This is a genomic window from Glycomyces sp. NPDC050141, from assembly GCF_055586545.1.
Genome location: NZ_JBVJHZ010000006.1, coordinates 1 through 191,687 on the forward strand (window position 1 = coordinate 1; position 191,687 = coordinate 191,687).

At 69.8% G+C, this 191,687-nt stretch carries 179 protein-coding genes, 6 tRNA genes and 2 pseudogenes; 97 read left to right on the plus strand and 90 right to left on the minus strand.

Going from position 1 to position 191,687, the window contains the following annotated elements; translation table 11 throughout:
• Positions 1–193: 193 nt before the first annotated feature.
• Together ACZ60M_RS05310 and ACZ60M_RS05315 are read left to right on the plus strand one after the other, a co-directional pair.
• The gene (locus tag ACZ60M_RS05310) at positions 194–652 is read left to right on the plus strand and encodes an ASCH domain-containing protein (protein WP_465414934.1); all 459 of its coding nucleotides are present in this window, start codon (positions 194–196) and stop codon (positions 650–652) included.
• Positions 649–1,209 (plus strand): hypothetical protein, encoded by a 561-nt coding sequence (locus ACZ60M_RS05315; protein WP_465414936.1) that lies wholly within the window; start codon positions 649–651, stop codon positions 1,207–1,209. Before ACZ60M_RS05310 ends, ACZ60M_RS05315 begins: the two co-directional genes overlap by 4 nt.
• A 3-nt stretch (positions 1,210–1,212) precedes the next feature.
• On the opposite strand, the gene ACZ60M_RS05320 is transcribed toward ACZ60M_RS05315, so the two are convergent.
• The gene (locus ACZ60M_RS05320) at positions 1,213–2,691 is read right to left on the minus strand and encodes a pentapeptide repeat-containing protein (protein WP_465414938.1); all 1,479 of its coding nucleotides are present in this window, start codon (positions 2,689–2,691) and stop codon (positions 1,213–1,215) included.
• Between the two features lie 109 nt (positions 2,692–2,800).
• Here ACZ60M_RS05320 and ACZ60M_RS05325 point away from each other — a divergent pair, with 109 nt between their 5' ends.
• On the plus strand, positions 2,801–3,289 hold the full coding sequence (locus tag ACZ60M_RS05325; RefSeq protein WP_465414939.1) for a hypothetical protein: 489 nt from the start codon (positions 2,801–2,803) through the stop codon (positions 3,287–3,289).
• 427 nt (positions 3,290–3,716) lie between these two features.
• Positions 3,717–4,037 (plus strand): hypothetical protein, encoded by a 321-nt coding sequence (locus tag ACZ60M_RS05330; protein WP_465414941.1) that lies wholly within the window; start codon positions 3,717–3,719, stop codon positions 4,035–4,037.
• A 118-nt stretch (positions 4,038–4,155) separates the two neighbouring features.
• Here ACZ60M_RS05330 and ACZ60M_RS05335 read toward each other — a convergent pair whose 3' ends face one another.
• The gene (locus ACZ60M_RS05335; protein ID WP_465414943.1) at positions 4,156–4,692 is read right to left on the minus strand and encodes a calcium-binding protein; all 537 of its coding nucleotides are present in this window, start codon (positions 4,690–4,692) and stop codon (positions 4,156–4,158) included.
• Positions 4,693–5,098: 406 nt separating this feature from the next.
• Between ACZ60M_RS05335 and ACZ60M_RS05340 the strand changes: the two genes are divergently transcribed.
• From ACZ60M_RS05340 to ACZ60M_RS05370, 7 genes are all read left to right on the plus strand, one after another.
• Positions 5,099–5,356: a hypothetical protein gene (locus ACZ60M_RS05340; RefSeq protein ID WP_465414945.1), complete on the plus strand. Its 258-nt coding sequence runs from the start codon at positions 5,099–5,101 to the stop codon at positions 5,354–5,356.
• Between the two features lie 6 nt (positions 5,357–5,362).
• On the plus strand, positions 5,363–6,157 hold the full coding sequence (locus ACZ60M_RS05345) for a hypothetical protein (protein ID WP_465414947.1): 795 nt from the start codon (positions 5,363–5,365) through the stop codon (positions 6,155–6,157).
• Positions 6,147–6,569, plus strand: a complete 423-nt coding sequence (locus ACZ60M_RS05350; protein WP_465414949.1) for a hypothetical protein — start codon at positions 6,147–6,149, stop codon at positions 6,567–6,569. Before ACZ60M_RS05345 ends, ACZ60M_RS05350 begins: the two co-directional genes overlap by 11 nt.
• 307 nt (positions 6,570–6,876) lie before the next feature.
• Positions 6,877–8,496 (plus strand): hypothetical protein, encoded by a 1,620-nt coding sequence (locus ACZ60M_RS05355; RefSeq protein ID WP_465414951.1) that lies wholly within the window; start codon positions 6,877–6,879, stop codon positions 8,494–8,496.
• Positions 8,487–8,885 (plus strand): hypothetical protein, encoded by a 399-nt coding sequence (locus tag ACZ60M_RS05360; protein WP_465414953.1) that lies wholly within the window; start codon positions 8,487–8,489, stop codon positions 8,883–8,885. Before ACZ60M_RS05355 ends, ACZ60M_RS05360 begins: the two co-directional genes overlap by 10 nt.
• A gap of 8 nt (positions 8,886–8,893) precedes the next feature.
• The gene (locus ACZ60M_RS05365) at positions 8,894–9,478 is read left to right on the plus strand and encodes a hypothetical protein (protein WP_465414955.1); all 585 of its coding nucleotides are present in this window, start codon (positions 8,894–8,896) and stop codon (positions 9,476–9,478) included.
• Entirely contained in the window at positions 9,475–9,936 is a 462-nt protein-coding gene (locus ACZ60M_RS05370; protein ID WP_465414957.1) for a hypothetical protein, read from the plus strand. The genes ACZ60M_RS05365 and ACZ60M_RS05370 overlap by 4 nt, the downstream gene beginning before the upstream one ends.
• Positions 9,937–10,121: 185 nt before the next feature.
• Here ACZ60M_RS05370 and ACZ60M_RS05375 read toward each other — a convergent pair whose 3' ends face one another.
• The 8 genes from ACZ60M_RS05375 to ACZ60M_RS05410 form a co-directional block, all read right to left on the minus strand.
• Positions 10,122–10,574 (minus strand): hypothetical protein, encoded by a 453-nt coding sequence (locus tag ACZ60M_RS05375; protein WP_465414959.1) that lies wholly within the window; start codon positions 10,572–10,574, stop codon positions 10,122–10,124.
• 277 nt (positions 10,575–10,851) lie between these two features.
• A complete protein-coding gene (locus ACZ60M_RS05380; protein WP_465414961.1) occupies positions 10,852–11,613 on the minus strand; it encodes a type III pantothenate kinase in 762 nt (253 codons plus the stop codon).
• Positions 11,614–11,616: 3 nt separating this feature from the next.
• A complete protein-coding gene (gene nadC, locus ACZ60M_RS05385; RefSeq protein WP_465414963.1) occupies positions 11,617–12,516 on the minus strand; it encodes a carboxylating nicotinate-nucleotide diphosphorylase in 900 nt (299 codons plus the stop codon).
• Positions 12,513–14,120: an L-aspartate oxidase gene (locus tag ACZ60M_RS05390; protein WP_465415236.1), complete on the minus strand. Its 1,608-nt coding sequence runs from the start codon at positions 14,118–14,120 to the stop codon at positions 12,513–12,515. The genes nadC and ACZ60M_RS05390 overlap by 4 nt, the downstream gene beginning before the upstream one ends.
• Before the next feature lie 156 nt (positions 14,121–14,276).
• Complete coding sequence (locus ACZ60M_RS05395; RefSeq protein WP_465414965.1) at positions 14,277–15,761, minus strand: S10 family peptidase; 1,485 nt, start codon at positions 15,759–15,761, stop codon at positions 14,277–14,279.
• Between the two features lie 11 nt (positions 15,762–15,772).
• Complete coding sequence (gene panD, locus ACZ60M_RS05400) at positions 15,773–16,195, minus strand: aspartate 1-decarboxylase (protein WP_465414967.1); 423 nt, start codon at positions 16,193–16,195, stop codon at positions 15,773–15,775.
• Positions 16,192–17,019 carry a pantoate--beta-alanine ligase gene (gene panC / locus ACZ60M_RS05405; RefSeq protein ID WP_465414969.1) on the minus strand — a complete coding sequence of 276 codons (828 nt, stop codon included), beginning with the start codon at positions 17,017–17,019 and terminating at the stop codon, positions 16,192–16,194. The genes panD and panC overlap by 4 nt, the downstream gene beginning before the upstream one ends.
• Positions 17,016–17,918 carry a Rossmann-like and DUF2520 domain-containing protein gene (locus tag ACZ60M_RS05410; RefSeq protein ID WP_465414971.1) on the minus strand — a complete coding sequence of 301 codons (903 nt, stop codon included), beginning with the start codon at positions 17,916–17,918 and terminating at the stop codon, positions 17,016–17,018. Before ACZ60M_RS05410 ends, panC begins: the two co-directional genes overlap by 4 nt.
• Positions 17,919–18,045: 127 nt before the next feature.
• Here ACZ60M_RS05410 and ACZ60M_RS05415 point away from each other — a divergent pair, with 127 nt between their 5' ends.
• A complete protein-coding gene (locus ACZ60M_RS05415; RefSeq protein WP_465414973.1) occupies positions 18,046–18,975 on the plus strand; it encodes an SAM-dependent methyltransferase in 930 nt (309 codons plus the stop codon).
• 9 nt (positions 18,976–18,984) lie between these two features.
• On the opposite strand, the gene ACZ60M_RS05420 is transcribed toward ACZ60M_RS05415, so the two are convergent.
• Positions 18,985–19,908, minus strand: a complete 924-nt coding sequence (locus ACZ60M_RS05420; protein ID WP_465414975.1) for an AraC family transcriptional regulator — start codon at positions 19,906–19,908, stop codon at positions 18,985–18,987.
• Positions 19,909–20,013: 105 nt separating this feature from the next.
• On the opposite strand from ACZ60M_RS05420, the gene ACZ60M_RS05425 reads away from it, so the two are divergent.
• Positions 20,014–20,658 (plus strand): NAD(P)H oxidoreductase, encoded by a 645-nt coding sequence (locus tag ACZ60M_RS05425; protein ID WP_465414977.1) that lies wholly within the window; start codon positions 20,014–20,016, stop codon positions 20,656–20,658.
• 47 nt (positions 20,659–20,705) lie between these two features.
• Here the strand turns inward: ACZ60M_RS05425 and ACZ60M_RS05430 are convergent, their stop codons facing one another.
• The 3 genes from ACZ60M_RS05430 to ACZ60M_RS05440 all read right to left on the minus strand — a co-directional run bounded on the left by ACZ60M_RS05430 (position 20,706) and on the right by ACZ60M_RS05440 (position 22,829).
• The gene (locus tag ACZ60M_RS05430; RefSeq protein ID WP_465414979.1) at positions 20,706–20,897 is read right to left on the minus strand and encodes a ferredoxin; all 192 of its coding nucleotides are present in this window, start codon (positions 20,895–20,897) and stop codon (positions 20,706–20,708) included.
• Between the two features lie 14 nt (positions 20,898–20,911).
• The gene (locus tag ACZ60M_RS05435; protein ID WP_465414981.1) at positions 20,912–22,129 is read right to left on the minus strand and encodes a cytochrome P450; all 1,218 of its coding nucleotides are present in this window, start codon (positions 22,127–22,129) and stop codon (positions 20,912–20,914) included.
• 88 nt (positions 22,130–22,217) lie between these two features.
• Entirely contained in the window at positions 22,218–22,829 is a 612-nt protein-coding gene (locus tag ACZ60M_RS05440) for an NAD(P)H oxidoreductase (protein WP_465414983.1), read from the minus strand.
• 117 nt (positions 22,830–22,946) lie between these two features.
• Here ACZ60M_RS05440 and ACZ60M_RS05445 point away from each other — a divergent pair, with 117 nt between their 5' ends.
• On the plus strand, positions 22,947–23,894 hold the full coding sequence (locus ACZ60M_RS05445) for an AraC family transcriptional regulator (protein WP_465414985.1): 948 nt from the start codon (positions 22,947–22,949) through the stop codon (positions 23,892–23,894).
• Here ACZ60M_RS05445 and ACZ60M_RS05450 read toward each other — a convergent pair.
• On the minus strand, positions 23,831–23,986 hold the full coding sequence (locus ACZ60M_RS05450; protein ID WP_465414987.1) for a hypothetical protein: 156 nt from the start codon (positions 23,984–23,986) through the stop codon (positions 23,831–23,833). The two genes, ACZ60M_RS05445 and ACZ60M_RS05450, sit on opposite strands and share 64 nt — an antisense overlap.
• Positions 23,987–24,071: 85 nt before the next feature.
• On the opposite strand from ACZ60M_RS05450, the gene ACZ60M_RS05455 reads away from it, so the two are divergent.
• Positions 24,072–25,715 (plus strand): ABC-F family ATP-binding cassette domain-containing protein, encoded by a 1,644-nt coding sequence (locus tag ACZ60M_RS05455; protein ID WP_465414989.1) that lies wholly within the window; start codon positions 24,072–24,074, stop codon positions 25,713–25,715.
• Between the two features lie 83 nt (positions 25,716–25,798).
• On the opposite strand, the gene ACZ60M_RS05460 is transcribed toward ACZ60M_RS05455, so the two are convergent.
• The 3 genes from ACZ60M_RS05460 to ACZ60M_RS05470 all read right to left on the minus strand — a co-directional run bounded on the left by ACZ60M_RS05460 (position 25,799) and on the right by ACZ60M_RS05470 (position 29,018).
• Complete coding sequence (locus ACZ60M_RS05460) at positions 25,799–27,028, minus strand: cytochrome P450 (RefSeq protein WP_465414990.1); 1,230 nt, start codon at positions 27,026–27,028, stop codon at positions 25,799–25,801.
• 207 nt (positions 27,029–27,235) lie between these two features.
• Positions 27,236–28,063, minus strand: coding sequence for an HAD family hydrolase (locus ACZ60M_RS05465; protein ID WP_465414992.1), 828 nt, complete (start codon positions 28,061–28,063; stop codon positions 27,236–27,238).
• A gap of 88 nt (positions 28,064–28,151) precedes the next feature.
• Positions 28,152–29,018 (minus strand): HAD family hydrolase, encoded by an 867-nt coding sequence (locus ACZ60M_RS05470; protein WP_465414994.1) that lies wholly within the window; start codon positions 29,016–29,018, stop codon positions 28,152–28,154.
• A gap of 130 nt (positions 29,019–29,148) precedes the next feature.
• Between ACZ60M_RS05470 and ACZ60M_RS05475 the strand changes: the two genes are divergently transcribed.
• Positions 29,149–29,514 carry a DUF488 domain-containing protein gene (locus tag ACZ60M_RS05475; RefSeq protein WP_465414996.1) on the plus strand — a complete coding sequence of 122 codons (366 nt, stop codon included), beginning with the start codon at positions 29,149–29,151 and terminating at the stop codon, positions 29,512–29,514.
• Between the two features lie 221 nt (positions 29,515–29,735).
• Here ACZ60M_RS05475 and serS read toward each other — a convergent pair whose 3' ends face one another.
• The gene (serS, locus tag ACZ60M_RS05480) at positions 29,736–30,995 is read right to left on the minus strand and encodes a serine--tRNA ligase (RefSeq protein WP_465414998.1); all 1,260 of its coding nucleotides are present in this window, start codon (positions 30,993–30,995) and stop codon (positions 29,736–29,738) included.
• 65 nt (positions 30,996–31,060) lie between these two features.
• Between serS and ACZ60M_RS05485 the strand changes: the two genes are divergently transcribed.
• The 5 genes from ACZ60M_RS05485 (at position 31,061) to ACZ60M_RS05505 (ending at position 34,744) form a co-directional block, all read left to right on the plus strand.
• The gene (locus tag ACZ60M_RS05485; protein WP_465415238.1) at positions 31,061–31,402 is read left to right on the plus strand and encodes a metallopeptidase family protein; all 342 of its coding nucleotides are present in this window, start codon (positions 31,061–31,063) and stop codon (positions 31,400–31,402) included.
• A gap of 91 nt (positions 31,403–31,493) precedes the next feature.
• Positions 31,494–31,889 carry a TOBE domain-containing protein gene (locus ACZ60M_RS05490; RefSeq protein WP_465415000.1) on the plus strand — a complete coding sequence of 132 codons (396 nt, stop codon included), beginning with the start codon at positions 31,494–31,496 and terminating at the stop codon, positions 31,887–31,889.
• A gap of 22 nt (positions 31,890–31,911) precedes the next feature.
• On the plus strand, positions 31,912–32,661 hold the full coding sequence (gene modA, locus ACZ60M_RS05495) for a molybdate ABC transporter substrate-binding protein (RefSeq protein ID WP_465415002.1): 750 nt from the start codon (positions 31,912–31,914) through the stop codon (positions 32,659–32,661).
• Positions 32,658–33,479: an ABC transporter permease gene (locus ACZ60M_RS05500; RefSeq protein ID WP_465415003.1), complete on the plus strand. Its 822-nt coding sequence runs from the start codon at positions 32,658–32,660 to the stop codon at positions 33,477–33,479. Before modA ends, ACZ60M_RS05500 begins: the two co-directional genes overlap by 4 nt.
• A gap of 71 nt (positions 33,480–33,550) precedes the next feature.
• Complete coding sequence (locus ACZ60M_RS05505) at positions 33,551–34,744, plus strand: ABC transporter ATP-binding protein (RefSeq protein ID WP_465415240.1); 1,194 nt, start codon at positions 33,551–33,553, stop codon at positions 34,742–34,744.
• Here the strand turns inward: ACZ60M_RS05505 and ACZ60M_RS05510 are convergent.
• The 3 genes from ACZ60M_RS05510 to pheA form a co-directional block, all read right to left on the minus strand.
• On the minus strand, positions 34,710–36,056 hold the full coding sequence (locus ACZ60M_RS05510) for an MFS transporter (RefSeq protein ID WP_465415005.1): 1,347 nt from the start codon (positions 36,054–36,056) through the stop codon (positions 34,710–34,712). The genes ACZ60M_RS05505 and ACZ60M_RS05510 overlap by 35 nt on opposite strands.
• An 86-nt stretch (positions 36,057–36,142) precedes the next feature.
• Positions 36,143–36,850 carry an ArsR/SmtB family transcription factor gene (locus tag ACZ60M_RS05515; RefSeq protein WP_465415007.1) on the minus strand — a complete coding sequence of 236 codons (708 nt, stop codon included), beginning with the start codon at positions 36,848–36,850 and terminating at the stop codon, positions 36,143–36,145.
• 56 nt (positions 36,851–36,906) lie between these two features.
• Positions 36,907–37,821 carry a prephenate dehydratase gene (gene pheA, locus ACZ60M_RS05520; protein WP_465415009.1) on the minus strand — a complete coding sequence of 305 codons (915 nt, stop codon included), beginning with the start codon at positions 37,819–37,821 and terminating at the stop codon, positions 36,907–36,909.
• A gap of 216 nt (positions 37,822–38,037) precedes the next feature.
• On the opposite strand from pheA, the gene ACZ60M_RS05525 reads away from it, so the two are divergent.
• From ACZ60M_RS05525 to ACZ60M_RS05545, 5 genes are all read left to right on the plus strand, one after another.
• Positions 38,038–38,110, plus strand: a tRNA-Glu gene (locus ACZ60M_RS05525).
• A gap of 91 nt (positions 38,111–38,201) precedes the next feature.
• A tRNA-Asp gene (locus tag ACZ60M_RS05530) sits at positions 38,202–38,276 on the plus strand.
• 211 nt (positions 38,277–38,487) lie between these two features.
• The gene (locus ACZ60M_RS05535) at positions 38,488–40,536 is read left to right on the plus strand and encodes an RNA degradosome polyphosphate kinase (RefSeq protein WP_465415010.1); all 2,049 of its coding nucleotides are present in this window, start codon (positions 38,488–38,490) and stop codon (positions 40,534–40,536) included.
• Positions 40,533–41,417 (plus strand): NUDIX hydrolase, encoded by an 885-nt coding sequence (locus ACZ60M_RS05540; RefSeq protein WP_465415012.1) that lies wholly within the window; start codon positions 40,533–40,535, stop codon positions 41,415–41,417. Before ACZ60M_RS05535 ends, ACZ60M_RS05540 begins: the two co-directional genes overlap by 4 nt.
• Before the next feature lie 98 nt (positions 41,418–41,515).
• Positions 41,516–42,379, plus strand: coding sequence for a hypothetical protein (locus tag ACZ60M_RS05545; protein WP_465415014.1), 864 nt, complete (start codon positions 41,516–41,518; stop codon positions 42,377–42,379).
• 59 nt (positions 42,380–42,438) lie between these two features.
• Here ACZ60M_RS05545 and ACZ60M_RS05550 read toward each other — a convergent pair whose 3' ends face one another.
• Positions 42,439–45,507 (minus strand): glycoside hydrolase family 3 C-terminal domain-containing protein, encoded by a 3,069-nt coding sequence (locus ACZ60M_RS05550; protein WP_465415016.1) that lies wholly within the window; start codon positions 45,505–45,507, stop codon positions 42,439–42,441.
• Positions 45,508–45,640: 133 nt separating this feature from the next.
• On the opposite strand from ACZ60M_RS05550, the gene ACZ60M_RS05555 reads away from it, so the two are divergent.
• Both ACZ60M_RS05555 and ACZ60M_RS05560 read left to right on the plus strand, forming a co-directional pair.
• Positions 45,641–48,160: an Hsp70 family protein gene (locus ACZ60M_RS05555; RefSeq protein WP_465415018.1), complete on the plus strand. Its 2,520-nt coding sequence runs from the start codon at positions 45,641–45,643 to the stop codon at positions 48,158–48,160.
• Positions 48,157–48,666, plus strand: coding sequence for an SRPBCC family protein (locus ACZ60M_RS05560; protein ID WP_465415020.1), 510 nt, complete (start codon positions 48,157–48,159; stop codon positions 48,664–48,666). The genes ACZ60M_RS05555 and ACZ60M_RS05560 overlap by 4 nt, the downstream gene beginning before the upstream one ends.
• 92 nt (positions 48,667–48,758) lie before the next feature.
• Here the strand turns inward: ACZ60M_RS05560 and ACZ60M_RS05565 are convergent, their stop codons facing one another.
• The 3 genes from ACZ60M_RS05565 to ACZ60M_RS05575 form a co-directional block, all read right to left on the minus strand.
• Positions 48,759–49,736, minus strand: a complete 978-nt coding sequence (locus tag ACZ60M_RS05565) for a chaplin family protein (RefSeq protein ID WP_465415022.1) — start codon at positions 49,734–49,736, stop codon at positions 48,759–48,761.
• Between the two features lie 342 nt (positions 49,737–50,078).
• Positions 50,079–50,483: a hypothetical protein gene (locus ACZ60M_RS05570; RefSeq protein ID WP_465415024.1), complete on the minus strand. Its 405-nt coding sequence runs from the start codon at positions 50,481–50,483 to the stop codon at positions 50,079–50,081.
• 433 nt (positions 50,484–50,916) lie between these two features.
• Positions 50,917–51,636, minus strand: a complete 720-nt coding sequence (locus ACZ60M_RS05575; protein ID WP_465415242.1) for a DedA family protein — start codon at positions 51,634–51,636, stop codon at positions 50,917–50,919.
• A 242-nt stretch (positions 51,637–51,878) separates the two neighbouring features.
• Between ACZ60M_RS05575 and ACZ60M_RS05580 the strand changes: the two genes are divergently transcribed.
• Positions 51,879–53,036: a hypothetical protein gene (locus ACZ60M_RS05580; protein WP_465415026.1), complete on the plus strand. Its 1,158-nt coding sequence runs from the start codon at positions 51,879–51,881 to the stop codon at positions 53,034–53,036.
• Here the strand turns inward: ACZ60M_RS05580 and ACZ60M_RS05585 are convergent.
• The 4 genes from ACZ60M_RS05585 to ACZ60M_RS05600 all read right to left on the minus strand — a co-directional run bounded on the left by ACZ60M_RS05585 (position 53,033) and on the right by ACZ60M_RS05600 (position 56,895).
• A complete protein-coding gene (locus tag ACZ60M_RS05585; RefSeq protein WP_465415028.1) occupies positions 53,033–53,887 on the minus strand; it encodes a hypothetical protein in 855 nt (284 codons plus the stop codon). The genes ACZ60M_RS05580 and ACZ60M_RS05585 overlap by 4 nt on opposite strands.
• 194 nt (positions 53,888–54,081) lie before the next feature.
• A complete protein-coding gene (locus tag ACZ60M_RS05590; RefSeq protein ID WP_465415030.1) occupies positions 54,082–54,441 on the minus strand; it encodes an ArsR/SmtB family transcription factor in 360 nt (119 codons plus the stop codon).
• 536 nt (positions 54,442–54,977) lie between these two features.
• On the minus strand, positions 54,978–55,997 hold the full coding sequence (locus tag ACZ60M_RS05595; RefSeq protein ID WP_465415032.1) for a LacI family DNA-binding transcriptional regulator: 1,020 nt from the start codon (positions 55,995–55,997) through the stop codon (positions 54,978–54,980).
• Positions 55,998–56,031: 34 nt separating this feature from the next.
• Complete coding sequence (locus ACZ60M_RS05600; RefSeq protein ID WP_465415034.1) at positions 56,032–56,895, minus strand: HAD family hydrolase; 864 nt, start codon at positions 56,893–56,895, stop codon at positions 56,032–56,034.
• Positions 56,896–57,170: 275 nt separating this feature from the next.
• Here ACZ60M_RS05600 and radA point away from each other — a divergent pair, with 275 nt between their 5' ends.
• Complete coding sequence (gene radA / locus ACZ60M_RS05605; protein WP_465415035.1) at positions 57,171–58,580, plus strand: DNA repair protein RadA; 1,410 nt, start codon at positions 57,171–57,173, stop codon at positions 58,578–58,580.
• A 69-nt stretch (positions 58,581–58,649) separates the two neighbouring features.
• Positions 58,650–59,168: a GNAT family N-acetyltransferase gene (locus ACZ60M_RS05610; protein WP_465415037.1), complete on the plus strand. Its 519-nt coding sequence runs from the start codon at positions 58,650–58,652 to the stop codon at positions 59,166–59,168.
• Between the two features lie 7 nt (positions 59,169–59,175).
• Here the strand turns inward: ACZ60M_RS05610 and ACZ60M_RS05615 are convergent, their stop codons facing one another.
• Entirely contained in the window at positions 59,176–59,553 is a 378-nt protein-coding gene (locus ACZ60M_RS05615; protein ID WP_465415039.1) for a MerR family transcriptional regulator, read from the minus strand.
• Between the two features lie 60 nt (positions 59,554–59,613).
• On the opposite strand from ACZ60M_RS05615, the gene ACZ60M_RS05620 reads away from it, so the two are divergent.
• Positions 59,614–60,381: an alpha/beta fold hydrolase gene (locus ACZ60M_RS05620; protein WP_465415041.1), complete on the plus strand. Its 768-nt coding sequence runs from the start codon at positions 59,614–59,616 to the stop codon at positions 60,379–60,381.
• A 60-nt stretch (positions 60,382–60,441) separates the two neighbouring features.
• On the opposite strand, the gene ACZ60M_RS05625 is transcribed toward ACZ60M_RS05620, so the two are convergent.
• Positions 60,442–63,168, minus strand: a complete 2,727-nt coding sequence (locus tag ACZ60M_RS05625; protein WP_465415043.1) for a helix-turn-helix transcriptional regulator — start codon at positions 63,166–63,168, stop codon at positions 60,442–60,444.
• 86 nt (positions 63,169–63,254) lie between these two features.
• Positions 63,255–63,857, minus strand: coding sequence for an NADPH-dependent FMN reductase (locus tag ACZ60M_RS05630; protein WP_465415045.1), 603 nt, complete (start codon positions 63,855–63,857; stop codon positions 63,255–63,257).
• 169 nt (positions 63,858–64,026) lie between these two features.
• Between ACZ60M_RS05630 and ACZ60M_RS05635 the strand changes: the two genes are divergently transcribed.
• On the plus strand, positions 64,027–65,424 hold the full coding sequence (locus ACZ60M_RS05635; protein WP_465415047.1) for an MFS transporter: 1,398 nt from the start codon (positions 64,027–64,029) through the stop codon (positions 65,422–65,424).
• Positions 65,425–65,604: 180 nt separating this feature from the next.
• On the opposite strand, the gene ACZ60M_RS05640 is transcribed toward ACZ60M_RS05635, so the two are convergent.
• Positions 65,605–68,391 carry a helix-turn-helix transcriptional regulator gene (locus tag ACZ60M_RS05640; protein WP_465415048.1) on the minus strand — a complete coding sequence of 929 codons (2,787 nt, stop codon included), beginning with the start codon at positions 68,389–68,391 and terminating at the stop codon, positions 65,605–65,607.
• 202 nt (positions 68,392–68,593) lie between these two features.
• Between ACZ60M_RS05640 and ACZ60M_RS05645 the strand changes: the two genes are divergently transcribed.
• Positions 68,594–69,226 (plus strand): hypothetical protein, encoded by a 633-nt coding sequence (locus ACZ60M_RS05645; protein WP_465415050.1) that lies wholly within the window; start codon positions 68,594–68,596, stop codon positions 69,224–69,226.
• Between the two features lie 238 nt (positions 69,227–69,464).
• Here the strand turns inward: ACZ60M_RS05645 and ACZ60M_RS05650 are convergent, their stop codons facing one another.
• From ACZ60M_RS05650 to ACZ60M_RS05670, 5 genes are all read right to left on the minus strand, one after another.
• A complete protein-coding gene (locus ACZ60M_RS05650) occupies positions 69,465–70,373 on the minus strand; it encodes a hydroxymethylglutaryl-CoA lyase (protein WP_465415051.1) in 909 nt (302 codons plus the stop codon).
• A gap of 128 nt (positions 70,374–70,501) precedes the next feature.
• The gene (locus tag ACZ60M_RS05655; RefSeq protein WP_465415052.1) at positions 70,502–71,089 is read right to left on the minus strand and encodes a TetR/AcrR family transcriptional regulator; all 588 of its coding nucleotides are present in this window, start codon (positions 71,087–71,089) and stop codon (positions 70,502–70,504) included.
• Positions 71,090–71,313: 224 nt separating this feature from the next.
• The gene (locus ACZ60M_RS05660) at positions 71,314–72,189 is read right to left on the minus strand and encodes a mechanosensitive ion channel family protein (protein ID WP_465415053.1); all 876 of its coding nucleotides are present in this window, start codon (positions 72,187–72,189) and stop codon (positions 71,314–71,316) included.
• An 84-nt stretch (positions 72,190–72,273) separates the two neighbouring features.
• Positions 72,274–72,849 carry a dCTP deaminase gene (gene dcd / locus ACZ60M_RS05665; RefSeq protein WP_465415054.1) on the minus strand — a complete coding sequence of 192 codons (576 nt, stop codon included), beginning with the start codon at positions 72,847–72,849 and terminating at the stop codon, positions 72,274–72,276.
• A gap of 61 nt (positions 72,850–72,910) precedes the next feature.
• On the minus strand, positions 72,911–75,043 hold the full coding sequence (locus ACZ60M_RS05670) for a hypothetical protein (RefSeq protein WP_465415055.1): 2,133 nt from the start codon (positions 75,041–75,043) through the stop codon (positions 72,911–72,913).
• A 95-nt stretch (positions 75,044–75,138) separates the two neighbouring features.
• On the opposite strand from ACZ60M_RS05670, the gene ACZ60M_RS05675 reads away from it, so the two are divergent.
• Positions 75,139–75,834 carry a glycosyltransferase family 2 protein gene (locus ACZ60M_RS05675; protein ID WP_465415056.1) on the plus strand — a complete coding sequence of 232 codons (696 nt, stop codon included), beginning with the start codon at positions 75,139–75,141 and terminating at the stop codon, positions 75,832–75,834.
• A 19-nt stretch (positions 75,835–75,853) separates the two neighbouring features.
• Here the strand turns inward: ACZ60M_RS05675 and ACZ60M_RS05680 are convergent, their stop codons facing one another.
• Genes ACZ60M_RS05680 through ACZ60M_RS05690 form a run of 3 tightly spaced genes read right to left on the minus strand, consistent with a single transcriptional unit; the run spans position 75,854 to position 79,108 of the window.
• On the minus strand, positions 75,854–77,482 hold the full coding sequence (locus tag ACZ60M_RS05680) for a serine/threonine protein kinase (RefSeq protein WP_465415058.1): 1,629 nt from the start codon (positions 77,480–77,482) through the stop codon (positions 75,854–75,856).
• Between the two features lie 37 nt (positions 77,483–77,519).
• Complete coding sequence (locus ACZ60M_RS05685) at positions 77,520–78,242, minus strand: hypothetical protein (RefSeq protein WP_465415060.1); 723 nt, start codon at positions 78,240–78,242, stop codon at positions 77,520–77,522.
• Positions 78,242–79,108 carry a hypothetical protein gene (locus ACZ60M_RS05690; protein WP_465415062.1) on the minus strand — a complete coding sequence of 289 codons (867 nt, stop codon included), beginning with the start codon at positions 79,106–79,108 and terminating at the stop codon, positions 78,242–78,244. The genes ACZ60M_RS05685 and ACZ60M_RS05690 overlap by 1 nt, the downstream gene beginning before the upstream one ends.
• Positions 79,109–79,300: 192 nt before the next feature.
• On the opposite strand from ACZ60M_RS05690, the gene ACZ60M_RS05695 reads away from it, so the two are divergent.
• A complete protein-coding gene (locus ACZ60M_RS05695) occupies positions 79,301–80,479 on the plus strand; it encodes an erythromycin esterase family protein (protein ID WP_465415064.1) in 1,179 nt (392 codons plus the stop codon).
• 3 nt (positions 80,480–80,482) lie between these two features.
• Here the strand turns inward: ACZ60M_RS05695 and ACZ60M_RS05700 are convergent, their stop codons facing one another.
• From ACZ60M_RS05700 to ACZ60M_RS05715, 4 genes are all read right to left on the minus strand, one after another.
• Positions 80,483–81,070, minus strand: a complete 588-nt coding sequence (locus ACZ60M_RS05700) for a LutC/YkgG family protein (protein ID WP_465415066.1) — start codon at positions 81,068–81,070, stop codon at positions 80,483–80,485.
• Positions 81,070–82,503, minus strand: a complete 1,434-nt coding sequence (locus tag ACZ60M_RS05705; RefSeq protein ID WP_465415068.1) for a LutB/LldF family L-lactate oxidation iron-sulfur protein — start codon at positions 82,501–82,503, stop codon at positions 81,070–81,072. Before ACZ60M_RS05705 ends, ACZ60M_RS05700 begins: the two co-directional genes overlap by 1 nt.
• Positions 82,500–83,231: a (Fe-S)-binding protein gene (locus tag ACZ60M_RS05710; RefSeq protein WP_465415070.1), complete on the minus strand. Its 732-nt coding sequence runs from the start codon at positions 83,229–83,231 to the stop codon at positions 82,500–82,502. The genes ACZ60M_RS05705 and ACZ60M_RS05710 overlap by 4 nt, the downstream gene beginning before the upstream one ends.
• A gap of 67 nt (positions 83,232–83,298) precedes the next feature.
• A complete protein-coding gene (locus ACZ60M_RS05715; protein ID WP_465415072.1) occupies positions 83,299–84,051 on the minus strand; it encodes a GntR family transcriptional regulator in 753 nt (250 codons plus the stop codon).
• 85 nt (positions 84,052–84,136) lie between these two features.
• Here ACZ60M_RS05715 and ACZ60M_RS05720 point away from each other — a divergent pair, with 85 nt between their 5' ends.
• The 6 genes from ACZ60M_RS05720 to ACZ60M_RS05745 all read left to right on the plus strand — a co-directional run bounded on the left by ACZ60M_RS05720 (position 84,137) and on the right by ACZ60M_RS05745 (position 89,475).
• On the plus strand, positions 84,137–85,123 hold the full coding sequence (locus ACZ60M_RS05720) for an aldo/keto reductase (protein ID WP_465415073.1): 987 nt from the start codon (positions 84,137–84,139) through the stop codon (positions 85,121–85,123).
• Positions 85,120–85,965, plus strand: coding sequence for an amidohydrolase family protein (locus ACZ60M_RS05725; protein ID WP_465415074.1), 846 nt, complete (start codon positions 85,120–85,122; stop codon positions 85,963–85,965). The genes ACZ60M_RS05720 and ACZ60M_RS05725 overlap by 4 nt, the downstream gene beginning before the upstream one ends.
• Positions 85,962–86,792 (plus strand): fumarylacetoacetate hydrolase family protein, encoded by an 831-nt coding sequence (locus ACZ60M_RS05730; RefSeq protein ID WP_465415076.1) that lies wholly within the window; start codon positions 85,962–85,964, stop codon positions 86,790–86,792. The genes ACZ60M_RS05725 and ACZ60M_RS05730 overlap by 4 nt, the downstream gene beginning before the upstream one ends.
• Complete coding sequence (locus tag ACZ60M_RS05735; RefSeq protein ID WP_465415077.1) at positions 86,789–88,078, plus strand: enolase C-terminal domain-like protein; 1,290 nt, start codon at positions 86,789–86,791, stop codon at positions 88,076–88,078. Before ACZ60M_RS05730 ends, ACZ60M_RS05735 begins: the two co-directional genes overlap by 4 nt.
• Positions 88,078–88,821 carry an SDR family NAD(P)-dependent oxidoreductase gene (locus ACZ60M_RS05740; RefSeq protein ID WP_465415079.1) on the plus strand — a complete coding sequence of 248 codons (744 nt, stop codon included), beginning with the start codon at positions 88,078–88,080 and terminating at the stop codon, positions 88,819–88,821. The genes ACZ60M_RS05735 and ACZ60M_RS05740 overlap by 1 nt, the downstream gene beginning before the upstream one ends.
• 219 nt (positions 88,822–89,040) lie before the next feature.
• Positions 89,041–89,475, plus strand: coding sequence for a peptidase inhibitor family I36 protein (locus ACZ60M_RS05745; protein ID WP_465415081.1), 435 nt, complete (start codon positions 89,041–89,043; stop codon positions 89,473–89,475).
• A gap of 108 nt (positions 89,476–89,583) precedes the next feature.
• On the opposite strand, the gene ACZ60M_RS05750 is transcribed toward ACZ60M_RS05745, so the two are convergent.
• Positions 89,584–90,621 carry a GlxA family transcriptional regulator gene (locus ACZ60M_RS05750; protein WP_465415082.1) on the minus strand — a complete coding sequence of 346 codons (1,038 nt, stop codon included), beginning with the start codon at positions 90,619–90,621 and terminating at the stop codon, positions 89,584–89,586.
• An 82-nt stretch (positions 90,622–90,703) separates the two neighbouring features.
• On the opposite strand from ACZ60M_RS05750, the gene ACZ60M_RS05755 reads away from it, so the two are divergent.
• Positions 90,704–91,294: an isochorismatase family protein gene (locus ACZ60M_RS05755; RefSeq protein ID WP_465415084.1), complete on the plus strand. Its 591-nt coding sequence runs from the start codon at positions 90,704–90,706 to the stop codon at positions 91,292–91,294.
• A gap of 25 nt (positions 91,295–91,319) precedes the next feature.
• Here ACZ60M_RS05755 and ACZ60M_RS05760 read toward each other — a convergent pair whose 3' ends face one another.
• Complete coding sequence (locus ACZ60M_RS05760) at positions 91,320–91,823, minus strand: hypothetical protein (RefSeq protein ID WP_465415086.1); 504 nt, start codon at positions 91,821–91,823, stop codon at positions 91,320–91,322.
• Positions 91,824–91,926: 103 nt separating this feature from the next.
• On the opposite strand from ACZ60M_RS05760, the gene ACZ60M_RS05765 reads away from it, so the two are divergent.
• Together ACZ60M_RS05765 and ACZ60M_RS05770 are read left to right on the plus strand one after the other, a co-directional pair.
• Positions 91,927–92,388: a nuclear transport factor 2 family protein gene (locus ACZ60M_RS05765; RefSeq protein ID WP_465415088.1), complete on the plus strand. Its 462-nt coding sequence runs from the start codon at positions 91,927–91,929 to the stop codon at positions 92,386–92,388.
• A gap of 112 nt (positions 92,389–92,500) precedes the next feature.
• Entirely contained in the window at positions 92,501–93,253 is a 753-nt protein-coding gene (locus ACZ60M_RS05770) for a maleylpyruvate isomerase N-terminal domain-containing protein (RefSeq protein WP_465415090.1), read from the plus strand.
• A 122-nt stretch (positions 93,254–93,375) separates the two neighbouring features.
• Here ACZ60M_RS05770 and ACZ60M_RS05775 read toward each other — a convergent pair whose 3' ends face one another.
• Positions 93,376–93,738 carry a MerR family transcriptional regulator gene (locus ACZ60M_RS05775; RefSeq protein ID WP_465415092.1) on the minus strand — a complete coding sequence of 121 codons (363 nt, stop codon included), beginning with the start codon at positions 93,736–93,738 and terminating at the stop codon, positions 93,376–93,378.
• A gap of 56 nt (positions 93,739–93,794) precedes the next feature.
• On the opposite strand from ACZ60M_RS05775, the gene ACZ60M_RS05780 reads away from it, so the two are divergent.
• Positions 93,795–94,943: an alkene reductase gene (locus tag ACZ60M_RS05780; RefSeq protein ID WP_465415094.1), complete on the plus strand. Its 1,149-nt coding sequence runs from the start codon at positions 93,795–93,797 to the stop codon at positions 94,941–94,943.
• A 243-nt stretch (positions 94,944–95,186) separates the two neighbouring features.
• Positions 95,187–96,227, plus strand: coding sequence for a phosphatase PAP2 family protein (locus tag ACZ60M_RS05785; RefSeq protein ID WP_465415096.1), 1,041 nt, complete (start codon positions 95,187–95,189; stop codon positions 96,225–96,227).
• On the opposite strand, the gene purM is transcribed toward ACZ60M_RS05785, so the two are convergent.
• The 3 genes from purM to ACZ60M_RS05800 form a co-directional block, all read right to left on the minus strand.
• A complete protein-coding gene (gene purM / locus ACZ60M_RS05790; protein ID WP_465415244.1) occupies positions 96,193–97,314 on the minus strand; it encodes a phosphoribosylformylglycinamidine cyclo-ligase in 1,122 nt (373 codons plus the stop codon). The genes ACZ60M_RS05785 and purM overlap by 35 nt on opposite strands.
• Positions 97,269–98,786 (minus strand): amidophosphoribosyltransferase, encoded by a 1,518-nt coding sequence (gene purF, locus ACZ60M_RS05795; protein WP_465415097.1) that lies wholly within the window; start codon positions 98,784–98,786, stop codon positions 97,269–97,271. The genes purM and purF overlap by 46 nt, the downstream gene beginning before the upstream one ends.
• A 564-nt stretch (positions 98,787–99,350) precedes the next feature.
• Positions 99,351–101,240 (minus strand): carboxypeptidase-like regulatory domain-containing protein, encoded by a 1,890-nt coding sequence (locus ACZ60M_RS05800; RefSeq protein WP_465415099.1) that lies wholly within the window; start codon positions 101,238–101,240, stop codon positions 99,351–99,353.
• Between the two features lie 378 nt (positions 101,241–101,618).
• Here ACZ60M_RS05800 and ACZ60M_RS05805 point away from each other — a divergent pair, with 378 nt between their 5' ends.
• A complete protein-coding gene (locus ACZ60M_RS05805; protein ID WP_465415245.1) occupies positions 101,619–101,963 on the plus strand; it encodes a sterol carrier family protein in 345 nt (114 codons plus the stop codon).
• 68 nt (positions 101,964–102,031) lie between these two features.
• Here the strand turns inward: ACZ60M_RS05805 and purL are convergent, their stop codons facing one another.
• The 4 genes from purL to purB all read right to left on the minus strand — a co-directional run bounded on the left by purL (position 102,032) and on the right by purB (position 106,771).
• Positions 102,032–104,308: a phosphoribosylformylglycinamidine synthase subunit PurL gene (gene purL / locus ACZ60M_RS05810; RefSeq protein WP_465415100.1), complete on the minus strand. Its 2,277-nt coding sequence runs from the start codon at positions 104,306–104,308 to the stop codon at positions 102,032–102,034.
• Positions 104,305–105,003, minus strand: a complete 699-nt coding sequence (gene purQ / locus ACZ60M_RS05815) for a phosphoribosylformylglycinamidine synthase subunit PurQ (protein ID WP_465415101.1) — start codon at positions 105,001–105,003, stop codon at positions 104,305–104,307. Before purQ ends, purL begins: the two co-directional genes overlap by 4 nt.
• Entirely contained in the window at positions 105,000–105,245 is a 246-nt protein-coding gene (purS, locus tag ACZ60M_RS05820) for a phosphoribosylformylglycinamidine synthase subunit PurS (RefSeq protein WP_392958912.1), read from the minus strand. Before purS ends, purQ begins: the two co-directional genes overlap by 4 nt.
• Positions 105,246–105,352: 107 nt before the next feature.
• Complete coding sequence (gene purB / locus ACZ60M_RS05825; protein WP_465415103.1) at positions 105,353–106,771, minus strand: adenylosuccinate lyase; 1,419 nt, start codon at positions 106,769–106,771, stop codon at positions 105,353–105,355.
• 312 nt (positions 106,772–107,083) lie between these two features.
• Here purB and purD point away from each other — a divergent pair, with 312 nt between their 5' ends.
• From purD to ACZ60M_RS05840, 3 genes are all read left to right on the plus strand, one after another.
• Positions 107,084–108,304, plus strand: a complete 1,221-nt coding sequence (gene purD / locus ACZ60M_RS05830; protein ID WP_465415105.1) for a phosphoribosylamine--glycine ligase — start codon at positions 107,084–107,086, stop codon at positions 108,302–108,304.
• Positions 108,305–108,501: 197 nt separating this feature from the next.
• Positions 108,502–108,572 (plus strand) — tRNA-Trp (locus ACZ60M_RS05835).
• 53 nt (positions 108,573–108,625) lie between these two features.
• On the plus strand, positions 108,626–110,788 hold the full coding sequence (locus ACZ60M_RS05840; RefSeq protein WP_465415107.1) for a hypothetical protein: 2,163 nt from the start codon (positions 108,626–108,628) through the stop codon (positions 110,786–110,788).
• Positions 110,789–110,792: 4 nt separating this feature from the next.
• On the opposite strand, the gene ACZ60M_RS05845 is transcribed toward ACZ60M_RS05840, so the two are convergent.
• Positions 110,793–112,013, minus strand: a complete 1,221-nt coding sequence (locus ACZ60M_RS05845) for an arginine deiminase (protein WP_465415109.1) — start codon at positions 112,011–112,013, stop codon at positions 110,793–110,795.
• Positions 112,014–112,106: 93 nt separating this feature from the next.
• Between ACZ60M_RS05845 and ACZ60M_RS05850 the strand changes: the two genes are divergently transcribed.
• The gene (locus tag ACZ60M_RS05850) at positions 112,107–112,568 is read left to right on the plus strand and encodes a hypothetical protein (RefSeq protein ID WP_465415111.1); all 462 of its coding nucleotides are present in this window, start codon (positions 112,107–112,109) and stop codon (positions 112,566–112,568) included.
• Here ACZ60M_RS05850 and ACZ60M_RS05855 read toward each other — a convergent pair whose 3' ends face one another.
• Positions 112,569–114,464 (minus strand): hypothetical protein, encoded by a 1,896-nt coding sequence (locus tag ACZ60M_RS05855; RefSeq protein WP_465415113.1) that lies wholly within the window; start codon positions 114,462–114,464, stop codon positions 112,569–112,571.
• A 210-nt stretch (positions 114,465–114,674) separates the two neighbouring features.
• Here ACZ60M_RS05855 and ACZ60M_RS05860 point away from each other — a divergent pair, with 210 nt between their 5' ends.
• From ACZ60M_RS05860 to ACZ60M_RS05870, 3 genes are all read left to right on the plus strand, one after another.
• Positions 114,675–115,589 carry a hypothetical protein gene (locus ACZ60M_RS05860; protein WP_465415114.1) on the plus strand — a complete coding sequence of 305 codons (915 nt, stop codon included), beginning with the start codon at positions 114,675–114,677 and terminating at the stop codon, positions 115,587–115,589.
• Positions 115,590–116,121: 532 nt separating this feature from the next.
• Positions 116,122–117,093: a serine hydrolase gene (locus tag ACZ60M_RS05865; protein WP_465415116.1), complete on the plus strand. Its 972-nt coding sequence runs from the start codon at positions 116,122–116,124 to the stop codon at positions 117,091–117,093.
• Between the two features lie 154 nt (positions 117,094–117,247).
• Complete coding sequence (locus tag ACZ60M_RS05870) at positions 117,248–118,609, plus strand: FAD-binding oxidoreductase (RefSeq protein WP_465415118.1); 1,362 nt, start codon at positions 117,248–117,250, stop codon at positions 118,607–118,609.
• A gap of 344 nt (positions 118,610–118,953) precedes the next feature.
• Here the strand turns inward: ACZ60M_RS05870 and ACZ60M_RS05875 are convergent, their stop codons facing one another.
• Positions 118,954–119,808 (minus strand): aminotransferase class IV, encoded by an 855-nt coding sequence (locus ACZ60M_RS05875; RefSeq protein WP_465415120.1) that lies wholly within the window; start codon positions 119,806–119,808, stop codon positions 118,954–118,956.
• Between the two features lie 65 nt (positions 119,809–119,873).
• On the opposite strand from ACZ60M_RS05875, the gene ACZ60M_RS05880 reads away from it, so the two are divergent.
• The 6 genes from ACZ60M_RS05880 (at position 119,874) to ACZ60M_RS05905 (ending at position 124,101) form a co-directional block, all read left to right on the plus strand.
• Positions 119,874–120,314 carry a Fur family transcriptional regulator gene (locus ACZ60M_RS05880; RefSeq protein WP_465415122.1) on the plus strand — a complete coding sequence of 147 codons (441 nt, stop codon included), beginning with the start codon at positions 119,874–119,876 and terminating at the stop codon, positions 120,312–120,314.
• Positions 120,311–121,366: a CAF17-like 4Fe-4S cluster assembly/insertion protein YgfZ gene (ygfZ, locus tag ACZ60M_RS05885; protein ID WP_465415124.1), complete on the plus strand. Its 1,056-nt coding sequence runs from the start codon at positions 120,311–120,313 to the stop codon at positions 121,364–121,366. The genes ACZ60M_RS05880 and ygfZ overlap by 4 nt, the downstream gene beginning before the upstream one ends.
• 21 nt (positions 121,367–121,387) lie before the next feature.
• On the plus strand, positions 121,388–122,365 hold the full coding sequence (locus ACZ60M_RS05890) for an asparaginase (protein ID WP_465415126.1): 978 nt from the start codon (positions 121,388–121,390) through the stop codon (positions 122,363–122,365).
• A gap of 87 nt (positions 122,366–122,452) precedes the next feature.
• A tRNA-Leu gene (locus ACZ60M_RS05895) sits at positions 122,453–122,535 on the plus strand.
• Positions 122,536–122,673: 138 nt separating this feature from the next.
• Positions 122,674–123,273, plus strand: coding sequence for a bacterial proteasome activator family protein (locus ACZ60M_RS05900; RefSeq protein WP_465415127.1), 600 nt, complete (start codon positions 122,674–122,676; stop codon positions 123,271–123,273).
• Between the two features lie 147 nt (positions 123,274–123,420).
• Positions 123,421–124,101, plus strand: coding sequence for a lysophospholipid acyltransferase family protein (locus ACZ60M_RS05905; RefSeq protein WP_465415128.1), 681 nt, complete (start codon positions 123,421–123,423; stop codon positions 124,099–124,101).
• Here ACZ60M_RS05905 and ACZ60M_RS05910 read toward each other — a convergent pair.
• The 4 genes from ACZ60M_RS05910 to ACZ60M_RS05925 form a co-directional block, all read right to left on the minus strand.
• Entirely contained in the window at positions 124,098–125,075 is a 978-nt protein-coding gene (locus ACZ60M_RS05910; RefSeq protein ID WP_465415130.1) for a peptidylprolyl isomerase, read from the minus strand. The two genes, ACZ60M_RS05905 and ACZ60M_RS05910, sit on opposite strands and share 4 nt — an antisense overlap.
• Positions 125,030–126,376: an MFS transporter gene (locus ACZ60M_RS05915; protein WP_465415132.1), complete on the minus strand. Its 1,347-nt coding sequence runs from the start codon at positions 126,374–126,376 to the stop codon at positions 125,030–125,032. The genes ACZ60M_RS05910 and ACZ60M_RS05915 overlap by 46 nt, the downstream gene beginning before the upstream one ends.
• A gap of 91 nt (positions 126,377–126,467) precedes the next feature.
• Positions 126,468–127,538: an inositol-3-phosphate synthase gene (locus ACZ60M_RS05920; protein ID WP_465415134.1), complete on the minus strand. Its 1,071-nt coding sequence runs from the start codon at positions 127,536–127,538 to the stop codon at positions 126,468–126,470.
• Positions 127,531–128,214, minus strand: a complete 684-nt coding sequence (locus ACZ60M_RS05925) for a PadR family transcriptional regulator (RefSeq protein ID WP_465415136.1) — start codon at positions 128,212–128,214, stop codon at positions 127,531–127,533. Before ACZ60M_RS05925 ends, ACZ60M_RS05920 begins: the two co-directional genes overlap by 8 nt.
• A gap of 334 nt (positions 128,215–128,548) precedes the next feature.
• On the opposite strand from ACZ60M_RS05925, the gene ACZ60M_RS05930 reads away from it, so the two are divergent.
• Together ACZ60M_RS05930 and ACZ60M_RS05935 are read left to right on the plus strand one after the other, a co-directional pair.
• On the plus strand, positions 128,549–131,854 hold the full coding sequence (locus ACZ60M_RS05930; RefSeq protein WP_465415138.1) for a transglycosylase domain-containing protein: 3,306 nt from the start codon (positions 128,549–128,551) through the stop codon (positions 131,852–131,854).
• A 64-nt stretch (positions 131,855–131,918) separates the two neighbouring features.
• The gene (locus ACZ60M_RS05935) at positions 131,919–133,478 is read left to right on the plus strand and encodes a glycosyltransferase family 87 protein (protein WP_465415140.1); all 1,560 of its coding nucleotides are present in this window, start codon (positions 131,919–131,921) and stop codon (positions 133,476–133,478) included.
• On the opposite strand, the gene ACZ60M_RS05940 is transcribed toward ACZ60M_RS05935, so the two are convergent.
• Positions 133,369–134,793 (minus strand): CCA tRNA nucleotidyltransferase, encoded by a 1,425-nt coding sequence (locus ACZ60M_RS05940; protein WP_465415142.1) that lies wholly within the window; start codon positions 134,791–134,793, stop codon positions 133,369–133,371. The two genes, ACZ60M_RS05935 and ACZ60M_RS05940, sit on opposite strands and share 110 nt — an antisense overlap.
• Positions 134,794–134,958: 165 nt before the next feature.
• Between ACZ60M_RS05940 and murJ the strand changes: the two genes are divergently transcribed.
• From murJ to trxA, 6 genes are all read left to right on the plus strand, one after another.
• Positions 134,959–136,632, plus strand: coding sequence for a murein biosynthesis integral membrane protein MurJ (gene murJ, locus ACZ60M_RS05945; protein WP_465415144.1), 1,674 nt, complete (start codon positions 134,959–134,961; stop codon positions 136,630–136,632).
• A 136-nt stretch (positions 136,633–136,768) separates the two neighbouring features.
• On the plus strand, positions 136,769–138,280 hold the full coding sequence (locus ACZ60M_RS05950; protein ID WP_465415146.1) for a protein kinase family protein: 1,512 nt from the start codon (positions 136,769–136,771) through the stop codon (positions 138,278–138,280).
• A 10-nt stretch (positions 138,281–138,290) separates the two neighbouring features.
• Entirely contained in the window at positions 138,291–139,010 is a 720-nt protein-coding gene (gene sigM, locus ACZ60M_RS05955) for an RNA polymerase sigma factor SigM (protein WP_465415148.1), read from the plus strand.
• Complete coding sequence (locus ACZ60M_RS05960; RefSeq protein WP_465415150.1) at positions 139,007–139,792, plus strand: hypothetical protein; 786 nt, start codon at positions 139,007–139,009, stop codon at positions 139,790–139,792. Before sigM ends, ACZ60M_RS05960 begins: the two co-directional genes overlap by 4 nt.
• Before the next feature lie 186 nt (positions 139,793–139,978).
• Positions 139,979–140,911, plus strand: coding sequence for a thioredoxin-disulfide reductase (trxB, locus tag ACZ60M_RS05965; RefSeq protein ID WP_465415152.1), 933 nt, complete (start codon positions 139,979–139,981; stop codon positions 140,909–140,911).
• 36 nt (positions 140,912–140,947) lie between these two features.
• Positions 140,948–141,265: a thioredoxin gene (trxA, locus tag ACZ60M_RS05970; RefSeq protein WP_205324616.1), complete on the plus strand. Its 318-nt coding sequence runs from the start codon at positions 140,948–140,950 to the stop codon at positions 141,263–141,265.
• A gap of 59 nt (positions 141,266–141,324) precedes the next feature.
• Here trxA and ACZ60M_RS05975 read toward each other — a convergent pair whose 3' ends face one another.
• The gene (locus ACZ60M_RS05975; RefSeq protein WP_465415154.1) at positions 141,325–142,026 is read right to left on the minus strand and encodes a GNAT family N-acetyltransferase; all 702 of its coding nucleotides are present in this window, start codon (positions 142,024–142,026) and stop codon (positions 141,325–141,327) included.
• Positions 142,027–142,296: 270 nt separating this feature from the next.
• Here ACZ60M_RS05975 and ACZ60M_RS05980 point away from each other — a divergent pair, with 270 nt between their 5' ends.
• Positions 142,297–143,544: an aminotransferase-like domain-containing protein gene (locus tag ACZ60M_RS05980; RefSeq protein ID WP_465415156.1), complete on the plus strand. Its 1,248-nt coding sequence runs from the start codon at positions 142,297–142,299 to the stop codon at positions 143,542–143,544.
• A complete protein-coding gene (locus ACZ60M_RS05985) occupies positions 143,541–144,506 on the plus strand; it encodes a D-alanine--D-alanine ligase family protein (RefSeq protein WP_465415158.1) in 966 nt (321 codons plus the stop codon). Before ACZ60M_RS05980 ends, ACZ60M_RS05985 begins: the two co-directional genes overlap by 4 nt.
• A gap of 68 nt (positions 144,507–144,574) precedes the next feature.
• Here ACZ60M_RS05985 and ACZ60M_RS05990 read toward each other — a convergent pair whose 3' ends face one another.
• Entirely contained in the window at positions 144,575–145,120 is a 546-nt protein-coding gene (locus ACZ60M_RS05990) for a hypothetical protein (RefSeq protein ID WP_465415160.1), read from the minus strand.
• 335 nt (positions 145,121–145,455) lie between these two features.
• Here ACZ60M_RS05990 and ACZ60M_RS05995 point away from each other — a divergent pair, with 335 nt between their 5' ends.
• Positions 145,456–146,031: a GNAT family N-acetyltransferase gene (locus tag ACZ60M_RS05995; RefSeq protein ID WP_465415162.1), complete on the plus strand. Its 576-nt coding sequence runs from the start codon at positions 145,456–145,458 to the stop codon at positions 146,029–146,031.
• 427 nt (positions 146,032–146,458) lie between these two features.
• Here ACZ60M_RS05995 and ACZ60M_RS06000 read toward each other — a convergent pair whose 3' ends face one another.
• The 8 genes from ACZ60M_RS06000 to rpmH form a co-directional block, all read right to left on the minus strand.
• Positions 146,459–147,526 carry a ParB/RepB/Spo0J family partition protein gene (locus ACZ60M_RS06000; RefSeq protein WP_465415164.1) on the minus strand — a complete coding sequence of 356 codons (1,068 nt, stop codon included), beginning with the start codon at positions 147,524–147,526 and terminating at the stop codon, positions 146,459–146,461.
• Between the two features lie 3 nt (positions 147,527–147,529).
• On the minus strand, positions 147,530–148,537 hold the full coding sequence (locus tag ACZ60M_RS06005; RefSeq protein ID WP_465415166.1) for a ParA family protein: 1,008 nt from the start codon (positions 148,535–148,537) through the stop codon (positions 147,530–147,532).
• A gap of 506 nt (positions 148,538–149,043) precedes the next feature.
• Positions 149,044–149,730: a 16S rRNA (guanine(527)-N(7))-methyltransferase RsmG gene (gene rsmG / locus ACZ60M_RS06010; RefSeq protein ID WP_465415168.1), complete on the minus strand. Its 687-nt coding sequence runs from the start codon at positions 149,728–149,730 to the stop codon at positions 149,044–149,046.
• A 9-nt stretch (positions 149,731–149,739) separates the two neighbouring features.
• On the minus strand, positions 149,740–150,234 hold the full coding sequence (locus tag ACZ60M_RS06015) for a Jag family protein (RefSeq protein ID WP_465415170.1): 495 nt from the start codon (positions 150,232–150,234) through the stop codon (positions 149,740–149,742).
• Positions 150,235–150,324: 90 nt separating this feature from the next.
• Positions 150,325–151,446, minus strand: a complete 1,122-nt coding sequence (gene yidC, locus ACZ60M_RS06020; protein ID WP_465415171.1) for a membrane protein insertase YidC — start codon at positions 151,444–151,446, stop codon at positions 150,325–150,327.
• Entirely contained in the window at positions 151,443–151,697 is a 255-nt protein-coding gene (yidD, locus tag ACZ60M_RS06025) for a membrane protein insertion efficiency factor YidD (protein WP_465415247.1), read from the minus strand. Before yidD ends, yidC begins: the two co-directional genes overlap by 4 nt.
• Before the next feature lie 80 nt (positions 151,698–151,777).
• Positions 151,778–152,185: a ribonuclease P protein component gene (rnpA, locus tag ACZ60M_RS06030; protein ID WP_465415173.1), complete on the minus strand. Its 408-nt coding sequence runs from the start codon at positions 152,183–152,185 to the stop codon at positions 151,778–151,780.
• A gap of 60 nt (positions 152,186–152,245) precedes the next feature.
• Complete coding sequence (gene rpmH, locus ACZ60M_RS06035) at positions 152,246–152,383, minus strand: 50S ribosomal protein L34 (protein WP_091053947.1); 138 nt, start codon at positions 152,381–152,383, stop codon at positions 152,246–152,248.
• A gap of 597 nt (positions 152,384–152,980) precedes the next feature.
• Between rpmH and dnaA the strand changes: the two genes are divergently transcribed.
• The 13 genes from dnaA (at position 152,981) to ACZ60M_RS06100 (ending at position 166,072) form a co-directional block, all read left to right on the plus strand.
• Positions 152,981–154,828, plus strand: a complete 1,848-nt coding sequence (dnaA, locus tag ACZ60M_RS06040; RefSeq protein ID WP_465415176.1) for a chromosomal replication initiator protein DnaA — start codon at positions 152,981–152,983, stop codon at positions 154,826–154,828.
• A 394-nt stretch (positions 154,829–155,222) separates the two neighbouring features.
• Positions 155,223–156,371 carry a DNA polymerase III subunit beta gene (gene dnaN / locus ACZ60M_RS06045; protein ID WP_465415178.1) on the plus strand — a complete coding sequence of 383 codons (1,149 nt, stop codon included), beginning with the start codon at positions 155,223–155,225 and terminating at the stop codon, positions 156,369–156,371.
• 70 nt (positions 156,372–156,441) lie between these two features.
• Positions 156,442–157,317, plus strand: coding sequence for a phosphogluconate dehydrogenase (NAD(+)-dependent, decarboxylating) (gnd, locus tag ACZ60M_RS06050; RefSeq protein WP_465415180.1), 876 nt, complete (start codon positions 156,442–156,444; stop codon positions 157,315–157,317).
• An 88-nt stretch (positions 157,318–157,405) separates the two neighbouring features.
• A complete protein-coding gene (gene recF, locus ACZ60M_RS06055; protein WP_465415181.1) occupies positions 157,406–158,542 on the plus strand; it encodes a DNA replication/repair protein RecF in 1,137 nt (378 codons plus the stop codon).
• Entirely contained in the window at positions 158,532–158,987 is a 456-nt protein-coding gene (locus ACZ60M_RS06060) for a DciA family protein (RefSeq protein ID WP_465415183.1), read from the plus strand. The genes recF and ACZ60M_RS06060 overlap by 11 nt, the downstream gene beginning before the upstream one ends.
• A 286-nt stretch (positions 158,988–159,273) precedes the next feature.
• Entirely contained in the window at positions 159,274–161,232 is a 1,959-nt protein-coding gene (gyrB, locus tag ACZ60M_RS06065) for a DNA topoisomerase (ATP-hydrolyzing) subunit B (protein WP_465415185.1), read from the plus strand.
• 45 nt (positions 161,233–161,277) lie between these two features.
• The gene (gyrA, locus tag ACZ60M_RS06070) at positions 161,278–163,782 is read left to right on the plus strand and encodes a DNA gyrase subunit A (RefSeq protein ID WP_465415186.1); all 2,505 of its coding nucleotides are present in this window, start codon (positions 161,278–161,280) and stop codon (positions 163,780–163,782) included.
• Positions 163,783–164,478 carry a DUF3566 domain-containing protein gene (locus ACZ60M_RS06075; RefSeq protein ID WP_465415188.1) on the plus strand — a complete coding sequence of 232 codons (696 nt, stop codon included), beginning with the start codon at positions 163,783–163,785 and terminating at the stop codon, positions 164,476–164,478.
• Between the two features lie 152 nt (positions 164,479–164,630).
• A tRNA-Ile gene (locus ACZ60M_RS06080) sits at positions 164,631–164,707 on the plus strand.
• A 123-nt stretch (positions 164,708–164,830) separates the two neighbouring features.
• Entirely contained in the window at positions 164,831–165,418 is a 588-nt protein-coding gene (locus tag ACZ60M_RS06085; RefSeq protein ID WP_465415190.1) for a flavodoxin family protein, read from the plus strand.
• 113 nt (positions 165,419–165,531) lie between these two features.
• The gene (locus ACZ60M_RS06090; RefSeq protein ID WP_218125197.1) at positions 165,532–165,663 is read left to right on the plus strand and encodes a DLW-39 family protein; all 132 of its coding nucleotides are present in this window, start codon (positions 165,532–165,534) and stop codon (positions 165,661–165,663) included.
• Positions 165,664–165,767: 104 nt separating this feature from the next.
• Positions 165,768–165,840: transfer RNA gene (locus tag ACZ60M_RS06095), tRNA-Ala, on the plus strand.
• Between the two features lie 31 nt (positions 165,841–165,871).
• Positions 165,872–166,072, plus strand: a complete 201-nt coding sequence (locus ACZ60M_RS06100) for a hypothetical protein (RefSeq protein ID WP_465415192.1) — start codon at positions 165,872–165,874, stop codon at positions 166,070–166,072.
• A gap of 396 nt (positions 166,073–166,468) precedes the next feature.
• Here ACZ60M_RS06100 and ACZ60M_RS06105 read toward each other — a convergent pair.
• From ACZ60M_RS06105 to ACZ60M_RS06130, 6 genes and pseudogenes are all read right to left on the minus strand, one after another.
• A pseudogene (locus tag ACZ60M_RS06105) lies at positions 166,469–167,497 on the minus strand (recombinase family protein); the annotation flags it as partial.
• An 824-nt stretch (positions 167,498–168,321) separates the two neighbouring features.
• Positions 168,322–169,248 (minus strand): replication-relaxation family protein, encoded by a 927-nt coding sequence (locus ACZ60M_RS06110; RefSeq protein WP_465415194.1) that lies wholly within the window; start codon positions 169,246–169,248, stop codon positions 168,322–168,324.
• A gap of 284 nt (positions 169,249–169,532) precedes the next feature.
• On the minus strand, positions 169,533–170,387 hold the full coding sequence (locus tag ACZ60M_RS06115) for a phosphotransferase family protein (protein WP_465415195.1): 855 nt from the start codon (positions 170,385–170,387) through the stop codon (positions 169,533–169,535).
• The gene (locus ACZ60M_RS06120) at positions 170,384–171,127 is read right to left on the minus strand and encodes an AAA family ATPase (RefSeq protein WP_465415197.1); all 744 of its coding nucleotides are present in this window, start codon (positions 171,125–171,127) and stop codon (positions 170,384–170,386) included. Before ACZ60M_RS06120 ends, ACZ60M_RS06115 begins: the two co-directional genes overlap by 4 nt.
• A gap of 11 nt (positions 171,128–171,138) precedes the next feature.
• The gene (locus ACZ60M_RS06125; RefSeq protein WP_465415199.1) at positions 171,139–172,071 is read right to left on the minus strand and encodes a radical SAM/SPASM domain-containing protein; all 933 of its coding nucleotides are present in this window, start codon (positions 172,069–172,071) and stop codon (positions 171,139–171,141) included.
• 83 nt (positions 172,072–172,154) lie between these two features.
• Positions 172,155–172,745: a hypothetical protein gene (locus tag ACZ60M_RS06130; RefSeq protein ID WP_465415201.1), complete on the minus strand. Its 591-nt coding sequence runs from the start codon at positions 172,743–172,745 to the stop codon at positions 172,155–172,157.
• A gap of 200 nt (positions 172,746–172,945) precedes the next feature.
• Here ACZ60M_RS06130 and ACZ60M_RS06135 point away from each other — a divergent pair.
• From ACZ60M_RS06135 to ACZ60M_RS06145, 3 genes and pseudogenes are all read left to right on the plus strand, one after another.
• Positions 172,946–173,128, plus strand: a pseudogene (locus ACZ60M_RS06135) (helix-turn-helix transcriptional regulator); the annotation flags it as partial.
• 105 nt (positions 173,129–173,233) lie between these two features.
• Complete coding sequence (locus tag ACZ60M_RS06140; RefSeq protein WP_465415252.1) at positions 173,234–174,136, plus strand: hypothetical protein; 903 nt, start codon at positions 173,234–173,236, stop codon at positions 174,134–174,136.
• Positions 174,136–174,672: an NUDIX hydrolase gene (locus tag ACZ60M_RS06145; RefSeq protein WP_465415249.1), complete on the plus strand. Its 537-nt coding sequence runs from the start codon at positions 174,136–174,138 to the stop codon at positions 174,670–174,672. The genes ACZ60M_RS06140 and ACZ60M_RS06145 overlap by 1 nt, the downstream gene beginning before the upstream one ends.
• A gap of 67 nt (positions 174,673–174,739) precedes the next feature.
• Here ACZ60M_RS06145 and ACZ60M_RS06150 read toward each other — a convergent pair whose 3' ends face one another.
• Both ACZ60M_RS06150 and ACZ60M_RS06155 read right to left on the minus strand, forming a co-directional pair.
• Positions 174,740–175,483: a hypothetical protein gene (locus tag ACZ60M_RS06150; RefSeq protein ID WP_465415203.1), complete on the minus strand. Its 744-nt coding sequence runs from the start codon at positions 175,481–175,483 to the stop codon at positions 174,740–174,742.
• The gene (locus tag ACZ60M_RS06155) at positions 175,484–175,810 is read right to left on the minus strand and encodes a PadR family transcriptional regulator (protein WP_465415205.1); all 327 of its coding nucleotides are present in this window, start codon (positions 175,808–175,810) and stop codon (positions 175,484–175,486) included.
• A 68-nt stretch (positions 175,811–175,878) separates the two neighbouring features.
• Between ACZ60M_RS06155 and ACZ60M_RS06160 the strand changes: the two genes are divergently transcribed.
• Both ACZ60M_RS06160 and ACZ60M_RS06165 read left to right on the plus strand, forming a co-directional pair.
• On the plus strand, positions 175,879–176,142 hold the full coding sequence (locus tag ACZ60M_RS06160) for a hypothetical protein (RefSeq protein WP_465415207.1): 264 nt from the start codon (positions 175,879–175,881) through the stop codon (positions 176,140–176,142).
• Positions 176,143–176,200: 58 nt separating this feature from the next.
• Positions 176,201–176,707: a hypothetical protein gene (locus ACZ60M_RS06165; RefSeq protein WP_465415208.1), complete on the plus strand. Its 507-nt coding sequence runs from the start codon at positions 176,201–176,203 to the stop codon at positions 176,705–176,707.
• Between the two features lie 22 nt (positions 176,708–176,729).
• On the opposite strand, the gene ACZ60M_RS06170 is transcribed toward ACZ60M_RS06165, so the two are convergent.
• On the minus strand, positions 176,730–176,837 hold the full coding sequence (locus ACZ60M_RS06170; protein ID WP_465415210.1) for a hypothetical protein: 108 nt from the start codon (positions 176,835–176,837) through the stop codon (positions 176,730–176,732).
• A 241-nt stretch (positions 176,838–177,078) separates the two neighbouring features.
• Complete coding sequence (locus tag ACZ60M_RS06175; RefSeq protein ID WP_465415212.1) at positions 177,079–178,350, minus strand: MFS transporter; 1,272 nt, start codon at positions 178,348–178,350, stop codon at positions 177,079–177,081.
• A gap of 44 nt (positions 178,351–178,394) precedes the next feature.
• Here ACZ60M_RS06175 and ACZ60M_RS06180 point away from each other — a divergent pair, with 44 nt between their 5' ends.
• Entirely contained in the window at positions 178,395–179,417 is a 1,023-nt protein-coding gene (locus ACZ60M_RS06180) for a GlxA family transcriptional regulator (RefSeq protein ID WP_465415250.1), read from the plus strand.
• Between the two features lie 29 nt (positions 179,418–179,446).
• Here the strand turns inward: ACZ60M_RS06180 and ACZ60M_RS06185 are convergent, their stop codons facing one another.
• Together ACZ60M_RS06185 and ACZ60M_RS06190 are read right to left on the minus strand one after the other, a co-directional pair.
• Positions 179,447–179,701 carry a hypothetical protein gene (locus tag ACZ60M_RS06185; RefSeq protein ID WP_465415213.1) on the minus strand — a complete coding sequence of 85 codons (255 nt, stop codon included), beginning with the start codon at positions 179,699–179,701 and terminating at the stop codon, positions 179,447–179,449.
• The gene (locus tag ACZ60M_RS06190) at positions 179,691–180,236 is read right to left on the minus strand and encodes an RNA polymerase sigma factor (RefSeq protein ID WP_465415215.1); all 546 of its coding nucleotides are present in this window, start codon (positions 180,234–180,236) and stop codon (positions 179,691–179,693) included. The genes ACZ60M_RS06185 and ACZ60M_RS06190 overlap by 11 nt, the downstream gene beginning before the upstream one ends.
• Positions 180,237–180,463: 227 nt before the next feature.
• On the opposite strand from ACZ60M_RS06190, the gene ACZ60M_RS06195 reads away from it, so the two are divergent.
• Positions 180,464–183,577: an AfsR/SARP family transcriptional regulator gene (locus ACZ60M_RS06195; protein WP_465415217.1), complete on the plus strand. Its 3,114-nt coding sequence runs from the start codon at positions 180,464–180,466 to the stop codon at positions 183,575–183,577.
• A gap of 14 nt (positions 183,578–183,591) precedes the next feature.
• Here the strand turns inward: ACZ60M_RS06195 and ACZ60M_RS06200 are convergent, their stop codons facing one another.
• Together ACZ60M_RS06200 and ACZ60M_RS06205 are read right to left on the minus strand one after the other, a co-directional pair.
• Positions 183,592–184,428 (minus strand): DUF4097 family beta strand repeat-containing protein, encoded by an 837-nt coding sequence (locus ACZ60M_RS06200; RefSeq protein ID WP_465415219.1) that lies wholly within the window; start codon positions 184,426–184,428, stop codon positions 183,592–183,594.
• 125 nt (positions 184,429–184,553) lie between these two features.
• Entirely contained in the window at positions 184,554–185,327 is a 774-nt protein-coding gene (locus tag ACZ60M_RS06205; protein WP_465415221.1) for an NAD(P)-binding domain-containing protein, read from the minus strand.
• Positions 185,328–185,522: 195 nt separating this feature from the next.
• Between ACZ60M_RS06205 and xynC the strand changes: the two genes are divergently transcribed.
• Both xynC and ACZ60M_RS06215 read left to right on the plus strand, forming a co-directional pair.
• Complete coding sequence (xynC, locus tag ACZ60M_RS06210) at positions 185,523–186,788, plus strand: glucuronoarabinoxylan endo-1,4-beta-xylanase XynC (RefSeq protein WP_465415223.1); 1,266 nt, start codon at positions 185,523–185,525, stop codon at positions 186,786–186,788.
• A gap of 86 nt (positions 186,789–186,874) precedes the next feature.
• Positions 186,875–187,201 carry a GNAT family N-acetyltransferase gene (locus ACZ60M_RS06215; RefSeq protein WP_465415225.1) on the plus strand — a complete coding sequence of 109 codons (327 nt, stop codon included), beginning with the start codon at positions 186,875–186,877 and terminating at the stop codon, positions 187,199–187,201.
• Here the strand turns inward: ACZ60M_RS06215 and ACZ60M_RS06220 are convergent.
• Positions 187,198–188,508 (minus strand): replication-associated recombination protein A, encoded by a 1,311-nt coding sequence (locus tag ACZ60M_RS06220; protein ID WP_465415227.1) that lies wholly within the window; start codon positions 188,506–188,508, stop codon positions 187,198–187,200. The genes ACZ60M_RS06215 and ACZ60M_RS06220 overlap by 4 nt on opposite strands.
• A 48-nt stretch (positions 188,509–188,556) precedes the next feature.
• Between ACZ60M_RS06220 and cutA the strand changes: the two genes are divergently transcribed.
• Both cutA and ACZ60M_RS06230 read left to right on the plus strand, forming a co-directional pair.
• A complete protein-coding gene (gene cutA / locus ACZ60M_RS06225) occupies positions 188,557–188,904 on the plus strand; it encodes a divalent-cation tolerance protein CutA (protein WP_465415229.1) in 348 nt (115 codons plus the stop codon).
• Entirely contained in the window at positions 188,901–189,596 is a 696-nt protein-coding gene (locus ACZ60M_RS06230) for an HAD family hydrolase (RefSeq protein ID WP_465415230.1), read from the plus strand. Before cutA ends, ACZ60M_RS06230 begins: the two co-directional genes overlap by 4 nt.
• Here ACZ60M_RS06230 and ACZ60M_RS06235 read toward each other — a convergent pair.
• Positions 189,593–190,540, minus strand: a complete 948-nt coding sequence (locus tag ACZ60M_RS06235; protein ID WP_465415232.1) for a GlxA family transcriptional regulator — start codon at positions 190,538–190,540, stop codon at positions 189,593–189,595. The two genes, ACZ60M_RS06230 and ACZ60M_RS06235, sit on opposite strands and share 4 nt — an antisense overlap.
• Before the next feature lie 126 nt (positions 190,541–190,666).
• On the opposite strand from ACZ60M_RS06235, the gene ACZ60M_RS06240 reads away from it, so the two are divergent.
• Positions 190,667–191,563 carry an NAD-dependent epimerase/dehydratase family protein gene (locus tag ACZ60M_RS06240; protein WP_465415234.1) on the plus strand — a complete coding sequence of 299 codons (897 nt, stop codon included), beginning with the start codon at positions 190,667–190,669 and terminating at the stop codon, positions 191,561–191,563.
• The last annotated feature ends 124 nt before the right edge of the window (positions 191,564–191,687 follow it).

Sequence of the window (191,687 nt, forward strand, 5' to 3'; positions counted from 1 at the left end):
CGTGCGCCGTGCTTCCTGTCCCCCTCTATGTGGGGGGGGACATGTGCGCCTCGTTGGAGAACCCCCTCCCCCCCCCCCTCCTCCCCCCCCCCCCCCCCCACACCCCCCCCCCCCCCCCCCCCCCCCCCCCCCCCCCCCCCCCCCCCCGCGACCTTCCCCGGCCAGGTCGACGCCCGGGACTAGGGTGGGCCGCATGCCGACGAGCGACCCCACCTCCGCCGAGATAGCAGCGATGCCGAAGTCGGAATTCGCGTTCCCCGGGCCGCTGCGCGATCAGCTGGTAGCGGCGATCCTCAACGGCGCCAAGACTTCCACGACCGGACTCGTGATCGACTACGAGCACGAGGACGAGCCGCTTCCTGAGGTCGGCGAGCGGGCGGTCGTCGTCGACTCGGACGACCGGCCCGTCGCGGTCATCGAGACCACCGAGGTGCGTGTCGTGCCGCTGGAGGCGGTCGACTTCGCGCACGTCGTGGACGAGGGTGAAGGCGACCGCAGCATCGCCGAATGGCGGGCCAACCACGAGTCGTTCTGGCACAGCGCCGAGATGCGCGAGGCACTGGGCGATCCTGAGTTCACTGTGGACGACTCGACTTTGGCGGTGCTGCAACGGTTCCGCATGGTCGCCGATCTGCGTGGAGACCGGTCATGACCACCGCTGAGATGCGAATCCCTTCGCGCCCACCTGTTGTCGGCCAGGCATCCGCAGTTCTATGGACGGCCGCAGCGCTGTTCGCGGTGGCGTGCGCTGTAAAGGCGACCATGTACTGGTCGTTCAGCGAGGTCGGCAAAGACGCGCAGTACCGCGTGGCCATCATGAACAACTACGACCCCGACCTGCTGGAGTACGTGCCGGCCTTCTACGGCGTCGCCGAGTTCCTGGTGATCCTCTGCTACGCGTTCTCCGTGCTCTGGTTCGCGCTCGCTGCCCGAAGCGCCTCCCGCGGCGGCCGCCGCTCGCTTACAGGGACAGTGCTCGCCACGGTGAACGTCGCGCTCGGGCTGGCATTCCAACCGCTCGTGTGGTTCAGCCTGCCGGATGATGGCGATGTCTTGGGCCAGTTGGTGAAGGACCGGATGTCCGAGGAGACGCCGTGGTGGGCCCACGCCGGTGACGCACTCGCGGTGATCGCCTTCATCATCGCCATTGACGCGATCGTGAAGCTCTGCACCAGCGACGCCCGCTGGTTCCGGGGTGCGCTCGAATAGCGATCACGCCCAGGGCGCTGACGGCTCGCTCAGGTCCAGCTCTTTCACGGTCCAGTAGCGGAACTCGCGGTTGCCGCGAGGAGCCACCAGCCGATAGTTCCCCGGAATCGACTGGTCGAACAGCATCTTCCGGAAGATCGCCCCGCTCAGCAGCACATCGCCTAGGAAGACCGCGCGCTCGAACTCGACGGACTCATGGAAGTGCACCTCCCTGAAGCTCGACCCGGCCTGGCACACGGTCGCACGGAACATCGTGTGGCCCTTGAACATGGACTGATCGAAATCGACGCCCGACTCGAACGTGCAGCGATCGAAGTTCACCCAGTCGAAGCCGACGTCCGTGAAGTTGGCACCGCTGGCGAAATGCGCCCCTTCGAACTTCGCCCATGCCTCAAAGCGCGCCAGTTCGAAGTCCGCGCGGTCCTGGAACGTCGAGCATGAGAAATCGGTGTAGGCGTGGAACACCGTCCCTTCGAAGATCGCCTTGCCTTCGAAAACCGCTTCCGCGAAGCGAACCTCGTGGAACTCGGTCAGGGTGCAGTCGAGAGTCCAGGCGATCCTCACGCGCTCGAACCCTGCGATCCCCTGGAACCTCGCATGCTCGAACTCAGCGGTCGCCCAGAAAATGGTCTCGGTGAAGTCGACTGCATCACCGAATACCGCATAAGGGAACTCCGCTAGCCCCTCGAATACGGCATCGTTGAACCAGGCCGGCCCTTCGAACACAGTGCGGTGGAAGGAGGCGCTGCTCAGGAAGCGGACGCCGTCGAAATTGGCGCTCCGCAGTCGGCAGTCGCTGAAGTCGACGGCGGGCAGCACCGCGCCCTCCAGATCGAGACGGGTATGGCTCCAGTAGTTCCGGGGTCCGAGCTTTCGTTTCAACCGCCGCTCCAGGATCTCCAGGGCGAACACCCGGATCTCGCGTTCGGGGTCCACCGCTGGATCCGCATACGGGTCGTAAGGGCGGCGCAGGTAGGAGCAGATCTCGTCGAGGACCAGTTGACGGAGCTCTTCGTGCTGCTCGCCGAGGCGCTCCAGGTTGTAGAGGCCGCCTCTGCGAATGGTGTGGTCGCCCGATGAGAGTTGTTCCACCGCTTGCATTCTGAGTTCGGTGATGCGCTGCTGGGTGCTGTGGTACTCGTCGTGCTGCTGGCGTCTGAAGCTCAAGACCAGTGCCGACGCGGCGCCGATCCCGGCGGCGACGGTGAGCGTGGCGCGGACCGTGTCGAGCCGCATCTTCGCGATCTCCAGGTCGGCCTGGGCGTCGCCCGCTGTGCGGAGGGATTCGATCTCAGTCATCTGAAGCTCGTAGTAGCACCAGCCGCCGATGAGGATGAGCACGAAGACGACCAGCAGGATCCAGGAGCGGATCGGGCGTGGGCGCCACGGCTGCTTCGGAACATCCGGGGAGCGGCTGACCTGCGCGTTGTCGATGCGCAAGAGGACCCGGAGGATCCAGTGGGCGAGGGGTCGCAGACGCATGCCCCCAGCCTACGGAGCCGCCGTATCGCTTGCGGTCCAAGATGTTCGATCGGGTGAACCGGCAACGAAGTCCCTTGCGGCGGAGACGCAGACGGCCGAGGATGGAGGGATGTCAGTCGAGATCATCGCGCTGTTCGCGGATTGGGAAGCCGCCGTCGCGGCGTACCGGGAGTCGGGCACCGACTTCTACTGGGACCCTTTCGAACGCGACGAGGAGCCGACGTTCGCAGAGGTGGACGACCTGGGCGGGTTCAAGCGGTTCCTCGGAACGGAGAACTTCTATTTGCAGCTGGAGGACGAGCTGGCCCCGGCCGACCGCGAACGCGTCGAGCCGTTCATGCGCCTCATCGGTGCGTATCGCATCGCCCAGGACTGGAAACGGTATGCCCACGACGACATCGTCACCGACTCCGACGGGCCGCCGCCGGAGGACCACATGTTCTCCATGCGACCGTCGAAGGTGGCGCACGCTCTCGAAGTGGCGCAGGGGATTCCGTGGGAGGAGGTCGAAGCGGCGTGCGAGCGGCTCGACCTTGCAGCGGGGGGGGGAACGATGTTTGGACCGTCAGTTCATACGACCAGTTCGTGTGGATCCTGACGACTTATATCAACTGGATGAAGCGCGCCGCAGCTGACGGACGAGGTCTCATCGTCCTCGCCAGCATCCGAGCGCTGACGCATGGGCGAGTTTGAGCGAAATTCTCCGGGCCCCGTCCCCCTCGTGATCGGCTGAGCATCGGCAACTCGCGGGACGGCCGCACCGGCCGCGGCCTAAGACCCGGCACCCGCGCCGCCGCAGTCATTCCCTGTGCAATCCGCCGAGCAGATCCCCGGCACTGAGATGACCGCGACCGTGGCCGCGATCGCGACGTGGCTGGAGTACGGCCGCTACAGGATCACCGGAGCGGTCAAGTTCACATGCCCTCCAGTCAGCGACTCCGTCCCTCCACCAATGGTCAGCGAGTCATCGCGGCAGCTCGCAAGAGTGGTCCGCGACCGAGCCGCAGCCCTGCACGTTGCCGGTAGTGACAACAGAACTCAACCTCGAAGGCCAGGCTGCGCCCGATGACGCCGGGCAGTTCCACATCGAAGGCGTCTCGTACTGCTCGTCGTTTGGGAGGAACGCGGACGGCCCGCGACCGAACACGGTGGTCTTGGAGTACAGCAGCAGCTCCCAACTCTGGCAAAGCGGTCCATCGCTGTCGTTTACGGCTGGGGTCAATCAGGTCCAGAGCGTCACAGTAGAAGGCACCGTCAGCACCGACGGCTCACTCCAGTTGCGGCTGAAAACCGACACCACAACGGGAGACACCGTCTCCGTGCCCCGACCCGCCGACCCGCAGTAACCCGATAAGGAAGCCGGGCCCCTGCCGCGTGGCAGGGCCCGGCTTGCTGCCCGCCCGCGAACGGTACGCGCCGACGCATGGTCTCGCGTTCGTTTCGTCTGGGCAGGTTGGTGGTTCATCAGGTGCCGATGGCGCGGACGGCCCCCGCCTGAGCGCTTGCGTTGGCGGGGGCCGGTTTCGGGCCCGGGCGGCTAGGCTTCGCAGTTGTCCGGGTCTCGACGGTGGTGCAGGTGTCGGAGCCTTCGCCGCCCTTGCCGGTGTCGCCGGGGGTTTCGGTGTCGTTGGCGCCGCCGTCGATCTTGTCGTCGCCGTCGATGTTGTCCGCCCCGCCGCCGCCGACGAAGCGGTCGTTGCCGGGTTCCGCCGCGAACGTGTCGGGGCCGTTGCTGCCTTGGATGTCGTCGTTGCCTTCTCCGTCAGTAGCAAGGCAGCCGGAGCTTTCGTCGTTGACGCAGACGATCCTGTCGTTGCCCCCGCCTCCTGTGATCGTGTCCGAACCGGATTGGTGTTGTCCCAGGTTGATCCCGTCGTCGCCGTCGCCTGCGTCGATCCAGTGGTCACCCGCCCCACCGAGGACTTGGTAGTCGCCGCTGGTCGCGCAGAGGGTGTCGTTTCCACCCTCACCCCGAACCTGCTGCCCCGCAACAGTGGCCACGATGACGTCGTCGCCAGGACCGCCTATCAGGTTGTCGTCAGCTCCGACGATGGTGGCTGCCTTGCCGTTGCATGTCTGCTACGCCTGGGCCGGGCCGCCGGTGGCGAGCAGCGCGCCCGCCACGACCATCGCCCCGACGGCCGCCAGCATCGGCGTCCGCGCGAACCTCCCCCGCATGTCGCCTCCTTCTTCTCTGATGCACGATGGCATAACTGTCATGGTTTGGAATGAAATTGACACTGGCTGTGGCGTACCGACGACCGGGCCCATGCGGTGCAGAACGGGTGCGAGGTAGGGGATTTCGGGGGCTGCGGGCGTGGGCGGTTTCGGGTAAGGTCCGGCATGTCGGACCTGGGCCTCAGGCGCGGGTGCGGTGCTCTGTGCTCCCCGGAACGGAAGGCCCCCAATGGCATCCATTGATGAAGTCATGTCCTCCCTCAGTGCCAACGCGAACGCGGTGACTGAGGTGCAAGGCCAGATCGAAGGCTCCAAGGCGATCGTTGAAGAGACCTTGGGTCAGTTGCAGGCTCTGAATGTGGAGGGTGCGGCTGCGGCGCTCGGTGCGTGCAAGGACCAGGTCGAGGAGTGCAGCGCCTTGGCTGCTGCGTTGCAGAACAAGCTCAATGAGGCGCTGAGCATGGCTGCTGCGGCCAAGTCGCAGTAACCGGTCATGGCGAGTCTCAACGATGTGGCCGCAACGATCGAGGCCACCAGGTCCTCGGTCGAAGCGGTCGCCGGGCCGATTAATTCGTCGAAAGGGCAGGCCGAGCATTCGGCTGCGGCCGTGGGCGGGCTCGGTGTCGAAGGCGCCTCGGCGCGTCTGCGGGAGGTTGTCGGCAAGATCGAGGAAGCCGAATCGATCAGGGTTGTCCTGCAAGGCGCCCTGGTCAAGGCCCATTTTCAGGTGATGTCGGCCATCCATGGCACCATGGGACCAGGAGCAAGAGGTTCTACCTCGTCCGTCATCGGCAACGATGACGGAACCACCTCCTGGCACGGCACGATTGACGGCATCAAGACCGAGATCGTCTACGGCCACCAGCCTGAAATCGATCCTGGGCCGAGTGGCGGTGCGCTTCTCGAGCCTCGCCGTCCGAAGAATCAGGCGGCGGCGTTCCTACAGACAATGGTTCGGGAAGACGCCACCGATCCCGCGAAGAGCGTGGGCAACGCGATGGATCCGCTTGGGGCCCTCTTCAGCCGCGAAGCCCCACCTGCCCCCGCCTCAAGCTCGACAACCGCTCCGGAATCCGGGATGTTCGTCGAGGGGGCCGGTTGGATCGCCGAGATTCGCCAGCCCGCGGCGGAGGTTCGCGCGGAACCGATGCCGACGATGACCACCGGCAACCTGCTCGAGATGGCCGTGGTGACCGCGGCCGTGATGATGAAGACCGGCATGGCCGTGACAAGTAAGATCGACAACCTGAGGACCATTGCGAAGGAGCACAAACGAGATGGCGATTAGCGACGAAGAACGAATCGTGCGGTCAGCGTTTGCTGCTGCGGCGCAGTTGCCGAAGGACGCTATCGCGAAAATCGGCGACAACCGCACCCTGATGCTCCTCAGCGCGGCAACGACCGCTGCAATCCTGCGAAAGTACTCATCGCTTCCAGACCTTCCGCGCATCCGCGAGTTCGTCGAAGTGCTTCAGGCGCGGTTTCCGGATGCAGCGCATGTCATCAAGCCCATCGTTATCGAGGCCCTGATCCGCTTCGCATTCGGTGATATGAAGGTAATCGACGGCATCGAGCCCAGCGACCTCCAGACTGCGGTCTTCTTCCTTCCCTACGCCATCGTGTCCGAGGAGTACATCTCGGGAGAGCCGCTCGATCAGCTCGTTGCTGAAGTACTGAAGGCCGTGGACGAAGAAGCGTAGATTCACCCGAAAGACGGTAAGGGGTTTGGGGGACAAGGCCGATGGCCTTGTCCCCCAAACCTTTTCAGATTCCCTCTAGACGCTTGTGTCTCGTAAGTTGACACGTAAGATTTCGGTGAGTCACTATCGAGGGAGTGTCCTTGCAATCGCAAGAGAGCCAAGGTCTTACGTCTCGAACGGAGCTTGTTACGTCGCATCCGGAGAATATCGAAGCCTTTAGATAGGCCAGAATACTTTCAGTCGCCCGGTGGTCCAGGACTACCAATCACGTTCCACCGGGCGACCTAACACATGAAGGAGTACTTCCGTGTCGTCCACGACGATACGCTATTCGGGCGTACCTGAAAACAGCCATTCCGGTGACCTCACCGACCGCAAACCCGGCCGCATCACCGACCACAACCTCGACTCCACCGTGACCGATCCGGCCGCTCTTCTCGAGCGTGCAGACGGCTACTACGACTGGGCGGGTCGCCGCCTGTTCCTGTCCGACGGGTCTCCGGACCCTCTGACACCGGGCGCATACCGCTACCGAGCGAGCCCCGACTACTGCGACCTCGAAGCGCCCGAAGGCGACCCGTCGTCTCCACGCTACGAACCGCCGCACCTGCGTCACCAGCCCGGCGACACCTGGCTAATCGATCGGGACCGCCCCTACGACCCCGAAGACCCGGGCCCGTTCGGGTCCCCCGGGTGGCGTCCCGACCCCCGTACGGGCCGCCACCGCCGCGACGAACTCCCCGACCCGATCCCGCTCTGGGAGGCAACACCACCGGGCCGCGACCAGGGCACCGGCCCGAGCGTCGGCCGCGAGCGCTCACCGAGATCCGACCACGAACCCGAGTCGGGTCGCGGCCGCGAATCCGTCCTGCGCCGTCGACCGACAGTCCGCGAAGCGGGCTCCGAACCGAGCCTCGGTCTCGACCTCGAACCGGCCCCCGGCTCCGAACCGAGCCCCGAACCGCAAGCCGGAGCGTCCGTCCCTCCCTGGCGGCCGAGGCGGCACATCCTGCGCGGCTCGCCTGACCCCGAAGAGCCGCAAGGCGACCGGAGCGGTGACCGCGAGTCCGGAGGAACCGGCGGGCCCGGGACCGATTGGCCCGGGACCGGTGAGCGCGGGACCGCCGAGCGCGGGTCCAGTGAGCGCGGGTCCAGTGAGCGCGCGGCTGATGGTCGCGGGCCCGGCAGGCCCGGGACCGGGCCGCGTCCCCGGTTCCCGGTCGAACCCGACAAGCCCAGCCCGGGCCCGCGCGACCGCTCGCGCTTCTGGTCCGAGGCCGACCGCAATCCCAGCCGCGATCCCAACCGCGCCACCGATCCCGACACCGATCCCGACACCGGCCGCTCCACCGATCGCGGCACCTGCAAGGCCCGCGCGGACGCGCCGGAACCAACCCCGGCCGTCGCTCCGCAACCAAACCCGGCCGTCGCCCCACCCGATCCGCCGCACCGGTTCGGCAAGCTCCGCGAAGACGCCTGGGTCCGGTTCATCGAAGACTCCGAGCACCTCGCGGCCGCCAACCGCGCCAACCTGTCCGCCCTCGAACGCGAATGCGGGTGGCAGATCGCGGTGTGGGTCCGCTTCTTCCGGTGGCTCGCCGCACTCGTCCGAAGCCTCGGCCGCGCACCAGACGAACCCGACCGCTCCCCAAGCGAACCCGGTCGGGGTCCGAACGAACCCGGTCGGGGTCCGAACCGCGATGGCGCACAACCCGATCCGGAACAGGCCGACTCCCGCCAGCGAGTCCCCGCCCAGCGCCGGGAGGTCTGGCGGCCCGGTCGTTCGGTGGTCGCTCCGGACCGGCATACGTACCTCGCCGCCCGAACCGCGCGATTCGCACAAGCCTTGCGCGGCGCGCAACGCGCGCAAGCGGCACCGTCGATGCCCGCGTCGCGAACGGCACCCGGGGGTGCGGCATGGGCGTAGGCCGACTCGCACCGCATCGCGTTCGCGCCCGATACGTGAAGGCGCTCAAGGAGATCCCGCTGCCGGTGCGCTCGTTTGCCGGGATCGACCCGGCCGAGCTGACCCAGGTCGGCGAAACCCGGATCGCGGGCCACCTCGTGGAGTTCGGCATCCTCGCGGGCACAGCGCGCCTGTGGGTCCTGCTCCCCGAACGCGTCCCGCCGGTGGTCGGCTACCTGACCGGCCTGGAGTGCGCCGACTTCAACAGCACAGGTGGAGACGGTTCGCCCGAACTCCACATCACCGAGACCGAGTACCTCGAATGGGCCCGCCACACCGGCCGGGCCGCCCGCATCAAACAGGAAGCGCTCGCGGCCTGGCAAGCGGCCCAACGGGAATGCGAAGGATGAGACCGACCATGCACAACCATGAACCCAGCTCCGCAACCGACCCCGCGCCGGAACCCGCTCCGAGCGCCGTCGACCGGTTCCGGACCCATGCCGTCGCGCGGCTGCGCGGCGACAGCGCCGAAGCCGCGCGGATCGCGTCCGGTTTCGCCCCGAGCGAGCAGCGGCTGCACCTGCTTTTCACACAGTCGCTGTTCGCCGGAGTCGTCGTCGAGACGATGGGCGCCCAGCCCGACCCCGCCGACCTGGCCGAGTTCACCAAACGCCTGCACGACAAGCACTCCCGCGAGGATACGAGCACCGGGACGGCGTTCGTCGCGCTGCGGGCCGAGGCGATGGTCCGGTCGCTCCTCGGGGAGGAGTTCCTGCTGTTCGAGATCCCGTACGGCGAACAGTCCGGCTACATGTGGGCGGTGATGGCGGAACTGTGCGGCCCCGACCCGAGCGAAGAGCAGCTGGCCGCGTACTTCCGCACGGCCGCCGAGTTCGCGAGCGACGGCGTCGGCAGCGCCGAGGCGGTCGTCAGCTCGTACATCGAAGCCTTCGGCAAGCCAGCCGACGAAACCGACGCACCCGAAACGGAGGCCGCCGAATGAAACCCGACGAATACCACCGCGCCCACCTGGCCGCGCTCCTCCAAGGCGACCCGGCCGCCGCCGCGAAGCAGCGCCAGTGGTTCGGCCCGCACGACCACGACACCGCCGTCCTGCTCCTGCGCGCGGCCGCCGCCGTCTGCCTGGAACCGCGCTTCGGCCCCGGGGCCGGACTCGGCGCGGGCCCGGTCGACTGGGATGAACTCCCGGCCTTCATGGCCGAGATCCGCCGCGCGGGCCTCGGCACCGAACCGCTGCCGGACTTCCTCGCCGTCGAAGCCGCCGTCCGCTCCCTCTACGGCGAACCGCACCTGCTCGAACCGCTTACAAGGCAAGCGAAGAGCGCCGCGCTCTACACGATCGTCCAACACCAGGTCCGCGCCCGCCCGTGGCTCAGAGCCAACACCGACACCGTCATCGACCGGGCCAAGACCATCGCCACCACCTGGCTCATCGGCTAGCGATCACTCCGGTCGAGTGTCGGACTTCGAGAGCGAGGACCACGATCCGCGCGTGAGATGATGAACGGGCCCGCACCGGTCTATCTGGCGCGGGCCCCTGCAGGTTCCTGGTCGCACAGGTCCTTGCGGTGGTAATCGGATATGCGGCCCGCTGCCGCTCATCGTTGTGGGCGGCAGCGGACGTACTACTCCTCGAAGTAGAACGTGTCGGAGCAGGCCTCGACCGCCCCGTTGTTGAGGGTGCAGGCGTACCAGTACGGCCCGGTCTCGTCGACGACGTTGGAGGAGAAGGAGATCGTCTCGCGGCTGCCGTCGCCGACGCTCTTCGTGATGGTCTGACCGTCGTACCAGGCGGTCACGCGGAAGGTCTTGCCGTCTCCGGCCTCCCCCACCACCCAGATGTTGTCGTAGTCGATGCTGTGGTCGTCGTCGGCATAGTCGTTCCACTCGACGTATCCGGAAGCGAAAGTGACGCGGTAGCCGTCAGGCGTCTCGACGGCGGACAGCGGGGTGACGTCGCTGGCGTTGGTCAGCGGCTCGAGGGTGGCAGCCGGTTCCGCGCTCGCGCTCGTTCCGGTGAGGCCGAGCGCGCCGAGAGCGGCGACGCCGACGACGAGGATGCGTTGCAGTCGATTCAAGACAGGGACTCCTTGTTTCGATGAGGTGGACGCAGCCGCTGCGCCCCAAGCGATCTGGTGACCGCTTCGGCGCACAACGTAACATTCTCCCTCAACGTAGACAAGGGATCTAAACTATTTCATGAACTTTCCTTGCAAAAACGCGAAAAGCCTTGGAATGCAAGGATTCGGGCGACGACCTTCAGCGACTGTCCAAGGAGGTCAGCGGCGGTCAAACCGATCCTGAGTCCACTTGCGCGCGCGAGAACGGCAGGTGAACTCGACTCGGTCCGAGGGGTCAGACGTTGCGGTCCCAGATCATTCGGAGGCCGTGGAGGGTCAGGTTGGGTTCGTAGTGGGTGACCGTCTCGCACTGCTCGATGACGACCGGGGCGAGGCCGCCCGTGGCGACGACCGCCGTGGGGGTCGTGCCGAGTTCTTCGGTGATGCGGCGGACGAGGCCGTCCACTTGGGCCGCAGTGCCGTAGACCATGCCCGACTGGAGGCACTCCACAGTGTTCTTGCCGATGACGCTGCGGGGCTTGACGAGCGGGATCTTCAGGAGGTTCGCGGCGCGGGAGGCGAGCGCGTCGATCGAGATCTCGATGCCCGGAGCGAAAGCGCCGCCGAGGAAGTCGCCGTGCTCGGAGATCACGTCGATGTTCGTGGAGGTCCCGAAGTCCACGGTGATGCACGGGCCGCCGTAGAGGTGGAAGGCCGCGTGCGTGTTCGCGATGCGGTCCGGCCCGGCCTCGCGCGGGTTGTCGATGCTCAGGCGCACACCGGTCTTGATGCCGGGCGCGATCTGCACGAGGTGCGCGTGCGGGTAGTACCGCTGCACCATCTTCGCGACTTCGGCGCCCTGCTGGGGCACAGTGGACGACAGCGCGATGCCGCTGAGGTCCACGCCGTCGCCGTCGAGGAGGGCGCGGAAGGTGAGCCCCAGCTCGTCGGCGGTGGCGTGCGGATCGGTGCGGATCCGCCACGAGTGCTTGAGGGTCTCGCCCTCGAACACGGCGAGCACCGTGTTGGTGTTCCCGATGTCGACGCACAGCAGCACGGTCTACTCCTCGAAGTCGAGTCCGATGTCCAGAATGGGCGAGGAGTGGGTGAGCGCGCCGACCGAGATGTAGTCGACGCCGGTGGCGGCGTAGTCGACCGCCGTGTCGAGGGTGATCTGGCCCGTGGCCTCCAGCTCGGCGCGGTCGCCGACGGCCTCGACGACCTCGGCGAGCTCCTTGGGGCTCATGTTGTCGCACAGGAGGAACACGGCCCCGGCGGCGACGGCTTCGAGCGCCTCGTCGAGGGTCTCGACCTCGACCTGGATGTCGATCTCGGGCTCGGCGGAGCGGACGGCCGCGAAGGCCTCGCTGATCGACCCGGCCGCTTCCTTGTGGTTGTCCTTGATCATCGCCACGTCGTACAGGCCCATGCGCTTGTTGTCGCCGCCTCCGGCACGCACCGCGTACTTCTCGAAGCCGCGCAGGCCGGGGGTGGTCTTGCGGGTGTCGAGGACGGTGGTGTGCCAGTCGGCCAGGACGTCCGCGAAGCGGCGGGTGTGGGTGGCGATGCCGCACATGCGGCACAGCAGGTTCAGGGCGGTGCGCTCGGCGGCGAGGAGCGAGCGGGTGGGGCCGGAGACGCGGGCGAGGACCTGGCCGGCGCGGATGCGCGCGCCTTCCTTTGCGAGGTAGGTGAACTCGACGTCGCCGGGCATGGCGTGGAAGACCGCGTGCGCGACCGGGAGGCCCGCGAGGAGGCCGTCGGCGCGGGCCGTTACGGCCACAGTGGACTTGTGCTCGGGCCCGAAGATCGACTCGGAGGTGACGTCGCGGCGGGCGTGCGAGAGGTCTTCGTCGAGGTAGTCCTGGACCGCGACGTACACGTCCTCGGGGTCGAGGCGGAGGGCGAGCAGGCGCTCGTCCAGTCCGGCCCCGCCGGGCGCTTCAGCGAATCGGCTCATGCGATGGGCTCCCAAGTGGTTTCGAGCTCCCCGTCGGAGCTGATGGAGAGGTTGAGGTGGCCGAGCCAGTCGGGTTCGGCGTCGGGAAAGTCCTCGCGCCAGTGGCTGCCCCGGGTCTCGCGCCGCCGGTGGGCGGCAGCGGTGACCGCAGCGGCGACGGTGAGCAGGTTCGTGGCCTCCCATGTGGCCGGTCGCGGACGTCCGGACACATTGTCCCCCAAGCTGGTGAGCGACGCTGCGGTGGCCTCCAGTGACGCTTCGGAGCGGAGGACCCCGGCCCCGGCGGTCATGGCCTCCTGGATCGGGGCGCGGGAGGTCGTGGAGCAGACGTCGCCTTCCCCTTCGGGCGCTTCGGGGATGCCGGGGCTGGGCTTGTGCTCGGCGAGGTCGTCGGCGATGCGCTGGGCGAAGACGAGCGCTTCGAGCAGCGAGTTGGAGGCGAGCCGGTTCGCGCCGTGCAGGCCGGTGCAGGCGGCCTCTCCGGCCGCGTAGAGGCCGGGAACGCTGGTGCGGCCGAACAGGTCCGTGCGGACGCCGCCGGAGGAGTAGTGGGCGGCGGGCGCGACCGGGATCATGTCGACGACCGGGTCGATGCCGAGCGCGCGGCACGAGGACGTCACCGTGGGGAAACGCGTCTCCAGCATTTCCTTGCCGAGGTGGCGGGCGTCGAGCCACACGTGCGACTGGCCTTCGGCGCGCATGCGGGCGGTGGCGGCCTTCGCGACGACGTCGCGGGGCGCGAGCTCGGCGAGCTCGTGCGCGCCGAGCATGAAGCGGTCGCCGGAGTAGTCGCGCAGGTGCGCGCCCTCGCCCCGGATGGCCTCGGTGATCAGGGGTTGTCGGTCCCCCCCGATACCCTCGAGGAACAAGGCGGTCGGATGGAACTGGACGAACTCGAGGTCGGTCACAGTTGCCCCGGCCCTGAGGGCCAGCGCCACACCGTCGCCGATGGACACGGAGGGGTTGGTGGTGGACTGGAAGATCTGACCGAGGCCGCCGGTGGCGAGCACGACCGCGCGGGCCTCGACGCCGCCCACACCGTGCTCGACGCCTTCGCCGAGGACGTGGAGGCTGACGCCCGCGGCATGGCCTTTGGCGTCGGTGAGCAAGTCGAGGACCATGGCGTGCTCGATGATGCGGATCCACGGGTCGCGCAGGACCGCGGAGTGGAGGGCGCGCTGGATCTCGGCGCCGGTGGCGTCGCCCCCGGCGTGCACGATGCGGCGGGCGCGGTGGCCGCCTTCGCGGGTGAGCTGGAGTGAGCCGTCCGGGTGCCGGTCGAACTCGGTGCCGAGGTGGATGAGGTCGGCGATGCGGGCAGGGCCTTCGGTGACGGTGACGTCGACCGCGGCCGGGTCGCAGAGGCCGACCCCGGCGATCTGGGTGTCGCGCGCGTGGGCTTCGGGGGTGTCGACGGGGTCGAGGACGGCCGCGACGCCGCCTTGGGCCCAGCGGGTGGAGCCGTCGTCGATGCGGACCTTGGTGACCACGGTGACGTGGAATCCGGCCCGGCGCAGGTTGAGGGCGCAGGTGAGCCCGGCGACGCCGGAGCCGATGACGCACACGTCGGTGGTCTCGGTCCAGGACGGGGCCGCGGCGCGCATCCGCCGCGGGAGGCGCGGCAGGTCCGGCAGTGGCACTGAGTGAGGCGTGGTCGCGGGTGACACGTGCCGTTGCCCTTCTAGCGGTGGTCCCCGGCGGTCCGGGGGCCTGGTGTTCTCGCGGACGGCCCCAAGCCGGGGCCGCCCGCAACAGTACTGCTAATCGCGGCGCGAGGCGCGTCGCACGAAGTCCGCGAGGTCGGCGGACTGCTGGACGCGCGACTCCTCGTGGACGTACATCATGTGCCCGGCGGGGTAGGTCTTCGTCTCGATGCGCTCGCGGTCGGCGAGCGGGATCTCCAGGTGGTCGAGGGTGTACTCGATCGCCTCGATCGGGACGCCGCCGTCGTAGCGGCCCATCGCGATGTGCACCTGCAGGAACGGGTTGAGCCGCATGGCGTTGCCGAGCTTGCCGATGACGTCGACGGCTTCGCCCTCGAACTCCTTGTACGACCACGGGTGCACCGCGCGCGACAGGCGCTCGTACACGTGCTCGTTCTCGTATTCGAGCTCGGAGCGCAGGTAGTACTGGAGCGCGGCCGTGTACGGGCCGTCCGTGCCGACCAGGAACGGGTCGTACGGCATGCGCTCGTGCGTGTAGTGGTCGGCGGGCCCGGTGAAGCGGGTGTCGAGGCGGCCGGTGACCAGGCGCTGGTGGCGCAGCAGCTCGGCGTAGTACCGGGTGTGCTCCAGGCGCAGGTTGGCGCGGTCGACGTAGTCCTCGCTCACCCCGGCGAGCGAGGCGATCTTGGCGACGGCAGCGGCGCGCTCCTCGGGGGCGAGGTTCTGGCCCTTGGCGAGGATGCCGCGGAACTCGTCGGCGTAGGCGCGGGCCTCGCCGACGACGTCTTCGAGGGTCCGGTCCGGGTGCAGCCCGTGGTAGTGCGCGGTGGCCGCGTACGTGGGCAGGAACAGCGGGTCGGGCAGCTCGGAGCGGCTGGCGTGGTAGAGCGTCTCGGTGTTGAACGCGGGCGCGATGAACATGACGCCGTTGAGGAACAGGCCGAAGCGCTGCTGGAGGTATTCGGCGAGGGCGCCGCCGCGGGTGCCGCCGTAGGACTCGCCGATGAGGAACTTCGGGGAGAGCCAGCGGTTGTGGCGGGTGGTCCAGAGGCGGATGATCTCGCCGACGGACTCGATGTCGCGGGTGAACCCGTGGTAGTCCTTGGCCTTCTCGCCTTCGACGGCGCGCGACCAGCCGGTGGAGACCGGGTCGATGAACACGAGGTCGGTGTGGCGCAGGAGGGATTCCTCGTTGTCGAGGAGGCCGTACGGGGGCGGGGTGAGGTTCCCGGCGTCGCCGGAGTCGACGCGGCGCGGGCCGAGGAGGCCCATGTGCAGCCAGATCGAGGAGGAGCCGGGGCCGCCGTTGAACGCGAAGGTGACGGGGCGTTCCTTCACGTCGGCGTCGTTGAGGGTGTACCAGGTGATGGAGACCTCGGCCTTGGGCTTGCGGCCGTTGAACTTGTCGTCCTCGGTGATCTCCTCGCGGAGCACGATCCGCCCGGTGGTGGCGGTGTACGCGAGTTTGCCGAGGGTGTGGTGGGTGGTCTTGAGGTCGTCGGCGGGTTCGGGCTTGTCGGCCTTCTTCGCGTCCTTCTCGGCGCCGTTGTCGGCGTCCTCGTGCTTCGGTTCGTCGGTCATGCGAACAGAACTTACCGCGCGGCTAGTGGCGACGCCACAGGGTTGCCCGCGGTGCCGGGCGCGGGGTGCGCCTTGTCCGCGTTGACCTCGATGATCTCGTTGCGCTCGTTCACGTGGACCACGGTGGGTTCGAACGCGCGCGCTTCGGCGTCCTCCATCTGCGCGTAGGAGATGAGGATCACAAGATCGCCGGGTTGGACGAGGCGGGCGGCGGCGCCGTTGATGCCGATGACGCCCGAGCCGCGCTCCCCGGCGATCGTGTAGGTCTCCAGGCGGGCGCCGTTGGTGATGTCGACGATGGCGACCATCTCGCCGTCGAGGATGTCGGCGGCGTCGAGCAGGTCCGCGTCCACGGTCACGGAACCGACGTAGTGGAGGTCGGCCTGGGTGACGGTGGCGCGGTGGATCTTGGACTTGAACATGGTCCGGATCATCGGGCGTCTCCAATTACTACGGGGGCGTTGTCGATCAGGCGGGTCGTGCCCGCCTTAGCGGCGATGAGCAGCCTCGCGGGCCCCTGTGCGGGGGCCTCGCCGAGGTCGTTGGCGCGGACGACGACGTAGTCGACGTCCAAGCCGGGCTCGGCGGCCAGGGTCTGCTGTGCCGCGGCGAGCGGGTCGGGCGAGTCCTGCGCGGCCGTGATGGCGCGCGGGAGGGCAAGGGCGGCAGCGCGTTCGGCCTCGGAGAGGAACACGTTGCGGCTCGAGCGGGCGAGGCCGTCGGCTTCACGGTCCGTGGGGACGGCGACGACGTCGATGCCCATGTCGAGGTCGCGGACCATGCGCCGGACCATCGCGAGCTGCTGGAAGTCCTTCTCCCCGAAGCAGGCCGCGTCGGGCCGCGTCAGGTGGAACAGCTTCGAGACGACGGTGAGCACGCCGGTGAAGAACCCGGGTCGCGATGCGCCCTCGAGGATCTCGCCGTCCGGTCCGGCGTGGACAGTGGTGAGGCCGTCGCGGCCGTCCGGGTACATCTCGTTGACGCTGGGCGCGAACACGAGGTCGACGCCTTCGGCCTCACACATCTGGAGGTCGGTGTCGAGCGTGCGCGGGTACTTGTCGAGGTCCTCGTTCGGCCTGAACTGCAGCGGGTTCACGAAGATCGTGACGATCACCGAACCGGCGATCTCGTTGGCGCGCTTGATGAGCGCCCGGTGGCCGTCGTGCAGCGCACCCATGGTGGGGACGACGGCGACACGGCCGGGCAGGGCCGCGCGGGCCTTCGCCAGATCAGCCTTGGTGTGAACGACCACGGTCACGGCGTCTCCTCCTTCTCCGGGTTCGACAGGACTTCAAGCAGCCCTTCGGCATCGGCGCTCTTCAACCGGCCGGAAGCGAGGGCGCGCTCGGTGGTGCGGCGGGCCATCGTGCGGTACACGTCCTCGATCCCAGTGCCCGCCAAAGCATCGAGGTGACGCGCCACGGTCCCGGCGTCGCCGCGCGAGACCGGGCCGGTGAGCCCGGCGTCGCCGTGGCGCAGCGCATTGTCCAGCGAGGCGGACACGAGCGGCGAGAGCAGGTGCTGCGGGTTGGCGACGCCGATGGCGCGCAGCTGCTCGGTCGCGTCGTTCACGAGGGTCATCAAGTGGTTGGCGGCGTAGACGAGCGCGGCGTGGTAGCGGGCGCGGTCGGCCTCGTCGACGTGCTCGGGGTCGCCGCCCATCTCCAGGACGAGCGCTTCGCCCACGAACCGGGCCTCGGCCTCGCCGGTGATCGCCCACGAGATGCCAGCGAGGCGCTCCAGGTCCTCGTCGCGGCCGGTGAAGGTCATCGCGGGCGCCAGCGCGACAGTGAGCGCCCCGGCGTCGCGGGCGGGCCGCAGCACGTCGGCGCCGAGCGCGCCGGAGGTGTGGACCCAGATCTGGCCCGGCCGCACGGGCAGGGAGGCCACGAGCGGGGCGATGGCGTCGTCGGGGACGGCGATGAGCACGAGTTCGGACGCGGCGACCACGTCGGGCGCGGGGAGGATCTCGGCGCCGGGGAGGTGGCGGGCGGCGCGGGCGAGGGAGGCGTCGGATACGGCGGAAGCGGCGACGACCCGGTGGCCGGCGCGGGTGAGGGCCGCTCCGACGACGGAGCCGACCCTGCCTGCGGAGACGACCCCGACGGCGAGCCGTGAGGCGGGCCGCTGCGGGGCTGCGCTGCGCTGCTGATCCATGGTGCTGATCCAGTCCTGAAGGAGGTACCGGTCATTGCTTACGCGTTAATTGTGCTTCGCAGGATTGCTAACGCCAGTCTGGGAGGCTCTGAGTGGCAATTCTCACTCGGGCGCTATGGTCGGCGCCATGACGGGGTTCGAGCGCTGGGGCGCGGCGATGGCTCGGACCCTGTACGGGCCGGGCGGGTTCTACCTGCGTGAGCTGCCCGGACGCCACTTCGCGACGAGCGCGCAGACCCCGGTGTTCGCGGAGGCGGTCGCGCGGCTCGTCGACGAGGTCGACGCGCGCCTCGGACGCCCCGAGAGTTTCACCGTCGTCGATGTCGGGGCGGGGGGAGGGGAGCTCCTGGAGCGCCTTGCCGGGCTCCTCGACGAGCGCATCGGTTTGACGGCCGTGGAGCTGCGCCCGCGCCCGCCGCACCTCCCTGAGCGCGTCGCGTGGGGCGCCGAACTCCCTGAGTCGTGGGAGGGCCTGCTGATCGCGTGCGAACTGCTCGACAACGTGCCGTGCGACGTGGCGGTGGTCGACGCAGACGGCCGGGTCCGCTACGAGGAGGTCGACGGGCAGGGCGGGACGCGCCTGGGCGACCCGGTGACCGCTGCGGACGCGGCCTGGCTGGCCGAGTGGTGGCCGATCCGCGAGGAGGGCGAACGCGCCGAGCTCGGCGGCCCCCGCGAAGCGAAGTGGCGCGACCTCACCGCCCGCCTCACCCGAGGCACCGCCCTCGCGGTCGACTACGGCCACATGAAGAACCAGCGCCCGGTCGCCGGGACCATGAACGGTTTCAGGGACGGCCGCGAAATCCCGCCGGTCCCCGACGCGACCCGCGACATCACCGCCCACGTCGCCGTCGACGCCGTCGCGTGCGACCACCGCGAGACCCAGCGCGACGCGCTCCTGCGGCTCGGCCTCGACGCGGCCCCGCCACCGCTCCCGATGGCCTTCCAGGACCCGGTCGGCTACGCCCAGGCGCTCGCGAACGCCAGCGCCGCAGCGCGACTCATCGACCCGGAGGGCCTCGGCGCCCACTGGTGGCTCCGAACCGACCGGAACTAGACAGCGCCGCTAGACCGGTGCGAGCTTCCGGAACTCGGTGGGGCTCTTGCCTTTTCGGCGTTTGAAGGCGTTGCTGAACCCGAACTGGTCGGCGTAGCCCACGGTGCGCGCCACTTGGGCGACAGTCAGATCGGGGTCGGCGAGGAGTTCCTCGGCGAGCTGCATGCGCCATTCGGTGAGGTACGTGAGGGGCGGCTCGCCCATGATCTCGTTGAAGCGCTTGGCGAGCAGCGCGCGCGAGACGCCCGCCTCGCCCGCGAGGTCGGCCACCGTCCACGGGTTCGCGGGCCGGGTGTGGATCGCTTCGAGCGCCGGTCCCGCAACGGGATCGGCGAAGCCGCGGTACCAGACCGGGGCGCGCTGGCCCTCCTGGTCGAACCAGGTGCGGAGGGTGCAGACGAGGCCCCAGTCGAAGAGGCGGTCGATGAACGCCTGCGTGCCTGGCTTGCGGCTGGCGAGGTCGACGGCGGAGGTGTCGAGCCAGACGCAGATGTCGGCGTCGTCGTCGATCACGAGGACGGGCGGGAGGGCCCGCAGGAGGCGTTCGTGGCGGCGGCCGGAGGCGCGGTAGGCGCCGACGAACAGGGCCGTGGCCTCGCCGTCCTCGTCGACGGGTTTCGGCGGCGCGATCTCGGCGCAGGCCTCGGGGTCGAAGCAGGTGAGCCAGTAGTCGAGGTGGGGCCGGTCGACGGACGCGGGCTCGTCGGCCATGCGGAACGGCTCGCCGCCGCTGACGACCGCGGTCTGGCCGGCCTTGACCGGGACCTGCGTGCCGTCGGCGAGGAGGATGACGCCGCCGCCGCGCGCCACCGTGACCATGGTCAGCGGGGCCCGGTCGTCGAACCGGACCACCCAGGGGGACTTGAGGATCGCGTCGCTGAGGATCGCGCCTTCAGCGCGGATGCCTCCGAGGAGTTCACTGAGCGGGTCCATGCAGTCATCGTAGACGCACGCGCATGGATCGGAGCGTCACAGCCATCGTTCGTCCACGCTTTCGGCGCTGTACTGGTTCCAGGCACCGCAACCTCTGGAGGAACCATGGCCACCGCCCTCGTCGTCGTCTCGCACCACCGCTCCGACTCCCTCACCGTCCACATCGGTGATGTGGTGGCCGCCCGGCTCAAGGAGGCCGGGTACGCCGTCGACCTGCTCAACCTCAGCGCCGAGGGCTTCGACCCGCGCATGACCGTGGCCGACCAGCCCGACTGGGACGACCGCGAGAAGGCCTACTCCCCTGAGGCGCAGGCGCATATGGAGCGGATCCTCGCCGCCGACGTGATCGTCCCGGTCTTCCCCGTCTACTGGAACAGCCCTCCGGCGCTCCTCAAGGGATGGATCGACCGCGTCTGGAACTACGGCTTCGCCTACGGCCGCAGCAAGCCCAAGCTCGCCGGGAAGCGGATGCTGTGGCTCGGCCTCGCCGGGGCGCCCGAAGGCGACGAGTACTGGGACATGCTGCAAGGCGTCCTCGACAGCACGCTGCGCCAAGGCATCTCGTTCTACACCGGCATCACGGACGCGACCGTCGCGGTGCTGCCGGACGCCGAGGGCGAACCCCAGATCGTCGACGCCGAAGGCAACCTCACCAAGGGCGAGGCCCTCACCGGCGCGCAGCGCACCGCCCACTACGAGGCCCTCGACCGGCGCGCGGAGCGGTACGTCGAAGACTTCCTCGACCTGTAAAGGTCCGGCACCCGCTGTGCTGCAAGGCGACAGCGGGTGCCGGTCGCTCAGGCCTCGAGCCGCAGCGCGCCCGCCGGGCATAGCCGGACCGCGTCGGCCACCTCGTCGTCGCAGTCCTCAGCCTCCTCGGCGAGGACCACGACCCGGCCGTCCTCGTCGTCCTGGTCGAAGTACTCGGGCGCGGTCAGCGCGCACATCCCCGCGCTGGCGCAGGCCTCGCGGTCGGCCCTGATTCGCATTTGCGTTGGCCCCCTTACCAGGTCACCGGGAGTTCGGCGACACCGTAGAAGTTCTGGTGCGTCACCAGCGGCACCTCCTCGGCGGGCACCGCCAGCCGCAGCCCGGGGAACCGGGCGATGAGCCGCGAGAACGCGATGCGCATCTCGATGCGCGCCAGCTGCTGCCCGAGGCACTGGTGCACACCGTGCCCGAACGACAAGTGTCCCTTGGCATCGCCGGTCACGTCCAGTCGTTCGGGCGCGTCGAACTGCGCCTCGTCGCGGTTCGCGGTCTGCACCGAGACCGTCAGGTACTCCCCCGCCCTGATCTGGCGGCCCTCGAACTCGAAGTCCTCCTTGGCCTGCCGAATGAGTCCGGTGTGGATGATCCCGAGGTAGCGCAGCAGCTCCTCCACCGCCCCGGGCATGAGCTCGGGCCGCTCGCCCAGCAGCTCCCACTGCTCGCGGTGCTGGAGCAGCGCCATCGTGCCCAGGCCGATCATCCGCGAGGTCGTCTCGAACCCCGCGAGCAGGAGCAGCACGCCCATCCCGGCGACCTCCTCGGGCGCCAGCTCGGGGTCGGCGGCCAGGTCGCTGAGGATGTCGTCGGTCGGGTGCTCGCGCTTCGCGGCCGCGAGCTCGGTGATGAACGCGACGAGGCGGCCCACGGCCTCCTCCTTCTTCGTCCCGGCCTCCATGTCGAACAGGGTCGACGTGTCCTCCTCGAAGCGCCCGCGCTGGTCGTACGGGACGCCGAGCAGTTCGCAGATCATCAAGGCGGGCACGGGGACCGCGTACTCGCGGACCAGGTCGACCGTGCGCGGCCCGGCCGCGAGGGCGTCGAGCCGGGCTTCGACGAACGCCTCGATGCGCGGTTCGAGCTCCTTCATGCGCCTGACGGTGAAGACGCCGGTGAGCTTGCGGCGCAGGCGGGTGTGGTCCGGCGGGTCCATCTCGATGAACATGCCGGGCGCCGGGGGCACCTCACCCTCGAAGCCGATGTAGGCCTCGATGCCCGGCATGGGGATCGGCACCTGGAAGGGCGCGGCGAGGTGGGAGCTGAACCGGGTGTCGGCGAGGGCCTTGCGGCCCAGGGCGTGCCCGGTGACGAGCCAGCCTTCGCGGCCCTCCGGGTAGTACTTCATCCGCTGCATCTCGGCCCCGCGGTGCAGCGCCATCATGGCCGCGGGCGGGTCGAACGGGTGCTCGCGCTCAAGCGGGATGCCGTAAGGGACGGTGTCGGGTGCTGACATCTGGGTCTCCTCGATGGTGTCCGATCGCGCCATGCACGATCTACGTATAGATACACTATACGTATAGACGCAAATCGTGCAAGCCCCCTCAACCGGCCAGGAGTTTCCCCACCGCGTCGTCGGCGCGGTCGAGCAGCGCCGCGAAATGCCGTTCCCGCTCGACCCCGTCGAGGCCCTTCGCCTCACTGTCGAACAGGGCCTCGGTGTGCACGTCGGCGACGTCGCAGAACTCCGCGATCCCGCGCCGCAGCGCCCCGTCGAGCAGCGCGTGCGTCAGGTCCGAGTTCGGGTCGTCCTCGGCGAGGCCCGCCAGGCCGAGCCACAGCATCCGCTTGCCCGACATGGGCTTCTCCCGCCGCCCGTACGTCAGCCCGTAGTTCCAGACCCGGTCGATCCAGCCCTTCAGCAAGGCGGGCAGGCCGAACCACCACACCGGGAACACCGCCGCGACCACGTCGGCCGCGAGCAGCCGCTCGGCGTGCGCGTGCACCTCGGGCGAGTACCGCTTGTCGCGGTTCCCGTAGTCGGGCTCGTCCTCGACCCGGTTGCGCGGATCGAACCCCTCGCCGTGCAGGTCGAGCAGGTCGACGCGGTACCCGGCGGCTTCGAGCCGCCCGGCCGCGCGCCGGGCGACGGCCGCCGTCAGCGAGTCGGCCCGGTGATGGGCGAAGACGACGAGAGTGGTGCGCTGAATGTCCATAAGGGTCTCCTCCAGTGCGCCGCCGCAGCGGCGGCGCCCCTCCAGTGAAACCCCGATCCCGTGGACGGCACATGGCCGAGAAACGGGAAGACCTTCGCGATCGTCTACCGTTGCGGCATGGACCCGCTCAGCGACATGCTCGCCGACATCCGCGCCGAAGGCGCCTCGGTGCACCAGGCGGCACTGGAGGCCCCCTGGCGGCTCCGCTTCGCGGACGGCGCCCCGCTCATCATGGTCACCGCCGTCGCCGGAACCGCCGAGCTCGTCCTCACAGGCGGCGAGACCCGCCGGATCGCCGCCGGGTCGACCGCGATCGCCCGCGTCCCGTTCGACCTCGTCGACCAACACTCCACACTCGAGCGACCCGTCCCTGGCGTGCCGATATCCGAAGCGCCGCAGTCAGAACAGGCCGAGACCGTCCTCATCGCAGGGACCTACCGGCCCGCGGGGGCGCGGCACCGGCGGCTCCTGCGCGCGCTCCCCGAAGCGCTCATCCTCGACGAGGAGCTCGACGACGTCCTCTGGCTCCACTCCATGCGCGACGCACTCGCCCGCGCCAAGGCCCCCGGCGGGCAGGCCGTGCTCGACCGCATCCTCGACTGGGGCCTCGTGTGCACCCTCAACTGCTGGTTCGACCGCCAGGAGGCGGCCGCGCCCGGCTGGTACCTCGGCGCGCTCGACCCCGTCACCGGCCCCGCGCTCGAAGCGATCCACCGCCACCCGGAGCGGGCCTGGACCGTCGGGGCGCTGGCCGCCCGCGCGCACGTCTCGCGCGCGCACTTCGCCAAGCGCTTCACCGAGGTCATGGCGCAGCCGCCGCTGCGGTACGTCGCCGAGCGGCGCATGGAGATCGCCGCCGACCTGCTCGCCGACCCCGAGGTGCCGGTAGCTGTCGCGGCGGCCGCGGTCGGCTACCGCGATGCGTTCGCGTTCTCCACTGCGTTCAAACGCCACCTGGGCGTGAGCCCCCGCGCCTACCGGTCACAGCGCACCGAAGCCGGTCAGAGTCGCGCCACGAGCCAGCCGACGCCGGCCAGCAGGGCGATGAGGCCGAAGAAGACGTAGATCGCCAGTTCGACCCATTCGCTCGCCGAGCTCGGGTGCCAGAAGCGCCTGCGCTGCCGCCCGGGTCCGTTCTGGTCAGGGGTGTCGTTCATGCGTCCAGCGTAGGCAGTGGACCCCACCGAATCCAACACCGCAAATGACTTTGACGCCGTGCCCTTGGCCGCACAGAATCAGCCCATGGGATACGTAGACCTCTCCGGCGTGCGGTACGGCCTGAGCGACGGCACCACATTGTTCGACGAGGTGTCATTCCGTGTTGGCGAAGGCGCGAAAGTCGCGCTCATCGGCGCGAACGGCGCCGGGAAGACAACCCTGCTGAACATCGTCACCGGCATGCTCGCTCCCGACGTCGGCACGGTTGCGCACTCGGGCGGCCTGGGCGTGATGCGCCAGCTCGTCGGCATGCGCGAGGGCGAGCGGCCGCTGCGGCGGCTCGCGGTCGACCTGGCGCCGCCGCAGGTGCGCACGGTCGCTGAGCGCCTGGCGAAGGCGGAGCAGCGCATCGCGGCGGGCTCGGAGAAGGACCAGCTCGCGTACGCGCAGGCGCTCGCCGACTGGGGCGAGGCCGGAGGCTACGAGTTCGATGTGCTTTGCGACACGGTCGCGGTCGCGATCCTCGGCAGGCCTTGGGAGGAGGTCAAGGACCGTCCCCTCAGGACCCTCTCGGGCGGGGAGCAGAAGCGGTTCGCGCTGCAGCTGCTCCTGCAGGGCCGCGACGAGGTGCTCGTACTCGACGAGCCCGACAACTTCCTCGACGTCCCGGCCAAACGCGAACTGGAGCAGGCGATCCGGGACTCGGACAAGTCGATCCTGTTCGTCTCGCACGACCGCGAAGTGCTCGCGAACGCCGCGAGCTCGATCGTGACCCTCGAAGCCGGCACGACCTGGACGCACGGCGGCGGGTTCGCGACCTGGCACGACGCCCGCGCCTCGCGGCACGAGCGGTTCGAGGAGCTGCGGCGGCGCTGGGACGAGGAGCACAAGAAGCTGCGCGAGCTCATGCTCATGTACAAGAACAAGGCCGCGTACAACTCCGACATGGCCTCCCGGTACCGGGCCGCGCAGACGCGGCTGCAGAAGTTCGAGGACGCCGGGCCGCCCCCCGCGCCGCCGCGCGAGCAGGACATCCGCGTGAAGCTCGAAGGCGGGCGCACCGGCAAGCGCGCGGTGATCTGCGAGCAGCTGGAGCTGGAGGACCTGACGTTCCCGTTCGACCTGGAGGTCTGGTACGGCGACCGCGTCGCGGTCCTGGGCGCCAACGGGACCGGCAAGAGCCACTTCTTGCGCCTGCTCGCACAGGGCGGCTCCGACCCCGAGGCCGGGCTCGCCGGGAAGCGGACCCTGGAACCGGTGCGGCACAACGGCACCGCCCGCCTGGGCGCCCGCGTCTACCCGGGGCACTTCTCGCAGACGCACGAGCATCCGGAGTTCGACGGGCGCACGCTCCGGGAGATCCTGTGGGAGGGCGACGAGGACCGGCCCTCGCTCGACCGCTCGAAGGCCATGAGCGCCCTCAACCGGTACGAGCTCACTGGACAGTCCGAACAGGACTTCAAGACGCTCTCGGGCGGCCAGCAGGCGCGGTTCATGGTGCTGCTGCTCGAACTCTCGGGCGCGACCTGCCTGCTCCTGGACGAGCCCACGGACAACCTCGACCTCGCCTCGGCCGAAGCCCTCGAACAGGGCCTCAAAGCCTTCGACGGCACCGTCCTCGCGGTGACGCACGACCGCTGGTTCACCCGCGGCTTCGACCGGTTCGTGGTCTTCCAGAACGACGGCGAAGTCGTCGAGTCGGATGAGCCGGTCTGGGACGTGCGTTAAAGCGCGGCCGGAACCCCGCTGGTGGAACGGTGCCCCGGCCGCGCGCGGATGACCCTGTGCGCCAGGGATTCAGCGGGGCCGGTTCACCAGTTGACGGGCAGCGTGTGGACGCCGTAGACGGCCATGTCGCTGCGCATCGGGATCTCCTCCGACGGCACGGCCAGCCGCAGCTCGGGGAAGGCCTCGATGAGCTTCGCGAAGCCGATGCGCATCTCCACGCGCGCGAGCTGCTGGCCGACGCACTGGTGCACGCCGTGCCCGAAGGCCAAGTGCCCCTGGGCGTCCCGGCCGACGTCGAGCGCTTCGGGCCGCTCGTACTTGTGCGGGTCGCGGTTGGCGGCCTGGAGCACCACGGTGACGTGCTGCCCGGCTTTGATGAGCTGCCCGTCGATCTCGGCGTCCTCTTTGGCGATGCGCATGATCCCGTTGTGCGCCACCGTGAGGTAGCGCAGCAGCTCCTCGACGGCGGCGGGCATGAGGTCGGGTTCGGTGCGCAGGCGCGCGAGCTGGGCGGGGTTCTCCAGGAGCGCGAACGTACCCAGGGCCAGCATGTTCGCGGTCGTCTCGTGCCCGGCGACCAGCAGGATCAGGGCGATGCCCGCCGCCTCGACCTCGTGCAGGTCCTCGTCGGCGGCGAGGACGCTGAGCATGTCGTCGCCGGGTTCGGCGCGCTTGGCCGGGACGAGCTGCATGAGGTACCCGAAGATCTCGGCCATCGCCTTGTTGCGGTCCTCGACCGAGAGCGAGAGGTCGAGCATGTTCGCGGAGTTCATCTGGAAGGCGTCGCGGTCGGCATAGGGGACGCCGAGCATCTCGCAGATGACCAGCGAGGGCACCGGGAGCGCGAACTCCTTGACCAGGTCGGCGCCGGGCCCGGCCGCGCGCAGGGCCGCGATCGCATCGTCGACGATCGCGTTGATACGCGGCTCGAGGTCCTTCATGCGCTTGACGGTGAACACGCCGGTCACCTTGCGGCGCAGGCGGGTGTGCTCGGGCGGGTCGAAGAACAGGAAGAACCCGGGCGGGACCTGCTCGGAGATCGAGACGAACACGTGCGGCAGGTCGGTGGGCGAGTGCGTGAACCTCTCGGCGGTGGAGAAGCGCGGGTCGGCGAGGACCTTGCGGGCCTCGGCGTGCCCGGTGACGAGCCAGCCTTCGAGCTCGTCGGGGTAGTACCTGATGGGCCGCAGCGGCTTCGACTGCAGGTCCATGAGGCCTGCGGGCGGGTCGTAGCGGGTCTCGCGCCGGTAGGGCATGCCGTGGGGCAGCGCTTCAGCGGCGGCGTCTTCGATGGCGGTGTCTTCAACAGACATGCGGGAACTCCTGGGAGTGCGGCAGCACGGTCGCCGAAGCCGGAGTCGATTGCGGCACAGGGCTTTTCGGTGCGTGCGCCGCAGCCGACCACGATCTCGTGGTCCCCACCACATCGGAGCTTAGGGCCGAACGCACTGGCGCGCAACAGCCCCTGGTGTTCCTGTCAGGAACCCGACACCGCTCGTGCGTTCCCTTGTGGCTGCGGCCTACAGGAGTTCGAGGAGTGCCTCGATGTACTGGGCGACGCCGTCGTCGTTGTTGCCCGCGGGGGCGATCTCGGTGGCGGCGGCCTGGACCCACGGGTGGCCGTTGGGCATCGCGACGGAGTGCCCGGCGGCCTCCATCATGCTGAGGTCGTTGGTGGCGTCGCCGAAGACGAGCACGTCGGACCAGCCGATGCCGAACTTGTCGAGCACGACCTGGATGCCGGCGGCCTTGGTGACGCCGACCGGGCAGACCTCGAGCATCCCGACGCCGGACTCGGTGACGGTGACGAGCGCGGGGTCGATGACGTCCTTCGCGGCGACCAGCAGCTCGGGGCCGGTGAACTGGTCGGACACGAAGTAGCCCTTGACCATCGGGCCGGTGAAGGCGACGTCGCGCGGCGCGGTCTCGAGGGTGACGCCGGGCCAGGGCCAGTCGGGCATGGCGTCACCGGTGATGTGCCGCGCGGGGTCGGCGGGTTCGGCGAGGGCGCGCACGGGCCCGACCTCGGCCTCGATCAGGCGCAGGGCCTGGTGGAGCACTTCGCCTTCGACGGAGCGGTCGGCGAGCTCGACGACCGTGTCGTCGTAGCGGCACTCGTAGACGAACGCGCCCTGGCCGAGGACCAGGAAGTCGGCGGAGGGGACGTCGTTGCGGCACATGTCGAGCAGGCGCGGCCCGCGCCCGGTCGCGCCGACCAGGATGACGCCCGCGGCGGCCAGGCGCTTGAGCGCGGCCATGGTGCGGGGTGAGACGGTCTCGTCGGAGCGGACGACGGTGCCGTCCAGGTCCGTCGCCACGAGCCGGGGTGCCCGGTCCAGTTGGATCATGTGTCCTCCTCGGGGTCTCGCTGCGATCGGGTCTAACACTGCCACATCGGTCAGTTCGGAACCATTGGCCCGCTTGGGCTCGGCGGCATCAGAACCACCGCGCCAGCACCTTCGCCACGCCGTCCTCCCACACGGAGGGGGCGACTTCGTCTGCGGCGGCCCGCACTTCGGGGACCGCCTGGCCCATCGCCACGGCCCAGCCCGCCCACGCGAACATCGTGAGGTCGTTGTGGGCGTCGCCGAAGACGACGGTGTCGGCCGATGATACGCCGTAGTGGGCCGCGATCCGGGCGATCCCGGTGGCCTTGCTGATGCCGGGCGGTCCGATGTCGACCCAGCCGTTGTAGCCGACCTCGACGTGGTAGTCCTTCGCGTCGAGGGAGGCTCCGGCGGCGAGGCGCATCGCCTGCGGGCAGCGCTCGGCCCCGCCGTAGCGGTTGTTGGAGTCGACGCGGGCGACCAGGCGCGGGGCGGGGCGCGAGACGAGCTCGTCGATGGTGATCTCCCCGGCCCAGCGGGCGGGGAAGTCGCGGCGGAAGCCCTTGGTGTGCCGCCAGCCGTCCAGGTCCCATTCGACCGCGAACTCGACGTTCGGGTCGGAGGCGAGGAACGCCTCGACCGCGGTGGCGGCGTCGACGGTGTTCTGGTGCGAGATCGCGCGGGCGCCCAGGTCGTACTCCCCGGCGCCGTGCGAGGCGGACGCGAAGCCCTCGTCGAGCCCCAGGTCGTCGGCGGTGTGCACGGCGCCCCAGATGGCGCGGCCGGTGACGACGGCGACGGGCACACCCGCGTCGCGGACGGCCTGGAGGGCGTCGATCACCGCGCGGCTGGGCTTGGTGGCCTGCTGGTCGTGGTAGTCGACGACCGTGCCGTCGAGGTCCACGGCGACGAGCTTCGGGGGCGTCTGGCGGGGCTCGGCCGGGGCGGCGGGGGCGGTTGTAGGGGAGTCTGGCACGCGTCAACCGTAACCCCGGCCGGGTGAACACCGGGGTACCGAGCGTTTGAACTCACGCCGCCGCGCTCATGACAAGCTGCAATCACACCAAACCCACCCATCGGGGCGGCTTGCGGCATACGGTTCGACTATGGGCGAGATCATGATCGAACGCGTCTACGACTACCGGCAGGACCCGCAGCGGGCCGGGGCCGTCTTCCTGGTGGACCGGCTCTGGCCGCGCGGCGTCAGCAAAGAGGACCTCGACGGGGTCACCTGGGCGCAGGACGCAGCGCCGTCGCCGAACCTGCGGATCTGGTTCGGCCACATGGCCGACCGCTTCGAGGAGTTCACCGGCCGCTACCGGGGCGAGCTCGACGGCCACCCCGACCGCGCCGAACCCCTCCTCGAGGCGGCCCGATCGGGCCCGGTGACCCTCCTCTACGCCGCCAAGGACACAGAGGTGAACCACGCTCTCGTCCTCAAAGCCTGGCTCGAAGAGCAACTCGCCGAGTAAGCGCACTGTCGTACCCCCGTGTCAGGGTTTAGACCGGGGGCCCGCAAATTCGTCGGTACGCCAAAACAACCGGAAACGCCCGTTTGGCAAGTTTGTCGGACCCTCATGCCAGGGTTTAGACCGGGGGCCCAGAGGTTGGTCGGGTCGCCGAATCAACCGGAAACGCCCGAAACAACGCGGCCCGCCGACCTTCCGGTCGGCGGGCCGCTCACGTTTCTCGCCTACTTCTTCGGCTCGAGCACTTCCTTGCCGAGGAACGGCTGCAGTGCCTTCGGCACCGCCACCGAGCCGTCCGGCTGCTGGTGGTTCTCGAGGATCGCCACGAGCCAGCGCGTGGTCGCGAGCGTCCCGTTCAAGGTCGCGGCCACTGCGTTCTTGCCCTGCTCGTCGCGGTACTTCACATTCAGGCGCCGCGCCTGGAACGTCGTGCAGTTCGAGGTCGACGTGAGCTCGCGGTACCGCCCCTGCGTGGGCACCCACGCCTCGCAGTCGAACTTGCGCGAAGCCGAGGTGCCGAGGTCGCCCGCGGCGACGTCGATGACCCGGTACGGCAGCTCCATCTTCTGCAGCATCCGCTCCTCATAGGACAAGAGCTTCTCGTGCTCGGCCTCGGCGTCCTCGGGCTTGCAGAACGAGAACATCTCGACCTTGTCGAACTGGTGGACCCGGATGATGCCCTTGGTGTCCTTGCCGTACGACCCGGCCTCGCGCCGGAAGCACGACGACCAGCCCGCGTACCGGCGCGGCGCGGTCAATTCGCCCAGGTTCTCGCCCGAGTGGTAGGCCGCGAGCGGCACCTCCGACGTACCGACGAGGTACATCTCGTCCCGTTCGAGGTAGTAGATCTCGTCGGCGTGCTCGCCGAGGAAACCGGTGCCCTCCATGGCCTCCGGCCGCACGAGCACCGGCGGGATCATCGGCGTGAACCCGGTCTCGACGGCCTGCATGATCGCGAGGTTGAGCATCGCGAGCTGCAGCAGCGCGCCGTCGCCCGTGAGGTAGTAGAAGCGCGCGCCGGAGGTCTTCGCGCCGCGCTCGGTGTCGAGCAGGCCGAGGGCCGTGCCGATCTCCAGGTGGTCCTTCGGGTCCTCGAACGCCTTCTTCTCGCCGACCTCGCGGAGCACGACGTAGTCGTCCTCGCCCCCGGCCGGGGCGCCCTCGGCGACCAGGTTGGGGATCGACTTCCCGGCCGCGTCGAACGCGGCGGCGGTCGCGGTCACGGTCAGCTCGGCGGCCTTGACCTCCTCCGAGAGGGTCTTGGTGCGGTCGAGCAGCGCCTGCTTCTCGTCGGCGGCGGCGCCGGCGATCCGCTTGCCCAGGCCCTTCTGCTCGGCGCGGAGCGTCTCGAAGGACTGGAGGGCACTGCGGTGGTCGCGGTCGGCGGAGAGCAGGGAGTCGACGGCCTCGACGGAGGCACCCCTCTTGCGCTGGCTGTCGCGGTAGGCGTCCGGGTTGTCTCGCAGTGCACGCAGATCAATCACGTGACCAGATTACCGGCCAGCTCACCGCGGCCCCGAGCGCATATTGTGGGCGTGTGGCGGTCGATATGGGCGAGGCGGAATTCGAGGCGGCGGTGTCGGACGCGCTGGACGCGGTCCCGCAGGAGCTGATGGCGATGCTCGACAACGTGGTGATCCTGGTGGAGGCCGAGCCCGACGGGCCCGAGAAGGACCTGCTGGGGCTCTACCAGGGGACGGCGCTGACGGACCGGGGCTGGGAGTACGGCGGGGTCCTGCCGGACACGATCACGATCTACCGGGGTCCGACCCTGCGGATGTGCGCGTCGCCGGAGGAAGTGGTCGACGAGGTCGCGGTGACCGTGGTGCACGAGATCGCCCACCATTTCGGGATCGAGGAGGACCGCCTCCACGAGCTCGGCTGGGGCTGACCCGCATCTGCGGCCGTTTCCCTGTAACGGTCTCGTAAATACGAGTCGTATCGGCTTTGAGTCCTCGTATCCGCGAGGTTAAGCTGAGGCCGTGACGACGTTTCGCATCGGGGAGGCCGCCGAGCTGCTCGGGGTCTCCGCCGACACGGTCCGGCGCTGGATCGACTCCGGGCGCCTCGCCGCGTCCCGCGACGACCAGGGGCACCGGTCGGTCTCGGGCGCCGACCTGGCCGCGTTCGCGCGCGAGCGGGCCAGCGCGCCCGACGCGGGGGCCGGGACCTCCTCGGCGCGGAACCGGTTGCGCGGCATCGTCACCGCGATCACCAAGGACCAGGTGATGGCGCAGGTCGACCTGCAGGTCGGGCCGTTCCGGGTCGTCTCGCTCATGAGCCGCGAGGCCGTGGACGAGCTCGGGCTCGAAGTCGGATCGCTGGGGACCGCGGTGGTGAAGTCCACGAACGTGGTCGTCGAACGCGCGGACCGCTAGCCCCCTCTCTCGAAGGAGTTCCATGCGCGCCAAGGCAGCCCTCGCCGCGACCGCAGTCTTCAGCCTCGTCTCGCTCGCCGCGTGCGGTGCGGACGGGGAGGCCGAGGCCGGGGGCGGCACGGTGACCGTGTTCGCGGCCGCGTCGCTCACCGAGGCGTTCACCGAGATCGGCGACCGGTTCGAGGCCGGGCACGACGGGGTCCAGGTCGAGTTCAACTTCGCCGGGTCCTCCGACCTGGCCGCGCAGATCACCGAGGGCGCTCCAGCGGACGTCTTCGCCTCCGCCGATCAGTCCAACATGGACAAAGTGGTGGAGGCCGGGGCCGCCGACTCGCCTGCCGCTTTCGCCCTCAACCAGCTCGTCATCGCCGTCCCCGAGGGCAACCCGGGCGGCATCACGGGCCTTGCGGACCTCGCCGGGCTCGACTTCGCCGCCTGCGCCGAGGAAGTGCCGTGCGGGGCCGCGGCGCAGACCGCGCTCGGCGACACCGGGTTCACGCCCGTCACGTACGAGGCCGACGTGAAGTCGACGCTGCAGAAGCTCACACTCGGCGAGGTCGACGCCGCGCTCGTGTACCGCACCGACGCGATCGCCGCCGATGACGAGGTCGACGCCGTCGAGTTCCCCGAGTCCGCCGCGGCCGTGAACACGTACCCGATCGCCGCGCTCGCCGACGCCCCGAACCCGGACCTGGCCGCCGAGTTCGCCGCGTTCGTCCTCGCCGACGACGCCCAAGCGGTGCTCGAAGCCGCGGGATTCCAGCGCCCATGACGCTAAGGAACGCCATGCCCGCCAAGCGAAGCCGTCGGCGCCGCCGCGTCCCGGCCGCGCTCCTGGCACCGGCCGTGATCGGCCTGGCGTTCCTCATCCTGCCCCTCGCGGGCCTGCTCGCACGCGCCCCCTGGGCCGAGCTGCCCGCCCGCCTCGCCGAACCGGAGATGCTTGCGGCCCTTCGGCTCTCGCTGCTCACTGCGACTCTCGCGACCGTGCTCTCGCTCGTGTTCGGCGTCCCCATCGCGTGGCTGCTGGCGCGCGGCGAGTTCCCGGGGCGGAGCGTCCTGCGGGCGCTGGTGACCGTCCCGCTGGTGCTGCCGCCGGTGGTCGGCGGCGTCGCGCTGCTGCTCGTGTTCGGCCGCAGCGGCATCATCGGGTCGTGGCTGTACGAGCGGTTCGACGTGACGATCCCGTTCTCCACCACGGCGGTCGTGCTGGCGATGACGTTCGTGTCGATGCCGTTCCTGGTGGTCTCGGTCGAGGGCGCGCTGCGCGGGGCCGACGTCCGGTTCGAGGAGGCCGCGGCGACCCTCGGGGCGGGCCGGTGGACGGTGTTCACGCACGTGACGCTGCCGATGGTCGCCCCGGGCGTGCTCGCCGGGGCGGTGCTGTGCTGGGCGCGGGCGCTCGGCGAGTTCGGGGCGACGATCACGTTCGCGGGGAACTTCCCGGGGCGCACGCAGACGATGCCGCTCGCGGTCTACCTTGCGTTGCAATCGGATCTGGAGGCCGCGATCGTGCTCAGCCTGATCCTGCTGGCGGTGTCGGTGATCGTGCTGGCGTCGCTGCGCGACCGCTGGACGGCAGCCCCGTGAACGATCACGAAGGCCTAGACGCGCACCTCGTGGTGGAGCGGGGCGCGGCCGAGCGCGGGTCGGCGCAGGGGATGTTCCGGCTCGACCTGCGGCTGCGGGTCGCGCCCGGTGAGACCGTGGCCCTGCTGGGCCCCAACGGCGCGGGGAAGACCACGGCGCTGCGGGCCCTGGCCGGGCTCGAGGAGCTCTCGGACGGCCATATCGCGCTGAACGGCGAGACCCTGGACCGGCCGGGCACGCGGGCGACCGGTTCGCGGGCAGCGCGAAGCGAGTCGCAAATCGATGGGCCCCCGAACAATAACCCTGACATACGGGTACGACACTCCCCTCCGGACGGCGTCGAACAGAGCCGCGGTGGCCGGTGGGTGGCGCCTGAGGCGCGGCGGATCGGGGTGGTGTTCCAGGACTACCTGCTGTTCCCGCACCTGACGGCGGTCGACAACGTCGCGTTCGGGCCCAGGCGCAGGGGCCTGGGGCGGGCCGAGGCGCGCACGCTCGCGGCGGACTGGCTCGGCCGGGTCGGCTTGGGCGAGTTCGGGAAGCGGCGGCCGAGGCAGCTCTCGGGCGGGCAGGCGCAGCGGGTGGCGCTGGCGCGGGCGCTCGCGACCGATCCGGCGCTGCTGCTGCTCGACGAGCCGCTGGCGGCACTCGACGCCCGCACCCGGCTCGACACCCGGGCGGAGCTGCACCGGCATCTGGCGGGCCATGCGGGTCCGGCGGTCGTGGTGACGCACGACCCGGTGGACGCGCTCATGCTCGCCGACCGGCTGGTCGTGGTCGAGGACGGCCGCGCGGTCCAGGAGGGCGACGCCGAGTCGGTCACCGCCCGCCCGCGCACGGACTACATCGCGCGCCTGGTCGGCCTCAACCTGTACCGGGGGAAGGCGGAGGGCCGCCAGGTCCGCCTCGATAGCAGTACCCGTGACACAACCCCAACGGATACTGCAACCGCTGGGTCAGCCGCTGATACCTCGGCCATGACGTTGGTCGCCTCCGATCCGCTCGACGGCCCGGCGTTCGCCGCGTTCGCGCCGAGCGCGGTCGCGCTGTACCCGTCGCGTCCGGACGGGAGTCCGCGGAACACTTGGCGCGCAACGGTCTCGGGGGTCCACCGCCACGGCGACAACCTCCGCGTCCAGCTCGACGGGCCGCTCAAGGCCGCCGCCGACGTGACCCCGGCGGCCGCCGCCCAGCTCCGGCTCGAGCCGGGCCGCGAGGTCTGGGCCACAGTCAAGGCCTCCGAGATCCGTACCTACCCCGCCTGACGAGCAGCGCCAGCGTTAACGCGGCCGCGCTTTCCAGCGCCCCGCGCGGGGCGGGGGCCGTTCGCGGGCCGACCGCGCTGCCGCCGCCCGAAGGGAGTCCCGCTTCGTCGCGGGCCACGCGGTTGATCACCGGCAGGCAGACCAGGACGATCGCGATGGACACGATCCCGACCGCCGCGAAGGCGGCCTGCACGTCCATCACGACCGAGAGCGCCCCGCCGAGCAGGAACCCGACGAGCTGCGCCGCGTTCACCCGGCCGCCGACGGCCGCGTTCGCGCGGCCCCGGAACGCCTCGGGGACCCGGCGGGCCACCGCGATGCCGAGGGCCGAGTTCTCCCCCGCGTTGAAGATCCCGCCGATCAGGTTGAGCGGCACCAGGAGCAGCACCGTGAACAGCGGCATCCCCTGCCCGAAGCACACGAGCCCGACCCCGGCGAGGCACGCCATGAGCAGCCACGCGAGCTGCACGTCCCGGTCGAGCCGCCGGATCACCGCTGCCGCGATCCACGCGCCGCCGACCATCCCGAGCGTCCAGCAGGCCTTGATGAGCCCGTACATCGACTCGGTCGCGCCGTAGACCTCGCGCACCAGGAACACGCTGAGCACGTTCACCGCGCACATCGCCGCGATCACCGCGCTCAGCCCCAGCACCATCGCCGTCAGCAGCCGGTCATTGCCCAGCCGCCACCCGGTACCACTGGTCGCCTTGTGCGCGTTCAGATCGCGACGCACGCCGCCGCGCCGCGTGCGGATGTCGCAGCACAGCAGCACGCGCGCCACCGCGCACCCGGCCGCGAGCGCGAGCGCCGCGCCGACGCCGCTCGCGCCGATGAGGAACCCGGCGGCGGCGGGCCCGGCCGCGAGGCCGACCAGCGTGCCGGTCTGGACGAGCGCGACCGCGTGCGGCAGGTCCTCCCGGCGGGCCATCGCGGGGACGAGCGCGCTCACGACCGGCTGCAGCACCGCCGTCCCGGCAGCGTTGACGATCACGAGCGCGAACAGCCCGTACAGGCTGTCGGTGAAGGCCATCGCGATGATCGCGGCGGTCTGGACGAGGCCGGAGACGGCCATGAGCGCGCGGCTGTCGAAGCGGTCGGCCATACGCCCGGTGAGCGGCGCGAGGAGGACCAGGGGCAGGGTCGCGCAGATGATGAGCGCGGCGATGGCGATGCCGCCGAACCCTTCGGACTGGAGGCGGAGGGTGAGGGCGAAGTCGGCCGTGAACATGGCGGTTCCGGCCAGGAACGCGCAGGTCGCGGCGGTGTAGACGTCGGACCAGCGGGTCCCGTCGAGGAAGGATGTGAAAGACATACTTCGAAACTACTCTTTCATATCGAGATGCGAAAGAGGTTTTTCAGATTTTTCGAAGTTTTTCTTTCAGACCCCGGGAGCGCCCCTCACACGTTCGGGAACAGCCGGAGCATGTACCGGAAGATCATCGTCCCGTCGTCGGCGTCGCCCTTCTCCGTGTACTCGTTGCTGCGCTGCACGTACTCGTCCATCAGCTCGAAGAACTTCACCCGGAACTCCAGCAGCTCCTCGGGCTTGAGCCGGAACCGTCCGCTCGCCATCGTCGACAGCTCCTTCACGCCCGGATCGATCTGGTGCCGGACCTGCAGCCAGCGCTGGAACGCCCGCTGGTGCTCGTTCGCGAACGCCTCCACCATCTCGCGCTCGACGACCTGGGCGCTCTCGGGCGCGTCCGGCTCGGCGCTGATCTCGAAGCTGTGCAGGCGCAGCCGCCACACCCGCTCGCGCGCGTCCCCGCGGCTGGGCGCCTCCTCGATGAACCCGGCCTTCGCCAGGGTCCGCAGGTGGTAGCTCATCGCGCTCGGGGTCATGCCCGCGACCTCGGCGATCTCGGTAGCGGTCGCGCCGTCGAAGCCCTCGATGCGGCGGGTGCCGAGGAAGTCGAACACGGCCATGCGGGCCGGGTGGGCGAGGGCCTTCATCCGCTCCGGGTCGCTGATCCGCTCCTGGTCCATCTTGGACACCGGCGGGCGCGGCGGCACCGGGGGCGGCGGCGCGGCGGGCGGGGCCGGCGGGCGCGGGACCGCGCGGTCGTCGTCGCCTATCGCAGGCTCTGAAGCAGGTGTTTCAGACATGGCTCAAGCTAACCACGTCCCGCGTGGCGCCGCGGCGAGGACGCCGCCCCGCTAGTTCACGCGCCCCCGGCGCGGAGGCGGTCGAGCCAGGCGGCGGCGTCGGCGAAGTCGGTGTCGCTCAGGCCCTCGGGCGGCGGGACGGGCCTGTCGGAGTGGTCCCTGGGATAGGAGCCGAGGTAGCGGACGTCGGCGCAGATGCGGCGCAGGCCCATGAGGGCCTCGCCCATGCGGGCGTCGGCGAGGTGGCCGGTGCAGTCGAGGAAGAACGCGTACCGGCCCAGGCCCTCGCCGGTGGGGCGGGACTCGATGCGGGTGAGGTTGATGCCGCGGATGGCGAACTCGGTGAGCACGCCGAGGAGCGCGCCGACCCGGTCGTAGTCGATGTAGACGACCAGGGAGGTGATGTCGTTCCCGGTGGGTTCCGGCGGGGCCGCGGGGCGCACGACGTGGACGAAGCGGGTGGCGGCGTTCGGGTTGTCGCCGATGTCGAAGGCCTGCACGGGGAGTCCGACGGCTTCGGCGGCGAACGGCGGGCACACGGCGGCGTCGAACTCGCCGTCGGCGGCCCGCTGGGCGGCCTGGGCGGTCGAGAGCGCCTGGTGGACGACGGCGTCCGGGAGCTCGCGGCGCAGGTACTTGCGGACCTGGGCGAGCGCCACGGGCATCGAGGCGACGGTGGTGATCTCGCCGACGGGCTTCGCCGACGCGAGCACGAAGGTGATCGGGAGGACGACCTCGCCGACGATCACGAGGGGGTCGCCGTCGACGAGCTCGTCGACGGTGACGGTGACCGTGCCCTCCTGGGAGTTCTCGATCGGCACGAAGCCCGCGTCGACCTCGCCGCGGCGCACGGCGTCGAGGACCTCGAAGATCGAGGACATCGGTGCGGCGGTGGCGGTCTTGGCGGCGGGCAGGCGCCGGAGCGCGGCCTCGGTGAAGGTCCCGCGCGGGCCCAGATAGGCGAACTCCATGGTCCAACGCTAGCAAGCGCAGCCGGGCAGGGGCCGCGAGCTGCGGCTTCGGTCGGGCGGCGCCGTTACGGATGAGACGGCGGTCTCATGGGCGACCCGCCGTGGACGGAGATCCCGCTGTCCCGTATGCTTGTCGAGCCCAAGCGGAATTCCGCGGTGGTAAGCCCAGAGAAATCGGAATGCGACTCTCAAGGTTGTATGCCAGGATCACTGTGCGCCCCCATCGTCTAGGGGCCTAGGACGCCGCCCTTTCAAGGCGGTAACACGGGTTCGAATCCCGTTGGGGGTACAGCCCAGACGCGGCGCCGGTCACACGGTGAGCGCCTGGTATAAATAAAGAGGTCTTAACGGCCTTGTAGGACACGCAAGTGTTCGACCAAGGTCCCGTAGAGCAGCTAGGAGTGCTCGCCACCCTGTCAAGGTGGAGGTCGCGGGTTCAAATCCCGTCGGGACCGCAGTATCGAAAGCCCGCCGATTCGTCGGCGGGCTTTTTCGTTGCCCTGGACGGCTTCGGCCGTGCGCGCGAACCGCCGAGGGCGCGGACCGGAGGCCCGGCAACCTGGTGGACACCTGGGACCGGGCGCGGGCGAAGGTGATCCCTTGATCGTGAGCGAATTTCAAGGCGCGTTCACCGTGGGTTCATTTTCTTCGTTAACCTTGTGATGTATGACGAATAGTGACCCTGTTCCCCTCGTTGAGACCGGTTTGCCGCCCGACCGGTTCCTCGACCGGGAAGAGAGCTGGCTGCGGTTCAACGGCCGGGTGCTGCGCCTGGCCCAATCCCCCGAACTGCCGCTGCTCGAACGGGTCAGATTCCTCTCCATCTTCTCCAACAACCTCGATGAGTTCTTCATGGTCCGCGTCGCCGGGCTCATCCGCCGCCTCGCCACCGGCCTGCCCGTGCGCACCTCCACGGGCCGCTCGCCCCACCGCGTCCTCACCCGCATCGCCGGTCTCGCCCACCAGCTGAGCATCGAGCACGCCGAGTACTTCCGCGACGAGATCGCCCCGCTCCTGGCCAAGGAGGACATCGCGATCGTCCGCTGGGACGACCTCGAGGACGCCGAGCAGGCCCGCATGCACGAGCTGTTCCGCACCCGCATCTACCCGGTGCTCACCCCGCTCGTCGTCGACCCCGCCCACCCCTTCCCGTACATCTCCGGCAAGTCCCTCAACCTCGCCGTGCAGGTCCACGACCCCCGCAACGGCACCACCCGCTTCGCGCGCGTCAAGGTCCCGCCGCTGCTCCCCCGGTTCATGGCCGTCGCGCCCGGCCGGTTCACGCCCCTCGAGGACGTCATCGCCGCGCACCTCGCGCAGCTGTTCCCCGGCATGGACGTCCTCGGGCACCACACGTTCCGCGTCACCCGCAACCAGGACCTGGAGATCGACGAGGACATCACCGAGAACCTCCTCCAGACCCTCGAGCGCGAGCTGCTGCGCCGCCGCTTCGGGCCCGTCGTGCGCCTCGAGGTCGAGGACACCATCGACACGAAGGTCCTCGACCGGCTCATCGCCGAGCTCGGCGTCGACGAGCAGGTCGTCTACAAGCTGCCCGGCCCGCTCGACCTCGCCGGGCTCGACGCGATCGCCGACCTCGACCGCACCGAGATGAAGTACCCGCGCTTCCGGCCCTCGGAGAAGGTGCTGCCGCCGGACGCCGACATGTTCGCCGTGATGCGCGACCGCGACGTCCTCGTCCACCACCCCTACGACTCGTTCACCGCCTCGGTCGAGCGGCTCATCGAGGAGGCCGCCGCCGACCCGAAGGTCCTGGCGATCAAGCAGACCCTGTACCGCACGAGCGGCAAGTCCCCCATCGTCGACGCCCTCATCAGCGCCGCCGACGCCGGGAAGCAGGTCGTCGTCGTCGTGGAGATCAAGGCCCGCTTCGACGAGCAGGCCAACATCGACTGGGCGCAGAAGCTCGAGCAGGCCGGGTGCCACGTCATGTACGGCATCGTCGGCCTCAAGACCCACTGCAAGCTCGCGCTGGTCGTGCGGCAGGAGGCGGACGGCACGCTGCTGCGCTACAGCCATGTGGGGACCGGGAACTACCACCCGACGACCGCGCGGCTGTACGAGGACGTCGGCATCCTCACCACCGACCCGGAGGTCGGCGAGGACGTGAACGCCGTGTTCAACCACCTCACGGGCTTCTCGCGCGACGAGGACTTCCACCGGCTGCTCGTGGCCCCGCACTCCCTGCGGCCCGGGCTGATCGAGCGGATCGAGCGCGAGATCGAGAACCACCGCAAAGGCCTGCCCGCGCGGCTGCGGTTCAAGTGCAACTCGCTCACCGACGAGGGCATCATCGACGCCCTCTACCGGGCGTCCCGCGCCGGCGTCCCGGTCGACCTGTACATCCGCGGCATCTGCGTGCTGCGCCCCGGCGTGCCGGGCCTGTCGGAGACGATCCGCGTCAGGAGCGTCCTGGGGCGCTTCCTGGAACACTCCCGGGTGTACGTGTTCGAGAACGGCGGCGACCCGGAAGTATGGTTGGGCAGCGCGGACCTCATGCACCGCAATCTCGACCGGCGGGTCGAGGTGCTCGTGCGAGTCGAGGGGGACGCCCACCGCGCGCAGCTGACCTCGCTGCTCGACCGCGGTATGGACGCCGACATCCGGACCTGGAGGCTCGGCCCGCTGGGGCTGTGGACCCGCCAGCGGAGCGGGAGCGACCTCCAGGAACAACTCATGCAGGAGCACCGTTGACCCAACCAGAGATCTTCGCCGCCGGCGCCGTCCTGTGGCGCGAAGGCGAAGCGGGGCCCGAGCTGGCCCTCATCCACCGGCCCAAGTACGGGGACTGGACGTTCCCCAAGGGCAAGCTCAAGCGCGGCGAGCACCTGCTCGCGGCCGCGCAGCGCGAGGTCTTCGAGGAGACCGGCATCCGCCCGGTGCTCGGCCGCCCGCTCGCTCCCTCCTTCTACGACAAGGAGGGCAAGCTCAAGCGGGTCGACTACTGGTGCGCGACACCGGCTTCGGACGAGGATGTGGTGGACGAGGCGATCGACCCGCGCGAGGTCGACGACCTGGAGTGGGTGCCGCTGCCCCTCGTCTCGGAACGGCTCACCTACGAGCGCGACCAGCCGGTGCTGGCCGATTTCGCCCGCGAGGTAGCGCGCGCTACCGTCCCGCTGGTGTTCGTGCGGCATGCCGTTGCTATGTCCAAAGCGGACTGGTTCGACCAGGACGAGCTGCGGCCCTTGAACCAGCGCGGCCGTGAACGCGCCCAGCAGCTCGAGGTGCTCCTGTCGGCGTACCCGGCGGGCCGGGCGTACAGCGCGACGAGCGCGCGCTGCCTGGAGACGCTGCTCCCGTATTGCGCCGCCGAGGGCGTCGCCGTCTCCGGCCTGCCCGAGTTCACCCTCGGCACCAGCAAGCCCACAGCCGCCAGCGCCCGCCTCGACGAGATCCTGGCGTCCGGCGAGCCCGCGGTCGTCTGCGGCCACGGCGAGCACATCGACGAGATGATCGCCTACGCCAGCGGCCGCCTCGGCACCCAGATCCCCGTGGGCCCCTTGGAGAAGGGCGCCTTCGTCGTCTTCCACACCGCCGAGGGCCGAGTGGTAGCAACCGAGCACCACGACTGACCTCTTCGAGCAGACAGTCGGTTTTCCGACAATTGCACGTCTTCGGGGGTCACCCACTCGTTTCACAGGAGAACCACGAAACGAAGGGATTCCCCCCGATGCCAGGAGAGGCGCACGAACTCATCGTGCAGGCGATCCAAGACGAGCCGCTGACGGCGGCTTGGCTGATGGACCTCGCCGACAACGACAGGCGGTTCGCCGTCTGCACCGGTGCCGAGACACGTTCGACCTCGGTCGGCTCCATAGGAAGGACCGAGCGGCGGGCCGACGCCGTGGTGATCCTGAAGTTCCCGAACGAGGAAGACCGGATCGTCATTGTCGAGGTCCAGAACGAATGGAAGGACGAGAAGCACTTCCGGCTCCCCGGATACATGACACGTATTTTCGAGGACCACCGACTGCCGACCGAGCTGGTGCTCGTCTGCCCCGATGACAACGTGGCCGGGAAGTATCGGAAGGGCATCCGGATCGGCCCGGACAACACCATCAAGGTGCATACCGTCGGGACGTCGGACTTCCCGAAAGAGGGTGACGCGGAGCTGCTGCCGACCGCATCCGCGGCTGTGGTCACCGCCGTCTGCGGCAAGTCCCCGAAAGGTCCCAAAGCCGAACTGTTCATCTCGACACTCGACCGCCGTCTCGGTACCATCGAACCAGGGCGAGCGGCCGATTACATCAAGAGCCTGCTCACGATCCTGGGCGACGAGCCCGCCCGAATGCTGGAGGACCTCATGCGCACGCAGACCCGCCCGTACCACTCCGAATACAGCGACAGCCTGCGCGAAGAAGGTGCACTCAAGGCGTCGCGCCGCATCCTTGTCAGCATGCTCGAAGCGACTCAGACCGGCATTACGGCCGAGCAACGCCAGCGCATCGAGGCCACCACCAACCAGGAGCAGGTTGAAACCTGGATCACGAAGTTCATCGCTTCCGGTTCGGCAACAGGGCTCTTCGACGAATAGCCGAAAACGTTAAGGGGGCGCGCAGCCGGTCGGCTGCGCGCCCCCATTCTTGCTGTTAGCTAGCGGGTCAGGCGGATGGTGTCGATGTAGATGCCTCCGGTGCGGAAGACGAGGTAGAGGTCTTGGGTGCCTTGGGCTCCGGTGAGGGGGGCCTCGGTGGTGGTGAAGGACTGGAAGCCTGCGGTCTTGGGGACCTCGATTTCGGCGAGGAGGGGGCCGTCGGGGGCGGCGGCGCGGACTTCGATGACGGGGTCGGCGAGGTCGGTCCAGTCGGCGGTGGTGGTGGCGGTGCGGAGCTCGATGCCGGTGGCGCCGTCCAGGATCGCGTTGGTGAAACCGACGTGGCTGCCCGCGCGGCGGGAGCCGGTGGAGTGGTAGCCGCCTTCGCGCTTGAGGGTGTGGAGCTTCGAAATCTCCCAGTAGGTGAGGCCTTCGGCGATCGTCGCCTTCTCCCAGACGTTGGCGGTCGAGGAGAGGTCGAGCGGGGCCAGGGTCTCGCCTTGGATCGCGGTCTCGGCGGTCGCGGTTCCGGCGGTGAAGCGGTAGGTGCCGGTCTCGACGATGCGGCTGCCGCCCACGACGTCCCAGACGAAGAGGTGCTGCGGGTCGACCTCGATCTCGACGCGGCGGGTCTCGCCGGGCGCGATGTCCTTGGCGCGGGCGAAGCCCGCGAGGCGGCGGGCGGGCGTGCGGTCGCCGTAGGCGGATGCAAGGGCGGTCGCGAAGAGCAGCACGACCTCGTCGGAGGTGCAGCTGCCGGTGTTGGTCACGTCGATCGCCGCGGTGAATCGCTTTGCAGCGTCCGCTGAGGACGGCAGATCGAGGGCGCCGTACGCGAACTCGGTGTAGGTGAGGCCGTGGCCGAAGCCGTAGACCGGTTCGGCCTTCGAGTACTGGTAGGTGAGCCCCGCGCTGATGACGTCGTATTCGAGCATGTCGACGTCGCTGACGCGGTAGGCCTCGGAGCGCGGGCCCGCCTTCGGGAGGGAGGACGTGTCGGCGAGCCAGGTCGAGGTGAGGCGTCCGGCCGGGGCGTAGTCGCCAGCCAGGGCCTCGGCGATCGCGGTGCCCGCGGCCTGCCCGGCGTGGGAGGTGTAGAGGATCGCGGCGACGTCCGGGTTGTCGGCGATGTCGCCGATCGCCAAGGGGTAGGCCGAGACCACGACGACGACGGTGCGGCCGGGTTTGGCGGCGGCGACTTCGCGGACGAGGTCGGCTTGGCGCGGGGCGAGGTCGAGGCCGGGGCGGTCGAAGCATTCGCGGGCGTTGACGAGCGGGTGGTTGCCGACGAAGACGACGGCCCAGTCGGCTGCGGCCGCAACGGCAGCGGCCGCTTCAGGGCCGTCCTCGACCACGGTCTCGGTGAGGTCGAGGGCGTTGCCGCCCTTGGCGAGCGGCAGCGAGCCGTCCTCGGCGAGGCGCAGGTGGTAGGGGCCGTCGGCTTCGGCGGGGATGTGGTTCACGCCGAACAGCTCCACTGTGCCGTCACCGTTTCGCAGGTAGTGGAGGTTCTGGTGGGTGAACCAGGCGTCGCCGTCTTCCATCTCGTCGTCGAGGGCGACCAGGATGGGCCCGGCGCCGCCCGCGGCGCCGATCTGGTTCTCGAAGCTCGCCGGGCCGTCGTTCTGCTGCAAGAGGTTCGCTTTGAGGAACTTGCCGGTCGCGTTGTGGCGGAACATGTGCTGTTCGTGCGCCCAGTCCCAGACCTCGAAGGTCTCGGTGCCGCCGAGGGCGTCCCCGGCGGCGGTCACGACGCCGTTGTCGGCGACGTTCAGGTACCGGCCCGCGGTCTGCAGCGCGACGGTGTCGTTGCCGCTGTGGTGGGTCACGTTGCCGAAGCGCTCGCGCAGGGCCTGGAGGGGGCTGGGGCGGCGCGCAGCGGGCACGGTGGGGCTGTAGAAGTCGCGGAGGTTCAGGTCCGCGAGCGGGCCGACCACGGCGATGCTTGCGGTCTCCGGGAGCGGCAGCGCGGCTTCGGTGTTCTTGAGCAGCACCAGTTGTTCGCGGGCGGCCTGCAGCGCGAGCGCCTGGTGTTCGGGCCGGTCCTGCGGGTGCGGGTCGGCCGGGATCAGGTTGTACTCGCACGCGTCGCCGTCGAGTTTGCCGGTGCGGACGAGGAAGTGCAGCCAGTCGCGCACCACTCGCTCCACATGGGACATGTCGACGCCGAGGAGCCCGCGCTCGACCGCCTTGCCCGCGTTCGGTACGAACGGCAGGTCGGAGCCGTCGTGGAAGTGGGAGACGCCCGCGTTGAGCATGAGCGCGGAGGCGTAGACGCCGTTCTCGTCGGCATCGATGTCGCGCCCTTCCTCGGCCGCGAGCGAAGCCGGGTAGGGCACGTCGCCGCGCGGGTCCACTTCCCAGGTGTCCCAGGGCTGGCCCTTGGTGGTGTGCAGGTTGACGCCGTCCCAGCCGTCGGGCAGGAAGAAGAACACGCCGTCCCCGGTCCACTCGTCGCGCAGCGTCTGCAGGAGCGGCGAGATGATCGAGGGCACGCCGTTGACCAGGTTGTACGCGGTCATCGCGCCCATCACCGCGCCCGCCTCGACGGGCATCCGGTAGGGCACGACCTGGTACTCGTGGTAGGCGCGCACGCCCATGGACGCGGAGCTCTGCGAGCGGTGCCACTCGTGGTTGTAGCCGAGGAAGTGCTTCATCTGCGTGAAGGTCTTGACGTACTCGGGGTGGCGCCCGCGCAGGCCCCACGCGTACGCGGTGGTCATGGCGCCGACGTGGAGCGGGTCCTCGCCGAAGCCCTCCTCGAACCGCCCGGCGAGCGGGTTGGAGCGGATGTCGGCGACGGGGCCGAACGAGGCGTAGACGTCGGTGTCGCGGGCGCGCACCTCGTGGGCGACGGCCGCGCCGACCGCCTCCAGGAGCTCGGTGTCCCAGGTCGCGCCGAGGCCGATGGCCTGCGGGAAGAACGTCGCGTCGGGCTTCTTGCCGGAGGCGTGCAGGACCTCGTTGAACTCGTTGGTGAGGCCGGGGAGGGTGTAGCCGTCGGCGAGGACGGTCTCGGGCACGCGGTTGAGGCACGCGAGCTTCTGCTCGTCCGTCATGAGGGCGAGGATCGCCTCCACGCGTTCGGCGACGGGCCTGGTCGGGTCGAGGTACACGGGAGCGGTCATGCTCGTCCTATCAGTCGGTGGCGGTCCCCTACGACATTACGACGCATGACCAGACTAATTCAAGCGGGTATCCGGTCGGCACCCGCGACCGCGTGGGCGATCCTTCCCTCCCCCGTTCGTTACGATTCCTCTCATGAGCCCCGGCCCCCAAGGAACTTCGCTCGGCGTCGACTTCGGCACCTCGCACACCATCGCGGTGGTCCGCCGCGCCGACGGGAGCCTGCGCCCGCTCCTGTTCGACGGCGCGCCGCTGATGCCCTCGGCGGTGTGCGCCGACGCCGACGGCGGCCTCCTCGTGGGCCGCGACGCCGTCCACGCCGGCCGCCGCCACCCCGAGCGCTTCGAGCCCAACCCCAAGCGCCTCATCGACCGGCCCTCGACGCTGCTGGGCGCGCGCGAATACACGATCCCCGACCTCATCGCGGCCGTCCTGGACGCCGTCGCCGCCGAGTGCCGCCGCGTCGTCGGCAACCCCGCGCAGGTCACGCTCACCGTGCCCGCCGAGTGGGGCCCGGCCCGGCGCCAGGTCGTCGAGGACGCGGCCGCGCGTTCGGGCCTCGGCCAGGTGCACCTCGTGCCCGAGCCCGTGGCCGCCGCGACCTACTACGCGGAGGCGCTGAAGCACCGCATGGCCGTCGGCGCCTCCATCGTCGTGTACGACCTCGGCGCGGGCACCTTCGACGCGAGCGTCGTGCGCCGCACCGAGCACGGCTTCGAGACCGTCGCGCTCGACGGGCGCAACGACCTGGGCGGCTTGGACATCGACGCCGCCCTCATCGAGCACCTCGGCTCGGTCTACGGCGACCGCGACGGCTGGAAGCGCCTCGTCAACCCCACCACTGTGGAGGAACGGCGGTACTTCCGCGAGTTCCAGGAGGAAGTGCGCGGCGCCAAGGAGCGCCTCTCGCGCCACCAGCAGTCGGACATCGCGATCCCGCTGCTCGACGTCGAAGCGCACCTGACCCGCACCGAACTCGAGCAGATCGCCCACCCGCACCTGGAGCAGACGATCCGCGTCACCCAGGCCGTCATCCGCGCCGCCGGGCTCGACGTCGCCTCCAGCGCGGGCGTGTTCCTCGTCGGCGGCGCGAGCCGCATGCCGTTGGTGGGCACCATGCTCCACCGCGCGCTCGGCGTCGCGCCCACCGTGCTCGACCAGCCCGAGGTCGTCGTCGCCGAAGGCAGCGTCCTGTGGACGCGCGCCGGGCAGCACTCGACGACGTTCCCGATCCAGCGCACCCCGCAGCAGCCCGGGTTCGCGCCCGCGCCGCACACCCCGGCGGTCGCCCGCCTCGCGCCGCCCTCGCCGCAGACCGCGCCCGCCTACCAGGCCCCGCCGCAGACCGCCCCGACGTACCAGCCCCTGCCCTCCCCGCAGGAGATCACTTCTCCCCCTGCGCCGCAACCGGAACCGAGCCCGACCCAGCGGAACCTGCCGCCGCGCTCCCCGCAGTTCACCCCGCCCGTTTCGGTCGAGAAGGACGACGACGCGCCCGAACCGCCCCGCACCGAGGCGGAACGCAAGCGCGCCAAGAAGATCAGCCGCCGCGGCATCATCGCGTTCGTCCTCGTCGACATCCTCGTCATCGCCGGACTCGTCTGGTACTTCAGCCCCAAGGACGACCCGGCCGACGACGGCTTCGACAGCGGCGGCGACACCGTCACGTCGTTCGATCCGAACTGGGCCCTGACCGGTGCAGGCGAGGAACTGACGAGCATCGAAGGCGCGCACGACGGCGCGGTCGAGTCGCTGGCGTTCCTCGACGGCGTCACCGGACCGCGGCTGTTCAGCAACGGCGCGGACGGCTCGATCGACCTGTGGGACCTCGACACCGGCGAGCTGGTCGTCGAATACTCGCCCGAGGCGGCGATCGGCGACCTGTGGCCCGCGTACTCCTCGTCCGGCGACGCCATCATGGTCGCGGTCAGCGAGGACTACGAGCCGTACATGTGGACGCCGGCGACCCCCGAGTTCACGGCCGCGGGCGTGCCCGAAATGGTCGCGGAGGACGCCCAGGTTGACTTCGTCCGCATCGGCTACATCGAAGCCGCCCCCGTGCTGGCCCTGCTCAGCGACAGCGAGTTCGAGCTGTACGACCTGGAAAACCAGGAGACGATCGCCCGCTCCCCGCTTCCCAGCGGCTACGGCTACCCGCGGCTGTTCACCTACTCGGACGGGTCTGACTCCGAGATCGTGGCGGTGACCCCCGAGCAGCAGCTCGACATCGTTGGGACGGACGGCACCGCCCACGGCGAACCGTTCACCGCCGACACGTGGGAAGGCAACAGCATCGACGGCTTCACGACCGTCTCCTACTGGGACTTTCCGTACGCGATGGCGATCGGGAGCGACGGGATGCTGCACTTCTGGGACCTCGACGAGCAGGTGCCGAATTGGGAACCGGGCGTGCCCGCCGACGCGGGCGCGGAGTACCACTTCGAGCTGGTGGACACCGAGAGCGGGATCTCGGTCATGTCGATCGGCTCTGCCGGCATCGCCCAGATCGTGAGCGTCGAGACTTCGGCTACCGTTTACCTCGAGTCTCCGAGCGGGGTTCCGACCGAACTGATCGTTGTCATGGTCGACGGCCGCGAGTTCGCGGCGACCGGCGACGACCAAGGCAACATCCGATTCTGGAGTCTGGGGAATTGATCTTCTTCATCATCGCGGCCGCGATCATCGCCGCCGCCACCGCGTACAGCCTGTGGGCGCTGGGCAAGGAGCACCGGATCGAGACCTCGGTGCACCTCGACGCGCGCGCGAACGAGGTGTGGGCGGTGCTCACCGACTTCCCGGCCTACGACGAGTGGAACCCGTTCATCACCGAGATCTCCGGGCTCCTCGCCGAGGACGAGCGCCTCAACGCGGTCTTCCTGCAGGGCAACGGGAAGACCATGCGGTTCAAGCCGCGCGTCCTGCGCGTCTCCCCGGCCCGGCAGATCCGCTGGCTCGGGAAGCTCGGCCCCGGCGGGCTGTTCGACGGCGAGCACTACTTCGTGCTCGAGCCGCAGGCCGACGGCACCACGGTGCTCACCCACGGCGAGCGGTTCACCGGCGTCCTCGTGCCGCTCATGAAGTCCGCCCTCGCCGACACCGAGCAGGGCTTCGCGTCCATGAACAACGCCCTCGAGGGGCGCCTGAAGCTCCTCGAAGACTGAAAAAACGGCGGCCCGCTCGAGAGCGGACCGCCGTTGACCCCTTGATCTGGAAAGAGCGGCCCGCACTGCGACGGCGCGGGCCGTTCTGGTGCTTAGAGGACGCCCGCGCCCGCGAGCTCGGTAACGCCCGCGACCGAGTCCGCAACACCTTCGGAGGTGGTGTTGCCGACCAGGCCGCCGACCAGCGGGAGCCCGCCGGTCGCGCCGCTCACCGCGTCCAGGCCGGGAACGGCCGGGAGCATCTCCTCGTTGACGTCCACGTTGGAGGACTCGTTGGTCGAGAGCTCCTTGTGGCTGTCGTGGTGGTCGTGCCCGCCGGGGATCTCGGCGTCCGAGCCGCCCTCGCAGGAGGCGCTGGCGGAGCCGAGGATCGCGATGGCGTTGCCGCACACGTTGACCGGGGCCTGGATCGGGGCGAACAGCTGGTTGCCGTTGCCGAGGCCCACGTTGTCCTGGGTGGTCAGGTTGCCCGCGCCGGAGTAGTCGGCGTCGGCGCCGCCCTCGCACCCGGCGTTGGACGCACCGCCGACGGCGATGGCGTTGCCGCAGGCGTTGATCGGGGCCTGGATCGGCGCGAGCAGCTGGTTGCCCGAGAGCGCACCGTAGTTGAACTGCGAGAGCGTGTCGGACTCGGCCTTGCCGGACTCCTCGTGCCCGCCGGACTCGACGTCGGCGTGCGAGCCGCCGGTGGACCAGCCGTCCGCGACGCCGCCGACGGCGGCGGCGATGCCGCTGATGTCGGTGGGGGCCTGCACCGGGGCGAACGCCTGGTTGCCGTTGCCGAGGCCGGTGTTGTTCTGCGTGGTCAGGTCGCCCGCGCCGTCGTAGTCGGCGCTGGCGCCGCCTTCGCAGCCCGCGTTCGCGGTGCCGAGGACGGCCGCGGCCACGCCGCAGATGTTGATGGGCGCCTGGATCGGCGCGACCACCTGGTTGCCCGTCACCGCTCCGACCTGGTCCTGCGTGGTGACGTCAGGGCCGGTGGCCTGGGCGGTGCCGGCACCGGCGACGAGGGCGACCCCCGTCGCGACGAGGCTGGCCTGCGCGGTCTTGCGTGCCCATGAGTTATTCACGAAGTCTCACCTTTCAGGGAAATGGTTCTTGCTGTTCCATCACGTATCCCCCGTGAAGCTCCGTGGTCTCGAAAGCGTTGTTCGCGTCCGGCGGGCTGGGTCCCGCGACCGGACGAGGTGCTTTGAAACCGGGAGAGTTTTCTTGCTGGCCTTGCTGTTTCCTTGCTCGGTCGGTGGGGCCGCCCGGGCCTTCCGGCGCGCTAGGCGCCGCACGGACCGCCCGGGAGCCGCTGCGGTGCACCGCAGCGGACTCGCCGAACCGTTCGCGCAGGACCCGAACGGGCCCATCGACCGTGGTCCGCGGCGCGCCTGGCGGAAGCGCGCGCCGCGGGGTGTTCAGCCTTAGAAGGGCAGCACTCCGCCCGGAAGGCCGCCGCCGAGGTTCGAGAGCAGGTCGCTCAGCGGGTCACCCGCGGGAGCCTCCTGGTCCTTGACCTTGTCCGCGGTCTTGTCCGCGACGTTGTCGCCCTTGGCCTCCGCGTCGGGGCCGGACGGCACCAGGGCGTTGACGCCGGGAATCGAGTTCACGGCGCTCAGGCCGGGGACCTTGTCGGTGACGCCGCCGGCCAGGCCGGTCACGGCGTCGGGAGAGACCGGGAGCCCCCCGAGGGCTTCCGGCGTCGCCATCACGAGGTCGCCGGTCGATTCCGGGACCTCGGTGTCGGCGGCCTGGGCCGCCGTTCCGGCGAGCAGCAGAGCCCCCGTAGCGAGTCCTCCGATGAGGCCCGCCGTACGCACAGTGCGCATTTCCATCTGCTTTGTTGCCTTTCTCCGTACCGCGCGGACAAGGGTCGAACGGCTGGGGAAGCAGCGCGAATCGACCGCCGTGCGGTGCAAGATCGCTGAATTGTCAGTGGTTGACCAGCGTTCGAGGCAGCGCGCTCGCCGCGGGGACGGTCGCTCCTGCCGACTGCGGACCTCAGCCGCGACCTGGCCGGCTGGATCGCCGGGTAGTCGAGGACCGCGCTCGCTGTCCATCGGGCCGGTGACACTGCGGCCCGGCCGCTGTGACGCGGCCACACTGACTAACTGGAGAGGCTCGGGTGCGGTTACGCCCAGACGCGAAGAAATTCGAAAACATTGCGATGTTGCGGCCACGAAATGCGTAGATGACTCATATGCCCGACTGGGCATGGAAACAGCCCCTCACCGAAAGGTGAAGGGCCGCAATCCGAAAGGGTTAACGCACGCGGGGCAGGATCATCGTGTCCGTATGCCCGGCGCTCCCGTTCTCGCCGTCGCCGCCGCGCTTCTTCCTGATGAGCTTGATCGAGCGCGCCACCACGAACCACAGGAACAGCAGCCCGATGATCCCCAGCACGAGCTTGCTCAGCAGCCCCGAGTACTGGTCGATGATCGGCTGGATCGCCGGCCCGAACGCGAAGCCCAACCCCACCCAGATCGCGTTCCAGATCACCGAGCCCACCAGCGTGTAGCCCGTGAACTTCCAGAACGGCATCTTCTCGATCCCCGCCGGGACCGAGATCGCGCTGCGCACCAGCGGCAGGCACCGGCCCGCCAGGACCGCGATGCCGCCCCACCGGGCGAACACCTTCTCCGAACGCTCGAAGTCCTTGAGCTCCAGCAGCGGGAACTTCTCGAAGATCCACCGCGTCCGCTCGCGCCCGAACGCGTACCCGACGTAGTAGAGGACGTACGCCCCCGCCATCGAACCCATCGCGGCGAACAGCATCACCAGCCAGAAGTTCATCCTGTTGTCCCAGGCGAGGTACCCCGCCACCGGCAGGATCAGCTCGGACGGGATCGGCGGGAAGACCGACTCGATCGCGAGGGCCAGCCCCACGCCGACCTCGCCGAACTTGTCCATGAGGCTGAGGACCCACTGGATGAAGTCGCCCTCGCCTTCACCGGTCGGTATCTCACTGGACGCGGTGGCCATCGCCAGGCCCTGGCTGAGGAAGTTGGTCACGCCGCCAGCGTAACCGGCTCACTTTCACCCCCGCCTCGGTCGTCCGGCCGAGACCGGCCGGGCCCAGGCGGCCATTCGGCGGACTGCCCGCGGCCAGGTGTCGCCGCGCGTGCGGAGCCGGGCCATACTTAGTGGTAATTCCGCGCTTCCTTCGGACCCCACGCCCGGTGACGGCCCGTCCAGCGCACGCGGAAAAGAGTGAGGGGGGCTCGATGAGTCGCACGGTCGGGCCGTACACCGATGTCACGACCGCGCGCGTCGAAGGCGCCTACGAGCTCTGCGAAGGCCTCGACGAGAACGCCCGGCCCGTGCAGATCCTCACCCTCGGCACCACCTCCTCCAAGGACCCCGCGCGCCGCGGCCTCCTCTCCGACACCGTCGCCTGGGCCTACGCCACCGCCGGACCCGAGGACGCCCCCATCCTCGTCGCCGACCTCGAAGCCGAGCAGCCCTACGTCGTCGTCCTGCGCGACGCCCGCCTCCGCGGCGCCGACCGCATCATGGACCGCCTCCTCGCCCTCGGCCCCGCCACCGGCCCGCTCCCCGTCGGCCCCGCCGCCGCGGCCCAGCGCGCCGCCCACCAGCTGGCCGCCGCCCAGCGCTCAGCCGCACCGGCCTCCCCAGCGGGCGTCTCCGGGCCTCCCTCGCCACCGCCCATGTCTCCGCCGGTGATCATGATCGCCGCACCGAAGAAGCACTCGCAGCTCAAGCCGATCCTCATAGGGATCGGCTCAGTCGTCGTCATCCTCGCCCTCGTCATCGGCGTCTGGGCCGTCCTCTCCCGGCCCGGCGGCGACGACTCGGACGGCTCCGCCGAACCGCCCACCACCGCCGCCGTCGACGGCGTCTCCCAGGCCCCCGCCGCCGAACCCACCGATGCCGCCGCCGGAAACGAAGTGCCCCAATGGGACGCCGAGGCCCCCGCCGAACGCGTCGGCGGCAGCGCCTTCCCCGAAGACGCCGCGACCTCCACGTTCGCGGCCGCCAACTGGCCCTTCGCGTTCAAAGTCCCCGACGAGTTCGAGTGCACCGAGGACGGCGCGACCGCCGTCTGCACCGCCGACGACGGCGAGTCGACCCTCACGATCGGCTGGCTCCCCTGCGAGGGCGACTGCCCCCGCTCGGCCCGCAAGATCATGCGCGAAGCCCTCCCCTACCAGCCGCTGCAGGAGATGGCCGGGGAGGTCGCCTACGCCGAGCGCGACCAGGTGTACGGGCGCTGGCGCGGCACCTTGAGCGTGTTCGTGACCGACGCTGACGGCACGTTCCAGGCGTGGGCGACCGCCGACGTCGCCGCCGAACGCGAAGAAGAGGGCTGGCACGTGTTCAACGACGTCCTCAGCCAGGCGCTGGCCAAGACCGCCGCTTAGGCGTCCTCGCGGCCGTCCCAGCTCTGCAGGGCCGCCGCGACGATCTCGGGCGACGACGGCGCCGACTGCGAGATCGCCGTCCCCAGGCCGTGCTCGGCGAGCACCCGGGCATACGACTCGCCCTTGTAGGAGCGCAGGAGGTTCTGCGCGGCCTCGCGCTCGTCCTCGCCGAGGTCGGCGCGCGCGAGCATCGGGTACTCGAACTGGGCGACCTGCGCGGCGCCCGCGGGTACCTGGAGGTCGGGGTTCCCGGCGGCCTCGGGTGCTGACATGACGGCCGTGCCGTCGCCGCCCTCCCGGGTGTGGTCGTCGACCCCGAACATGATGATCCACATGAGACTCGCGGCGTGCTGGCGCGGGTCCTGGAGCGCGACGTCGGCCTCGTCGGGGAGCACCGCGTCGGCGCTCTCGCCCGCCGGGAGGGCCAGGCCGACGGCGGCGCTGGCGGTGGAGTCCTGGAGGACGTCCCACTGCTCGGTGAGGTCGGTGTCGTTGGAGCCGGCAGAGGCGGGGAGGTTGCGCCAGAGGGCGGTCTCGGGAATCCACACGTCGGCGTCGGTCTCGCCGAGGGCGTTGCCGGAGACGGCTTCGACGGTGATGTCGGCGCAGACGTCCGAGCCGCGGGAGGGGGCACCGCCGCCTGCGGCGACGAAGTCCTCGAGAGCCGCGGCCAGCTCGGGTGCGGCGGCGACGTGGAGCGCCACTTCCGTCCCGCAGGACTGGACGTGGGCGATGGCGGCGTTGAGGGTGTACGCGGTGACCGGGGTGAACACGGCGAGCAGCGCGAGCCCGCCGAGGAGGCGGCGGCCCTCTTTCGAGAGGCGGCCGCGCCTGCGATGCACACCGGTCATGTGACGAGTGTATGACCTGGCGCAAACCGCGTCGAGGTCGCGTTTTTCAGTTATCTCTTGGGGACTGTGCGCTACGAGCGGTCGTTGCCGCACGCGTGCAGCGCTTCTGGGCCCGGGACGCTCGCGGCCGACCCGGCCCGCCGATGGTCGGAGCCGGCGGCGGGCCGGCCGTGCGCGTCGGGCTCAGTTCCTCTTCAGCGGCGCCGGGGGCGGCGCTTGGGCGGGGTGAGCAGGTCCGCGACAATCCGCATCGTCTCGGGGACGAGGCGGAAGTAGGCCCACACGCCGCGCTTGTCGCGCTCGACGACCCCGGCCTCGGCCAGGATGCGCAGGTGGTGGCTGACCGTGGGCTGGGACAGGCCCAGCGGCTCGGTCAGCTCGGCCACGCAGGCCTCCTGCTCGGGAGCGGCCTGGATGAGGCTGAGGAGCTGGAGGCGGTTCGGATCGGCGAGTGCTTTGAGGACACCCGCGATGCGCTCGGCGTCGGATTTGGAAAGCGCTTCGCCGCTGACCGGCGAAACGGGCGTCTCGGCCTCGACGGTGACTCGCACCATGATCGTGTTCCTTCCGGATTGGTTCCAGTCGGTACCGGATTCGGCCGCACTGCCATTAATCCAGTTCCAACCCTGAATATGCCCTCGCGGTGTGGCCGGGCGGTAACGACGACGCTTCCGGCTCGCAAAGGGTTTCGGTTCCTACGGATCTCGCTCGGGCCGCACCAAGTCCCTGACCGGATCCACCGCCGAGATTACGCCTGCCTCGCCAGCGGATCTACCGTTGACACAAGATCAGTTTGCAGGCCACAGCGGCGATTATTCAGTTAATGCAGCACTACCTGGAGTTATATCTAAATCTACCAATATTTAAGCGGTTGCCGTCTCGCGATTGAGAGCCGGTTCACGTGATTATTTCGGATCGACGTCCCAATATATAGAACACCCTGATTCCGAGCCTAGCGCGAATCCGACAGTCGCGCGGGCTTCTTTTGTTTCGGGCTCGTTACATAGGCTTGAGAATGCGCACATCCGCGGCTACGGCGAAGGGCGGGGCCGTTCGGCCCCGCCCCGCATTCACGCTCGTAACTGCCTGCTCAGAGGCGCGGTCTGGCGGTCGAGGCGCGCTCGATGAGCTCGGCGTCGACCATGAGCTCATCGGGGTAGTCGGCGTCCTCGACCAGGGCCGCTTCGAGGGCCTTCACGCCCATGTCGTGCAGCGGCAGCGCCACCGTCGTGAGCGAGGGGGTGAGGTCGCGCACCACCGGGATGTCGTCGAACCCGGCGACCGAGACCTGGTCGGGGATGCTCACGCCGCCTTCGCGCAGCGCGGTGCACAGGCCCGTGGCCTGCACGTCGCTGGTGACGAACACGGCCGTGGGCAACGCGCCGCCGTCCAGGAGGGCCCGCCCGGCCTGGTAGCCGCCGTCGCGGCTGAACTCGGCCGCGACGTGCATGACCTCGGCGTCCTCGGGCAGCGCCGAGAGGAACCCCTCGCGGCGTTCGCGCACCACCTGCAGCTGCTCGGGCCCGGCGACCACGGCGAAGCGGCGGTGGCCCAGCTGGGTCAGGAACCGGGCGAGACCGGCCGCGCCCTCGCGGTTCGCCGGGCGCACCACGCGCCCGGGCAGGCCCGGCTGGCCCACGCTCACCACAGTGGCACCCAGTTCCAAGAGGTCCGAGAGGTGCTCGGACAAGCGCTGCTCGGCGGCCTTGTCGGTCGTCCGCGAACCGGCGACGATCACCGCGCGCGGGCGGTAGCCGCGCAGCGAGTCCAGGTGCTGCACTTCAGAATCGGGGTCGATGCCGGTGTCGGCGATCAGCACGCGCACGTTGCGGCGGGCGGCCTCGGCGAGGACGCCGCCCGCGATCTGCCCGAAGTACGGGTCGGTCACGTCGTGCAGGAGCAGGGCCACAGTCTGGGAGGTCGCGCGGGCGAGGACCTGCGCGCCGACGTTGGGGGCGTATCGCAACCGGCGGGCCGCCTCGCGGACCCGCTCGCTCAGCTGGTCGCTCACCCGGTGGGGGGAGCCGTTGAGCACGCGGGAGGCGGTGGCCACCGAGACGCCGGCGGCTCGGGCGACATCGGCCAGTCGGGCCGGTTGTTTGCGTTCCATCTCGCTGAGGCTACCCATCTGCGGAAAGCGCTGCTCAAGCGGTCCTGAAACGCCGTTCCCTCCACACTCGCCAGACCACATACGCCACAGCCGCAACGCCGACGCCGACGGCCGCGACCTTGAGCGGACTGGGCCCCGACAGGGGCGGGCGCAGGGCCACGGGGCGCCGGAACGTCAGCTGCGGCCAGCCCTCCTCCTGGGCGAGGCGGCGCAGGCCGCGGTCGGGGTTGACCGCGCGCGGGTAGCCGACGGTGCGCAGCATCGGCTCGTCGGTGATGGAGTCGGAGTAGGCGAAGGACGCGTCGAGGTCGACCCCGCGCGCGGTGGCGAACGCCTTGACGGCGTCGGCCTTCGCGGGCCCGGCCGCGTAGAAGTCGATCTCGCCGGTGTACCGGCCGTCATCGCCGATGACCATGCGGGAGGCGATGACATCGGTGGCGCCGAGCATCCGTCCGATGGGGGCGACCATCTCCTCGCCGGACGCGCTCACGAGCACGACCGCGCGGCCCGCGGAGCGGTGCGCCTCGATGAGGGCGGCCGCTTCGGCGTAGACGGCGGGCGCGATGAGCTCGTCGAGCGTCTCGTTCACGATCGACCGGACCTCCTCGGCGGGCCAGCCGCGCGAGAGCTCGGCGACGTAGTCGCGGGTGCGCGCCATCTGGACCTCGTCGGCGGAGCCGCCGAGGCGGAAGAGGAGGTGCGAGTAGGCGACCTTGAGGACGTCGCGGCGGGCGAGGAGCCCGCCCTGGTAGAGCGGCCGGGAGAAGGCGAGGGTGCTGGCCTTGGCGATCACGGTCTTGTCGAGGTCGAAGAAGGCCGCGCCGGGGCGGCGGCCCGGTGCCGCGACCGGTTCGAGCGAGAGTGCCGGTGAGCCTTGAAGCGGCTCCGCTGCGTTCATGCCGCAAGCATAGACAGCGGGGCAAACGCGTTTCGACCGCTTGTGGCGCGACGCGCACGTGTCGCCGCCGCGGCGCCGTACCGGGTGCCCCGGGTTACCCGCCCATTCCCACCTTCACCACTACCAGCGAAATAAGAACACCCTCCCACACGGGTACGACACCGTCGGCCGCGAAAATTCGAACACGCAGGCGGGCGGGCCGATATCCCTTCGGGGAGCGGGGCAGGGCGCGATTCGAACATGCCCGTGTCGGGGGTGGAACGTAGGCTGGCGCCATGTCGAAGAGCCAGCGAATCGCCTACGCGTGCGGCGCGTGCGGCGTCCGGGTCCCCAAATGGGTCGGGCAGTGCCCCGACTGCGGCGAGTGGGGCTCCATGGAGGAGACCGCGGCCCCGCCCCGCCAGACCGGCGGCAGCTCGATCGCCTCGGCCATGCCCTCCGCGCGGCGGCCCGCCAAGCCCGCCATGCGCATCGGCACCGTCTCGGCCGCGCAGGCCGCGAGCCTGCCCACCGGCATCGGCGAGTTCGACCGCGTCATGGGCGGCGGCCTCGTCCCCGGCGGCGTCACCCTCATCTCCGGCGAGCCCGGCGTCGGCAAGTCCACGCTCCTCCTCGAAGTCGCGCACCGCTTCGGTGAAGCCGGGTACGGCAAAGCGCTCGTCGCCACCGGCGAGGAGTCCGCCGCGCAGGTCCGCCGCCGCGCCGACCGCACCGGCTGCCTCTCCGAAGAGCTCTACCTCGCCGCCGAGACCGACCTCGGCGCCGTCCTCGGCCACGTCGAGGACGTCAAACCCGCCCTCCTCATCCTCGACTCCGTGCAGACCGTCATCGCCCCCGACACCGACGGCGTCCCCGGCGGCGTCACCCAGGTCAAGGCCGTCGCCAGCGCGATCACCGCGGAAGCCAAGGCCCGCAACATGGCCGTGATCCTCGTCGGGCACGTCACGAAGGACGGCGGCATCGCCGGGCCGCGCGCCCTGGAGCACCTGGTCGACACGGTCGTCCACTTCGAAGGCGACCGGCACTCGATGCTGCGGCTGCTGCGCGGCGTGAAGAACCGCTTCGGCCCGGCCGACGAGGTCGGCTGCTTCGAGATGACCGAGGACGGCATCGTCTCGCTCGCCGACCCCTCCGGGCTGTTCCTGGACGACGCGCCGACCGAGCCGACGCCGGGCACGTGCGTCACGGTGACGATGGAGGGCCGCCGGGCCGTGCCCGTGGAAGTGCAGGCGCTCCTTGGGAAGTCGGTGAAGGACGGCGCGGTCCCGCGGCACACGGTGTCGGGGCTCGACCAGGCCCGGTTGAACATGGTGCTGGCGGTGCTCACGCGGCGCGGCGGGATGCGGCTGCTCGACCGGGAGGTGTACGCCACGACGATCGGCGGCATCCGGGTGCGCGAGCCCGCCTCTGACCTGGCGCTGGCGCTGGCGCTGGTGAGCGCGGACCAGGAGATCGCGGTGAGCGCGGACCTGGTCGCGATCGGCGAGGTGAGCCTGACGGGTCAGGTGCGGCGGACGGTGAACGCGGACAGGCGGATCGGGGAGGCGGCGCGGCTCGGTTTCAAGACGGCGATCGTCCCGAAGGGCTCGGTCGCGGAGCGGCACAGGGGCATCGAGGTCGTGGAGGTCGAGACGATCATCGACGCGAAGCAGGCGGCGGCGCGCACGTGGGCGCGGCGTGGCTGACCGGCAGAGACCTGAGGCTGCTTGCAACCGGGTTGCCCGGCATGGCCTCCGCGTCCTACGGTGGCGGTTGTGACTGATGCTTCTGATACCGGTGCGGCGGTGGCCGATCTGCAGACCGAGCGGCTGCTGCTGCGGGTGTGGACCGCCGCAGAGGCGGCGACCGTGGCCGAGGGCGGCCGTCTGGACGACTGGGCCGAGGGCTTCCCCGATGAGGGCGACAAGGTGATCGCGCCGCTGATCGCGGCCGAGCCGGCGTGGCAGGGGCCGTTCGGGCACCGGCTGATCGTGGAGCGCGGGAGCGGGCTCGTGGTCGGTTCGCTGGGCCTGTTCTGGCCGCCTGCGGACGGCGCGGTGGAGCTCGGGTACGGTGTCGCGCCGTCGCGGCGCGGGCGCGGGTACGCCCCGGAGGCGGTGCTGGCGCTGACGGCGCACGCGTTCACGTCCCCTGAGGTGGAAGCGGTGTTCGCGCATGTGGAGCCGTCGAATCCGGCTTCAGTGCGGGTCTTGGAGAAGGCCGGTTTCATGCCGGGCGGTCCGGGTGCGGAGGAGGGCACGGTCCGCTACGACGCGCCGCCGCCGGGGGCTTGAGTCCTGCTTATTCGGGACGCGGGCCGATCTGGTCAAAGGGGCGTTCGGTCACCGCTTCGGCTTGGCCCGCAAGGAGGCCGCGTTTGCGGCTGAGGTCGGCGAGCTGGTCGTCGAGCCTGGCGAGGGCGTCGTGCATGACCTCGCGCGAGTGGACGCAGTGCCGGATCCCTTCCTTGGTGGCGCAAGGGATGAGGTGCCGGATCTCGCGGGTCGAGACGCCCGCTTCGAGCAGTTCGCGGATCTGCTCGACCCGCGCCGGGGCGTCCTCGGAGTAGGAGCGGTAGCCGTGCGAATCGCGTCCGGGCAGCAGCAGTTCCTGCTCTTCGTAGTAGCGCAGGAGCCGGGTGCTCACCCCGGTCCGGCGCGACAGCTCGCCGATTCGCATCGTGACCTCCGTCATAAGTGTTTGGCCTTCACACTGATGTGAAGCCATAACGTCGCTGGCATGACCAACATTTCCACGCGACTCCCCGTCCTGACCACCGAGGTCCACGGCTCCGGTCCCGGCATCGTCCTCGCCCACGGCGCCAGCGGCCGCATCGAGTCGAACTTCGGGGCGCTCCTGCCGCTGCTCGCCAAGGGCCACACGGTCACCGCGTCGTCCTATCCGGCGGACGACACGGTCCTCGACCTGGACTCGCTCGCCGACGCGCTCGTGGCCGAGGCCGCGACCGAGCGGTTCACGATCATCGGGTTCTCGCTGGGCACGGCGGTCGCGGTGCGCGCCGCCGCCCGCCACCCCGAGCGCGTCACCGGGCTCGTCCTCGCGGCGGGGATCGCCCGCGCCGACAACCGGCTGCGGCTCGCGCTCGACCTGTGGCGCGCACTGCTCGCCTCGGGCGACCGGGACGCGTTCGCGCGCTTCGCCCTCGGCTCGGCGTTCAGCCCGGCGTTCGTGAACGGCATGGCGCCGGAGGGCGTGGCCGCCACGGTCGAGCAGATCGCGTCGAACATCCCCGGCGGCACGGCCGCGCAGGCGGCCCTCATCGGGACCGTGGACACCACGGCCGACCTGGCCGGCATCGCGGTGCCGACCCTGGCGGTCAGCGCGACCGAGGACGTGCTGGTGGACCCTGCGAACCACCGGTTCCTCGCCGAGCAGATCCCGGGCGCCGAGTACGCCGAGGTCAAGGCCGGGCACGTGCTCATGGCCGAGCAGGCGGACGCCTGGCACGGACTCGTCCTGGACTTCCTCGAACGCAACGGCCTCTGAAGCGGCCCAGACGAAGCCGGGGCGGCGTCAGCGACAGCGGACGCCGCCCTTCAGGGTCGTTCAGAGGCCCAGCTTCGCGAGCTCGTTCCGGGACGCCACGCCGAGCTTCGGGTACGCCTTGTACAGGTGGTACCCGGCCGTGCGCGGGCTCAGGTACAGCTGCTCGCCGATCTCCCGGTTGCTCAACCCGGCCGCGGCGAGGCGGACCACTTGCAGCTCTTGGGGAGTGAGCTTTCCGGCGAGGTCGGGGGCGGCCTCGATCGGGCCCGCGTCGCCGGAGGCGCGCAGCTCCCGGCGGACGCGATCGCTCCACGGCTCGGCGCCGAGCCGCTCGAACACCGCTGCGGCGCTGCGCAACCGGGTCTTCGCCTCGTTGACGCGCCGGGCCCGGCGCAGCCACTCGCCGAGGATCAGGTCGGTGCGGGCCGATTCGAACGGGAAGCCGTCGTCCTCTTTGTGCAGTTCGGCGGCGCGCTGGTAGTGCGCCCCGGCGTCCTGCTCGTCCGCGAGGAGGCCCCGGCAGCGCTCGACCTGCGCCATCAGATGCGGCTGCTCGCTCGCTTCGGCCCACTGCGTGAACCAGTCGAACGCGCCCGCGACCCGCTCGGGTTCGCCCATGCGCACCGCCGCCTCGACGGCTACGGGCACGAGCGGCAGCGCCTCGCCCGGCGCGTTCGAGTCGAGGTGGGCCAGGAACCGGTCGAGCGCTTCCTCGTTGCGTCCCAGGGAGAAGTCGAGGAGCGCGAGCGGCAGGTCGATCGCGACGACCGTGTCGCCGGGCGAGTCCGCCTCGGCCGCTTCGATGATCTCCCGGGTGCGGACCTCCTCGCCGCGGTAGGCGGCGGTCATCGCGAGGACGTGCGCGCGGGCCTTCACGGGGCCGATGCGCTGCCCCACTTCGGTCGAAATGTCGATGGCGCGTTCGGCGAGGGCCTCGGCGTCGCGCCACCGCCCCCTGCGGAACTCGGTGATGCCGTTGAAGACCAGGGCCCGCGGCAGGGCCCCGGCGGCGCCGCGCTGGCGGGCGAGGCGGATCGTGTTCGCCGCGGTCTGCTCCGCCGAGGCGATGTCGCCGTTGAGGAGCTGCCACCAGGCGACCATGGTGCGGTTCTCCGGCGACACGGACTCGCCCGACTCGTCATGGACCTTGGTGAGGCGCCGCAGGGCCGCGACGGCCTCGCCGACGGTGACAGTGGCGGACCGGTTGAACCCGGCGGTGGCGGTCGCGAGGTCGCGGACGAGCCAGGCGTGGTCGATCCCGAGGCGTTCGGCGTGCTCGGCGGCGACCTCGGCGCGGGAGAAGTCCCCTGCCTGCCAGGCGAGTTCGATGGCGCGGAACAGCGGGTACCCGGCGGACTGGGGCTCCCCGGCCGTGTAGTGGTCGGCGGCCTGCATGTAGAGCCGGTAGGACTCGCGGACGTCGTTGTCCCACGCGGCGACCATGGCGACCATGAGGGTGGCGCGGGCGAGGACCCTCGGGTTCGCGGTGTAGCGCAGGATCTGGCCGTACAGCTCTCTCGCCTTGGGGCCGTTGCCCGCCGCGATCGAGGCCTCGGCGGCGCGGAGCAGCCTGCGGCCGCGCTCCTCCGGGTCGGGCGTGAACGACGCGGCGCGTTCGAGGATTCGGAACTCGACGCCGTGCCCGCCGCACGTGCCCAGGCACTGCGCAGACGCTTCGAGGGCGGCGGCGACCTCCTCGTCAGGGCCCGTGGCGGCCGCGGAGAGGTGGAAGGCGCGGCGGTAGTCGTCGGCGTCCAGGGCCGCGGCGTAGACGCGGTGGGCCTCGATACGGCGGAACAGCGGCGCGCCCTGGTAGGCGGCGGTGCGGATGAGCGGGTGCCCGAACGTGAAGCGGTCGGCGCCGAAGCGCACGAGGTCGTCGGCCTCGGCGGGGGCGAGGTCGGCGAGCTCGGCCCCGAGTTTCGCGGCGACCTCGAGGACGAGCCCGGTGTCGGCCGTATCGTCGGCGGCGATGACCAGCAGCAGCGTCCGCGTGGCCTCGGGAAGGCGGTCGATGCGGTCGCCGAACACCTGCTTGAGGCGACTGGTCGTGGACCGGTTGCCGGGCCAGTCGGCGGCGAGGCGCACCTCCGAGTCGACCAGCGGCAGCTCGAGCAGCGCGAGCGGGTTGCCCTCGGCCGAGCGCAGCAGCTGCGCCCGGTCGGCGTACTGACCGCCGCCGAGCCGGGCGGCGAGGAGGCTCGCGGCGGCCTCGTCGTCGAGCGGGCCGAGGCGCAGCTCGTCCAGGCCCGGGGTCGGGAACGCGGGGGCGTACCCCTCCCGGACGGTGAAGACCATCAGGGCCGCTTCCGCCGCAAGGCGTTTCGCCATGAACAGCAGGACGTCGGCGGAGTCCTGGTCGAGCCAGTGCGCGTCCTCCACAATGCACAGCACGGGCTGGTGGGCGGCCGCTTCGGTGAGGAGGCTCAGCGCGGCGAGGCCGACGGTGAAGCGGAGGTTCCCCGGCGGCGCCTCCTTGTCCGGCACGGCGGCGAGGCCGAGGATGCGGGAGAGGACGCACGCGTGGTGGTCCGGGATCGCCTCCAGATGCCCCGCGAGGGGCAGCAGGAGCGCCTGGAGGCCCGCGAAGGACCAGGCGTGCTCGGACTCGACCCCGGTGCAGCGCAGCACGGTCGCGTCCCGGGCGTCCTCCGCGGCGGCCGCGGCCAGGGTCGACTTGCCGATCCCGGCCTCCCCGCGCAACACGAGGGCCGAACCGCGGCCCTCCCGGGCGGCGGCGAATCGTTCCGCGAGGGCGGCGGTCTCGGTATCGCGTCCGTACAGCACGACCTCAACGGTACCGGCGTTTCCGCACCCCGCCAGGGCCCCGGACCGGGTCCTAGGACGAATTGCCTAGACCCGGTCCGCGAGGTTTAGTACGGGTTGGGCAGCGGGGTCGCCTTGCGGGCGCTGGCGAGCGCCAGCGCCCACCAGTGCAGCTCGTCGAGCATGGTCTTCGCGGCGGGCTCGTTCTCGCCGAACCTGGTGAACTCGCCGCGGTCGTCGAAGCCCTGGAAGAACCGCGGGAACGCGATCGTGTTGCGGATCGTCATGGTGCGCAGCTCGGGGAAGATCTGACGCAGGTGCTGGGCGGCGTTCTGGCCGCCGGTGATCTTGCCGCCGTAGGTGACCATCGCGACGGGCTTGGCCGCCCACTCGTTCATGTAGTAGTCGATCGCGTGCTTCAGGGCGGCCGGGATCGACATGTTGTACTCGCCGGAGACCACGATGAACGCGTCGGCGCGGTGCAGGCGCTCGGACAGGGCCGTGACGTTCGCGTGCGGCTCGGCCGCGGTGGACCACATGTCGTTCTCGGCCAGGTGCTGGGGCAGGTCGGCGTCGAGCAGGTCGATCACGTCGACGTCGAAACCGCCGTGCTGCTCGGCGACTTCCGCGATCCACTTGGCGGGGGCGGGGGCCCAGCGGCCCTCGCGGGTCGACCCGATGATGACGCCGAGGTTCAGTCTGTCGCTCATGGTGTTTCCGTTCCTTCGTAGCTCTGGCTTGCGATGACGAAGCTACGGACGGACCGACCGGGGGCACATCCGTCGACCGACTGGCCCGCGACTGGTCGAGTCGTGCAGTAGGCGTCAACGGTCGTATGACAGATGCGCGACCGGCCGCCCGGCTCCTAGCGTTGCCGCCATGACAACGACTGCAGCGGAGCCCGGCGCCCGCGATGAGACCGAACCCGCCGCGGAGGCGGCCACCACCAACTGGGCGGCGATCGTCGCCGTCGGCTTCGCCCAGCTCGTCGTCGCCGGAGCGATGTCGAGCATCGCGGTGGCGCTGCCGCTGATCCGCACCGACTTCGCCGTCAGCGAGGCCGCGACCGCCTGGGTCCTCCTCTCCTACGCCCTCCCCGTGGGCGCGGTCGCGATCGCCGCCGGGCGGCTCGCCGACCGGGCCGACCTGCGCGCGGTCGCCGTGTTCTCCATGGGGGCGTTGACCGTCGCCTCCGTCGCGGCCGCGCTCGCCCCCACGTTCTGGCTGCTGCTGACCGCCCGCGCGGTCGGCGGCCTCCTCGGCGGGCTCCTGTTCGGGATGACCGGGCGGATCATCGTCACCTCCTCCTCGCCTGAGCACCGCGGCCGGGCCATGTCGGCCATCGCGCTCTTGATGACGGTGGGCGGCATGGGCATGGTCGGCGCGGGCGGGTTCGTCGTCGCCGCGTTCGACTGGCGCGGCCTGTTCTGGGTCCTCGCCGCCATGGGCGCCGTCGCGGTGGCGGCGGTCGCGGTGTACGTGCCCAGCAACGGGACCGGCCTGCCGCGCCTGGAGCGGACGCTGATCGCTGACACCGTCACGTCGGGCGGCGCGATCGCGGCGTTCCTCCTGGCCTTCGAGTACGTCGACACAGCGCCCTGGATCGCGTTGGGGGCCTTGGTGGTCAGTGTCGCGCTGGCGACGGTGTGGGTGCGGCGGCCCTCGTCGGCGGCCACGGTGGTGCTGCTGCGGACGCCGGCGCTGAGCGGAGCGCTGCTGAGCCTGGTGCTGTTGTCGGCGGTGACGGGCCTCTTGAACTTCAGCCTCCCGTTCCTGCTCACGGACGTGCAGGGGGTGCGCCCGGAGCTCGTGTCGACGGTGATGCTCACGTTCATCGGCGGCGTCGCGGTGGTGACGCCGGTGGCGGGCTGGCTCGCGGACCGGTTCGGTCCGGGCAGGGTGTCGCTGGTGGGCGCGGCCCTGTCGGTGGTCGCGGTGGTGCCGCTGCTGTTCGTGGGGGCGGAGACGGGACTGGTCGACCTCGGGGTGCGGATCGGCTTGCTGGGCGCGGTGTTCGGCCTGTTCAGCGCGCCGATGAACACGTACATGCTGGCTTCGGCGCCGACCGAGCAGGCGGGGACGGCGGGCGCGTTCATCGCGACGACGCGGACGATCGGGTCCTCGCTGGGGCCGGTGCTCGCGGCGCTCGCGTGGGGGCTCGGGGCGACGGCGGTGGACGGCTACCGGCTCTCGGCGTTCACGGTGGCGGCCGCCCTGGTCCTCGGCGCGGCCCTGCAGGCCACGACGAAACCGTGGAAGGCCCGGGCCGCGGCGTAAGACGCGCGGAGTCCTCCCGTTCGCTACCGCTTTCGAGTGGAAATCGACGCCCCGGGCCCGTTTCGGGCCCGGGTTTTGTCGTACCCCTCGGCCACGATCGAACGGCGCGACAGTACTTTCCCCTCTTGTGGTGGGTGGGGGCTAGGGACGGCCGCAGGCGGGGCTGCAATTCGCGCGGGGCTACAGATCCAGCTTCGCGAGCTCCGTGCGCGAGGAGACGCCGAGCTTCGGGTAGGCGTTGTACAGGTGGTAGCCCACCGTCCTGGGGCTGACGAACAGCTGCTCGCCGATCTGGCGGTTCGTGAGCCCGTCGGCCGCGAGGCGCACGACCTGGAGTTCCTGCGGGGTCAGCAGTTCGGCCAGGTCGGGCTTGGACTCGACAGCGGTCGAGTCGCCCGCGGCGCGCAGTTCCCCTTGAGCCCGTTGCGTCCACGGCACCGTACCGAGCCGCTCGAACACCTCGGTGGCCTCGCGCAGGTGCGCCCGCGCCTCGTTGATGCGCCGCACCCGCCGCAGCCACTCGCCGTACAGCAACTCCGTGCGGGCCCGCTCGAACGGGTCGATGTCGTCGGCGCGGTGCAGCTCCACGGCCCGCGCGAAGTGCGTCCCGGCCTCGGCCTCGGTCGCGAACAGCGCCCGGCAGCGCTCCACGAGCGCCTCCCAGTAGGAACGGCCCGTCGCATCGGCCCAGTCGGCGAACCAGTCGAACGCCTCCTTGACCTCCGCGAGCCGCCCGGAGCGGAACGCCGCCTCCACGAGCGTCGGCACCTGCATGAGCACCTCCATGGGCGTGCCGCCCTCGGCGATGCGCAGCAGCCGGTCGAACGCGGCCTCGTAGCGCCCGAGCCCGAGTTCCAAGAGCCCCAACGCAGTATCGGCGGGGATGACCGAGTCCTCGGGCGCGTCCTGGATCGCGGCGGCCACGAGCTCGCGGCAGCGCCGCTCCTCGCCGCGGATCGCGGCGATCGGCAGCAGCACCCAGATGCGGCCCTGCATGAGCGCCCGGCGGTCGTTCTGCTCGTGGGCGAGCTCGATCGCGCTGGACGCCGACGCCTGCGCGTCCGCGTACCGTCCATAGTGGTACTGGGTCTGGGCCTGGACGAGCAGGGCCTGCACGAGCGGGCTCAGCGCGCCGCGTTCACGGCACCACCGCACCTGCTCGGCCGCGGCCTGGTACGCGGCGGGCACGTCACCGGCGAGGAACCGCCAGCGCGCGGCCAGGACCTGGTCGAACGCCTGGAAGTCCTCGTGGAGCGGCTGGTAGTAGTCGTAGAGGGAGCGCAGCGCGTCGACCGCTTCCCCGGCGGTGTCGTCGGGCTGGCGGTTGAGCCCGGCGGCGGCGCGGGCGAGGCGGCGGACCCAGGCGTTGTTGGAGCCGCCGTACTTGGAGGCGAGGCCGGAGGCGTACTTCACTTTGGTGAAGTCGCCTGTCTCCCAGGCGTTCCAGACGCCGCGCAGCAGCGGGTAGCCGGTGTTCTCGTGGCCGGTGGCGGCGTAGTGCTCGGCCGACTCCATCCACACGTCGAAGCCTTTGGAGTGGCCGGCCCAGGAGAGGATAGTGGCGCGGATGAGCGCGGCGCGGGCGAGGAGCACGTGGTCTTCGGTGAGCCGCTCGGCGGCTTCGGCGAGCTCGAGTGCCTTGCCGGTCATGCCTGCGGCGTAAGCGCATTGGGCGGCTTCGACGAGGCGGCGGGCGCGGCGGCACGGGTCGGGGGTGAAGCTCGCGGCGCGTTCGAGGGCGGCCATCTCGGCGACGCAGCCGCCGCGTTCGGCCTCGTAGGACGCGATGGATTCGAGTGCGGCGGCGGCTTTCTCGTCGAGGCCGGTGGTGGCGGCGGCGAGGTGGCGGGCGGCGCGGATGTCGCCGTCGCCGAACGCTTCGGAGAGGGCGCGGTGGGCTTCGATGCGGCGGGCGCGCGGCGCGGAGTGGTAGGCGGTGGAGCGGATCAGGGGGTGCACGAACTCGATGCGGCCCCGGTGGTACCGCAGGAGGTCGTCCACTTCGGCCGGTTCGAGGTCGGCGAGGCTCGCGTCGAGTTTCGCTGCGGCCTCGGCGATCACGGCGGTCTCGCCGGTCTCCTCGGCGGCGGCGAGCAGCATGATCGTGCGGGTGCTCTCGGGGAGGGCGATGATGCGCTCGGTGAACGCCTGCTTGATGCGCGAGGTCGTGGAGTAGCGGCTGTTGGAGGTGTCGGCGCGCAGCAGCGACTCCTCGTTGTCGGCGGCCGGGAGTTCCAAGAGCGCCAAGGGGTTGCCTTCGGCCATGCGGAGGATCCAGTCGCGGCTGGTGAAGGGGATCTCGTCGGCGCGCATGTCGAGGATCGCCTGGGAGGCGTCGAGGTCGAGCGGACCGAGGGTGAGTTCGGGGATGCCGGGGGCGGGGAAGTCGGGGGCGAAGCCGTCGCGCACGACCAGGACCATCGTGATCGACTCGGTCGAGAGGCGCCTGGCGGCGAACAGGAGCGCGTTGGTGGAGTCGCGGTCGAGCCAGTGGGCGTCGTCGATGACCACGTACACGGGCCGTTTCGCGGAGGCGTCGACGAGGAGGTTCAGGAGGGCGAGGCCGACCTGGAGGGAGTGGGCGCGGTTGGTGCCGTCGCCCATGCCGAGGGCGGTGCGCAGGGCCTCGGCCTGGGCCGCGGGGAGGCGGTCGATGCGGTCGAGCAGCGGGTGGAGCAGCATCTGGAGTCCGGCGTAGGACCAGGTGTGCTCGGCTTCGACGCCGAGGGTGCGCAGGACGGTGAAGCCTTCGGCGCGCGGGATGACGGCGTCGACGATCGCGGATTTGCCGATCCCGGGCTCGCCGCGGACGACGAGCGCGCCGCCGTGGCCGACGCGGGCGCCGTCCATGAGCGCCTGGATCGCGTCGAGTTCGGGGTCGCGGCCGTACAGGACGGGGCGGGCGGGTTCCTCCGGCAGCGGGGCGGCGTCCTGGCGCGCGCGCGTGGTGTCGGCAATGGGATTCACGGCGGGCTCCATCCTCAGGACGACCGGGGACTCCTCCAGGGTAGCCACGGGGGCCGACGGCTCGCATCTGTCATTCGACTGGGATCGACTGGGGCGCCCGCCACCTGGTCGAACGCGCGCACCGTCTGGGTTCGGTTCCCAGTCGCCGCGCCCAGTCGTCCGACCGGGGCGCGGGCGCTTCCGGGCGCTTAGCGTCGACGGCATGACCGCACCACCTGAGATCCAGACGCCGAAGGGCGCAGCGCCGACGCGGACCCTCCGCTGGGCGCCGGCGCTCTGGGCGGCATACGCGCAGGCCACAGCCTTCGCGGCCGCCGCGGTGACCGCGTTCCTCGTCACCGATATCGCCGCCGCTTTCCATGCTTCGCCGGGGACGCGGCTGTGGCCGCTCGGGGCGTTCGCGGTCGGACTGGTCGTCGCGGCGAACGCGACGCGCCGCACCGGCACGCTCGGGAACGCCCGGTACACGGGAGCGATCAGCTTGGGGGCGTTGGCGTTCGGGGCGCTCGCGGTGGCGCTCGCGCCGGGCTTCGGGTTCGCCGTGGCGGCGGCCGGGGCGTTCGGGACGGCCGCCGGGTTCGCGATCGCCCTCGCCGGGCGGGTGCTGGCGGCGGCGGAGGTCGGCGACGGCTCCGCGTCGGTGGCGCTGTCGGCGGCGGCGCTCCTGGCGGGGATCGCGGCGGGCGTGGGCGCTCTGTTCGCGGTGCCGCTGTACGGCTGGCGGGGCGTGTTCGGCCTCGTGGTGGTCGCGGCGGTCCTGGCGGCGTGGAAGTTCGCGGAATATGTCCCGGATGATGCACGCGCGTTAGAGAAATGTGACGTGAGGTTCGACTGAGTTTCCCTTATATAACTGGGAACTCTGAGGTTCGGATGTCACGATGAGTCGTCCGGGTATTCGGAGGTTTTACCCGGCACGCGGGCACCGGCCGTCCTGTGGCGGTGTCCGGCAGAAGGCCCCGGGGAGGTTCGAGACCCCGGGGCCTTCACCATGTCCTGTCCCCGTTCCCGTCCCTGAAGCCGCCTTCAGGCCGCTTAAGCCTGCCTTAAGGTTTCAGCGTCAAACTCGACTGAACTCATTTACGGCTCGCAAGCTTCGCCGAGCGCGGTCCGGCGCGAAGAACACCGGACTCGAGCGGACGGCCCACGATCTCCTGGGCGAGTTCGGCAGTGCGGATGAGGGCTTCAAGGTCCACACCGGTCTCCACACCCATGTCGTGGAGCATGTGGACCACTTCCTCGGTCGCCACATTGCCGGAAGCGCCCGGAGCGAACGGGCAGCCGCCGATCCCGCCCACACTGGCGTCGAACTCCACGACGCCGCGATCGAGCGCAGTGAGGAGGTTGGCCAGGGCGGTCCCACGGGTGTCGTGGAAGTGCATGAGCATCGGCAGATCGGTGTCGACGGCGTCGAGCAGCTCCGTGACACGGCGAGGGGTCCCCATCCCGGTGGTGTCGCCGAACGCGACTCGACCGGCCCCAGCGGCCTCGGCCGCCTCCACGATCCGGGCGACCTGCGCGGGTGCGATGTCGCCTTCGAAGGGGCAGCCGAAGCTCGTGGCGATGATGACCTCGACCGAGGCCAGGTGCTCGCGCGCCAGGCCGCAGATGTCGGGCAGCTCGGCGAGCGACTCGGCGACGCTGCGCCCGATGTTGGCGCGGTTGTGGGTCTCCGAGGCCGAGACGACCACCTCGACGGCGCTGAACCCGGCGTCGAGGGCCCGCTGCACGCCGCGGCGATTGGGGGCGAGGGCGCTGTAGCGGATGCCGGAGTGCTTCTCGACGGCCGCCCACACCTCGGCGGCGTCGGCCATCTGCGGCACGGCCTTCGGGCTGACGAAGCTCACGGCCTCGATACGCGACAAGCCGGTGCGCGACAGCGCGTCGATGAGCCGGATCTTGTCCGCGGTCGGCACAGGAGGCTCGTTCTGCAGGCCATCGCGCGGGGCGACCTCGCGCAGCAAGACCCGATCAGGCTGGTGCATCACTCCGCCTCCCCGGACCGCGACCCGTTGCGGCCCACCAGCCCATGCTAACCCCGATCCCGAAATACGGGACGCCCACCAACACGAAAGGAGGGAGGGAGGGCCCCTAAGCGGTCGCTGCGGAACGGCTAGCCGGGGTCGAGGGCTCTTAGGGCTGCTGCTCGCAGGAGGGCTGCTGTCTCGGCGGCGCTGACTTCTTCGCCGAGGGAGAGGTACGGGGTCGAGTTCATAAGGCCGAAGGCGCCGTGGGCGAGGACGCGGGCCTGTTCGGGCTGGAGGCCCGGGCGCAGGCGGCACAGGACGCCCACCCACTCCTCGACGTACACGCGCTGGAGCTTGCGCACCTGCCGTCGCGGCTCCTCCGGGAGCCGGTCGAGCTCGTGCAGGTGGAGGATGACGATCTCCGGCGAGTCGATCACGACCTCGAGGTGGAAGTCCACCAGCGCCTCGAGCGCGGCCTGCGGGTCCTCCGAGTGCAGCGACGCCCAGTGCCGCCCGCCCGCGAGCAGCCGCTCCGAGACCGGGATGAGGGCGTCGGCGAGCATCTGCTCCTTGCCGCCCTTGAAGTGGTGGTACAGCGCCGGTCCGGTGATGGAGGCGGCCGCGCCGATGTCGTCCATCGATACGCCGTGGTACCCGTGCTTGGCGAGCAGTTTGACGGCTACATCGAGGATCTCGCGGCGTCGTTTGGAGCCGCCCCTGTTATCGCCATTCATCTCCACCTCGATGAGGTTACTCGGGCGTACTCGTGCGAGCAGGGAGCAAAAGCCCACTTTCACAGGGTGTGCAGGTGGTGAATCGCGCCGGAACGAGGCCCGGCCGCACTCCCGGAACGGAGTGCGGCCGGCGTGTCGAGCAGTGGCAGTCGCTGCGAGGCGGCGCCTCGCCTTGCTTCGGAACCGCTACGGGAGGCCGGACACATCGTCTCCCGGTGCGGCCCCTACGGCTCGTTGGACGGCATCGGACGCTCGGTCTCCGGACCCGCGCCGGCGCTCGTCCCGTGCGGCCGGGCGCCTTCGGGCATCGCGCCGCCCATGGCGCCCGCCTCGCCCATAGTGCCCGCCGCCGCGGCCTGCGTGTCGGCGGCCGTCCCGTACCGGCCTGAGCTGTACGTCTGCGACATCGACGACGTCGCGTCCCCGCCCATGCCGCCGGTGCCCTTCATCTTGGCGGCTTCGCTCTCGGCGCTGCCGAGCATCCGCTCCCAGCGCTGGCGCATCGGGCCGACGAGCCCGCCGCCCACGCCGACGATGACGACGCCCGCGACCATGGCGAGCACGGTCCACATGATCGGCGTGGTCACGGTCGTGGCGATCCCGACCTGGCCGAACGCGGCGACCGCGCCGAAGAACACGATCGCGACCTGGCAGATGCGCGCCACCGTGTTGCCGTAGCTGGTCCGGCTGAGCGTGCCGCTGACCAGCCCGTACACGGCGTTGGCGATCGCGAACGCGACCACGACGATCACGAGCGCGATGAACAGCTGCGGCAGCCAGGCCACGATCTGGTTGAGCAGGGACGACACCGGGTTGTTCCCGAACGCCCCGAACGCGAGCTGCAGCGTGAACAGCAGCAGCGCGAAGTACACGAGTTTGCCGAGCAGGTCGCTCAGCTCGAACTTGCCGGTGTAGCGGCGCAGCCCCGATTTCTCACCGACCCTGTCGAGGCCGACCTTGTTGAGCAGCTTGCCGACGAGTTTGCCGATCCATTTGCTCACGAACCAGCCGATGACGAGGATGGCGATGAACGCCAGCGCACGCGGCAGGAACTCCACGATGTTGTCCATCATGTTCTGGAAGCTCTGCGAGATGTCCATGTCCGCAGGTTAAGCCGGTTAACACCCGTATTCAGGCGCTTTGCTCGATAAACACCGACACCGGTGTCATTCGAAAAGGGGCCGCTACGTGGGCCAGGTGCGCCAGTGCATCCACGACTTCGACGGGGTGGGGCCGCGCTGGTCCTGGTAGCGGGAGAAGTTCGCGCCCGCGCCGTACGGGTTGTCGGCGGGGCTGGTGAGCCGGAAGACGCACAGCTGCCCGATCTTCATGCCCGGCCAGAGCGTGATGGGGAGGTTCGCGACGTTGGAGAGTTCGAGGGTGACGTGCCCGGAGAACCCGGGGTCGATGAACCCGGCGGTGGAGTGGGTGAGCAGCCCGAGGCGGCCGAGGCTGGACTTGCCTTCGAGGCGCGCGGCGAGGTCGGCGGGGAGGCTGATGACCTCGAGGGTGGAGGCGAGCACGAACTCGCCGGGGTGGAGCACGAACGGCTCGTCGTCGGCGACCTCGACCGCGGAGGTGAGGTCGTCCTGCTGCTTGGAGGGGTCGATGTGGGTGTACTTCTGGTTGTTGAACACCCGGAAGCGCCGGTCGAGGCGGACGTCGATGCTGGAGGGCTGCACGAGTTCGTCTTCGAACGGCTGGATGCCGAGGCGGTCGTTCTTGACGGCATCGAGGATGTCGCGGTCGCTAAGCAGCATGCGCCCAGGTTAGTGGCACGCAGTCAGCCCAGCTAGATGCCCCCTGGAGTATGTGCCCGGTTCACGATCCGCTGGGCGGGATCGCGTAGGCGACGGTGCCGAGGTCGTGGTACTCCCAGTCGTCGGGGACGAGGAGGGCGCATTCCTCGAGGTCTTCGGCGCAGACGATGGCGTCCATGGATGCGGGTGGGGGCGGGGTCTCGCCGGGGACGACCGACTGGAGCGCGTAGATCTCGGTCCCGTCGGGCAGGAGGATCCACCACGGGTACTCCCACGAGTCGTTGCCCTGGACGAGTCCGACGCGTTCGGGGTCAGCGGCGGCGACCGCGGCGGCGGCCTCCTCGTACTGGGGCAGCCATTCCTGGCGCCTGACGAAGCGCTCTTCGAGGTCGGTGAGGCTGAAGACGGACCAGGTCCCGGCGAGGCGCCGCGGGTAGCCGTAAGCAACCGTGAGCAGGCCCGCGAGGGACGCGACGACGGCGACCACGGTGACGAGGGTGCACGCGGCGCGGCGGCGCGTGCGGTCGCGGGCGGTAGCGGCGAAGCCCTTGACGAGCCCGGCGGCGAGGAGGCCTGCGGCGGGCGCCCCGAGGACGACGAGGAACATGACGAGCCGGTTCACCCAGGGCTGCCAGGACACGGTGCAGACGACGCCGATGAACGCGACCACGAGGGCGGCGGCGTAGGCGCGGCGCAGCGCGGGGCCCTTCACGGCGAACCAGGCGAGCCCGGCGACGGCGGCGAGGCCGGTGACGGGGAACGCGGCGCGGTCCTCGTCGGGGTACCAGGCGGGGACCGGGAACTGGGTGGAGCCGAAGGTGATCCGGGGGTCGTTGGGGTCGACGCCCATGAGGTTCGCGAGGCCGTTGACGGCGGCGGCGAACGCGTCGGAGAGGAAGAACAGGGGCGTGTCGAGGTTGGTCTGGGCGATGCGCAGGCCGTTGATGAGGAGCAGGCGCGGGTCGGCGGTCTGGACGCCGATGGAGTCGCGCAGGACCTCGGGGCCGAGGGGGTGGCCGAAGGTCTGCTGCATGCGGATGAGGAAGGGCCCCACCAGGATCAGGGCGATGGCGAGGATAGCGAGGGACGCGGCCACGGTCGCGGCGCGGGCGGTCGCGGCGCGCGAGGCGTCGGCGCGGGAGCACCGGCCGGGGCTGCGTCCGCACAGGCACGGGCGGCGGCGGTGGCCGTCGCGCACGAGCCGTCCGATGCCCCAGACGAGGAGGAGCGGGGCGGCGGCGAGGAGCCCGGTGCTCTTGGTGACCGCGATGAGCCCCAGCGCGAGTCCGAGGTAGAGCGCGTCGGAGCGGGGCGCGGTGACGCGGAGGAGGGCGCTCGCGTCGCCTGGCCGGGTGAACTCGTCGAGGACGATCGTGGCGAGGCACGCGACCCACGCGGCGGCGACGAGGTCGACCTGCGTGCTGGAGGCCTGGAGGAGCACTTCGGGCGTGGTCGCGAGGACGAAGACGGTGGCGAGCTGGGCGACGGGGCCGCCGCCGAGCTGCGCACTGACGCGGGACGCGGCGAGCGCGCACCCGATCGCGGCGAGGTACTGCAGCAGGTTGTACGCGCCGTCGCCGCCGGAGAGGAGGCGCAGGTGGGTGAGGAGGTACTCCGAGCCGGGCCCGATGTCGATCTGCCGGTGGATGTCGGTGGCGTACGCGGCGACGCTGCCGTTCTGGACCCAGTGCTCGATCCGCGGCAGGTGGTACGTCTGGGAGTCGAAGTTGTTGGGGGACGAACTGATCGCGAGGACGGCGACGCTGACGGCGAGGATCGCGACGACGCAGCCGAGCACCCACTGCCAGGCGGGGGCGGCCGCGGCGGCGGACTTGGTGCGCCGCCACGTGCGGCGGGTGGCGCCGCGGCGCGACCGCAGTTCCTCGCGGAGCGCGTCGAGCGTCCCGGCGCTGTCAGCTGGGGTTACGTCTCGTACGCAGCGCACGAGGACGGCCGCGACGACCGCGGCGGTGGCTATGAGCCACGCGGTGAGGATCGTGGCCGGATTGAGCGCGGTGAAGGCGGAGGCGGCCTCGACAACGCCGATCGCGTACGCCCCCAACAGGACCGATGCCCGCACGACGGCGAGCCGCGCAGGGGCCAGGACCGCCCCGTCGCGGGGGCGGAGGGCGTAGGCCAGGGCCGGAAGCAGCAGCAGGAGCCACAAGACGAGCAGCACCAGACCATTCAACACGACCGGGATTCAACACGGCCCGTCCGGCCGATGCCGTCCTGGCATGAGCGCGTTATGGTTGTGCAACCTTGTTCGATCCGCGGTATGGAGCAGCAATGCTGTTGTCGATTCTCGTTCCGGTCTTCAATGAGGAACGCCTCGCTGCCGGAACGTTGAAAGAACTGCTCGCAGTGGAGTTCCCCTGCGAGACCGAGATCGTTGCCGTCGACGACGGCTCCCGCGACCGCTCCTGGGAGGTCTTGCAGACCTTTGAGGACAATCCGCGGGTGCGGTTGATCCGCCACGACCGCAACCGCGGGAAGGGCGCGGCGATCCGCACGGCCGTGAAGGCCGCCCACGGCGACTACGTCGTCGTGTTCGACGCCGACGGCGAGTACGACGCCGCCGACCTGCCCCGGCTGTTCACGCCGGTGCTCGACGGCAAGGCCGAGGTGGTGTACGGGTCGCGCTCGTTCGGCTCGCACTCGGCGTACTCGTTCTGGTACGTCATGGGCAACAAGGGGATCACCCTCGCCGCGAACATCCTGTTCAACTCCTACATCTCGGACCTGGAGACCTGCTACAAGCTGCTCCCGCGCCAGATGTACCTCGACATGAACATCCGTTCGGGCGGGTTCGGCATGGAGGCCGAGCTGACCGCGAAGCTCCTCAAGCGCGGCATCCGCCCCTACGAGGTGCCGATCTCCTACACGGCGCGCAGCCGCGAGGAGGGCAAGAAGATCACCTGGACCGACGGCGTGCAGGCCCTGTGGCTCCTCGGCCGCGAACGCGTGCGCCGCACGCGCCGCTGACCGAGGAGCGAGCCGGAGGTCAGGAGGCGGCCGTCCGCCATTCCTGGCCCGTGTCGCCTTCGGTGCACGGGCTGAGGATCGCGGCCGTCCCCTCTCCCGTCGAATGGCTCTCCTCGATGTTGGGCCCGTCCGGCACGTCGAGGCAGTAGTTCCCGTCCCCTGAGGCGCGGATCTGCCAGAAGTCGGCCTCTTCCGCCTCGTCGGTGCGCAGGTACTCGAACACCCACGTCGTCTCGTCGCAGGCCTCGTTGAAGTTCAGGTTCTCGCCGTCCCAGACGACGCACATCACGACGGTGTCGCCGGGTGTCGATTCGTAGGAGTACTGGAGGCTCACGCCGTCGCCCGCGTCGGTGAACGCGAACTCGTCTACGCCGTTGTCGTCGCACAGGTCCATGCGGGTGCTCGGCGGCGGTGTGTCGAAGTAGCCGATCAGGCAGGCGCCGCTCTGGCCGTTCACCAGCACCGACGACTCGGGGAGTTCGGGATCGGGCTCCTCGGCGGGCGTGGTGGCCGCCTCTGAACCTTCGACCGAAGGCGAGGCGCCGCCGGTGGCGGCCGGGTCCTCCTGGGCGCCTTGGCCGCCCTTGTCACCGCCCTCGTCGAGGAATTTCATGACGCCGATCGTCAGCGCGACGGCGGCGAGCACGGCTGCGAGCCCGATCAGGACGCCTTTGCCGCGCTTCTTCTTCGGCGGCTCCGGTTCTTCGGCCACTGGCATCGGCGCGGTCGCCCGCGGCGGCGGTGTCGACGACACCACAAGGTCCACTGTGGTGCGATTGGGTACGGCTTGGGCCTGGAACTGGGTCTGGTTCACCTGCGGCGCAGACACCCTGCACTCCTGCGCGAACATCCCGGCGGTGGCCGGTCGGTCCGCCGGGTGCTTCGCCAACGCCCAGTCGACGAGTTCGGCGGCCGCTGACGGCACGCTCGGCGGCAGCGGCGGGGGCGACTCGTGCAGGTGCCCGGTGATCACGGCGGCGGGCGAGTTCCGGTCGAACGGGATGGACCCGCTGAGGCATTCGTAGGCGATGACCCCGAGCGAGTACAGGTCGGAGGCGCCGGTCAGCTCCTCGCCGCGCAGCTGCTCGGGCGAGGCGTAGCCGACGGTGCCGAGCACGGTGCCCGTCGCGGTGAGCGCGGTCTGGTCGCGCCGCAGCGCGATGCCGAAGTCGAGGATCGTCGGGACGCCCCTGGCGTCGACGATGATGTTGGCGGGCTTGATGTCCCGGTGCACGATCCCGGCCCGGTGCGCGACGTCGAGGGCGTCGGCGACCTGCGCGAGCAGCGGCAGCACCCGCTGCGCGGGCATCGGCGACTGGCGTTCGATCACCGCGTGGAGGGACTGGCCTTCGAGGAGCTGCATGACCAGGTAGGTCATGGTCTCGCCGTTCTGGTCGCGCTCGGCGCGGATGTCGAAGATCTCGACGACGCCGCGCGCCCGGAGCGCCGCGACCGTGCGCGCCTCCTCGACGAAGCGGCGGCGGAAGCTGTCGTCGTCAGAAAGGGCGGGATGCAGGACCTTGAGGGCGACGGGCCGGCGCAGCATGGTGTCCTCGGCCCGCCAGACCTCGCCCATCCCTCCCGCCCCGATCCGTTGTTGCAGGAGGTATCGGTTGCCCAGCAGCACACCGGGTCTCGTGAGGAGCATGGCGCGATTATGCCCGCCTCCGACCACTACGCGCCGTTCATACCTTCTCTGCCGAGCGTAACGATCCGTCCGGTGCGGTCGGGTCGAGCGGGGCGTTGTCGAACTTCTTGAAGTCGGCGTAGGCGACGACGCCCCGGGACCGCAGGATCTTGAGCGCCCTGTGTCGGACCGTGATGAGCACCTCGACTTCCTTGGGTGACAAGGACTCGAGGTCGACTGCCGGAGGTTTGGTGGCGGTCCGGAAGCGGAAGTCGGCAATGAGCGCGCCGACCGCTACGAGGAGCAGCACCAGGCACGGCGCGGCAAGCGTCCAAGGCGGGGCCGCCTCGAAGGTCCGGAAGAGGGCCGCCCCGAGCGCCAGGAGCGCGAGCACCGCGCTCAGTACTGAGATGCCGCTCAGCGTCCGGTCCCACTGCCGGTACGGCGTCAGCGCCCACGGCACGAAGAACCCGAGGACGCCGGTGCAGGACAGCCCGACACCGGCCCAGACCACCGGAAGCAGCGCTTCGCCGTCGACGGCTCCGGTGAGCAGGAAGATCGCCAACGTCACCGCCGCCATGAGCCCGAGGATCTTGAAGCAGTTCCCGATCACGGCGCACGCCCGGCCCAGCGCCGAACGGCGGTACCAGCGCTTCGCCATCGCCAACTCGATAAAGGCGTAATCGAGCACGACCCGGTTCAGCTCGCTGAGGTCGAAGGGCTCGAAGTTGTCGTGGACCGTCGCCCATTCGTTGGGCTGGATCGCGGCGGCCTTGGGCATCAGACTTCCTCAATCGCAATCGCGTCCGGCATGGCGCGGTCGCTCGCGTCGAAGTCGCGCCAGCCGACATGGCGCCGCTCCAGCACCCGCCGCCACTCGCGCTCGTCGAGGCCGTCGAGCTCGTTCCAGTAGCCGAGCGGCATCTGGGGGACCCTGATCCGGTCGCCCTCGTCGAGGTCGACCAGTCCGCGATGGATGACGACCTCCAGCAGGCGGTTCCTCGCCTTCAGCGCGCGGGTCCCCTTGTCGCCTCGCGGTCCGCGACGCGGCGGCTTCCGCTTCGTCGCGCGCCCTTCGGGTTTCGAGACCAGGGTCAGGACGAACGCCACGACCGAGACCAGCGCGGTGAAGATCATCAGCAGCGGCAGCCAGGGCCCGCCCGAGATCTCCGAGACCGCGAGCACCATGATCGCTGCGCCCGCGGCGAGCGCGTTGGCCCCGTCCAGGACCAGCTGGAGCGGGCTGCGGCGCCGATACCCCCACCACACGCTCACGGCCGTGCAGGCGGCGATCGCCGCGAGCACGTACAAGTACGTGGCCGCCGAGATCCAGCCGCTCGCGGCCTCCTGACTCTCTTGAGCGCTGCCGACTGCGACCAGTGGGAGGCCGACCACCGCCGCCCCCATGGTCGGCACTGCGAGGATCACGATGAGCACCCAGGCGACGACGCCGACGGTGCGGATCACGAACGAGCCGGGAAGCGGCGCATAGTCGCGGGCGAGCACCGCCGCTTCGGCCTCGCCCCACCGGAACGGCCGCGAGAACGCCGCCGTGCGCGCCCACGAGTCGACCTCGCGGCGCGCCCATTCACGTTCCGCCGCATCGGTTCTCCGCGCCCAGTCCGCAATCGGCTTCGGCAATTCCATCGCTGCTCCTACCCGAGGCCGTGACCGTCGGCCGCTCACCGCCGAGAAGTCTATGAAACCCGTGCAAGAGCCCACATTCCAGTGCGTACGAACGGTGACCGGTCGGGTGACGGATGCGGGTACGGTCGGTCCGTTCGTAGCTTCGGTAGGGACAGGCCGCCGCACCGGCGGCCCCGACCGGAGGGACGCGCCATGAGCGAACAAGCAGTGCGGGAGTGGATCGAGGCGGACGCGCGGCCGGTCGACGACTTCGACGCCCTGCGCGGCATCGTCGGTGACGCCGAGGTGGTCGCGTTCGGGGAGACCACCCGCGCCTCCACCGAGATCGACGGGTACCGGCTCAGCGCCTTCCGGTTCCTGGTGGAGGAGTTGGGGTTCCGGGCGCTCGCGATCAACGACGACGCGATCGTCGCCGAAGGCCTCGACGACCTGGTCCGCGGCGGCGACGGCGACCCGGCCGAGGCGCTCGGCGCGGCCTGGCCGCCCTGGCGCACCGAGGAAACCGTCGAAGTCCTGCAGTGGATGCGCGTGTACAACCGGGAGCACCCCGCCGACCCGGTGCGGCTCTTCGGCACCAATCCGCCTGGGGCGCAGTCCTACCACTACGACGCCGTCACCGATTACGTGCGGCGCAACGCCCCCGACCGCCTCGACGAGCTCAAGGCGCACCTCGCTCCCCCGCGCAGTGCCCACAAGGTCGACGAGCACGTGCAGCGCTTCCGCGGTATCCACCCCGGCAGGCCGTTCGCCGACTCCGCGCGCGACGCCTACGAGCTCGTCGCCGCGCTCCCCGAGAGCAGCGAGCGCGACCACGTCCTGCGCTACGCCCGCATCATCTGGGACCACCATTCCGCAACGGTCGCAGCGGGAATCGACTTCGGCGCGGCCATGGCGAGCAGTGCCGAGTCGATCCTGCGCCACCGCGAGCGCACCGGCGCCAAGACCGTGTTCTGGGACGGGATCGCGATCACCGCGAACTCCCGCGCGATGGCCGTCAAGATCGGGCCGGGCCAGTCGTTCACCACCGTCGGAGGCCGCCTGCGCGAACGCCTCGGCGCCCGGTACCGCTCAGTGATGGTCGGCTTCGGAGAGGGCGAGATCCACGCGGGGATCAAGGTGCCGCCGCCGCCCCGCGACTACGTCGAGGCCGCACTGCCCCAAGGCGAACCGTTCGCCGTCGACCTGCGCGCGGCGACCGGCGAGGCCGCCGAGTGGCTGCGCGGCCGCCGCAAGGTGCGGATCATCCCCGGGGTCTACGACCCGGCCGAGGACGAGCAGCACCACGTGGTCGCGCCGTCGTTCGCCGACTGGTTCGACGCGCTGGTCTACTTCCCGCGCATCAGCCCGACCGCGCTCCTGAAGCGGGCGTGAGGGTCAGAGCAGGACGACGTCGAGGCGGCGCGGGCCGTGCACGCCTTCGACACGCTGCAGCTCGATGTCGCTCGTCGCCGACGGCCCCGAGATCCAGGTCTGCGGGGCGGTCCGGTCGAGCATCGGCAGCGCCTCGGCCAAGTGGCCCCAAATCTGGTCCGGTCGGACCACCACGACGTGGTGGTCCGGCACCAGCGTGATCGCCCTCCTGCCTTGGGCCGCACCGGTGTCGAGCATGATCGTGCCGGAGACGGCGACGGCGGCGGCGCAGCCGGTGAGGACCGCGTCCATGCCGTCGAGGTCGGCGGTGGACAGGCCGGTGTCGGGCACGAACTCGGCGCCGCCCAGCCGCCACTCCTCAGGGAGGTCGGCGGGGACGACGACGCGTTCCGCGCCGCCTAGGGCGTCCTCGATCGCTTTCAAGCCATAGTGGACGTCGGCCTTGTAGTCGACGAGCCGGTCCACGAGCATCGCCGTGATGTCAACGCCCGCATCGAGCCCGCGACGGTACTCGCGCGGCGGCACGGGTGCGGCGCCCGCGCCGTCCAGGGCCCGGCGCATCCGCGCCAGGATCTCGTCACGCGCGCTCATCACTGCCGCTCCTTCCACCAGGACCGGAAGTCCTCCTTCGGCGGGACCGGCAGATCCCGGCTCACCGTCCAGCGCGACAGCGCCGTTTTCGAAAGCGGCCACGGGAGCCTGCGCAGGAAACCCTTGCGGCGCCACGGCATCGAGCCCAGACGCGCCGCTTTCAAGGCCGTCCGCCAGAGCCCCGGCCTGGCCATGACGGCCTGCGCCGCGCCCATCGCGGCCTTCTCCCCCGCCTCGTGCGGGCCCTGCTGGCGCAGGTGCACGAGCACTTCGGGGATGTCGATCTTGACCGGGCAGACCTCGTAGCAGGCCCCGCACAGGCTCGACGCGTACGGCAGGTCGTCGTGCCGCCCCGGTTCGAGCTGCGGCGCGAGGATCGCCCCGATCGGGCCCGGGTAGACGTGGCCGTACGCGTGGCCGCCCGTGCGCTCGTAGACCGGGCACACGTTGAGGCAGGCCGAGCAGCGGATGCACGAGAGCGCCTGGCGGCCGACCTCGTCGGCGAGGACGCCCGTGCGGCCGTTGTCGAGGAGGATGACGTGCACGTCCTTCGGTCCGTCGCCGTCGCGCGCACCCGTCCACACCGACGTGTAGGGGTTCATCCGCTCCCCAGTGGACGAACGAGGGAGGAGCTGCATGAAGACCTCGAGGTCCGCGAACTCCGGCAGCAGCTTCTCGATCCCCACGATGCTGATCAGCGTCTCGGGCATCGTCAGACACATGCGGCCGTTGCCCTCCGACTCGACCACGACCAGCGAACCCGTCTCGGCGACCGCGAAGTTCGCGCCCGAGACCGCCACCTTCGCGGACAGGAAGCGGCGGCGCAGATGCTGGCGCGCGGCCTCGGCCAGCGCGGATGGTTCTGAGGTGAGGCCCGACGGCGCGTCGTCCATCCGCTGCGTGAAGATGTCGCGGATCTCGGTGCGGTTGTAATGGATCGCGGGCACGAGGATGTGGCTGGGCTTGTCCTCGGCGAGCTGGACGATGAGTTCGGCGAGGTCGGTCTCGAAGGCCTTGAGGCCGTTCGCCTCGAAGTACTCGTTGAGCTCGATCTCCTGGGTCGCCATGGATTTGACCTTGACGACCTCCTCGGCCCCGGCCTCGCGCACGATCCGCGCGGCGATCTCGTTGGCCTCGTTGGCGTCCCGGGCCCAGTGCACGCGGGCTCCGGCGGCGGTGGCGTTGCGCTCGAACTCGATCGCGAGTTCAGGGAGGCGGTGCTGCACGTCCGCTTTGATCGCGGCGGCCGCGTCGCGCAGGAGCTCCCAGTCGTCGAGCTCCCCGGCGACGTTGGCGCGCTTGGCGCGGATGGTGCCGGTGGCGTGGGCGAGGTTCTTGCGGAGCTGGGGCATGCCGAGGGCGACCTTGGCGGCCTTGGGGAACGGCGCGTCGGCGGGGATGAGCGAGGCGGCCGGGACGATGTCGGTGCTCATGCGGTGCTCGCGAGGATCTCGGCGTAGTGGATCGGGCGCGGGCCGCGCCTCTTGGCGACGCCTGCGGAGCCATCAATGTGCTCGAGTCTGGAGATGCCGCCGCCGATGTGGGTGAGGCACGAGTTGTCGGCGGCGGCGAGGTATTCGGCGCCGGTGCCTGCGGCGTGGCGGCATTTGTCGGCGAGCATCGCGGTGGAGACCTCGCTGTTCTTGAGGGCGAAGGTGCCGCCGAAGCCGCAGCACTGGTCGGCGGCGGGGAGGTCGAGGAGTTCGATGTCGCGGACGGCGCGGAGGAGGCGCATGGGCTTGTCCCCCAGGCCGAGTGCGCGGGTGCCGTGGCAGGTGGGGTGGTAGGTGACGGTGTGCGGGAAGCGGGCGCCGACGTCTTCGACGCCTGCGACGTCGAGGAGGAATTCGGAGAGTTCGTAGACGCGCTGGCCGATCGCCGAGCCGGTGAGGTGGGGGTACTGGTCGCGGGTCATGGCGGCGCAGGAGCCGGAGGGGGTGACGATGTGGTCGTACGAGTCGAAGACGTTCGCGAAGGAGCGGGCGAGCTTGGTGGCGTCCTTCTTGTAGCCGGAGTTGGCGTGCATCTGGCCGCAGCAGGTCTGGGCGGCGGGGAAGTCGACGTCGTAGCCGAGGCGTTCGAGGATCTGGACGACGGCTTTGGGCGTCTCGGGGAAGAGGGCGTCGTTGACGCAGGTGATGAACAGGCCTACGCGGGGCATGGCGGTCGCACCTGGCCTTCCGGGGTCGTGCCGCGATCGGGCCGGTCGTTTCGCCGTTCGGTCGTGTTCATCGGTTCGCCTTGGTGCGCTTCAGCTTCGGGGCTGCTTCAGTGGTGCGGGCCGCTTCGAAGGCGGCGCGGTGCCGGATGCGCGAGCGTTCGAGGTGGCGGCGCATGGCCTCCTCGGCGGCAAGCGGTTGCTGAGCAATGATAGCGTCCGCGACCGCGAGGTGTTCGACCTCGGTCTCGGTGATCGAGTCGGGCTCGATGTAGGCGCGGTGGAGGTGCAGGTGCGCGTCGAGGCGGCGGATGGCCTTCGCGAGCTGCGCGCTGCCGCTCAGGGCGGCGACCGCGTTGTGGAAGCGGGCGTCGGCCTCGGTGAACATGAGCTTGTCGGCGCCCGCGTCGGGCGTCCGCGCGGCGGCCAGCAGCGCATTCGCCTCGGCCGCAGTCAGACCGGCGGCATCGACCGCGACCAGCCCACGGGCGACCTCGCCCGCCAGTCCCCGCTCGGCTGCCCTTCTCGCCGCCCTCGGCTCCAGCATCTCGCGGATCTCAAACAAGTCATCGAACTCGGCGGCGGACAGCAGCGGTTCCACGGTGTACCCGCTCAGCGGCCGCCTTGCCAGCAGGCCCTCGGACTCCAAGCGCGCCAGGGCCTCCCGGATCGGCGTCTGCGAGAACGCGAGCTGCTTGGCGAGCCCGTCGATGCTCAGCTTCGCCCCGGGGACCAGCTCGGAGCGCATGATCCGGGACTTGAGCTCCGTGTAGGCCTCGTCCGCGAGCGTGCGCTTCTCGGGGGTCGCTGATGTAGCCGTCATGCGCACAATCCTATAGGATAATGTCGCAGCAGCGAGGCTCGGCACGGGCCGCCTCGACGCCCCTTTTGCTCCCATTGGAGGCCCTGTGGACGACCGGCAAGCGCTCCCTTCCCGCGCGCTCGGCGACACCGGCGTGTCCGTGACCGCCGTCGGGCTCGGCTGCGCGCCGCTCGCCGGGCTCTTCGCGCCCGTCGACCCGGCCGTCGCGGCTGCCACCGTGGACGCGGCCTGGGACGGCGGCATCCGGCACTTCGACACCGCCCCGCACTACGGCGCCGGGCTCTCCGAAGAACGCCTCGGGAGCGCTCTCGCCGCCCGCCCGCGCGACGCGTTCACCTTGTCCACCAAGATGGGCCGCGTCCTCGTCGACCACGAAGGCCCCTGGGACATCTGGGGCGAGCCGAACGGCAGGGCCTCCGTCTTCGACTTCTCCTACCGGGGCGCGCACGAGGCCTACCACGGCAGCCTCGAACGCCTCGGCACCGACCGGGTCGAGATCGGCCTCATCCACGACGCCGACGACCACCGGGGCGAAGCGCTCGCCGGAACCCACCGGGCCCTCACCGAGCTCAAGGCCGCGGGCCGCATCGGCGCCATAGGGATCGGCATGAACTCCACCGAGGCCGCCGCCGACCTGCTCTCGCAGGCCGAGTTCGACACGGCGCTCATCGCCGGGCGCTACACCCTGCTCGACCAGTCCGCCCTGGACCGGCTCTACCCCCTCTGCGTCTCGCGCGGCGTCTCGGTGATCGCCGCGGGTGTGTTCAACTCCGGCATCCTCGCGGACCCGAAGCCGGGAGCGCACTTCAACTATGCGGAGGCGGACCGACAACTTCTGGCCCGAGCCCAAGCGATCAATACGATCTGTGACCGATACGACACGCCGTTGCGGGCCGCCGCGCTCCAGTTCCCCGCCGCCCACCCCGCCGTCGCTTCGGTCCTCGTCGGCGCGCGCACCCCCGCAGAGGTCGACGACGCCCTCGCCATGTACGCCCACCCGATCCCCGGCGCGCTGTGGCACGACCTCAAGCGGGCCGGGCTCCTGGCCGAGGAGGCTCCCGTACCGTCATGACCGCTCCCGTGATCGACGCGCACCACCATCTGTGGACCGCCGACTACCCGTGGCTCGCAAGCAGTCCCGACCTGGAACCGATCCGCCGCGACTACGGCGTGGCCGACCTGCGCGCCAACCTGCAGGCCGCCGGGGTCGACCGCACCGTCCTGGTCGAGGCCGACTGGGGCCACCCCTCCGAGACCGTCGAGTTCCTGCACCTCGCCGGGGCCGTGAAGGAGATCGCCGGGGTCGTCGGCTTCATCGACCTCCTCGACCCCAACCTCGCGGACACCTTGGCGCGCTACCAGAACCATCCGCGCGCCCGCTTCCTCGTGGGCCTGCGCGACCAGGTCCAGGGCCGTCCCGACGCGGACTTCCTGGCCCGGCCCGAGGTCGTCACGGCCCTCAAGACCGTCGCCGGGACCGTCCCCACGTTCGACCTGATCGTGCGCGTCGACCAGCTCCCGGCCGCCGCCAAGGCCGCCGAGGCCGTGCCCGAGCTGCAGTTCGTGCTCGACCACCTCGGCAAGCCCCAGGTCCGCGACGGCGACGCCGGACTCGCGGCCTGGCGCGCAGCGGTCGCCCCGCTCGCCAAGCAGCCCAACGTGACCGCGAAGCTCTCCGGGCTCGTCACCGAGGCCGACAAGGACTGGACCCCGGCCGACCTGCGGCCCTTCGTCCAGGCCGCCCTCGAACTGTTCGGACCCGACCGGCTCATGTTCGGCTCCGACTGGCCCGTCTGCGAACTGGCCGCCACGTACACCCGCGTCAAGGACGCCCTCACGGCAGTCCTGGGTCGCACCGATCCCGACGTCTTCGGCGGCACCGCCGCCCGGACCTACCAGCTAGGAGAGCAATGAAGTACCTGCGCATCGGCGAGCCCGGCTCCGAGACCCCCGTGGCGTACTCGGACGGCGCGTACTACGACCTCTCCGGTCTGACCGGGGACATCGACGGGGAGTTCCTGAGTCGGGGCGTCCCCGCCCTCGAAGGCCTGCCCGAGATCGACATCGCGGGGCGGCGCATCGCCGCGCCGATCAGTAAGCCGGGCGCGATCGTGTGCATCGGCATGAACTACGCCGCGCACTGCGCCGAGTCGGGCGCGACGCCGCCGAACGAGCCCGTCGTGTTCTACAAGCACCCCAACACGATCATCGGCCCGAACGACGAACTGCAGGTCCCGCGCGGCTCGGTCAAGACCGACTGGGAGGTCGAGCTCGGCGTCGTCTTCGCCAAGCGCGCCTCCTACCTCGAGTCCGAGGCCGACGCGCTCGCTCATCTCGCCGGGCTCGTCGTCGTCAACGACGTCTCCGAGCGCGACTTCCAGATCGAGCGCTCGGGCGGCCAGTTCTCGAAGGGCAAGGCCTGCCCCACGTTCACGCCGATGGGCCCGTACCTCGTGACCCCCGACGAGGTCGCCGACCCGCAGGGCCTGCACCTGTGGTCGAAGGTCAACGGCGAGATCCGCCAGGACTCCAGCACCGCCGACATGATCTTCTCGCTGGCGCACATCGTCTTCCACATGTCGCAGTTCATGGCGTTCGACGCGGGCGACCTGCTGCTCACCGGCACCCCCGAGGGCGTCGCGCTCTCCGGCCGCTTCCCGTACCTGCGGGCCGGGGACGTCAGCGAGGTCGGCATCGACGGCCTCGGCTCGACCGCGAACCCCGTGGTCGACGCGAAATGACCATCACCGCCGTCGACGTGCTCGACGTCCGCTTCCCGACCTCGCGGAGCCTCGACGGCTCCGACGCGATGAACCCCGACCCGGACTACTCGGCCGCGTACGTCGTGCTCCACGCCGACGACGGCTTTGAAGGCCACGGGTTCACGTTCACGATCGGGCGCGGCAACGACATCTGCTGCGCCGCCATCGAGACGCTCAGCGAGTACGTCGTCGGCACCGATGTGGAGGGCCCGGCGGCGCTCGGCGAGCTGTACCGGCGGCTCACCCACGACTCGCAGATTCGCTGGCTCGGCCCCGAGAAGGGCGTCATGCACCTCGCGGCGGCCGCCCTCGTGAACGCCGCCTGGGACCTCGCCGCGCGCCGCGCCGGGCTGCCGCTGTGGAAGTACCTCTCCGGGCTCACCCCCGAGGAGGTCGTCGGCTGCATCGACTGGCGGTACCTCTCCGACGCGCTCACTCCAGAAGAGGCCCTTGCGATCCTGCGGGAAGCCGAGGAAGGCAAGGCCGAGCGGGTCGGCGAGGTCGAACGCGACGGCTACCCGGCCTACACGACCTCCCCCGGCTGGCTCGGCTACGACGACGCGAAGGTCGTGCGGCTCGCCCGCGAGGCCGTCGCCGAGGGGTACACGCAGATCAAGCTCAAGGTCGGCGCCGACCTGGAAGACGACCGCCGCCGCTTCGCCGCCGCCCGCGCGGCCGTGGGCCCCGGCATCCGGATCGCCGTGGACGCGAACCAGCGCTGGGACGTCGACCAGGCCGTCGAATGGGTGAAGGCCCTCGCCGAGTTCGACCCGTGGTGGATCGAGGAGCCCACGAGCCCTGACGACGTGCTCGGGCACGCCGCGATCCGCAAGCGCCTGGCGCCCATCAAGGTCGCCACCGGCGAGCACGTCCAGAACCGGATCGTGTTCAAGCAGCTGCTCCAGGCGGGCGCGATCGACTTCCTGCAGCTGGACGCCGCGCGCGTCGCCGGCGTGAACGAGAACCTCGCGATCCTCCTGCTGGCCAAGAAGTTCGGCGTCCCGGTGTGCCCGCACGCGGGCGGCGTCGGACTCTGCGAACTCGTCTGCCACCTGTCCATGTTCGACTACACCTCGGTGAGTGCGACCATGGAGGACAGGGTGATCGAGTACGTCGACCACCTGCACGAGCATTTCGTCAACCCAACGGTGATCAGTGACGGCCGCTACCGGGCCCCGGCCGAGCCGGGCTTCTCCGCGGAGATGAAGCGCGACAGCCTGGTCCGGTACTCCTACCCGCACGGTCCTGAATGGAGGAGCAACTGATGCAGGGCTTCGAAGGCCTCACCGTCGTCATCTCCGGAGGCGCCTCCGGCATCGGCGCCGCCGCCGCCGACGCGTTCGCCGCGCGCGGCGCGAACCCGGCGGTGCTCGACCTCAACGCGAGCGATGCGCACTGGTCCCACAAGTGCGACGTGGCCGACGACAACCAGGTGCGCCTGGCGGTCGCGGCCGTCAAGGAGCAGTTCGGAGGCGTCGACATCGTCGTCAACAACGCCGGGATCGGCGCTGTCGGCACGGTCGAGGAGAACTCCGACAAGCAGTGGTTCCGCGTCCTCGACGTGAACCTCCTGGGCATGGTCCGCCTCTCGCGCGCGTGCCTGCCGCTCCTGCGCGAATCCGCGGCCCCGGCGATCGTGAACACCACGTCGATCGCGGCGACGGCCGGGCTCGTCAAGCGCGCCCTGTACTCCGCGTCGAAGGGCGCGGTCCACTCGCTCACGCTCGCCATGGCCGCCGACCATGTGGCCGAAGGCATCCGCGTCAACTGCGTCAGCCCCGGCACAGCCGACACGCCGTGGGTGCAGCGCCTGCTCGACCAGGCCGAGGACCCGGCCGCCGAGCGCGCCCGCCTGGAGGCCCGCCAGCCGACCGGGCGCCTCGTGAGCCCCGAGGAGGTCGCGGCCGCGATCGTCTACCTCGCCGACCCCCGCAACAAATCCCTCACCGGCACCAGCCTCGGCGTCGACGGCGGCGTCGGGGGCCTGCGGATCGTCCGCCAGCTTTAAGGAATCTCTCCAGTTTCGTTGCGGCGCAAGGGTAATGCGAAACCCTTGCGCCGCAATCGGTTGCCCGCCGCATCGGAAAGGGAGGAGATTCACCGGACGCATCCTCCGCCACACCCGCCCGCGTCTCCCCTATGCACGGACCGCGCCAAACCAGGTGCAACCGTGCCGAACATGCGAGAAGCGGCGCGAACAGGCGCCGCACGGCGAAAGGTGCTCTACATGGGCAAGATCGATTCGATGAAGCGCCGCATGAAGGCCGGCGCCGCCATGGCCGGCGTCGCGGTGGTCGCGGGCCTGACCCTGACCGCCGGTTCAGCGCAGGCCGAGACGGAGACCGACGCCGAGATCCTGGCCGGCGGCTGCGCCTCCGGGTACGTCTGCGGCTGGGAGAACTCCGGCTACAGCGGCGACAAGTGGGTCAACTGGCGCGTCGGCGCCGTCGGCTCCACCTACGAGATCGACTGGTGGAACGGCGACAACGAGATCTCCTCGATCTCCAACGAGTCGAACAAGATCCTCCGCCTCTACGCGAACGACGGCGCGACCGGCGCCTACTTCTGCCTCGGCCCGGGCGTCGACATCCGCAACCTCAGCGACCTCGAGCCCGACCGCAACGACTGGATCGAGAGCATCCGCGTCGTCAGCGCCTGCTAGCCCTCACCTGACCCGGGTCGCGGCGGCCTCCCCCGCCGCGACCCGCACGCACCGCAAGCGAAAGGCCGCCCGGGGGTGTTCCGGGCGGCCTTCCGCCGTGCTCACGGACTACACGGGCTGCGAGAACCGGAACCGGTCGCGGTAGGCGGTCGGGGTCGTGTCAAGGACGCGGCGGAACGCCCGGACCAGGGTGTCCGTAGTGCCGAAGCCGCAAACGGCGGCGACCCGCTCCAGGGTGTCGTCCGTGGTCTCCAGGCGGTTGCGGGCCGCCTCGACGCGCGCGGACTCGATATAGGCGCGGGGCGTCGTCCCCAACTCGGACTTGAAGATCCGCGTCAACTGGCGCTCGCTCACGTGCGCCTCCGCGGCCAGCTCCGGCACCGTCAGCGGCCCGTCGAGATGCCGGGTGATGTAGTGGCGCAGCACTTCAACTCGCCGCGTCGTCGACACCGGGCCGAGCGAGACGCTGAACTGGCTCTGGCCGCTCGGGCGCTTCAGGAACATGACGAGCTGCCGGGCCACCCGCAGCGCCAGCTCCTCCCCGAAGTCCTCGGCGACCAGCGCCAGCGAGAGGTCCAGGCACGCGGTGAGACCGGCGCCGGTCCACACGTCCCCGTCGCGGATGAAGATCGGGTCGGCGTCGACCTCGACCTCCGGGTGGTCGGCGGCGAGCTGCGCCGCGGTCGACCAGTGGGTCGTGGCCCGGCGGCCTTCGAGGAGGCCCGCGGCGGCCAGGACGTGCGCGCCGACGCAGACCGAGGCGACCCGGCGGGTGCGTCCCGCGAGGCGCCGGACCCACTCCACCGCAACGGGATCGGCGAGGGCCCGGACCCGCTTCTCGCCGTCGAGCTCCACCGAGCCGGGCACGATGAGCGTGTCGATCGAACGCCGCGCGACCTCGTCGAACGTGGCATCGGGCAGGACCCGGACCCCGGCCGAGGTCCGCACCGGGTCCATCGTCGCGGCCGCGAGCACGACCTTGTAGCCGGTGTCGGCCGCGAGCTCGCGGCGCAGGAGCGCGAACACCTCCGGCGGTCCGGTGACGTCGAGCAGGTCGACCCGGTCGAAGAGCACGACCACCACGAGTCGCTTCGCAGCACCCACGGCGCCTCCAATCGATGTCGGTTTCTGCACCTTACCCGTCATTGCCGACATCAGCGAACCGCCGTAGCGTTGGAGAAGGCCACCCGATCGGCCCCGAAAACCCTCATCTACCAGGAGAAACACCATGCCTTCAGCGACCCTCCGGCAGCTCGCCGACACAGACGACACCCCCGCCGCGCTGGCCGACTCGACCCTGATCCTGGTCGACTACCAGAACACCTACACGCGCGGCGCGATCGAACTGACCGGCTGGGAGGCCGCGCTCGGCAAGGCCGCCGCGCTGCTCGCCGCCGCGCGCGAAGCGGGCGCCACCGTGATCCACGTGCAGCACGACGGCGGCGCGGGCAGCCACTACGACATCACGACCGACCTCGGCGCGATCCACCCTTCGGTCGCCCCGGCCGCAGGGGAGGCCGTCGTGGTCAAGAACGCCCCGAACTCCTTCGTGCGCACCGAACTCGGCGACCTCGTGGACGCCGCCGGGAACCGGGACCTGATCATCATCGGGTTCATGACCCACATGTGCGTCACGTTCACCGCCGAGGGCGCGGCCCTGCGCGGCAACCGGCCCACCGTCGTCGCCGACGCCTGCGCGACGCGCCCGCTCGAGACGGCCGTCGCCGAGGTCAGCGCCGAGCAGCTGCACCACAGCGCCCTGGCCACGATCGCCGACGCATACGGCGTCGTCGTCCCCACGGCCGCCGACCTCAAGTAGCCGCGTCGCCGTCCCGGGAAGTCGGTCAGATCGATCCCGGGGCGGATGCCCTTGGGGCGGTGTCCTTCTCGGCGATGGCGGCCGCGACCTCCTTGACCGCGCTGCGGATCAGGTCGCCGTAGGGATCTGCGGCGAGCGCCGGGGCGGCCTGCTCGGCGGCGTCGATATGCGCTCGGGCCGCTTCGAAGGAGCCGAGCCTGCGGTAGTCGTCGGCGAGGTTGAGGTGGAGCGAGGGGTAGAAACCCGCGAGCTGCAGACCGGCGTGGTGCGCCTGCACGCGTTCGTCGGTCGCGGCGTCGGCGGCGTCGAGGGCGCGCACGTCCCAGGCGAGGGCCGCGGCGGCGTCGTCGAACAGGTCGGCCATGGAGTGGGCGAGCGCGCAGCGGTGGAGCGGGTCGCCGGTGACGCCGATGCGGGCCCACAGGGCGAGCAGTTCGGTTCGGGCGGTTGCGGTGTCGCCGTTCTGGCCGCGCATGACGGCCTGCCCGATGGCGTCCATGACCGGGTCGGCGGCGGAGGTCTCGCTCATGCGTGCCATTGTGCGTGACGCCTCCGACATTTCCGCTCCCGATGTCACACTTCGGGGCCCTATCCCGTCATACGGGTAATCCCGACTGGAAGGAACCCCTGAGATGACTGACATGCAGGCGATCGCGGACCGCGTCGAGATCGAGGCGCTGCGCGCCGAGTTCTCGGACTGCACCATGATGCGCGACTACGACAGGCTCGCGTCGCTCTTCACCGAGGACGGCGCGCTGCGGATGCCGAACATCCCGGTCGAACTCGAAGGGCGCGAGCAGCTCCGCGCCTGGGGCGGGATCGCGCCCACGAAGTGGCGGTACTTCATCCAGACCTCGCACCCGGGCGTGATCGTGCTCGACGGGGACACCGCCCGCGGCCGCACCTACATCCAGGAGCTCCTGGAACTCAACGACGGCAGCGGCCACCAGAACATCGCGATCTACCACGATCGGTACGCACGCACCGAGAACGGCTGGAAGTTCACCGAGCGCGTCTACGAGGTCCGGTACCTCGACACCGCCCCGCTCACCGGCACAGGGACGGTCGTTCCCGTTCCCGCACAGGGCATCTGAGCTGAGATATCGAGGCCCGTGAAAGCGGGTTGCCGGTTGGGGGCGGTAGTCGGCCTGAAGGCGAGGGACCTGGAGGGAGCGCCGGATCACACTCGCGGATAGGCTGGGAGGTATGGATGCTGCGTCGTTTCTCCGCCATTTCCGGCGCGAGCTCGACGCGTTCGGCGCCTGCCTCGCCGGCGGTGACCTGGACGCGCCGATCGAGCACGGAGACGAGGAGCGGACCCTCGCCGAACTCGCCGCGCACGTGGGCACCGCGAACCTGTTCGCCGCCGCGGCCGTGACCGACTGGGACGGCCGGCCCGAGCCGCCCGACGGGACGCCGCCGAAGGTGCCCGAGGACCGGTACGAGCTGACGCGCTGGGTCGACGGCACCGGCGAGGTGCTGCTCATGGCGCTCGACATCGATCCCAAGGCGCCCGCGTGGGGCTACTACACGCCGCCGACGGCGGGGTACTGGCAGCGCTCGCGCGCGGTGTCGATGATGCTGCACCGGTGGGATGCCGAGCGTGCCATCGGGCACGCGGGTCCTGGTGAACCGGGCGCAGCGCAAGGCACGGGGGAACCGGGCCCGCTCGACCCCGAGCTGGCGAGCGAGGGCATCACGGAGGTCTTCGACGTGCTGGCGCCGAGGCAGATCGGGCGCGGCAAGGCCTGGCCGCCGGACGTGTGCATCCGCTTGGAGGCGTCCGACACCGGTGACTGGTGGGTCTTCGGCCCCGGCGAACCGGTGGCGGACATCGCTGGCACCGCAGGCGATCTCCTGCTCCTCCTGCGCGGCAGGCGAACCCCGGCCGACGACGTCTTCCTCTGGACCGGCGACCGCGACGCGGCCCTCGCAGTCCTCAAGGGCCCCTTGGCCTGAGGCTGTACGGGCGGCCCCGGGTACCCTCCCGATCCCACCTTCACCACTACCAGTGAAAAGGACACCCTCCCATACGGGTACGACAAACGCCTCTGACCTGCGAAAACATCCGTGCGGGGCGGTTATGCCGGGAGGGCGGCTGTGGCGATGACCTCGTCGAGGATGTCGCGGCTGCGCAGGAGGTCCTCGATCTTGCGGTCGATGCGCTCGCGCTCGATGCGGAGCTCGGCGGCCAGGGTCTCGGTGGTGGACTCGTTCGGGCCGCCGTCGGCGTCGTGGATGCACGGCAGGATGCCGTCGATGACCTGGCTGTTCAGCCCGGCTGCGTAGAGCACCTGGATGCGGATCACCCGGTCGACCGCCGCCGCGGCGTACTCGCGGTGCCCGCCCGCAGTACGCTCGGACGACAAGAGCCCCTGCTCCTCGTAGTACCGCAGCGACCTGACGCTCACGCCCGTCCGGCGGGCGAGTTCACCGATGCGCATGGCGTGCCTCACAATCCCTTGAACCTGACATTGGTGTCAGGTTCTACGGTACCGCCATGACGAACGAAACCGCCGCCCGCGAGACCGCTCACACCGCCGAACGCCTCTTCCAAACCGCCCGCCTCGGCGCGCTCGACCTGCCGAACCGCCTGGTCATGCCCCCGATGAGCCGCAACCGCGCGGCCGACGGCATCCCCACGCCCCTCATGGCCGAGTACTACGCCCAGCGCGCCTCCGCGGGCCTCATCGTCGCCGAAGCCAGCTCCCCCAGCCAGGTCGGGTACACCTACCCCGACATCCCCGGCATCTTCAACGAATCCCAAGTGGACGGATGGCGGCGGGTGGCCGACGCGGTCCACGCCGCGGGCGGCCGCGTCTTCTTCCAGATCGAGCACGGCGGCCGCATCGGCCACCCCGAGACCAGCGGCCTGGTCCCCTTGGCGCCCTCGGCAATCAAGCTGCCCGGCTACATCCACACCCCGGGCGGCCACAGCGACCCCGTCGTCCCCCGCGAGATGACCGAAGCCGACATCCAGGCCACCAAGGACGACTTCGCGACCGCCGCCCGCAACGCCGTCCGCGCCGGGGCCGACGGCGTCGAAGTCCACGCCGCCAACGGCTACCTGCTCAACCAGTTCCTCGCCACCAGCACCAACCACCGCACCGACGCCTACGGCGGCTCCATCGCCAACCGCATCCGCTTCGTCGTCGAAACCGTCGAAGCCGTGGTCGCCGCGATCGGCGCCGACCGCACCGGCCTGCGGATCTCCCCCGGCAACCCCCACAACGGGATCGGCATGGACGACGCCGACAAGCTGTTCCCCGCGCTGCTCGACGCCCTCGCCCCGCTCGGCCTCGCCTACCTCCACCTCGCCTACGCCTCCCCCACACCGCTGTTCGCGGAGCTGCGGCGGCGCTGGCAGGGCGTGCTCATCGCGAACCCGTCGAACCCCGATGCGCCCGAATCGGATCCGTTCTCGACCGACGCCAGCCTCGAAGCGGCGGCGCGCATCCTGGACGCGGGCGCGGACCTGGTCGCGATCGGGCGTCCGTTCATCGCCAACCCCGACCTGCCCGAACGGCTGCGCCGGGGCGCACCGCTCACTCCACTGCGCACGGACCTGCCGCTCTACGGCGGAGGCGCGGAAGGCTACACCGATTACCCTGTGATCGGCGCCTCCGACACGCGACGCGTCCTCGCTTGAGCCGCAGGCGATGCCGGTCACGGCCCCGTCTCGGTGGAACGTGACCGGTATCGCGGAGTATCGGTGCAGCTCAATCAGGCTGCGTCCCAAACCACACCATATATACCGACCTGATAACAAATTCGGTCCAGTTCGGGTGTGGCGGCATCAAAATTCACTTTCGCAGGCGAACATCCATCTATGCCTTCTGAATCGAACCGGCCTGCGACAGCGCGCAGGAGCGCGGGGATCACGGACCGAGGTGTGACCGTCCGTGACGACGCCTTCGTCGGACAAGTCATCACGCCGCTGCGCCGCTACATCCCCGTGGGCTGGTTCGACTGGGAGCCGTGGGGCAAGCGCCCCAAGAGCTGGTGGCCCGACCTCTTCATGTTCCTGGGGTTCCTCGCGCTCGCGTTCTTCGTGAGCTACCCGTCGTGGCTCGTGCGGCTCGACTGGGACATCCGGATGTGGGCCGCCAAAGCCAACGACCTGGAATGGATGGCGAACCTCGCGAAGGTCGGCGCCGAGTTCGGCCAGGCCCGCACGGTGGCCACCGTGACGCTGCTGATCGCCATCTGGTGCGCGCTGCGCTCGCGGTCGATCCGGCCGCTGCTGATGTACGTCATCTCGTTCATCACCCTGGCGGCCATCCTGGGCATGAAGCACCTGCTCGGCCGCCCGCTCTCGCAGCACCCGCACGCGCTGCAGAACGTCTCCCCGGACGGGCCGCTGCTGTTCACCTACCACCCCGAGGGCGGCGGCCCGAACATCACGGACGCCACCGCGTTCCCCTCAGGGCACGCGGTGAACTCGATCCTGCTGTTCGGCCTCATCGTGATGCTCATCGGCCACGTCATCCCCGCGTGGGCGCGCTGGACGCTCCTGCTGGCCCCGCCCGCGATCGTGTTCAGCTCCCAGGTCTTCCTGGGCCAGCACTGGTTCTCCGACGAACCCGCCGGGTTCCTGCTGGGCCTCATCATCATCCGCAGCGCCAAGCGGGTGCCGTGGCACACGATCCCGCTCGGCCCGGTCAAGGTCTTCGACCCCGCGACGCGGCGCACGATCCTCATCTCGGTGCTGCTCATCCTCGGCGTCATGCTCACGCCGACCCTGCACCTGGTCCCGGCGCTCATCTCCGCCGCGGTGCTGCCCACGCTGGGCCTGATCTGGCTGTGGCTCAGCACGAAGGCGAAGCAGCACCGGGACGCGCTCGAAGCCGCCGAAGCGGCTGAAGAGGTTCCGGACCTCGAAGGAGACCCGGAGATCCCTAGCCAGCCGTCAGATAGTCGCCCGACAGTGTGACGCCGCCGTCGCCTTCGGTGACCTCGCCGATGGTCCAGGCCTCGACGTGGCGGGCGGTGAGCACCGCGAGCGCGCGGTCCACCTGGTCGGGGGCGACGATGGCGACCATGCCGACTCCCATGTTGAGGGTGCGCTCCATCTCCTCGCCGCTGATGCCGCCGATGTGCTGTACGACGTCGAACACGGGGTTCGGCGTCCAGGTGCCGCGGTCGACCTCGATCTGGAGGCCCTCGGGGACGGAGCGGATGAGGTTGCCGGCGAGCCCGCCGCCGGTGATGTGCGCGAAGGCGTGCACGTCGCACTCCTTGGCGAGTTCGAGGCAGTCCTTGGCGTAGATGTGGGTCGGGGTCAGCAGCTCCTCGCCGAGGGTCCGCTGGTTGCCGAACTCGGGCACGACGGTGCCGAGGTCCATCTTGCCGACGCCGAACAGGGCCGCGCGCACGAGCGAGTAGCCGTTGGAGTGGAGGCCCGAGGCGCGCATGGCGATCGCGACGTCGCCGGGCTTGACGCGCTCGGGGCCGAGCAGCTTGTCGGCTTCGACGACGCCCACGCCGGTGGCGGAGATGTCGTAGTCGTCGGGCTTCATGACGCCCGGGTGCTCGGCGATCTCGCCGCCGATGAGCGCGCAGCCGGCCCAGCGGCAGCCGTCGGCGATGCCGCCGCCGATCGCGGCGATCTTCTCGGGGACGACCTGGCCGGTGGCGATGTAGTCGAGGAGGAACAGCGGTTCGGCGCCGCACACGACGAGGTCGTCGACGACCATGGCGACGAGGTCGATGCCGACCGTGTCGTGGATGTCGAGCTTCTGGGCGATGACGAGCTTGGTGCCCACGCCGTCGGTGGAGGAGGCCAGCAGCGGCTTCTTGTACTTCTCGGTGTCGAGCGCGAACAGCCCGGCGAACCCGCCGATCCCGCCGACCACCTCGGGCCGGACGGTCTTCTTGATCAGGGGCTTGAGGGCGTCGACGGCCCGGTCGCCGGCGTCGATGTCGACGCCCGCGGACTGGTAGGAGATGGTCCTCGGAGTGGTGGTGCCGCTGCTCACGCTGTGGTCCCTTCCCGCACTTGCGTGCTCGCTTCGGTCGATCGCTGGACGCCGGGCTTCGCTGCCTGCGGCGTTTCCATGAGGTGCTTGCCGATGAGGTCGGAAGCGGGCAGTTCGATGGGGTAGTGGCCGTCGAAGCAGGCCATGCAGAGCCGGGACGCGGGCTGCTCGGTGGCGCGGACGAGGCCGTCCATCGAGACGTAGCCGAGGGAGTCCGCGCCGATCTGGGCGCGGATGCCGTCGGTGTCGAGCGATCCGGCGATGAGCTCGGCGCGGGTGGCGAAGTCGATGCCGTAGAAGCACGGCCACTTCACCGGCGGCGCGGAGATGCGGATGTGGACCTCGACCGCGCCCGCTTCGCGGAGCATCCGGACGAGGGCCCGCTGGGTGTTGCCGCGCACGATCGTGTCGTCGACGATGACCAGGCGCTTGCCCTTGATCTGGTCGACGAGCGGGTTGAGCTTGAGGCGGATGCCCAGCTGCCGCAGCGATTGGGAAGGCTGGATGAAGGTGCGGCCGACGTACTGGTTCTTCGTGAAGCCCTGGCCGTAGGGGATGCCGGACTCCTCGGCGAAGCCGATCGCGGCCGGGATGCCCGATTCGGGGACGCCGATAACGAGGTCGGCGTCGGCCGGGTACTCGCGGGCGAGGGTGCGGCCGACCTCGACGCGGGTGGCGTAGACGTTGCGTCCGGCCAGTTTCGTGTCGGGGCGGGCGAGGTAGACGTACTCGAACAGGCAGCCCTTGGGCTCGGGGTTCGCGAAGCGGGTCGAGCGCAGGCCGTGCTCGTCGATGGTGAGCAGCTCGCCGGGCTCGACCTCGCGCACGAAGTGGGCGCCGATCGTGTCGAGCGCGGCGGTCTCGGAGGCGACGGCCCAGCCGGAGGCGAGGCGGCCGAGGACGAGCGGGTGCACGCCCTGCGGGTCGCGGGCGGCGTACAGCGTGTTCTCGTCCATGAAGACCAGGCAGAACGCGCCGCGCAGCTGCGGGAGCACGCGCTCGGCGGCCGCGGCGACGGACTCGTCCGGGTGCGCGGCGAGGAGCGCGGTGATCAGGTGCGTGTCCGACGTGGTGGTGCCCATGTCGATGCCGAGGCGGTCGACCTCTTTCATGAGGTCGGCCGTGTTCACGAGGTTGCCGTTGTGCGCCAAGGCGATCGCGGTGCCCGTGGAGGTCGACCGGATGGTCGGCTGGGAGTTCTCCCAGGTGGGGGCGCCGGTGGTGGAGTAGCGGGCGTGGCCGATGGCCAGGTGGCCCTGGAGGGGCGCGAGGGTGGACTCGTCGAAGACCTGCGCGACGAGGCCGAGGTCCTTGTAGACGACGGTGCGGGCGCCGTCCGAGACGGCGATGCCCGCGGCTTCCTGGCCGCGGTGCTGCAGCGCGTAGAGCCCGAAGTAAGTGAGTTTCGAGACCTCTTCCCCGGGGGCCCAGATGCCGACGACGCCGCAGGCGTCGCGGGGGCCGGGACTGTCGGGATCGAGTTCCGTGGTGAGTCGACCGTCACCTCGGGCCACTGCAACTCCTCGGTTTGCTGGGCTGATTCGATGGTCTACCGGCTGCGCCACCTGAGTACACCGATGGTTCACCAGCGTCGCCATCCGGCGGAACCGCCAGTCACAGTCTATCGGACCTGCGGGAAGTCGCCACTCTCCAACAACGGCCGGTGTGGGCCGGGCCCCTCGCTGAAGAGGTGAAACTCACCGCATAACGGCCGAGGAGGGCCGGAAATAGACGGCGCAGTCACCCGCACGTGAACGTCATCACGACATCAGGTGAACAGCGATCGAGGCGCGAGGCGCATCGGCCTCTGGCCCGCGTCCGGCGCGGATGTCGGACCCGTGTGGGACAGTCGTCGCATTTCTTCGGTTGGTAGGAGGCGGATGCGGGTGGGAAGGGGCACGCCCTACGCCCGCAAGGCGCGCGGCCGCGCGCCGCCCCAGCGGGCGCAGCCCGCGCCCGGCGCAGCCGCCCCGCGAAACCCCGCCACGCGAAACCCCGCCACGCGAAACCCCGCCACGAACGAGAACGCCGTGCCGGGCATTGCCCGGCACGGCGTTCTCGTTCGCTAGTCGCTCCTGCTACCAGGAGCGGGGGCGGTCGTCCCACTCGCCCCAGTTGCGGCGGTCGGCGCGCTTGCCGTCCTGGTCCTCGCCTCCCTGGCCCGGCTCGTTGCCGTAGGGCGCGGCGGGCGGCTGCGGCTGGTCGCCGTACTGCGGCATCGCGCGGGTCGCCCCGTAGTCGCCCGCGGGCGGCGGCTGCTCCTGCGGCGCGTACGGGTCGCGGCGCATGGACTGGCCCGAGTACGGGTCGCTCGGCGGCGCGCTGCGGGGCGCGCTCGGCGAGCTGTGCGAGCCGTAGCCCTGCTGGCCGCCCTGGGGCCCGTAGCTCTGCGAGCCCGGACCGTACTGCGGCGCGCTCGGCGCACCGAAGCCCTGGTCGCGCGGCGCGCTGGGCGCCCCGTAGCCCTGGTCCTGCGGCGCGCTGCCCTGCGGTTCGAACATCGAACCGGCCGAAGGCGGCGGCGTCGGGGACGGGTGCGGGCGGGTCGAACCGAGGTCGCCGTACGGACTCGGCGATCCGGCCGGGGACGGCCCTGGGTGCGGCCTGGTCGCGGACGGGTCGTAGGGGTTCGAAGGCGCTGCGGGGCTCGGCGGGGCCGAAGGCGTGTGCGGGCGCGTGGAACCCAAGTCGCCGTAGGGGCTCGGCGGCGCGGCCGGAGGCGGCGTGCCGAGGTTCGCCTGCGGCATGATCTGCGTGGCGTCGGAGGCGCCGGGCCCACCGGGCTGCTTGACGACCGGGAGGATCGTGGTGCCGTCGGGGCCGACCTGGCCGCCCGGCATCCCGCTGAAGCCGCCCTGCGGCATGACCTGCGTCGAGTCGTTGCCGCCGTAGGCGGGACCGAACTGGGTCGGCGCGGCCGGGCCGCCGTCGACGAGGCCGCCGGGGTGGATCATCGTCGGCGCGTCGGAGCCGGGCGCGGGCCCGGCCTGGTACACGCCGGGCGTCCCGACCTGGGCCGCGGTCGGCGTGTGGTCCGGCGGGGTGTCGGGGCTGAAGCTGGCGCCGTCGTCGTCGTCCTTGTCCTTGCCGCCGCGCAGCAGGAAGAAGATGCCGACGATGCCGCCGACGACGAGCAGGCCGCCGATGATGATGAGGAAGACCAGGGTGCCGGACATGCCGCCCTCGTCCTCGGGGGGCGGCGGGCTCGACTCCTCGGTGGCGGGTGCGGCGCTGGTCGTCGGGTCGGCCGACGGCTCCGCCTCCTGCACCTGGGTGAGCGTGATGTTCATGTTGTACGCCTCGCTGCCCTCGCGGACGGTGAGCGTCTCTTCTTTGTCCTCGAAGCCCTCGGCGGTGATCTTCAAGGTCATGTCGCCGGGCGCGATCGGGTTGCTGGCGTCGCCGGTGAACTCGTACTTGCCGCTGCTGTCGGTCGTCGTGTCGTGCGTTTCGCCCTCGCCGTCGGTGAGCTCGAGCTCCGCGTCGGGGACCGGTTCGCCGTTCGAGGTGACCTCGCCGCTGATGGACGCGACGTTGGCGACCGTGGCGTTGCCGACGACGTTGAGGCCGCTGGACTGGCTCTGGCCCTCGAAGCTGACCGTGAACGTTCCCGAGACCTGCTCGCCGCTCGGCAGGTCGGATTCGGTCACGGTGGCGACGGTGAAGGAGATGGTCCGCTGCCCGCCCGGTTCGACCTGGCCGCACTTGACCTTGTCGGAGTCCTCGCGGGTGCAAAGCCCGGCGCCGCCGTCGTTGTCCATCGCGGCGATGTAGTCGTTCAGGCCGTCGACGTTCGCCCGGACCGTGATGTCCTTGGGCTGCACCGGGTTGTTGTTCATGACCGTGAACGTGACCGTGGCGGCCTGGCCGCCGATGGTCACCGGGTTCGGGTTGAACGCCCCGTTGAACCAGCCGGTGGGGTCCTGCGCGAGCGCGGCCTGCGGGAACGCCAGGATGCCGAGGAGCACGCCGCCCGCCGCGGCGAGGCCGGCCAGGCGAGTGCGCAGGCCACCCCGTCTCCCGCGCCGGGACCGCGGGACGTTAGTCTGGGCCCCGCTAGGTTCGGCCGCTACGGTCATCTACATCCCCTCCTGGGCATGTGCCATCCAGCGCCACTCGCGGCATCTGCCACGGGCGGGCACGACGAACCCACGGAAGCGGGCCGTCGTCGCCACTATGCCTGGTCTCATTTCGGTCACGGGACCGGGGTGTCGGGCACTGCGGCATTCATGTCGCACCCGGTGGCCCGGGCGCTCAGTCGTAAAAGCACGCCCGTTCGGCGACGTGCCGTAACGGGCAGTCTAACGTGGTTCGGAGGTCTCCTCGTGGACGCTGTGGTCGATGCCATGGCCGCGATCGACAACGGTGAAGCGCCCGATCGCGAGACGCTGAAAAACGCCGTTCGTGAGCTGCTCCAGACGCTGGCAGCCAAAGCCCCTGGTCATACCGTGGAAGTGCGGGTCCCGCCGTACGGGGCGGTGCAGTGCGTCGAGGGACCCAGGCACCGGCGCGGCACGCCGCCGAACGTCGTCGAATGTCAACCGCTCGTGTTCCTCATGCTCGCCACCGGCCGCACCGGCTGGCAGGAGGCGGTGACGACTGCACAGGTCTCGGCCTCGGGCCAGCGCGCCGACCTCAGCGAGCTGCTGCCGCTGGCCGCCCCGACCGGCGAGCCCCTGGAAGACGAGTAGCCCGCGCACCTTATTACTTATGCGAGAACCGCCCCGGGGCCGAAGCCCCGGGGCGGTTCTCGTTGCTGCTACTCGCCCAGGTGGGCGCCGATGCGGCCGCGCCAGGACGCTTCGAGCTCGGCGAGGCCGATGTCGAAGTGGTCCCGCAGGTGCAGGCCGTCGGTGTTCGCGTCGGTCACGCCCAGCGGCGTGATCGGCAGGTTCCGCTGCTCGCAGGCGGTGCGCACGGCCAGTTCCTGGCCGCGCGGGATCACCACGAGGACCCGCCCGGAGGATTCCGAGAACAGGTACGTGAACGGGTCGGCGCCCTCGGGCAGGAGGATCTGCGCGCCGAGCCTGGTGTGGCAGATGGCCTCGACGAGGGCCTGCGCGAGGCCGCCTTCGGAGAGGTCGTGGGCGGCGGCGAGCTGCTCGGTCTCGGCCAGGCGCGAGAGGAGCTCGGCGAGCTTCATCTCGTGGTCGAGGTCGACCACGGGCGGCACACCGCCGAGGTGGCCGTGCTTGACGGAGGCCCATTCGGAGCCCGAGAGCTCTTCGCGGGTCTCGCCGATGAGCGCGATGGTGTCGCCGGTCTTGCCGAGCCCGAGCGGGATGCGGCGCTTGACGTCGTCGATCACGCCGAGCACGCCGATGACGGGCGTCGGGTGGATGGCGTCGCGGCCGGTCTGGTTGTAGAACGAGACGTTGCCGCCGGTGACGGGGATGCCGAGTTTCTGGCAGCCGTCGGCGATGCCGGTGACGGCGCGTTCGAACTGCCACATGACGTGCGGGTCCTCGGGCGAGCCGAAGTTGAGGCAGTCGGAGATGGCGATCGGCGTGGCGCCGGTGACGGCGACGTTCCGGTAGGCCTCGGCGAGCGAGAGCTGGGCCCCGACGTACGGGTCGAGCCGCGCGAAGCGGCCGTTGCCGTCGAGGGAGATCGCGATGCCGACGCCGGTGCGCTCGTCGAGGCGGATCATGCCCGCGTCGTGCGGCGTGCCGAGGACGGTGTTGCCGAACACCGAGGAGTCGTACTGCTCGGTGATCCAGGACTTGTCGCACAGGTTCGGGCTGGCGGCCATGTCGAGGACGGTCTGGCGGATCTCCTCGTCGCTTGCGGGGCGCGGCAGCGTCTCGGCCCGGTCGACGGCGATGAGCCCGAGGTCGTTCGGTTCGGCGATGGGCCGGTGGTAGACCGGGCCCTCGTCGGCGAGCGACTTCGGCGGGACGTCGACGACGGTCTGGCCGTGGAAGTCGATGACGAGGCGGCCGGTGTCGGTGACGGTGCCGATCTCGGTGGCGAGCAGGCCCCAGCGGTGGGAGCGGGCGAGGACTTCCTCGGCCTTGGCGGGGTCGACGATGAGGAGCATGCGCTCCTGCGACTCCGAAGCGAGGATGTCCTGCGGTTCCATGCCCTTGGCGCGCAGCGGGACCAGTTCGAGGTCGACGTGCATGCCGCCGTCGCCGGCGGCCGCGGTCTCGCTGAGCGCGCAGGTGAGCCCTGCGCCGCCGAGGTCCTGGACGCCGACGACGAGTCCGGCGTCGAAGAGCTCGAGGCAGACCTCGATGAGCAGCTTCTCCGTGAACGGGTCGCCGACCTGCACGCTCGGGCGGGCGTCGCCCTCGCCGGTCTCGGAGAACGTCGCGGAGGCGAGGACGGAGACGCCGCCGATGCCGTCGCGGCCGGTCTTGGCGCCCATGAGGATCACGGTGTTGCCGACGCCGCTGGCCTGCATGGACTGGAGCCGCGCGCGGGGCAGGATGCCGACGCTGAGGGCGTTGACGAGCGGGTTGCCCTGGTAGCACGGGTCGAAGTAGGTCTCGCCGCCGATGTTGGGCAGGCCCACGCAGTTGCCGTAGTGGCCGATGCCGTCGACCACGCCCGGGAGGACCCGGGCGGTGTCGGGGTGGTCGATGGCGCCGAAGCGGAGCGAGTCCATGACCGCGACCGGGCGGGCGCCCATGGCGATGATGTCGCGGATGATGCCGCCGACGCCGGTGGCCGCGCCCTGCTTCGGTTCCACATAGGACGGGTGGTTGTGGGACTCGACCTTGAAGGTGACCGCGATGTTCTCGTCGATGGCGACGACGCCCGCGTTCTCCCCGATCCCGGCCAGCAGGCGCGGGGTCTTCGGGTTCTTCTCGCCGAACTGGCGCAGGTGCACCCTGCTCGACTTGTACGAGCAGTGCTCGGACCACATGATCGAGTACATGGCGAGCTCGGACTGGGTCGGACGGCGGCCCAGGATCTCCCGGATGCGCTGGTACTCGTCCTCTTTCAGGCCCAGTTCGGCCCACGGCTGCTTCTCGTCCGGGGTCGCGTCGGCGACCCCGACCGTGTCGACCGCGACGTTGAGATGGCTCATCGGCTGACTCCACTGGTGTCGGCGGCCCCGGTGAGGTGGGCCAGGACCGAGGCGACGATGCCGAGCCCGTCCGCGGACGGGCCAGTCAGCTCGTCGACGGCGTGCTCGGGGTGGGGCATGAGGCCCACGACGTTCCCGGCCTCGTTGGTCACCCCGGCGATGTCGCGCATCGAACCGTTCGGGTTGTCGAGGTACCGGAAGACCACGCGGCCGTCCGCCTCCAGCTCGTCGAGGACGGCGTCGTCGGCGACGTACCGGCCCTCGCCGTGCTTGGCGGGGAAGACCACTTCGCTGCCCGGCTGGTAGAGACGCGTCCACGCGGTGCGGGAGGTCTCGACCCGCAGCCGCGCGGGGCGGTTGCGGTAGCGCAGGTGGGCGTTGCGCACGAGCGCGCCCGGCAGCAGGTGCGACTCGCACAGCACCTGGAAGCCGTTGCACACCCCGAGGACGGGCATCCCCTGGGCCGCGGCGGCCTTCACGGTGTCCATCACCTGCGAGAAGCGGGCGATCGCGCCGCAGCGCAGCGCGTCGCCGTAGGAGAACCCGCCGGGCAGGAACACGGCGTCGACGCCCGCGAGGGCGGCGTCGTCGTGCCACAGCCCCACCGGCTCGCCGCCGGCAAGGCGCACCGCGCGGGCGGCGTCCTTGTCGTCGAGCGACCCGGGGAAGGTCACGACCCCGACGCGCGCGCTCATGCGCCCTCGATGGACACCGAGAAGTTCTCGATGACCGGGTTCGCCAGGAGCTGGTCGGCGATCACGCGCGACTGCTCCTCGACGTTCTGGGCGTTCTCGTCGAACTCGATCTCAACGCGCTTGCCGATCCGCACCGACGCCACGTCGTTCACGCCGAGGCGGGGCAGCGCCCCGAGGACGGCCTCGCCCTGGGGGTCGAGGATTTCGGACTTCAGCATCACGTCGACCACTACACGGGCCACGGGCGCACTCCTGTCGGTCACATGGACGGGACAACAGGGCAAGCATATTCACCGGCCCTGACCAGGGCCAGTGCCGAGCTACAAGGACGGTGCCAGGTCACAGCGAGTCATAGGATGTTTCCCGGCCGGTAGGACGCGGCCTCAGGGTGCGCTTTCGCCGCCAGCGCCACCCTTTCGGCGACACGGTCGACCTGATCGCCTGCGGCGCCGATGAATTCACCCGGATTCGCTACAAGGGCGTCGAGCCCGGCCCGGTCCAGGGGCAGGCGCGGGTCGGCGGCGAGGCGGTCGAACAGGTCGTTCTCGCGCTGGCCGCTCTCGCGCATGGCGCGGGCGACGGCGACGGCGTGCTCCTTGATGGCCTCGTGCGCGTCCTCGCGCCCGCCGCCCTGCTTGACGGCGGCCATGAGGACCTTGGTGGAGGTCAGGAACGGCAGGTACCGGTCGAGTTCGGCGTTGACGACGGCCGGGTAGGCCCCGAAGTTGTCGAGGATGGTGAGGAAGGTCTCAAAGAGCCCGTCGACGGCGTAGAAGAGGTCGGGGAGGGCGACGCGGCGGACCACCGAGCAGGAGACGTCCCCTTCGTTCCACTGGTCGCCGGCGAGTTCGCCGAGCATCGCGGCGTACCCGCGGACGACGACGGCGAGGCCGTTGACGCGCTCGGAGGAGCGGGTGTTCATCTTGTGCGGCATGGCGGAGGAGCCGACCTGGCCGGGCATGAAGCCTTCGGTGGCGAGCTCGGCCCCGGCCATGAGGCGGATGGTGATCGCGGCCGAAGAAGGACCGGCGACGGCCTGGACGAGCGCGGAGCCGACCTCGTAGTCGAGGGAGCGCGGGTAGACCTGGCCGACGGAGTCCATGACGCGGTCGAAGCCGAGGTGGGCGGCGACGCGGGTCTCGAGGTCGGCGAGTTTCGCGGTGTCGCCGTCGAAGAGGTCGAGCATGTCCTGGGCGGTGCCGACGGGGCCTTTGATGCCGCGCAGCGGGTACCGCTTGAGGAGGTCTTCGATGCGGTCGAGGGCGGCGAGGAGTTCTTCGGCCCAGGTCGCGAAGCGCTTCCCGAGGGTGGTGGCCTGGGCGGGCACGTTGTGGCTGCGCCCGGCCATGACGAGGTCGCGGTGCTGGGCGGCGCGGGCGGCGAGGCGCACGAGGGCGGCGACGAGGCGGTCGCGGACCAGTTCGAGGGACTGGCGGACCTGCATCTGCTCGACGTTCTCGGTGAGGTCGCGGCTGGTCATGCCCTTGTGGATGTGCTGGTGCCCGGCGAGATCGGAGAACTCTTCGATGCGGGCCTTCACGTCGTGCTTGGTGATGCGCTCGCGGTCGGCGATGGAGGCGAGGTCGACCTGGTCGAGGACGCGCTCGTAGTCGGCGATGACACCGTCGGGGACGGTGACGCCCAGGTCGTGCTGGGCCTGGAGGACGGCCAGCCACAGGCGCCGTTCGGCCTTGATCTTGCCGACGGGGTCCCAGATGTCGCGCATCGAGGCGGAGGCATAACGCTCGGCGAGCACATTCGCAGTCACGCGCCCATCATGGCATTGCGCGCGCGTGCCCGCCCAGGACCGGCGGCCGACCGTGACCGGCGCGGCCGCGAAGCGGCAAGCGCGTCTACCCGCCCGGTACGGGTGGGTCACTGTTAGAGCCCATCCCTAACCCCCACCCACCCAGGGGACCGTAGTGCCCACGATCCCCGGCGGGTACGACAGAAACCGGGGTCGGAAGCGCCGTTGTCACCCGAAAGGGGACACGATGCGAGCCGGGCGCGCGGTCCCGAGTTGCGGGAACCACTCGGCGTGGCGGTTAACCTGCACGTATCCGCCACGTAAACTGGCGGTGTGCGAGTACTCCTGATCGGCTCCGGCGGCCGCGAGCACGCCCTCGCGGCGTCGCTGGCCGAGGACGAATCCGTCACCAAGCTCATCTGCGCCCCGGGCAACCCCGGCATGGCCGCCCTGGGCGACTGCGTGCCGGTGAACCAGACCGACCCGGCCGCCGTGGCCTCCCTGGCGGTGACCTCCGCGGCCGACCTCGTCATCGTCGGCCCCGAGGCCCCGCTGGTCGCGGGCGTCGCCGACGCCGTGCGCGCCAAGGGCATCCCGGTGTACGGCCCCGGCGGCGAAGCCGCCCTCATCGAGGGCTCGAAGGCGTTCGCGAAGGAGGTCATGGCCGCCGCGGGCGTCCCGACCGCCGCCGCGCGCGTCTGCAAGACCCGTGAAGAGGCCGAGGCCGCGCTCGACGAGTTCGGCGCGCCCTACGTCGTCAAGGACGACGGCCTCGCCGCGGGCAAGGGCGTCGTCGTCACGGGCGACCGCGCCCAGGCCCTGGCCCACGCGCTCGAGTGCGAGCGCGTCGTCATCGAGGAGTACCTCGACGGCCCCGAGGTCTCCCTCTTCGTCGTCAGCGACGGCAGTCACGCGAAGGCGCTGCTGCCCGCGCAGGACTTCAAGCGCATCGGCGACGGCGGCACCGGCCCCAACACCGGCGGCATGGGCGCGTACACGCCCCTCCCCTGGGCCCCGGACGACCTCGTCGCCGAGATCATGGAGCGCGTCGCCGAGCCGACCCTGGCCGAGCTCGCCGGGCGCGGCATCCCGTTCATCGGCACCCTCTACTGCGGCCTGGCCCTGACCTCGAAGGGCCTCAAGGTCGTCGAGTTCAACGCCCGCTTCGGCGACCCGGAGATCCAGGCGATCCTCGCGCTCCTGGAGTCTCCGCTGGGCAAGCTGCTGTACGCGGCGGCGACCGGCAAGCTCGAGGACTTCGGCAACCTGTGGTGGCGCGAAGGCGCGGCCGTGTGCGTCGTCGTCTCCAACGAGGGCTACCCGGGCGACACCGTCACCGGCCGCCCGCTCTACGGCGCCGACGAGGCCGGGGTGTTCCACGCCGGCACCGCGCTCGACGCCACCGGGCAGCTCATCGCCACCGGCGGCCGCGTCCTCAACTGCGTCGGCACGGGCGCCTCGGTCGCCCAGGCCCGCCAGGAGGCGTACGCGCTCGCCGAGGGCGTCAAGCTCGAAGGCGGCTACTACCGCAAGGACATCGCCGCGAACATCTAAGCGGAACAGCAAGGGCCGGACGCTTCCGCGTCCGGCCCTTTCGCATCCTGCCCGCGAGATGCTGCCCGGTTCCCTTACGCAATAGCGATTGCGGTAAACCATCGATGCAGATGGCAATCAGTGATGCCAATGCGTCGATAACGATTCGAACTTTGCTGTTCCACTCTTATGGCATGGTCCTGTTATCCTGGTCTTGTGTCCTCGTAGCTCAGTGGATAGAGCACAAACCCCAGGTTTGCGGTCGCGGGTTCGATTCCTGCCGAGGGCACCTATGCATGCCCGGCCGTAGTTTCCCTGCGAGCGCATTCGGTTGGAGGACGCGTGGACGGTGATGCGCAAGAGAATGCCGGGGCCGGTTTCGTCAACCGTTTCGACCGGGCGGCACCGGAGACACTGATCCAGGCCGAGCATTTCCACCTCCACAGCACCGCTGCCGCTCGGAAGCCGCTCAACGACTTCTGGCATCCCAACGCTTCCTCGGCGGGCTTCGTCGGTCGGGAGCGTGAACTCGCCGAGCTGGCGACGGCACTGGCCGACAGCGACGGCAACGGCGTGGTCCAGTCCGTCGGCGGCATGGCCGGGATCGGGAAGACCCAGTTGGCGGCCGCTTTCATCCACGACCACCGCGACGACTTTCCGGACGGCCGGATCTTCTACGACTTCCAGTCCTACGCCTCCAACCGCCTCCCTGAAACCGGCGACCAGGCACTCCTCCAGATCCTCCCCACCATCCGCGACGACGTCCCGGTGGCCGCCGTCCACCAGCTCAGCCCGGAGGGCCGACTGAGCCTGTGGCGCGAATCGGTGAGCGGACGGCGCCTGATCATGGTGTGGGACAACGTCAAACAGGCCGAGCAGGTGAGCTCGCTCCTGGTCCGCCAGCCCGGATGCGCGACCATCGTCACCAGCCGCGAGACGATCGACCTCATCGGTGCCGCGCCACCGATCCGCCTGGATGTCATGGAAACCGCGTCCGCGCTCACCCTCTTCCGCCGCATCGCCGGGAACGGGCACCAGCCGGAACTGGTGCGACGGCTCGTCGAGTTCGATCTCCGCATGCCGCTGCTCATCGAGATCCACGCCGAGGCGATCCGCTCAGGCGAGCACCGCCTCGAAGAGATCCTCTACGACCTCCAGACCGAACCCCGTACCACCGACCGCCCGGGCCAGGAACGGCTCTTCTCCCGCTTCGACGGCTCCTACCAGTACCTCAGCGCCGATCAGCGGCGTGTGTTCAGAGCCCTCGGCGCCCACCCCGGGAAGTCCGCGACCGCCGGGAGCCTCGCCGCGGTCCTCGCCGTCGGCCTCGACCGGATGCTGGTGCTCCTCAACGAACTCGTCAGACTCGGGCTGGCCCAACGCGACCACCGCACCGCCACCAGCCCTGAACCCCGACTGCGCGCCTACAGCGCCCATGACCTGCTCCGCACCTACGGCGAGTACCGCGCCGAACGGGAAGGCGACCGCGAAACGACGCAGACCGGCCTGTGCGCCCACTACCGCGCGAAGCTCAAACGCTACGGCAGCAAGCAGTTGGCATGGTTCGAAGCGGAGGCGGGCAGCATTCTCGACACGGCCCTGGTCGGGGACGGACCCGGTTTCGCGGAGCTCGCCCTCGCTGCGGCCGGCCTGTATTACCGCGTCGACCGCAACCGGGACGCCGAGCGGGCCTACACCCACGCGGCACGGTGCTTCGAGGCACTCGACGACCAGCGCGGCCTGGTCCGCGCCTTGCGCGGGCTCGGCGACACCTACCGCGTCCGCGATTTCGAGAAGGCCCGAGCCCGCTACCGCGAGGCCGCGAGGATCCACGCGCAGCGCGACGACCTTTCCGACCTCGCCCACGCACACCGGTGGATCGGCGACGTCGAGGTCGAATGGGGCCGCTTCGAGGACGCGACCGTCTCCTACGGCAGGTCCGCCGATCTCTACCGCGAGCACGGCGACCCGATCGGCCTGGCGCATGCCTTGCGGGGGCTCGGCAACGTGATGGTCGAATCAGGCGACGCCGATGCCGCGGAGGCGTACTACCGCGAAGCGGCCTCCGGTTACGGCGATCGCAATCCCCGCGGCCGGGCGCAGACGCTGCGCGGGCTCGGCGATGTGGCGCGACTCCGAGGCGACTTCGACTGCGCGAGCAGCCGGTATGAGGAAGCGGCCGGCATCTACGCCGAGCTGGACGACGATGCGGGTTTCGCCCACGCCTTGCGCTGGCAGGCCCACGCGGCCCTCGGCGCCCGTGACCTGGACCGCGCGGACCGCCTCTACAGCGAGGCCGCGCGGCATTATCAGGCCATCGGGGAGCAGTTCGGCCTCGCCAAGGCCTGGCAGGGTCTGGGCGAGGTCGCCTGCGCGCTCGGCGACCCTTCGGTCGCCGCCTACTACCTCGAGGCATCGGCGCGACTGTTCGAGGCGATCGGCGAGGACCGAAAGCACGAGGCCGTAAAACGACTGCTCGACGACCTGGGCGGCGAGCAGGCCTAGTCGGTCAGTTGGTCAACGGGTCCCGGGAGACCGGGCAGGACATGCACCTGGGGCCGCCTCGGCCGGAGCCCAGTTCGGAGCCGGAGATCGTCATGACCTTGATGTCGGCGCGTTCGAGGCGGGCGTTCGTGACCGTGTTGCGCTCGTAGGCGACCGCAACGCCCGGCGCGAGCGCGAGCGTGTTGTTGCCGTCGTCCCACTGCTCGCGTTCGGCGGTAACGACGTCGCGGGCGCCGGTGTGGATGATCTCGATCCGGTCGGCGCCGATGGCCTCCGCGGCCGCGTCCAGGAACCGCCTGGGGCCCTTGATGTCGAGGCTCTCGCCGCCGTCGGTGCTGGTGAGCGTGAACGCCTCCAGGCGCTGCTCCGCCGGGGCGTACATGACCATGCGGTCGCGGTCGACCATCGTGCACACCGTGTCGAGGTGCATCGTCGCCCGCCGCTGCGCGATCGGGACGACCAGCACCGTGCGGATACGGCCGCGCTCGAAAGCCTTGCGCGCCAGGCGCTCCGCGCCCGCCGGGGTGGTGCGCTCGCCGACGCCGACGGCCAGGACGCCCGGCGCCAGCGCCAGCACGTCCCCGCCCTCCAGGTGCTCGAGCGAGGGGTCGTACAGCTTCGGCACGTCGCGGAAGCGCGGGTGGTGGTGGTAGATCAGGCCCGTCAGGGTCGTCTCGCGGCGCCGCGCGGGCATCGCGAGGCTGGTCACGGCCACCGCGTCGCCGACCCACACGGCCGAGTCGCGCGTGAACATCATGTTCGGCAGCGGGTCGATCACGAACTCGGTCGGGCGCATCATCTTGTGCCGCAACGAGAGCGAGGAGCCGAACTCCTCCTTCGTCAAGCCTTCCACCAGGACCGACGCGAGCCGTTCGGGCTCCAGGTCCGCCAGGAACGCCGCGAGCTCGCGCCCCAGCGTCTGCCCCAGGCGCGGGTCGGCGGTCACCGAGACGCCCACCGCCTCGCGCGCTTCGGGCAGCTCCAGGCACTGGGCGAGCAGCTCGCCCACGTACAGGACCTCGACGCCCTGCCCGCGCAGCGTCTGCGCGAACCGGTCGTGCTCGTCCTGGGCGCGCTCGACCCAGGGGATGCCGTCGAACAGCAGCGCCCCGTTGTTGCGCGGGGTCAAGCGGCGCAGCTCGCCCCCGGGGCGGTGGAGCACGACACTGCGCAGGCGCCCCACCTCGGAATCGACACCGAAAGCAGGCGCGTCTTCAGCACTCATGATCTGAGGGTAGACGCGCGGGGGACGAAGATCAACTTATCTCTGTTAACGTGGACAGACTGAGCGTTACGACTACCCCCGGGAACGCCCAAATTGACGCAACTCGAACTCGTCATCCCGTTGCGGGCCACTGCGCCCGGACCTGATGGCTACAGGCTGGATCCGGCGCTGGCCACGTGGCGCACCGCCGTGACCTCCTCAGCCGACCCCTGCATGCTGCTCGCGGCCGACACCCGGATCGTCGCGGTCTCGCGCGCCGCCCGCCGCGTGCTCGGCTTCGGGCCCGAGATCGAGACGGTGATGCCGCGCTTCCTCGACTCGGGGATCCGCTTCCTCGACTTCACGGCCGGGGCGCACCCGCTCGTCGACTCGGAGCTCGCCCGACTCGCGCCGGTGCAGACGCTCCAGACCGACTCGCTCGAACGCAGCCTCATGCGCATCGACCACCGCGGCGTGCACCGCACGTTCGACGTGACGGCCTCGCCGCTGCACTCCCCGCCGCGCCTCGACGCGGTCGGGTCGCTGACGTTCCTGACGCCGATGGGCCCCGCTTAGCTACTCGGGGTTCAGGTCGTAGACGACGGCGGTCTCGGTGCGCTCCACTTCGACGCCGAACGGTTCGACCTCGGTGTCCAGGCCGTCCCAGTCGCTGCCCGGCAGCGAACCGGGGAGCACGACGACGGTCTCGATCCCGGCCTCGCGCAGCGACGCGACCGCGTCCTCGCTCGGGAAGCCCATCGACATCGACCGGATGCCGGCCTGCTCGTCGGGCGTGAACGCCGCGACGCCGTTGGCGACCTCCGGGAAGCCGTCGATGCTCCAGTACTGGACCTTCGTGTCGCCCCCGCCCGCGGGCAGGAACAGCACCGGGCCCTCCAGTTCGGACATGTCGACAGGCGCCTCGGGCACTTCCGCATAAGGAGCGACCGTGAGCCCCTCCCACAGGACGAGGAAGACCGGCAGGAACAGCAATGCGTGGACCCGCCTGGGCGCCTTCACTTTCAGGCGCTTGTCGACGCGGGCGCGGTGCGCCATCTCGTCGGCCTCGTCGGCGATCCGCGTCAGCGTCCCCGCCGCGAGCACCGCCAGGATCAACGTCAGGTAGATCGCCAGGCGGCCGGGCGTGCGGATCGCATCCCAGCCGGGCGCGTACTCGTACAGGAGCGCCCACGCCCACGAGCCGTCGTCCAAGAAGTTGGGGCCCATGGCAATCGCGAACACGACCGCGCCGCCGAGGGCGAGCCAGACCCGCTGCCAGCCCGTCCAGCACGACCACACCAGGCCCGCCACCGCGAGCGCGATCAGCGTGAACCCGACGAGCAGCGCCTGCTCGGGCGCCCAGGTCAGCTCCGCGCGCGCCGCCTCGTGGGCCGCGCCCCACACCCGCGACTCCTCCGGCGAGATGATGAAGCTCTGCCAGGTCGGGGCGAACCAGCTGATGTACTCGACATCGCGCACGGCCTCGGGGTAGGCCTCGGCGACGACCGCGTGCCGGTCGGCGATCCACAGGACCCCGAGGCTGAACACCGAACCGCCGATGCCGTTGGCCGCCAGGGTCTTCCACTGCAGCCGGGGCCGCTTCACCAGCCAGTGCAGGCCGACGACGACGCCGATGCCGAGCAGCAGGTAGACGAACGGGATGCCGAGCCCGGCGCCGATCGCGAACTGCCACAGGGCGGTCAGCCACCCGGCGAGAATCCAGCCGGGGCGCTGGCGCTCCGGTTTGAAGCCTCCTCTGAACGAGTAGCCGTGGCCGCGCGCGAGCATCGCGAGCGCGAGGGCGATGCCGCCCATGGAGAGCACCTGGAGGTGCCCGGCCTGGCCGAGTTTCCAGGGCGCGTAGGCGAACGCGGCGGCGGCGACGGTCGATCCGGCGACGCGGGCGCCGAGCTGGCGCAGCAGCGCGTACGCGCCGAGGAACGCGAGGGCGAACGTGCCGATGTAGAGGACGTTGTAGACGACGAGCGCGCTGGTGGGGCTGGTGATGAACAGCGCGGCGGGCGCGTAGCCCATGAGCGTGTCGGTGAAGAGGTACGCGTCGTCGAGGGGCCAGAAGCTGTTGGTGTCCCAGATCCCGGCGGGGTTCTCGCGGAGGGCGTGGCCGACCCAGCCGAGGATGTAGGTGAGCAGGAGCGGGTCGCCGGTGTCGTGGGGGATGCGGTCGTCCAGGTGCCGCGCGAGGGGCCAGGTCATGGCGAGGGCGAGGAGTACGCTGCCGAGCCCGGCGAGGGTCCATTCGCTGCGGGCGGCGCGGCGCAGGGCGCGGCCGAGGGCCCGCCAGCGGCCGGGGCGGACCGTCTCGGGCGGGTTCTCGCCTCCGGCGAAGCGCTGCCAGCGCTCCTCGTGCTCTTGGAAGCTGCTGTCGCCGGTGCCGGTCCGGGGGCCTTCGCCCTCGGGGGCGCGGGGCTCGGGTGCCTCGGCGGCTTCGGTGTCGGGCGCAGGTTTGGCCATGGGGTTCTCGCGGTCCTCGCTCGGTGTCGTCCCGCACATCCTACGGACGGTCGCGATGGTGGATACGGGCGCATGAGGACCGTTCGGCGCAATCGCCGGGCCGGGGGCCGTCACCTTTCCCGCGCCCGCTCGTTGAACGCTGTTGAGACCTGATTCCCGCTAATGATCAGGTCGTCATCCGGTCGAAGACGCAGTTGGAGAGACGCAGGCATGGGAAGTCACACCACGAAGCCCGGTAAGCAGTCCCGGGCCCAGACGCGTCCTCCGCTGCCGTACCCGGTGAACGACGGCCGGGTCGCGCCCGCAATCCAGGAGGCCATGGACCGGCGCGCGCACCGGCGCAAGTCGCGCCTGGCGGCGATCTCGGCGGCGGGGATGCTCGCGGTCGGCGGTGCGGCCGGGGTGAGCATCGCGACGGCGGACGAGCCGGAGTCGGGCAGCAGCAGCGAGGTCGTGTTCAGCGGCGACTGCGGCACCCTCGGGCTGGTCTCGGCGACCTCCTCCCCTGACGCCTCCGAGTTGACGGTGGAGCAGGGTTCGCAGGTGGTGTACAGCAACGACCTGGGCACTGACGCGAAGCTGCACGTGGGCGACGAGGTGTACGAGATCGGTTCGGGCTCGAGCCAGGTGTTCGAGATGAACCGCTCGGCCGAGGTCGCGATGGTCCCGAACTGCCACGGCCTGTTCGCCGAGTACGAGTCGGCGCAGGTCCGCGTGGTCGAGGCCCAGGCTGACGACTCGCAGTCCGGTGAGGGCGAGTCGGGCGAGGACGTCGCGCTTCCCGCAGCCGGGGACGACGCCGACGCAGGCGACTCCCAGGACCAGGGCACTGAGTCGGAGGACTCCGGCGAGGCCCAGCCTGGCGAAGAGGCCGAGGAGCCGACTCCGGCGGCCGAGGAGCCCGCCGTCGAGGACGAGGTGAACGCGTTCGGTCCGCCGCCTTCGGAGCTGGACTCCGGCGCGGACGGCGACGCCCCGGCCGTCGAGGACGAGGTCGTCGCGGTCGACCCGAAGGCCGTGGCCGACGGCGCGAACGGCCTGCTCGCCCTGGTCGCGATCATCTGCCTCGTGGGCGTGGCCGCCGCGGTCACGCGCACCCTTCTCAAGCAGCGGGCGACGGCGTGACGCCGGTCCCCGTCCCGAGCCCGGCGCCGCAGGCCGCCGCGACCGCTCCCGTGCACGGCTTCCCGAAGTCCTACGGCGCCCAGGCGTCGTGGGTGCCGGGGGGCAGGGTGCGGAACCGGCGCGACCGGCAGCGTGCGGCCCGGTGCCTCACCGGCCCCGACCAGGCCCGCGTTTCGCGGGTCTCCAGGCCGCGGCGCGGTGCGGTGGAGTCTCCGTGAGGCACTGAGACGCGGGCGTTCGCTGATGGTCATTTCCTCCCCAGGTCCCATTCCGAGCGCCGGTCCCAGTGCCTCACGGCCCGCCGAATTCCATAGGTTCGCGTGTCGCGCCCGCCCCTGCGGGCGCTTCGCCGTTGCCGGGTCCGGGTGTGCGAGGGACCATGGAGAGAGCAGTATCACCGGGGCGGTCCAGGCGCTGTTGCGCAACCGTTACTGAACTCTCAATCAACCCTGCTTGTGGTCGCTTCGACGACTGCTTTAGCGTGGGCCGCAGCATTTCGTTAGCGCCCCCGCTCTGAAGCAAGGTTCCTGTTGTGACCTCCCAGACCAAGCACGCCCCTTCGCGACGGCTCTGGCCTTTCCTGGCCGTCCCGGCCGTCGCCGTGCTCATCGCGGCCGGTATCTACGTCGCCGACCTGTCCGGGGACGACGGCGGGGCCGGCGGCTCCGCCGACGCGACCCTGCCCGGCTCCCAGGAGTCGGCGGCCGACGACTCGTCGATGCAGCCGTCGGAGGAGGAGCAGCGCCTGGCGGCCGAGGCGCGGCTGCAGGCCGACCTGGACGCGGCCGTCAGCGACTACATCGCGGGCCTGGAGGACGAGAACTTCTACGCCGCGGTCGCGGTGGACGACGCGGAGTTCCAGCTCGCGTACGAGGGCGAGGTGCAGCACGACACGGCGTCGGTCGTGAAGGTCGAGATCCTGACGATGGTGCTGGAGGCGTACGGGACGCTCGACGAGGTCCCGGACTGGCTGCTCGACCGGGCCGAGTCGATGATCAAGGACTCGAGCAACGACGCGACGAACGACATGCTGTACGGCGGCACGTTCGACGACGGGCACGACGCGATCCGGCAGGCGCACATCGACTACGGGCTCGAGCACACGAACCCGAACGAGACCGAGCAGTGGGGGAAGACCCAGACGACCGCGGTGGACCAGCTGCGGGTGCTGGAGCTCGCGCTCTATGAGGGCGTGCTCGACGCCGAGCAGGTGGCGTACGCGCGCTCGCTCATGGGCGACCTGTCGGAGTCGCAGCAGTGGGGCGTCTCGGCGGCGGCCGCCGAGGGCGAGACGGTGTGGATGAAGAACGGGTGGGACACGCGGGATTCGATGGGCGGCGAGTGGGTCGTGAACTCGATCGGCATCATCAACGGCGACACCGACCAGCCCATCGAGATCGCGATCCTCACCGGCGGTTCGGCTTCGGACGCCGAGGGCATCGAGCGGGTCGAAGAGCTCGCGAAGATCATCCGCGACGTCATCGACACCGACCCGTACGCGTAGGCCGCCACTCTTTCGGGTGAGATTTCGCCCGCGACCCCGGTTTTCGGCGGTTTTCTGTCGGACCCGGGCGGGATGGTTGCGCCGGGTCCTTCTTTCCCCTCTTGTGGTGGGTGGGGGTTTGTGGATGGCCGATTGTGGGCCTTACTCTCGCGGGATGAGCGATCTGATCTCCGCGTTGACCGGGGCCGGGCTGGCGCCCGTGACCGATCCCGACGTCCTGGCCGCACACTCGCGGGACCATGCCGCGCTCGTGCCGCCGGGCCGGGCCGCCGCGCTCGTGCGGGCCCGCTCGACCGAGGAGGTCAGCGCCGCAATGCGGGTCGCCGCCGAGTTCGGCGCCCCCGTCGTCCCCCAGGGCGCCCGCACCGGGCTCGCCGGTGCGGCCACCGCCGTCGACGGCGCGATCCTCCTCGACGTCTCGCCCATGGACCAGATCCTCTCGATCGACCCCGTGAACCGCCTCGCCGTCGTCCAGCCCGGCGTCCTCAACGCCGCGATCACCAGCGCCGCAAGCGGATACGGCCTGCGCTACATCCCCGACCCGGGCTCGTGGCAGATCTCCACGATCGGCGGGAACATCGCCACCGCCGCGGGCGGCATGTGCTGCGTCAAGTACGGGACGACCCCGGAGTACGTCCTGGGCCTGGAAGTCGTGCTCGCCTCCGGCGAGGTCATGCGCTGCGGGCGCGAGACCGCCAAAGGCGTCGCCGGGTACGACCTGGTGCGGCTCTTCTGCGGTTCCGAAGGGACCCTGGGGATCATCACCGAGGCCACCGTGAAGCTCTCGCCGGTCCCGGCCGGGCGGCTCACGCTCGCGGCGGTCTTCGGCACGACCGCCGACGCAGGGCGCGCCGTCACCGCGATCATGGCCGCCGGCGCCCAGCCGAGCCTGCTCGAGCTCATCGACAACGTGCACCTGCGGGCCCTGGAAGCCCTGCGCCCCATGGGGTTGCCGACCGAGGCCGCCGCGATGCTGCTCGTCGCAGCCGACGCGAACCCGGCCGAGGAGCTGGCCGCGATCGAGGCGCTCTGCACCGCATCAGGCGCGTCCGAGGTCTACCGCGCCACCGACGCCGAGGAGGCCGACGCACTACTCGAATCGCGGCGCAGCGCCTACCACGCCATGGAGCAGCTGGGCACGGTCCTGGTCGACGACATCGCGGTGCCGCGCTCGCGCCTGGCCGAAGCGCTCGACGGCGTCCAATCGGTAGCCGCGAAGCACGGCGTGGTCATCGGGGTCATCGCCCATGCGGGCGACGGGAACCTGCACCCGAACATCATCGTGCATCCGGAGGACCCGGCCTCGCTCGAAGCCGGGCGGGCCGCGTTCGACGAGATCCTGGAGATGGCACTCGCCATGGGCGGCACCATCACCGGCGAGCACGGCGTGGGAATGCTGAAACGCGATTGGCTCGCAAAGGAAGTCGACCCGGTGAATCTGGCGGTGCAGCGGCGGATCAAAAACGCGCTCGACCCGCTCGGCATCCTCAACCCGGGCAAAGTCCTCGCAGGTTGAACGGGCTGCAGCGGTGGGAAACCTGAGTGGGAGCGACGCAGTTTCTATGCGCCCGAGACGGTTTCGTGTCGCTCCTGTTACACGTTAATGGGGCCGCAGCGCTTGCCCATTCGCTGCGGCCCCGATAAAGTGGAGGAGCTCCACTTTTCATTGGCACCAGTAGGGCTGTGCCCGATTGCCCTTACTGGTTTTGTGCCCCCGGATTGTTCCGTGCCTCCCGGATGACTGCCCATGTCAATCCGCTTGGCTTGTCGGCGTGACCGGAACACTCATTACTATGAGGACCGTCTCTGGGCGTGGCCTGTGCTGAGCCTGGGAAGAACCTGGGAAACGATGTCAAACCGTTACTCGGGGACCTCGAATCCGGCGAGTTTGTCCAGCTCAGCGGTGACGTCGGGGCGTTGCGCGACGGACTCGCCGTCGATCTGAGTGATGAAGGCCACACCTCGCACGGAGGAGCTCAGCCACGCCGCTTCGGCGTTCTTCAAGTCCCCCACCGAGATCAGCTTCTCCACCGTCTTCAGACCCGCCTTCGGGGCCTGCTCCAGCAGGTACGCGCTCGTCGTGCCCGGCAGGATGCCCGCCGAGGTCGGCGTGGTGCAGAGCGTGTCGCCCTCCAGCCACAGGAGCGAGGAGGTCGGGCCCTCCAGCGCGAAGCCGTCGGCCGAGACCCACAGGGCGTCGTCGGCGTCCTGGGTCTTCGCCCAGCGGGTCACGGCCATCATCGACGCGTACGACAGGGCTTTGACGCCGCCTAGAAGCCACGGGGCTTCACCCCGCGCGTCGGCATTCACCCCCAGGGTCGCCGTGGCGATCTTCAGGCCGTCGCGCCGCGGCAGGATGCGCTCGCGCGGAACAGGATCGACGGTGGCGTAGACGGTGGGCGGCCCGCCGTGCTCGCGGCCGCGGGTCGCGACCAGGCGCAGCGCGCCCTCGCCCTCGGCCCGCTCGCGCCAGGCGACCAGGGCCTGCTCGGCGAGTTCGGCCATGTCGGACTTCGCCGGCAGCTCGAACTCCATGCGGCGCGCGGAGTTCGCCATCCGGTCGAGGTGCTCGGAGAGCAGGAACGCCTGCCCGGCGCGCACGTTGATGGTCTCGAAGACGCCGTCGCCCCGGAGGACCCCGAGGTCGTCGGCGCACAGGAGCGGCGCGTCGGAGTCGACGACGCCTCGGTGCAGTACTGCGGTCACTAGTGCCATGCGCCCATTCTCCACCCCGGTCCGGTCACAGGCCCGGTCCACCGCGCGCGCAGTACCATGCACCTATGCCCACCGAAGCCGAGGCCGAGACCGAACTCGCCGCGGTGCTGCGCGGCAAAGGCCTGCGCATGACCGCGCAGCGCCAGCTCGTCCTGGAGGCCGTCCGCGCGCTCGGGCACGCCACCCCCGAGCAGATCCACGAGCGCATCCGCGGCCAGGTCGAAGGTGTGAACATCACCACGGTCTACCGCACCCTCGACCTGCTCGAAGAGCTCCAGCTCGTCTCCCACACCCACCTCTCCCACGGCGCCCCGACGTACCATCTGTCCGGCGACCGCGGCCACGCGCACCTGGTGTGCCACCGCTGCGGCCGGATCACCGAGGTCGACCCGTCCCTGTTCGCGAACGCGCGCGCGGAAGTGGCCGACACCTGCGGGTTCGTCATGGACATCGGCCACGTCGCCGTGTTCGGGACCTGCGCCGAATGCCTGGAGAAGGAACGATGACCGACACCGCCACCTCGCCGCTCCTGTCCCTGCCCGGCGCCGTCGCCAACGACAGCGGCCGCACGGCCTGGCACTACGGCGGGCCGCTCACCGAGCAGCGCGCGGCGATGGCGACCGGCGCGCTCTTCGACCGCTCCGACCGCGACATCATCACCGTGACAGGCGATGCGCGCCTCGAATGGCTCCACTCGCTCACCACCCAGCACCTCACCAGCCTCAAGCCGCACGAGGGCACCGAGGCCCTGGTCCTCTCCCCCACCGGCCGCGTCGAGCACCACATGAACGTCTTCGACGACGGCGCCGCCACCTGGCTCGACACCGAGCCGGGGCACGGCGAGGCGCTGCTGAAGTACCTGCAGCTCATGAAGTTCCGCACCGAGGTCGACATCCGCGACGAGAACGACGTGTGGGCCCTGTTCACCTACACGTTCAAGGACGCCGACGAGGCCGAGCCGGTCGTGCAGCCCGTCCCCGCCGCGAAGTTCGTGCAGCGCGAGATCCCCCTCACCCCCACCGCGGTCTACCCCGGCGACGCGCTCGACGCGACCACCGGGTGGATCCGCCGCACCGACGCCCTCGGCGTCCCCACCTTCGACCTGTGCGTGCGCCGCGAGGACGTCGAGTCGGTCGTCCTCGGCGGCGACGCGGCCCCCGCCGGCACCTGGGCCTGGGACGCCGTCCGCGTCGCGAACGGGCTGCCCGCCTTCGGGACCGACACCGACGAGAAGACCGTCCCGCACGAGGTCGCGCACTGGCTCCAGTACGCCGTGCACTTCAACAAGGGCTGCTACCGGGGACAGGAGACCGTGGCGAAGGTCCACCACTTGGGACAGCCGCCGCGCCGCCTCGTCATGCTCCACCTCGACGGCTCCAGCGAGCAGCCGCCCGCGAACGGCACCCCGATCATGCTGGGCGACAAGCAGGTCGGCGCCATCGGCACCGCCGTGCAGCACTACGAGCTCGGCCAGATCGCGCTCGCCCTGGTGAAGCGGTCGGCCGCCGCCGACGCGGACGTGCGTCTCATCGTCGGAGATCAGGCCGCGAGTCTCTAGCCGCGCGACTAGCCTCGCAGTATGAGTGCTTCCTACCGTGGCGGCGAACCCGTCGCCGAGATCGTCCGGTCCGGATTCGCCGAGAGCCTCCACCGGGGCAGCGTCGCCGTGACCGACCCGTCCGGGAACCTCCTCGCCTCGATCGGCGACACGGGTTCCGCGGTCTTCCCCCGCTCCTCCAACAAGCCCATGCAGGCCCTCGCGATGCTCCGCGCCGGATGGGCGCCCGGCACCGAGGCCGACCTCGCCATCGCCTCCGCGAGCCACCGAGGCGAGCCGTTCCACCTCGCCCAGGTCGCCTCCGTCCTCGGCGGCGCCGGGCTCAGCGAAGAAAACCTGCAGTGCCCGGCCGACCTGCCGAGCGACCCGAACGCCCGCAACGCGGTCGTCGCCGCCGGCGGGGAAGCCCGCCGCATCTACATGAACTGCTCGGGCAAGCACGCCGGGATGCTCGCGGCCTGCGCCGCGAACGGCTGGGACCTCGCGACCTACCGCGACCCCGAGCACCCCTTCCAGCAGCTCGTCATCGCCACCGTGGAAGAGCTCACGGGCGACACCGTGGACGCGGTCGGCGTCGACGGCTGCGGCGCTCCCGTCCTGGCCGTCACCCTCGCCGGGCTCGCCCGCGCCTTCGCCCGCCTCGTCGAGGCCCCCGAGGGCACCGACGAGCGCCGCGTCGCCGACGCCATGCGCGCCAACCCGAAGCTCATCGACGGCACCCGCGGACCCGACCACCGCATGATGACCGCCCTGCCCGGCCTCATCGCCAAGGGCGGCGCCGAAGGCGTCCACGTCGTCGCCGCGCCCGGCGTCGGCGCGGTCGCCGTCAAGATCGACGACGGCGCAGGGAGGGCCTCCACGCCCGTGGCCCTGCGCGCGCTCACCAAGCTCGCCGGTTTCGAGATCCCGAAGGACGCCAAGCCCGAGGTCGACAACCTCGTCTGGCCCGAAGTGACGGGCGGGGACCAGCAAGTCGGACGCCTCCGCCCGCTCCTGTGAGTGGCCTGCAACTCAACCCGGGGAATACCCCGTTGAACCGCCAGGTCCCGGCACGGTAAGATCGTCGCGTCGCAAGTACTGACACTCGCGCGAGTGGCGGAATGGCAGACGCGCTGGCTTCAGGTGCCAGTGTCCGTAAGGACGTGGGGGTTCAAGTCCCCCCTCGCGCACAGAGCAGGCCCGGAGGTTTCGACCTCCGGGCCTTATCGCTTTCCCAGGGCCGGTCGCGAGCGGGAACACCCCGCGATCCTTCCGCGTTAGGCTCGGGAAGAGGAACCGGAACCGAGACGAGTGGGGCCACACCGACCATGACTGAAGCGAACAGCAAGCCGGAGCAGGGCGAGCGCGACGCCGCCGACCAGCCGTTCATCGTCGACGCCGAAGGCAACCCGATCACCGCCGAGGCCGAGGTCGAGGAGACCGAGCGCTACGAGACCGACCCGACCAAGCTCGTCCCCGAACCGGCCAAGGTCATGCGCGTCGGCTCCATGATCAAGCAGCTCCTCGAAGAGGTCCGCGCCGCCGACCTCGACGACAAGGGCCGCCAGCGCCTGCGCGACATCCACGCCCGCTCCATCGCCGAGCTCGAGTCGGGCCTGGCCCCGGAGCTCCGCGACGAGCTGGAGCGGCTGTCGCTGCCGTTCAGCGCCGACGAGATCCCGACCGAGGCGGAGCTGCGGATCGCGCAGGCGCAGCTGGTGGGCTGGTTGGAGGGGCTGTTCCACGGCATCCAGGCGGCGCTGGTGGCGCAGCAGATGGCGGCGCGGCTGCAGCTGGACCAGATGCGTTCGGGCGAGTTGAAGGCGCTCACGGCGGGCGAGGACCTTCCGCCGCAGCTCCGGGCCGTGATGGCCGAGCGGGCCGCGCGCGGTGACGATCGCGACCACCACCCTGGTCAGTACCTGTAGGGCTGTCACATGCCTTAGACTCGTGCCTGCCTTCCCGGCGGGGGCCAGAGTGGTTCGAGGGTTTCGCCCGGTGCGGTTCGCGAGCCATAATTGGCTCCTAACCGACCTTCCCGCAGCCGGGGTGAGACCACTGGAGAGCTGAACACGGTGCTGTACAAGACGTTGCAATGGACGGCCGCGCCGACCATCAAGCTCATCTACAGGCCTTGGATCGACGGGAAGGAGAACATCCCGGAGGACGGTCCGGTCATCCTGGCGTCCAACCACCTCTCCGTCGCCGACCACTACTTCCTGGGTCTGACCACCAAGCGGCACATCGCGACGATGGCGAAGATCGAGTACTTCACGGGTGCGGGCATCAAGGGCAAGCTGATCTCCTCGACGGTGAAGGCCCTCGGCCAGGTGGCCGTCGACCGCTCGGGCGGGCGCAAGAGCGCCGCGTCCCTGGAGCCGTCGCTGGAGGTGCTCGAGGAGGGCCGCGTGTTCGCGATCTTCCCGGAGGGGACGCGTTCGCCCGACGGGCGCCTGTACCGGGGGAAGCCGGGTGTGGCGCGGCTGGCGCTCACTTCCGGCGCGCCGGTGATCCCGGTGGGCTTGATCGGCACGGAGAAGGTGCTGCCGATCGGCGAGTCGCGGCCGCGTGTGGCGCCGGTGGGCGTGCGCGTGGGCAAGCCGCTGGACTTCACGCGGTACAAGGGCATGGAGAACGACCGGGTGGTGATCCGGGCGGTCACCGACGAGGTGATGGACGCGATCCGGCGCCTGACGGGCCAGGAGTACGTGGACAAGTACGCCAAGCGCAACGGCTCGGAGAAGTCCGAGGACTAGCGGCTGGCGGTCGTAGTGGCGGCGCCGGTGGGCGTCGCCGTTCCCGTCGGCGTCGCGGTGCCGGTGGGCGGGCCGCTCGGTGTGGCGGTCCCTGACGGGGTGGCGGTGCCGCCCAAGGGCGGGGTCGCGGTTCCCGTTGGGGGCAAAGGCGATTCGAGCCCGGTGGCGGGGCTGGTCGGGAGGCCTTCGACGCCGCTGATGGTGACGCCCCAGATCTCGACGGGCACGGGCGGGGTGCCGTCGTATTCCACCGTCTCGGTGAGGGCCGCGATCTGGTCGAGCACTTCGTAGCCGTCGACGATGCCGCCGATGACGCTGACGCCGACGGTGGGGATCGCCTCGCCGCGGATGAGCGCGAAGGAGCTGCCCGCACGGCCCTTGTCGTCGGTGATCAGGGCGAGGACGTCGGCGACGTCGTTCCCGGCCATGCCGGTCTCGGCCTGGAAGCGCCAGCCCGGGCCGTAGGAATCCCCGGTCTCGGGGTCGAGGTCGGGGCTGCCGCAGCGCAGGATCGCGGTCGGGTCGACCGCCTGCGTGGTGAGCCGGTCGCATTCGTGCGAGGCGTAGAACGCGGTCTCGGAGAGGTGCGTGAACGCCTCGACCCCGCACGGCGCGAGGTCGCCCCACAGGAGCACGACGATCTCGCCGTAGTTGGTCTGGACGGTGGCGAGGGAGCGTTCGACGGGCTCGCCGGGCTCCATCGGGTCGGCGCCCTGCCCGGCGTCGTCGGCTTCGGTGACGGTGCACTGCTCGGCGATGACCTCGCCCGTCGCTCCGGTGCCCGAGTCGTCGTCGCGGAAGGCGAGCCACGTGACCGCGGCGACCGATCCGGCGGTGAGGGCGACGGCGCCGAGTCCGGCGAGTCCGCGTTTCCAGCTGCCGGTGCCCTCGCGCTGCCACGGCGCTTCGCCCCGGAACGGGTTCGACGCTACTGGCTCGTGCTCGGTCTCGCTTCGGTCGCGGCGGGGCTCCATGTCTGTGCATCGTACGGGGCCTCGTCTCGGGCGAGATAGGCGTATCCGACGCAGATCAAACCGTAGGAGAGCGCCACCGCGAGGAGCGTCCCGGGCGCGTAGCCGTCCTCGGGGACGACGAACGCGGCGGCGAAGAGCCCGGCGAGGTAGCCGACGTTGTACACGGTGTCGTTGACGCTGAAGACGCGGCCGCGGTAGGCGTCCTCGACGCCGCGCTGGATGCTCGTGTCCACCGTGATCTTGAGGCCCTGGGACGCGATGTTCACCAGGAGCACCGCGACGGCGAACATGACCGGTTTCATGGTGCCCGAGAGCGCGGCGACGACGACCGCGCACAGCGCCATGAGCACGACGATCCAGTTCTTGGGGCCCCACACACGGGTCGCGCGCGGGGTGGCGACGGCGGCGGCGAGCACCCCGATGTTGCCGAGCACGGCGAGGACCAGCAGCCACGAGATCGTGGTCCGCCCGGTCGGGTCGGACTCGACGTCCCAGAAGAACCCCATGAACAGCGCGATCGCGATGATGAACACGACCCCGTACAGGAACCGGTGCAGCCCCTGCACGGCCATGGCCAGGGCCGGGCCCTTGCGCTGCCCGAGGTGCTTGAACCCCTCCCACATGCCCGAGCTGGTCTGGGCGATGCCGCGCCACAGGCCCGTGGGCGCGTCGTCGACGAGCGGGCCGAGGTCGGCGCGGCGGAACGAGCTGCCGACGATGACGGCGGAGGCGAGGTACCCGCACCCGGCGGCGAGCGCGAGCATCGAATAGGAGACGCCCGAGTCGAGGAGTCTCGCGACGCCCGTGGTCGCGAGGCCGAGGCCGTAGGCGAGGGCGCCGAGGGTCGAGGCGAGCGAGTTCGCGGTGACCAAGTCCCTGGCGGGCACGACCTGCGGGTGGGCGGCGCCGAGCCCGGCGAGGACGAAGCGGTTGGCGCCGAGGACGACCATCGCGCACAGCACCCACGACCAGTTGAAGCCGCCGGGCAGGGTCAGGCAGATGACGATCATGAGTGCGGCGCGCGCGAGGTTGGCGCCGCCGATCAGGTTGCGGCGGCTGAACCGGTCGAGGACCGTGCCGACGTACGGCCCGAGCAGGGAGTACGGGCCGAGGAGGATCGCGACGGCCGCGGCGTACCGGAACGGGTCGTTCGCTTCGCCGAGGGCCGGGTTGAAGAACACCGAGAGCGCGAGGGAGGCCTGGAACATGCCGTCGGCGGCCTGCGACGTGAGGCGCACCGCGAGCAGGTGCCTGAATCGGCGGTTGCTCGCGAGGTTCCGAACGTGCCCGTCGGTGCGCATTGTCCGAGGATAACTCCGGTGAAAGCCAAGGGGGACCCCGATTTACATCAAGGTCCCCTATGGCGGTGCTGTTGGATATCGTGGCCGCGGATTACTCGCCCGCGATGAAGTCCTCGACCGAGATGCGAGCCTCTTCGTCGGAGAACTGCTTGGCCGGCGACTTCATGAAGTAGCTGGAGGCCGATTCGACCGGGCCGCCCACGCCCCGGTCGAGGGCGATCTTCGCCGCGCGGACCGCGTCGATGATGACGCCCGCGGAGTTCGGCGAGTCCCACACCTCGAGCTTGAGCTCGGCGTTGAGCGGCACGTCGCCGAAGGTGGTGCCCTCGAGGCGGATGTACGCCCACTTGCGGTCGGTCAGCCACGGGACGTGGTCCGACGGGCCGATGTGGACGTCCGCACCGAGCATCTCGTGCGGGATCTGCGAGGTCACGGCCTGCGTCTTGGAGATCTTCTTGCTCTTGAGGCGCGAGCGCTCGAGCATGTTCATGAAGTCCATGTTGCCGCCGAAGTTCAGCTGGTACGTGCGGTCGAGGCGCACGCCGCGGTCCTCGAACAGCTTCGCCAGCACGCGGTGCACGATGGTGGCGCCGACCTGCGACTTGATGTCGTCGCCGACGATCGGGATGCCCGCGTCGGTGAACTTCTTGGCCCACTCCGGGTCGGAGGCGATGAACACGGGGAGGGCGTTCACGAACGCGGCGCCCGCGTCGATCGCGGCCTGCGCGTAGAACTTCGCGGCCTTCTCGGAGCCCACGGGCAGGTAGCACACGACCACGTCGGTCTTGGCCGCCTTGAGCGCGGCGACCACGTCGACGGGCTCCTCGGTGGACTCGGTGACCATCTCGGTGTAGTACTCGCCCAGGCCGTCGTGGGTCGGGCCGCGCAGGACCGGCACGCCGGTCGGAGGCACGTCGGCGAACTTGATGGTGTTGTTCTCCGAGGCGAAGATCGCGCTGGCCAGGTCCTGGCCGACCTTCTTGGCGTCGACGTCGAACGCGGCGACGAACTCGATGTCGTTCACGTGGTAGTCGCCGAACTGGACGTGCATGAGGCCGGGCACCCGGTCCTCGGGCTTGGCGTCGCGGTAGTACTCGACGCCTTGGACCAGCGAGTTGGCGCAGTTGCCTACACCGACAATGGCTACGCGGAGCTTACCCATCGCGCATGCCTCCTTTGCCTTGTTTATTTGGGTCTCCGGCGCTCGCAGCCGGATCGGGTGTTCCCTGATCCGGGACGGCCTGGTGCCGTCCCGGTTCGGCGAAGGGCTCGCCGAAGTCGTTGCGCTGCTCGGGGCGGCGGCTCTCCTCGGAGGCGATGAGCTCGTTGAGCCAGCGCACCTCCCGCTCGGCGGTCTCCAGCCCGTGCCGCTGCAGTTCGAGCCCGTAGGCGTCGAGCCGCTCGGCGGTGCGGGTGAGGGCCTCGCGGATGCGTTCGCGGCGCTCCTCGACGCGGCGGCGGCGGGCCTCGAGGATCCGCAGGCGCGTGGCCGGGTCGGTGCGCGAGAAGAACGCGAAGTGCACCCCGAACAGGGCCTCGTCGGCCGATTCGGGGCCGGCGTCGGCCATGAGCTGAGCGAAGTGCTCTTTGCCTTCGGGTGTGAGCCGGTAGACCTTGCGGGCCCGGCGCCCGGTGAGCAGCGGGGTCTCTGCCGCACCCTCACGTGGGGTCTCCTCGGCGATGAGTCCACGCTGACGCATGCGCTTGAGAGTGGGGTAGAGGGAGCCGTAGCTGAACGCGGCCCTGATGGCCCCGAGCAGGGCCAGCAGGCGTTTGCGCAGCTCGTAGCCGTGCATGGGGGTTTCGTGCAGGAGACCCAGGATGGCGAGCTCAAGCATCGTGCCCCTCCTCTCACACGGCGATCTAACGCTTTGATGTATCGGCTCGATACATCAGGGTTAACCATAGCGGCAGGCGCAAATCACGTCAAGGCGCGCGTCCGCGCCCTGTTCAGAGGGGCTGCCATCCGATAGGCTGGCCCACCAAGCGATCTAGCAGAGTTCTCTCAATTTCGATGTGCGAAACTGCGAGACGACCGGCCACCCCCCATGCCGGGAGTAGACCTTTGCGACCGCCGGTCCGCCGGGCGCGCCCCCTCGGGGCGCCAGGTGACCGGGCCGACCGGCAAAACCCGGAAGATGCCCGGGTTACACAGCATGTGGATGGTTGAGCATGAGCGACTACGGTTATCGTCCCGCCCCGCCCCCCGAGGACGGCAGGCCCCAGGGCCAAGGCGGACGACCGGACGGCCGCGCCTACGGCAGCGCCGGGTCCGGGGACCGCCAGAACGACTACGGCTGGGGCGGACAGCAGCAGCACGGCGGCGGCCACCAGGGCGGCCCTCAGGGCCAGGCCCCGCGGCCGCGCCAGCAGCCGTACGGCACCCCCGCCTCCGGCAGCGCTTCCGTCGGGCGCGGATCGGTGCCGCCCGGACGCGGCTCCGCTTCGGTCGGCGGCCGCCCCACCGGCTCCGCTTCCGTCGGCTCGGCCTCCGTCGGCAGCGCCTCGGTCGGCGGCCAGGGCCGCAGCGGCCGCGCGAGCGTCGGATCGGCGTCCGTTGGTTCAGCATCCGTCGGCTCGGCCTCGGTCGGCTCCGCTTCCGTAGGCGCCGCATCGGTCCGGCCCGGCGATCCCGGCGAGCGCACCGGCCGCGCCACCGTCGCGGGCTCCCGCCGCGCAGGGAAGGGCCCGGGCAACAAGAGCGACCTCGAAGGCGAAGGCGGCAAGAAGAAGCGCAAACGCCTCGGCCGCAAGATGCTCGCGGCGATGATCGCCCTCGGCGTCGTCGGCATCACCGCCGTCACGATCGTCGGCACCTACTACTTCCAGGACGCGCCGTCCCTGACCGGCCTCGCCCGCGACGGCGAGTCCTCCTCGTTCTACCTCGCCGACGGAGAAACCCAGGTCGGCGCATTCGGAGAGACGCTGCGCCTCCAGGCCACCGAGGAAGAGATCCCGGAGACAGTGACCGACGCCCTCGTGGCGCTGGAGGACCGCAAGTTCTGGGAGCACGGCGGCGTCGACTACGTCCGCACCGCCGGCGCGCTCGTCAACAACCTCACCGGCGGCGAGACGCAGGGCGCCTCGACGATCACCCAGCAGTACGCGGGCATCTACCTCGACGCGCGCGACGAGATCTCCTACGACCGCAAGGCCCGCGAAGCGGCCGTGGCGATCAAGATGGAGAACGACTACACCAAGAAGCAGATCATCACCGCCTACCTCAACGTGGCCTACTTCGGCCGCGGCGCCTACGGCATCGAGGCGGCGGCGAAGAACTACTTCAACGTCCCGCTGATCGACCTCACCTACGACCAGGCGGCGTTCATCGTCATGCAGGTGAAGTCCCCCAACGGCTACTACGACCCGTACTTCACGGACTACTACGACGAAGGCGCCGCGAAGGGCCGCTGGGAGTTCACCATGAACGCCCTCGTCGAGACCGACCAGCTGTCGCAGGCCGAACGCGACAAGTTCGCGTACCCGGAGCCGATCAAGGACTTCAAGGCGAGCGGCTCGTGGGGCGGCGACACGCCCCTGGGCTTCATCACGAACGAGCAGGACGGCTACATCTTCGAGGAGCTCGAAGACCGCTACGGCATCACCAGGGACATGCTCGGCGGCACGCTCGAAGGCGATGACAAGGGCGGCGGCTACAAGGTCGTGCTCACCATCGACTCAGAGATCCAGGACGCCCTCGTCTCCACCGGTTCGCGCGGCGACATCGAGCGCGCGACGAACGAGAACGGCGAATGGGTCGACGCCGACGGGAAGGTCGTCGCGACCGAGGCCGAGGCCGCTCCTGCCGAGGACGAGGACGGCTACTCGTACTTCAAGAACGACAACGGCGAAGCGGCGCTTAAAGAGTACGAGGAGTACATGATGACGGCCATGGTCGCCATCGACCCCGAGTCCGGTGCGGTCCTCGGCTACTACGGCGGCGACGACGGCTTCGGCGTCGACAAGGCCGGCGCCGAGTCCCCGCACCCGCCGTCCTCGACGATGAAGCTCATCACCGCGGCCACGGCCATGGAGAACGGCGACTCGATCGAGTCGTGGTTCAACGCCGGCTCGCCGCGCGCCTTCGACAGCCTCCAGCTCGAGAACGCGTGCATCGGCGGCGGCGACTACCCCGACTGCACGCTGCGCAACGGCATCCAGTCCGACACCAAGCTCGAACTGACGCTCACCGACTCGGTGCGCAAGTCCAAGAACACCCCGATGTACGCCATCGCCGAGGAGTACGGGGCCGACCAGATCCTGCAGTACGCCAACAAGATGGGGCTCACCCAGATGAGCCAGACGCGGTCGCTCGCCGACGACAACGGCGACATGCACGACGTCATCGTCAACTACGAGCTGACCGCCGACGGGCAGTACATCGTGCGCGGCAAGGCCGTCGACGCCGAGAACAACCCGGTCACCAACGCCTCGGGCAACTGGGACGACTGGGCGCTCGTCGAGGTCGACGAGAACTGCAATCCGGAGATCAACCTCGAAGGCGCCTTCATCGAGGACGCCGACGGCGAGCCGACCGGGTGCGCGATCGGCGCGAACGGCGAGACCGACCCGTTCTACTACCACCTCTCGTTCGGCCAGTACCCGACCAGCGTCCGCGACATGGCGGCCATGTACGCCACCATCGCGAACAACGGCTACTACCACGAGACCCACTACATCGCGAAGGTCCTCGACGGCGGCGGCAACGAGGTCGAAGAGAAGCGCGAGCTCAACGAGGGCCAGGCCATCAAGGAAGACGTGGCCCGCGACCTCCAGTGGGTCGGCTCCGAGATCGCCGGTGAATCCGAGACCGAGAAGCTCACCCGGGACTACTTCGGCAAGACCGGTACCTGGGAGGCCACCGGCGAGGACAAGGACGGCAACGAGTACCAGTCCGGCTGGAACGCCCACGCCTGGTACGTCGGCGCGATCAAGCAGCTGTCCATCGCCGCGTGGGTCGGCAACGTGACCTCGGAATCCGCTCCGATCGCGGCCCCGGGCGGCAGTTTCGACGGCGTCTACGGCTCCAACACCGCCTATCCGGTGTGGTACACCGCGATGAACCGCCTCCTCGATGCCAAGGAAGGTCAGGAGGACTGGGACCCTGTCGAGTGGGACGGCAAGGTGAAGTACGGCCAGGCCAACACCTGGGACCTCGACAACGCCGGGTTCAACCCGAGCGGCGCGTTCTGCAAGGAGAACGCCGACGACCCCCGCTGCGGCGCTTCGCAAGAGGAAGAGGACAAGAAGGCCTGCGAAGAGGGCGGCGGCACGTGGGTCGACGACAAGTGCGAGACCACTCCCGGAGGGGACGACGACACCTCGCAGAGCCCGGACCCGACCGAGGACACGACCAGCGATCCGGCGTGCTCGATCTGGGAGCCGAACTGCAACACCGACGAGTCGACCTCGCCAGCGGAGGAGTCGACCACGACCGCCGAACCCGAGGACGGCGGCAACGGCAACGGCAACGGCTGAGCCGCGTTGAACGCGGCTGACCACCGATAGCGCCGAGACGGCGGCATGGGCCACAATAGGGCCCATGCCGCCGTCTTCGTCTGACCCGATCGGCTCGCCGCCGCACCCCGAGCGAGCCCGGCCCTTCGGCGACCCCCCGGTCGCCCCCACCCTCACCGACCGCCTGGCGCGCTTCGCCTCCGGCTTCATCGGCGGCCCCTTCGGGGACCACGCCGTCGACCCTCCGCGGCGCCGCTACTGGACGCCGATCCGGGTCATCCTGTTCACCGGGCTCGTCGCGTTCGCGATCAGCTGGCTGCAGAAGTACCCTTGCGCCGCAGGCGGATGGACCGACTGGTCCCAGTACACGAACGCCTGCTACACCGACATCCGCGCGCTGTGGGGCGCCGAACGGCTCAACGAAGGCGCCGTCCCCTACCGCGACCACCCGGTCGAATACCCGGTACTGACCGGCTGGTTCATGGGGATTCTCGGGCAGATCGCCTACCGCGCGGGCAACGTGCTCGGCATCGACGGCGGCCCGATCTTCTACCACCTCAACGCGGTCGTGCTCTTCGTCTGCGGCGCGTTCGCCATCGCGATCCTCCACAGGATCCGCGAGGACAACCGCCGCACCGACCTCCCCGGCCCCAACCCCGACCCGGCGCTCGTCTACTCCCGGCCCTCCAGGCCCTGGGATGCGATGCTCCTGGCCGCCGCGCCGGTCGTGCTCGTGACCGCCACCGTCAACTGGGACCTGTTCGCCATCGCCCTGTCGATGCCGTTCTTCCTGTACTGGCAGCGCAGCCGCCCGATCATGGCCGGGCTGTTCCTCGGCCTCGCCGTCGCCGCGAAGTTCTACGCGCTCCTGTTCATCGGCCCGCTCCTCATCCTCGCCCTGCGCCAGCGCAAACTCCTGCCCGCCTTGCAGGCCACCGCGACCGCCGCGGTCGTGTGGGCCGTCATCAACGCGCCCGTCGCCTACTTCTGGCGGGACTCGTGGATGCGGTTCTTCGAGCTCAACTCCGAACGCCCCGTCGACTGGGGCACCGGCTGGTACGTGCTGCGCGGCGTCACCGGCTGGGAGCAACTCTGGGACTCCGAGTACGTCAACGACCTGTACCTGGTCCTGTTCGCCGCGTCCTGCCTCGGCATCGCCGCGCTCGGGCTGTTCGCAGGCCGCAGGCCCGGCGCGCCAGGGCTGCGCGGGATCGCGACCGCCGACGACCTCATGCCGCGCCTCGCGCAGCTGTGCTTCCTCGTCCTCGCCGCATTCCTGCTGTTCGGCAAGGTCTGGTCGCAGCAGTACGTGCTGTGGCTGATCCCGCTCGCGGTCCTCGCCCGCCCCAAGTGGGGCGCGTTCCTGCTGTGGCAGGCCGCCGAACTGTTCTACTTCTTCTCGTTCTACGGCAAGATGCTGCAGGTCTCGGTCGAAGAGGGCGACCGCGGCATCCCCGAGTGGCTGTTCCTCTCGGCCGCCGCGTCACGCTGGATCATGGTGGCCGTCATGTGCGCCTTCGTGATCCAGGAGGTCCTCATTCCGCGTCTGGACTCGGTGCGAGGCCTTCCCTTGCGGCCCAAGCGCGCAGCTGCGACTCAGCCTCTTCGCGGGGCATCGGGCCCCGCTCCAGCCGCAGCTCCTTGAGGAACGCCCACGCCCGGCCCACCTGCGGGCCGGGCGGGAGGCCCAGCAGCTGCATGATCGCGTTGCCGTCGAGGTCGGGGCGCACCGCGCGGAGGTCCTCCTCGGCGCGGATGCGCGCGATCCGGTCCTCGAACGCGTCGTAGTCGCGGCGAAGCCGCTCGGCCTTGCGCCGGTTGCGGGTCGTGCAGTCCGAACGCACCAAGAGGTGCAGCCGGTCGAGCTGCTGCTCAGCGTCCGTGACATACCGGCGCACCGCCGAATCGGTCCACCCGGCATCGCCGTAGCCGTAGAACCGCAGGTGCAGGGAGATGAGGAGCGAGACGGCCTGCACGTCGGACTTCGGGAACCTGAGCTCCCGCATCCGCCTGCGCGCCAAGCGCGCACCGGCCACATCGTGGTGGTGGAACGTGACGCCGCCGCCGGCAACGATGTCCTTCGTCTCGGGCTTGCCGATGTCGTGCAGCAAGGCCGCGAGCCGCAGCAGCAGATCCGGGCCGTCCTCTTCCAACGCGATCGCGTTGCGCAGCACCTGCAGTGAATGCTCGTACACGTCCTTGTGCTGGGCGTGCTCGTCGATCTCCATGCGCAGCGCGGGCAGCTCCGGCAGGAACTGCTCCGCCAGGCCCGTGTCGACCAGGATGCGCAGCCCCACCACCGGATCGGGCGCCATGAGGAGCTTCACGAACTCGTCCCTGATCCGCTCGGCGGTGATCCGCCCGAGCTCGGGAGCCATGCGCCGCATCGCATCCAGCGTGTCCGGGTCGATCGCGAACCCCAGCTGCGCGGCGAACCTAGCCGCCCGCAGCATCCGCAGCGGGTCGTCGGCGAACGACGACTCCGGGGACGCCGGGGTGCGGATCGTCTGCCGCGCGATGTCGGCCAGACCACCGAACGGATCGGTGAACTCGTGGCCGGGCAGCGACACCGCCATCGCGTTCACCGTGAAGTCGCGGCGCTCCAGGTCGTCGACGAGGTTGTCCCCGTACCGGACGATCGGGTTGCGGCTCACCCGGTCGTACGCGTCCGCGCGGAACGTCGTCACCTCGACCTGCTCGCCCCGGAACATCCCCCCGATGGTCCCGAAATCCGCGCCCGTGGTCCACACCGTCGAGCAGTGCGCCCGCAGGATCGCCTCCGTCGACTCCGGACGCGCGTCCGTCGTGAAATCGAGGTCGCTCACGCTCCGGCGCAGCACCGCGTCCCGGACCGGGCCGCCGACCAGGTGCAGCTCGAAGCCCCCGTCCGCGAACACCCGACCCAGTTCATCGGCTATGGGCGGGACCGTGATTTCCTTACCGCTACTGTTGTCAGACATCGCCGGGCAAGCTTAGCGGAGAGTGCGAGAATGGCCGACCCCCACGCGAGACCGGGCCCCGGGCACTCACCGTCCGGGCCCGTCCGAGGACCCTACGGAACCCCTCCGCCGAACGCGTACCCCCCGCCCGGCCCCCAGACCGGCAACGGCTACGCCCCCCTCGGCGTGCCGACGCCCCCGCCGGCCCCGCAGCCCCAGGGCAAGAACGTCGTCCGCTCCAGCCTCCTCATGGGCGCGGGCTCCCTCGTCTCCCGCGTCACCGGCTTCGGCCGCACCGTCGTCATCTCCGCCGCGATCGGCGCCGGACTCCTCGGCAACTCCTACACGACCGCGCAGTACTTCCCGCAGATGATCTACGAACTCGTCCTCGGCGGCGTGTTCGCGAGCATCATCATGCCGCTGTTCGTCAAGGCCCACAAGAACGACCCGGACGGCGGCGACGCCTTCGCCCAGCGCCTCCTCACCCTCGCCGCCCTCGTCCTCGGCGCGGCCGCGCTCGTCGTCACCCTCTGCGCGCCGATCATCGCCCGGTTCATGTCCAGCCCCGACCAGTACGACCTCGTCACCGAGTTCTCGTACTACATGCTCCCGGCGCTGCTCCTGTACGGCCTCTTCGCGGTCCTCTCCGGGGTCCTCAACTCCCGCGAGCACTTCGGCGCCCCCATGTGGGTGCCGATCATCAACAACCTCGTCGTCATCGCCATCGGCGCGCTGTTCTACGTGATCTACACCCGCGACGCCGTCCCGAACGCCGAAGGCGACATCTTCGCCAGCGCCGATCAGGTGACGAACGGCATGATCCTGCTCCTGGGCGCGGGCACCACCGCGGGCGTCGTCATCCAGGTCGTGTGCCTGGCGCCGGCCCTGCGCAAGGCCGGGTTCCGGTGGCGGCTGCGGTTCGACTTCAAGGCGCTGCCGCTGCGCGAGATCCGCCGCATGGCCGCCTGGACGCTCCTGTTCGTGGCCGCCAACCAGGTCGCGGTCATGGCGGTCATCAAGGTCGCCAACGCCGCCAGCGCCACCGACTCGGACGTGTTCATACCCGGTGTCACGGTGTACAACAACGCGTACCTGATGATGATGATGGCGCACGGGATCGTCGCGGTCTCGGTCATCACCGCGCTCATGCCGCGCATGACCCGCGCCGCCGACGACCGCCGCTGGCCCGAGCTGGCCGACCACCTCTCCAACGGCATCCGCCTCGCGTCGTTCCTGCTGGTGCCGATCGCGGCGGCGTTCATCGCGCTGCACGAACCGCTCGCGCTCGCGATCTTCCAGTGGGGCGCCTATTCGCCCGAAGAGGCCGTCGCCACCGGGCAGGTGCTGCTCATGGCCGGGGTCGTGCTGCTGCCGTTCTCGGTGAGCCAGCTGCAGATCTACGCGTTCTACGCGCAGACGGACACCAAGGCCGTGGCGATGTTCAGCCTGCCGGTGATCGCCATCCGCATCGGCGGGTACCTGCTGGCGTTCGCGTTCCTGCCCGCCGAGTGGGTCGTGGTGGGGCTGTTCGCGGCGAACGGCGTCTCGTACCTCGTGAGCCTGCTCCTGTCGATGACCTTGCTGCGCAAGCGGATCGGCCTGCTGGGGATGCGGAAGACGATGAACGGCCTGGTCCGCACGGGTGCGGCGGCCGCGATCGCGGGCGGTGTGGCGTACGGCGGGTGGCTGCTGTGGCCCGATCTGCCTGCCGAAGGCGGCCTGGCGAAACTGGGGCAATTCGGGGCATCCGTGGTGCTCGGGATCGTGCTTCTAGGCGTGTACTTCGCGGCCTGCCTGGTATTCCGCGTCACTGAGACGGCGTCGCTCCAGGCAACGGTGCGCGCAAAGCTGCGACGATGAGGCAAGTACGATCCATACGTGCACTCTGGCCGGATCGCGCAGAGCCGCTTGGACCGCACCATGACCGAACCGGCCCACGAAGGCCCCGGCCGGGACCCCCTCGCGGGGTCGCATTGAGAGGGGAGGACCCCGCATCATGACCACCGCCGAAGTGCCGTCCGTGGGCGACCTGCTCGCCGAACGGTACCGCCTCGAAGAGCACGTCGGAGGCGCGAACGGCTACCGCCAGCTGTGGCGGGGCGTCGACGTCCTGCTGCACCGCTCCGTCGCGGTCGTGCTCCGCTCCCCCGGCGGCGAGGACGCCGCCCCCACCATGACCGCCGCCGTCGCCGCGTCCCGCGCGCACGTCGACTCGATGGTCGACGTGTACGACGCGGTCGACGAGGGGCGCTTCGCCTATGTCGTGCGCGAATGGGTCAACGGCTCTTCGCTCCGCGGCGTGCTCGAGCAGCACCACCTCGACCCGGTGCACGCGCTCGAACTGGTCGCCTCCGTCGCCGACGCGGTCGCCGCCCTCCACGAAGGCGGCGTCACCCACGCCGACCTGCACCCGGGCACGATCCTCCTCTCCGAGGACGACCGTGTCATGGTCACCGAGCCGCGCAACGAGCCCGGGAACACGCCCGTCGAGGACGTGCGGGCGCTCGGCGCGACCCTCTACGCCTGCCTGACCGGGACGTGGCCGCGCGTCGTGCCCGCCGAGAACACCGGGCTCGCCGACGCCGCCACCGACGAATGGGGCCGCGTCCTCGACGCGGACAAGGTCGTCCCGGGCCTGCCCGCCGCGCTCTCCAAGCTCACCGCGGACCTGCTCGACCACTCGCAGACGCCGCCTTCGGCCGCCGAGCTCGCGGTGGACCTGCGCCGCCTCGCCGAGACCGGCGGGGCCGGGCCTGCTGTGGCCGCGGCGCCGACGCCCACGAGCGTCCTGGGCTCCATCAACCTGGGCCGCCGCAGCGGCGGCACGATCGCCGACGCGCCGCCCGCCGGGATGAAGCGCCTCGCCGTGGTCGCGGCCGTCATCGCCGCCGTCATCTTCGCCGGTGTGGTCACCAGCGCCGTCGTCTTCGGCGACGGCGACGACCCCGCCGGGGCCGAGGACCAGGTCACCGGTGCGGACACCGGCGCCGACGCGACCGGTTCCGAGGACGGGACCACCGACTCCGCCGCGCCCACCGAGGTCGCGCTCACCGCCGACTCGATCCGCGTGGTCGACCCGCCGGACGGGGACCGCGACCAGGGCGAAGGCGTCGAGAACGTCATCGACGACAACGCCTCCACCGGCTGGACCACGAACACGTACTACAACGACCCGGGCTTCGGGAACCTGAAGCCGGGCATGGGCATCCTCATCGACCTCGGCGAGGCCCGCGAGGTCGCGTCCGTGCGGGTCCAGATGACCAGCGCGGGCGCCACGGTGGGCCTGCTCGGCGGCGACGAGGACCCGGGCGACTCCAGCGACGGCGACCAGGCCATCGTGGACGGCTTCTCCGTCCTGGCCGAGCCGGTCGCGGACGCGGACACCAACATCGAGCTGAAGACCGACGGCGCGGCGACCCGCTTCATCGTCGTGTGGGTGACCGAGCTGCCGCCGGTCTCCGACGGCTACAAGCTCACCATCAGCGACATCAACGTCTTCGCCCGGTAGCGGGCCCGCCATGTCCGCCCCTCTCCCGTACGGCCAAGGCGCTGTCGGCGGTTTCGCCGCGGCGACCGACGCCGAGCTGCTGCGCCGCCACGTGGGCGGCGAGCGGGAGGCCTTCGGCGAGCTGTTCCGCCGCCACCGGGGCCGCCTGTGGGCCGTCGCGGTGCGCACGCTCGGCGACCCGGAGGACGCCGCCGAGGCGGTGCAGGACGCGATGATCAAGGCCTACCAGGGCGCGGCGGGCTTCCGGGGCGGCTCGGCGGTCACGACCTGGCTGCACCGGATCGTCGTGAACGCGTGCCTGGACCGCATCCGCGCCGCGGGGCGGCGCCCCACGGTGCCGCTCGCCGACGACGCCCTGTCGCTGCCGGCCTCGGACGCGGCCGCCGATCCGCAGCAGGCCGCGCTCCGGTTGAGCGTGCACCGGGCGCTCGCTGAGCTGCCGTTCGACCAGCGGGCGGTCCTCGTCTACGTCGACATGCTCGGCTACCCGGTCGAGGAGGTCGCCGCGATCCTCAAGGTGCGGCCCGGGACGGTGAAGTCGCGGGCGTCGCGGGCGCGCAAGCGCCTGGCCGCGCGCCTCCCCGAGTTCGACCCGTCCAGCGACCGAAGCATCATTGGCGTGGGCGACGACACGGCGCCCGGCGCCTCCGCGGCGGGGAACCCGCCGCGCCAGCAGGGCGTCGAACCAGGAGCGACCTACCAGACCGGTGGAGAGGAGGGGAACCGATGAGCCCGCAGCGTCCGAACGACGCCGAAGCCGAGGTCAGCCGCGCGCTGTGGCAGGCCTCGCACGGCTACGGCGACCTTCCCGAGCAGGTCGGCGACCGGCTCGACCGCGTCCTCGACTCCCTGCCGCCGGTCGGCACCCTGCACGGGAGCGAACGCGCCTCCGCGCAGGCCCCGGCCGAGACCTGGACCGAGCGGTGGGCGGAACGCCTGCGGCCCAAACGGGTCCGGTACGCGATCGCGAGCGCCGCAGCGGCCGTCCTCGTCACCGTCGGCGGCGTCGCCACCGCGATCCAGCTGACGACCACGAACGCCGGATCGGACAGCGGCGCGTCCTCGGAGGTCCTCGCCGACAGCGAGACCGACCGGGACGGCGAAGAAGCGGCCCCCGGCACGATGGAGGCCTCCCCGCCGAGCGAGACCCAGAACGAGTCGGGCGAGGACGAGGTCGGCGGCCTCGTCGGCATCGAGACGTTCGCCACCGGCACCGACTACAGCGCGGGCACCGACCTCATCGCGGTCCTGCGCGAGCTCGGCGCCGACAGCACCTCCGGCGAGGTCCCGCCCGAGCTGGCCGCCCTCGCCGAGGGCGGCGACTTCTGGCGCAACTGCGAGGAGGCCATCGCCGAGCGGTACGAGGGCCTGCTCGTCGCGGTCGACTTCGCGCACTACGACTCGCAGCCCGCGATCATGGCGCTCATGGTCGGCGAGACCGGCGACATCGCCGTGGCGCTCACCCCGGCCTGCGCGGACGGCGTCATCGAACCGCTCGTCGAACAGCCCTGATCGGGGCCCGTCCGCGGCGCTGTTCGCGCCCGGCGGACGCGTGAGGTTCCCCACGATCGGGATATTCGCCTGTCACAAGCCCGCCACAGCTCCCGGGGGCGGAATTTCGGGTCAATAAGATGGCGTTGAAGCAGTCAGTTCAGGGAGCCGTCCCTGGAACGCCGAACCATCACAGGAGCGAACCCGGTGAGCGAAATCCGCGACGTCATCATCATCGGCTCGGGCCCCGCCGGCTACACCGCCGCGCTGTACACCGCCCGCGCCGACCTGCGCCCGCTCGTGTTCGAGGGCTTCCAGTTCGGCGGTGCGCTCATGCAGACCACCGAGGTCGAGAACTACCCGGGCTTCCCCGAGGGCATCATGGGCCCCGAGCTCATGGACTCCTGGCGCAAGCAGGCCGAGCGCTTCGGCGCCGAGCTCGTCTCGGACGACGTCACCCGCGTCGACCTCTCCGGTGAGATCAAGAAGGTCTGGGTCGGCGACGACGAGTACCAGGCCAAGGCCGTGATCCTCGCGACCGGCTCCGCGTTCCGCCCGCTCAACGTGCCCGGCGAGAACGAGCTGATGGGACGCGGCGTCTCGGCGTGCGCCACGTGCGACGGCTTCTTCTTCCGCGACCAGCACATCGCGGTGGTCGGCGGCGGCGACACGGCGATGGAGGAGGCCACGTTCCTCACCAAGTTCGCCTCGAAGGTCACCATCGTGCACCGCCGCGACGAGTTCCGCGCCTCCAAGGTCATGGCCGAGCGCGCCCTCGCGAACCCGAAGATCGAGGTCGCCTGGAACTCCGCGGTCAAGGAGATCAAGGGCACCGACGGCAAGGTCTCCAGCGTCGAGCTGGTCGACACGGTCACCGGCGAGGAGCGCGAGCTGCCCGCCACCGGCCTGTTCATCGCGATCGGCCACGACCCTCGCTCGGAGCTGTTCAAGGGCCAGGTCGAGCTCGACGAGTCCGGCTACGTGAAGGTGGCCGCCCCCTCGACCCGCACGAACCTCGAAGGCGTGTTCGCCGCGGGCGACCTCGTCGACCACACCTACCAGCAGGCGGTCACCGCTGCCGGCACCGGCTGCGCGGCCGCGCTCGACGCCGAGCGCTACATCGCCTCGCTCAACGACTGATTCATCCCGCTCTATTCGACATACAGGAGGTTGCCCATGGGCGCCATCAAAGCAGTTAACGGCCAGGCCGAGTTCCAGGCCGAGGTGCTCGAGTCCGACAAGCCGGTGCTCGTCGACTTCTGGGCCGAATGGTGCGGGCCTTGCAAGAAGGTCGCCCCGGTCCTCGAAGAGCTGGCCGCCGAGACCGACGACTTCGTGATCCGCAAGCTGGACACGGACGCGAACCCGGAGATCACCCGCGAGTACCAGGTCATGAGCGTCCCCACGATGATCCTGTTCAAGGACGGCAAGCCCGCCCAGCAGCTCATCGGCGCCCAGCCCAAGGCCGCGATCCGCAAGTTCCTCGGCCAGTAGGCCGAACACGTACAAGGGCGCGATACCGTTCGGTGTCGCGCCCTTCGTCATGTCCCGTCTCAGTCGAAGACGTCGCCGCCGCGCTGCGTCCCGGGCCGGTCGATCCGCGAGCGCCCGCCGGTCGTCGTCTCGCCGAAGAACTGCTCCAGCTCGATGTCGTCGAGCTTGAACCACTCCACCGAGTCGTTGAACACCGACGACTCCTCCGCCTCGACGCTCCGGTCGAGCGCCGAACGCAGCTCCAGGCGCAGGCGCGGATAGCGCGGGTCGGTCCGCACGGTCTTGAACCCCACCGAGCGGTAGAAGTCGGCGGGGACCAGGCACGCGCGGGCCTCGCCCTTCGCGTCGCCGAACGTCTCGATCGCGTAGATCCCCCGCCGCGCCACGTCGGCCGCGACAGTCTGCACCAGCTGGCGGCCCAGGCCCGTGCCCGCGAACGTCGGGTTCACGTAAGCCGTCATCAACAGCGCCGCGTCCGGCGAGACCGGCCCCGAGGGGAACTCCATCGAGCGCGGCACGAACTTCGGCGACGCGTAGGTGACGTACCCGGCCACTTCCTCGCCCTCGTAGGCGATCCGGCCGCACCCTCCCCATTCGAGCAGCGTGTGCGAGAGCCACGCCTCCTTCTCCAGGGCGGGTTCGCCGACGTCGCGGGCCGCCTCCGCGCACAGGGGTGAGAGTTCCCAGAACACGCAGGCGCGGCAACGCCCCGGAAGGTCTTCCAGGGAGTCCAGTGTGAGGTTCACCATGCGCCGATGCACCCGTCCAGACTACGTCGGCCACGCGTCCACATGACGGAAAACACGCGCGGCCTTCGCTCCTTGTGATAGTAGAGTTGTCCGATCGCACGTCAGGTGCCGGTAACCTGGGCAGAACACTTCCGCCCGGCGGGTCAACCGCAGGTACGGGCCAGGCGTGTCAGTACGAGATCCCGCGCGAGCCGCGCCGATCCAGCACCGCTGGACGACACCGCCGCACCGACCCGCGACCACGGATCGCGGGCGACGAGGACCACCAGAGGAGGTCTCCGCGTGTCCGGTACAACACTCGACGATTACACCGGTCGCTACGCATCCCGGGTTCACGGGATGGCACAGTCGGAGATCCGCGCACTGTTCTCGGTCGCATCGCGCCCCGAGGTCGTCTCCCTCGCCGGAGGGAACCCCTACACCGCAGCGCTCCCCATGGACGAGCTCGGCGAGATGTTCACCCGCCTCCTCTCCCAGGTCGGCGCCGAAGCGCTCGGCTACTGCCCCGGCCAGGGCAGCGTCGCGCTCCGCGAAGCGCTGTGCGGGGTCCTGGAGCTCTCGGGCATCCGCGCCTCGGCGGACGACCTCGTCCTCACCACCGGCGCGCAGCAGGGCCTCGACCTGCTCGCCCGCACCTTCCTCGACCCGGGCGACATCGTGCTCGCCGAGGGTCCCACCTACGTCGGCGCGCTCGGCGCGTTCCAGGCCGCGCAGGCCGACGTCCGGCACCTGCCGATGGACGACGACGGGCTCATCCCCGCCGGGCTCGAAGAGGGCCTCGCCGCGCTCGAACGCGAAGGGCGCCAGGCGAAGTTCCTGTACACGATCCCGACGTACCAGAACCCGGCCGGCGTCACCCTCACCGAGGGGCGCCGCGAGGAGATCCTCGCGATCTGCGAGCGCCACAACCTCCTGATCATCGAGGACGACCCGTACTCGATGATCAACTTCGAGGGCGCCCCGCCCCAGCCGCTGCGCGCTCGCGCCGAACGCGGCGTCATCTACCTCGGCACGGTCTCCAAGATCTTCGCCGCGGGCCTGCGCCTCGGCTGGGTCCTCGCGCCGCCCGCGGTGCGCGACAAGCTGCTGCTGGCGATCGAGGCGTCGATCCTGTGCCCGTCCGGGCTCACCCAGGAGGCCACGCTCCGCTTCCTCACCGAGATGGAGTGGCGCCAGCAGGTGAAGGTCTTCAACACGCTCTACCGGGACCGCCGCGACGCGCTGCTCGGCGCGCTCGGCGACTACATGCCCGAGGGCATGACGTGGACCGTGCCGGGCGGCGGCCTGTTCATCTGGGCCACGCTCCCCGAAGGGCTCGACTCGAAGGCGATGCTGCCGCGCGCGCTCCAAGAGCGCGTGGCGTACGTCCCGGGCACCGGTTTCTACGCCGACGGCAACGGCCGCAGGGAGATGCGCTTGAACTTCTCGACCCAGACCTCCGAGACCATCCGTGAAGGCGTCCGCCGCCTCGCGGGCGTGGTCGCGGGCGACATCGACCTGCGCGACACCTTCGCCGGAGGCCGCGCATGAAGGAGCACGCCGCAGCCTCGGACCTCCGCGTCCTGATCCTCGCCGGAGGCATGTCCTACGAGCACGAGATCTCGATGAAGTCGGGCCGCCGCGCCGCCGACGCCCTGCAGCGCCAGGGCATCGCCTGCGAGGTGCGCGACCTGGACGGCGAGCTGCTGCGGGTCCTGCAGGAGTTCCCGCCGGACGTCGTGCTGCCGCTGGTGCACGGCGCGGCCGGCGAGGGCGGCTCGCTCCAGGCGGTGCTGGAGCTCTCGGACATTCCGTTCGTGGGCACCGGCTCCATCGGCGCGCGCCGCGCCTGGAACAAGATCACCGCGAAGGACCTCCTGCGTTCGGCCGGGATTCCGACCCCCGACTGGACCTCGATGCCGCGCCAGGCGTTCTCGGACTTCGGGGCCCGCAAGCTCCTCGACCGGATCGCCGCGAAGATGGGCCTGCCCCTGATGGTCAAGCCCAACTCGGGCGGCTCGGGCATGGGCGTGCACGCCGTGCACAAGGAGGACGACTTCCCGTCGGCGATGATGGGCTGCTTCTCCTACGGCGACGAGGCCCTCATCGAGACCTTCATCGACGGCCGCAGCATCGCGGTCGGCGTGATCGACCTCGGCGACGGCCCCGCGGCCCTGCCGCCGGTGGAGATCGTGCCGCTGCACGGCGACTACGACTACGCGGCCCGCTACAACCCGGGGGCGACCCGCTGGACCGTCCCCGCGGCGCTCGGCGAGGCCGTGACCGCCCGCGTGGCCGAGCTGGCCGTCGAGGTGCACCGCACGCTCGGGCTCGGCGACATGTCCCGCATCGACATGATCGTCGACGACGCGGGCGGCGTGCAGGTCCTGGGCGCGAACGTCGCGCCCGGCACCACCGAGACCTCGTTGCTGCCCATGGCGATCAAGGCCGCCGGGCTCGACTTCGGCGAGGTCCTGGCGACCATGGTCCGCCAGGCGATCGCCCGCTCTTAGGACGCTGAACGACGAGAGGGTGTCGATGTTTCACGTGAAACATCGACACCCTCTCGTCGTTCAAGCACTCAATCGTCCGTGAGCCACGCGGCGATGTACTCCAGGTTCATCTGCCACTCGTGCTCCTCGACCGGCGGCAGGATCTCGTCCCACATCGTCATGAACGGTCCTCGCAGTTGGAGGTAGCCGTGCGGGCGGGCCAGGAACCACTGCTGCAGGTGCGCGGTGCCGTCGCCCCAGCGGTTCACGTGGACCTGCGCGACCGACTCCAGGGACCGGATGGCCCGTTCGAGCCGCACGGTCAGCACGCCGAGCTCGGCCGCGTGCATCGTCGAGAGGTCCCCCAGATCGAGGTGCGCGCGCGGCTCCAGGATCACCACGACGGGCAGCCCGCTGGGCGCGGGCGGGCTCTTGAGGCGCCACCGCTCGTTGGACCAGAGGTAGGCGGAGTCGGGCGTGTGGCAGGCCGCGCACTGTTCTTGGCGGTCGCCGCGGCGCGGCGGCTCGGCGTCGACCGGTTCCTGCAGGGGCTTGATCTGCAGGTCGCCTTCGAAGGGAAAGGCGGGCCAGTCAACGAATGGGGGCAGGGTCGGGCGCACGCCGTTCGAATGCACGCTGTTCGAAGGCACGCTGTTCGAAGGCGGAGTCGGGTGTTGTCGGCTCTGGTTCGAAAGGTCGGGCTTGGAATTCGGGCCGGGGGTACTCGCAGATGCCACCATCGAAAAATACCGCATGAATGCGAGACTGGAAACAGCCGGAATCCACCTTTTGGCAGATTTCCACGGGGTTACACGGCGTGTCGCGGCGGGACACCCGATAGTGGACTGACAGGTACTCCGCGAACTGGGCAATCGCCGTCAGAATGCGAATTCGGGGTCGATAGTGACGTGCGCCCATATGGCGGGAAGAGACTGTCGTCAGGGCGGGTCGGTAGGGCAAGCTGGAAGGCGTGCAAGCAACAGTTACTGATAGCTCCACGCCGGAGGCGTCGCCCGTTTCGGGCGGCGATATCGCCGTGCTCGTGGACCCGCCGGTGACTGCCGCGCTCGTTGACGAACTCAGCCATCTCTGGGTGAGAGTGACGAACGCCGGCGGTTCCGTCGGGTTCGTCCCGCCGGTCAACATCGACGAGGTTCGCCCTCACACCGTTTCCATTCTCGCGCGAGTGATCGACCGGACTGACACGCTGGTCGCTCTAAAGGAAGGAGCCGCCATTGTCGCTTGGTGTGTTCTCACATCAAACGACAGCCCGCCGCGCCAGGGCTGGCGGACCATCCGCCACGTCCAGGTCGACCCCGCCAGGCAAGGCGGCGGTCTCGGCGGCAAGCTTTTGGCGGCTGTGGACGAAGTCGCACGGGAACAGCTCAAGCTCGACGCGCTGACCCTCAAGGTCCGCTCGGGCACCGGCGCCGACGCGTTCTATCGGCGGCACGGATTCAGTGAGGTCGGCCGTCTGCCGCGCGCGGTGCGCATGGCCGACGACGACTACAGGGACGACATCATCATGTGGCGGGAGCTCTCCTAAGGGGAGCGAACGAAGCCAAGCAGCCGGGGCGATGTTTCACGTGAAACATCGCCCCGGCTTTTCGCTATCCGGGGACGGCGCAGGCGGCGCGATGCCGCGGGAGGTGCCGCGGGAGGTGCCGAGCCGAAGGTGCGGTGCCCACGGTGGCGGGCTCTCGCGATGGCGGGCGCCCGCGCTACCGCGCGCGGCGGCGCGGCGGCGCGGCGACTGGCTATAGGGCATGCCCCTTCCCACCCGCATCCACCTCCGACCACCTGGGATAAATAAGACCACTCTCCCACATGGGTCCGACATTGCCCTTTAATGCGAGCACTCATCGCATACTCGGGGATGCGAAACGGCCCTCCGGATCTTTGATCCTTTGGGCCGCTTGGGCTTTCCTCGATCCAGTGTGATCGGCTATCTGGCGCCGGTCTGCTCGGGTCTGCTACTCGACGCCGATCTGTTCGACGATGCGGTCGAGGTCGGCGAGGGAGCCGAACTCGATCGTGATCTTGCCCTTCTTGCGGCCCCAGGCGATCGACACCTGCGTCTCGAAGTGATCCGACAGCCGCTCCTTCAGCTCTTCGAGCCCGGGCGCCTTGATGCGGTCCTTCGCGCTCCGCGCGGAAGAACTGCGCGGCTCGTCGAGTTCCGGCTTCTCCTCCAAGCGGTTCGCCGTCACGAGCTCCTCGGTGCTCCGCACCGAGAGGCCCTCGCTGATGATCCGCTCGGCGATGTGCTCCTGCGAGTCCGCGCTGTCGAGGCCGAGCAGCGCCCGCGCGTGCCCGGCCGTCAGGACGCCCGCGGCGACCTTCGTCTGGACCGTCGGCGGGAGGCTGAGGAGTCGGATCATGTTCGCGATCGTCGGGCGGCTGCGGCCGATCTTCTTGGCCAGCTCCTCCTGCGTCACGTTGAACTCTTCGAGCAGTTGCTGATACGCCGCGCCCTCTTCGAGCGGGTTCAGCTGCACGCGGTGGATGTTCTCCAGCAGCGCTTCGCGCAGCAGCTCCTCATCGGCCGTGCGGCGCACGATCGCCGGGACCGACTCCCAGCCGAGCGCCGTGGCGGCGCGCAGGCGCCGCTCGCCCATGACGAGTTCGAAGCGGGCGCCGTCCTCGCGCGGCTCCTCGGGAGTCCGCTCGCGGACCGCGATCGGCTGGAGCATCCCGACCTCGGTGAGCGAAGTCTGGAGCTCGGAGAGGTGCTCGTCGTCGAAGATCTGACGCGGCTGCTTCGGGTTCGTGCCGATGTCCGCGATCGGAATCATCTGGAAGCTCGCGCCGGGAACGGGCACGAGTTCCGGACCGTCCGATGTTTCACGTGAAACATCAGGCTGGGCCGGGGTCGATGTTTCACGTGAAACATCGCGCTTCGCGGGGGCCGCCTGCCGGGGCGCCGCAACCGGAGCTGGGGACGGTTCCGGGTCCTCGTCGGTGGTGGTGGTCTCGGCCAGACCGGTCGGGATGAGCGCCCCGAGTCCGCGCCCGAGCCCTCCGCGTTTCGCCGCAGCCATCGACTAGTTCCCGCCCTTCTGGTTCTTGCCGCGCCGGGAGAGCTTCGCGCCGCGGCGCGCGATCTCCTCGGCCGCTTCGAAATAGCTCGTCGCGCCCCGCGAGCCGGGGTCGTACGTCATGATGGACTGCCCGTATCCGGGAGCCTCGGAGACGCGCACGGAACGCGGCACGACCGCGTCGAGCACGATCTCGCTGAAGTGCCCGCGCACCTCCTGCTCGACCTGGTCGGCCAGCTTGGTCCGCTTGTCGTACATGGTGAGCAGGATCGTCGAGACCCGCAGGCGCGCGTTCAGGTGCGCCTTGATCAGCTCGATGTTCCGCAGGAGCTGCCCCAAACCCTCGAGCGCGTAGTACTCGCACTGGATCGGGATCAGCACCTCCTCGGCGGCCACGAGCGCGTTCACCGTGAGCAGGCCGAGGGACGGCGGGCAGTCGATGAAGATGTAGTCGAGCTCCCCGCTGAAGGAGGCGATCGCCTTCTCAAGGCGCCCTTCGCGGGCGACCACGTTGACGAGTTCGACCTCCGCGCCGGCCAGGTCGATGGTCGCCGGGACGCAGTAGAGCGAGGGGATGCCGTCGACCGGCACCGCGATCTCGTCGAGGGACTGGCCTTCGACCACGCCCTCGTACACGCTCGGCGTGCCCGCGCCGTGCTCGACACCGAGTCCGGTGGAGGCGTTCCCCTGCGGGTCGAGGTCGATGACCATCACGCGGTTCCCGTGCAGCGCCAAGGCGACTGCGAGGTTCACGGTGCTGGTGGTCTTGCCGACCCCGCCCTTCTGGTTGGCGATCGCGATGACGCGGCGCCGCGGCGGCCGGGGCATCGTGACGCTGCCGGAAGGGTTGAGCACCCGCACAGCCCGCTGCGCCTCGCGCGCGAGCGGCAGGTCGTCGTCCAAGGGGTCGGGCTGCTGCGGCACCGGCGTCTCGGTCTTGACCCGGCCGTTCTTGGCCGACTCCTCCGGTGCCAGATGCCGTCCCGTCCGGCCACGCGATGTGGATCTACCCATCCCGTCCCGCTCCCCCCCGTTGCCAGCCTGCGCTGGTTCACCCCGTTGCGACGGCGTGCCGCCGTCCGCATCGGACTCCATCGTCACCGATTCTGGCCCACCTTGCCCGAAGGCCGGAGCTGCGCCACCCGGCGCCGGTGAAGTTTCTCGGTAGCGGTACCGCCGAGTCGGGGGCGCCTCCTCGCTCACGGCCGCATCGAGGAGGTTTCTGATGCGCCGTTCGGCCGGGGTATCGCCGCCAAGGGAGTTCTGGTGTTCACGATCTTCAGAAGGAAGGGGGTCGCGCACGTTCACCGCCACAGACTACGGGCCGGATGTTTCACGTGAAACATGGCCCTGCTCGGAGAAGCTTACGAGCCATACACTATCCGAACGCTGCGCAGCCTGCCGAGCGCAAAGCGTAGAAACCACAACGACGGATGCCGCGATGATCGTCTCATCGCGGCATCCGTTGCGGTGCAATGGTATTCGGTGTTGTCGGTGGCGGAGGTCGTTGCAGGGCTTGTTTAGCGGATTCGCTCGATCTTCACTACCGTTGCGGGGATGCTGAAGTCGTCCTCCTCGGAGAGTTTGGACTCACCGCACGTGAGGATCTCGGCCTTGCCGCCGCCGGAGCGCTTGATGAGCCCGCCGCTCTCGGTGACTTCCAGGGACGCCCCCTGGCCCTTGATCGCCATCATCGAGCCGCCGACCCGGGCCAGCGGCAGGCACCAGCCAACGAGCTTCGCCAGGGGCGCGACTGCCCGCGACACGACCACGTCCGCCCGGCCCCTCGGGTCGACCTCGTTGGCGCGTGCGCGCAGCACTTCCACGTTCTCGATGCCGAGCGCCTCGATGACCTCCGTCAGGAAGTCCACGCGGCGCTGCATCGGCTCCACGAGGGTCACCCACAGGTCCGGCCGCGCGATGGCGAGCGGGATGCCCGGCAGTCCTCCCCCGGAGCCGACGTCGATCACGTCGGACTTCTCGGGGATGAGCTCCTCGACCACGGCACTGGAGAGGACGTGCCGTCCCCACAGCCGCGGCACCTCGCGCGGCCCGATCAGGCCGCGCTCGATCCCGATGGTCGACAGCAGGCCCACGTACGCCTCGGCCAGTGCCATCCGGTCCTCTTGTGCTCCGAACACAGAGGCCAATGTTTCACGTGAAACATTGGCCTCGGCGGGTTCGGAGCCCGTCGGCTCCTCAGTCATGTTTTCCTGCTACTCCGGCTTCACGACGACCCGGCGGCGCGGCTCGGCGCCCTCCGACTCGCTCTGGACGCCGTCGGTGGCGTTGATGACGTCGTGGACGCACTTGCGCTCGAAGGCGCTCATCGGGTCCAGCTTGACAACCTCGCCGGACTCGATGACCTTCTTGGCAGTGCTCTCGGCCAGCTCCGCGAGCTTCTTGCGACGCCCGGCACGGTAGCCCCCGATGTCGAGCATCAGGCGCGAGTGGTCACCGGTCTTGCGGTACACCGCGAGACGGCAGAGCTCCTGCAGCGCCTCCAAGGTCTGGCCCTTCGGACCCACGAGGCCGTTGAGGTCTTCACCGACGATCTCGACCTGAGGACGGTCGCCGACCACCAGTTCGTCGATGTCCCCGTCGAGGTCGAGGATGTCGAGCAGGCCTTCCATGTAGTCGGCCGCCACTTCGCTCTGCTCAAACAGGTCGTCTTCGGAGGCCACCTCGTCCTCCCGCACCGTTGCTCCCATAATTGCCAACTCGTCCTATCGCTAGTTATAAGCCTAGTTTGCACCATTGTGGCTGATCCGACAGCGCCTGCGCAGCCGCGGACCGTCCCCCTAGCCTTTTTTCTTCTTGGAGGCCTGCTGCGCGCCGCTGACCTTCTTGGCCCGTGCGATGCGTTCCGCCCGTGAGAGGTTCTTGCCCGAGCCGGGGCCGCCCTTGGCCTCGGTCTTCGGCGCTTCCGAGCCGTTCGCGTCGCTGACGTCCGCGGGCTTCTTCGCGGCCCCGCCCTGAGCCTTCGAACCCTTGGGCTTCGCGCCCGGCTTCGGGGCGAGCTCCTTGCGGCGCTGCTCGGCCTCACGCTGCTCTTCGAGCATCTTGTCGTGGGCCTTCGAGCCGGGCTTCGGCGGCTTCGTCGCGGCGTTCTGCGTGGGCGGCGGGTACTTGTGCAGCACGTACTGCTGCTGCCCGAGCGAGAACAGGTTGTTCACGGTCCAGTAGATGACCACGCCGATCGGGAAGGCGCCGGCGGAGAAGATCATGATGACGGGGATGCCGTAGAGCATCACCTTCTGGATCATCCGCTGGTTCGGGTCCTCGTTCCAGCCGGTCTTGAGGATCATCTGACGCGTGGTCAGGAAGGTCGTGAGGATCATCGTCGCGCCGAGGATGCCCGCCACGAGCTTGACGTCGAGCGCCGAGGAGCCGACCTTCTCGAGCTCGGAGCCCGGGGTCAGGAACGTGCTCCAGAACGGGGCGCCGAAGAGCTTCGCGTGGACGTAGGAGTTCCAGTCCGACAGCGGGCCCGCGTCGATACCGCTCCAGCCGTAGGAGTCCGTGAACTTCTGCTGGGTCGGGTCGGGGCGGCGCAGCACGTGGAACAGCGCCAGGAAGACCGGCATCTGGATGAGGATGGGAAGGCAGCCCATGAGCGGGTTGGCCTTCTCCTTGCGGTACAGCTCCATCATCTCTTTCTGGAGCGTCTCGCGGTCACCCTTGTAGCGCTCCTGGAGCGCCTTGATCTCCGGGGCGAGCTTCTGCATCGCGCGCTGCGACTGGATCTGCTTCACGAAGAGCGGGAAGAGGATGATGCGCAGAGTGAGCACGACGCCGATGATGGCCAGAACCCAGGCCCAGTCGGTGTCGAGGAATCCGTTGTCGCTGCCGAAGACCTTCGTCCAGAGGTCATGCCATCGCAGCAGTACCCAGGACACGCCGTCGTAGGCCCACTCCATCACTTGCGGACTCCAGTCTGCTCAGTCTTCGAATGCAAATCACGGTCATCCCGTGGGGGTACGGGGTCATGGCCCCCAGGATGAAAGGGGTGGCACCGTCCCAGCCGTCGCAGGCTCAACCATATGCCACGTACGACTCCGTGCCGGGACAGCGCCTCAAGGGTATATGCGCTGCAACTGGGGTAGAAGCGGCAGCGGGCGGGTAGCGCCGGGCTTATCCACCGACGGTACGCGATCACCGGAGCGGCGACCACTCGCACCGCGAGGCTTTCACCACGGTGGGAAGGGGTCTCGGCCAGGACCGCGGAGGGGGTCGGCTCGGCCGCGGCGTGCGTCATGGCGTGCTCCGGCGGGAGGCCTTGCGGGCGGACTCCACGGCCTCGGTGAGGTCGCGCTGGAGCTGGGCGAAGTCGCGTTCGGCGGCGCGCGGGGTGGCGCGGACTACGACGTCGGTCCCGGGGGGCCAGTGCGGGAGTTCGGCGGCGACGGCGTGCCGGAGGCGGCGCTTCACCTTGTTGCGCGCCACCGCGTTGCCGACGGCCTTGGAGACGACGAAACCCGCCCGCGCCGTGCGGTTCGCATCGGCGGCGGGCGGTGTCGGCGGCTGGGCCGCTAGGTCTTCGTTCTGAGCGATCGCAGGTGCCCAGTGCACGACGACGCCGCCGCGGGCGGCGCGGCGGCCTCGCTTGAGCGCCGAACCGAAGTCCCGGCTGCTGCGAATGCGCGCGTCGGCTGGAAGCACTTGGATCACGTCCTCGTCGAGGCCCTTAGCTAGAGCCGCAAGGGACCGGGAGGCAAGCGCTCAGACGGTCAGCTGCTTGCGACCCTTGTTGCGGCGCGCGTTGACGATGGCGCGGCCGGCACGGGTCCGCATGCGCAGCCGGAAGCCGTGGGTGCGCTTGCGACGGCGGTTGTTCGGCTGGTAGGTGCGCTTGCTCACGACGGATGTCTCCCATTACAAATAAGTTGCTGCTGCGCCGGACCTCGGGCCCAGCCCCTGACTTGGGGCTACGGGGACGCGGAGAACAGCCTAGCAGGGCATTCATACAGCGCCCGCGCCGCGGACGGCGGGTGTGGCACGCCCCTCTCGTTCGAGAGGGCAACTCGCTCATGTTACTCGCCGCGTCCGGACCGTCGCCACCGCGGGGTGCCCCTTCGGGCGGGGTCGGCACTGTCCTTCCGCGAACGTCCGCACGCGGACGACCGGGGCCTGTGCAGGAGCGTCGCGGCCCTCGCGAGCTGCCTGTGGATAACTTTGCGCGACTCGCGGACGACTTCAGAATCACCCGAACGGCTTCGTCGGCGGGCTCACATAAAAACGCAGGTCATGACCGTGATTCAGGAAACATTGTCACAAGGCGCGCATGTGCACAGGCCAGCTGAAGGCCTGTGGATAACCTGTGGAAAACTTGCTGGAGCGCACTGGGGATAACCGGGTGCGGCGGTGCGGATCGCCTGTATCGGAGCCTACCTGGTGCGGCCCCCGAACTTCGCGAAACAGCCCGTTCATGGACAGAAGAAGCGAGGGATGGCGAAGGTGACCGACCAAGATCTGTCGGCAGTCTGGTCGGCGGTGTCCGCCGAGCTGGCTGACGCGTCGGCGCTCACCCGCCAGCAGTCGGCTTGGATGCGGCTGTCGCAGCCGGTCCTGTCGATGCCCGGCACGTTCATCGTCGCAGCCCCCGACAAGTTCGCGCGTTCGGCCTTCGAGTCGAAGCTGCGCGTGCCGATCAGCGAGGCCCTCTCCCGGCAGCTGGGCCAGCCGACGCAGATCGCGGTCACCTTGCAGGAGAAGCAGGCCGAGCCCGCGCCTGTGAGCGAGGAGCCCCAGCCGGTCGTCGAGGCGCCGGTGAACGGTTCCGCCGCCCCGGACGCCACGATCGTCTTCGAGCGGCCCCAGTTCGACCAGCCTCCGGTCATCGAGCAGCCTGTCGAGCGGCACGTCGAGGAGCCGGTGGAGCCGCCCGCGCCCCGCAAGCCGATGCAGGCGCAGAACCCGCCGAGCCTGTTCGACACCTCTTCCTTCCGTCCCGGTGACGCGGAGGCGCCGCGCGCGCCCGAGCCCGCGGAGGCTCCCGAGCCCGAACGGCCCGCCGCGATCCCGCACCAGCCGGTGCGCCCGGCGGAGGCTCCCGCCGAGGTGCAGTCCCGTTGGGACGACCACCCGCCCGAGCCGCCCGGGGACGAGCTCGAGCGCGTCCTCTCGGAGTCGGCCGCGCGCCAGGGCAACAAGGAGCACGGCGCGATGCCGCCGGTCGCGCCCCCGCCCTCGGACGACCCGGACCCGGCCCGCCGGGGCGGGATCACCAAGGCGCACAGCACCACCGCGCCGGTGAAGGCCGTCGACGGGGTGGGTCGGCTCAACCCGCGCTACAACTTCGACACGTTCGTCATCGGCTCCTCGAACCGCTTCGCGCACGCGGCGGCGTTCGCCGTGGCCGAGGCGCCCGCGAAGGCCTACAACCCGCTGTTCCTCTACGGCGGCTCCGGGCTGGGCAAGACGCACCTGCTCCACGCCGTGGGCCACTACGCGCACGACCTGGGCACGGCCCAGTCGGTGCGGTACGTGACCACCGAGGAGTTCACGAACGACTTCATCAACTCGCTCTCGGACCGGCGCCAGCAGGCCTTCCAGCGCCGCTACCGGGATGTCGACATCCTCCTCATCGACGACATCCAGTTCCTCATGGACCGCGAGCGCACGCAGGAGGAGTTCTTCCACACCTTCAACGCGCTGCACAACGCGAACAAGCAGCTGGTGATCTCCTCGGACCGCTCGCCGAAGCAGCTGCAGACCCTGGAGGACCGGCTGCGCACCCGCTTCGAGTGGGGCCTGCTCGCGGACATCCAGCCGCCGGACCTGGAGACCCGCATCGCGATCCTGCGCAAGAAGGCCGTGCAGGACGACCTGAACATCCCGACGGACGCGGTGGAGTTCATCGCGACCCAGATCCACCACTCGATCCGCGAGCTCGAGGGCGCGCTCATCCGCGTCACCGCGTACGCGAGCCTGAACCGCAAGCCGGTGGACCTCGGCCTGGCCGAGGAGGTCCTGCACGACATCATCCCCGAGAGCGGGAAGAACACCGAGGTCACGGTCGACCAGATCATGCAGGCCACGGCCGACTACTTCGGCGTGCAGGCGGCCGACCTCAAGGGGAACTCGCGCTCGCGGGTGCTCGTGAACGCCCGCCAGGTCGCGATGTACCTGTGCCGGGAGCTGACGGACATGTCGCTGCCGCGGATCGGCCAGGCGTTCGGGGGCCGCGACCACACCACGGTCATGCATGCGAACAAGAAGATCCGCAAGCAGATGGCCGAGCGCCGGGCGCTCTACACGCAGATCGCCGAATTGACGAACCGTTTGAAACACACCGGCGAATGAGCGGGCCTGTGGATAACTCTGTGGAAAAGCTGTGCATAACCGCGAATTTCTGTGGAAAGCCTGTGGACAGCGTGTGGATAACACGCGGGAGTGCGATTCCGACTCGCGATTTTCCTGTGGGTAACCCTGTGCATAACCTGTGGATAAGCTGTGGACAGACCTGTGGATGAGATGTGGAAAACTCGGCGATTGTCGGAGGCTGTGGATAAGCTCCTGATTCATCCACAGGTTATGCACAGTCCGTCCACAACCCCGCAACCGGGAAGACCTGCGAAAAGGCGGGTTTTCCACAGTTTCCACAGCACCGACGACTACGACGACAGTTATATCTATAGAGAGTTCATTAGTAATAGCGCTGTGAACAACCGAGCAACAGCCGCGAAGGAGCAAACCCATGAAGTTCCAAGTTGACCGAGACACCTTCGCCGACGCGGTCTCTTGGACCGCGAAGAGCCTCCCGGCCCGCCCGTCGGTCCCGGTCCTCGCGGGCGCCCGCCTCTCCGTGGACGAGGGCAAGCTGACGATCTCCGGTTTCGACTACGAGATCTCCACCCGCGTCACCGTCGACGTCACCGGCGAGTCCGCCGGTACCGCCCTGGTCTCCGGCAAGCTGCTCGCCGAGATCGTCAAGGCCCTCCCGCACAAGCCCGTGGACTTCGTCGTCGACGGCCCCCACGCGGAGCTCACGTGCGGCTCGGCGCGGTTCACCCTGCCGACCATGCCGCTCGAGGACTACCCGAGCCTCCCGCAGATGCCCGAGGCCATCGGCACCATCGACGCGGACGAGTTCGCGAAGGCCGTCGCGCAGACCGCCGTCGCCGCGGGCAAGGACGAGACCCTGCCGACGATGACCGGCGTCCAGGTCGAGATGACCGGCGGCGGCATCGGCATGCTCGCCACCGACCGCTACCGCATGGCCATCCGCGACTCCTCGTGGGAGCCCGGGGCCTCTGACGTGGCCGTCACCGTCCTCGTACCCGCCAAGGCACTGGCGGACACCGCCCGCACCTTCGGGACCTTCTCCGGCCCCGTGACGATCGCCGTCCCCACCGGCGGCGAAGGCGCCCCCGGCATGATCGGCTTCATCGCGGGCGGCCGCCAGACCACCTCGCGCGTCCTCGACGGCCAGCTGCCGCCGCTGCGCAGCCTCCTGGCGACCTCGTACGCGACCACCCTGCGGGTCAAGACCTCCGAGCTCATCGAGGTCGCGCGCCGCGTCGCGCTCGTCGGCGACCGCAACTCGCCGATCCGCCTCTCGTTCGACGAGGACGGCCTCGTGGTCGAGGCGGGCGGCGCCGAGGACGCGAAGGCCTCCGAGGCCATGGACTGCACGCTGGAAGGCGAGCCGGGCAAGATCGCGTTCAACCCGACCTACCTGCTCGACGGTCTGTCCGCTGTGGACGCCCCGTACACGGCCTTCAAGATGAACGAGCTCGGCAAGCCGGTCGTGATGACCGGGCAGCCCGCGCCCGAAGATGAGGAATCTGACACAAACCACGACGTGTACCTGTACATGCTGCAACCATTGCGTTGGGACGCCTGACCGCACAACGACGTGAGTGACCCTGGCGCGTACTTCGCTCAACCGCGGAACACCTGAAAGGGGGCGCGACATGCAACTCGGCATGATCGGGCTCGGCAAGATGGGCGGCAACATGAAGTTGCGGCTCGAAAAGGCTGGACACCAGGTCGTCGGCTACGACCGCAACCCCGACGTCGCCGACGTCGGCTCGCTCGCCGAACTCGCCGCCGCCCTCGAGGGCCCGCGGGCCGTCTGGGTCATGGTCCCGGCCGGCGATCCCACCACGTCAACCGTCAAGGAGCTCGCCGAGCTGCTCTCCGAGGGCGACATCGTCATCGACGGCGGCAACTCGCGCTTCACCGACGACGCCGTGAACGCCGCGCTCCTGGCCGAGCGCGGCATCGGCTACGTCGACGCGGGCGTCTCCGGCGGCGTCTGGGGCATCACCGAGGGCTACGCGCTCATGGTCGGCGGCGCCGAGGCGGACGTCCAGCGGCTCATGCCGATCTTCGACGCGCTCAAGCCCGAAGGCGAGTTCGGCTTCGTGCACGCGGGCGGCGTCGGCGCCGGCCACTACGCCAAGATGGTGCACAACGGCATCGAGTACGCCATGATGCAGGCCTACGCCGAGGGCTACGAGCTGCTCGAGGCCTCCGAGTACGTCGACAACGTGCCGGAGATCTTCAAGTCCTGGCGCTCGGGCACTGTGATCCGCTCCTGGCTGCTCGACCTCATGGACCGCGCGCTCAGCGACGACCCGGACCTGGCCCGCGTCAAGGGCTACGTCGAGGACTCCGGCGAGGGCCGCTGGACCGTGGACGAGGGCATCCGCCTGCGCGTCCCGCTCCCGGCGATCACCGAGTCGCTGTTCGCGCGCTTCACCTCCCGCCAGGAGGACTCCCCGGCGATGAAGGCCGTCGCGGCCCTCCGGAACCAATTCGGCGGCCACGCCGTCAAGTCCGAGTAGCGATCCACATATCGAACTGCTGTGAGTGCCGGGACGCAGTCTCGGCACTCCGTGCATTCCGGGGAAGGCCGACGGGCATCATAGAGGCGTGCGTGTACGAGAGCTGCAACTGAAGGACTTCAGGTCCTACGCGCACGCCCAAGTCCTGTTCGACGAGGGCATCTCGATCCTGGTGGGCCCCAACGGACACGGCAAGACCAACCTGGTCGAGTCCCTGGTCTACCTGGCCAACCTCCGCTCCCACCGCGTCTCCTCCGACGCCCCCCTGGTCCGCCAGGGCTGCGAGCAGGCCGTCGTCCGCGCCGAGATCCTCCACGACTCCCGCCGCCTCCTCGCCGAGCTGGCGATCGTCCCCGGCAAGTCGAACAAGGCCCGCCTGAACAAGACCGCCCTCCCCCGCCCCCGCGAGATCATCGGCGCGCTCAAGGCCATCGCGTTCGCCCCCGAGGACCTGGCGCTGGTGCGCGGCGAGCCGTCCGCGCGCCGCCGCTACCTCGACGAGCTGCTGTGCGCGCGCTTCCCGCGCTACGCCGGTGTCCGCGCCGACTACGAGCGGGTCCTCAAGCAGCGCAACACCCTCCTGCGCACCGCGTACCTCGCGAAGAAGACCGGCGGCCGCGGCCCCGGCGGCGCCGAGATGGCCACCCTCGACGCGTGGGACGCGCACCTCGCCCACCACGGCGGCGAGCTCATGGCCGGGCGGCTCGCCCTCCTGGAGGACCTGACCGAGCCGATCTCCAAGGCCCACGCGAAGATCGCCGACGGCCGCGCCGAAGTGCACCTCGCCTACGAGTCCGAACTCGGCGCCGACCTCACCGCCGACCAGGACGTCCTCACCGCGCGCCTGGGCGCCGCCCTCGCGGCCGCCCGCGCCAAGGAGGTCGAGCGGGGCTCCACCCTCGTCGGCCCGCACCGCGACGACCTCGACCTCCAGCTCGGCTCGCTCCCGGTCAAGGGCTACGCCTCGCACGGCGAGACCTGGTCGGTCGCGCTCGCACTCCGCTTGGGCGCCTTCGAACTCCTGCGTTCCGACGGCACCGCCCCGATCCTCATCCTCGACGACGTATTCGCCGAGCTCGACGCCACGCGGCGCGAGCGGCTCGCCGAGTACGCCGAGGCCGCCCCGCAGACGCTCATCACGTGCGCCGTCGCCGGGGACGTCCCCGAGCGGCTCACCGGCGCGCGATACGACGTGTGGGAAGGCGAGGTCAAGCGTGTCCTTTAACGGCGGCTACGACTACCGCCCGCGCCCCCGCAGGCGCGGCAAGTCCGACGACCCGCGCTTCCGCAAGGAGTGGTCCGGTCCCGGGCCCGACAAGCGCGACCCCGAGACGCTCGGGAGCCTCCTCACCCAGATCGTGCGCAAGAACGGCTGGACGCGCAAAGTGGCCGACGCCTCGGTGTTCGGCCGCTGGGAGGCCATCGTCGGCCCCGACATCGCGAGCCACTGCCGCCCCGACAAACTCGAGAACGGCGAGCTGCTCGTCATCGCCGAGTCCACCGCCTGGGCCACCCAGCTGCGGTTGTTCTCCCGCCAGATCCACGGCAAGCTGGCGGCGGCGCTGGGCCCGAGCGTCGTCAAGCGCCTGAAGATCGTGGGTCCGACGCAGCCGACTCGTTCCTTCGGCCCGCGCCGCGTACGGTTTAATGGCTCCCGTGACACGTTCTGAAGCCGCGCACCCCTGAGTCCGTAGGGGGGTTCATGTCCCCGCCCCTCGATGCGACTGTGACGACAACGAGGCGCACGGAAGCGGTTACAGATGCCCGGGCCAAGTAGACTTGACGGATGCGGTCCGGCCGGCGCTCGCAGCGTCCGGCCGTCGCCATGGTCGGCCCGCCTACGGGCCCCTTTGGACCAGACATTCAGGCAGGTCCGAGGCCAGATGGCTGAAAAGTGTCACAGCCATGGACTAACTTTTCACTACTGACCGTGAACGACGACAGAAGGAGTTGCCGGTGGCGGCGAAGCAGCAGGACGAGTACAGCGCTGGCTCGCTACAAGTCCTCGAAGGCCTCGAGGCCGTCAGGAAGCGCCCGGGCATGTACATCGGCTCGACCGGCGAGCGCGGCCTGCACCACCTCATCTGGGAAGTCGTCGACAACTCGGTGGACGAGTCCCTGGCGGGCTACTGCACCGACATCGTCGTCACCCTCACCGAGGACGGCGGCGTCTCCGTTGAGGACAACGGCCGCGGTTTCCCGGTCGACCTCCACCCCAAGCTGAAGAAGCCCGGTGTCGAGGTGGCCCTCACGGTCCTCCACGCGGGCGGCAAGTTCGACTCCCAGACCTACGCGGTCTCCGGCGGTCTGCACGGCGTCGGCGTCTCGGTCGTGAACGCGCTGTCGAACCGGGTCTCGATCGAGATCCGCCGCGACGGCCACGTGTGGCGCCAGGACTACAAGCACGCCCAGCCTGGGCCGCTGGAGAAGGGCGAGGCGGCCGACACCACCGGCACGATCCTCACCTTCTGGCCCGACGGCGACATCTTCGAGACCCTCGAGTTCGACTACAACACCGTCTACCGCCGCCTCCAGGAGATGGCGTTCCTCAACGGCGGCCTGTCGATCACGCTGCGGGACGAGCGCCCCGACCACCACGACGCCGACGGCAACGTCCGCCAGGTGGTCTTCAAGTACGACGAGGGCATCGCCGACTTCGTGCGCCACCTCAACGCCGCGAAGTCGCCGATCCACCAGTCGGTGGTCGCCTTCGGCGCCGAGGAGCCCGAGCAGACCCTCGAGATCGCCATGCAGTGGAACGAGTCCTACGGCGAGTCGGTCTACACGTTCGCCAACGGCATCAACACGCACGACGGCGGCACCCACGAAGAGGGCTTCCGCGCCGCGCTGACGAACACGATCAACAAGTACGGCCTCGAGAAGAAGATCATCAAGTCCGAGAAGGACCGCCTCTCGGGCGAGGACATCCGCGAGGGCCTGGCCGCGATCATCTCGGTGAAGCTGCGCGAGCCGCAGTTCGAGGGCCAGACGAAGGCGAAGCTCGGCAACACCGAGGTCAAGAGCTTCGTACAGAAGGCCTGCAACGAGCACCTTCCCGACTGGCTCGACCGCCACCCCAAGGAAGCGCGGATCATCATCCAGAAGGCCTCCAGCGCGGCGAACGCCCGCAAGGCCGCCGCGCAGGCCCGCAAGCTCGCGCGCCGCAAGAGCCTGCTGGAGTCCTCCTCGATGCCGGGCAAGCTGGCCGACTGCCAGTCGACGAACCCGGAGGAGTGCGAGATCTTCGTCGTCGAGGGCGACTCGGCCGGCGGCTCCGCGAAGCAGGGCCGCAACCCGCGCACGCAGGCGATCATGCCCATCCGCGGCAAGATCCTGAACGTGGAGAAGGCCCGCCTCGACAAGATCCTCAAGAACAACGAGGTCCAGGGCATGATCACCGCCCTGGGCACCGGCATCCACGAGGAGTTCGAGGCCGAGAAGCTCCGCTACCACAAGGTCATCCTGATGTCGGACGCCGACGTCGACGGCCACCACATCAACACCCTGCTCCTGACGCTGCTGTTCCGCTTCATGCGCCCGCTGGTGGAGCTCGGCCACGTCTACATGAGCCAGCCGCCGCTGTACAAGATCAAGTGGAACAAGAAGGGCGACCAGGTCTCCTACGCGTACTCCGACGCCGAGCGCGACCGCCTCATCGAGGAGGGCATCGCCTCCGGCAAGGCGGACCCGCGCCGCTCCGAGGGCGTCCAGCGCTACAAGGGTCTCGGTGAGATGAACTACACCGAGCTGTGGGAGACGACCATGGACCCCGCGCAGCGCAACCTGCTCCAGGTTCAGCTCGATGATGCGGCAACCGCAGACGAGCTCTTCAGCGTCCTGATGGGTGAGGACGTGGAGAGCCGCCGCCGCTTCATCCAGGAGAACGCCAAGGATGTCCGGTTCCTGGATATCTAAGACGGCCCGCCGACCACGTTCCGACTGACAAGCAAGGAAGCACTGGTGCCTGAGAACAACCAAGACCAGCTTGAGATCCCGGAGGGCCACGGCCGCATCGAGCCGGTCGGCATCGAGGTGGAGATGTCGCGCTCCTACCTCGACTACGCGATGAGCGTGATCGTCGGGCGCGCGCTGCCCGACGTGCGTGACGGCCTCAAGCCCGTCCACCGCAAGATCCTGTACGCGATGTACGACGGCGGCTACCGCCCCGACCGCGGGTACGTCAAGTGCTCGCGCGTCATCGGCGACGTGATGGGCCAGTTCCACCCGCACGGCGACTCCGCGATCTACGACTCGCTCGTGCGCATGGCGCAGCCGTGGAGCCTGCGGTACCCGCTCATCGACGGCCAGGGGAACTTCGGCTCCCCGGGCAACGACCCGGCGGCCGCGCACCGGTACACCGAGTCGCGCCTCGAGCCGCTCGCGATGGAGATGCTGCGGGACATCGACGAGGAGTCGGTCGACTTCGAGCCGAACTACGACGGCAAGACCACCGAGCCCACGATCCTGCCTTCGCGGATTCCGAACCTGCTCATCAACGGCTCCGAGGGCATCGCGGTCGGCATGGCCACGAAGATCCCGCCGCACAACCTGCGCGAGGTCGCCGCGGCCGTCGACTGGTGCCTGGAGCACCCGGAGGCCACCGAGGAAGAGGCCCTGGAGGCGATCCTCGGGATCATCACCGGGCCCGACTTCCCCACGGGCGCAACGATCCTGGGCCGCGCCGCCATCGAGGACGCGTACCGCACGGGCCGCGGCTCGATCCGCATGCGCGCCGTCATCGAGGTCGAAGAGGACTCAAAGGGCCGCGCCTGCCTGGTCGTCACCGAGCTGCCCTACCAGGTCAACCCGGACAACCTCGCCGAGCGCATCGCCGACCTCGTCAAGGAGGGCAAGCTCGGCGGCATCGCCGACATCCGCGACGAGTCCTCCGGCCGCACCGGCATGCGGATCGTCGTCGTGCTCAAGCGCGACGCGGTCCCGAAGGTCGTGCTCAACAACCTGTACAAGCACACGCAGCTGCAGGACACGTTCGGCGCGAACATGCTCGCCCTGGTCGACGGCGTCCCGCGCACGCTGAACATCGCGCAGATGGTCCGCTACTACGTGGCGCACCAGATCGAAGTGATCGTGCGCCGCACCCAGTACCGGATGCGCAAGGCCGAGGAGCGCGCCCACATCCTGCGCGGCCTCGCCAAGGCCCTCGACCTGCTCGACGAGACGATCGCGCTCATCCGCCGCTCGCCTTCGGCCGAGGAGTCGAAGCAGGGCCTCATGACCCTCCTCGACGTCGACGAAGTGCAGGCCGTCGCGATCCTCGACATGCAGCTGCGCCGCCTCGCGGCGTTGGAGCGGCAGCGGATCATCGACGAGCTCGCCGAGATCGAGACGAAGATCGCCGACCTGGCCGACATCCTCGCCAAGCCCGAGCGCCAGCGCATGATCGTGCGCGAGGAGCTGGGCGCGGTCGTGGCCCGCTGGGGCGACGAGCGGCGCACGGTGATCATGCCGGACGCCGGCGAAGTGTCCATGGAGGACCTGATCGCCCGCGAGGACGTGGTCGTCACGATCACCCGCGGCGGGTACGTCAAGCGCACCAAGACCGACTCGTTCCGCTCGCAGAAGCGCGGCGGCAAGGGCGTCCAGGGCGCGCAGCTGAAGCAGGACGACATCGTCTCGCACTTCTTCGTGTGCACCACGCACGACTGGATCCTGTTCTTCACGAACAAGGGCCGCGTGTACCGCGCGAAGGCGTACGAGCTGCCGGAGGCGAGCCGCACGGCCCGCGGGCAGCACGTGGCGAACATCCTCGCGTTCGGCCCGGACGAGCACATCGCGCAGGTCATCCAGCTGGCCCACTACGAGGTCACGCCGTACCTGGTGCTGGCGACCCGCAACGGCCTGGTGAAGAAGTCGAAGCTCACGGACTTCGACTCGCCGCGCACGGGCGGCCTGATCGGCATCAACCTGCGCGACGGCGACGAGCTCGTGGGCGCGGCGCTGATCCAGCAGGAGGACGACCTGCTGCTGGTCTCGCGCAAGGCGCAGTCGATCCGCTTCCAGGCGACCGACGACGCGCTGCGGCCCATGGGCCGCGCGACCAGCGGCGTGATCGGGATGCGGTTCGTCGGGGACGACGAACTGCTCACCATGATCGTTCTGCGCGATAATATGGACATCCTCGTGGCCACCAGCCGCGGCTACGCGAAGCGCACTCCGGTCGACGCGTATCCGCAGCAGGGCCGCGGCGGCAAGGGCGTCCTGACCGCGAAGATCACGGAACGGCGCGGCGACTTGGTTGGGGCGCTGTCGGTGACGCCGGACGACGAGCTGTTCGCGATCACCTCGGAGGGAGGCGTCATCAGGACTCCGGTGCAGCCGGTCCGTCAGACTTCGGACCGCAACACTATGGGCGTCAAGCTGATCGACCTGCCCGAAGAAGTCTCGCTGCTCGCGATCACCCAGAGCGCCGAGGAACCGGAACCCGATGAGGGGCAGGACGAGTAGATGACCGACGCGAAGGCCACCGCTGCGGCGACCGAGCGCGAAGACGACGTCCCGGAGTTCGACTCCGCGGCGTCCGAGCCGGCGAAATCCGATGACGCCCTGTCCTCGGTCTCGTCGCCGCCCGCTCCCGCCCATGACCAGACGCTGACGCTGCGCCGCCCGCCGGGCATGACGCCGCCGCCGGTCACGCCGGAGTCGGTCCCGTCCCCGCCCACGGGCAACACCGCGGCCAACCAGGCCGCTGGCGTGGCCTCCTCGGCCCGCGTCGCCGACGCGGTCCGCGCCGCGCGCGCTGCGGTGAGCCAGGCGGCCGCCCGCGGTCCGCGCCGGGCCCGCCTGCGGCTCAAGCGGATCGACCCGTGGTCGGTGATGAAGTTCTCGTTCGCCGTCTCGATCGTGCTGTTCATCGTGATGGTCGTGGCGACGACGGTCCTGTACATCGCGCTCGACGCGATGGGCGTGTTCGACACCGTCAACGACATGCTGCAGATGCTCATGGGCTCGAACGCCGACGACGCGGCCGGAGGCACTGAGGCGTTCCGGATCACCGCGAAGGGCGTCATCGGGGCCGCGGCCCTGCTCGGCGTGGTGAACATGGTGCTGTTCACGGCGCTGGCGACGCTCGGCTCGTTCATCTACAACGTGTGCGCCGACCTCGTGGGCGGCGTCGAGGTGACGCTCGCCGAACGCGACTAGTAGCGACTGAAACGGATGCCCGCGGCCTTCCCGGCCGCGGGCATCCGCGTTCCCAGTGACGGCCGTCCCTTCAGGCAGGGGGCCTGTTGGGAGAATCGGCGGGGCATGAGGTAATCTTTCTCAGCGCTGCCGATAAGGCAGGCAACCTGCAAGGGCGTATAGCTCAGGTGGTTAGAGCGTCGAGCTGATAACTCGAAGGTCCCAAGTTCGAGTCTTGGTACGCCCACCAACAACCCGCCGTTTACCGGCGGGTTTTTTCATGCCCTGTGGCGAACGCCGCCCCTCGGAATAGCCGGGCCTCCCCCGAGCCTTGCACCTAGCGGACCCGATCCCTTGAGAAAGCAGCCTGACCATGCCCGACGCCCCCCGCTCGTTCCTGTTCCTCCTCGGCAGCGCCCGCACCGGCGGCAACACCGAGGCCCTCGCTCGCGCCGCGGCCGAGCACCTCGAGCCGGGTGCGGCGCAGCGCTGGATTCACCTGGGCGAGCTGGGCCTGCCGCCGTTCACCGACCGCCGCCACGCGGGGGACGGCACGACGCCGTCCGCTGAGGGCGCCGAGCAGATCGTGCAGGACGCGACCCTGGCCGCCACGGACATCGTGATCGCTTCGCCGCTGTACTGGTACTCGGTGAGCGCTTCAGTGAAGAACTACCTCGACTACTGGTCGGGCTGGCTGCGCGTGCCGGGCCTGGACTTCAAGGCCCGCATGGCGGGCCGCCGCCTGTGGGCCGTCACCGCGCACGGCGACGGCGCCCCGGGCGTGGCCGAGCCGCTGGCCGGGACGCTGCGCCTCAGCGGCGAGTACCTGAAGATGGAGTGGCAGGGCGTGCTCCTCGGCTACGGTTCCCGCCCTGGTGACGTGGACAGCGACGACCGGGCGCATCGGGCTGCGAAGACGTTCTTCAATCCCGAGGCCGAGACCCCCGGCGTGCTCTACTGACAGGCACGCCCGGCGGCCGGGCGGGTCGCGGTTCGCTATGCTGAGGCGCATCGTGCAATGCCGATCACGGCGTTGCTGTACGCGGCAATCTCTGATATAAGGGGCCTGGGTCCATGTGGAAGAAGATTCTGATCGTCGCCGGGGTGGCCACGGTCGCGTTCGTAGTGGCCAAGAAGGTCAAGTCGATCAACGACGACCGCACCCTGTGGCACGAGGCCACCACCTCCGCCGAGGACGTTCGCTAGCGAATCGCGTTAGCCAGCTCACTGCGATCCGGGTATCCTCGCTGTTGCGGTGAGCCCTGCGGCGATACTTGTACAGGTCCAGTCTCGTCCGCGCGACTGACCGAGGGGCCTTAGCTCAATTGGCAGAGCACCTGCTTTGCAAGCAGGGGGTTAGGAGTTCGATTCTCCTAGGCTCCACAACAAGGTCTGGCCTTGAACCCAGACCCATATGAAGATCGTGGACGTCAGCGGCACCAGCCTCCGGGTTGGTGCCGCTTTCGCGTTGCTGGTCGAGGTAGGTCAGGAGCGGGGCGATGGTCGCGCTGGTCTCGCTGGTGGTGATGACCGGGGTGCGGGTTTCGTCGGCGTCGAGTTGGAGCTTGGTGAAGCAGATCGTGTTGAGGGTACGGCGGTCGTCGTCGGTGAATGACTCGTAGAGGCTGCGAGGGTCGGCCAGGAGGTCGAGGAACGGCGTGACGATGTCTGCGGCCTGGTCGAGGCGCGGGGTGGCGTCGGCCGTGAGCTGCGCGTCGATGCGCTCCCGTTGGGTGTGGATGTCTTGGATTCTGGCGGTGAGTTTGTCGGTGGGCCAGTCGGGGTGGCCGAGGAGCTCGATGATCTGGTTTTCGAGCACGTCGAGCCGTGCGCGTTCCCGTTTGAGGTTGCGACGCAACGTTTTCGTGGTGCTGTGGTCGGAGGCGGCAGCGCTGGCGAGGCTGCTGCGGGTCTTGGAGGCCTCGGCAGGCGTGAAGGCGATGGTGGCGTAGTGGGCCGCGACGGTGCGCTCGACGTCGGCGACGGCGAACCGGGGCAGGTCGCAGGAGCCGTTCTCGTTGCGGGACAAGCAGAGGTAGTAGAAGTAGAGGCGGCCGGTCTTGGATTTGGCGCGCTCGATGATCAACCGGCGGCCGCACCTGCCGCACCAGACGAGACCTTTGAGGTAGTGGTCCCATTTGCGTTCGCGCACGCCCGCGCCGTGCTCGTCGTAGAGCACGGTCTGGACCTTGTCGAACAGTTCCGGCTCGATCAGCCTCTCGTGCCGGCCGGGGTACTCGGTGCCGTTGAAGGTGACGTAGCCGAGGTAGTAGCGGTCGCGGAGCATCTGGCCGATCTTCTTGATCGAGAGGGGCGATCCGGCCGGGTACCTGCGCGTCGGCCGGGACCGCAGTCCGGCGCTGGTTGCGAGCTTCATCAGGCCCGGGAACGAGTGCTGCCCGGTCGCGTACTGCTCGAAGAGCATTTTCACCAGTGGTGCCCGGTCGGGATCGAGGGCGATGGTGCGGATCTCGCGGCCGTCGACGGTCTCGCGGACGTTGAGGTACCCCAGCGGCGGTTTGCCGGGGGTGCCGCCTCGGGCGGCTTTGGCTTCCATCTTGTAGGCGATGTCTTGCCCCGAGACTCGGGACTGGTACTCGTTGAACCCGTCGACCATGTGCGCCATGAGGTCGCCGGTTGGCGAGTCGTCGGTGGGGTCCTTCACGGACAGGATCGCCACTCCCAGGCTCCGGAGTTCGCGTTTGGTGAGCCCGGCGTCGGTGGCATCGCGGAAGAGCCGCGAGCGCATGTACACGATGATGTAGTCGGCGTCGTGTTGGTTGCGGATGCGGCCCATCATCTTGCGGAACGCGGGGCGGCCGTCGATGGAGCGGGCCGACTTGCCCGGTTCGACGTACTCGTCCACGATCTCCAGGCCTATGCGTTCGGCGAGCGCTGTGCAGGCTTTGCGTTGGGCGGGGATCGAGTTCCCTTCGGGGTCGTAGTCGGTGTCGACTTGCCCGCGCGAGGAGACCCGCAGGTACACCACCGCCCTACCGCCGGTTCGCGTCTCGCTCGTCTTGTCCTGCTGGCCGTTCATGCCGCGTCCCTCTCGATCTGGTCATCGTCGTCCGGGGCCGCGTCCTGGCCCGGATGCCCGGCGTCCGCCGTTGGCGTGTCAGCGGCGTTCTGAGCGCGTTTGGCGGCGCGAAGCAGCAGTGCGGCCAAGCGGTCGGTATCGATGACTTCCCGCCGCGCCCCGGTGACGCGAATCCGCTTCGGGACCCGGCTCACCGCCTCCACCGCCAGGCAAAACACCAGGTAGCGGCCCTGGTGGCGACCGTAGCTCGACCTCGGTAGGGGTACGAGCCTTTGCGCGAACGGGTTTTCCGAGTCGGCAGGTCTCGGCAGATGCGATCGCAGACAGTCTGGCTCGACTGATGATCAGCTTCGACTGGGCTGAGGCCAGGAGCCCGGCACGGGCAGGCGGCAGTGACCGGTGTAGGAGTTCTCGGGCTCAAGCGTGGGGTCTCACGCCGTCCTCAGGACCAAGGTCCATCGAAGGTAACTCGTGGTTCTGTCACGAGTCAAGTACTGCAAGTGGGGAACGCGGGAGTAGACGAGCGGTGAGGGGGCAGGCACGGGCGGAAGACGGGAGGTGCGGGCCAGGTTGCGTTGGAATGAGGCCAGCGGTTGGCGGGGGCGAGCTTGCTCGCCGGATATGCCGTAAAAGAAGTTCTGGAGTAAAAGAAAATACAGAAGTAGGAGGGCCACCGGGCTGGCCGATTATTCACGGCGAGCTGGGGAAACGGGGGTCGCCGGGCTTCGGTCCATGACTCGGGACCCCTCGCGGGCCTGACGACGGGTGTTGCCGCGGGAGCCGTCGCGCGCAGTGTGACACCCTGCTCGGCGCGCTTGGCTGGCTCAGCGGAAGTCGGTGAGCAAGGCGAGGTGGCGCCTCGACCCTGACTCGGAGCGGACCTGTCGCCAGATCGGACCGAGCGGGTCTGCCGAGCGGTCGATCGTGGTCGTGGCGACCGGGAACCAGCTGCCGCGCTGCGCAAGCTCGCGATGGAAGTTGGCTTCGCGGAGGGGTTTGGTCAGCTCGATGACCATGTACCCGACGACGCGGTAGTCCTGGTAGAGGCCGCTTTCGACATGTTCGCGGCGAATGTTCAGCTTGCGCTCGGCGTCTTTCGCGAAGCTTTCGGCCTTCCTCACCAGCCGCGCCAGGGGCTCGGTGCCGGTGTCGTACTCGTAGCAGATTGCCGCCGTGCCATGTGGCGCTGCGAGGTCGAAGGCGCCGTCGGCGCGCATGTCGACCATGGGCGAAATGCTGTCGGCCTCGGCCTCGGTATACCAACGCGTCAGCTCCATCGCGCCGTCTTTCCGGCAGGAGTGCACCAAGCGCGAGTAGAAGTCGTTGCAGCCCTCCAGATGCGAACGGTGGGCCGAGGCGATGATCCGCTCGGCATAGGCCTCCGCCGATGCTTTCGACGGCACCCGGCCGGGTTTGGGCTTCCGCTCGCCGAGGATCGGGCCGACGGGGTCGCGTTCGTAGTCCTCGACGCGGTTTGCGTGGACTAGCTTGAGACCGTGCAGCCCCAGCAGGTAGCGGAAGGCCGCGCGAGTGTGGGGCCGGAACCGCTGGAGCACGCCCATCTCGGTCAGCGTCGCGATCCGGTCCCGAGCTGAGGAGTTCGAATCGAAGAACAGCCGCTCCAACTGCACGAGCGTGAACAATCGGAACCGCGCCAGGTCCGCGACGATCGCGAAGTCCCGCGCGGTCAACCGGTGCGCGACTTCCCGCACCGACGAAGCCGGTGCCGACGGCGCACGCCACGAGCCCATCAGACCTCACCACCAGGTACCAGCCAGACGGCACACTGACGACCGGAGCCCCTATCGGTACCCCGGTGATGCTCGCTTCCGCACATACGGAACACACGGACTTGCAGAACGACCCTCCCGTCGCAATCGGCACTTTGCTGGCGGCCGAGCCGGAGCGCCCCGCATTGAGATGCGAAAACGCCCCGAGCAGCGGCCGTGACCGCCGAGTGTGACTCGGAAAAGGACCACCCGCAAGAGCTCGTGACAGCTTGTGACAGGTCACGACTCGCTTTCTGGGGGCACCTCTACCTGGGATACGTGGCGATTACATCCTGAGCGAGCTGGTGCAGTGGGAGTACAAGCTCCGGGAAGTCGCCGGTTTCGGCGCGGAGAAGAAGCCTGGCGATGACGGCGAGCTGTGCGAGCCGACCGTCAGGCGACTGAAGTTCTTCAGCGAACTCGACCTGGACACGGGCAGCAGCCGACGCGTTGAGGAGGCTGAAGCACAGGAGCGTCGCGGCGTCGAATCCGCGTGGTGCCATGCCCCAGTGCTCCCAGTCCAGCAGCACGACGTTCGGGGCGGTGACGTTGCTCCAGTGGAGGTCGCCGTGTGCGCAGACCCAGTCTTCAACGGTCGGCTCGACCGCGTCGCCCCAGAAGACGCGAATACGGCGGCTGAGCTCTGCTTGGGTCACCCGCTTGCGCTCAGTGTCGACGTCTGCGAGGTTCCGTAGATTCCGACGGAGGTCGTTCCACCAACCGGCAGGCGAATCAAGGGAGGCCGCTGCGAACTCGTTCGAGGAGACTGCGGCTTCGCGGATGAGGGTCGAGAGTTCGGCTCGCTGGCTTCTTCCCCATCTCTCGTCATCCCAGTCATCGAAGGCAAGGATGTGTGGTTTGGCGACGCCAGTGATCTGCTCGGCTTCGACGTTGCCCGTCCAGGTGTCGCCGCCAGCCGTGGCGAAGGGCTCGGAGTGGACGCGCAGCCAGCAGGTCCCGTGTTCTGGATGCTCAGCTTGAGCACTCGCGGAACGCAGGTACCAGCCGAAACGAGGTTCCCTGGTGACCACGGCGTCGAAGGTCTCGGCCGCTTTCGCGAGGTTGTGGAGCATGAAGGCCTTGAAACGCTCATCCGCAGGGCTGGCCGACTCTTCGGTCACGCTGCTCCTTCATCGCCGAAGAGGTGCCGCAGGTACGAGTTCGGGTCGTTCATGTACCTACGCCAGTGAGCGGTGAGTTCCAGGTCCTCCCACGGGACGCGTTCGAGGCCGTGTTCGCCGACCTCGATGATGTCGGCGCCCGGCGTTGAGGCGAGGATTGGAGAGTGCGTTGCACAGATGACCTGTGCTCCTATCTCGCCGAGCTGGTGCATGAGCGTGACCAGCCGCAGGCACGACGTGAACGAGAGAGCTGCTTCGGGCTCGTCCATGAGGTAGAGGCCTGGTTCGGCGAACATCGTCTCTAGGACGGTCAGGAACCCTTCGCCGTGGCTCATCTCGGCGACGTTCTCGTCCCAGTAGCCGCTCATGCCGCTGACGAAGTTCAAGAGCCCGGATGCCGTCTCGGCCCGGAGGAAGAAGCCTCGCTTCTTCGCTCGCGGGCCGGACTGCATGCGTGATCCGGCCCGCGTGTATTCGAGGCTGATGACCTCTCCGAGCGGTGTCTTCTCGCGGTCGTTGCCGTATTTTCGGCCGGCACGGCCGCCTTGCGAATCAAGGCCGAAGCCTTCCGCGATGGCTTCGACGATGGTCGACTTGCCTGAGCCGTTCTCGCCGACCAAGAACGTCACGGGCCGAGTGAGGGCCAGTCCCACATCAGCGAGGGACTGGACCGGAGGCAGATCGAACGGCCACGAGGACGCATCGATCTCGTCGTCGATCTTGACCCGTTCTACCAGCAACTCGATTCACCTCACCTGTACGACGGCACACATGCTCCCACCGGACGGCAGTTGTTCGCCGGGCGGCACGCCGGGGAGCAGGATGGCCCGCAGTCCGGGTTGCACATGTTCGGCACGCACGGCATCGCGACAGGCTCAAGGCCACCCGAAGGTGTCACGCGCTCGGCGAACTGCTCGCGCAGCCGCGTGCGTGTCTGCTTCCAGGATGCACCGGCCATGATCGCGGCAAGAGGCTCAGTCTGGACATTGCCGACCGGAAGCCAACGCGAGAAGACGCACGGCCACACCGCTCCATCCGGTCCGATCGCCGCGACACCGTCCGCGCAGTTCCCGCAGAGCTGCGCTTCACCCTGCGCGCCACCGCGGACGCCGCGGCCGACCTCACGGAGACGATCGAAGCCGATGTCGGTGACCCCGAGCGAGACGAGTTCCAGACGCGCGGCTTCGACACGCTGGTCGTCTTCGACCTGGACGATTCCGACACGGAGTGGGATTCGCTGCCGAACTGCCTCGGCGATGTTGGCCCTGGTCTGACGGAAGGTGTCTCGTCCGGTGATCGCTGCGTGCTCGGCGGCTGAATCGGAGTAGTACGAGGTGGCCAGTCGGACGCCATCACGCCCGAACACTTCCCACAGTCGCGGCGTGACTCGTACGAGGTTGGAGAACACTTCAACCTCCAGTCCAACCGTCAGAGCGTGCTCGACCAAGCGCGGGAGATCCGGGTGCAGGGTGGGCTCGCCGCCGATGAACTGCACCATGCGAACACCGAGCTGGGCCGCCTGGTCGATGACGGTGAACCATACTTCTGCGGCCAGTCGGCTGTGCAATCCGCTGGGACCCGACTCTGCATAGCAGTGCCCGCATTCGAGCTGGCACTTGCCGGTGATCTCCAGCCACAGGAACGAGACCTCTTCAGGCGCTCGGACTTTCAGGACATCGGTCATGGACGGAATCCTCTCGATGAGGTGGTCGGACAGTGGGGAGCGGAGCCGCCGCCCACCACGGCGGCTCCGCTGAAGGGAGAAAGTCAGAGGTGCCCTTGCTCGGCGGTGCGGGCGAGGATCGCTTGGGATTCAGCGCGCCAGCGGCGCTTGCGGTCCTCGGGCGTGCCCTTCCATCCGGGGCGGGTCGCGAGGCCGCAGATCCGGCCGTGCTCATGGAGCAGGTCGGCTACCGGCGTGAGGCCGTTCGCGGTGTTCACCAGGCTCAGCACTGCGTGCTCGTCGGCAGTGGTGGGTTCGATCGCGAACCGGAAGCCGTCGAGTGCGAATACGCCGATCACGCTCGTGGGCAGCGGCTCCGGATGCATGGGTCGGATGTTCTCGGCGTGCCAGTCGGCGATGAGTGCGGCGATGTGGTTGCGCTGCTGGACTTTCCAGGCCGCGGTCCGCTCGTTCCAGGGTGGTTCCCATCGAACCTCGCGGACTACTCCGCCAGCGTGGGCGGCGTATCCGATCTTGATCGGGTTGCCGTTGTAGTCCAGCCAGATCGAGGCGTATCCGGTCTTGCGGCGGGCTTTGAGCCGCAGCACGTTTCCGGTCGCGGTCTGCCACTCGCCAAGGATCTCGAATCCGGCTGTGCTGCCCTGGTTCGTCCTCTGCATGGCCCTGCTTGCCATCAGATCCACCCTTCACCTGCCGTGTCGGTCTCCTGATCGGGCGAACGGCGTCTTGCGCCGGTCGGTTGTCCGCCCGTAGCCTTGATTCCAACAGGACCAAACCGTCCAAACCAGAGCATCGATGACGCACTCATGAGGCACGGATGAGGCATCAAAGCGTTGACCTGGGAAGTTGCGCGGTTCCGAGGTGGAGGTGAGGCGTGGAAAAGCGACGTGAGGACTTCATCCGACGCCGCAAGTCACTCGGCCTCAGTCAGGAGAAGGCAGCCGAAAAGCTCGGTGTCGAACGCTCCACCTTCTCCCGCTGGGAGCGAGGAGAGACCGACCCCCAGCCTTGGATCAGACTGAAACTCGCCGCCTTGCTCGACGTTGAGGCAGCTCAACTCGAACGGCTGCTATCCAGCGACGGTCCACGGGCCACGACACCGGCTTGGCAGCGATCTACGAAGCATTCGATCGTTCAGGCGCCCATCCGCAATGCGGTGAGCGTGGAGGACCTTCTCCGGATCGAACAGACCCGCGCTCACTTCCAGGAGATGTACCGTCGCGTCGGCGGCGTGCCGACGCTCCCGAGGATCAGCGCCATCCTCGACCAGCGAATCACTCCGATGCTGCGAAGCGCATATGAGAACAACCTCGGTCGCCAGATGTTCCGCGCCGCCGGAAGCCTCACCGCCTTCGCCGGGATCTGCGCCTACGACGCCGACCACCAGATGGCCGCCACCGCCCGCTTCGCCGAAGCCCTCGGACTCGCCCGCGCCGCCGCCGACCTGCAATTCGAGGGCTACCTCCATGCCCTACTCGCCAACCAAGCGATGTATCTGGGAGAACTCGGCCAAGTTCTCGACCACACCGAAACCGTGCTCGACACCCTCGGCGACCAGCTCAATCCCGCACTAGCCTGCGACCTGCACAGCCTCGCGGCGAAAGCCCACGCCCGCATGGGAACCACCAGCGCTTGCCATCGCCACCTCGAAGCCGCCGAAACCCACGCCGAACGCGTCTGGGACGGCCCTGATCTGCCCGAGGCCTCCTACATGACCCCGGGCCTGGTCCAACTCCAGACCGCCGAAGCACTCCGCCGCCTCGGCGACACCAGCGCCGCGCGCACCTACGCCGACGAGGCTGTCCGCACCGCACCTAAGACACACCTGCGAGGCCAAGTCCACCGCTGGGCCGGCTACGCCCTCGTTCTCACCGCCCAAGGCGAGATCGAAGGAGCCGGCGTTGCGGCCGCCACCATGCTCGACCGCGCAGTCGGCATGGAATCCGGCCGACTCCACGACCGCCTCACCAGCGTCGTCAGCGCTCTCCGCCCGTACTCGGCGGAACCTGATGTGGCGAGTACGCTCGAACGCGCCGAAGTCCAACTCGCGGAACCGGGAGCATGATGCGCTGGCAGGTCAACTCCAAGCGAACTCTCTACCGCGACCAGTGGGTCCACCTGCAAACCGCAGATGTGGAACTCCCCGATGGCCGCCACCTCGACCACCGCCTCATCGAAACCGGCCCCGGAGCGGGAGCCGTCGTCGTCAAGGACGAGAAGGTTCTCCTCCTCTGGCGCCACCGCTTCATAACCGACACATGGGGCTGGGAAATCCCCATCGGCGGCATCGAACCCGGCGAAACCCCCGAACAAGCCGCCCGCCGCGAGGTAGAAGAAGAAACCGGCTGGCGATCAACCGGTCCGCTCACACCTTTGGTCTACACCCAGCCCTCGCCCGGGCTCATGACAGCCGAGCACCACATCTTCAAAGCCCAAGACGCAGAACAGATTGGCGACCCTGCTGACAGCTTTGAATCGGAGCGGATCGAATGGGTTCCACTCAGTGACATTCCCGCGCTCATTGCCAAGGGCGACATCAGCTCCGGGACAACAATGGTCGGGCTGCTATGTCTCTCTACTGAATCCGGCGTAGGTAACTAGGGTCAGCAGCCCGAATCGAGTCCTGGGATTCTGATGCCCCACTAATGGGAGGATTGGTTCTGCTCAATCATTTTGGAACACCAATAAATCGGTCTCCTTCGGGGTAGATGATATTGATTCCAAGAGATGCTGCTAGATCCCTTAGATCATCATTTACGTCATTCGGTACTACAATTCCGATATTGACTGGATGTGGGTGAATATGGCGGCGGTAGTCAAGCAACTGGCTAATCGCTTGCCTGATAGAAGTTCGATTAGCGTTGCTCTTAACTTCGTAGAGACTGTTGGCAGTCTCATCATAAATGTCCGTAAGATATCGCGAATGCTCGCCTTTTATGGAAATTTCTAGCCTTCTAACACGATGTTGTTCCTGCTCTAGGAATTTCCGGAAGCGTTCATGAAGTTCAGCTTCCATTCGGCGTCTAGTAACGTTAATTTCATCCCCAGCAACTGAAACATAGTCGCTAATTGTTCGGCCGGGAGCTGCGCTATCAGTAATGTGATTTTCGGACTCGGACTCACGCGCTTGTTGCTCGTTACCCCGGCCTCGAGCTTCGATCATTGGCCGCATTTTGCGGAGGCGTACCAAGAATCCCAGTGCCATGAATAGCTTCGAGAGTTTTCCCGGAACTGTCTCAAGGATGGCTAGCCATTCCTCTTCGTAGCGTTGCGCTTCAGCCTGACTGCCGAGCCGCTTCGCTACCCAGGAGACTATTCTGGTCGAGAGGCGTGGACACCAATCGGTGAGCTCTGCAAGAGTCAGCGGAAGAAGAACGGATACTGCGAGAAAGATCAGAATCTGAACGGTCACCTAAGCCCCCGCAAATCCGGGCTGGAAGCCTGCCGATGCTTCCCGGCGCGGAGCCTGGCGCTCGGCGACAAGAGATCTGGCGCTACCAATCCACCGGGGATCTAGAGCGTAGTATCGGCGGCGAGGACCTCGGCGGTTTGGGTCCTCGCCCTCCCACTCGCTTGTTACCCACCCGCAGTTCTCGAGGCGCATCAGTATCGGATATATGCTCCCGGTCTGACGACCGGTTGCCTTGGCGATCTTCAGGCCGAACAGTTCGTCATCGCCAGTGAGCAGGACCTCGATGACATCCAGCGTGGCGGCGGTGATTTTGAAGGGATACCTCACGGACCTAACTCTACATACATAGAGAATCGATCGAGTTCGAGGGGTCGACCCCAAAGCGGTAGTCGGGCGTGAGGACCGTAGCCGCGCTGCTGCATACATGTGACCTATTTTCGAACATGATTGTGTGTTTGGCTTTCGATGGGACGCGGCCGTTTGACGTGCGCTTCTGGGCGGATGGTCGGTCCTGGTTGCTGTTCGCGGGCTGGGATCTGTCGGGTACGAAGGTCTACGGTCCTCCCGAACTGTTGGCGATGATCGAGGAGGACGAGCTCCTTGAGACGGTGCGGCTGTCGTTGACCGCCAGCGACTCCGTAGAAGATGCTGACCGATGACGCTAGGGCCCGGGCAAACATGTTGGCAGGTCCGAACTCGCTGCCTCATGCTTGGGCGATGCAGCAGTTGGTTCGAGTCTTTGAGGATTTCGTCTATGGCTTTGACTCGGGGGTTGATGTGCCGATGGAGGCAGCTCACGCTCTCGTGCGAGGCCTCGAAGGGAGTGCCCTTGTTGACCTTGCGGGATTGGGCGCTGACCAACGGCTAGAGGTCCGCGACTTGATCCCAGTGGTGGCAGTGGAGCTTGCGATGGTTGTCCCGCCACGCGAGGCGGTTGTGATCCGGCGGGTGAGCGAGGTCGCTCGGCAGTACCTTGACGGCGAAATCGAGTTTCTTGACGCACTCTCCTGGACCTTGTGGTGGTTTGGGAAGTACTTCGAGGACGGGTCGGGGTACCGGTGCTGTGACGAGATGCTTTGGTTGCAGCTGTGGTACGAGGACCTCGAGTTTGATGGAAATACCACCTTCGGATTCGGATCGCTCGAAGCGGCCGAGCAAGCGTTCCGTCGACACACTGCAGCCACCGTTGACGGTGGCGAGTGTCCGGCTCCTATTCGAGCTTGATTGCGGCCTGGTGAAGCTGCGGTCATCCGACACTTCGCGCTTCGCGCAGGAGGCGTTTGACGCTGGAGAGGCTGATGCCGTATTTCTTCGCGAGTGCTTTCTGGCGGACGCCCGCCTGGTACTCGCGCACGATGGTTGCGCGGTCTGTGCTGGTGAGGCGGCGGTCTAGAGACCAGGGCCTTCCGTTTGATGAGCGGGGTTTGGGCTGTTCGGGCGTAGGGCAGGGGTCAGGGTTTTGGGTGGGGCGGGTGAAGAGGTCAGGGAGGCGGTTTGCGTGGGTTCTGACCTGCGGCGATGGGTTCAAGTAGGCCGTTGCCAGGTCCACAGCCCGAAGGCGGCCATCAGAAACGATGGCCGCCTTTTTCGTGCTCTCAGGCGGGGCGCTTGATCGCGAGGGACATCGCGGCGGCGAGGGCGCACAGGGCGCCCGAGGTGAACCAGGCGAGGTCGTAGGCGCCGGTGAGGTCGCGGGTGAGGCCCGCCGCGGAGGCGATGAGGGCCGCGCCGACCTGGTGGGAGGCGAGGACCCAGCCGAAGACGACCGCGCCGTCGTCGCCGAAGTGCTCGCGGCACAGACTGATCGTCGGCGGCACGGTGGCTACCCAGTCGAGGCCGTAGAAGATGATGAAGAACAGCATCGGCGGGTGCACGTCGTCCGCGAACAGCGACGGCAGCGCGAGGAGCGAGACGCCGCGCAGCGCGTAGTAGACGAACAGCAGGTGCCTGGGGTTGTAGCGGTCGGTGAGCCAGCCGGAGAAGATCGTGCCGATGAGGTCGACGATGCCGATGACGGCGAGGAGCGACGCGGCGGCCGTCAGCGGCATCCCGTGGTCGTGGGCGGCGGGCACGAAGTGGGCGCCGACGAGGCCGTTCGTGGAGGCCCCGCAGATCGCGAAGGTCCCGGCGAGGAGCCAGAACGCGCGCGTCTTCGCGGCGGTCGCGAGGGCGCCGAGGGTGCGGCGCACCGCGCCCGCGCTGGGCGGCTCGGGCGTCGTGTAGTCCTCCCCCGCGCCGAACGGCTTGAGGCCGGCGTCCTCGGGGCGGTCGCGGATCACGAAGAGCACCAGGGGAACCATCGCGAGGGCCGTGAGCGCGACGAGGATTGAGGCCGCCCGCCAGCCGGGGCCTTCGACGAGAAGCCCCACGAGCGGCAGGAACACGAGCTGCCCGGCCGCGCCGCCCGCGGTGAGGATGCCCGAGACGAGGCCGCGCCGGGCGATGAACCACCGGTTGGTGATCGTGGCGACGAACGCCATCGCCATCGAGCCGGTGCCGATCCCGACGATGAACCCCCAGCACAACAGGAGCTGCCAGGACGCGGTCATGAACACCGTGAGGCCGCTCCCGGCCGCGATGAGCGCCAACGCGATCGAGACGACCCGGCGGATGCCGTACCGCTCCTGCAGCGCGGAGGCGAAGGGCGAGAACAGGCCGTAGAGCAGGATGTTCAGCGAGATCGCGGCCGAGATCGTGCCGTGGGACCAGCCGAACTCCTCGTGGAGCGGCTCGATGAAGACGCTCGGGGTGGCGCGGAACGCGGCCGCGCCGACGAGGGCGACGAATGCGACGGCGGCGACCCACCACGCGCGGTGGACGCGTCGGGAGGCCGCTTTCCTGGGGGCTTCTGGGGCGGTGATGGACATGGGATCAAGCATCGGGCCTCGCCGCGTTTTGGGCAATTGGCTCGCTGGCCAATATGTGCGAGGATCGGGCCATGAGCGGCGTCTTTCAGAAGCACAGCAGTGAAACCGGACGGCACCGCGTCGCCGTGCTGGTCCGCCACGGGCACCTGCCCGTCGAGTTCGGCATTCCGCACCGCGTGTTCGGTACGGCCAGAAGCGCATCGGGCGAGCGGCTATACGAGGTCGCGACGTGCGCGGTCGAGCCGGGCCTCATCCGCACCGACACCGACGTCCAGATCCTCGTCGAGCACGGGCCCGAGGCGCTGGCCGAGGCCGACACGGTCGTGGTGCCCTCCGAGCACGAGACGTACGACGGCTACCGGGGCTCGCTGCCCGGTCCGCTCGCCGAGGCCCTGGCGCTGGTGCGGCCTGACGCGCGGGTCGCGTCGATCTGCACGGGCGCCTTCGCGATCGCGGCCGCCGGGATGCTCGACGGGCGCCGCGCCACGACCCACTGGGACGCGGTCGACCGCTTCCAGCGGCTCTACCCGCAGGTCAAGCTGGAACCCGATGTCCTGTACACGGAGGACGGGAACGTGTTCACCTCGGCGGGGGTCGCCTCCGGCTTCGACCTGTGCCTGCACCTGACCCGGCTCGACTTCGGTGCGGCCGTTGCGAACGCGGTCGCGAGGCGCGCGGTCGTGCCGCCCTTCCGCGAAGGCGGGCAGGCCCAGTACATCGAGCGGCCCGTCCCCGAAGCGGGCGCGAGTGCCACGGGGACGGCCCGCGAGTGGGCCCTCGAACGCCTCCACGAGCCGCTCACCCTGGGCCAGCTCGCCGGGTGCGAGCAGATGAGCGTCCGCACCTTCACGCGCCGCTTCCGCGAGGAGGTCGGCACCTCCCCGCAACGCTGGCTCCTCAACCAGCGCGTCGAGCGCGCCCGGCACCTGCTGGAGCGCACCGGCCGCTCGGTAGACCAGGTCGCGGCCGACGCCGGGTTCGGCTCGGCCTCGGCGATGCGCCTGCATTTCCAAGCGGTCCTTGGGGTCTCGCCGAGCGCGTACCGGCGCACGTTCGCCGGGCAGTGACCGGCGGCGGCCACCGGGCCGCCGCCGATCTAGGTGCGCAACTGGCAGACGCCGTCCACGCACTCGCGCTGCAGGCGCCCCCGCGACACCGTCTCGATCAGCCCGAGCACCCAGCACACCGGGCAGCCGCGCAGCGCGAGCATCCCGACCGGCGCGAGCGCCAGGCTCCACAGCCCGAACACGGGCAGGAGCGCGAACGCCGCGATGATCAGCCCGAAGCCGAGCACGCCGCGCGCGACATGGCGCGGCACCGACTTGCTCGCGAAACTCCCGTTACCGCTCATGGCGGTCCCTTCCGGCGTGCAGGCCCTCCTGGACGGCCGCCCGCGCGCGGTGCAGCCTTGATTTCATTGCGGCCGTGCTGATCCCGAGCGCGTCGGCGGTCATGCGGCCGCTGTAGCCCTGCACGTCGCGCATGATGAGCACGCGCCGCTGATCCGAAGGGAGCGAGGCGATCACGTCGGCGACGATCCCGGCCTCCAAGAGCTGCAGCGCCTCCTCCTCAGCGGAGGGTTCGGTCCGCTCGGGCACCGTGCCGCGGTGCCGTATCGCCAGCCTTGCGCGCCTGATGCATTCGTTCCGCACGATCCGGAACATCCACGCCGCGAGCGCCCCGGTCGCGCGCAGCATCCCGATCCTGCGGTACAGGATGATCAGCGCCTCCTGCGCCGCGTCCTCCGCGTCCTGCGGTGTGGTGCAGAGGGAATGGGCGAACCGGCGCACGTGCGGGTGCGAGCCCGAGACGAGCGCGGTGATCGCCCGGGCGTCGCCGTCCTGCGCGGCCGTGATCAAGGCCCCGTCGGGCCAGCCCTCAGACACGCGAACGCCCTCTCCTGCGCAGCACCACGACACTGCATACGCCCATGAGCAGCACCAGAACCCCGACAGCGATGCCGATGACCATGACGACCTCCGTATCCGCCGGTCCACCTGACCGGACGCATAAGAGAGGCGCGCGATGACGTGAAGGATTCGCGCCGTACCGGATTTTCTCCCGGCGCGCCGCGCCGTTGATACCCGGTGCGCGCATGCGGCAAGATGAGGCCGTGAGAATCGGATTGCTCGGCGCATTTGAGATCCAGGTCGACGGGGCCCCCGTGAACATCCCCGGGGCGCGGTCGCGGGCGCTGCTCGCGGCGCTGGCCCTCGAACCGGGACGCATCGTCCAGAAGACGCGGCTGGTCGACTGGGTATGGGGCGAGGAACCGCCCTCTGACGAGGCGAACGCCTTGCAGGTCTTGGTGTCCCGCCTCCGCAAGGCCCTGCCGAAGGGCGCGGTCGAGTCGAAGGCCGGCGGGTACCTGCTCGCCGCCGACCCCGACGCGGTCGACGTCAGCCGCTTCGAGGACCTGGTCGCGCGGGCCCGCACCGCCGACGACGCCGAGAAGGCGGACCTGCTGCGCGAGGCCCTGGGCCTGTGGCGCGGCACCGCCATGGAGGGCATCGCCCTCTTGGGCAGCAAGGCCTTCGACGCGGTCGTGGTCGGCTTGAACGAGCGGTACGTGCAAGTCCTCGGCGACCGGGTGGACGCGGAGATCCGGCTCGGGCGCGGCGCCGACCTCATCACCGAGCTGACCGACCTGGTCGCGAAGTACCCGATGCGCGAGGGCTTCGTCGCGGCCCTGATGCGAGCGCTCGCCGAAGCGGGCCGCAGCGCCGAAGCGCTCACCGTCTACCAGCAGCTCTCCGAACGCCTCGGCGACGAACTCGGCGTGGACCCCTCCGCGGAGCTCTCGGCCCTCAACATCGCGCTGCTGCGCGGCGAGATCGGCGGCCGCACCGAGAACCGCCGCACGAACCTCCGCTCCGAGCTGACCGCGTTCGTAGGCAAGGAAGACGACGTCGCGGCCGTCGCCGACCTGGCGTCCCGGCACCGCCTCGTCACCCTCAACGGCCCCGGCGGCGCGGGCAAGACCCGCCTCGCGGTCGAGACCGCCCGCACGATGCTCGGCGACCTCCCCGACGGCGCGTGGCTCGTCGAACTCGCGACCCTGGGCTCCGGAGACGAACTGGCCCAAGCGGTCCTGACCGCGATCGGCCTGCGCGACCAGCAGGGCGCGGCGGGCGGCGACGCGACCGACCGCCTCACCGCCGCGATCCGCGACCGCGTCATGCTCCTCGTCCTCGACAACTGCGAGCACGTCATCGAGGAGGTCTCCCAGTTCACCGACCGGCTCCTCGGCGAATGCCGCTCCCTGCGCATCCTCAGTACCAGCCGCGAACCGCTCGGCATCACCGGCGAGGCCCTGTGGCAGGTCGAGCCCCTGGCCCTGCCCGCCGAGAACGCCACCCCCAAGGAGGCCGCCGCCTCCCCCGCCGTCAAGCTCCTGCGCGACCGGGCCGAAGCGGTGCGCCGCAACATCGGCGGCGACGACGAGACACTGTCCACTATGGCCCGCATCTGCCGGGCCCTGGACGGCATGCCGCTGGCGATCGAACTCGCCGCGGCCCGCCTGCGCACCATGTCCGTCGACCAGCTCGCCGACCGCATCGACGACCGGTTCCAGCTGCTCACCGGCGGCTCGCGCACCGCGATGGCCCACCACCGCACCCTCCGCGCCGTCGTCGACTGGAGCTGGGACCTCCTCAGCGAGGCCGAGCGCGAACTCCTGCGCCGCCTCTCCGTGTTCACCGGCGGCGTGAGCCTCGAAGCGGCCGAACGGATCTGCCCCGAAGGCGAGTACGCCCTCGACCTCCTCACGACCCTCACCGAGAAGTCGCTCCTGCGCACTGACGGCGAAGGCGAACCCCGCTACCGGATGCTCAACACCATCCGCGAGTACGCCGCCCAGCGCCTGGCCGAGGACGGCGACCCGGCCGCCGCCCGCCGCGCCCACCTCGCCTACGTCACCGAACTCGCCGAGGCCGCCGACCCGCACCTGCGCGGCGCCGAGCAGCTGACCTGGCTCAAGGCCCTCGAAACCGAGCACGACAACATCCACGCCGCCCTGCGCGGCGCCATCAACGACGGCTGGGCCACCGAGGCGATGCGGCTCGTCGCGGCCGTCGGCTGGTACTGGTACCTCAGCGGCCACCGCGCCGAAGGCATCGAACTCGCCGTCGCCGCCGGCGGTCTCGAAGGCGACGTGCCCGACGAGGTCCGCGCGCTCGGCGGCACCATCATCGCGATGTTCCTGACCTCCGGCTACGGCGGCGACCAGTACCAGGCGCAGGAGTGGATCGAGACCGCGCACGCGGCCGCGCAGCGCAGCGGCACGCAGCACCAGATCATCGGGTTCATCGCGCCGCTCGCGCGGATGCTGGAGGCCCCCACCGACTTCCTCTCCGCGTTCGACCCGCTCGTCGACGGCACCGACCCGTGGGTGCGCGCGCAGGCCCGCCTCGCCCGCGGGCGCCTGCGCCTCATGCTCGGCAGCGACGAGACCGATGTGGACAGCGACATGACGCAGTCGCTCGCCGAGTTCCGCACGATCGGCGACCGTTGGGGCATCTCCTCGACTCTCAGCTTCATGGCCGAACGCCTCGCCGCGAGCGGCGAGTTCGCCCTGGCCTGCAAGCAGATCGACGAGTCGGCCGCCGCCCTCGCCGAACTCGGCTCCACCGAAGAGGTCATCAGCGCCCGCACCCGCCAGGCCACCTTGCACTGGCTCAACGGCGACGAGCGCGCCAGCGCCGCCGCCCTGTCGCAGGCCGAACGGTTCGCGGCCGGAATCGCCTGGCCCGCAACGATCGCGGAGCTGACGTTCGCGAAGGCCCACCTCGCGCGCTGGCGCGGGGAACGCGACGAAGCCCGCGGACTCATTGCGGGCCTTGCAGGATTGGCCGGTAGCGAAGCGGGCGGCATCTTCTTCTCGATCGCCGACGCGAGCGGCTACCTCGCCGACGACCTCGACGCCGTGCGCGGGTTCCGTGCCGCTTCGCTGGAGACCGCTGCGGCGATGGCGTACCCGCCGATGATCGCGCAGGCATTGATCGGCATCGCGGATCTTGCTCTGCGCCAAGGCAAGGACGAGGAGGCCGCGAAGTTCCTCGGGGCCGCCGAGGCCGTGCGCGGCGCGGTCGACCTGACCGTCTACGACGCCGTGAAACTCACCGAGGAGGCAAAGAACCGCCTCGGCGAATCAGAGTTCGCCGAGGCGGTGCGCGCTGGTAGGGGTTCGGACTGGAACGCGATGGCGGAGGCCGCCCTCGCATCGTGAAGGGCCGCAATGCCTTAGTTCGCCGCCTCCTTGACGGTGACGTTCCCGCCGCTGGTGCGGGCGCGCACCTTGACGGTGCGCTCGGGCACGCCGGGCACGTTCACGTGGTTGTTGACCCGGCCCGTGGCGGTCTTCGCGTCCAGCTCGACGGCGGTCCCGACCGGGACGCCGACCTCGAGCTTGCCGATGGCCGTGTGCAGCTCGACCGGCCCGGAGCCGATCCGGCCGATGCGGATGTCGCCGATGGAGGTCTTGGCCTCGACGGCGGCGTGCGCGGTGTCGATCGTGACGGGGCCGTTGGCGGAGTTGACGTGCAGGTCGCCGCCGACCTCGCCGATGACGGTGTTCCCGCCGATGTTCTTCACTGCGGCGTCGCCGCCGACGCGGCCCACGCGGACGTCGCCGCTGCCGTTGACCTCGGCCTTGCCGTGGACGTGCTCGACGACGACCCGGCCGCCGGTGGTCTTGACCCGCACCTCGGTGGCCTCGGCGACCTTGATGTCCCCGATGGCGTTCTTGAGGCGGCAGGTGCCGACCCGGCCGTGCACGACGTACTCGCCGTCGGCGGTGTCGCCCTGGACGTTCGAGCCGGTCGGGACCTGGACGCTGATGCGCACCGAGCCGTACTTGCGGGCGAAGGCGGTGCGCAGCTTGGGCTGCCAGACGCGGAGCTTCCCGGCCTCGAACTCGACGTTGACGTGCTCGGCGGCGGTGACGTCGAGCTGGCGGGTCGGGTCGATCGGGTGGATCTCGACGGTGGTCTCGGTCCGGTCGGAGGCGGTGAAGCGGATGTCGCCGAGGACGATGTCGACGACGGCGGTGATCGGGGCGGGGGTGGTGAAGGTCTGCATCTCGGTGCCTCTTTCGGTTCGGCTCGCTGGCTTGATGCCATAACGATCCGCCCGCGGCCTGTCACCGGGCTTGCTTTTGCCTGACACGGCCCCTGACGCCTGTCAGAACCCCGTATAACCCCAGGTCACTCGGGTTTCTCGAGATGCTCGAGCAGCCCGTCGAGGGCCGCGTCGAGGCTCGCGGTGTTGGCGGCGTCGAACCAGGTGGTGCGGATGCGCTCGTTGCTGCCGCCGGGGGTCTCGTGCTCGGAGGCGATGGCCTGGAGCGGCTTGGACTCGTCGCCGAGGGAGGCGTTCACGCCCTGGAAGAGGCTGCGCACGTACCGGTCGGCGGCCGCTTGCGGGACGCCGTTCCGCGCGGCCCAGTCGGCAAGGGCCCCAAGGTAGGCGAGGTAGGTGCTCACGGTGCTGGAGAGCGCGGAGGCCACGTTGTAGGCGGTCGCGTCGGCGACGGGCTGGGCGCCGCCGAGCCGGTCGAAGAACGCCTCGGCCGCGGGGTGGGCGGGGTAGACGACGGTGACGGAGGCGCGTTCGCGCACTGTGGGGAGGGGGATGGCGGCCACGATGTCCGCTTCGGTGCCGAGGAGTTCGCGCAGCTCGTCGGCGCTGACCCCGGGGATGACGTTGACGACGGTCTTCTCGGCGCTGATGTCGAGTCCGGCGAGGGCGTCGTGCCGGTCGGCGTGGCGGACGGCGATGACGACGAGGTCGGCGTGGTCGACGACCTCCTGGTTGCTCGCGCGGACCTGCACGTTCGCGTACTTCGCGGCGAGCGCGGCGCCGGTGGCCGCGCCGCGCGGCGAGAGGCTGATCTGCGGCGGGGTCTCGGCACCCGCGCTCAGCCCTTCGACCATCGCGCCGCTGATCTCTCCTACGCCGATGAACCCGATGCGTTCCACTGCGGCCCCTTTCGTCGCGCCCGAGACTAGCAAACGACGGCGGCGGTTTCGAAACTTTCGGAACTCATCATAGATATGTATCTATGAAAATTAGCGCCTGAACAGGGATTGACATGATCTAACCTCAAATTTATCCTGATTTTGGCAAGCGATATCGTCCGAAAGTTTCGAGATTGACCGCGACTAGGAGGAGCCATGCGGCCCCACCCGAACGAACCCGAGACCATGAAGGCGAAGCTGAAACGGAGGTCCCTGATCACCGCAGGCGCGGCACTCCCGGTACTCGCCGCCGCCACCCCCGCCGCCGCCCAGACCACCATCACCGTCGAACCCAATACGGTCCAGCAGACCATCCAGGGCTTCGGCGGCATGAACCACAGCGTCTGGATCGCCGACCTCACCGCCGCCCAGCGCGACACCGCGTTCGGCAACGGCAGCGGCCAGCTCGGCTTCTCCATCCTCCGCATCCCCGTCCACGAGGACCGCGCCAACTGGAGCCGCGAGGTCGCCACCGCCCAACGCGCGGTCGCCCTGGGCGCCAAAGTCTTCGCCTCACCGTGGAACCCGCCCGCGTCCATGACCGAGACCTTCTCGGGCGGCAAGCGCCTGCGCTACGACATGTACGACGACTACGTCCAGCACCTCAACGACTTCGACCAGTTCATGGCGAACAACGGCGTCGACCTCTACGGCATCTCCGTCCAGAACGAGCCCGACTACGCGCACGACTGGACCGCCTGGACCCCGACCGAGATGCTCAACTTCTGCCGGAACAACGCCGGCGCGATCGGCACCCGCGTCATCGCGCCCGAGTCGTTCCAGTACCGCAAGAACATGTCCGACCCGATCCTCAACGACCCCACGGCCCTAGCCAACGTCGACATCATCGGCGCCCACCTCTACGGCACCCAGAACGCCGACCTCCCCTACCCGCTGTTCCAGCAGAAGGGCGGCGGCAAGGAGCTGTGGATGACCGAGGTCTACCACCCCAACAGCTCCGACTCGGCCGACCTGTGGCCCGGCGCGCTCGACACCGGCGAGCACCTCCACCGCGCACTCGTCTACGGCCGCTTCCAGACCTACGTCTGGTGGTACATCCGCCGCAGCTACGGGCCGATGCGCGAGGACGGCCAGATCTCCAAGCGCGGCGCCAACATGGCCCACTTCTCCAAGTGGGTGCGCCCCGGCTACCAGCGGATCACGGCCACCGCGAACCCCCAGGCGAACGTCTACATCACGGCGTTCAAGAGCGGGTCGCGGATCGTCATCGTCGCCATCAACAAGAACACGACCTCCGCGTACTTCCCGTTCACCGTCCAGGGCGGCGGCAACGCCACGGTCCCGACCTGGCTCACCGACGCCAACAACACCCTCGTGTCCTATTCCGCCCCGACCATGACGAACGGGCAGTTCAGCGCCCAGCTCCCGGCCAGCTCGATCCGCACGTTCGTCATCAACTGACCGTGTGAGAACCCGCCCCCGGCGGGGTACTCCTCCGACGAGAAGCGGGCGCCCTCGCGGGCGCCCGCACACCGGAGGGAGGACCCATGGCCGTGAAGGAGCGCCTCGTCGTCCAAGTGACCGACGCGCCCGAGAAGAGCCGCTACGAGGCGTACGTCGACGGCGAGCTGGTCGGCTACACCGAGTACCGGCACAACGACGGCACCACCATGCTCGCGATCACCCAGGTGCCGGAAGAGCTGCAGAACAAGGGCATCGGTGCGGCCCTGGCGCGCTTCGCACTCGCGGCCGCACGCGAGGCCGGGAAGCGGATCGAGCCCGTCGACCCGTTCATCGCCGGGTGGCTCGAACGCCACCCCGAGCACGCCCACATGATGCACGAGAAGGCGATCCACCTGGGCGAAGAGACCTAACCCTCCTCTCTCTTGGCGCGCAGCTCGGCCCAGCGCTCGAGCCGCTCGCCCACGCGCGCCTCGTACCCGTTGCGGGTAGGGCGGTAGAAGCGCTGGCGCTCCATATCCTCCGGGAAGTAGTCGGCGCCGGAAAAGCCATCGGCCGCGTCCGGGTCGTACTGGTAGCCCTTGCCGTACCCGATGTCCTTCATCAACCGCGTCGGCGCATTGAGGATGTGGTGCGGAGGGGCAAGCGACCCGGTCTGCTTCGCACTGCTCTGTGCCTCCCCGAAACCGCGGTAGACCGCGATCGACTTCGGCGCGGTCGAGAGGTAGACGACGGCCTGCGCGATCGCCAGCTCCCCTTCCGGCGAACCCAGCCGCTCGTACACGTCCCAGGCCGCGAGCGCCTGCTGCACGGCCTGCGGGTCGGCGATCCCTATGTCCTCGTTGGCGAACCGCGTGATCCGCCGCGCGATAAAGAGCGGGTCCTCGCCGCCGTCGAGCATCCGCGCGAGCCAGTACAGGGCCGCGTCGGGGTCGGAGCCGCGCATCGACTTGTGCAGCGCCGAGATCAGGTTGTAGTGGGACTCCTGCGTCTTGTCGTACAGCGGCGCCCGCTTCTGGATGGTCTCCGCGAGCGCGGCCGTATCGAGCAGCGGCGCCCCTTGAGGCAGCTCCTGCAGCTGCTCGACCATGTTCAGCAGATACCGCCCGTCGCCGTCGGCCATGGCCAGAAGCGACCCGCGCGCCTGCTCGTCGAGCGGCACGGCCCGCACTTCCTTCTCGGCGCGCGCGAGAAGCGTTTCGAGCGCGGCCGTGTCGAGCCGGTGGAGCACGAACACCTGGCAGCGGGAAAGCAAGGCCCCGTTGAGCTCGAAGCTGGGGTTCTCGGTGGTCGCGCCGACGAGGGTGATCGTGCCGTCCTCCACATACGGGAGGAACGAGTCCTGCTGGGCGCGGTTGAACCGGTGGATCTCGTCCACGAACAGCATCGTCCCCTGGCCCATCTCGCGGCGCTGCTGCGCGGCCGCGAAGACCTTCCGCAGGTCAGCGACCCCGGAGAACACGGCCGACAGCGGTTCGAACGCGAGGTCCGTCTCCTCGGCGAGGAGACGCGCGATCGTGGTCTTCCCGCACCCGGGCGGGCCCCACAGGATCGTGGACACCGGTTTGCCGCGTGCGACCATCCGCCCGAGCGGCGCGTCCGGGGCCAGCAGGTGGTCCTGGCCGACGACCTCGGCGAGCGTGCGCGGGCGCAGCCTGTCGGCGAGAGGCCGGGGCGGGTCCTCCCCGAAGAGCGGCAGTGCGGGCGCCGGATCGTTCATGCACCCACCGTATCGCCGGGGTACGACATTCAGGGCGAACGTGAGAGGATGCCGTTTGTGGACGCGATTTGCGAAGTAGTGATCACCGGCCCCGACGCCGGCTGGCTCCGCGAGTTCACGCGGCGCCTCGTCGAGGAACGCCTCGCCGCGTGCGGCCAGAACATCGAGGCGATCCGCTCGGTCTACCGCTGGGAGGGCCGGATGCACGACGAGCCCGAGGCCCGGGTCATGCTGCACACGCGCCAGTCGCTCGTCCCCGAGATCATCAGGATCGTCCGCAAGGAGCACCCGTACGACGTGCCGTGCGTGCTCGCCCACCGCATTGACCAGGCCAACCCCGACTACCAGGCCTGGGTGGTCGAGTCGACGAAGGCTCCCGGCGAGGACGACGCATGATTCGCGGCGTCCTGTTCGACATCGACGACACCCTCATCGACTACTCCGGCTCCGACGAGATCGGCGTCGTCGCGCACCTGCGCGACGAGGGCCTGCTCCATCACTTCCCCACTCCCGCAGCGGCACTCGCGCTCTGGCGCGACATCATGGACATCGAGTACGCCCGCTTCCTCTCCGGGGAGCTCACCTTCACCGGGCAGCAGCGCGCACGCACCCGCCGGTTCTTCGCCCACATCGGCGAACCGGAACCGGCCGATCAAAAGGCCTGGTACGCCCGGTACAAGGCCCACCGCGACACCCACCGCCGGGCCTTCCCCGACGCCGAGCCCGCCCTGCGCAAGCTCGCGCCCGACTACCGCCTCGGCATCGTCTCCAACTCATCGATCAGTCACCAGCGCCGCAAGCTCGACTCCTTCGGGCTCCTCCCGTTCTTCGGCGACGCGATCGTCTGCTCCGACCCGCACGGCGCGGCCAAACCGGCGCCGAGCATCTTCCTCGCAGGCTGCGCCGGACTCGGCCTCGCGCCAGACGAAGTCGCCTACGTCGGCGACAAATACACGGTCGACGCCCTTGGCGCGCAAGGAGCCGGACTCCACGGCTACTGGCTCGACCGCGCCGACACCGGCACCGAAACCGAACCAGGCATCCAGGTCATCAGCACCCTCGAAGACCTCCCGGCCGCGCTCGCTTAGCTCCGGCTCTGTGCGAACGAGTTGCGGTAAGCGCTCGGGCTCAACCCCACATGACGGGTCAGGTGCTGCCGCAACGACTCCGCGGTCCCGAACCCGCTGCGCCGCGCCACCTGGTCGACCGCGAGCTCGGTGGTCTCCAGCAGCTCCCGGGCCCGGTGCAGCCGCTGCTGCAGCAGCCACTGGAACGGGGTCAGGCCGGTCTCTGCGGTGAACCGGCGGGCGAGGGTACGCACGCTCACCTTCGCCTCCCTCGCCAAGTCCTGCAACGAGATCGGCCGGTCGAGGTGCTGCAGCGCCCACACCCGGGCCTCCTCCAGCTCGGGCCCGGTCGCCACCGGGAGCGGCGTCTCCACGAACTGGGCCTGGCCGCCCTGCCGCAGCGGGGTCACGACGGCCGCGCGGGCGGTCGTATTCGCCACGGCCGCACCGTAGTCGCTGCGGATGAGGTGGAAGCACAGGTCGATCCCGGCGGCCGAGCCCGCGCCGGTGAGCACCTGGCCGTCGTCCACGTACAGCACGTCCGGATCGACCGCGATTGAAGGGTGCGCGTCGCGAAGCTCCTGAGCCAGTGCCCAATGGGTAGTGGCCGGGCGCCCGTCGAGCAGCCCGGCCTGGGCGAGGATGAACGCGCCCGTGCAGATCGAGGCGATCCGCTTGCCCGCCTTGAACGCCGACCGCAAGACCTCCAGCGTGGCCTCGTCCGCGTCATGCCGACGCCCGCTCGAAGGCACGATCACCGTGTCCGCCTGCTCGACGGCCTCGATACCGTGCCGGATCACGACCTCGAACCCGCCCGCGGCGGTCGCGGGCCCCGGCTCGGCCGTGCACAGGGTGACCTCGTATCCGGGTTCCCCGTCGACCATCGCCGACCCCAGGAAGGTGAACGGCATCGACAGGTCGAAGGGCTTGACCGGCGGCACGGCGAGAACGGCGACACGATGCATGGCTGAATCCTTGGGAATAGTGGCATTCAAGCCACTAGGCTACCCGCTCCCGGCGGGGCAGAGTTGGGACACAAGGTCGGGCCCGACCGGAAACTCCCACTCGCACAGCACCTTTGGAGCATCACCATGGCGCAACACCTCATCGTCGGGTCCGGACCGGTCGGCTCGCTCACCGCCCTCAAGCTCGCCGAGGAAGGCGACACCGTCCGCCTCGTCAGCCCCAGCGGCAAAGGACCCGAACACCCCGATATCCAGCGCATCGCCCTGGACGCCAACAACACCGACGAACTCGCGGCAGCCGCCGAAGGCTCGGCCACGGTCTTCGGCACGGCCATGACCGCCTACGACACCTGGCCGGAGACCATGCCGCCGCTCTACGCGTCGATCCTCGCCGCCGCCGAGCGGACCGGAGCCGACTACGTGCTGCTCAACAACCTCTACGGCTACAGCGACACCGCAGCGCCCATCACCGAGGCCACCGCGATGGCACCGACCACCCGCAAGGGGAAGGTGCGCGCAGCGATGTGGCATGAGGCCAAGGCCGCCCACGACGCCGGGCGGATCCGCGCGACAGAAGTGCGGGCCGGCAAGTTCCTGGGGCCCGGAGCCGCCTCGGGGTTCACGTTGTTCACCGCGCCGAAGGTCGCTGCCGGGGATCTGGCTCTGGTGGACGGCGACCCCGATGCGCCCCACTCGTTCTCCTACGTCGGCGACGTCGCCGACGCCCTGATCGCGCTCGCCCGCGACGAGCGGTCCTGGGGCCGGGCCTGGAACGCGCCGGTCATCACGGCGACGACCCGCGAGGTCGCGACGAGGCTCGCCGAGTTGAAGGGGGCGCCGGAGCCGCGCCTGGAGCAGCTGACCGAGCGGGACTTCGCGCTGCTGGCGCTGGTCGCGCCGATCTTCGGCGAGTTCCCGGAGATGGCGTACATGGTCGACGAGCCGTTCACCGTGGACGACAGCGCGATCCGCGAGACATTCGGCCTGAAGGCGTCGAGCCTGGACGAAGCGCTGGCCTCGTAGACGGCGAAGTCCCGGGGGGGGGGGGGGGGGGGGGGGGGGGGGGGGGGGGGGGGGGGGGGGGGGGGGGGGGGGGGGTGGGGTGGGGGGGAGGGGGGGGGGGGGGGGGGGAGAAAAAAAAAAACAA

Bases quoted from the DNA above. Each gene is read 5' to 3' on its own strand.
- ACZ60M_RS05350 (WP_465414949.1), top strand. From the start codon at position 6,147: ATGGCGATTAGCGACGAAGAACGAATCGTGCGGTCAGCGTTTGCTGCT.
- ACZ60M_RS05580 (WP_465415026.1), top strand. From the start codon at position 51,879: ATGAGTCGCACGGTCGGGCCGTACACCGATGTCACGACCGCGCGCGTC.
- ACZ60M_RS05780 (WP_465415094.1), top strand. From the start codon at position 93,795: ATGACGAACGAAACCGCCGCCCGCGAGACCGCTCACACCGCCGAACGC.
- ACZ60M_RS05395 (WP_465414965.1), bottom strand. From the start codon at position 15,761: ATGACCGACGAACCGAAGCACGAGGACGCCGACAACGGCGCCGAGAAG.
- ACZ60M_RS05940 (WP_465415142.1), bottom strand. From the start codon at position 134,793: ATGTCTGACAACAGTAGCGGTAAGGAAATCACGGTCCCGCCCATAGCC.
- ACZ60M_RS05710 (WP_465415070.1), bottom strand. From the start codon at position 83,231: ATGCCCCGCGTAGGCCTGTTCATCACCTGCGTCAACGACGCCCTCTTC.
- ACZ60M_RS05635 (WP_465415047.1), top strand. From the start codon at position 64,027: ATGACAACGACTGCAGCGGAGCCCGGCGCCCGCGATGAGACCGAACCC.
- ACZ60M_RS05655 (WP_465415052.1), bottom strand. From the start codon at position 71,089: ATGAATGGCGATAACAGGGGCGGCTCCAAACGACGCCGCGAGATCCTC.
- ACZ60M_RS05705 (WP_465415068.1), bottom strand. From the start codon at position 82,503: ATGAGCACCGACATCGTCCCGGCCGCCTCGCTCATCCCCGCCGACGCG.
- ACZ60M_RS05695 (WP_465415064.1), top strand. From the start codon at position 79,301: ATGAGCGAACAAGCAGTGCGGGAGTGGATCGAGGCGGACGCGCGGCCG.
- ACZ60M_RS05860 (WP_465415114.1), top strand. From the start codon at position 114,675: ATGGGAAGTCACACCACGAAGCCCGGTAAGCAGTCCCGGGCCCAGACG.
- ACZ60M_RS05690 (WP_465415062.1), bottom strand. From the start codon at position 79,108: ATGGAATTGCCGAAGCCGATTGCGGACTGGGCGCGGAGAACCGATGCG.
- ACZ60M_RS05620 (WP_465415041.1), top strand. From the start codon at position 59,614: ATGACCAACATTTCCACGCGACTCCCCGTCCTGACCACCGAGGTCCAC.
- ACZ60M_RS05900 (WP_465415127.1), top strand. From the start codon at position 122,674: ATGACTGAAGCGAACAGCAAGCCGGAGCAGGGCGAGCGCGACGCCGCC.
- ACZ60M_RS05805 (WP_465415245.1), top strand. From the start codon at position 101,619: ATGGCCGCGATCGACAACGGTGAAGCGCCCGATCGCGAGACGCTGAAA.
- ACZ60M_RS06230 (WP_465415230.1), top strand. From the start codon at position 188,901: ATGATTCGCGGCGTCCTGTTCGACATCGACGACACCCTCATCGACTAC.
- ACZ60M_RS06200 (WP_465415219.1), bottom strand. From the start codon at position 184,428: ATGCAGACCTTCACCACCCCCGCCCCGATCACCGCCGTCGTCGACATC.
- ACZ60M_RS05430 (WP_465414979.1), bottom strand. From the start codon at position 20,897: ATGCGAATCAGGGCCGACCGCGAGGCCTGCGCCAGCGCGGGGATGTGC.
- ACZ60M_RS05360 (WP_465414953.1), top strand. From the start codon at position 8,487: ATGGGCGTAGGCCGACTCGCACCGCATCGCGTTCGCGCCCGATACGTG.
- ACZ60M_RS05365 (WP_465414955.1), top strand. From the start codon at position 8,894: ATGCACAACCATGAACCCAGCTCCGCAACCGACCCCGCGCCGGAACCC.
- ACZ60M_RS06185 (WP_465415213.1), bottom strand. From the start codon at position 179,701: ATGAGCGGTAACGGGAGTTTCGCGAGCAAGTCGGTGCCGCGCCATGTC.
- purL (WP_465415100.1), bottom strand. From the start codon at position 104,308: ATGAGCCATCTCAACGTCGCGGTCGACACGGTCGGGGTCGCCGACGCG.
- ACZ60M_RS06175 (WP_465415212.1), bottom strand. From the start codon at position 178,350: ATGTCCATCACCGCCCCAGAAGCCCCCAGGAAAGCGGCCTCCCGACGC.
- ACZ60M_RS05445 (WP_465414985.1), top strand. From the start codon at position 22,947: ATGGACCCGCTCAGCGACATGCTCGCCGACATCCGCGCCGAAGGCGCC.
- ACZ60M_RS05960 (WP_465415150.1), top strand. From the start codon at position 139,007: ATGAGCCCGCAGCGTCCGAACGACGCCGAAGCCGAGGTCAGCCGCGCG.
- ACZ60M_RS05725 (WP_465415074.1), top strand. From the start codon at position 85,120: ATGACCGCTCCCGTGATCGACGCGCACCACCATCTGTGGACCGCCGAC.
- ACZ60M_RS06220 (WP_465415227.1), bottom strand. From the start codon at position 188,508: ATGAACGATCCGGCGCCCGCACTGCCGCTCTTCGGGGAGGACCCGCCC.
- ACZ60M_RS05920 (WP_465415134.1), bottom strand. From the start codon at position 127,538: ATGGGTAAGCTCCGCGTAGCCATTGTCGGTGTAGGCAACTGCGCCAAC.
- ACZ60M_RS05845 (WP_465415109.1), bottom strand. From the start codon at position 112,013: ATGAGTGCTGAAGACGCGCCTGCTTTCGGTGTCGATTCCGAGGTGGGG.
- ACZ60M_RS05750 (WP_465415082.1), bottom strand. From the start codon at position 90,621: ATGACGGGTAAGGTGCAGAAACCGACATCGATTGGAGGCGCCGTGGGT.
- ACZ60M_RS05630 (WP_465415045.1), bottom strand. From the start codon at position 63,857: ATGAGCGACAGACTGAACCTCGGCGTCATCATCGGGTCGACCCGCGAG.
- ACZ60M_RS05685 (WP_465415060.1), bottom strand. From the start codon at position 78,242: ATGCCCAAGGCCGCCGCGATCCAGCCCAACGAATGGGCGACGGTCCAC.
- dcd (WP_465415054.1), bottom strand. From the start codon at position 72,849: ATGCTGCTTAGCGACCGCGACATCCTCGATGCCGTCAAGAACGACCGC.
- ACZ60M_RS05715 (WP_465415072.1), bottom strand. From the start codon at position 84,051: ATGACGGCTACATCAGCGACCCCCGAGAAGCGCACGCTCGCGGACGAG.
- pheA (WP_465415009.1), bottom strand. From the start codon at position 37,821: ATGGAGTTCGCCTATCTGGGCCCGCGCGGGACCTTCACCGAGGCCGCG.
- ACZ60M_RS05585 (WP_465415028.1), bottom strand. From the start codon at position 53,887: ATGACCGGTGTGCATCGCAGGCGCGGCCGCCTCTCGAAAGAGGGCCGC.
- ACZ60M_RS05985 (WP_465415158.1), top strand. From the start codon at position 143,541: ATGAAGGAGCACGCCGCAGCCTCGGACCTCCGCGTCCTGATCCTCGCC.
- ACZ60M_RS05420 (WP_465414975.1), bottom strand. From the start codon at position 19,908: ATGGACCCGCTCAGTGAACTCCTCGGAGGCATCCGCGCTGAAGGCGCG.
- ACZ60M_RS05500 (WP_465415003.1), top strand. From the start codon at position 32,658: ATGACGCTAAGGAACGCCATGCCCGCCAAGCGAAGCCGTCGGCGCCGC.
- ACZ60M_RS06000 (WP_465415164.1), bottom strand. From the start codon at position 147,526: ATGGCTGCGGCGAAACGCGGAGGGCTCGGGCGCGGACTCGGGGCGCTC.
- ACZ60M_RS05310 (WP_465414934.1), top strand. From the start codon at position 194: ATGCCGACGAGCGACCCCACCTCCGCCGAGATAGCAGCGATGCCGAAG.
- ACZ60M_RS05765 (WP_465415088.1), top strand. From the start codon at position 91,927: ATGACTGACATGCAGGCGATCGCGGACCGCGTCGAGATCGAGGCGCTG.
- ACZ60M_RS06085 (WP_465415190.1), top strand. From the start codon at position 164,831: ATGCCCGACGCCCCCCGCTCGTTCCTGTTCCTCCTCGGCAGCGCCCGC.
- ACZ60M_RS05740 (WP_465415079.1), top strand. From the start codon at position 88,078: ATGCAGGGCTTCGAAGGCCTCACCGTCGTCATCTCCGGAGGCGCCTCC.
- gnd (WP_465415180.1), top strand. From the start codon at position 156,442: ATGCAACTCGGCATGATCGGGCTCGGCAAGATGGGCGGCAACATGAAG.
- rsmG (WP_465415168.1), bottom strand. From the start codon at position 149,730: ATGACTGAGGAGCCGACGGGCTCCGAACCCGCCGAGGCCAATGTTTCA.
- ACZ60M_RS06015 (WP_465415170.1), bottom strand. From the start codon at position 150,234: ATGGGAGCAACGGTGCGGGAGGACGAGGTGGCCTCCGAAGACGACCTG.
- ACZ60M_RS06165 (WP_465415208.1), top strand. From the start codon at position 176,201: ATGCAGCAGTTGGTTCGAGTCTTTGAGGATTTCGTCTATGGCTTTGAC.
- ACZ60M_RS06145 (WP_465415249.1), top strand. From the start codon at position 174,136: ATGCGCTGGCAGGTCAACTCCAAGCGAACTCTCTACCGCGACCAGTGG.
- ACZ60M_RS05515 (WP_465415007.1), bottom strand. From the start codon at position 36,850: ATGTCTGAAACACCTGCTTCAGAGCCTGCGATAGGCGACGACGACCGC.
- ACZ60M_RS05550 (WP_465415016.1), bottom strand. From the start codon at position 45,507: ATGACCGCTCCCGTGTACCTCGACCCGACCAGGCCCGTCGCCGAACGC.
- ACZ60M_RS05510 (WP_465415005.1), bottom strand. From the start codon at position 36,056: ATGTCTTTCACATCCTTCCTCGACGGGACCCGCTGGTCCGACGTCTAC.
- ACZ60M_RS05770 (WP_465415090.1), top strand. From the start codon at position 92,501: ATGGATGCTGCGTCGTTTCTCCGCCATTTCCGGCGCGAGCTCGACGCG.
- ACZ60M_RS05475 (WP_465414996.1), top strand. From the start codon at position 29,149: ATGGGCGAGATCATGATCGAACGCGTCTACGACTACCGGCAGGACCCG.
- ACZ60M_RS05680 (WP_465415058.1), bottom strand. From the start codon at position 77,482: ATGCTCCTCACGAGACCCGGTGTGCTGCTGGGCAACCGATACCTCCTG.
- ACZ60M_RS05345 (WP_465414947.1), top strand. From the start codon at position 5,363: ATGGCGAGTCTCAACGATGTGGCCGCAACGATCGAGGCCACCAGGTCC.
- ACZ60M_RS05925 (WP_465415136.1), bottom strand. From the start codon at position 128,214: ATGCTTGAGCTCGCCATCCTGGGTCTCCTGCACGAAACCCCCATGCAC.
- sigM (WP_465415148.1), top strand. From the start codon at position 138,291: ATGTCCGCCCCTCTCCCGTACGGCCAAGGCGCTGTCGGCGGTTTCGCC.
- trxA (WP_205324616.1), top strand. From the start codon at position 140,948: ATGGGCGCCATCAAAGCAGTTAACGGCCAGGCCGAGTTCCAGGCCGAG.
- ACZ60M_RS05930 (WP_465415138.1), top strand. From the start codon at position 128,549: ATGAGCGACTACGGTTATCGTCCCGCCCCGCCCCCCGAGGACGGCAGG.
- ACZ60M_RS05890 (WP_465415126.1), top strand. From the start codon at position 121,388: ATGAGTGCTTCCTACCGTGGCGGCGAACCCGTCGCCGAGATCGTCCGG.
- ACZ60M_RS05545 (WP_465415014.1), top strand. From the start codon at position 41,516: ATGCCAGGAGAGGCGCACGAACTCATCGTGCAGGCGATCCAAGACGAG.
- ACZ60M_RS05760 (WP_465415086.1), bottom strand. From the start codon at position 91,823: ATGAGCGAGACCTCCGCCGCCGACCCGGTCATGGACGCCATCGGGCAG.
- cutA (WP_465415229.1), top strand. From the start codon at position 188,557: ATGCCGTTTGTGGACGCGATTTGCGAAGTAGTGATCACCGGCCCCGAC.
- ACZ60M_RS05730 (WP_465415076.1), top strand. From the start codon at position 85,962: ATGAAGTACCTGCGCATCGGCGAGCCCGGCTCCGAGACCCCCGTGGCG.
- ACZ60M_RS05880 (WP_465415122.1), top strand. From the start codon at position 119,874: ATGCCCACCGAAGCCGAGGCCGAGACCGAACTCGCCGCGGTGCTGCGC.
- ACZ60M_RS06100 (WP_465415192.1), top strand. From the start codon at position 165,872: ATGAAGATCGTGGACGTCAGCGGCACCAGCCTCCGGGTTGGTGCCGCT.
- ACZ60M_RS05915 (WP_465415132.1), bottom strand. From the start codon at position 126,376: ATGCGCACCGACGGGCACGTTCGGAACCTCGCGAGCAACCGCCGATTC.
- ACZ60M_RS05735 (WP_465415077.1), top strand. From the start codon at position 86,789: ATGACCATCACCGCCGTCGACGTGCTCGACGTCCGCTTCCCGACCTCG.
- ACZ60M_RS06240 (WP_465415234.1), top strand. From the start codon at position 190,667: ATGGCGCAACACCTCATCGTCGGGTCCGGACCGGTCGGCTCGCTCACC.
- ACZ60M_RS05935 (WP_465415140.1), top strand. From the start codon at position 131,919: ATGCCGCCGTCTTCGTCTGACCCGATCGGCTCGCCGCCGCACCCCGAG.
- ACZ60M_RS05440 (WP_465414983.1), bottom strand. From the start codon at position 22,829: ATGGACATTCAGCGCACCACTCTCGTCGTCTTCGCCCATCACCGGGCC.
- ACZ60M_RS05755 (WP_465415084.1), top strand. From the start codon at position 90,704: ATGCCTTCAGCGACCCTCCGGCAGCTCGCCGACACAGACGACACCCCC.
- ACZ60M_RS05465 (WP_465414992.1), bottom strand. From the start codon at position 28,063: ATGATCCAACTGGACCGGGCACCCCGGCTCGTGGCGACGGACCTGGAC.
- ACZ60M_RS05650 (WP_465415051.1), bottom strand. From the start codon at position 70,373: ATGCACCAGCCTGATCGGGTCTTGCTGCGCGAGGTCGCCCCGCGCGAT.
- ACZ60M_RS06075 (WP_465415188.1), top strand. From the start codon at position 163,783: ATGACCGACGCGAAGGCCACCGCTGCGGCGACCGAGCGCGAAGACGAC.
- ACZ60M_RS05315 (WP_465414936.1), top strand. From the start codon at position 649: ATGACCACCGCTGAGATGCGAATCCCTTCGCGCCCACCTGTTGTCGGC.
- ACZ60M_RS06110 (WP_465415194.1), bottom strand. From the start codon at position 169,248: ATGGGCTCGTGGCGTGCGCCGTCGGCACCGGCTTCGTCGGTGCGGGAA.
- ACZ60M_RS05460 (WP_465414990.1), bottom strand. From the start codon at position 27,028: ATGTCTGTTGAAGACACCGCCATCGAAGACGCCGCCGCTGAAGCGCTG.
- xynC (WP_465415223.1), top strand. From the start codon at position 185,523: ATGCGGCCCCACCCGAACGAACCCGAGACCATGAAGGCGAAGCTGAAA.
- radA (WP_465415035.1), top strand. From the start codon at position 57,171: ATGTCGAAGAGCCAGCGAATCGCCTACGCGTGCGGCGCGTGCGGCGTC.
- ACZ60M_RS05615 (WP_465415039.1), bottom strand. From the start codon at position 59,553: ATGCGAATCGGCGAGCTGTCGCGCCGGACCGGGGTGAGCACCCGGCTC.
- ACZ60M_RS06235 (WP_465415232.1), bottom strand. From the start codon at position 190,540: ATGCATCGTGTCGCCGTTCTCGCCGTGCCGCCGGTCAAGCCCTTCGAC.
- ACZ60M_RS05870 (WP_465415118.1), top strand. From the start codon at position 117,248: ATGAGCGATCTGATCTCCGCGTTGACCGGGGCCGGGCTGGCGCCCGTG.
- ACZ60M_RS06215 (WP_465415225.1), top strand. From the start codon at position 186,875: ATGGCCGTGAAGGAGCGCCTCGTCGTCCAAGTGACCGACGCGCCCGAG.
- ygfZ (WP_465415124.1), top strand. From the start codon at position 120,311: ATGACCGACACCGCCACCTCGCCGCTCCTGTCCCTGCCCGGCGCCGTC.
- panD (WP_465414967.1), bottom strand. From the start codon at position 16,195: ATGATCCGGACCATGTTCAAGTCCAAGATCCACCGCGCCACCGTCACC.
- ACZ60M_RS05590 (WP_465415030.1), bottom strand. From the start codon at position 54,441: ATGGTGCGAGTCACCGTCGAGGCCGAGACGCCCGTTTCGCCGGTCAGC.
- ACZ60M_RS05595 (WP_465415032.1), bottom strand. From the start codon at position 55,997: ATGGAACGCAAACAACCGGCCCGACTGGCCGATGTCGCCCGAGCCGCC.
- nadC (WP_465414963.1), bottom strand. From the start codon at position 12,516: ATGAGCCGATTCGCTGAAGCGCCCGGCGGGGCCGGACTGGACGAGCGC.
- ACZ60M_RS05775 (WP_465415092.1), bottom strand. From the start codon at position 93,738: ATGCGCATCGGTGAACTCGCCCGCCGGACGGGCGTGAGCGTCAGGTCG.
- ACZ60M_RS05555 (WP_465415018.1), top strand. From the start codon at position 45,641: ATGAGCCCCGGCCCCCAAGGAACTTCGCTCGGCGTCGACTTCGGCACC.
- ACZ60M_RS05325 (WP_465414939.1), top strand. From the start codon at position 2,801: ATGTCAGTCGAGATCATCGCGCTGTTCGCGGATTGGGAAGCCGCCGTC.
- ACZ60M_RS05700 (WP_465415066.1), bottom strand. From the start codon at position 81,070: ATGAGCGCGCGTGACGAGATCCTGGCGCGGATGCGCCGGGCCCTGGAC.
- dnaN (WP_465415178.1), top strand. From the start codon at position 155,223: ATGAAGTTCCAAGTTGACCGAGACACCTTCGCCGACGCGGTCTCTTGG.
- modA (WP_465415002.1), top strand. From the start codon at position 31,912: ATGCGCGCCAAGGCAGCCCTCGCCGCGACCGCAGTCTTCAGCCTCGTC.
- ACZ60M_RS05455 (WP_465414989.1), top strand. From the start codon at position 24,072: ATGGGATACGTAGACCTCTCCGGCGTGCGGTACGGCCTGAGCGACGGC.
- ACZ60M_RS05505 (WP_465415240.1), top strand. From the start codon at position 33,551: ATGTTCCGGCTCGACCTGCGGCTGCGGGTCGCGCCCGGTGAGACCGTG.
- ACZ60M_RS05485 (WP_465415238.1), top strand. From the start codon at position 31,061: ATGGGCGAGGCGGAATTCGAGGCGGCGGTGTCGGACGCGCTGGACGCG.
- ACZ60M_RS05950 (WP_465415146.1), top strand. From the start codon at position 136,769: ATGACCACCGCCGAAGTGCCGTCCGTGGGCGACCTGCTCGCCGAACGG.
- ACZ60M_RS05745 (WP_465415081.1), top strand. From the start codon at position 89,041: ATGGGCAAGATCGATTCGATGAAGCGCCGCATGAAGGCCGGCGCCGCC.
- ACZ60M_RS05875 (WP_465415120.1), bottom strand. From the start codon at position 119,808: ATGGCACTAGTGACCGCAGTACTGCACCGAGGCGTCGTCGACTCCGAC.
- purQ (WP_465415101.1), bottom strand. From the start codon at position 105,003: ATGAGCGCGCGCGTCGGGGTCGTGACCTTCCCCGGGTCGCTCGACGAC.
- ACZ60M_RS05425 (WP_465414977.1), top strand. From the start codon at position 20,014: ATGGCCACCGCCCTCGTCGTCGTCTCGCACCACCGCTCCGACTCCCTC.
- ACZ60M_RS05435 (WP_465414981.1), bottom strand. From the start codon at position 22,129: ATGTCAGCACCCGACACCGTCCCTTACGGCATCCCGCTTGAGCGCGAG.
- ACZ60M_RS05390 (WP_465415236.1), bottom strand. From the start codon at position 14,120: ATGCGCGCCGCGGCCCCGTCCTGGACCGAGACCACCGACGTGTGCGTC.
- ACZ60M_RS05320 (WP_465414938.1), bottom strand. From the start codon at position 2,691: ATGCGTCTGCGACCCCTCGCCCACTGGATCCTCCGGGTCCTCTTGCGC.
- ACZ60M_RS06005 (WP_465415166.1), bottom strand. From the start codon at position 148,537: ATGGGTAGATCCACATCGCGTGGCCGGACGGGACGGCATCTGGCACCG.
- ACZ60M_RS05855 (WP_465415113.1), bottom strand. From the start codon at position 114,464: ATGGCCAAACCTGCGCCCGACACCGAAGCCGCCGAGGCACCCGAGCCC.
- ACZ60M_RS05600 (WP_465415034.1), bottom strand. From the start codon at position 56,895: ATGAACGCAGCGGAGCCGCTTCAAGGCTCACCGGCACTCTCGCTCGAA.
- ACZ60M_RS05410 (WP_465414971.1), bottom strand. From the start codon at position 17,918: ATGGATCAGCAGCGCAGCGCAGCCCCGCAGCGGCCCGCCTCACGGCTC.
- ACZ60M_RS06130 (WP_465415201.1), bottom strand. From the start codon at position 172,745: ATGGCAAGCAGGGCCATGCAGAGGACGAACCAGGGCAGCACAGCCGGA.
- ACZ60M_RS05370 (WP_465414957.1), top strand. From the start codon at position 9,475: ATGAAACCCGACGAATACCACCGCGCCCACCTGGCCGCGCTCCTCCAA.
- ACZ60M_RS05575 (WP_465415242.1), bottom strand. From the start codon at position 51,636: ATGGCCACCGCGTCCAGTGAGATACCGACCGGTGAAGGCGAGGGCGAC.
- ACZ60M_RS06090 (WP_218125197.1), top strand. From the start codon at position 165,532: ATGTGGAAGAAGATTCTGATCGTCGCCGGGGTGGCCACGGTCGCGTTC.
- ACZ60M_RS05645 (WP_465415050.1), top strand. From the start codon at position 68,594: ATGACCGCACCACCTGAGATCCAGACGCCGAAGGGCGCAGCGCCGACG.
- ACZ60M_RS06125 (WP_465415199.1), bottom strand. From the start codon at position 172,071: ATGACCGATGTCCTGAAAGTCCGAGCGCCTGAAGAGGTCTCGTTCCTG.
- ACZ60M_RS05450 (WP_465414987.1), bottom strand. From the start codon at position 23,986: ATGAACGACACCCCTGACCAGAACGGACCCGGGCGGCAGCGCAGGCGC.
- ACZ60M_RS05340 (WP_465414945.1), top strand. From the start codon at position 5,099: ATGGCATCCATTGATGAAGTCATGTCCTCCCTCAGTGCCAACGCGAAC.
- ACZ60M_RS05415 (WP_465414973.1), top strand. From the start codon at position 18,046: ATGACGGGGTTCGAGCGCTGGGGCGCGGCGATGGCTCGGACCCTGTAC.
- ACZ60M_RS05535 (WP_465415010.1), top strand. From the start codon at position 38,488: ATGACGAATAGTGACCCTGTTCCCCTCGTTGAGACCGGTTTGCCGCCC.
- ACZ60M_RS05675 (WP_465415056.1), top strand. From the start codon at position 75,139: ATGCTGTTGTCGATTCTCGTTCCGGTCTTCAATGAGGAACGCCTCGCT.
- ACZ60M_RS05570 (WP_465415024.1), bottom strand. From the start codon at position 50,483: ATGCGCACTGTGCGTACGGCGGGCCTCATCGGAGGACTCGCTACGGGG.
- ACZ60M_RS05910 (WP_465415130.1), bottom strand. From the start codon at position 125,075: ATGGAGCCCCGCCGCGACCGAAGCGAGACCGAGCACGAGCCAGTAGCG.
- ACZ60M_RS05660 (WP_465415053.1), bottom strand. From the start codon at position 72,189: ATGGACATCTCGCAGAGCTTCCAGAACATGATGGACAACATCGTGGAG.